At 71.3% G+C, this 171,139-nt stretch carries 158 protein-coding genes, 4 tRNA genes, 1 other RNA gene and 1 pseudogene; 91 read left to right on the top strand and 73 right to left on the bottom strand.

Annotation, left to right across the window (positions count from 1 at the left end; translation table 11 throughout):
- Positions 1–711 precede the first annotated feature (711 nt).
- Positions 712–786, bottom strand: a tRNA-Thr gene (locus tag MFF13_RS05160).
- A 357-nt stretch (positions 787–1,143) separates the two neighbouring features.
- Here MFF13_RS05160 and MFF13_RS05155 point away from each other — a divergent pair.
- From MFF13_RS05155 to MFF13_RS05110, 10 genes are all read left to right on the top strand, one after another.
- Entirely contained in the window at positions 1,144–2,517 is a 1,374-nt protein-coding gene (locus MFF13_RS05155) for an ABC1 kinase family protein (protein WP_147762448.1), read from the top strand.
- Between the two features lie 217 nt (positions 2,518–2,734).
- On the top strand, positions 2,735–3,028 hold the full coding sequence (locus MFF13_RS05150) for an aa3-type cytochrome c oxidase subunit IV (protein WP_147752424.1): 294 nt from the start codon (positions 2,735–2,737) through the stop codon (positions 3,026–3,028).
- A gap of 157 nt (positions 3,029–3,185) precedes the next feature.
- Positions 3,186–4,439: a Re/Si-specific NAD(P)(+) transhydrogenase subunit alpha gene (locus tag MFF13_RS05145; protein ID WP_147762449.1), complete on the top strand. Its 1,254-nt coding sequence runs from the start codon at positions 3,186–3,188 to the stop codon at positions 4,437–4,439.
- Positions 4,440–4,461: 22 nt separating this feature from the next.
- A complete protein-coding gene (locus MFF13_RS05140; protein ID WP_147726547.1) occupies positions 4,462–4,911 on the top strand; it encodes an NAD(P) transhydrogenase subunit alpha part 2 in 450 nt (149 codons plus the stop codon).
- A 3-nt stretch (positions 4,912–4,914) separates the two neighbouring features.
- The gene (locus MFF13_RS05135; protein ID WP_147762450.1) at positions 4,915–6,315 is read left to right on the top strand and encodes an NAD(P)(+) transhydrogenase (Re/Si-specific) subunit beta; all 1,401 of its coding nucleotides are present in this window, start codon (positions 4,915–4,917) and stop codon (positions 6,313–6,315) included.
- A gap of 176 nt (positions 6,316–6,491) precedes the next feature.
- Complete coding sequence (locus MFF13_RS05130) at positions 6,492–8,120, top strand: GAF domain-containing protein (protein ID WP_147762451.1); 1,629 nt, start codon at positions 6,492–6,494, stop codon at positions 8,118–8,120.
- A gap of 47 nt (positions 8,121–8,167) precedes the next feature.
- Positions 8,168–10,003: a single-stranded-DNA-specific exonuclease RecJ gene (gene recJ, locus MFF13_RS05125; protein ID WP_238271134.1), complete on the top strand. Its 1,836-nt coding sequence runs from the start codon at positions 8,168–8,170 to the stop codon at positions 10,001–10,003.
- A gap of 85 nt (positions 10,004–10,088) precedes the next feature.
- Positions 10,089–10,364, top strand: a complete 276-nt coding sequence (locus MFF13_RS05120) for a hypothetical protein (protein ID WP_147827979.1) — start codon at positions 10,089–10,091, stop codon at positions 10,362–10,364.
- Positions 10,365–10,504: 140 nt separating this feature from the next.
- A complete protein-coding gene (locus MFF13_RS05115) occupies positions 10,505–10,780 on the top strand; it encodes a hypothetical protein (RefSeq protein WP_238271132.1) in 276 nt (91 codons plus the stop codon).
- A 437-nt stretch (positions 10,781–11,217) separates the two neighbouring features.
- Entirely contained in the window at positions 11,218–12,378 is a 1,161-nt protein-coding gene (locus tag MFF13_RS05110) for an acetyl-CoA C-acyltransferase (protein WP_147762455.1), read from the top strand.
- Positions 12,379–12,694: 316 nt separating this feature from the next.
- Here the strand turns inward: MFF13_RS05110 and msrA are convergent, their stop codons facing one another.
- A complete protein-coding gene (gene msrA, locus MFF13_RS05105) occupies positions 12,695–13,351 on the bottom strand; it encodes a peptide-methionine (S)-S-oxide reductase MsrA (RefSeq protein WP_238271156.1) in 657 nt (218 codons plus the stop codon).
- A gap of 76 nt (positions 13,352–13,427) precedes the next feature.
- Positions 13,428–13,748 carry a PetM family of cytochrome b6f complex subunit 7 gene (locus MFF13_RS05100; RefSeq protein WP_147752432.1) on the bottom strand — a complete coding sequence of 107 codons (321 nt, stop codon included), beginning with the start codon at positions 13,746–13,748 and terminating at the stop codon, positions 13,428–13,430.
- 133 nt (positions 13,749–13,881) lie between these two features.
- Between MFF13_RS05100 and MFF13_RS05095 the strand changes: the two genes are divergently transcribed.
- Both MFF13_RS05095 and MFF13_RS05090 read left to right on the top strand, forming a co-directional pair.
- Positions 13,882–14,601 carry an HAD family hydrolase gene (locus tag MFF13_RS05095; protein WP_238271130.1) on the top strand — a complete coding sequence of 240 codons (720 nt, stop codon included), beginning with the start codon at positions 13,882–13,884 and terminating at the stop codon, positions 14,599–14,601.
- A gap of 379 nt (positions 14,602–14,980) precedes the next feature.
- Entirely contained in the window at positions 14,981–15,307 is a 327-nt protein-coding gene (locus tag MFF13_RS05090; protein ID WP_238271128.1) for a hypothetical protein, read from the top strand.
- Positions 15,308–15,624: 317 nt separating this feature from the next.
- On the opposite strand, the gene MFF13_RS05085 is transcribed toward MFF13_RS05090, so the two are convergent.
- From MFF13_RS05085 to argH, 3 genes are all read right to left on the bottom strand, one after another.
- Positions 15,625–16,320 carry an invasion associated locus b family protein gene (locus MFF13_RS05085; protein WP_147752433.1) on the bottom strand — a complete coding sequence of 232 codons (696 nt, stop codon included), beginning with the start codon at positions 16,318–16,320 and terminating at the stop codon, positions 15,625–15,627.
- A gap of 142 nt (positions 16,321–16,462) precedes the next feature.
- Positions 16,463–16,747: a hypothetical protein gene (locus MFF13_RS05080; RefSeq protein WP_147752434.1), complete on the bottom strand. Its 285-nt coding sequence runs from the start codon at positions 16,745–16,747 to the stop codon at positions 16,463–16,465.
- Between the two features lie 95 nt (positions 16,748–16,842).
- Positions 16,843–18,234, bottom strand: a complete 1,392-nt coding sequence (argH, locus tag MFF13_RS05075; protein WP_238271126.1) for an argininosuccinate lyase — start codon at positions 18,232–18,234, stop codon at positions 16,843–16,845.
- Between the two features lie 107 nt (positions 18,235–18,341).
- Here argH and MFF13_RS05070 point away from each other — a divergent pair, with 107 nt between their 5' ends.
- Complete coding sequence (locus tag MFF13_RS05070; protein WP_147762496.1) at positions 18,342–19,001, top strand: TlpA disulfide reductase family protein; 660 nt, start codon at positions 18,342–18,344, stop codon at positions 18,999–19,001.
- A 250-nt stretch (positions 19,002–19,251) separates the two neighbouring features.
- Positions 19,252–19,803: a PAS domain-containing protein gene (locus tag MFF13_RS05065; RefSeq protein WP_147750693.1), complete on the top strand. Its 552-nt coding sequence runs from the start codon at positions 19,252–19,254 to the stop codon at positions 19,801–19,803.
- 67 nt (positions 19,804–19,870) lie between these two features.
- On the opposite strand, the gene MFF13_RS05060 is transcribed toward MFF13_RS05065, so the two are convergent.
- On the bottom strand, positions 19,871–21,175 hold the full coding sequence (locus tag MFF13_RS05060; RefSeq protein ID WP_147827980.1) for an MFS transporter: 1,305 nt from the start codon (positions 21,173–21,175) through the stop codon (positions 19,871–19,873).
- Between the two features lie 143 nt (positions 21,176–21,318).
- Between MFF13_RS05060 and nhaA the strand changes: the two genes are divergently transcribed.
- Both nhaA and MFF13_RS05050 read left to right on the top strand, forming a co-directional pair.
- Positions 21,319–22,491, top strand: a complete 1,173-nt coding sequence (gene nhaA, locus MFF13_RS05055; RefSeq protein WP_147762497.1) for a Na+/H+ antiporter NhaA — start codon at positions 21,319–21,321, stop codon at positions 22,489–22,491.
- Between the two features lie 572 nt (positions 22,492–23,063).
- Positions 23,064–23,225, top strand: coding sequence for a hypothetical protein (locus MFF13_RS05050; RefSeq protein WP_187273555.1), 162 nt, complete (start codon positions 23,064–23,066; stop codon positions 23,223–23,225).
- A gap of 50 nt (positions 23,226–23,275) precedes the next feature.
- Here the strand turns inward: MFF13_RS05050 and MFF13_RS05045 are convergent, their stop codons facing one another.
- The 3 genes and pseudogenes from MFF13_RS05045 to MFF13_RS05035 form a co-directional block, all read right to left on the bottom strand.
- Positions 23,276–24,196, bottom strand: coding sequence for a metallophosphoesterase family protein (locus MFF13_RS05045; protein ID WP_147762459.1), 921 nt, complete (start codon positions 24,194–24,196; stop codon positions 23,276–23,278).
- Between the two features lie 76 nt (positions 24,197–24,272).
- Positions 24,273–24,716: a DMT family transporter gene (locus tag MFF13_RS05040; protein WP_147750696.1), complete on the bottom strand. Its 444-nt coding sequence runs from the start codon at positions 24,714–24,716 to the stop codon at positions 24,273–24,275.
- Between the two features lie 101 nt (positions 24,717–24,817).
- Positions 24,818–25,300 (bottom strand): annotated as a pseudogene (locus MFF13_RS05035) (VIT1/CCC1 transporter family protein); the annotation flags it as partial.
- A 431-nt stretch (positions 25,301–25,731) separates the two neighbouring features.
- Here MFF13_RS05035 and MFF13_RS05030 point away from each other — a divergent pair.
- The 10 genes from MFF13_RS05030 to MFF13_RS04985 all read left to right on the top strand — a co-directional run bounded on the left by MFF13_RS05030 (position 25,732) and on the right by MFF13_RS04985 (position 35,235).
- Positions 25,732–26,484, top strand: a complete 753-nt coding sequence (locus MFF13_RS05030; protein WP_147762461.1) for a lysophospholipid acyltransferase family protein — start codon at positions 25,732–25,734, stop codon at positions 26,482–26,484.
- A 10-nt stretch (positions 26,485–26,494) separates the two neighbouring features.
- Complete coding sequence (locus tag MFF13_RS05025; RefSeq protein ID WP_147762462.1) at positions 26,495–27,799, top strand: 3-deoxy-D-manno-octulosonic acid transferase; 1,305 nt, start codon at positions 26,495–26,497, stop codon at positions 27,797–27,799.
- Positions 27,799–28,791: a tetraacyldisaccharide 4'-kinase gene (gene lpxK / locus MFF13_RS05020; RefSeq protein ID WP_147827981.1), complete on the top strand. Its 993-nt coding sequence runs from the start codon at positions 27,799–27,801 to the stop codon at positions 28,789–28,791. Before MFF13_RS05025 ends, lpxK begins: the two co-directional genes overlap by 1 nt.
- Positions 28,792–28,922: 131 nt before the next feature.
- Positions 28,923–30,014: a DNA adenine methylase gene (locus MFF13_RS05015; protein ID WP_238271124.1), complete on the top strand. Its 1,092-nt coding sequence runs from the start codon at positions 28,923–28,925 to the stop codon at positions 30,012–30,014.
- Positions 30,014–30,739 carry a hypothetical protein gene (locus MFF13_RS05010; protein WP_147827982.1) on the top strand — a complete coding sequence of 242 codons (726 nt, stop codon included), beginning with the start codon at positions 30,014–30,016 and terminating at the stop codon, positions 30,737–30,739. Before MFF13_RS05015 ends, MFF13_RS05010 begins: the two co-directional genes overlap by 1 nt.
- A 203-nt stretch (positions 30,740–30,942) precedes the next feature.
- Positions 30,943–31,647, top strand: coding sequence for a 50S ribosomal protein L25/general stress protein Ctc (locus tag MFF13_RS05005; protein WP_147750701.1), 705 nt, complete (start codon positions 30,943–30,945; stop codon positions 31,645–31,647).
- 112 nt (positions 31,648–31,759) lie between these two features.
- Positions 31,760–32,377 carry an aminoacyl-tRNA hydrolase gene (gene pth, locus MFF13_RS05000; protein WP_147750702.1) on the top strand — a complete coding sequence of 206 codons (618 nt, stop codon included), beginning with the start codon at positions 31,760–31,762 and terminating at the stop codon, positions 32,375–32,377.
- Between the two features lie 263 nt (positions 32,378–32,640).
- On the top strand, positions 32,641–33,087 hold the full coding sequence (locus MFF13_RS04995; RefSeq protein ID WP_147762465.1) for a PIN domain-containing protein: 447 nt from the start codon (positions 32,641–32,643) through the stop codon (positions 33,085–33,087).
- 13 nt (positions 33,088–33,100) lie between these two features.
- Entirely contained in the window at positions 33,101–34,198 is a 1,098-nt protein-coding gene (gene ychF / locus MFF13_RS04990) for a redox-regulated ATPase YchF (protein WP_147750704.1), read from the top strand.
- Between the two features lie 47 nt (positions 34,199–34,245).
- A complete protein-coding gene (locus MFF13_RS04985; RefSeq protein WP_147762466.1) occupies positions 34,246–35,235 on the top strand; it encodes a MaoC family dehydratase in 990 nt (329 codons plus the stop codon).
- A 436-nt stretch (positions 35,236–35,671) separates the two neighbouring features.
- On the opposite strand, the gene MFF13_RS04980 is transcribed toward MFF13_RS04985, so the two are convergent.
- On the bottom strand, positions 35,672–36,082 hold the full coding sequence (locus MFF13_RS04980) for a hypothetical protein (RefSeq protein ID WP_238271122.1): 411 nt from the start codon (positions 36,080–36,082) through the stop codon (positions 35,672–35,674).
- A gap of 182 nt (positions 36,083–36,264) precedes the next feature.
- Here MFF13_RS04980 and MFF13_RS04975 point away from each other — a divergent pair, with 182 nt between their 5' ends.
- A complete protein-coding gene (locus MFF13_RS04975) occupies positions 36,265–36,642 on the top strand; it encodes a glycosyl hydrolase (protein WP_147762467.1) in 378 nt (125 codons plus the stop codon).
- A 7-nt stretch (positions 36,643–36,649) separates the two neighbouring features.
- A complete protein-coding gene (locus MFF13_RS04970; RefSeq protein WP_147750708.1) occupies positions 36,650–37,072 on the top strand; it encodes a hypothetical protein in 423 nt (140 codons plus the stop codon).
- Positions 37,073–37,189: 117 nt separating this feature from the next.
- On the opposite strand, the gene MFF13_RS04965 is transcribed toward MFF13_RS04970, so the two are convergent.
- Positions 37,190–38,188 carry a helix-turn-helix domain-containing protein gene (locus MFF13_RS04965; RefSeq protein ID WP_147827983.1) on the bottom strand — a complete coding sequence of 333 codons (999 nt, stop codon included), beginning with the start codon at positions 38,186–38,188 and terminating at the stop codon, positions 37,190–37,192.
- A 127-nt stretch (positions 38,189–38,315) separates the two neighbouring features.
- The gene (locus MFF13_RS04960) at positions 38,316–40,973 is read right to left on the bottom strand and encodes an MGH1-like glycoside hydrolase domain-containing protein (protein ID WP_238271120.1); all 2,658 of its coding nucleotides are present in this window, start codon (positions 40,971–40,973) and stop codon (positions 38,316–38,318) included.
- Positions 40,974–41,408: 435 nt separating this feature from the next.
- Here MFF13_RS04960 and MFF13_RS04955 point away from each other — a divergent pair, with 435 nt between their 5' ends.
- Positions 41,409–42,245, top strand: coding sequence for a transglutaminase-like domain-containing protein (locus MFF13_RS04955; protein ID WP_147762470.1), 837 nt, complete (start codon positions 41,409–41,411; stop codon positions 42,243–42,245).
- Between the two features lie 36 nt (positions 42,246–42,281).
- Here MFF13_RS04955 and MFF13_RS04950 read toward each other — a convergent pair whose 3' ends face one another.
- Positions 42,282–43,124, bottom strand: coding sequence for a type 1 glutamine amidotransferase (locus MFF13_RS04950; RefSeq protein WP_238271118.1), 843 nt, complete (start codon positions 43,122–43,124; stop codon positions 42,282–42,284).
- Between the two features lie 346 nt (positions 43,125–43,470).
- Here MFF13_RS04950 and MFF13_RS04945 point away from each other — a divergent pair, with 346 nt between their 5' ends.
- The 4 genes from MFF13_RS04945 (at position 43,471) to MFF13_RS04930 (ending at position 47,593) form a co-directional block, all read left to right on the top strand.
- Complete coding sequence (locus MFF13_RS04945) at positions 43,471–44,967, top strand: ATPase domain-containing protein (RefSeq protein ID WP_147762472.1); 1,497 nt, start codon at positions 43,471–43,473, stop codon at positions 44,965–44,967.
- The gene (locus tag MFF13_RS04940) at positions 44,964–47,018 is read left to right on the top strand and encodes a PAS domain-containing hybrid sensor histidine kinase/response regulator family protein (RefSeq protein ID WP_147762473.1); all 2,055 of its coding nucleotides are present in this window, start codon (positions 44,964–44,966) and stop codon (positions 47,016–47,018) included. The genes MFF13_RS04945 and MFF13_RS04940 overlap by 4 nt, the downstream gene beginning before the upstream one ends.
- A 67-nt stretch (positions 47,019–47,085) precedes the next feature.
- Entirely contained in the window at positions 47,086–47,415 is a 330-nt protein-coding gene (locus tag MFF13_RS04935; RefSeq protein ID WP_281406029.1) for a DMT family transporter, read from the top strand.
- A gap of 94 nt (positions 47,416–47,509) precedes the next feature.
- Positions 47,510–47,593: transfer RNA gene (locus MFF13_RS04930), tRNA-Tyr, on the top strand.
- Positions 47,594–47,683: 90 nt separating this feature from the next.
- Here MFF13_RS04930 and MFF13_RS04925 read toward each other — a convergent pair.
- The gene (locus MFF13_RS04925) at positions 47,684–48,412 is read right to left on the bottom strand and encodes a YggS family pyridoxal phosphate-dependent enzyme (RefSeq protein WP_147762474.1); all 729 of its coding nucleotides are present in this window, start codon (positions 48,410–48,412) and stop codon (positions 47,684–47,686) included.
- Between the two features lie 250 nt (positions 48,413–48,662).
- Between MFF13_RS04925 and leuS the strand changes: the two genes are divergently transcribed.
- Positions 48,663–51,290 (top strand): leucine--tRNA ligase, encoded by a 2,628-nt coding sequence (gene leuS, locus MFF13_RS04920; protein WP_238271116.1) that lies wholly within the window; start codon positions 48,663–48,665, stop codon positions 51,288–51,290.
- Between the two features lie 240 nt (positions 51,291–51,530).
- Here the strand turns inward: leuS and MFF13_RS04915 are convergent, their stop codons facing one another.
- The 3 genes from MFF13_RS04915 to MFF13_RS04905 form a co-directional block, all read right to left on the bottom strand.
- Positions 51,531–51,896, bottom strand: coding sequence for a response regulator (locus MFF13_RS04915; RefSeq protein ID WP_147727221.1), 366 nt, complete (start codon positions 51,894–51,896; stop codon positions 51,531–51,533).
- 150 nt (positions 51,897–52,046) lie between these two features.
- On the bottom strand, positions 52,047–52,619 hold the full coding sequence (gene hpt, locus MFF13_RS04910; RefSeq protein ID WP_147750718.1) for a hypoxanthine phosphoribosyltransferase: 573 nt from the start codon (positions 52,617–52,619) through the stop codon (positions 52,047–52,049).
- Between the two features lie 58 nt (positions 52,620–52,677).
- A complete protein-coding gene (locus MFF13_RS04905; protein WP_147827988.1) occupies positions 52,678–53,544 on the bottom strand; it encodes a zinc-ribbon domain-containing protein in 867 nt (288 codons plus the stop codon).
- Positions 53,545–53,791: 247 nt separating this feature from the next.
- On the opposite strand from MFF13_RS04905, the gene MFF13_RS04900 reads away from it, so the two are divergent.
- From MFF13_RS04900 to MFF13_RS04890, 3 genes are all read left to right on the top strand, one after another.
- Positions 53,792–54,427 (top strand): cell division ATP-binding protein FtsE, encoded by a 636-nt coding sequence (locus MFF13_RS04900; RefSeq protein WP_238271154.1) that lies wholly within the window; start codon positions 53,792–53,794, stop codon positions 54,425–54,427.
- Positions 54,427–55,401: a cell division protein FtsX gene (locus tag MFF13_RS04895; RefSeq protein WP_147827989.1), complete on the top strand. Its 975-nt coding sequence runs from the start codon at positions 54,427–54,429 to the stop codon at positions 55,399–55,401. The genes MFF13_RS04900 and MFF13_RS04895 overlap by 1 nt, the downstream gene beginning before the upstream one ends.
- 155 nt (positions 55,402–55,556) lie before the next feature.
- Positions 55,557–56,369 carry a YdcF family protein gene (locus tag MFF13_RS04890; RefSeq protein ID WP_147828038.1) on the top strand — a complete coding sequence of 271 codons (813 nt, stop codon included), beginning with the start codon at positions 55,557–55,559 and terminating at the stop codon, positions 56,367–56,369.
- Between the two features lie 104 nt (positions 56,370–56,473).
- Here MFF13_RS04890 and MFF13_RS04885 read toward each other — a convergent pair whose 3' ends face one another.
- The 18 genes from MFF13_RS04885 to MFF13_RS04800 form a co-directional block, all read right to left on the bottom strand.
- Positions 56,474–57,130, bottom strand: a complete 657-nt coding sequence (locus tag MFF13_RS04885; protein ID WP_147750722.1) for a hypothetical protein — start codon at positions 57,128–57,130, stop codon at positions 56,474–56,476.
- 62 nt (positions 57,131–57,192) lie between these two features.
- Positions 57,193–57,579, bottom strand: coding sequence for a PepSY domain-containing protein (locus MFF13_RS04880; RefSeq protein ID WP_147750723.1), 387 nt, complete (start codon positions 57,577–57,579; stop codon positions 57,193–57,195).
- A gap of 474 nt (positions 57,580–58,053) precedes the next feature.
- Positions 58,054–58,407, bottom strand: coding sequence for a hypothetical protein (locus MFF13_RS04875; protein ID WP_147827990.1), 354 nt, complete (start codon positions 58,405–58,407; stop codon positions 58,054–58,056).
- Positions 58,404–58,871: a PTS IIA-like nitrogen regulatory protein PtsN gene (gene ptsN, locus MFF13_RS04870; protein ID WP_147750725.1), complete on the bottom strand. Its 468-nt coding sequence runs from the start codon at positions 58,869–58,871 to the stop codon at positions 58,404–58,406. The genes MFF13_RS04875 and ptsN overlap by 4 nt, the downstream gene beginning before the upstream one ends.
- Before the next feature lie 133 nt (positions 58,872–59,004).
- Positions 59,005–59,613 carry a ribosome hibernation-promoting factor, HPF/YfiA family gene (gene hpf / locus MFF13_RS04865; RefSeq protein WP_147827991.1) on the bottom strand — a complete coding sequence of 203 codons (609 nt, stop codon included), beginning with the start codon at positions 59,611–59,613 and terminating at the stop codon, positions 59,005–59,007.
- A 241-nt stretch (positions 59,614–59,854) separates the two neighbouring features.
- Complete coding sequence (gene rpoN / locus MFF13_RS04860; protein WP_147827992.1) at positions 59,855–61,411, bottom strand: RNA polymerase factor sigma-54; 1,557 nt, start codon at positions 61,409–61,411, stop codon at positions 59,855–59,857.
- A 319-nt stretch (positions 61,412–61,730) separates the two neighbouring features.
- On the bottom strand, positions 61,731–62,741 hold the full coding sequence (locus MFF13_RS04855; RefSeq protein WP_147827993.1) for a helix-turn-helix domain-containing protein: 1,011 nt from the start codon (positions 62,739–62,741) through the stop codon (positions 61,731–61,733).
- A 216-nt stretch (positions 62,742–62,957) separates the two neighbouring features.
- The gene (locus MFF13_RS04850; protein WP_147827994.1) at positions 62,958–64,580 is read right to left on the bottom strand and encodes an ABC-F family ATP-binding cassette domain-containing protein; all 1,623 of its coding nucleotides are present in this window, start codon (positions 64,578–64,580) and stop codon (positions 62,958–62,960) included.
- Between the two features lie 69 nt (positions 64,581–64,649).
- Entirely contained in the window at positions 64,650–65,003 is a 354-nt protein-coding gene (locus MFF13_RS04845) for a hypothetical protein (protein ID WP_147827995.1), read from the bottom strand.
- A gap of 266 nt (positions 65,004–65,269) precedes the next feature.
- Positions 65,270–68,398 carry an efflux RND transporter permease subunit gene (locus MFF13_RS04840; protein ID WP_238271106.1) on the bottom strand — a complete coding sequence of 1,043 codons (3,129 nt, stop codon included), beginning with the start codon at positions 68,396–68,398 and terminating at the stop codon, positions 65,270–65,272.
- Between the two features lie 10 nt (positions 68,399–68,408).
- Positions 68,409–70,121, bottom strand: a complete 1,713-nt coding sequence (locus tag MFF13_RS04835; RefSeq protein WP_147827997.1) for an efflux RND transporter periplasmic adaptor subunit — start codon at positions 70,119–70,121, stop codon at positions 68,409–68,411.
- An 82-nt stretch (positions 70,122–70,203) separates the two neighbouring features.
- Positions 70,204–70,626, bottom strand: a complete 423-nt coding sequence (locus MFF13_RS04830; RefSeq protein ID WP_147827998.1) for a hypothetical protein — start codon at positions 70,624–70,626, stop codon at positions 70,204–70,206.
- A gap of 91 nt (positions 70,627–70,717) precedes the next feature.
- Positions 70,718–71,314, bottom strand: coding sequence for a helix-turn-helix domain-containing protein (locus MFF13_RS04825; protein WP_147762487.1), 597 nt, complete (start codon positions 71,312–71,314; stop codon positions 70,718–70,720).
- Between the two features lie 344 nt (positions 71,315–71,658).
- On the bottom strand, positions 71,659–72,072 hold the full coding sequence (gene copM, locus MFF13_RS04820) for a CopM family metallochaperone (protein WP_238271104.1): 414 nt from the start codon (positions 72,070–72,072) through the stop codon (positions 71,659–71,661).
- A 76-nt stretch (positions 72,073–72,148) separates the two neighbouring features.
- Positions 72,149–72,826: an NrsF family protein gene (locus tag MFF13_RS04815; RefSeq protein ID WP_147827999.1), complete on the bottom strand. Its 678-nt coding sequence runs from the start codon at positions 72,824–72,826 to the stop codon at positions 72,149–72,151.
- Positions 72,819–73,388: an RNA polymerase sigma factor gene (locus MFF13_RS04810; protein ID WP_147762489.1), complete on the bottom strand. Its 570-nt coding sequence runs from the start codon at positions 73,386–73,388 to the stop codon at positions 72,819–72,821. Before MFF13_RS04810 ends, MFF13_RS04815 begins: the two co-directional genes overlap by 8 nt.
- 284 nt (positions 73,389–73,672) lie before the next feature.
- On the bottom strand, positions 73,673–74,401 hold the full coding sequence (locus MFF13_RS04805; protein ID WP_147828000.1) for a DUF1223 domain-containing protein: 729 nt from the start codon (positions 74,399–74,401) through the stop codon (positions 73,673–73,675).
- 70 nt (positions 74,402–74,471) lie between these two features.
- Positions 74,472–74,993: a phosphate-starvation-inducible PsiE family protein gene (locus tag MFF13_RS04800; RefSeq protein ID WP_147754506.1), complete on the bottom strand. Its 522-nt coding sequence runs from the start codon at positions 74,991–74,993 to the stop codon at positions 74,472–74,474.
- Between MFF13_RS04800 and MFF13_RS04795 the strand changes: the two genes are divergently transcribed.
- On the top strand, positions 74,976–75,239 hold the full coding sequence (locus MFF13_RS04795) for a hypothetical protein (RefSeq protein WP_147754505.1): 264 nt from the start codon (positions 74,976–74,978) through the stop codon (positions 75,237–75,239). The genes MFF13_RS04800 and MFF13_RS04795 overlap by 18 nt on opposite strands.
- An 86-nt stretch (positions 75,240–75,325) precedes the next feature.
- On the opposite strand, the gene MFF13_RS04790 is transcribed toward MFF13_RS04795, so the two are convergent.
- On the bottom strand, positions 75,326–75,508 hold the full coding sequence (locus tag MFF13_RS04790) for a hypothetical protein (protein ID WP_147754504.1): 183 nt from the start codon (positions 75,506–75,508) through the stop codon (positions 75,326–75,328).
- Positions 75,509–75,556: 48 nt separating this feature from the next.
- Positions 75,557–76,846 carry a glycosyltransferase family 4 protein gene (locus tag MFF13_RS04785; RefSeq protein ID WP_147828001.1) on the bottom strand — a complete coding sequence of 430 codons (1,290 nt, stop codon included), beginning with the start codon at positions 76,844–76,846 and terminating at the stop codon, positions 75,557–75,559.
- A gap of 139 nt (positions 76,847–76,985) precedes the next feature.
- On the opposite strand from MFF13_RS04785, the gene MFF13_RS04780 reads away from it, so the two are divergent.
- The 5 genes from MFF13_RS04780 (at position 76,986) to MFF13_RS04760 (ending at position 84,145) form a co-directional block, all read left to right on the top strand.
- Positions 76,986–78,260 carry a glycosyltransferase family 4 protein gene (locus tag MFF13_RS04780; RefSeq protein WP_238271102.1) on the top strand — a complete coding sequence of 425 codons (1,275 nt, stop codon included), beginning with the start codon at positions 76,986–76,988 and terminating at the stop codon, positions 78,258–78,260.
- Between the two features lie 320 nt (positions 78,261–78,580).
- Positions 78,581–78,934: a phasin gene (locus tag MFF13_RS04775; RefSeq protein WP_147762492.1), complete on the top strand. Its 354-nt coding sequence runs from the start codon at positions 78,581–78,583 to the stop codon at positions 78,932–78,934.
- Between the two features lie 186 nt (positions 78,935–79,120).
- Complete coding sequence (locus tag MFF13_RS04770) at positions 79,121–79,954, top strand: hypothetical protein (protein WP_147828003.1); 834 nt, start codon at positions 79,121–79,123, stop codon at positions 79,952–79,954.
- A 323-nt stretch (positions 79,955–80,277) separates the two neighbouring features.
- Entirely contained in the window at positions 80,278–81,543 is a 1,266-nt protein-coding gene (locus MFF13_RS04765) for an N-acetylmuramoyl-L-alanine amidase (RefSeq protein WP_147828004.1), read from the top strand.
- Between the two features lie 181 nt (positions 81,544–81,724).
- A complete protein-coding gene (locus tag MFF13_RS04760; protein WP_147828005.1) occupies positions 81,725–84,145 on the top strand; it encodes a penicillin-binding protein 1A in 2,421 nt (806 codons plus the stop codon).
- 610 nt (positions 84,146–84,755) lie between these two features.
- Here MFF13_RS04760 and purQ read toward each other — a convergent pair.
- The 10 genes from purQ to MFF13_RS04710 all read right to left on the bottom strand — a co-directional run bounded on the left by purQ (position 84,756) and on the right by MFF13_RS04710 (position 92,551).
- Positions 84,756–85,436 (bottom strand): phosphoribosylformylglycinamidine synthase subunit PurQ, encoded by a 681-nt coding sequence (gene purQ / locus MFF13_RS04755; protein ID WP_147828006.1) that lies wholly within the window; start codon positions 85,434–85,436, stop codon positions 84,756–84,758.
- Positions 85,436–85,675: a phosphoribosylformylglycinamidine synthase subunit PurS gene (purS, locus tag MFF13_RS04750; RefSeq protein WP_147754103.1), complete on the bottom strand. Its 240-nt coding sequence runs from the start codon at positions 85,673–85,675 to the stop codon at positions 85,436–85,438. The genes purQ and purS overlap by 1 nt, the downstream gene beginning before the upstream one ends.
- Before the next feature lie 88 nt (positions 85,676–85,763).
- Complete coding sequence (locus MFF13_RS04745; protein WP_147828007.1) at positions 85,764–86,003, bottom strand: hypothetical protein; 240 nt, start codon at positions 86,001–86,003, stop codon at positions 85,764–85,766.
- A gap of 112 nt (positions 86,004–86,115) precedes the next feature.
- Positions 86,116–86,715 carry an ActR/PrrA/RegA family redox response regulator transcription factor gene (locus tag MFF13_RS04740; RefSeq protein ID WP_147754105.1) on the bottom strand — a complete coding sequence of 200 codons (600 nt, stop codon included), beginning with the start codon at positions 86,713–86,715 and terminating at the stop codon, positions 86,116–86,118.
- A gap of 39 nt (positions 86,716–86,754) precedes the next feature.
- Positions 86,755–88,149, bottom strand: coding sequence for an ActS/PrrB/RegB family redox-sensitive histidine kinase (locus tag MFF13_RS04735; protein WP_147828008.1), 1,395 nt, complete (start codon positions 88,147–88,149; stop codon positions 86,755–86,757).
- 67 nt (positions 88,150–88,216) lie between these two features.
- On the bottom strand, positions 88,217–89,521 hold the full coding sequence (locus tag MFF13_RS04730; protein ID WP_147828009.1) for a Gfo/Idh/MocA family protein: 1,305 nt from the start codon (positions 89,519–89,521) through the stop codon (positions 88,217–88,219).
- A 69-nt stretch (positions 89,522–89,590) separates the two neighbouring features.
- Positions 89,591–89,929, bottom strand: coding sequence for a PilZ domain-containing protein (locus MFF13_RS04725; protein ID WP_187273556.1), 339 nt, complete (start codon positions 89,927–89,929; stop codon positions 89,591–89,593).
- A gap of 119 nt (positions 89,930–90,048) precedes the next feature.
- Positions 90,049–90,807, bottom strand: coding sequence for a phosphatase PAP2 family protein (locus MFF13_RS04720; protein WP_147762726.1), 759 nt, complete (start codon positions 90,805–90,807; stop codon positions 90,049–90,051).
- 14 nt (positions 90,808–90,821) lie between these two features.
- Positions 90,822–91,376: a 2'-5' RNA ligase family protein gene (locus MFF13_RS04715; RefSeq protein WP_147828011.1), complete on the bottom strand. Its 555-nt coding sequence runs from the start codon at positions 91,374–91,376 to the stop codon at positions 90,822–90,824.
- 44 nt (positions 91,377–91,420) lie between these two features.
- The gene (locus tag MFF13_RS04710; protein WP_238271100.1) at positions 91,421–92,551 is read right to left on the bottom strand and encodes an SPL family radical SAM protein; all 1,131 of its coding nucleotides are present in this window, start codon (positions 92,549–92,551) and stop codon (positions 91,421–91,423) included.
- 73 nt (positions 92,552–92,624) lie between these two features.
- Between MFF13_RS04710 and MFF13_RS04705 the strand changes: the two genes are divergently transcribed.
- A complete protein-coding gene (locus MFF13_RS04705) occupies positions 92,625–93,551 on the top strand; it encodes an alginate O-acetyltransferase AlgX-related protein (protein ID WP_238271098.1) in 927 nt (308 codons plus the stop codon).
- Positions 93,552–93,643: 92 nt separating this feature from the next.
- Here the strand turns inward: MFF13_RS04705 and MFF13_RS04700 are convergent, their stop codons facing one another.
- Complete coding sequence (locus MFF13_RS04700) at positions 93,644–93,871, bottom strand: hypothetical protein (RefSeq protein ID WP_147828012.1); 228 nt, start codon at positions 93,869–93,871, stop codon at positions 93,644–93,646.
- A gap of 192 nt (positions 93,872–94,063) precedes the next feature.
- On the opposite strand from MFF13_RS04700, the gene MFF13_RS04695 reads away from it, so the two are divergent.
- The 7 genes from MFF13_RS04695 to MFF13_RS26350 all read left to right on the top strand — a co-directional run bounded on the left by MFF13_RS04695 (position 94,064) and on the right by MFF13_RS26350 (position 98,276).
- Complete coding sequence (locus MFF13_RS04695; protein WP_147753789.1) at positions 94,064–95,041, top strand: glutathione S-transferase family protein; 978 nt, start codon at positions 94,064–94,066, stop codon at positions 95,039–95,041.
- A gap of 82 nt (positions 95,042–95,123) precedes the next feature.
- Entirely contained in the window at positions 95,124–95,606 is a 483-nt protein-coding gene (locus MFF13_RS04690; protein WP_147828013.1) for a hypothetical protein, read from the top strand.
- 228 nt (positions 95,607–95,834) lie between these two features.
- Entirely contained in the window at positions 95,835–96,749 is a 915-nt protein-coding gene (locus MFF13_RS04685; protein WP_147828014.1) for a thioredoxin family protein, read from the top strand.
- Between the two features lie 37 nt (positions 96,750–96,786).
- Positions 96,787–97,455, top strand: coding sequence for an LON peptidase substrate-binding domain-containing protein (locus tag MFF13_RS04680; protein ID WP_147753792.1), 669 nt, complete (start codon positions 96,787–96,789; stop codon positions 97,453–97,455).
- An 85-nt stretch (positions 97,456–97,540) separates the two neighbouring features.
- A complete protein-coding gene (locus MFF13_RS04675; protein WP_147762732.1) occupies positions 97,541–97,756 on the top strand; it encodes a Trm112 family protein in 216 nt (71 codons plus the stop codon).
- Between the two features lie 19 nt (positions 97,757–97,775).
- A complete protein-coding gene (locus MFF13_RS04670; protein ID WP_147828015.1) occupies positions 97,776–98,051 on the top strand; it encodes an adenylosuccinate synthase in 276 nt (91 codons plus the stop codon).
- Between the two features lie 96 nt (positions 98,052–98,147).
- On the top strand, positions 98,148–98,276 hold the full coding sequence (locus MFF13_RS26350; protein WP_281406033.1) for a hypothetical protein: 129 nt from the start codon (positions 98,148–98,150) through the stop codon (positions 98,274–98,276).
- A gap of 234 nt (positions 98,277–98,510) precedes the next feature.
- Here the strand turns inward: MFF13_RS26350 and MFF13_RS04665 are convergent, their stop codons facing one another.
- The 10 genes from MFF13_RS04665 to MFF13_RS04620 form a co-directional block, all read right to left on the bottom strand.
- Positions 98,511–100,493 (bottom strand): alpha/beta hydrolase domain-containing protein, encoded by a 1,983-nt coding sequence (locus tag MFF13_RS04665; RefSeq protein WP_147828016.1) that lies wholly within the window; start codon positions 100,491–100,493, stop codon positions 98,511–98,513.
- A 247-nt stretch (positions 100,494–100,740) separates the two neighbouring features.
- Positions 100,741–100,815, bottom strand: a tRNA-Thr gene (locus MFF13_RS04660).
- Positions 100,816–100,933: 118 nt separating this feature from the next.
- Positions 100,934–101,392, bottom strand: coding sequence for an NUDIX hydrolase (locus tag MFF13_RS04655; protein ID WP_147762735.1), 459 nt, complete (start codon positions 101,390–101,392; stop codon positions 100,934–100,936).
- Between the two features lie 356 nt (positions 101,393–101,748).
- Positions 101,749–103,389 (bottom strand): heme biosynthesis protein HemY, encoded by a 1,641-nt coding sequence (locus MFF13_RS04650; protein ID WP_238271096.1) that lies wholly within the window; start codon positions 103,387–103,389, stop codon positions 101,749–101,751.
- Positions 103,390–103,540: 151 nt separating this feature from the next.
- Complete coding sequence (locus MFF13_RS04645; protein WP_238271094.1) at positions 103,541–105,877, bottom strand: translation initiation factor 2; 2,337 nt, start codon at positions 105,875–105,877, stop codon at positions 103,541–103,543.
- Positions 105,878–106,035: 158 nt separating this feature from the next.
- A complete protein-coding gene (locus MFF13_RS04640; protein ID WP_147828019.1) occupies positions 106,036–106,743 on the bottom strand; it encodes a uroporphyrinogen-III synthase in 708 nt (235 codons plus the stop codon).
- A gap of 1 nt (position 106,744) precedes the next feature.
- Entirely contained in the window at positions 106,745–107,623 is an 879-nt protein-coding gene (locus tag MFF13_RS04635) for an aldose 1-epimerase family protein (RefSeq protein WP_238271092.1), read from the bottom strand.
- Between the two features lie 62 nt (positions 107,624–107,685).
- Positions 107,686–109,437 (bottom strand): ABC transporter ATP-binding protein, encoded by a 1,752-nt coding sequence (locus MFF13_RS04630; protein ID WP_147828021.1) that lies wholly within the window; start codon positions 109,435–109,437, stop codon positions 107,686–107,688.
- A 188-nt stretch (positions 109,438–109,625) separates the two neighbouring features.
- Complete coding sequence (locus MFF13_RS04625; protein WP_306422411.1) at positions 109,626–109,925, bottom strand: hypothetical protein; 300 nt, start codon at positions 109,923–109,925, stop codon at positions 109,626–109,628.
- Between the two features lie 127 nt (positions 109,926–110,052).
- Entirely contained in the window at positions 110,053–110,724 is a 672-nt protein-coding gene (locus MFF13_RS04620) for a DNA-binding protein (protein WP_147828022.1), read from the bottom strand.
- 146 nt (positions 110,725–110,870) lie between these two features.
- Here MFF13_RS04620 and MFF13_RS04615 point away from each other — a divergent pair, with 146 nt between their 5' ends.
- Both MFF13_RS04615 and MFF13_RS04610 read left to right on the top strand, forming a co-directional pair.
- On the top strand, positions 110,871–111,536 hold the full coding sequence (locus MFF13_RS04615; protein ID WP_238271090.1) for a response regulator transcription factor: 666 nt from the start codon (positions 110,871–110,873) through the stop codon (positions 111,534–111,536).
- Positions 111,536–112,903 (top strand): sensor histidine kinase, encoded by a 1,368-nt coding sequence (locus MFF13_RS04610; RefSeq protein WP_147828024.1) that lies wholly within the window; start codon positions 111,536–111,538, stop codon positions 112,901–112,903. Before MFF13_RS04615 ends, MFF13_RS04610 begins: the two co-directional genes overlap by 1 nt.
- A gap of 73 nt (positions 112,904–112,976) precedes the next feature.
- On the opposite strand, the gene MFF13_RS04605 is transcribed toward MFF13_RS04610, so the two are convergent.
- A tRNA-Asp gene (locus MFF13_RS04605) sits at positions 112,977–113,053 on the bottom strand.
- Positions 113,054–113,412: 359 nt separating this feature from the next.
- Between MFF13_RS04605 and MFF13_RS04600 the strand changes: the two genes are divergently transcribed.
- The 23 genes from MFF13_RS04600 to MFF13_RS04490 all read left to right on the top strand — a co-directional run bounded on the left by MFF13_RS04600 (position 113,413) and on the right by MFF13_RS04490 (position 137,245).
- Positions 113,413–113,778 (top strand): NADH-quinone oxidoreductase subunit A, encoded by a 366-nt coding sequence (locus MFF13_RS04600; RefSeq protein ID WP_147728471.1) that lies wholly within the window; start codon positions 113,413–113,415, stop codon positions 113,776–113,778.
- A 39-nt stretch (positions 113,779–113,817) separates the two neighbouring features.
- Positions 113,818–114,405, top strand: coding sequence for a NuoB/complex I 20 kDa subunit family protein (locus tag MFF13_RS04595; protein ID WP_147728470.1), 588 nt, complete (start codon positions 113,818–113,820; stop codon positions 114,403–114,405).
- A gap of 9 nt (positions 114,406–114,414) precedes the next feature.
- Positions 114,415–115,062: an NADH-quinone oxidoreductase subunit C gene (locus MFF13_RS04590; RefSeq protein WP_147751047.1), complete on the top strand. Its 648-nt coding sequence runs from the start codon at positions 114,415–114,417 to the stop codon at positions 115,060–115,062.
- A 15-nt stretch (positions 115,063–115,077) separates the two neighbouring features.
- On the top strand, positions 115,078–116,268 hold the full coding sequence (locus tag MFF13_RS04585; RefSeq protein ID WP_238271088.1) for an NADH-quinone oxidoreductase subunit D: 1,191 nt from the start codon (positions 115,078–115,080) through the stop codon (positions 116,266–116,268).
- 21 nt (positions 116,269–116,289) lie between these two features.
- Complete coding sequence (gene nuoE, locus MFF13_RS04580) at positions 116,290–117,399, top strand: NADH-quinone oxidoreductase subunit NuoE (RefSeq protein WP_147828025.1); 1,110 nt, start codon at positions 116,290–116,292, stop codon at positions 117,397–117,399.
- Between the two features lie 19 nt (positions 117,400–117,418).
- Positions 117,419–118,720 carry an NADH-quinone oxidoreductase subunit NuoF gene (nuoF, locus tag MFF13_RS04575; RefSeq protein WP_147726111.1) on the top strand — a complete coding sequence of 434 codons (1,302 nt, stop codon included), beginning with the start codon at positions 117,419–117,421 and terminating at the stop codon, positions 118,718–118,720.
- Between the two features lie 35 nt (positions 118,721–118,755).
- On the top strand, positions 118,756–120,828 hold the full coding sequence (nuoG, locus tag MFF13_RS04570) for an NADH-quinone oxidoreductase subunit NuoG (RefSeq protein WP_238271086.1): 2,073 nt from the start codon (positions 118,756–118,758) through the stop codon (positions 120,826–120,828).
- Positions 120,829–120,837: 9 nt separating this feature from the next.
- Positions 120,838–121,860, top strand: coding sequence for an NADH-quinone oxidoreductase subunit NuoH (gene nuoH, locus MFF13_RS04565; protein ID WP_147762747.1), 1,023 nt, complete (start codon positions 120,838–120,840; stop codon positions 121,858–121,860).
- Positions 121,861–121,904: 44 nt separating this feature from the next.
- A complete protein-coding gene (gene nuoI / locus MFF13_RS04560) occupies positions 121,905–122,393 on the top strand; it encodes an NADH-quinone oxidoreductase subunit NuoI (RefSeq protein ID WP_147751042.1) in 489 nt (162 codons plus the stop codon).
- A 144-nt stretch (positions 122,394–122,537) separates the two neighbouring features.
- Positions 122,538–123,158, top strand: coding sequence for an NADH-quinone oxidoreductase subunit J (locus tag MFF13_RS04555; RefSeq protein ID WP_147726107.1), 621 nt, complete (start codon positions 122,538–122,540; stop codon positions 123,156–123,158).
- A gap of 55 nt (positions 123,159–123,213) precedes the next feature.
- Complete coding sequence (gene nuoK, locus MFF13_RS04550; RefSeq protein WP_147751041.1) at positions 123,214–123,519, top strand: NADH-quinone oxidoreductase subunit NuoK; 306 nt, start codon at positions 123,214–123,216, stop codon at positions 123,517–123,519.
- Positions 123,520–123,581: 62 nt separating this feature from the next.
- Positions 123,582–125,693 (top strand): NADH-quinone oxidoreductase subunit L, encoded by a 2,112-nt coding sequence (nuoL, locus tag MFF13_RS04545; protein WP_238271084.1) that lies wholly within the window; start codon positions 123,582–123,584, stop codon positions 125,691–125,693.
- 188 nt (positions 125,694–125,881) lie between these two features.
- Positions 125,882–127,402 (top strand): NADH-quinone oxidoreductase subunit M, encoded by a 1,521-nt coding sequence (locus tag MFF13_RS04540; protein WP_147751039.1) that lies wholly within the window; start codon positions 125,882–125,884, stop codon positions 127,400–127,402.
- 14 nt (positions 127,403–127,416) lie between these two features.
- Positions 127,417–128,871 (top strand): NADH-quinone oxidoreductase subunit NuoN, encoded by a 1,455-nt coding sequence (nuoN, locus tag MFF13_RS04535; protein WP_147751038.1) that lies wholly within the window; start codon positions 127,417–127,419, stop codon positions 128,869–128,871.
- Between the two features lie 4 nt (positions 128,872–128,875).
- Positions 128,876–129,664 (top strand): biotin--[acetyl-CoA-carboxylase] ligase, encoded by a 789-nt coding sequence (locus MFF13_RS04530; protein WP_147828028.1) that lies wholly within the window; start codon positions 128,876–128,878, stop codon positions 129,662–129,664.
- A 16-nt stretch (positions 129,665–129,680) separates the two neighbouring features.
- Positions 129,681–131,354 (top strand): ribonuclease J, encoded by a 1,674-nt coding sequence (locus MFF13_RS04525; RefSeq protein WP_238271082.1) that lies wholly within the window; start codon positions 129,681–129,683, stop codon positions 131,352–131,354.
- A gap of 173 nt (positions 131,355–131,527) precedes the next feature.
- On the top strand, positions 131,528–131,932 hold the full coding sequence (mce, locus tag MFF13_RS04520) for a methylmalonyl-CoA epimerase (protein ID WP_147828029.1): 405 nt from the start codon (positions 131,528–131,530) through the stop codon (positions 131,930–131,932).
- Positions 131,929–132,273 (top strand): DUF1467 family protein, encoded by a 345-nt coding sequence (locus tag MFF13_RS04515; protein WP_147751052.1) that lies wholly within the window; start codon positions 131,929–131,931, stop codon positions 132,271–132,273. Before mce ends, MFF13_RS04515 begins: the two co-directional genes overlap by 4 nt.
- A gap of 515 nt (positions 132,274–132,788) precedes the next feature.
- On the top strand, positions 132,789–134,114 hold the full coding sequence (gene proS, locus MFF13_RS04510; protein WP_147751035.1) for a proline--tRNA ligase: 1,326 nt from the start codon (positions 132,789–132,791) through the stop codon (positions 134,112–134,114).
- A gap of 7 nt (positions 134,115–134,121) precedes the next feature.
- Positions 134,122–135,444: a lipoprotein-releasing ABC transporter permease subunit gene (locus MFF13_RS04505; RefSeq protein ID WP_147751034.1), complete on the top strand. Its 1,323-nt coding sequence runs from the start codon at positions 134,122–134,124 to the stop codon at positions 135,442–135,444.
- Between the two features lie 11 nt (positions 135,445–135,455).
- Positions 135,456–136,169, top strand: a complete 714-nt coding sequence (locus MFF13_RS04500) for an ABC transporter ATP-binding protein (protein WP_147762753.1) — start codon at positions 135,456–135,458, stop codon at positions 136,167–136,169.
- A gap of 187 nt (positions 136,170–136,356) precedes the next feature.
- Entirely contained in the window at positions 136,357–136,617 is a 261-nt protein-coding gene (locus MFF13_RS04495) for a hypothetical protein (protein ID WP_238271081.1), read from the top strand.
- Positions 136,618–136,792: 175 nt separating this feature from the next.
- Positions 136,793–137,245 (top strand): hypothetical protein, encoded by a 453-nt coding sequence (locus MFF13_RS04490; RefSeq protein WP_147828030.1) that lies wholly within the window; start codon positions 136,793–136,795, stop codon positions 137,243–137,245.
- Between the two features lie 3 nt (positions 137,246–137,248).
- Here the strand turns inward: MFF13_RS04490 and MFF13_RS04485 are convergent, their stop codons facing one another.
- Entirely contained in the window at positions 137,249–137,632 is a 384-nt protein-coding gene (locus tag MFF13_RS04485; protein WP_238271079.1) for a hypothetical protein, read from the bottom strand.
- A 162-nt stretch (positions 137,633–137,794) separates the two neighbouring features.
- Between MFF13_RS04485 and MFF13_RS04480 the strand changes: the two genes are divergently transcribed.
- A complete protein-coding gene (locus MFF13_RS04480) occupies positions 137,795–138,691 on the top strand; it encodes a GGDEF domain-containing protein (protein WP_238271076.1) in 897 nt (298 codons plus the stop codon).
- A gap of 303 nt (positions 138,692–138,994) precedes the next feature.
- Positions 138,995–139,693: a response regulator transcription factor gene (locus MFF13_RS04475; protein ID WP_147828032.1), complete on the top strand. Its 699-nt coding sequence runs from the start codon at positions 138,995–138,997 to the stop codon at positions 139,691–139,693.
- Positions 139,694–139,726: 33 nt separating this feature from the next.
- Here the strand turns inward: MFF13_RS04475 and MFF13_RS04470 are convergent, their stop codons facing one another.
- Complete coding sequence (locus MFF13_RS04470; protein WP_238271068.1) at positions 139,727–140,980, bottom strand: DNA topoisomerase IB; 1,254 nt, start codon at positions 140,978–140,980, stop codon at positions 139,727–139,729.
- Between the two features lie 128 nt (positions 140,981–141,108).
- On the opposite strand from MFF13_RS04470, the gene MFF13_RS04465 reads away from it, so the two are divergent.
- The 8 genes from MFF13_RS04465 to addB all read left to right on the top strand — a co-directional run bounded on the left by MFF13_RS04465 (position 141,109) and on the right by addB (position 151,034).
- On the top strand, positions 141,109–142,275 hold the full coding sequence (locus tag MFF13_RS04465) for a glycosyltransferase (protein ID WP_187273557.1): 1,167 nt from the start codon (positions 141,109–141,111) through the stop codon (positions 142,273–142,275).
- Positions 142,272–142,931: a class I SAM-dependent methyltransferase gene (locus MFF13_RS04460; RefSeq protein WP_147828034.1), complete on the top strand. Its 660-nt coding sequence runs from the start codon at positions 142,272–142,274 to the stop codon at positions 142,929–142,931. Before MFF13_RS04465 ends, MFF13_RS04460 begins: the two co-directional genes overlap by 4 nt.
- Positions 142,932–143,175: 244 nt before the next feature.
- The gene (locus MFF13_RS04455) at positions 143,176–144,453 is read left to right on the top strand and encodes an EAL domain-containing protein (protein ID WP_238271066.1); all 1,278 of its coding nucleotides are present in this window, start codon (positions 143,176–143,178) and stop codon (positions 144,451–144,453) included.
- Positions 144,454–144,676: 223 nt separating this feature from the next.
- Positions 144,677–146,200, top strand: a complete 1,524-nt coding sequence (gene tsaE, locus MFF13_RS04450; RefSeq protein WP_238271144.1) for a tRNA (adenosine(37)-N6)-threonylcarbamoyltransferase complex ATPase subunit type 1 TsaE — start codon at positions 144,677–144,679, stop codon at positions 146,198–146,200.
- Positions 146,201–146,235: 35 nt separating this feature from the next.
- Positions 146,236–147,012, top strand: a complete 777-nt coding sequence (locus tag MFF13_RS04445) for a nucleotidyltransferase family protein (protein WP_147751024.1) — start codon at positions 146,236–146,238, stop codon at positions 147,010–147,012.
- An 82-nt stretch (positions 147,013–147,094) separates the two neighbouring features.
- Positions 147,095–147,373 carry a hypothetical protein gene (locus MFF13_RS04440; RefSeq protein ID WP_147751023.1) on the top strand — a complete coding sequence of 93 codons (279 nt, stop codon included), beginning with the start codon at positions 147,095–147,097 and terminating at the stop codon, positions 147,371–147,373.
- Positions 147,370–147,837, top strand: a complete 468-nt coding sequence (locus tag MFF13_RS04435) for a PIN domain-containing protein (protein WP_147830445.1) — start codon at positions 147,370–147,372, stop codon at positions 147,835–147,837. The genes MFF13_RS04440 and MFF13_RS04435 overlap by 4 nt, the downstream gene beginning before the upstream one ends.
- The gene (addB, locus tag MFF13_RS04430; RefSeq protein ID WP_238271057.1) at positions 147,834–151,034 is read left to right on the top strand and encodes a double-strand break repair protein AddB; all 3,201 of its coding nucleotides are present in this window, start codon (positions 147,834–147,836) and stop codon (positions 151,032–151,034) included. The genes MFF13_RS04435 and addB overlap by 4 nt, the downstream gene beginning before the upstream one ends.
- Before the next feature lie 342 nt (positions 151,035–151,376).
- Here addB and MFF13_RS04425 read toward each other — a convergent pair whose 3' ends face one another.
- Both MFF13_RS04425 and MFF13_RS04420 read right to left on the bottom strand, forming a co-directional pair.
- Entirely contained in the window at positions 151,377–152,315 is a 939-nt protein-coding gene (locus tag MFF13_RS04425; RefSeq protein ID WP_147830446.1) for a dihydrodipicolinate synthase family protein, read from the bottom strand.
- Between the two features lie 77 nt (positions 152,316–152,392).
- Positions 152,393–153,472, bottom strand: a complete 1,080-nt coding sequence (locus MFF13_RS04420) for a YeiH family protein (RefSeq protein WP_373322484.1) — start codon at positions 153,470–153,472, stop codon at positions 152,393–152,395.
- Between the two features lie 155 nt (positions 153,473–153,627).
- On the opposite strand from MFF13_RS04420, the gene MFF13_RS04415 reads away from it, so the two are divergent.
- A complete protein-coding gene (locus MFF13_RS04415; RefSeq protein WP_147751020.1) occupies positions 153,628–153,885 on the top strand; it encodes a hypothetical protein in 258 nt (85 codons plus the stop codon).
- Between the two features lie 25 nt (positions 153,886–153,910).
- Here the strand turns inward: MFF13_RS04415 and sorB are convergent, their stop codons facing one another.
- From sorB to MFF13_RS04380, 7 genes are all read right to left on the bottom strand, one after another.
- Positions 153,911–154,222: a SorB family sulfite dehydrogenase c-type cytochrome subunit gene (sorB, locus tag MFF13_RS04410; protein ID WP_238271048.1), complete on the bottom strand. Its 312-nt coding sequence runs from the start codon at positions 154,220–154,222 to the stop codon at positions 153,911–153,913.
- Between the two features lie 12 nt (positions 154,223–154,234).
- Complete coding sequence (sorA, locus tag MFF13_RS04405; protein WP_147830448.1) at positions 154,235–155,437, bottom strand: SorA family sulfite dehydrogenase catalytic subunit; 1,203 nt, start codon at positions 155,435–155,437, stop codon at positions 154,235–154,237.
- A gap of 146 nt (positions 155,438–155,583) precedes the next feature.
- Positions 155,584–156,417: an S-formylglutathione hydrolase gene (gene fghA, locus MFF13_RS04400; RefSeq protein WP_147830450.1), complete on the bottom strand. Its 834-nt coding sequence runs from the start codon at positions 156,415–156,417 to the stop codon at positions 155,584–155,586.
- A gap of 77 nt (positions 156,418–156,494) precedes the next feature.
- On the bottom strand, positions 156,495–157,631 hold the full coding sequence (locus MFF13_RS04395; protein ID WP_147751016.1) for an S-(hydroxymethyl)glutathione dehydrogenase/class III alcohol dehydrogenase: 1,137 nt from the start codon (positions 157,629–157,631) through the stop codon (positions 156,495–156,497).
- Between the two features lie 225 nt (positions 157,632–157,856).
- Complete coding sequence (gene addA, locus MFF13_RS04390; protein ID WP_147830452.1) at positions 157,857–161,303, bottom strand: double-strand break repair helicase AddA; 3,447 nt, start codon at positions 161,301–161,303, stop codon at positions 157,857–157,859.
- Between the two features lie 137 nt (positions 161,304–161,440).
- Positions 161,441–162,385 carry an NAD(P)H-binding protein gene (locus MFF13_RS04385; RefSeq protein ID WP_147754484.1) on the bottom strand — a complete coding sequence of 315 codons (945 nt, stop codon included), beginning with the start codon at positions 162,383–162,385 and terminating at the stop codon, positions 161,441–161,443.
- Positions 162,386–162,437: 52 nt separating this feature from the next.
- Positions 162,438–163,331, bottom strand: a complete 894-nt coding sequence (locus MFF13_RS04380; protein WP_147830455.1) for a polysaccharide deacetylase family protein — start codon at positions 163,329–163,331, stop codon at positions 162,438–162,440.
- Positions 163,332–163,545: 214 nt separating this feature from the next.
- Between MFF13_RS04380 and MFF13_RS04375 the strand changes: the two genes are divergently transcribed.
- From MFF13_RS04375 to MFF13_RS04360, 4 genes are all read left to right on the top strand, one after another.
- Positions 163,546–164,823 (top strand): O-antigen ligase family protein, encoded by a 1,278-nt coding sequence (locus MFF13_RS04375; protein ID WP_147830457.1) that lies wholly within the window; start codon positions 163,546–163,548, stop codon positions 164,821–164,823.
- Between the two features lie 44 nt (positions 164,824–164,867).
- An RNA gene (gene ffs, locus MFF13_RS04370) (signal recognition particle sRNA small type) lies at positions 164,868–164,964 on the top strand.
- 90 nt (positions 164,965–165,054) lie between these two features.
- Complete coding sequence (locus tag MFF13_RS04365; RefSeq protein WP_147830459.1) at positions 165,055–166,998, top strand: DNA polymerase III subunit gamma/tau; 1,944 nt, start codon at positions 165,055–165,057, stop codon at positions 166,996–166,998.
- A 66-nt stretch (positions 166,999–167,064) separates the two neighbouring features.
- On the top strand, positions 167,065–167,388 hold the full coding sequence (locus tag MFF13_RS04360) for a YbaB/EbfC family nucleoid-associated protein (protein ID WP_147830461.1): 324 nt from the start codon (positions 167,065–167,067) through the stop codon (positions 167,386–167,388).
- Between the two features lie 9 nt (positions 167,389–167,397).
- On the opposite strand, the gene MFF13_RS04355 is transcribed toward MFF13_RS04360, so the two are convergent.
- Both MFF13_RS04355 and MFF13_RS04350 read right to left on the bottom strand, forming a co-directional pair.
- Complete coding sequence (locus tag MFF13_RS04355; RefSeq protein ID WP_147763909.1) at positions 167,398–167,835, bottom strand: DUF3429 domain-containing protein; 438 nt, start codon at positions 167,833–167,835, stop codon at positions 167,398–167,400.
- 147 nt (positions 167,836–167,982) lie between these two features.
- Positions 167,983–171,139, bottom strand: a 3,157-nt coding sequence (locus MFF13_RS04350) for a hypothetical protein (protein WP_238271046.1), incomplete at its 5' end; no start/stop codon positions are given.

The raw sequence follows: 171,139 nt of genomic DNA, 5'->3' as shown, positions 1-171,139 counted from the left end.
GGTCCCGCTAGGGATCGATCCGCAAGGACAATGCCGTCCACGCTTCTCTTTCTCAGATTCACTTGTCAAAGAGCGCCGGGCCAAAAACCCGTAGAAAACTCGGTGCGAACAAAAATCCGGGGCTATCAACCCCAAACCACCTTGCCCGTCTTAGAGAACCGTAGTCACCGCCCTACACAGGCCGAGTAGGTCGCCCATCGTTCGAAGAGGTCGAGAACGGTGACGGCAGGACCGACGATCGGGGTAGGGCAGGGGACCGGTGATGATGCTGTTCGACCCTGTGCCTCAGCGGCAACACCGTTAGTTGGACAGGGAAGGGATTGCGGGCTGACCTGAGTCGAACCCTCAGGCTGGTATCGCGGACCGCCCTTGTGAGACTGCCAGAACCGTTTCAGGGCACCGTCTGCTATCGAGTGACGGATACGTGCCTCGGAGGGTTCTTTGGTCCGTAACGATAGCTGAAAGCCGGACCAACCGTGACAGTGAACCATGCGTCACCGATCGGAAGGCAGACAGACCATCCCTTAAGCTCGTCTACGATCGAGAGGGGAGTTCGTTGCCGTAGATGAAAAACCCCTGTCTTAGGGTCCTTCCACGGCCGGGCGACTCTTAATGGCATGTGTGAGACCGCTGTGTGAGAGTGCGGTCATCCTCAAGCCGAGATTTTAGCCTAACCTCATGTAATCATTGAGGCCCGGGTGCCGGATGGGCTGGTGCCGGTGGAGAGGATCGAACTCCCGACCTTCGGTTTACAAAACCGCTGCACTACCGCTGTGCTACACCGGCGGACCCGTTTCGATGCCGCGGCGGGACGAAGCTGCGCCGCGGTGCTGATCGACGCGTCTTAGACGATGGTTGCGCGGGGTTCGTCAAGGCGCGGGACGCGGGCGCGCTCGTCGCCGCGACCCAGGGACCCAGCGCCCTGGCGGCAGGCGGCGAAGGGCTTATCTCAACAGCTGACGGTGCGCACGCGCCCGGGCGTCGCGATCTGCGATGCGTTCGGGCGAGGCGGTCCCGTCGGCGCTCCCCGAGGGCCCGGCATCCGGTCCGCCGCGGGCGAGCGCGTCGAAACGAGACCCGGAGCGCCCGGCCCACGCGGGTCGGATTGGGCTTCGCGGTCGGGGAGAGGTGCGAACCCAGCCGATGTCAGAGACCGATCCGGAAGCCAACCGCTTCTCCGCCCGCGCCAGCCGCTACGCCCGCGTCGGCGCCAACGTCGGCGGGGTCGCCGCGCGGATGGCCGGCGCCCGCTTGTTCGGCAAGGAGGGCACCACCAACGCGGCGGCTTTGGCGCAGGCGCTCGGCGGCCTGAAAGGCCCGATCATGAAGGTGGCGCAGCTGCTCGCCACCGTGCCCGACCTGCTCCCGCCCGAATACGCGGCGGAGCTGCAGAAGCTCCAGGCCGACGCGCCGCCGATGGGCGCGGCCTTCGTCAAGCGCCGGATGCAGGCCGAGCTCGGGGTCGGCTGGCAGGCGCGGTTCGAGAGCTTCGACCTGAAGCCCGCCGCCGCCGCCTCCCTCGGCCAGGTCCACCGCGCCACGGCGCTCGACGGCACGGCGCTCGCCTGCAAGCTCCAGTACCCGGACATGCAGTCGGCGGTGGAGGCCGACCTGAAGCAGCTCGAGGTCGCCTTCGCCCTGCACCGGCGGATGAACTCCTGGCTCGACACCCGCGAGATCGCCAAGGAGATCGGTGCCCGCGTCCGCGAGGAGCTGGACTACGCCCGCGAGGCCAAGCACGGCGCCCTCTACGGCACCGTCCTCAAGGACATCGCGGCGGTGCGCGTGCCGGCGATCCACGCGGATCTGTCGACCAAGCGCCTGCTGACGCTGGGCTGGCTCGACGGCGAGCGCATCCTCAACTTCACGGAATCCCCCGTCGAGATTCGAAACCGCATCGCGCAGGCGATGTTCAAGGCGTGGTGGCACCCGTTCAGCCGCGCCGCGGTGATCCACGGCGACCCGCACCTGGGCAACTACACGGTGTTCTCCGAGGGCGAAGGGGCAGAGCGGGAGCCGCAGGGCATCAACCTGCTCGACTACGGCTGCGTGCGGATCTTCCATCCGCGCTTCGTCGGCGGCGTGGTCGACCTCTACCGCGGCCTGCTCACCCAGGACATGGCGCGGACCGTCCACGCCTACGAGGTCTGGGGCTTCAAGGACCTCGACAAGGAGAAGATCGAGATCCTCAACATCTGGGCGCGCTTCATCTACGGGCCGCTGCTCGAGGATCGCACCCGCACCGTCGCCGACGGGGTGAAGCCCGGCGAGTACGGAAGGCGCCAGGCCTTCGAGGTGCACCAGGCCCTGAAGGCGAAGGGGCCGGTGACCGTGCCGCAGGAATTCGTGTTCATGGACCGGGCCGCGGTCGGCCTCGGAGCCGTGTTCCTGCACCTCAAGTCCGAGCTCAACTATCACCGCCTGTTCGAGGCGGAGATCGAGCGCTTCAGCCTCGACGCTCTCGCCGAGCGGCAGGCGGAGGCGCTCGGCGCGGTCGGGCTGCCTCTGCCGGCCTGAGGGTTCGCGAATCGGGGGCCTCGGCGGATCGCGAGATAACGCGTCCCTCGCCGGCTCACGATCGCGTGTCCGGACGATCTTTTGTGCGCAAGTGAATTGAGGGCCAAGCAAAGCCGTGCGATGCCCGATCCCGCCGGTTGCGGCCGATTGCGGCAGCAATAAGCTTGGGCTAAACCCGCTCCCACCGAGAAGTGGTAGCGTCGAGGACGAGCGCACGATGGCCGATACGAAGGGCGTTTCCGGTGGGGCCTACAGCCCCGCGATGGACGCGAAGACGCACGAGCAGACCTATCGGGGATTCGTCCGCTTCGTCGAGATCGCCAGCGGCGTGGTGATCTGCTGGGTGCTCGCCCTGGCGGTCGGCGGCATTCGCGAGGCCTGGCTCACCGCGATCCTCGGCGTCGTCCTCTCGAGCGCGGCAGGCGCCCTCGGCGCCTTCGCGCCGAACATCGGCTGGCGTGCGCCTTGCGTGGTCGCCGTGCTCATGGCCCTCTATCTCGCCTTCGCCTGAGGCCTGACGTCTCGGAAAGGATCGGGGCGGTCCGCGCTCCGGAATTCGGGGCCGCCGCTTACAATCGTCACGCTTCCGTCAGTTCGTCTTACCAACTCGCCTCGAAAAGCCGTTCCATATCGCGCATTCGGGAGCGGTCAATCGAGGGAAGTCCTGAATGCGCATCGCTGTCCTGTCGGAGACCGATTCCGCGGAACCGCGGGTCGCGGCGGTGCCCGAGACGGTCAAGAAGTTCCTGGCGCTCGGCGCCGACGTGACCGTCCAGTCGGGCGCCGGGCTGAGGGCCGGCATGCCGGATTCCGAGTACGAGGCGGTCGGGGCCTCGGTCGCAGGCTCGGCCGAACAGGCCGCCCGCGACGCCGACCTGATCCTCAAGGTCCGCCGCCCCGGCGCCGACGAGCTCAAGCTCCTCAAGCGGGGCGCCGTGGTCGTCGCGATCATGGACCCCTACGGCCACGAGGCCGAGCTGCAGGCGATGGCCGAGGCGGGCGTCGACGGCTTCGCCATGGAGCTGATGCCGCGCATCACCCGCGCGCAGGTGATGGACGTGCTCTCGAGCCAAGCCAACCTCGCCGGCTACCGCGCCGTGGTCGACGGCGCCTCCGAGTACGGCCGCGCCATGCCGATGATGATGACGGCGGCCGGCACCGTGCCTGCCGCCCGCGTGTTCGTGATGGGCGTCGGCGTCGCCGGCCTGCAGGCCATCGCCACCGCCCGCCGCATGGGCGCGGTCGTCACCGCCACCGACGTGCGCCCGGCGACCAAGGAGCAGGTCGAGTCGCTCGGCGCGAAGTTCGTCGCCGTCGAGGACGACGAGTTCAAGCAGGCCGAGACCAAGGGCGGCTACGCCAAGGAGATGTCGGCCGAGTACCAGAAGAAGCAGGCCGACCTCGTCGCGACCCACATCGCCAAGCAGGACATCGTCATCACCACGGCGCTGATCCCCGGCCGCCCCGCGCCCAAGCTGGTCTCGGCGGCGATGGTCGCCTCGATGAAGCCCGGCTCGGTGCTCGTGGACCTCGCGGTGGAGCGCGGCGGCAACGTCGAGGGCGCCAAGCCCGGCGAGGTCGTCGTCAACGACCGCGGCGTGAAGATCGTCGGCCACCTCAACGTCGCCGGCCGGCTCGCGGCCAGCGCCTCGGCGCTCTATGCGCGCAACCTCTACGCCTTCGTCGAGACCCTGGTCGACAAGGAGTCGAAGGCGCTGGCGATCAAGTGGGACGACGAGCTCGTCAAGGCCACCAACCTGACCCACGACGGCTCCGTGGTGCACCCGTCCTTCCAGCCGAAGGCCGACGCGGCGGTCGCCGACCGCCCGAAGGACTCGCCGCAATCCGAGCCGGCCTCGGTCGGGCTGTCGAAGACCGGGGTGTCGGCGTCACCCAGCACTCAGCCAACGGGCGCGGCGTAGGCCGGTCGCGAGGAGCATAACGATGGCCAACATCCCCCCCGATCAGGCGGTCGACCAGACCCGCGTCCTCGCCGACACCGCGCGCTCGGCCGCGGCCGCCGCGCGCAACGCCGCCGACCAGGCGCAGGCGATCGCCGACGGCGTCGGCCACGGCCTCAGCGCCGTGACCCACGGCGCCGTCGACGCCACCGTGTTCCAGCTCGCGATCTTCGTGCTCGCGATCTTCGTCGGCTACTACGTGGTGTGGTCGGTGACCCCGGCGCTGCACACCCCGCTGATGTCGGTCACCAACGCGATCTCGTCCGTCATCATCGTCGGCGCGATCCTCGCCGCCGGCGTGCCGCTGATCGAGAAGGGCACCGGCTGGGCCCGCGCCTTCGGGTTCATCGGCATCGTGCTGGCCAGCGTGAACATCTTCGGCGGCTTCCTGGTCACCCAGCGCATGCTCGCCATGTACAAGAAGAAGGCCTGAGACATGTCCCAGAACGTCTCCGCCCTTCTCTACATCGTCTCGGGCGTCTTGTTCATCATGGCGCTGCGGGGGCTTTCGCACCCGACAACGTCGCGGCAGGGCAACCTCTACGGCATGGTCGGCATGGCGCTGGCCGTACTCACCACCCTGGTCGGCCATCCGCCGGCCGGCGCGGGCGCCTGGCTCCTCGTCTTCCTCGGGCTCGCCATCGGCGGCGGCGCGGGTGCGGTCATCGCCAAGCGCGTGCCGATGACGGCGATGCCGCAGCTCGTCGCCGCCTTCCACTCGCTCGTCGGCCTCGCCGCCGTGGCGGGTGCGGCCGCGACGCTCTACGCGCCGCAGGCCGTGGGCATCCTCGAGAACGGCCACATCCACAAAGAGTCGCTGTTCGAGATGGCGCTCGGCGCGGCGATCGGCGCGATCACCTTCACCGGTTCGGTCATCGCCTTCGCCAAGCTCGACGGCCGGATGTCCGGCAAGCCGATCATGCTGCCGAGCCGGCACCTCATCAACATCGGCCTCGCGGTGGCGCTGGTCGTGCTGATCGCGGTGTTCATCGGCGGCGAGAGCAAGGTCGTCTTCTGGCTGATCGTGCTGCTGTCCTTCGCCCTCGGCGGCCTGCTCATCATCCCGATCGGCGGCGCGGACATGCCCGTCGTCGTCTCGATGCTGAACTCCTACTCGGGCTGGGCCGCCGCCGGCATCGGCTTCACGCTGGGCAACCTCGCGCTGATCATCACCGGCGCGCTGGTCGGCTCGTCGGGCGCGATCCTGTCCTACATCATGTGCCACGCGATGAACCGCTCGTTCATCTCGGTCATCCTCGGCGGCTTCGGCGGCGACGCCGCGGCGGGTGCCGGCGGCGGCGAGGTCGAGACCCGGCCGGTCAAGCAGGGCTCGGCGGACGACGCGGCCTACATCATGAAGAACGCCGAGCGGGTCATCATCGTGCCGGGCTACGGCATGGCGGTGGCGCAGGCGCAGCATTCGCTGCGCGAGATGGCCGACCTGCTCAAGAAGGAGGGCGTCGACGTGAAGTACGCCATCCACCCCGTCGCCGGCCGCATGCCCGGCCACATGAACGTGCTGCTCGCCGAAGCCAACGTGCCCTACGACGAGGTGTTCGAGCTGGAGGACATCAACGGCGAGTTCCCGCAGGCCGACGTGGCCTTCGTGATCGGCGCCAACGACGTCACCAACCCGGCCGCCAAGACCGACAAGGCCTCGCCGATCTACGGCATGCCGATCCTCGACGTGGAGCGGGCCAAGACCGTGCTGTTCATCAAGCGCGGCATGGGCTCGGGCTACGCCGGCGTCGAGAACGAGGTGTTCTTCCGCGACAACACGATGATGCTGTTCGGCGACGCCAAGAAGGTCGTCGACCAGATCCTCAAGAACCTCTGACCGGACGTCCTTCGATCCGGGATGCGGCGGACGGGGCGGGCAGCGATGCCCGCCCTTCTGCGTTCCGGGCGCTCGGGCTCGGGGTGCGCCCCGACGATGACTTGTGTCGAGCGGGGTCCTACAACCGCAACGCCGACCGCCGATCCGGTGCGACGGTTCTCCAACCCGGGGCTGGCATGTCGCCCGAGACCTCCGATCCCGAGCGCCTCGCCGAGTTGGAGGCGCTCGCCATCCTCGACACGGCCCCGGAGGAGGCCTTCGACGACGCGGTCCAGATCGCGCGCGCGCTCTGCGCCGCCCCCGTCGCCCTGGTGAGCCTCGTCGCCGCCGACCGGCAATGGTTCAAGGCCCGCGCCGGCTTCCTGTTCTGCGAGACCGAACTCAACGCCTCCATCTGCCGGCACGCGCTGGGCGAGCCGGACCTGCTCGTCATCCCCGACCTGACGCAGGACCCGCGCACCCGCGAGAACCCGCTCGTCACCGGCCCGCCGGGGATCCGGTTCTATGCCGGCGCGCCCCTGCGCACGTCGAGCGGCCGGGCGCTGGGCAGCCTCTGCGTCATCGACACCGTGCCCCGGCCCGGGGGCCTGAACGAGGATCAGGCTGACGCGCTTCGGCGGCTGGCCCGGCAGATCATGATCCTGATGCGCGAGCGGCGCCAGCTGGTCCGCCTGCAGGTCGAGGAGCGCCTGACCCGCGCCGCCTCGATCCGCCGGGCGGCCTTGATCGAGCTCGGCGACCACCTGCGCGACGTCACCTGCGTCGCCGCCATGACCGCCAAGGCCGCCGAGATCGTCGGCCGGACGCTCGATGCCAGCCGGGCCGGCTACGGCGAGATCGACGCGAGCGGGGTGCACGTCACGATCCTCCAGGACTGGACCGCGGCGGGGGTGGAAAGTCTCGCCGGCACGCACCGCTTCGCCGATTTCGGCCGCCTCGGCGCCTCGATCGAGCGCGGCGACGCCCTCGTCGTCGGCGCGGTCGCAGAGGACCCGCGGACCGCGCCGTTCGCAGCGCCGTTCATGGCGCAGGCCATCGGCGCCATGCTCGACGTGCCGGTGCGCGAGCGCGGACGGACGGTCGGGCTGTTCTTCGTCCACGCCGCCGCGCCGCGCGACTGGCTGCCGGAGGAGGTCGCCTTCGCCCGCAACGTCGCGGACCGGGTCCAGGTCGGGATCGGCCGCCTGCGGGCCGAGGAGCAGCAGGCGGTGCTCAATCGCGAGCTGAGCCACCGGATGAAGAACACCCTGGCGATGGTGCAGGCCATCGCCATGCAGACCATGCGCAACGCCACCGACCTGGAGGCGGCCCGCGACGCCCTCGCCAACCGGCTGATCGCGCTGGGCAAGGCGCACGACATCCTGCTCGACGGCACCCGCGAGAGCGCGAGCCTCGAAAAGGTCGTCCAAGGCGCGCTGACGATTCACGACGACGCGCAGGCGGGCCGCCTGCGGCTGTTCGGCCCGCACGTTCAGGTCGGCTCCAAGGCCGCGCTGTCGCTGTCGCTGATGATCCACGAGCTCGCGACGAACGCCGCCAAGTACGGCGCGCTGTCGACGCCCGCGGGCTTCATCGTGGTGGATTGGTCGATCGATGCCGCCGGCCGCGAGCCTATGGTCCGGCTGCGCTGGGCCGAGAGCGGCGGGCCGCCGGTCGCGACGCCGACGCGGCTCGGGTTCGGCAGCCGCCTGATCGAGCGGGGCTTGGCCGGGGCGATCGGCGGCGAGGTCCGGCTGACCTACCCGCCGGACGGCGTGCTCTGCGAGTTGGACGTGCCGCTCTCCGGGATGGAAGCCGACGAGTAGCGACCGCGACCCACATGCGGGCCGGGATTTGGCCGCCGTTGCGGTCTATGGTGGCCCCCGTGTCAGCCCTTCCTCACCTCTCGGCCCAGCCCGAGGCGCCCCGCGCCTTCCTCGGCGTCACCCGGTCCGTCCTCGGGCGGCCATGGCGGGAACGCTACGCCGACCCGGCGGCGCAGGCCTACGCCGCGACCATGGTCCAGGCCCACGGCTTGCCGGAGCTGCTCGCCCGCGTGCTCGCCGGGCGCGGCGTCCGGCCGGACGGGTCGGAGGCCTACCTGCGCCCGCGCCTGCGCGACCTGATGCCGGACCCCGCCTGCCTCGTCGACATGGGGCCGGCGACCGAGCGCCTCGCGCGGGCGGTGCGCCGGGGCGAGAGCGTCGCGGTGTTCGGCGACTACGACGTCGACGGCGCCGCAAGCGCGGCCCTGCTGGCGGGATACCTGCGCCGGCTCGGCGTGCCGACCCGCATCCACATCCCCGACCGGATCACCGAGGGCTACGGGCCGAACGCGGCCGCGATCGCCGCGCTCGCCGGCGAGGGGGCGACGCTCCTCGTCTGCGTCGATTGCGGCACCAGCGGGCATGGTCCTCTGGCGGAAGCGGCCCGGCTCGGCCTCGACGTGATCGTCCTCGACCATCACGGTGCCCCCGAGCTGCTGCCGCCGGTCTGCGCCCTGGTGAACCCGAACCGCCTCGACGACCTTTCCGGTCTCGGCCACCTCTGCGCCGCGGGCGTCGTGTTCCTCACCCTGGTGGCCCTCGCCCGCACGCTTCGGGCGGAGGGGTATTTCGGGTCCCATCCCGAGCCGCCGCTCACCGATGCCCTCGACCTCGTGGCTTTGGCCACCGTCGCCGACGTGGTGCCGCTGACGGGCCTCAACCGCGCCTTCGTGGTCCAGGGGCTGACCGTGATGCGCGCCCGCGGCCGCCATGGGCTCGCCGCGCTCCTCGATGCCGCCGCCCTCGACGGGCCGCCGGAGGCGTGGCACCTCGGCTACCTGCTCGGCCCTCGCATCAACGCCGGCGGGCGCATCGGCGATGCGGGCCTGGGCGCGCGCCTGCTCACCACCGACGACCCGGCCGAAGCCGCCCGCATCGCGGTGGAGCTCGACCGCCTGAACCGCGAGCGCCAGGCGATCGAGGCTCAGGCGGTGGCGGAAGCCGAAGCGGAGATGGACCACGCCCTCGCCCTCGACCCCGATCGCCCGGTGCTGGTCGCAGGCAGCGCGGAGTGGCATCCGGGCATCGTCGGGCTGATCGCGGCGCGCCTCAAGGAGCGCTTCGGCCGACCGGCCTTCGCCTTCGCCCTCCGGCCGGACGGGTCGGCCACCGGCTCGGGCCGCTCGATCGCCGGCGCCGACCTCGGCCACGCGGTCCGCGCCGCCGTCGAAGCCGGCCTGGCGACGAAGGGCGGCGGCCACGCCATGGCCGCGGGCGTGACGCTGGCCGGCCCCGACCTGACGCGCTTCGCCGCCTTCCTCGCCGCGGACCTGGCGGAGGCCGTGGCCGAGGCGCGGGCGGTCGAGGCTTTGCTCCTCGACGGCACGGTCAGCGCCGGCGGCGCCACCGCCGAGACCGTCCGCCTGATCCAGCGCGCCGGCCCGTTCGGGCAGGGCGCGCCGGAGCCGGTCTTCGCCCTGCCGCGCCATCGCATCGTCGACGCCGGCCTCGTCGGCCACGGCCATGTCCGCGCGCGCCTGCGCAGCCGCGACGGACAGGCGGTCGGCGCGATCAGCTTCCGGAGCGCGCAAGGCCCGCTCGGACAGGCGATCCTCGCGGGAATCGGCTCCGAGTTCCACGTCGCCGGCACGCTGGCCTGCGACCGCTGGCGCGGGGCCGAGCGGGCGCAGGTCCGCATCTGCGATCTCAGCCCCGCGACTTGAGCCTCGCCGCGGAGCCGGCCTCGGCCCCGGCGCTCTCGCTACATCGTTAACGCGGCGTGGAGGCGCCGCGCCGTAAGCTCTCCGCATGCGCCTCCTCCTCTCCGCCACCCTCCTCCTCGCCGCGGCGCCGGCCTGCGCCGGCGGGGCCGAGGAGTTCTTCCTCGGCCGCCCGCCCTCGGTCGGCGTGGTGCAGGGCGGCGCCTTCGGCGTCGGCGGCGCGGACTACCTCGACGAGTCGCGCGCCCGCCGCCCGGTCTCGGCCCCGCGCCCCGTGCGGACCGCCCACCGCGTGGTCCACGCCCAGCGCGTGCGCCCGGTAGACCCGACCGCGATCGTCGCGCGGCCCTACTTCAAGCCGTGAGGCACCTGAGCGTTTTAATCCGCCCTGCCGCGTGCGGTGCGTCACGCCGCCAGAGGAATGGGCAAGCTATATAAGGTTCATGCAAGACGAATCGACGCCGAACCGGCGGACAGTCTTGTAAGAAGGAGCCTTATATCCACATGAAGACCCGTTCCGTTGCCGCAGTTGCTGTTCTGATCCTCGGCGTTGCTGTGCCCGCCTCGTCCGCGATGGCGTTCCGCTCTGAGGCGCCCGCCGCCCGCGTCGCCCCGCCCTCGCCCTACGACGACCTGACCACCGGTTCGCTCGGGTTCGACGCCGTGCCGGCGCCGCGCAGCGCCTGGTGCGCCCCGAGCTCGGCGAGCGAGGGCAACGCCAACCAGCAGACCCGCCCGGTGATGCAGTACGGCCAGACCAGCGGCGGACCCCGCTGCTGAGCGCGAAGCGGAACGGAATCACGTCCATGAAGCTGTTCAGCTACGCGATGATCGGCGCCTTCGTCTGCGGCCTCATCCTCACCGCCGTCGGCTCCGTCAACGTCCTGATGTCCCTCTGACGCCGATGTCGGTGGGGCGCCGTTTCCACGCGGCGCGCGACCGGGTGTGACGCGCGATCTCCCTCCCTTGCAGAGGGGGGAGGGCATCGCAGGTGGCGAATTTCTCTTCGACCCCACTGGCAGCACCGGGAGGACGGCGGCGAGCCGATCGTCACTGGTGTCGACTCGCCTCTCGCGTGCTGCGTGAATACGGTGGTCCGCGCCAGAGTAAGGTCGGTGCTTCGTCCGAACACCCCGGGGCGGCACATCCAGGCTGGACATCTCTTAGGCGCCGGATTGGAATGTCCCCCTGTCCAAACGATGCCACGGGAGCCGAGGATGTCCGATCCGATCGTGATCGCCGGGGCGGCGCGCACGCCGATGGGGGCGTTCCAGGGTGAGCTCGCCCGCGTCGCGGCTCCGGAGCTCGGCGCGGCGGCGATCCGCGCGGCGGTGGCGCGAGCCGGGCTCTCCGGCGACGGCGTATCCGAGGTGGTGATGGGCTGCGTCCTGCCGGCCGGCCTTGGCCAGGCGCCGGCGCGGCAGGCGGCGCTCGGCGCGGGCCTGTCCGACGCGACACCCTGCGCCACCCTGAACAAGGTCTGCGGGTCGGGCATGAAGGCGCTGATGCTCGGCCACGACATGATCGCGGCGGGCTCGGCCGAGACCGTGGTCGCGGGCGGCATGGAGTCGATGTCGAACGCGCCCTACCTCCTCGACAAGGCGCGGGCCGGCCAGCGCCTCGGCCACGGGCGCATGATCGACCACATGTTCCTCGACGGGCTGGAGGACGCCTACGACCGCGGCCGGCTGATGGGCACCTTCGCCGAGGACACTGCGCAGCACTACCAGTTCACCCGGGAGGCGCAGGACGCCTACGCCCTCGAGTCGCTGGCCCGCGCCAAGCGCGCGACGGCCGACGGGGCCTTCGCCGACGAGATCGTCGCCGTCGGCGAGGTCACGAGCGACGAGGGCCCGCGCAAGGCCCGGCCCGAGAAGATCCCGACCCTGAAGCCCGCCTTCCGCCCCGACGGCACGGTGACGGCGGCCAACGCCTCGTCGATCTCCGACGGCGCGGCGGCCCTGGTGCTGATGCGCCGGTCGCAGGCGGAGCGCGGCGGCGTCGCGCCCCTCGGGATCGTGCGCGGCCACGCGAGCCACGCGGCCGCCCCGGCCTGGTTCTCGACCGCGCCGATCGGCGCCATCCGCAAGCTCCTGGACAAGGTCGGCTGGCAGGCCGGCGAGGTCGACCTCTACGAGATCAACGAGGCCTTCGCCGTGGTGGCGATGGCCGCGATGCGCGACCTCGACCTGGCGCCCGACCGCGTCAACGTCCACGGCGGCGCCTGCGCGCTCGGCCACCCGATCGGCGCCTCGGGCGCCCGCATCGTCGTCACGCTGCTCGCCGCGCTCGCCCGCACCGGCGGACGGCGGGGGATCGCCGCGCTCTGCATCGGCGGCGGCGAGGCGACGGCGATCGCGTTGGAGCGGATGTCCTGAGGGTTGCACGGACGTTCGACGGGTGGAACGCATTTCCCCTCTCCCCGCGAGCGGGGAGAGGCCCGCACGGACCTCGTCGTCCGTGCGGGAAGCGGAGGCGAAGCCGCAGCGGCGGTGAGGGGGGCGGAGCCGGACGAGCCTCTTCCGGGTCGGCCCCCTCACCCTCGGCTGCCGCCTCGCTTTGCCGACGACGAGGTCGTCAAAGCCCTCTCCCCGCAGGCGGGGCGAGGGGATGCGTGGTCTCGATCAGAGCCAGGCGTCGATGCGGACGGGTGCGGAACCCGGCGAACGGATCGCAGGCTGACGTTCCAAGCCTTCAGGCCGCCACGCCGGTCCCGATCGGGCAGGCCACGCCGGTTCCGCCCAGGCCGCAATAGCCCGCCGGGTTCTTGGCGAGGTACTGCTGGTGATAGCCTTCCGCGAAGTAGAAGGTCTGGCCGGAGACGATCTCGGTGGTGATGTCCGGGAAGCCCCGGGCCTTCAGCGCCGCGGCGTAGGCCGAGCGGACGGCCTTGGCCGTCGCCTCCTGCGCGGGATCGGTGAGGTAGATGCCGGAACGGTACTGCGTGCCGACGTCGTTGCCCTGGCGGTAGCCCTGCGTCGGGTCGTGGCTCTCGAAGAAGGTCTTGAGCACGGCGTCCAGCGGCAGCACCATCGGGTCGAAGGCCACCAGCACGACCTCGTTGTGCCCGGTGCGGCCGGAGCACACCTCCTCGTAGGTCGGGTTCGGGGTGAAGCCGCCTTGGTAGCCTACCGCCGTGACGAACACGCCCTCGGGCAGCTGCCAGAACTTGCGCTCGGCGCCCCAGAAGCAGCCGAAGCCGAGGCCGATCGTCTCGATGCCCGGCGGATACGGGCCCTTCAGCGGGTTGCCGCTGACGAAGTGGGTCTCGTCGGTCGGCAGCGGATCGGGGCGGCCGGGCAGGGCGTCGGCCGGGCTCGGCATCTCGGCCTTCTTGCGGAACAGGTGCAGCATCGGGCGTCCTTCGGGCAGGGTCGGATGATGCCCGTATATGGGGTCGCCTGCCCGGTTCATGAAGCGGACGCCGTCAGGAGCGCGTGAGGAACCCGATCGGTTCGCGCGCCGGCTGGCCGAGCCAGAGCAGCACCGCGCCGAGGCCGAGACCGAGCAGCGAGGCCGGCGCCAGCGTCAGCGGCAGCACCGCGAGGTTCCACAGCCACGGGGCGACGCCCTCGACCGCACCCTGAAGCGCGTTCGCCTTGTCCTTGAACAGGGTGAACAGCAGCTCGCTCAGCGGTGTGATCCGCAGGCCGTTGTTCGCGACCGAGCGCGCCCCGTCGTAGACCAGGGCGACGAAGCCGCCGGCCAGCAGCACGAAGCCGAGGAAGCGCAGGAGAAAACGGAACATCGCGGGGTCTCGGGAGCACGCTTGTCGGCCGGTCCTGAGGGGGTTACGAGCCCCGCCCGCGCCGCGCAAGCGGTTGCCGCGCCCGCGCCCGCCGTGCCACAGGGGTGATCCCGGCGACAGGAACCGACCTTCCGTGAGCATAAGCCTACAGGCCCCGGCGCCGGCCCTCGTGATCTTCGATTGCGACGGCGTTCTGGTCGACAGCGAGCCCCTGAGCCTCGCCTGCCTCACCGCCGGGCTCAACCGCATCGGCGTCGCCATCGACGTCGAGACCGTGCGGGCGCGCTTCGCCGGCACCTCCATGACCTCGATCATGGGCCACGTCGAACGCGACTACGGCGTGACGGCTCCCGAGGGCTTCGTCGCGGCGGTGAAGGCCGAGACCCTGGCGATCTTCGACGCGGAGCTACAGGCCATGGCCGGGATCGCCGACGCCGTCGCGGCCCTGTCGCTGCCGACCTGCGTCGCCTCGAGCAGCGATCCCGTGCGGCTGCGCCACTCGCTCGGCCTCACCGGCCTGCTGCCGCTGTTCGAGGGGCGGATCTACTCGGCTGTCGAGGTCGCCCGCGGAAAGCCGTTCCCCGACCTGTTCCTGCACGCCGCCGCGCGGATGGGGTTCTCCCCCGACGCCTGCCTGGTCATCGAGGACAGCGTGCCCGGCGTCACCGCAGCGCGGGCCGCCGGGATGCGGGTGCTGGGCTTCGCCGGCGGCGGCCATTGGGGCCACGACCGCGACGGCGCCGACCTGCTGGCGGCCGGCGCCGCCCGGGTCTACCGCGACCACCGCGACCTCTCCGCGCTCCTGGCCGCGCTTCCGGCCGAGACCCTTGCTGCGACCTCCGCGCAGGCCTGAGGCAGGATCGGGCTGCCGGTGCGGGCGGCGACGCGCGTTTTTTGCCCGAAACCTTCGGAAAAACGGAAACGGCTTCCTTTGACGCGGAGGCCTGCAATGTCCATCTTAGTCAGACAGGGCGATGCCAAGCATCGCCGGCCGCGGTGATTTGAAGAGCCTCGCTTGCGCCGCGTCATCAAACGCTAAAGCACTGCCGGACAACGCCGTCCGGCGGTCCTTCATCGTCAGGAGGGCTTTTTCGTGATCCGATACGCTTCGAAGTCCGCTCTCCCCCTGCAGGGTGCGATGCCCCGCCGTCGCTGTCGCGGCTGACGCACGCGCCGACGGACGATCCGACCGCCCTGCAACGCCGGCCCACGAACGGCCCCGGGAGAATTCCATGCCTCAGCTTCATCCGGCCGCGCAGGCCGCGCCGCCGCACGATCTTTTCGCCGACCATTTGGCCCAACGCGCCCGCAACCGCCTGCACGCGGAGCCGCCGCCGACCCGGATCATCGAAGTCGGCGAGATCGCCGCCGGCATCGCCGTACCTGAGCCCGGCGGCGTGCGCTTCTTCTCCTCGGCCCGTGCCTTCGACGACCTCGACGGCACGGTCTTCCGCAGCACCGAGCAGGCAGCCCGCGCCGCCCGCGAGCGCTTCCGGGCCCGCACCACGCGGACGGCGGCGGGGTTAGGGCAGGGCGGCGGGAGGCTGGCCGCCGTCTAAGGGACCGGGTTTTTTCACCCCCGAAGACACGCGATCCTTGAGGTTGCCGCGCACCCCTCACCCCGCACGCGGGGAGAGAGATCTTCCGACGTCTTCGTCGGCGAAGCGATGCGGCAGCCGGCGGTGAGGGGGAATCGACAGACGAGCCTCCTTCGTCGACTCCCCCTCACCGCCGCTTCGGCTTCGCCTCCGCTTCCTGCAGGCACGACGAGGTGCCTGCAGGCCTCTCCCCGCCCGCGGGGAGAGGGGGGCCGCACCCGACGCACCGGGATCAGGCAGGCATGACGGCACGGGCGCCGGCAAGCCGGGTCCCGCTCCTACTTGCACTCCTCGCGCGTGCGCTTCATCGCCTCGCCGAAGCCGGCCAGCGCGTACTCGTCGCTGGTCGGCTTGCCGCGCATCGAGACGGTCTTGACCAGGAGCTTGGGCACCCGGCCGCTCATCTCGGTGACGACGCGGGTTTCCTCGGAAGGGTTCTGCAGCCAGGCGTTGCCGTCCTTGACCACGAGCCCGTAGCGGGCGCTGCCCAGGGTGATCGCCGGGTCGGTGGGGGCGGCTGCCGCACCGGGCTTGGCCTGCGCCGCGGCGGGCTTGGAGGGAAAGCCCAGCATCACCGCGATCTCGTTCTGGACGTTCTCGCCCTTGCGCACGGTGACGAAGAGGTAGGCGGTGTCGCGCTTGAGAGTGGCGGGCGAGCGGGTCTGCGGCTGCGCGATCGCATAGCACAGGCGGGTCCTTCCCTGGCCGCTGGCGAACACGTTCCAATCGCCGAAGATCGCCACCGGCGTCGCCTGCTGCATGCCGGGCGGCGTCGGCGCAGCCTTGCCCGGCGTCGCCTTGGCCGTCCGATCGCGGCCGCCTCGACGGCGGCGGCTCGGCGTGGCTGCCTCGGGGGCTTCGGCCTCCTGCGCGGAGGCGGAGGCGATCCCGAGGGTCCGGCCACCGCCGGCAGGCAGGAGGGCCGCCAGCGCGAGGGCGCCGAACGGAAGCAGGCAAAGGGCAAATCGCATCATCACGTCCCGGTCAGCGTGTCGGCGCGGCCCGCACGCCGAAGCCTCGGCCGGTGCGAAGCCGGCACCGGCCTCAGGAAGTCATGAAGCTTGGGCGACGGTTGGGCAAGATGGCGGCGACCTGCATGCCGGCGACCTGCCGCCGTCAGCCGGCGTGGATCTCGGTGGCGGCGTTCTGGGCCGCCATCGCCGCCACCGGCAGAGCCGGAACCTCGTCGAGGTCGATCCGCACCGGGGGGGGCGGCGCAGTCGGGGCAGGCGCGGGTTTGGGCTGCGGATCGTTGTAGGGCGTGTTGTAGCCCTTGCGCACGGCGGCCCAGTAGGCGTCGCGCGACAGGCCGGAGCCGACGAGCGCCGCATCGATCATCGCGGTGGCGGTGGCGGCGAGCGCCGGAGTCTCCTCCGGCTTCGTCCAACTCTCGACGGGCATGCTGCGGTCTCCGATGCGCTCGCGCCGGTGTAGCAGAGCTTACCTAGCTGGACCGTGAACGCACGAACCCGGCTTTCGGTTGCTCTGCACCATTTTCAGGCAACCGGCTCCGCGAGCCGTGCGAGCCAGCCCTCGGCCTGCGCGCGGACGTTGGCCGGCGCGGTGCCGCCGAAGCTGACCCGGCTCGCCACCGAGTTCTCGACGCCCAGCACCGCGTAGACGGCTTGCGTGATCCGCGGCTCGGCCTCCTGCATCTCGGGCAGCGACAGCGCCTCCAGCCCGACGCCCTTGCCCGAGGCGACGCCGACGAGGCGGCCGGTGACGTGGTGCGCCTGCCGGAACGGCAGGCCGAGCTCCCGCACCAGCCAGTCGGCGAGGTCCGTCGCGGTGCTGTAGCCGGAGCCGGCGGCGCGGGCGAGCACGCCCGCGTTCGGCTCGAGGTCGCGGACCATGCCGGTCATCGCGGCAAGGCACAGCGACAGCGCCTGCAGCGCGTCGAAGGTGCCTTCCTTGTCCTCCTGCATGTCCTTCGAATAGGCCAGCGGCAGGCCCTTCATCACGGTGAGCAAGCCCATCAGGGCGCCGACGATGCGCCCGCTCTTGGCCCGCACCAGCTCCGCCGCGTCGGGGTTGCGCTTCTGCGGCATGATCGAGGAGCCGGTGGTATAGCCGTCCGACAGCCTGACGAAGTCGAACTGCGCCGAGGTCCACACCACCAGCTCCTCGGCGAAGCGCGACAGGTGGATCGCGCAGATCGAGGCGGCCGAGAGCGATTCCAGGGCGAAGTCGCGGTCGGCGACGGAGTCGAGCGAGTTCGCCGTCGGGCGGTCGAAGCCCAGCGCCGCGGCCGTGGCGTGCCGGTCGATCGGGAACGAGGTGCCGGCGAGGGCGGCGGCCCCCAGCGGGCACTCGTTGAGCCGGGCGCGCGCGTCGCGGAAGCGGCCGCGGTCGCGCGCCAGCATCTCGACGTAGGCGAGGCAATGGTGCCCGAAGGTGACCGGCTGGGCCGATTGCAGGTGGGTGAATCCCGGCATCACGGTGCCGGCATGCGCCAACGCCTTCTCGGCCAGCGCCTGCTGCAGCCCGGCGGCCTGCGCGTCGAGGTTGTCGAGGGTGTCGCGCACCCACAGCTTCATATCGGTGGCGACCTGGTCGTTGCGCGAGCGCGCGGTGTGCAGGCGCCCGGCCGACGGGCCGACGATCTCGGTGAGCCGGCTCTCCACCGACATGTGGATGTCCTCGAGCTCACGCCGGAACACGAAGGTGCCGGCCTCGATCTCGGAATGGACCGCCTTGAGTCCGTCTTGAATGGCCGCCACATCGTCGGCCGGCAGGATGCCTTGGGCGCCCAGCATCGCGACGTGCGCCAGCGAGCCGCGGATGTCCTGGGGCGCGAGGCGCTTGTCGAATCCGATGGAGGCGTTGATCTCCTCCATGATCTCGGCGGGGCCGCTCGCGAAGCGTCCGCCCCACATCCGGTTGCTCATGGTCTTCCCGATCCTTCCGCTCGCGCAAGAGCGTTTCGTGTGGTGGCATTTCCTTGACGCGAGCCGGCATCCACCGCGCTCGAAATGCTCTTAGGGACGCAACGATGATGCCTGGACGATTGATGGGCGCCGCGGTCGGCGCCGGCCTCGTCACCGCGTTGGCCGCCGGCCTCGCCCTATACGGGACCGGTGCGGGGCCGGGCAACGCCCCGGCGCCCTGCGCCGCCTCGGCCGCCGCCGTGGCGCGGGTCGACGCCGCCGCCCGCGGCGACGTGGCGGCGATGCAGGCGCCCGAGAAGGCGCGACAGGCGCCGGACATCGCGTTCAAGGGCCCGGGCAAGGAGGTGGGGGGCGAAGGAGCCCAGGCGGACGTGCGGCTTTCGGACTTCCGCGGCCGTCTCGTCCTCGTGAACCTGTGGGCGACGTGGTGCGCGCCGTGCAAGGCCGAGATGCCGGCCCTCGACCGGCTCGAGGCCGCCCTCGGGGGCAAGGACTTCGCCGTCGTCGCGATCAACCTCGATACGCGCAACCTCGACAAGCCGCCGGTCTGGATGCGGGACAACGGCATCGCGCGCCTGGCCTACTATGCCGACCCGGGCGGGCGCGTCCTGCCGGCGGTGCAGCGCGACACCGGCTCGCCCGGCCTGCCGACGACGCTGCTCGTCGACCCCGCCGGCTGCACGATCGGAGTGATGAAGGGGCCGGCCGAATGGTCGAGCCCGGACGGGCTGGCGCTGATCCGCGCCGCGCTCGGCCGCACGTCATGAACCGGTCCACGCCCTGAACCCGGCGGCATGTTCTGCACACGGCGGCATGTCCGGAACCTGGCGTCACGTCCCGAACCGGTCGAGGAACCGGTGACCACGTTCGCAGGCACCGATGTCCACGCGCCCTGCCGACGTCCATAACACCTTGGAACGAGACGCGAAGTCCGGGTCCGGCAGACGAATCGCAGCGATGTCCGATTGCCTGACGCGTAAGTCTGCGGCATAGCCTGGCTATAGCCGAGGTTGGGCCATGATCTTCGTCACGGATGCCGTAGGAAAGATGGTCTATCTCAGTCAGGAATGGACGGTTCTGACTGGTCAACAGCTTGAAGACGTCTCCCAACGTGGCTGGAGCAAGGTCATCCATCCGGACGACCTCGCGATCGTGGGCACCGTGGTGGCCGAGGCGACCGTCGCGCGGAGCGAGTTCACCGTGCGCTACCGCCTGCTCTCGCCGGACGGGCGGGCGATCTGGGTCGCGGCCGGCGCGGTGCCGTCCTTCGGGCCGCCGGAGCGGACCTTCCTCGGATTCCTCGGCTCGATCAGCCTGCTCGCGGCCCCCCCGCCGAAGGGCACCGCGAGCGGTGCGCTCGGTCGCTTCAGCCGTCCGTCGCCGGTGGCGGAATCCGAGCCGCGCTCGGTCCTGGAGCTGGTCGCCGACCACCTGATCACGGCGCACGCGCTGATCATGCAGGACGGCGGCACCTGCGCCTTGGCGGCGGTCGAGGTCGCGCTGCACGAGATCGGGCGCGAGCTCGCACGCGTATCCGAGACCGCGCAGGACGGCTCGAACCTGCACTGAGCGTTTATCGCCCGCGGCGGATGCCGGTGCGCGTCAGGAAAATGGTCTTGTCCGCGCCGCGGTCTCCTTACGCCTCCGTGTCGGCGTCGAGGTCGCGCCCGCGGGTCTCGTGCATCATCCAGGCGGCGATCGTGCCGAGCACGCTGAAGCCGACGAGGTAGTAGGCGGGCGCCAGCGGGTCGCCGGTGATCGCAATCAGCTTGTTGACGACGTAGTTCGTGCTGCCGCCGAAGATCGACACCGAGAAGGCGTAGACGATCGACAGCCCGGCGCTGCGCACCGCCCGCGGCAGCGATTCGGGGATCGCGACGATGATTGCCGCCGCGTTGATCGAGGACAGGGCCGACATCAGGAACGTCACCGCGTAGACCGAGGCCGCGGTCGGCGACTGCGCCAGCCACCAGAAGGTGGGCACGGCCAGCACCACGATCGCGGCGCGGGGCCAGACCAGCACCGGCCGCCGGCCGAAGCGGTCGGCGAGCCAGCCGCCCAGCAGCGGGAACACCACCGAGGCGAGGCCGAGTGCGATCGGCACCGCGGTCGAGACGGTCTCGGTGAGGCCGAGGGTGGCGCGGGCGTAGACCGGCATGTTGGTGCCGATGGCGTTCGAGACCGTCGAGGCGGCGATGACCACGAAGGTCAGGAGCAGCAGGCGCCCGTGCTCGCGCAGCAGCCGCATTACCACCGCGCCGGTGGAGGCCGCCGCCGCCGGGTCTTCGCCCTCGCCCGCCGTCTCGGGCAGGTGGCTGCGGATGACGAGGCCGACCGGGACGACGCCGACGCCGAGCAGGAACATGATGCGCCAGCCCCACTCCGCCATCGCCGCCTCGCCGAGGAAGAACGTGAGCGCGGTGGCGACGACGCCGGCGAACAGCGCGGCGCAGCCCTGGCTGGCGATCTGCCAGCTCGCCACGAAGCCGCGGTGCTTCGGCGGCGCCGCCTCCAGCAGGTAGGCGGTGGAGGGGCCGACCTCGCCGCCCAGCGCGAGCCCCTGGATCAGCCGCCCGACGATGACGATGACCTGCGCCCAACCCCCCAGCGTCGCGTAAGAGGGCGCCAGCGCCAGCATCAGCATGCCGACCGCCATCAGCGCGATGGTGATGAGCATGGCGGGCTTTCGGCCCGCCCGGTCGGCGAAGGCGCCGATGACGATGCCGCCGATCGGCCGCATCACGTAGCCGATGCCGAACAGGGCGAGCGAGGCGAGCAGGCTGTCGGTGGCGTTGGCGGAGGGGAAGAACGCCGCGCCGATCGGAACGGCGAAGAAAACGTAGAGCGTGAAGTCGTAGAATTCGAGCGCGTTGCCGAGGACCACGGCGCCGACCGCCTTTCGGTGCAGGGCCGGATGCTCCGGTGTCGTCGTTGCGGTCATCGCGCGTCCTTGCGTCATCCGTTCTGGCATAGCCGGCCCGGGCCGGGATCGCCACCGGCGGGGTCGCCCGCGAGGGCGAAGGCGAGCGCGAGGGAGGGTGCGAAGGGTTGCCCGCGGGCGCAAAGCCGGGCACCCCCGGCGCCATGACGAAGCCGCGCCCCCTTTCCGCGATCCGTAACGCGCTCGCCAGCGAGGCGGCCGGAGGCCTCGTGCTGATGGCGGCCGCCGCCTGCGCGCTCGTCGTCGCCAACACCGGCCTCGCCGAGACCTACGCCCACGCGCTGCACGCACCGCTCGGTCCGTTGAGCGTGCAGCACTGGATCAACGACGGCCTGATGGCGGTGTTCTTTCTGCTCGTCGGCCTGGAGATCAAGCGCGAGGCCCTGGACGGCCGCCTGCGGACCTGGCCCGACCGGGCGCTGCCCGGCATCGCGGCGATCGGCGGCATGGCGGTGCCGGCCCTTGTCTACCTCGCCTTCAACGCGGGCACCGGGACGGCGCGGGGCTGGGCGATCCCGGCGGCCACCGACATCGCCTTCGCGCTGGGCGTCCTGGCGCTGCTGGGTAAGCGCGTGCCGGTGTCGCTGAAGATCCTGCTCAGCGCGGTGGCGATCGTCGACGACCTCGGCGCCGTGGTGATTATCGCGCTGGTCTACACCGGCGGCCTCGACCCGACGATGCTCGGCCTCGCCGCCTTGGTGCTGGCGATCCTCGTCGGCCTGAACCGCGCCGGCGTCGCCGCGCTCACGCCCTACCTGTTGCTCGGCCTCGTGCTCTGGGTGCTGGTGCTGCGCTCCGGGGTCCACGCCACGGTGGCCGGCGTGCTCCTGGCGATGACCATCCCGATCCGCCCGAGCCCGGGCCGGCCGGAGGACGCGACCTCGCCGCTGCACCGGCTGGAGCACGCGATCACCCCCTTCGTCGCCTTCGGGATCGTGCCGCTCTTCGGCTTCGCCAACGCCGGGGTGCCCCTGCTCGGCCTGTCCCCGGGGGCGCTCCTCGACCCGGTGACGCTCGGCGTCGCGGGCGGGCTGTTCGTCGGCAAGCAGGTGGGCGTCTTCGCCGCCCTGCGCCTCGCCGTCTCCCTTGGGCTGGCGCACCGGCCCGGCGGGGCGACGTGGCGCCAGGTCTACGGCGTCGCGGTGCTCTGCGGCATCGGCTTCACCATGAGCCTGTTCATCGGCGCGCTCGCCTTCACCGACGCCGCCCACGAGACGGAGGTGAAGCTCGGGGTTCTCGTCGGTTCCCTGCTCTCCGGGCTGGCGGGCGCCGCGATCCTTGGATCTGCCGCCCCGCGGGGCCCGGCGCGGGCCTGAATCCCGGCGGCCGTGAGCCGGCTGCGGAATTCGAAAGAATGGCCTTGCCAGTCCGGCCCGGACGGGTCTAGCCTCTCCTCATGGCGACGCGGCTTCCTCTCCAGAGGCCCCGGCGCCGGATCGAGACGAAGAGGAGGTCTGCCATGCATGCAAGCCCGACCCACGTCCATTCCGCCGACACCGGTGCCGGTGACCAGGACGATCCGCCGAGCGTCCACCGACAGGGATAGAGGTTTTCGGGAGGGTTTTAGGCGCCCGACCCCACGGCCCTGAGCGCCCTGGGACGAACGCCGGACACCAACCCTCGAACCCGGGAACGTGGCCCCTGCCACCGGCCCGTCGGCGAAAGCCGACGGGCTTTTTCGTTGCAGCCATCCGGCCGCTGACGCAGCGCAGCACCAGGCGCGCGGGCCGTCGCAATCGTATCCAAAATTACTTAGGTATCCGCCCCTGGCTGCTCTTGCGCGAGGGTGACGAAGCGGTAACGTCGAGCATCAATACACGAGGAGAGAATCACCGCGGAAGCAGATCGACGGCTCACGAGACGATCAACGCAGCACAGGATGGCCCCCATGCCCGAGACGATTCGCGTCAAGCCCACCCACGACGGCACCTATACGGTCTATCGCGGGTCCACTGCCTTGATCTCAGGCCTCACGCGCCTCCAGGCCGAACGCTACGAGGCCAGCATCGGCGACCGTCGGCTCTCCGGGCTCCTCGCCGCCTCCGCCTGATCCGAGCGTCGGCCCGGCCGCCTCGCGCACCGGGTCGCCCGATCGAAGCGTCAGCCCAGCGTCAGCGGGCCAAGGTCCGTCACGGTCCCGCCCGCTCCGATCCCACGCTGCGTCGCCGACACGACGTGGCGCCCCCCGTTCTCCGAGAACGCGTACAGGATGTAGGCCGCCCGCCGCGCGGCTTCCGAGCCGTGCCCGCCCGCATGCGCGCCGGGCCGGGCCGAGGCGGATGCGCCGCCGACCACCGGGATCGCCCGCCCGTCCGGTCCCGGCAGGTGGGCGACGCTCGCCACGTGGTTGTGCCCGTGCAGGACGAGGTCGGCGCCGACGCGGCCGAGCATCGCGCTGAACAGGGCGGCGTCGCGCAGGTCGCGGCCCGGGCTCGCCCCGCCGGGATGGGGCGGATGATGGATCATCACCACGCGGGCCGGCCGCGACGGGTCTGTCGCCAGCGTCCGCAACAACGATTCGGCCGCCGCGATCTGGCGTGGCCCGAGTCGGCCGGTGGCGACGAACGGCACGGTCGGGATCGCGCTCGACAGTCCGACCAGCGCCAGCGGCCCGCGCCGGCGCAGGTACGGAAACGTGCCGCCTCCGCCGGCGTCGTCCGCGGTCCAGGCGCCGCAGGCCGCGAGCAGCCCTTCGAGCGAGCCGCGCACGTAGGCGTCGTGGTTGCCGGGCACGAAGCTGACCGCCTCCGGCGTGCCGAGCGCCTCCAGGAAGATGCGCGCGGTGTCCCACTCGCTCGGCAGGCCGATGTTGCACAGGTCGCCGGTGCAGGCGACGTGATCCGGCGCCTGCAGCCTCAGGTCCGCGACCAAGGCAGCCAGCGTTTCCATGTCGTGGCTGCGCGAGCGCCCGCGGCGCCAGTTCGCGTAGCCCGTCGCGCGCTTGCCGAAGAGCTGGTGCAGGCGCGGCCGCGGCAGCGGGCCGACATGCGGGTCTGTGAGGTGGGCGAGGCGGAAGGACACCGGGCCATCGCATCGCGGTTGGGGCCGGCCGCGTCAAGCGAGGCGCCGTGCCCGAGGGGCCGGCGTGGGGCGGACGTCAGGTCAGCGCCACCAAGCCGACGCCGAAGATCATCAGGCCCGCCCCGAGGACACGCCACAGGCTCGCCGGATGGACCTGGAAGCCGATCCAGCCGTAATGGTCGAGGACGATCGAGGCGGCGACGCCCACCGTCACGACGATCCCGAGGAAGGACGCGGCCCCGAGGGAAGGGGCGGCATAGAGCTGGGCCAGGATCAGCAGGACGCTGAGACAGCCGCCGAGCCAGCCCCACCAGGGCACCTCGGCCATCTGCTGCCAGCTCGGCACGCCGAGCTTGCCGAAGGCGAGGCCGCCCAGCAGCATGAAGCCGGTGCTGACGAAGAGGATCACCACCGCCGCCGTGACCGGAAGCCCGAAGGACTTCGACAGGGCCGCGTTCTGTCCCGGCTGGACCGCATTCGCGAGCCCGGCGAGGATCGTCAGTCCGTAAAGATACCACATGACTCAAGGTATCGGCGGCGGCACGGCTCAGTTTCGCCGATCCCGAAGCCTGCGACGAAGTGGTGAGCGCCTCGATCGCGGGGAATGGGCGCGCACCCGCCTCACGCGCTGCCGATCAGCACCCCCACTGCCAGCACCAGCGCGCCGCCGAGCACGATCTGCAGCACCGCCCGGCCGAACGGGGTCGCCATGTAGCGGGTGCGGATCGCGGCGATGACCACCAGTTCGATCGCCACCACCAGCACCGCGAGGCCGGTGGCCAGCGCGAAGGCGTTCGGCCAGTGGCCCGGGATCGTGTAGGGCAGGGTGTGGCCAAGCCCCCCGAGCGCGGTCGCCGCGCCGCAGACGAGGCCGCGCATCCACGGACTGCCCCGCCCGGTGATGCGCCCGTCGTCGGAGAGCGCCTCGGTGAAGCCCATGCTGATCCCGGCCCCGAGGGAGGCCGCGAGCCCGACGAGGAAGGTCGCGCCGTTGCTGTGCGTGGCGAAGGCGGCGGCGAAGATCGGCGCCAACGTCGAGACCGATCCGTCGATCAGCCCGGCGAGACCCGGCTGCACGTAGGCCAGCACGAAGGCGCGGTGGGTGTCGTCGCCGGGTGCGGCTGCGTCGGTGTCGCCGTGGAGGACCGCTTCCATGATCGTCATCCTGTCTGGATCGATTCCAATCTACATATTGGAATCGATCCAAACAAGCCGGAAGAGCGCGGTTTCGCGGTGTCTTTGGACACGCGGCGCGGCTCAAGCGGCCCGAACCGCTCCGGGTCTCGGTTGCGCAGGCTGCGACGACGGGTCTAGAGAGCCACCGGGCTGCGCGGGACGGCGCTGTCCCGTTGTCGCGTCCGAACGCCCGACCCGTCGCCAGGCCGGTCGGCGACCTTGCCTCCCTCCGGCCGCCACGCCATCGCGCGAACCCGGCCGAGCCTTGGAAAGCGAGACATGTTCCCCATGCCGACCCTTCCTGCCGTCCGCACGCCGCGTCGCCGCGCGCCCTCGCGCGGCACCCCCGAGGCGGTCGCATGAGCCTCGGCAAGCGCATCATCCGGCATCCGGCCGTGCAGGCGGCGCTCGGACGGCTCGCCGCCAGCTACCTCACGCTGGTGCGCCGAACCAACCGCTTCACCGTGGAGCCGGCGAACGCCGACCCCTGGCTCGACGCGATGTCCCCCTTCGTCGCCGGGATGTGGCACGGCCAGCACATCATGGTGTCCTTCGCCGGGAGGCCGGTGGACCGGGTCGCCACGATCATCTCGAAGAACCCAGACGGCAACATCAACACCATCGCCCTGGAGCGGATGGGCGTGCGGGTGATCCGTGCCTCCGGCGCCCGCGGCCGGGTGGTCAAGGACGCCAAGGCCAAGGGCGGCGCCGAGGGGCTGCGCGCGATGATGCGGGCCCTGAAGAACGGCGAGATCGTCGCCTTCAGCGCCGACGTGCCCAAGATCTCGCGCCGGGCCGACGCCGGCATCCTCACCCTGGCGCGCTTCTCCGGCCGGCCGATCGTGCCGGTGGCGGTGGTGACGAGCCGGCACATCCGCTTCGGAAGCTGGGACCGCGCCTGCCTCGGGCTGCCGTTCGGCCGCGGCGCTGTGGTCTTCGGCGAGGCGATCCGCGTGCCGCGCGACCCCGACCCGGAGACGTTCGAGGCCCTGCGCGTCCGCCTGGAGGCCGAGATGAACCGGGTGCACGACCGGGCCTACACCCTCGTCGGGCGGCTCGACCGCGTCGGGGACAACTGGCTCGGGCGTGCGCCCCGCGCCGAGGCGGCATGACGGTGACGGCATGAGGGCACCGCCGCTCACCCTGGCCCTCAAGGCCTATCACGGCGGCCTGTGGCTCGGCGAGCCGGCGGTGGCCGGCCTGCTGGCGTGGCGGGCGCGCAAGGGCAAGGAGGACCCGACCCGCTTGGCCGAGCGCCGCGGCCTGCCCGGGCGGGCGCGGCCCGTGGGCTCGCTGGTCTGGATGCACGGGGCGTCGGTGGGCGAGTCGCTCTCGCTGGTCGGCCTCGTCGAGGGAATGATCGCCCGCGGCTTCTCGGTGCTGGTCACCACCGGCACCCGCAGCGCCGCCGACCTGATCGGCGCGCGCCTGCCGGCGGGCGCCGTACACCAGTACATGCCCCTCGATGCGCCGCGCTGGGTCGCGCGCTTCCTCGACCATTGGCAGCCCGACCTCGCCCTGGTCGCCGAATCCGAGATCTGGCCCAACACCGTGGTGGCGCTGCATGCCCGCGCCATCCCCTTGCTGCTCGTCAACGGACGGATGTCGGAGCAGTCGTTCGCCGGCTGGGCGCGCGCGCCGCGCACGGCCAAGGCGCTGCTGGCGAGGATCGCGATCTGCCTTGCGCAGACGCGCGACGACGCCGAGCGCTTCGTGCGCCTCGGCGCGCCGCGGGTGAGCGTGGCCGGGAACCTCAAGTACGATGCCGCGGTGCAGCCGGCCGACCGGCAGCAGGTGGCCTATCTCGGGGACATGATCGGCGACCGCCCGGTCTGGGTCGCAGCGAGCACCCATCCGGGCGAGGACGCGGCGGCGGCCGAGGCGCATGCGGCGCTGAAAGACCGGTTCCCGCGGCTCCTGACCATCGTCGCCCCGCGCCACCCCTATCGCGGTGGCGACGTGGCGGCCTGCGCGACGGCTCAAGGGCTGCGCAGCGCGCGCCGCTCGGCCGGCGGGCGCCCGCACCCGTCGGTCGACCTCTACGTCGCCGACACGATCGGCGAGCTCGGCCTGTTCTACCGCCTGAGCCCGCTGGTGTTCCTCGGCGGCTCGCTGGTGCCGCATGGCGGCCAGAACCCGATCGAGCCGGTGCGCCTCGACGCCGCCGTGCTCCACGGCCCGCATACGGAAAACTTCACCGAGGTCTACCGCGCGCTCGATGCCGGCGGCGGCGCCGCCGCGGTCGCCGACGCGGCCGAGCTGGCCGCGACGCTCGCCGACCTCATGGCCGCCCCCGACCGCATCACCGCGATGACCCGGGCCGGACAGCGCGCCCTGGTGCCGTTCGAGGGCGCGGTGGAGCGGACGCTCGCGGTGCTCGACCCCTTCATCGCGCAGATGAAGCTCGCCGCGTTCCACCAGGACTGATGCGCGCCCCCCGCTTCTGGCAAGGCGACGCGAACCATCCGGCCGCGCGCCTGCTGGCGCCCCTCGGCCGCGCCTACGGCCGCGCCGCCGGGAACCGCATGGACCGGCCCGGCGCGCGGGGCGAGTGCCCTGTCCTGTGCCTGGGCAACTTCACCCTGGGCGGTGCCGGCAAGACCCCGAGCGCGATCGCGCTCGCCGTGCTGCTGCGCGAGCTTGGGCGCACGCCCGCCTTCCTCAGCCGCGGCTACGGCGGCCGCCTGCCCGGGCCCGTCCTCGTCGATCCCGCCCGCCATGGCTGGCGCGACGTCGGCGACGAGCCGCTGCTGCTCGCCCGCCACGCGCCGACGGTCGTCGCCCGCGACCGCGTCGCCGGCGCGCGGCTCTGCGTGGCGGAGGGCGCCGACGTCGTCGTCATGGACGACGGGCTGCAGAACCCGAGCCTGGCGAAGGACCTCGCGCTCGCCGTCGTCGACGCAGGCGTCGGCGTCGGCAACGGGCTGTGCGTCCCCGCCGGCCCCTTGCGCGCCCCGCTGGCGCGGCAATGGCCGCATGTCGGCGGCCTGGTGCTGATCGGCGCGGGCCCCGCCGGCGCGGCGGTGGCGGCTGAGGCGCAGGCGCACGGCCTGCCGGTGCATCGCGCCCGGCTGGTGCCCGAGGTCGCCGCTGTCGCGGGCCGGCGCGTGCTGGCCTTCGCCGGCATCGGCCGCCCGGAGAAGTTCTTCGCCTCGCTCTGCGAGGCCGGCGCCGAGGTCGCCGCGACCCGCAGCTTTCCCGATCACCACCCCTACCGCGACGCCGACCTGGCCCGGCTGGCGGCGGAGGCCGACGGCCTCGGCGCGGAACTCGCCACCACCGAGAAGGACCGCGTTCGCCTGCCCGAAGCGTTCGCGGCGCGGGTGCGGGTGCTGCCGGTCGCGCTGCACTTCCAGACGCCCGAGACGCTGGAGATACTGGTGTCGGCGGCGCTGGACGATCCAGACGGAAGGACGTGAGGCCCTCTGCCGCCGCCTTTGGACAAGCGTGAAAGGCGATGACGACATCGCAACCGGCCGTCCTATCGCGTGTACGGTGGCGTGTTCAGGCGCGCCGGTCACGAGCCCTTCTGGTCGGAGATGCGCGATCGATGAACGTTGCGGTCCCGAACGCGCTACAGATCAAGGCGGGCGACGCGGAACGCGGCGCGATGTCCTTGCCGGGCAGGGCGGCGGCCTTTCCCGAGCTGCGATACATGGGATCGAAGAAGCGGCTGCTGCCTTGGATCCATGGCGTGCTCCAAGGCCTCGACTTCGAGACGGCGATGGATCCGTTCAGCGGCAGTGGCTCCGTCGCCTATCTGATGAAGGCCATGGGACGGCGGGTGGTCGCGACCGACTTCTTGAACGTCTCGGCGACCGTCGCAAAGGGTCTCGTCGAAAACTCGAAGTCTCGGATCGACGCCGACGCCCTCGATAGGCTTCTGTCCCGTAACGATCGAGCCGATACGTTCATAGAGCGCACCTTCACGGGGGTGTTCTTTCGTCCGGAGGACCTGCGGTTCCTGGACCGGATTTCGGCGAACCTGACCAAGCTCGAATGCGATCACCAACGTGCTCTCGCGGTCTCGGCTCTCGTCCGATCGTGCCTCAAGAAGCAGCCGCGCGGCGTCTTCACGATCTCGGGCGATCCGGCGCGCTACGACGATGGCCGACGCGATCTGCGCTTGAGCATCGAACAGCATTTTCTCGAACAGGTCGCCGTCTACAACGAAGCCGTCTTCTCCAACGCTTTCGAAAACCGGGCGCTCAGATGCGACGTGTTCGACGCCGACGCGCAAGGAATCGATCTCGTCTACCTCGATCCGCCATACGTTCCACGTGCGGATGATAATTGCTACATCAAGCGCTACCCCTTCGTGGAAGGACTTTCCGTTTATTGGAAAGATCTCGACATCATGGATGGTACGAAGGTCAAAAAAATCGCCAAGCGCTATACGCCTTTCAGCTATCGATCCCAGTCCGAAGATGCCTTCGATCGGATGTTCGCCCGCTTCAGGCGGCAGACTATCGTGATGAGCTACAGCTCGAATGGTTTTCCCGATCTGGAGCAGTTGACGATATTGTTGAGGAAATACAAGCGCAACGTCGAGGTCTATACGCGCCCTCATCGGTACCACTTCGGCACCCACGTCGCCGTTAAGCGGGCGTCCGTCGATGAGTATCTGATCGTGGGGCGCTGATGCGTGTCGTCGATCAGGGGGCCGAAGAGATCGCCGAAGCCCTCGGTTCGCTCGATGTGGACTGGATGGATGCCACGGCCGGCAACGTCATCGCCAAGCTGACGGCGTTCGGCGTGAAGGAGGCATACGGCCGGGCCGATGTGGCTGCGCTTCTCGACGACCACTTCGACGAGGGGCTTTTGTGTTGCAGGCTGTTCCTCGGCCTCTCGAAGGACCAGTCCGAGGCGCTTCTCCGCGAGGCGCTCGGCAAGGGCGGTATCGGGGTGACGCGCTATCAAACGGATCGGGCGGCGTTCCTGTCTGGGCAGAAGCGGGGGCGCGGCCTCGAAGACTTCGCAGAAGCCATCGTGAGAGAGGTATTCGGGGAAGGGGCCTACGAACTGCGATGCACGTTCACGGGCGTCGGCGGCAAGATCGCGAAATGCGACATCTCCATCCCCGGCCGGACCCGTCCGCTCATCCTCATCGAGGCCAAGGCCTACGGCGCGACCGGTTCGAAGTTGACGGACATCCTGGGCCATCTCGACGCCATCATCGAGGCGAAACGCCGAGATGCCGCGTTGCTGGTCATGACCGACGGCACGACCTGGAAAGCCAGGATGGCGGACATGGCCAAGATCGTCGCGCGTCAGAACGATGGTCGCATTCTCAGAATCTACACGATGCAGATGCGCGATCAGTTCCTCGCGGATCTCACGACTCTCAAAGCCGAGTTCGGTTTATAGGATTGCGAGAGGCGACGGGCAGGCTCGCTGCGGCGCCCGGCGAAGGATTGCGCCGCGTTGCCATCCGGCCCCAAGCCCGCTATAGGCGCTCCACGCCCGCCAGACACCCTTGGAGGCACGGGCGCGTGGGGTTTCGGTTCGGCCGTCCGTCTCGGGCGGCCTTCGTCGTTTCCCCGACCATTCATCAATCAAAGGATCACGCCATGAGCGCAGTCAAGACGCTTGAGGCCGTGGCACGCGACCGGGTCGGCAAGGGGGCCGCCCGGGCCGTTCGTCGCCAGGGCCAGGTTCCCGCCGTCGTGTACGGGGGAGGCCAGCCGCCGCAGTCGATCGCCATCGACCTCATCCGCACCCGCACCCTGATCTACGCCGGCGGCTTCAAAACGACGCTGTTCGAGATCAACGCCGGCGGCAAGAAGACCCGCGCGATCCCGCGCGACTTCCAGCTCGACCCGGTCAGCGGCGTGCCGATGCATGTCGACTTCCTGCGCGTGGTCGCCGGCCAAACCGTCACCGTCGAGGTGCCGGTGCACTTCCACAACGAGGACGCGGCCCCGGGCATCAAGCAGCAGGGCGGCACCCTCAACATCTCGCTGCACACCTTGGCCGTCGAGGTCGCCCCCGACCAGATCCCCGACGGGATCGAGATCGACCTCACCGGCCGCCAGATCGGCGACGTGATCCACGTCTCCGACGTCACATTGCCGGCCGGCGTCGTCTACACCGGCGAAGCCACCGACCCGATCGCCAACGTCGTGCCGCCGACCGTGCTCGGCGCCGAGGTCGAGGCCGAGGAGGCCGCGATTGCCGAGGCGCAGTCGGCGGAAGCCGAGGCCGAGAAGGTCGAAGCCGAGGCCGAAGAGGCCGAGGCCGCTGCCGAAGCCTCCGAGGAGAAGAAGGAGGACTGAGCCCTTCGCGGCTCGATCCTCCCGCACCGCCCTCGTGGTGGTGCGGCTTCGAAACGATGCCCCGGCCGCGAGGCCGGGGCGTTCTTGTTTTGGAAGGCCGGAGTCCGTCGCCATGCGACTCATCGTAGGCCTGGGCAATCCGGGCAAAGCCTACGCGCGCAACCGCCACAACATCGGGTTCCTCGCGATCGACGAGATCGCGCGGGTCCACCGGGCGAGCCCGTTCCGGCGACGCTTCCAGGGCGAGGCCGCCGAGGTCTCGTTCGGGGCCGAGCGCGCGATCCTCCTGAAGCCGCAGACCTTCATGAACGAGTCCGGCCGCTCGGTCGCCGAGGCGCAGCGCTTCTACAAGATCGCGCTGTCCGACGTGATCGTATGCCACGACGAGCTCGACCTCGCCGCGGCCAAGATCCGGGTGAAGCTCGGCGGGGGGAACGCCGGGCACAACGGCCTGCGCTCGATCACCGCCCAATGCGGCAACGACTATCGCCGCGTCCGGCTCGGCATCGGGCACCCCGGCGACAAGGCCCTGGTGCACGCCTACGTGCTCAACGATTTCGCGAAGTCCGAGGAGCCCTGGGTCGAGGACCTGTGCCGGGCGGTCGCCGACGAGATCGCGCTGCTCGCGGCGAACGAGAACGAGAGCTTCCAGAACAAGGTCCACCTCGCCATGGTCGGCCGTGGCTGGGCCGACGTGAAGCGGCCGGGCGAGAAGGCCGCCAAGAATTGACACGAAAACACGAGGACACGATATCGAAGGCCTTGGAGGCCGTCCGATGAAGAACCTCACCATCACCCTCGACGAGGACCTGTTTTCCTGGGCGCGCGTGGAAGCGGCCAAGCAGGGCCAAAGCCTGTCCCGCTTCGTCGCCCAGGCGCTGGCAGACCGCCGGGCGCCCGAGCTTGCGCACCAGCTTGCGATCCTCGAGGACTTCTTCGAGGGACCCGGATGGCCCGGCATCGCCGAGAACCTCCCCACGCGCGACGAGATCTATGACAGGTCGGCTCTTCTTCGACACGAACATCCTGATCTACGCCCTGGATCCGAAGGATCCGGCGAAGCGGTCGATGAGTATGGAGGTGATCACGAAGGCTCTGACGCAGGGACGTCTGGTCGTCAGCCCGCAAATTCTGAACGAATGCGTCTGGGTCGCGGCCTATAGGAAGAAGCTCGTTCCTCCGGCCGACATCGAGCGCTACCTGTCCGCATTCCACCATGCCTGCACCGCCCCGCTCGACGTTGAGACCCACCGTCTGGCGATTCGCGTGTCTGCTAAGCACCGCCTGTCTTGGTGGGACAGCATCGCCCTCGCTTCGGCGCTTCAGGCTCGCTGCCAGGCCTACGTCTCTGAAGATATGCGGGACGGCCAAGCCGTCGAGTCCCTGACGATCATCAATCCCTTCGGGCCTCGCGCCCGCGCCACCCTGGCGCTCACCTAACGGACCTGACCCCATGGGCTTCAAATGCGGCATCGTCGGCCTGCCGAACGTCGGCAAGTCGACCCTCTTCAACGCGCTGACGCAGACGGCGGCGGCGCAGGCCGCGAACTATCCGTTCTGCACCATCGAGCCGAACGTCGGCGACGTGGCGGTGCCCGACCCGCGCCTCGACGACCTGGCGCGGATCGCCTCGTCGAAGGAGATCATCCCGACGCGGCTGACCTTCGTCGACATCGCTGGCCTCGTGCGCGGCGCCTCGAAGGGCGAGGGCCTCGGCAACCAGTTCCTCGCCAACATCCGCGAATGCGACGCCATCGCCCACGTGGTCCGCTGCTTCGACGACGGCGACGTCACCCACGTGGAGGGCAAGGTCGACCCAGGCGCCGACATCGAGACCATCGAGACCGAGCTGATGCTGGCCGACCTCGACAGCCTCGAGAAGCGCGTCGTCGCCCTGGAGAAGCGGGCTCGTGGCGCCGACAAGGAAGCCAAGGAGTTCCTCGACCTCGTCAACCGCGCCCTGCCGTACCTGCGCGAGGGCAAGCCCGCCCGCATGGTCGCCCGCAAGCCGGAGGAGGAGAAGCTGTTCCAGCAGCTCGGCCTGATGACGGCCAAGCCCGTGCTCTACGTCTGCAACGTCGACGAGGGCGACGCCGACAAGGGCAACGCCTACTCGAAGGCGGTGCAGGAGCGCGCGGCGGCCGAGGGCGCGCAGGCGGTGGTGGTCTCGGCTAAGATCGAGAGCGAGATCGCGGTGATGCCGGCCGCCGACCAGGGCGACTACCTCGAGGCGGTGGGGCTCGCCGAGCCCGGCCTGAACCGGGTGATCCGCGCCGGCTACGATCTGCTCGGGCTCATCACCTACTTCACCGTCGGCCCGAAGGAGGCCCGCGCCTGGACGATCACCAAGGGCACCCGCGCGCCGGCCGCCGCCGGCGTGATCCACACCGACTTCGAGAAGGGCTTCATCCGCGCCGAGACGATCGCGTTCTCCGACTACACCACGCTGAAGGGCGAATCGGGCGCGCGCGACGCCGGCAAGCTCCGGCTCGAGGGCAAGGAGTACCTCGTGCAGGACGGCGACGTGCTGCATTTCCGCTTCGCCAACTGACGCGCGCGGCCGCGCCGGACCACCTGCGTCCAGACGGAGACATGCCCATGTCAGGCCTCTACTTCGAGGATTTCGCCGCCGGCCAGGTTCGCGGCGGCGCGCGGCTGACGGTGAGCCGCGACGACATCGTCGCCTTCGCCCGGGAGTTCGACGCGCAGCCGTTCCACCTCGACGAGCGCGAAGCGGAGAAGACCTTCGCCGGCCGGCTGATCGCGTCGGGCTGGCACACGGCCTCCCTTGGGATGCGGCTGCTGCAGGCCGGGCCGATGGGCGGGCACTCCTCGCTCGGATCGCCCGGCGTCGCCGAGCTGCGCTGGTTGAAGCCTGTGCTGCCGGGCGATTCGCTCTCCGCCACCCTGCGCGTCGAGGAGACCCGCGCCTCGGCCTCGAAGCCGGATCGGGGCTTCGCCGTCTGCCTGCTGACCCTGGAGAACGACCGCGGCGAGGCGGTGATGACCCAGGCGTTCACGGTGATGCTGGCCCGCCGCGGGGCCGAGCCGGCGGCGCCGCGGGTCGTGGAGACCGGCGTTCCGGCCCCTCTGGTCGAGCCGGACGACGCCGAGATCGTGCCGTTCCTGAAGGACGCCGCGGTCGGCGCCACCCGCGACTTGGGCGCCTACGCCTTCTCGGCCGAGGCGATCCTGGACTTCGGCCGCGCCTACGACCCGCAGGTGTTCCACACCGATCCGGAGGCCGCCAAGGCCACGCATTTCGGCGGCCTGTGCGCCTCGGGCTGGCACACCGCCGCCGCCTACATGAAGCGGCTGCTCGCCACCCGCACCCGCGACCACGCCTTCACCGCCGCCCGCGGGCAGGCGCCGGCGACCGGCCCCTCGCCGGGTTTTCGCGACATGCGCTGGCTGAGGCCGGTCTACGCCGGCGACACCGTGCGCTACGCCACGACGCTCACCGACAAGCGCGCCTCCGCCTCCCGCCCCGGCTGGGGCCTCGCCTTCGCCGACAACGTCGGCGTCAACCAGCGCGGCGAGACGGTGTTCTCGTTCGCAAGCTCGGTGTTCTGGCAGTGGGCGCCGTAACGCGCGCGTCCGGCGCCGTCGCCTGCGTCGGGTGACGAGCGAAATCCGATAACGCGACGACCGTCCGGACGTCCCTGAAGCGATCCATCGCGAACCGCCCGGCTCGATCCGCTCGGGCGGAGAGGTGTCCGTCCGGCGGTCGGCTCGTGCGCGGGGGGAAGGCCGATGGGATCGCGCGCCGCTAGGCCTCCGGCCGGAACGGTTTGCCCGCCAGCGCCGTTCCTCGCCCCCTGCAGCACCCGTCCGACGCACCGCCAGCACAGACCGGGCCGGCCGCGACGACGGGTCGTTCGCGGCGGCGCGCCGAGGTCATCCTCCGGTGGCGATGCCGCATGCCAGTTTGCGGGATGATGAACGAAGCATATCAATTTCGTTTAACTGCTGTTCATGTCATCGATTTGCAGAATTGTGCAGAAATACCGCGGAACGGTTTTTTTTATGCTGTCCGTTTATGGCCCGTACAACCGGATAAACGGAGATAATACATCTCAAAGCACGTTCGCGTCGCCGCCCTTGCGACCACCTTCGTCATCGGCGGCGCCGCCATGGCGCTCGCGCAGTCGTCCTCCACCGTGGGCACCGGCGGCTCTTCGGCGGGCGGCGGCACCAGCTCGTCGACGGTCGGCACTGGCGGCTCCTCGGCAGGATCCGGCAGCGGCTCGGGTTCGACCGTGGGCACCGGCGGCTCCTCCGCGGGCGGCGGCAAGAGCTCGTCCACGGTCGGCACCGGCGGTTCGTCGGCGGGCGCCGGCAGCGGTTCGGGGTCGACGGTCGGCACCGGCGGCTCCTCGGCCGGCAAGGGCACCAGCGGCTCCTCGATGGGCACGGGCGGTTCCTCGTCCGGCATGTCGGGCAGCGCGTCCGGTCATGACCGCGGCGGCCCCGGCAACTCCGAGAACGCACCGGGCCACAACAAGCGCTGATCCGGCTCTGGAACGGCGACATCGGGCGCGGCTCCTCGGAGCCGCGCCCTCCTCGACCTTCGCACCGCGCCTTTCATTCCCTCCCCGCCATCAAGGAGACCTGACCATGGCTCGCCTGATCCTGCCGCTTCTCGGTGGCGCCCTCGTCCTCGCCGGCGTCGCGACCGGCCAAGCCCAGACAAGCACGGTCACGACCGGCCCGAACGGCGTCTCGGGCAGCACGACGGTGACGACCGGCCCGAACGGAAAGCCGTGCAAGGTCGTGCATTCCGACGACGCGAAGAACGCCGGCACGATGTCGAGCTCGGTCACGGCCGGGGCGGACGGCGTGCGGAGCGCGACCACGGGCGGTCCTTCGGTGACCACGCGGTCCGGGAGCGGCTCGACCAGCAGCTCGGCCTCCAGCTCGAGTTCCGGCGGCACCACCATGACGACCACCGGCGCCGGCGACTGCGTCGTCACCGTCCCCAAGACCACGAAGTGAGGCTGACATGACGATCCGATTCATCGCCCCCCTCGCCGCCTTCGGGCTCCTCGTCGTCCCGGCGCTCGCCCAGACCGGGGGCAGCGCCACCGGCGGCACGGCGGGCTCGGCGGCGGCCGGCGGCACCTCCGCCTCGACCGTCGGGACCGGCGGGACTTCGACGGGAGCGAACGGCGCGACGGGCTCGTCCCTGGCCACCGGCGGCAGCGCGGCGGGCGGCAAGACGATGGACCGCTCGCACGTCAACGAGACCGGGAACGGCGGGCTCAACGGGCAATCGAAGGCGATGGCCCATGACGGCGGCACCTTCTCGAAGTCGCATACCCAGACCAAGGTTCGCGACGGCGAGGGCGTCGAGTCTCGGACGAAGACCATGTCGCACGAGCCCGGCTCCAAGCCGGTGAAGTCGACCACCACGACCGGTCGGTGACCGCCTTTCCGGCCGCGTGATCCCGATGTTTCGGCGGGCCATCCTGCCGGGACATGGCCGAAGACCGGAACCCGACGACGCCACGCGCCCGGCGTGGCGTCGTCGCTCCGTTGCGGGTCATCCCCGCCGTCCGGCCTCGCGCCGTGCCTGGGAGGGCGTGCGCCCGTACACACGCTTATAGCGTTGGCCGAAGTCGCTCATGTGCACGAAGCCCCAGCGCCGCGCGATCTCCGCGATCGGAACCGCGGCGGCGGACGCGGAGGTCAGATCCTCGTGGGTGCGCGCGAGCCGCCGCTCGGTGATGAAGGCGATCGCCGTCTGCCCAGTCCGGTTGCGGAACTGGCTCTGGAGGGAGCGAACGCTGAGCCCGGCGGCCGCGGCGATCAGCGACAGCGTGAGCGGTTGCGAAAGGTTCGCCTCGATGAAGTCGAGCGCGATGGTGAAGCGCGAGGCCGTGGCGTCGGTCGTCGCAATCGTCGCCACGCCCGCGCGCCTGGGCCAGACAGACAGGAGCTGGTAGCTGAGGATCTCCTGGACCAGCGGGAAGGCGATGTCGCCGCCGCGACCCGCCTCCTGCCCGCGGCGCTGCACCTGCCGCATCATCAAGAACAGGGCGATCATGCCCGGCGTGGCGACGTCTGCGATCGGGGCGAAGGCCGGAAGAGCCGGCTGTCCGCCCGTGAGCGCGGCGTTGGCCGCCGAGAGCGCTTCGAGCGTGATCGTTCCGTTGATCGCGCTGAAGGCCGGCGAGGCCTGGATCTCGCTGACGTCCTCGAAGTCGACCAGGGTCGCGTATTTTGGCGTACCTTGCGTCTTGCCCGACTGGTTGCGGTAGATGATGTGCCCGTTCGCGATGAAGCGGACCGTCAGGATGTCGACGGCGACCCGCGGCTTGGTGATGAAGCCGCTGGAGGAGCGCGTCTCCCACAGGCACAAGGTGCTGCTCTTGTTGCCGGCCATCTCGATGTCGGGCTTCACCGAGCGGAGTACGTCGAAGTTGATCGCGAAGCTGCTCAGGTCGTTGAACGTCTGAAGCTGACGCGCGGACGCGATGCGGGCCGCGAACTCGCTCTGGGGAACCCACGCGGCTTGGCGGTTCGAAGTCCGGGCCGTCATCGTCTCAACCTGAAGTTCATGCCGTCGATCCGGCTTCGATCGCGTCGGCCTTCATGGCATTTCGTGGCCGCGTCGGCCAAGCTCCCACACCCGCGCACGCCCCCGCGGAGATTGCGGTCCCAGTGCCTCAGGTCCCGCCCCTTTGCGCCCGGTGGTGCAGCAGGTTGACGATCAGCGCGGTCCAGCCGGTCTGGTGCGAGGCGCCGAGGCCCCGGCCGGTGTCGCCGTCGAAGAACTCGTGGAACAGCAGGGCCTCCTCGGCGCCGTCCACCGGGGGGATCGGCACGCGGTCGCCGTCCGTGGGGCGGCGGCCGTCCGCGCCGCGGGTGAACAGGTCGATCAGCCGCTCCTGCAGCGCGTCGGCGATGGCGGCCAGCGTGTGCATCGCGCCGGAGCCGGTCGGGAACTCCACCAGGAAGTCGGCGCCGTAATAGGAGTGGAACCGGCGCAGGGCCTCGATGATCAGGTAGTTCGTCGGCATCCAGACCGGCCCGCGCCAGTTCGAGTTGCCGCCGAACATGTTCGAGGTCGAGTCGGCCGGGTCGTAGCGCACCGTGAACGAGGCGCCGAACTCGTTGAGCACGTAGGGCTGGTCGCGGTGCGCCTTCGAGAGCGAGCGCACGCCAAAGGGCGAAAGGAACTCGGCCTCGTCGAGCATCCGCCGCAGCAACGCCTTCATCCGGTGGCCGCGCAGGAGCGAGAGCAGCTTGCGGTCGCCGACGCCGCCCTCGTCCCAGCGCGAGACCAGGCAGGCGAGGTGCGGGCGGTTCTCCAGGAGCCAGTTGAGCCGCCGGGCGAAGTCCGGCAGGCGCTGGAGCACGAAGGGCTCGATCACCTCCACCGCGAACAGCGGCACGAGGCCGACCATGGAGCGGACGCGCAACGGCAGCATCCCGCCGCCGGGCATGTCGACCTCGTCGTAGTAGAACTCGTCCTCCTCGTCCCACAGGCCGAAGCCCTCGCCGCCCATGTCGGTCATCGCCTCGGCGATGAGCAGGAAGTGCTCGAAGAACTTCGACGCTGTGCTTTCGTAGACGTCGTTGTGGAGCGCGAGCTCGAGGGCGATGCGCATCATGTTGAGCGCGTACATCGCCATCCAGGCGGTGCCGTCGGCCTGGTGCACCATGCCGAAGCCGGGGGGCGGGCGCGAGCGGTCGAACACGCCGACGTTGTCGAGCCCGAGGAAGCCGCCCTGGAACACGTTGCGGCCGCCGGCGTCCTTGCGGTTCACCCACCAGGTGAAGTTGATCAGGAGTTTGTGGAACACGCCCTCGAGGAAGGCGAGGTCGCCCCGGCCGCCGCGGCGGTCGCGGTCGATCTCGAACACCCGGTAGGTCGCCCAGGCGTGGACCGGCGGGTTGGTGTCGGAGAACTCCCATTCGTAGGCCGGGAGCTGGCCGTTGGGGTGCATGTACCATTCGCGCGTCAGCAGCAGGAGCTGCTTCTTGGCGAAGTCCGGGTCGAGCAGCGCCAGCGGCAGGCAGTGGAAGGCGAGGTCCCAGGCGGCGAACCACGGGTACTCCCACTTGTCGGGCATCGAGAGCACGTCGGAGGCGGCGAAGTGGCGCCATTGGGTGTTGCGACCGCCGTCGCGCTCCCGCGGCGGCACCGGCTGGGCCGGATCGCCCTGCAGCCAGCGCCGCACGTCGTAGGCATAGAGCTGCTTCGACCAGATCAGGCCGGCCGACGCCTGCCGGAAGATGGTGCGGGCTTCCGCGTCCGCGATCCCGTCCTGCAGGTCGTCGTAGAAGGCGTCGGCTTCGGCGATGCGCCGTGTGCGGATCGCATCGTCCGCGTCGAGCGGGCGCGCCCGCGTCCCGGCTGACAGCCGCAGGCGTACCCGGCGGGTCTCGCCGGGCTCGAGGCGCAGGGCGTAGTGCAGGCCGAGCTTGGTCCCCGCGTCCCGGCGCACCGCCGAGGCGTCGCCCTCGACGATCGCCGCGTGCAGCCCGTCCTTGAACGGGCCTTCGGCGTCCGGCTGCCCCGCGTGCCGGCGCAGGTTGGTGTCGTTCTCGCAGAACAGCAACGCGGGCCCGCCCTCGAAGGCCAGCCGGTAGCGCCCGAGCCGCGGGTGCTCGCAGGCGACCCCGCCCTCGGGGTGGCGCCCGATCCACGGACGCGGCTGCGCCCCGTCCTCCCGCCAGGACCAGGTGTTGCGGAACCAGAGCTGCGGCACGAGGTGGAGGTCGGCCGCCTCCGGCCCGCGGTTCGTCGCCGTGATCGCGACGTGGACGTCGTCGACGTCCGCCTTGGCGTATTCCACCGTCACGTCGAAGAAGCGCGCCCCCTCGAACAGGCCGGTCTCCTCGATCTCGTATTCGGGAACCTCGCGGCTGCGCTGCAGGCCCTCGCGCACGAGGTCCTCGTAGGGGTAGGCGCCTTGCGGATAGCGGTAGAGGAACTTGAGGTAGGCGTGGCTCGGGACCGCGTCGAGGTAGTGGTAGACTTCCTTCACGTCCTCGCCGTGGTTGCCCTGCTCGTTGGTGAGGCCGAACAAGCGCTCCTTCAGGATGCGGTCGCGCCCGTTCCACAAGGCCAGCCCGAGGCAGAGCTGCCCGCGCTCGTCGCAGATGCCGGCCAGGCCGTCCTCGCCCCAGCGATAGGCGCGCGAGCGGGCCTCCTCGTGGGTGAGCGAGCGCCACGCGTTGCCGTCGCGGCTGTAATCCTCGCGCACGGTGCCCCATTGCCGCTCGCTCAGATACGGCCCCCACAGCGACCACGCCCGCTCGCCGCGCGCCTGCTCGGCGATGCGGCGCCGCTCCGCCCAGGCGATCGCCTCGTTCATGCGCGGGTCCCGCGGCCGAGGATCGCCGCGGCGGGGGTGGAGGAGGGCAGGGGAACGGTCATGGCATCCCAAGGGGCCGAAGGGTCGACGCCTCGTGCGATGCATCATCAGCGCCACACCGCGGCGCCGGGGGTATTTCCTCAAGCTGCAGACGTATCGCGCAGGTGAAGCTGCGCTCGTCCCTCCTCTCCTGCAAGAGGAGGGAGCTGGCGCTATGTCCTCGACCGCGTCTCTGATTTCCGCCGACTGTTCTACCGGCTTGCAGCAACGCCCGGGTCCTGATCGGACAAAAACTGCCGTTTCTCTGGGCAGAACCTGCGCGGCAAGCACATCTGACCTGCGGAACCTCGAGCATAGCGTCCGTGTTCAAGGCGCGTCCACGCTCTCGCCTCTGCCCCGCCTGCGCCCTCGCTCGCGGCCGTCACGGATCCACCGATGCTCGTCCAAGCCGGCTTCACCATCGCCTTCAACACCTTCGGCCCGACCCCGATGAACCTGCTGCTCAACGTGCGGCCGGAGCGCCGGGTCGACCTCGTGACGCCGGAGGTCATCGCGTTCGATCCGCCGGTGCTGGCGACGCAGCACGTCGACGCCTTCGGCAACGTCTGCACCCGCATCGTCGCCCCGGGCGGCCGGATCACGATGTCGGCCGACTTCACGATCCGCGATTCCGGCGAGCCGGACGCGTATGAGCCGGAGGCCCGCCAGCACCCGGTGCAGGACTTGCCCGACGACGTTCTGCCGTTCCTCCTCGGCTCGCGCTACTGCGACACCGACAAGCTCTCGGCCACCGCGTGGTCGCTGTTCGGCGCGACGCCGGAGGGTTGGGCACGGGTGCAGGCGATCGTCGACTTCGTGCACAATCACTTGCAGTTCGACTATCAGCGGGCCGACAACACCCGCACCGCGCATGACGGCTACGTCCAGCGCGTCGGCGTCTGCCGCGACTTCGCCCACCTGGCGATCGCGCTCTGCCGCTGCATGAACATCCCGGCCCGCTACGCCACCGGCTACCTCGGCGACATCGGCGTGCCGAAGGACCCGGCGCCGATGGATTTCTCGGCCTGGTTCGAGGTCTACCTCGGAGACCGCTGGTACACGTTCGACGCCCGCCACAACACGCCGCGGATCGCCCGCATCGTCATGGCCCGCGGGCGCGACGCGACGGACTGCGCTCTCACCACCAGCTTCGGCACCGCCTACCTGATGCGCTTCGACGTGCACACCGACGAGGTCGCGACGAACGACGGGACGATGGCCGAGGCAGCCTGAGGCTTCGCCGCGAACGCAAGGCCGACCGGAACCGCCCTAGCCGGCCTGTCGCGCGACGAGGCGGTCGAGGAAGTTGCCGATCTCGCGACGGCGTTGACGCGGCTCCAGGACGTCGGCGCCGAGGCCGTGTCGCCAAGCGAGCGACGCGTCCGCGGCGGCGTGCAGCGCCTCGATCTCGGCGGCGTAGTCCGAGACCGCGCCTGCGTCGGGCGCGAGGCCGGCCTCGACCACGGCCTCGGCGCAGACCCGCAGCATCGCGGCAAGCTCGTCGAGGTCGAGTTCCGGGTGATACTGCGTGCCCCAGAACACGCCGTCCCCGTGGGGGATCTCGATCGTCTGCACGTCGAGGAGCGCGTTCGCGGCGAGAACCCGCGCGCTGGGCGGGGGCACGATCACCGCGTCGGAATGGATCGCCGGCGCGTCCCATGCCGCCCCGCGGCCCGACAGCAGCGGGTGGTCGCGGCCCTCGGCCGTCGCGGCGATGCGGCGGGCGAAGCCGTATTCGGGGCCGCGCGGGTTGGGGCCGGCGTCGCCCCCGGTGACGACCGCCGCGAGCTGGACGCCCCAGCACGAGCCGAACACCGGCAGGCCGGCCTCCAGCGCCGCCTGCATCAGGTCGCGCTGGCGCATCACCTCCGGGCTGCGCTCGGCGACCTTCAGGGTCGATCCGGTGAAGATCACGCCGTCGTAGGTGGCGAGCCCCGCGCCCTCGGGCAGGCCGGCGTCGGCGTCGGCCGGGCTGACGAGGCGGCACTGCGCCTCGGGGTGGTAGGCGTGGACGACGTCGGCGTAGGATTCGGCCGAGGTGCGTCCGGTGGCCGTGACGTGCTGCGCGCGGTCTTCGCGCCCATTGCCGTCCGCGATGAGCAGTCGAAGCATGGTGTCCTGAAAAGTCGTCGGCGAGCGGATCTTGGGAACGCCCGGCAGAGCCGGATGATACTGCGACATAGGCGCAAAGCGACGAGGTCAGGATGATCCGAATTGTCGCGACCGGCGCCTTGGCGGGCTGCGGACCGAGGGGACCTATCGGCGCGCCCCGCGTTGAGGCAAAGGCAGGTGCCGTCGGGGCGAGGTCGTTCGTGTCGGGCGAGGCGCCGCGCCATAGGGCACCTCGCACGGTGCGCCGGCCCGTCGCCGGCACGCCTTCCATCGCAGGTGACTGCATCTCTCGCAGGCGGCTGCTTCTTCCGCAGGTGACTGCACCACATCCGTGATGGCGAAGCCGATGGATCAACCAACCCGCGTCGCCTCCTTCTCCCGCGAGACCCTCTCGACCGGGGTGGCGGGACTGGACGACGTCCTCGCCGGCGGCCTGACGAAGGGGCGCCTCTACCTGCTCGAAGGCACGCCCGGCACCGGCAAGACCACGCTCGCCCTGCAGTTCCTGCTCGATGGCGTCGCCCGCGGCGAGACCTGCCTCTACGTCACCCTGTCGGAGAGCGCGGACGAGCTGCGTTCTTCGGCGGCCTCGCACGGCTGGTCGCTCGACGGAGTCGAGCTCTACGAACTGGTCAACGAGCTCGGCCTCGATCCGGAGAGCGAGCAGTCGGTGCTGCACCCCTCCGAGGTCGAACTCGGCGAGACCGTCCGCGAGGTGATGGAGCGGGTGGACGCGGCAAAGCCCGACCGGGTGGTGTTCGACAGCCTGTCCGAGCTGCGGCTGCTCGCGCAGAACCCGCTGCGCTATCGCCGCCAGATCCTGGCGCTGAAGCAGCTCTTCGCGGCACGCGGCTGCACGGTGTTCCTGCTCGACGACGGCACCGCCGACGTGCAGCTCCACAGCATCGCCCACGGCGTCTTCCTGCTGGAACACAACCAGCGCAACTTCGGCGCGGGCCGCCGCCGCCTCCTCGTCCTGAAGATGCGCGGCGTGAAGAGCCGCGGCGGCTACCACGACTTCATCCTCGAGACCGGCGGGATCGCGCTGTTCCCGACCCTGGTCGCCGCCGAGCACGGCGTCGACTTCGCGCCGGTCACCCGCTCCACCGGCGCGCCCGGCCTCGACCTGCTGCTCGGCGGCGGCCTCGTGCGCGGCACCAACACCCTGCTGCTCGGGCCGTCCGGCGCCGGCAAGACCACGACGGCGGTCCGCTGCATGCTGGCGGCGCTGAAGCGGGGCGAGCGGGCCACCTACTTCCTGTTCGACGAGGGACGCGCGACGCTGCTGGCGCGCTCCGCCCTGCTTGGGATGGACCTGCAGCCGCATCTCGATGCGGGCACCCTCACCATCGCCCAGGTCGACCCCGCCGAGCTGGCGCCGGGCGAGTTCGCCTGCCGCGTCCGCGAGGCGGTCGAGCGACGCGGCGCGACCTTCGTCGCCCTCGACAGCCTCAACGCCTACATCCACGCGATGCCGGGCGAGCAGTTCCTGATCCTGCAGATGCACGAACTCCTGACCTACCTGAACCAGGTGGGCGTCACGACGCTGCTGGTGCTCGGGCAGCACGGCGTCATCGGCGACGTGCGCTCCGACCTCGACCTGAGCTACCTCAGCGACGGCATCCTGCTGTTCCGCTACTTCGAGGCCAAGGGCGAGGTCCGCACCGCGCTCTCGACGGTGAAGAGCCGGGTCAACGCCCACGAGCGCACCATCCGCGAGCTGCGGTTCTCCCGCGGCGGGATCCAGGTCGGGGAGGCGCTGACCGACTTCGAGGGGGTGCTGTCGGGGTTGCCGGCCTATGGCGGCAAGGTCGCGATGCTGCGCAGCGAACCGGCGGAATGACCGAGCCCGACCTCGACGAGACCCGCGTCCTCATCCTGGCGCCGCGCGGGCGCGACGCCGCGGTGATGGAGCGGTTGCTGGCCAAGTCCGGCACCCGCGTCGCCGTCTGCCCCGACGCGGCCGCGTGGCTCGCCGCCCTCGCGGGCCGGGCGGGCTCGGCGATCGTCACCGAGGAAGCCCTGCTCGACGTCGACCCCGACGCGCTCGGGACCTGGATCGAGCGCCAGCCGCCCTGGTCGGACTTCCCCTTCATCATGCTGGCGACGCGCCAGGCCGGGCGCCGCCCCGCGGAGGGCGCGGCCATGGTGGAGCGCCTGGGCAACGTCGTGCTGCTCGAGCGCCCGATCAACGCCGAGACCCTGGTCAGCGCGGTCGCCTCGGCCCTGCGGGTGCGGCGGCGCCAATACCAGGCGCGCGAACACATCCGCGAGCGGGAGCGGGCCGAGGAGCGCCTGCGGATCGCCAACGAGACCCTGGAGCGGCGGGTCGCCGAGCGCACCGGCGAGGTCGAGGCCGCCCGCGAAACCTTGGCCTTCGCCCTCGATTCCGCCGGGATGGGGACGTGGGACCTCGATCTCCTCACCGACACCGCGCGTCGGTCGGACCGCCACGACGCGATCTTCGGCTACGCCACGCCGCTGCCGCATTGGGGCCGGCAGACCTTCCTCGCCCACATCCACCCGGAGGATCGCGAGGCGGCGGAAGCGGCCTTCGCGCAGGCGGCGCGGGCCGGGACGCTCGATCTCGAATGCCGGATCGTGCGCCCCGACGGAACCGTGCGCTGGGTCGCGGCCAAGGGCCGGGCCGAGTACCGCGCCGACGGCACCCCCGTCCGCATGGCCGGAATCGTCCTCGACCGCTCCGACCAGCGCAACACCGAGGAGGCCCTGCGCCAGGCGCAGAAGATGGAGGCGATCGGCCAGCTCACCGGCGGCGTCGCGCACGACTTCAACAACCTGCTGACGGTCATCGTCGGCGGCCTCGACATGGTGCTGCGCAAGCCCGACAACGTCGAGCGGGTCAAGCGCCTGGCCGACGCCGCGATGACGGCGGCCCGGCGCGGCGAGCAGCTGACGCAGCAGCTCCTCGCCTTCTCCCGGCGCCAGATGCTGCGGCCGCAGACCCTCAACCCGAACCGCCTGCTCATCGACTTCCGGCCGCTCGCCGAGCGCGCCGCCGGGGGCGCGATCGAACTGGCCTTCGACCTCGACCCGGCCCTCGACCCGATCCGCATCGACCCGGCCCAGTTCGAGGCCGCCATCCTCAACCTCGTCGTCAACGCCCGCGACGCGATGGAGGCGGACGCCGGTCACGCCCGGATCGAGATCCGCAGCCGCAACCTCCGCCTCGACACCGCGGCGGTGGCCGACAAGGGCGTGCCGCCGGGCGCCTACGTCGAGATCGCGGTGTCCGACACCGGCAGCGGCATCGCGCCGGAGCTTTTGGCGCGGGTGTTCGAGCCGTTCTTCACCACCAAGGAGGTCGGCAAGGGCACCGGCCTCGGCCTGAGCCAGGTCTACGGCTTCACCCGCAGCGCCAAGGGCTTCGTCGCCATCGACTCCGAGGTGGAGCGCGGCACCACCTTCCGGCTGCGCTTCCCGCGCTCGACCGACCCCGCCGGCGAGGAGGCGGAGACGGGCGAACGCGGCGTGCTGCCGCTGCGCCGCGCCGGCGAAGGCGAGACCGTGCTGCTCGTCGAGGACGACGAGCAGGTCCTCACCATGGCCGTCGAGAGCCTTGAGGAACTGCGCTACAAGGTCGTCGTGGCGCGGAACGCTGCGGAGGCGCTGGCCCATCTCCGGGACGTCCAGCGCATCGACATCCTGTTCTCCGACGTGATGATGCCCGGCGGCATGAACGGCTCGCAGCTCGCGGTGGAGGCGCAGCGCCTGCGACCCGGCCTCAAGGTGCTGCTCACCTCCGGCTACGTCGCCGACCTCGACGAGGGCCAAGTCATCGGCCGCGGCGAGCTGCCGGTGCTCAACAAGCCCTACCGCCGCGACGAGCTCGCTCGCTCGCTCCGCCTCGTCCTCGGCGGCGGCGAGGCCTGAGCGGGGCGCGCGGGGTTCCGAAGCCTGGCCCGAACCGCCGATCCATCGAACCGGGAGCTTTGCGGCCGTGCACTGGGTCCACCTGATGATCGCGATCGTCGCCGAGGTCGTCGGCACCAGCGCGCTCAAGGCGTCGGACGGGTTCTCCCGGCCGGTGCCGCTGCTGATCACGGTCGCCGGCTACGCGGTGGCGTTCTTCTTCCTCGCGCTCACCCTGCGGACGATCCCGATGGGCGTGGCCTACGCGGTCTGGTCGGGCGTCGGCATCGTGCTGATCTCCCTCGTCGGCTGGCTGGTGTTCCGGCAGAGCCTCGACGCCCCGGCCCTGCTCGGCCTCGGCCTGATCGTCGCCGGCGTCGTGGTGATCAACGGCTTCTCGAACGCCGTCGGGCGCTGACGCGCCGGTCCTGCCCTGTGGGCCGTCCCGCACGGTTGACACGCCGCCACCCCCTCACCATAAGAGCCCCGCGCGGCCCGATGGGCCGCCCTTTGGGGGAATGTCCCGAGCGGCAAAGGGGGCGGACTGTAAATCCGCTGCGTAAGCTTCGTAGGTTCGAGTCCTACTTCCCCCACCACGTCCTTTCCCTTGCGATGTCCGATCCCTTGCGATGGCCGACGCCGTCGCCTCTCCCGAGGCTGCGGACTCGCGATGGCGCGTGCGCCGATCAGGCCTTTCGCGTCCGCGCGCCGAAGATCGACGTGCCGACCCGGACATGGGTCGCGCCCATCTGGATCGCGGCGCCGTAGTCGGCGCTCATGCCCATCGACAGGATCGGCAGGTTGTGCCGGCGGGCGAGCGCGGCGAGCAGGCCGAAATGGGCCGAGGGCGGGTCCTCGACCGGCGGAACGCACATCAGGCCCTGGATCGCCAGCCCGTGGGTGCCGACGCACTCGGCGAGCAGCACGTCGAGGTCGGCGGGCGACACGCCGCCCTTCTGCGGCTCGTCCCCGGTGTTGACCTGGATGAGCAGCTTGGGCGTGCGCCCGGTCCGCGCGATCTCCTTGGCCAGCGCAGCGGCGAGCGACAGCCGGTCGAGCGAGTGGATCACGTCGAAGAGTTCCACCGCCTCGCGCGCCTTGTTCGACTGCAGCGGCCCGACGAGATGGAGTTCCACGTCCGGGTATCGTGCCTTGAGCGCCGGCCACTTGGCCTTCGACTCCTGCACGTAGTTCTCGCCGAACAGGCGCTGGCCGGCCTCCAGCGCCGGCACGATACCCTCCGCCGGCACGGTCTTGGAGACGGCGATCAGACGGATCCCGGCCGGATCGCGCTCGCAATCCTCGGCCGCGCGGGCGATCCCGGTCCGCACCTCGGCGAGGCCTGCGGCGACGTCCGCCTCGCCGACGGGCGGCTTGTCCGGGATCGGCGGCGTATCGATCGGTGTGTCGGTCATCGGGGTCCTTCCGGGGGCGTCCGGCGGTCGCTGCGTGAGAGGTGGTCCACGCCGCCGCGCTGTCCAGCGGCACGGCATCGACATAGGCGATCTGGCGCCTCAATGCCGGGATCGTGCCCGCGGTGCAAAGCTCTCGCCCGCTCGACGCGGTCGGCCGAGCAGGTAGATCCGTTGGCCGAGCCCGGCGCGAATGTGCTAACGCCGCCGCTTCCCCGGCCCGCCCCGCCTGATCCCGGTTCCCGACGACGCCATGACGAACCCGCCCAGCCACCAGACCCTCGAGCGCTACAACGCCAAGGATTCCGAGCCGCGCTGGCAGGAGGCCTGGGCGCAGGCGCGCCTGTTCGAGGCCGACAACGCCGACGCCCGCCCGAAATACTACGTGCTGGAGATGTTCCCCTATCCGTCGGGGCGCATCCACATGGGCCACGTGCGCAACTACGCGATGGGCGACGTGGTGGCGCGCTACAAGCGGGCCAAGGGGTTCGCGGTGCTGCACCCGATGGGCTGGGACGCCTTCGGGCTGCCGGCGGAGAACGCGGCGATCGAGCGCAAGACCAACCCGCGCGACTGGACCTACGCCAACATCGCGACGATGCGCGGGCAGCTGCAATCCATGGGGCTGTCGCTCGACTGGAGCCGGGAGGTCGCGACCTGCGATCCGGACTACTACAAGCACCAGCAGCGCATGTTCCTCGACTTCCTCGGCAAGGGGCTGGTCACGCGCCGCACCGCCAAGGTGAACTGGGACCCGGTCGACCACACCGTGCTCGCCAACGAGCAGGTGATCGATGGGCGCGGCTGGCGCTCCGGCGCGCTCGTCGAGCAGCGCGAGCTGACGCAATGGTTCTTCAAGATCACCGACTTCGCGCAGGACCTCTACGACGCGCTGGACGGGCTCGAGCGCTGGCCGGAGAAGGTCCGGCTGATGCAGAAGAACTGGATCGGCCGCTCGCAGGGGCTGCAGGTCCGGTTCGCGTTGTCGCCGGACGCCGAGACGGCCCTCGCGGAACGCGCGGCCGACGCGACCATCCGTGAGGTCGAGGTCTACACGACCCGGCCCGACACCTTGTTCGGCGCCAAGTTCCTGGCCATCGCCGCCGACCATCCCCTGGCGGCCGCCCTGGCCCCCGGCGACGCCAAGCTGCAGGACTTCATCGCCGAGTGCCGCCGCATGGGCACGGCCCAGGCGGCGATCGATACCGCGGAGAAGCTCGGCTACGACACCGGGCTCACCGTGCGCCATCCCCTGGACCCGTCCTGGACGCTGCCGGTCTACGTCGCGAACTTCGTGCTGATGGAGTACGGCACCGGGGCGGTGTTCGGCTGCCCGGCGCACGACCAGCGCGACCTCGATTTCGCGAACAAGTACGGCCTCGGCAACACCCCCGTGGTCTGCCCCGAGGGCCAGGACCCGGCCACGTTCGTGATCACCGACACCGCCTTCGACGGCGACGGGCGGATGATCAACTCGCGCGACCTCGACGGCCTGACCACGGACGAAGCCTTCGAAGCGGTGGCGAGTCGCCTCGAAGGCGAGGTGCTGTCCGGCGCGCCGGTCGCAGCGCGAAAGGTGCAGTTCCGCCTGCGCGACTGGGGCGTCTCGCGCCAGCGCTACTGGGGCTGCCCGATCCCGATCATCCATTGCGAGGCCTGCGGCCCGGTGCCGGTGCCGGTGGCGGACCTGCCGGTGAAGCTGCCCGAGGCGGTCTCGTTCGACCAGCCCGGCAACCCACTGGAGCGCGACCACGCTTGGCGCACCGTGCCGTGCCCGTCCTGCGGCGCGGCGGCGCGGCGTGAGACCGACACGATGGACACCTTCGTCGACTCGTCCTGGTACTACGCCCGCTTCACGGCGCCCTGGCTCGCCGACCGGCCGACCGACCCGGCGGCGGTCAACCGCTGGCTTGCCGTCGATCAATATATCGGCGGCATCGAGCACGCGATCCTGCACCTGCTCTACGCGCGCTTCTTCATGCGCGCGATGCAGGCGACCGGCTGGTCCGGCGTCTCCGAGCCGTTCGCCGGGCTGTTCACGCAAGGGATGGTCGTCCACGAGACCTACAAGGACGAGGCCGGCGCCTGGGTGCCGCCGGCCGACGTGCGCCTGACGACGGAGGCCGGCGAGCGCCGCGGGTTCCACGTGAAAACCTCCGGCCCGATCGCGATCGGGCCGATCGAGAAGATGTCGAAGTCCAAGAAGAACGTCGTCGATCCCGACGACATCATCGCCTCCTTCGGCGCCGACACCGCACGCTGGTTCATGCTCTCGGATTCACCCCCTGAGCGCGACGTGATCTGGACGGAGGAGGGCGTGCAGGGCGCCGCCCGCTTCGTGCAGCGGGTGTGGCGGCTGGTGAACGCCGCCGTCGCGGCCTCGGGCTCCGGCGACGGCGACCTCGCCCTGCGCAAGGCCGCGCACAAAGCGCTCGCCGCCTTCGGCGAGGACGTGGAGCGCCTGCGCTTCAACCGCTGCGTCGCCCACGTCTACACCCTGGCCAACGCCCTCGAGGAGGCGTTCCGTGGTGGCGCCTCGGCGGCCGCCGGCCGCGAGGCCGCCGGCATCTTGGTCCAGCTCATCGCGTCGATGATGCCGCACCTGGCGGAGAGCTGCTGGGCGGTGCTCGGCCGCGACGGGCTCGTGGCGCAGGCGCCGTGGCCGGATTTCGACCCGGCGCTCCTGGTCGAGGATGCGGTGACCCTGCCGGTCCAGGTCAACGGCAAGAAGCGCGGCGACGTCACCGTTCCGCGCGACGCGGACGCCGCCGCCGTCGAGGCCCTGGTGCTCGCCGACGAGACGGTCCAGCGGGCGCTGGAAGGCCGGACGCCCCGCAAGGTCATCGTCGTGCCGGGGCGGATCGTGAACTTGGTGGTGTGAGGTGGAGCCGACTTCCCCTCTCCCGCACGCGGGGAGAGGCCTGGCTGCACCGCGTCGTGCAGCCAGGTAGCGCAGGCGGAGCCGAAGCGACGGTGAGGGGGAGCTTCCGGAGGAGCCTCGTCCGGCCAAGCTCCTCACCTTCGGCTGCCGCCTTGCTTTGCCGACGACGAGGTCGGCAAAGCCCTCTCCCCGCATGCGGGGAGAGGGGATGCTCTCAAAGCGGAGCGGGTGGCCGCCCCTTCAGGCGGCCAGCGCCCGGCTCACCGTGGCGCGCAGGTCCGCCAGCGAGAACGGTTTGGTCAGCACGTCGGTGACGATGGCGTCGAGCCCGCGGGCGCGTTCGCGCTGGTCGGCGAAGCCCGTCATCAGGAGGATGGTCAAGTCCGGAAAGTCGCGCTTGGCCGCGAGCGCCAGCGCGATGCCGTCCATCAGCGGCATCCGGATGTCGGTCAGCATCAGGTCGAAGGCGCCGTCGGATTCGTTCAGCCGGTCGAGGCCGTCGCTGCCGTCGATCGCCGTGACCACGGCATGGCCGTCGATCTCGAGGCCCCGTTTGAGAAAGCCGCGGACCGTCTCTTCGTCATCCACCAGAAGGATGCGCGCCATGTCGCCTGTATTCGATCCGTCGAAGAAGGGCCGTGCAGCCCGGTCATGCCTGGAGAACGTCTAAACAAGGGCCGCCCTGTCAAGACATTTCGGCGCACGATGTAGTGCGCCGCATGCGGGTTGCGAAAATGCCGCGCGTCGGATCGCGGCTCAGGCGCCGCCGAACAGGTCCGGATCGGGGCTGTCGTAGTCGACCACGCCGACGAACGGCAGCTGCCGGAAGGCGTGCGCGGCATCCATGCCGTAGCCGACGACGAAGGCGTCCGGGCAGGTGAAGCCGACGAAGTCCGCGTCGATCTGCACCGCGCGCTTGCCCGGCTTTTCGAGCAGCACCGCGGTGAGGACGCGGGACGCGCCGCGGGCCATCAGCAGGTCCTTGGCGAACACCACCGTGCGGCCCGATTCGAGGATGTCGTCGACGAGCAGCACGTCGCGGCCGCGCACCTCGCTCTGCACGTCGCGCAGGATCTCGACCTGGCCGGAGGAGACCGTGCCGGTGCGATAGCTCGACAGGTGGACGAACTCGACCTGCGGCGACAGCCCGACCCGGTGCAGGGCGCGCAGCAGGTCGGCGGCGAACATGAAGCTGCCCTTGAGCACCGCCACCACCAGCAGGTTCTGCGGGGCGGCGGCCTTGATCTCGCGCGCCAACGCCTCGTTGCGCGTCGCGATGGTGGCTTCGTCGAAGAGGACGCGGACGCGTCGGGAGGGCGTGGTGGTCATGCGCCCTTCATAGCCCATTCCCGCGCGCGCGGACCACGGCCCCGTGCTCGAAAATGCGTCAGGGCGTGGCGGAATCCGTCTTCACATCACCCTTCACATCCATCTTCACATCACCTTTCATCTCCACCTTCACGTCTTCCGCCTTGACCGCATCCGCGAAGCGGACCTCGACCCCGCGTCCCTGCTCGGGCGGATCGGGGAAGCGGGCTGCGAACCGCGCGGTCTCGCCCTGCGCCAGGCGGCTGCGCGGCGGGGCGATGGTGTAGGTCTTCACGACCCGCTCGGCGGCGTCGCGCACCAGGACGCTGATCGGCGGCACCGGCATCCCGTTCCGGGCGGTGCCGACGAGGTCGCCCTCGACCACCAATTCGCCCGGCCGCTCGCCGCCGGCCTGGTTCCGTAGGGCGGTGGCGTCTCGGATCTCGATGCCGCGCAGGTTCACCGGCAGGCCGATGCGCGCGAACAGCCCAGCCGCCTGCGGCAGCGCCTGCACCACCTGCACGCGGGCGAGGCAGGCGAGGGGGATCGCGGCCAGCACCACGAGGCCTGCGGCGAGCGCCGGCGACAGCGCGGCGACGCCGCCCTTGCCCGCTCCCTTGCCCGCGCCTTTGCCGAGCGGCTTGTAGCCGGGCTTGGGCTTTCCCGCCTTCGCGCGGCGCGGGGCGTCGGGCACGTTGTCGATCGTCTCAGGGGTCGCCGCCTCGCGCACCGCGGCCGAGGCCTCGGCCCAGGCCTCCGCGGAGACCGCTTCGTCGGCGGCGGCGCTCGCCGCCTGCAACTCGGCCTCGTGGGCGGCGACGACCTCCGCCGGCGACACGAACCACGTCTCGCGGCAGGCGGCGCAGCGTACCGAGCGCCCTTCGGTGCCGACGCGGGCCGTGTCGATCCGGTACTCGCTGGCGCAGGTCGGGCAGACGATCAGCATACGCGGCACGCTCGGTGACGGGCGCCGCCGCGCGGGACCTGCGGCGAAAACCCTTGGGCGATCCTCGGCGGTTAGGGTTAAGCTCCGGTGAAACTGCTGAGAACCGGCTTGAAATGGCCATGCGCGGCGGTCATCCCGTCGTGGACGGGATGGAACGGGAGCGGGCGGGCCCTTGCGCGAAACGGCGACGACGAAAAGCCTGCTCTCCGGCGCGGAAGGGCCGGTGGTCCAGTTCGAGAACGTCGGCATGCGCTACGGCCTCGGGCCGGAGGTGCTGTCCGACGTGAGCTTCCGCATCCAGCCGCACTCGTTCCAGTTCCTCACCGGGCCGTCGGGCGCCGGCAAGACGACGCTGCTGCGGCTGATCCTGCTCTCGGTGCGCCCGACCCGCGGGCTGGTCTCGGTGTTCGGCAACGAGGTCAGCGGCATCTCCAGCGCGTCGCTCACCGGGCTGCGGCGCCGGATGGGCGTGGTGTTCCAGGATTTCCGCCTGCTCGACCACCTCACCACCTACGAGAACGTCGCGCTGCCGCTCCGCGTCCAGGGCCGGGCCGAGACCAGCTACCGGGCCGAGGTGGTCGAGCTGCTGCGCTGGGTGGGCCTCGGCGAGCGCATGCACGTGCTGCCGCCGCTGCTTTCTGGCGGCGAGAAGCAGCGCGCGGCCATCGCCCGCGCGCTGATCGCCCGCCCCGACCTGCTGCTCGCCGACGAGCCCACCGGCAACGTCGACCCGAGCCTCGGCCGCCGCCTGCTGCGGCTCTTCCTCGAACTGAACAAGCTCGGCACCTCGGTGATCATCGCCACCCACGATTTCGGGATCATGGATTCGGTCGATGCGCGCCGGATGGTGATCGGGGACGGCCGCCTGCGGATCGAAGGCTGATGGACGCAACCCGCGAACGCACCCAGGCCGCCGCCCGCAAGCCCGTCGATCGGCCAGCGGCCGAGCCGGCGCTTCCCCCGACCCTGCGGCGCAACGCGCCCCTGGTGCCGACCGATTCCGCCGCGAGCCGGTCGCTCGCCGCCGTCATCGCCATCCTCACCTTCCTGGCGGGCCTCTGCGCGGGCGCTGCCGAGATCGTCGCGTCGAGTGCCGGGCAGTGGCAGGGCACGGTGGCGCAGGAGGTGACGATCCAAGTGCGCCCGGCGCCGGGCCGCGACCTCGACGCCGACATCGCGCGGGCCGACGCCATCGCCAAGGCCGAGCCCGGTATCGCCGCGACGCGGGTGTTCTCCAAGATGGAGGCCGAGCGCCTGCTCGAACCCTGGCTCGGCAGCGGCCTCGACCTCTCGGACCTGCCGGTGCCGCGCCTCATCACCCTGAAGCTCGGCGACCAGACGCCCGACCTCAAGCACCTGCGCGCCGGCCTCACCGAGGCGATGCCGGGGGTCGCCAGCCTCGACGACCACGCGCTCTGGCTGCAGCGGCTCTCGACCGCGGCCAACACCTTCGTCGGCATCGGCGTCGGCATCGTCGCGCTGGTCCTGGTCGCCACCGGCCTCGCGGTCGCGTTCGCCACCCGCGGCGCCATGGCGGGCAACCGCGAGGTGGTGGAGGTGCTCCACTTCGTCGGCGCCGACGACGACTTCATCGCCCGCGCCTTCCAGCGGCGGTTCTTCGGCCTCGGGCTTCGCGGCGGCATCATCGGCTCGGCGGCGGCGCTGGCCGCCTTCGCGCTGGCCGGGCTGCTCGCCCGCAACTGGCGCTCGGGGCCGGCCGGCGACGAGGTCGAGGCGCTGTTCGGCGCCTTCCACATCGGCTGGCGCGGCTATGCCAGCGTGATGGCGATCGGCGTCATCGCCTCGCTCGTCACCGCCGTGATCTCCCGGCTGACCGTGCGGCGGTTCCTGGCCTGAGGGCGCGGCCGGGCGACCTGTGCGAACCGCTCCGAAAACCCCCGTGATCGAAAGCGCTTGGCGAACCGTTAACCCTCCGGAAAGGATTCGCCGCCGCAAATGTCGCCTCCGCCCCGCCGCATTCGGCGCTATCCTCAGCGAGCATGACCACGCGTATGGCGCGCGCCTTCGATCCGAGACGGGCCGGCCCGGGTGACGAGCTTGCCGAGCTCACCGGCTGGGTCTGGGATGCCGAGCCGCGCTCGGTGCCCGCGGTGCCCGCGGCGCCGGCCGCGCGGCCCCTCGGCCCGGTGGCGCTGACGATCCTCGGCCTCGGCGGCCTCGCCGCGGTGGCTTTGGTCGCCGGCTTCCTCGCCTTCGTCGCCGCCCTGGACCGCAGCGAGCGGGTGCCGCAGGGCCGCGCCGACGGCATCGTCGCGCTCACCGGCGGCGCCCAGCGCATCGGCGACGCGATCGACCTGCTGGCCGGCGGCTACGGCCGGCGCCTGCTGATCACCGGCGTCAACGAGCGCACCAGCCGCGACGAGATCGCCCGGCTCAACCCGACGCAGCGCCACTGGATCGATTGCTGCGTCGATCTCGACTACCGGGCGCGCAACACCATCGGCAACGCCATCGAGACCCGGCGCTGGATGCGCCACAACCGCTTCAGCACCGTCGCGGTGGTGACTTCGAACTACCACATGCCGCGGACGCTGATCGAGCTCGACCACGCCCTGCAGGGGGGCGACCGGATCGTGCCCCATCCGGTGATCGCCGAAGGGTTCGACGGCGCCGACTGGTGGCACAGCCCCTCGGCCACGAAACTGCTGGCGTCGGAATACCTGAAGTTCCTGGTGGCCTGGGTCCGCACCCGGTTCGAGACCGATCCGGAGAGCTCCCGCGTCGCGATCCTGATCGGCCGCGGCAAGCCTGTGAAGGCACCGGTACGGATGGTCGCAGAGCCGCTGCTGCGCGACCTGCGCTAGACGCCCCTTTGTCTTCCGAACACGAATCAGCCCCGGGCGCCGGGGCGCCGCGGGGCTGAAGATCGTGGGCCGCCGCCGGGGCGACGGACCCTAAGCGAGACCGCTTAAAGCGGCCGGGCGGGGTAGGTGCGGACGCCAGGGCGGCCGCCTGCGTTCGGCGGCAGGCCGTTCGTCGGCGTCGGGCCGGCCGGGTCCGATGCGGTCAGCGCCGGGCCGCTCCAGCCCTCGGAGCGCCAACTGTTCGAGCGCTCGCCGACGTCGACCGAGCCGTGCTCCTCGAGGATGTCCATCACCGTGTTGGCGTGGGCCTCGTCCGCCCGCACCGTGACGAGGGTGCCGCCGCGGCGGATGCCCTCGTTATAGGTGTGGGCGTCGGTCTCGCTGATGCCGGCACCCGTCAGGGCTCCGACGAGGCCGCCGGCGGCGGCGCCGATGCCGGCGCCGGTCAGGGTCGCCACGAGCCAGCCTGCGGCGACGACCGGGCCGACGCCGGGAATCGCGAGAAGGCCGAGGCCGGTGAGGAGGCCGGTCGCACCGCCGACGACGGTACCGAGCGAGGCGCCCGTGCCGGCTGCGGTCTCGGCCTTGTGCGCGGTGTCGGCGTGGTCGCCGGTCCCGAGCCGGCCGGCATGCCGGTCGCCTTCGTTGTTGCTGACGACGCTGATGTCGCCGTGCGAGACGCCGGCGGCCTCAAGGCGGGTCACCGCCGTGCTGGCCGCGTCGTAGTCGTCATAGAGGGCGGTGATGGTCTGATGTGCCATGGTCAAATCCTGGATGTCGTCGAAAATCGCGCGGCTGCGCTCGAACCGTCCGGGGACGGCGCTCACTGCGCGGCGACGTTGCCCTTGAAGTCGACGCCGACCTTGACCGGCTTGCCGTTCAGCACGGCTTCGGCGCGCCAGATGCCCTTGTCGTCCTTCTTCAGGCCGCGGACGTCCTTGTAGCCGGCATCCTCCAGGCGCTTGTGCGTCTGGGCTTCGGTGAAGCTGTTGGCGCCTTCCTCCAGCTTCGCGTTCGCGGCCGCGTTGGCGGTGGCCGGCTTGGAGGCGTCGGGGCGGTCGGTGTTCGGCCGCGTCACGGCCTCCTGACCACCGGACTTCTCGCTGGACTTTGCGTCCGGCGCGGGGGTGCCCGTGGTCGTGGTCTGAGCGGAGGCGATGCCGGTCCCGAGCAGGGTCACGAGCGCGATGGCAGTCAGATGGCGTTGCAAGGCGGTTTCCTCTACTGTTACCCCCAATCAATCCCGTCGCAGCCCCAAGCGTTCCGAACTATATTCTTCGAAGACATCTTCGCGCCGACTCGAGAAAGCGTGGCGTTTCGCGAAAAAATACCGTTTTCCTGGGAACGGTTTCGCGATGAGCGCTGAGACGCACCGGAAAGCCGGGCATTCCGTGCCTCGTAAACGCCTCGCCCCATCGGATGAACCGTGGGCTTCCCCTCTCCCCGCATGCGGGGAGAGGCCCGGCCGCACCCCGTCGTGCAGCCGGGAAGCGAAAGGCGAAGCCGAAGCGAGGGTGAGGGGGAGCGAACGGAGGAAGCTCATCCGGATCGGCTCCTCACCGTCGGCTGCCGCCTCGCTCGGCCGACGACGAGGTCGGCCAAGCCCTCTCCCCGCAAGCGGGGCGAGGGGGGCGCACGCGGCAAGCCGTCGGGAACGAAGGTGGGCGGCAGCCCGGCCGGCGGGTCAGCCCCGGCAGCGCGTCTTGATCGCGGCCGAGAATTCCTTCTCGGAGTCCTGCACCTGGCTCAGGCGCGCGCCGCGCTCGCCGCCGGAGAGGCAGCGGCCGTAGACGCCGGCGACGCGGCGCATGGTGTCGACGTGGCGGCGCCAGATCCGGCAGCTCTTGGCGTCGTCGCCGTCGGCCTGCTCGAGCTGGTCGATCGCCTGGCGCTGCATCGACTGGGCGACGAGCACGTCACGGGCGCAGGTGCCGTCGGCCGCGCCCTGTTGCGCCCGCGCGGCGTGCGGGACGGCGAGCAGCGTCGCCGCCACGGCGAACGGCAAGACCCGCGGCCGGCTCACGCGACGCCCGGTCATGCGGCCTGCGAGGTCGAGGTGTGGGTGAGCAGCGCGTAGAGGGCGTGCGCGTCGCGCGCCGCGCGGATGCGGTCGAGGATGCCGGGCTCGCGCAGGATGCGCGCCACCTGGGCCAGGGCCTTGAGGTGGTCGGCGCCCGCGCCCTCGGGGGCGAGCAGCAGGAAGGCGAAGTCCACCGGGCGGCCGTCGAGGGATTCGAAGTCCACCGGCCGGTCGAGGCGGGCGACGAGCCCGAACAGCCGGTCGAGGCCCGGCAGCTTGCCGTGCGGGATCGCGACGCCGTCGCCGATGCCGGTGGAGCCCAAGCGCTCGCGCTGCAGCAGGGTCTCGTAGACGTCGCGGACGTCGAGCGTCGGCAGGCGCCGGACCGCCTGGGCGGCCAGGTCCTGCAGCACCTGCTTCTTGGCCCGGGCGCGGAGCGAGGGCACCACGGAATCCGGATCGAGGAATTCCAGCATCGGCATCGAAGGACCGCCCGCCCGCTCTCGAACCATGGGGGCCACGCCCCCATGAAGAGGGCGCGCACCGCGTTGTCCGCGCGGCCGCGCCCCAAAAACACCAATCCCCGCCCCGAGGGCCGGTTCCGGCGTCCTCGGCTCAGGCCGCCGCGCTCGGCGGGTCGACCCAGCCGATCGCGCCGTCGCTGCGCCGGTATACGACGTTGATGCGGCCGGTGCCAGCATGCACGAAGACGATCACCGGGGCGCCGGTGAGGTCCAGCGCGGTGACCGCCTCGCTCACCGAGTGGCGCTTGAGGGTCTTGGTGCTCTCGGCCACGATCGGCGGGTGGCTCGCGCCGTCGTCGGGCTCGTCCTCGTCCTCGTCGTCCTCGGGCGCGGCGAACACCGCGTAGGCCGCCTCGATCGCGGCGCCGTTCGGCCCCCCGTTCGGTCCTTGGGCGTGCTCCTTGAGCCGGTGCTTGTAGCGGCGCAGGCGCTTCTCCAGCCGGTCTGCGGTCTGCTCGAAGCTGGCGCGCGGGTCGTGCGCGGTGGACGACGCCTCGATGGTGAGCCCGGAGACGAGGTGCAGCACGCAATCGGTGCGGTAGGCCGAGCCGTCGCGCCGGAGCGTGACGTGGCCGGTGCTGCTCTCGTTCATGTGCCCGTCGAGGTATTTTGACAGGGTCGCCGCCATCCGCTCGTCGACACGGCCCCTGAGGGCTTCGCCGAGGTCCAGGCCGTGGCCCGTGACGCGCAATGACCCCATGTATCCTCCGGTGCGGTTGACCCTGGTCTTTCGCCCGCCGACCGCGGCGAGCGGGATTCGGCGGAACGCCGACCCGTCGGCGTGACGGGGGAGGGAGTAGAGAAGCCGGCGCAGGCGAAGTCAACGGACGTGAGAAGCCTTGCCGGTCACGGTCCAACCGCCGGGGCGGGCCTGAAACCGCCCTGCGCGGCAGCGCCGTCATCCTCCAGCGCGGCGGGCGAAGAGCCCGCTCGCGGCGCGTTCACCGCGCCATCATCACCCCCGCCACCATCCCGCCCTGCGCGTAGCGTTCGCGGCGGCGCTCGATCGACGAGGGGATGCGCAGGGATTCGCGGTACTTCGCCACCGTGCGGCGGGCGATGTCGACGCCTTCGTGGCGCAGCTTCTGCACCAGGGCGTCGTCGGAGAGCACGTCGTCCGAGGTCTCGCCGTCGACGAGCTGCTTGATGCGGTGGCGCACGGCCTCCGAGGAGTGGGCGGCGGTGCCGGCGGCCCCGGGGATCGCGGCGGTGAAGAAGTACTTCATCTCCAACGTGCCGCGGCTGGTGCCGATCGCCTTGTTGGAGGTGACGCGCGAGACGGTGGATTCGTGCATGCCGATCGCCTCGGCGACCGTCTTGAGGTTCAGGGGCCGCAGGTGCGTGACGCCGTGGACGAAGAACCCGTCCTGCTGGCGCACGATCTCGGTGGCGACCTTGAGGATGGTGCGCGCCCGCTGCTCCAGGCTCCGGGTGAGCCAGTTCGCGGTCTGCAGCGCCTCGGAAAGGAAGGCCTTGTCGCCCTCTGCCTTCGCGCCGCGGACCACGCGGGCGTAGTAGCTCTGGTTGACCAGGACGCGGGGCAGCGCCTCGCCGTTGAGCTCCACCAGCCAGGAGCCGTCGGGGGCGGCGCGCACGAACACGTCGGGGATCAGCACCTCGACGCCGCTCGAGCCGAAGGCGCGGCCGGGCTTGGGATCGAGCCGGCGGATCTCGCCCAGCATCTCGACGAGGTCCTCGTCGTCGACGCCGCACAGGCGCCGGAGGGCGGAGAAGTCGCGCTTGGCCACGAGGTCGAGGCGCGAGACCAGCGCCTGCATCGCCGGGTCGAACCGGTCCTTCTCCCGCAGCTGCAGCGCCAGGCACTCGGCGAGGTCGCGCGCGGCGACGCCGGCCGGATCGAAGCTCTGGACGAGCTTGAGCACGCCGGCGACCCGGTCGAGGGAGGCGCCGAGGCGCTCGGCCACCGCGTCGATCGATTCCCGGAGGTAGCCGGCCTCGTCCACCGCATCGATCAGGAAGCCGCCGATCAGCCGGTCGGTGGCGTCGCGGGTGGCGAGGTCGAGCTGGCGGCCGAGATGCTCGCGGAGCGACGTCTCGACGGTGAGCGTCGCCTCGAAGTCCGGGGCCTCCGAATCGAAGCTGCCGCCGGTGTTGCCGTAGGGTGCGGGCGTCAGCGAGAGCATGTCGCCGGTGGCCGCCTCGCGGATCGGGCTCGGCGCGTCGTCGGGATAGACGTTGTCGAGGCGGGCGTCGAAGTCGCCGTCGATCTCGCCGCGGCCCGGGTCGACCTCGGCGGCCTTCCACTCCGCCCCGTCCGCGAAGGCCTCGGCGGCGGGTTCCGCGTTCGCGGCCTCGCCCGGGCCGTCGGTCGGCTCGGCCTCGGCGCGCTCCAGGAGCGGGTTGCGCTCCAGCTCGGCGTCGACGTAGGCCGCAAGATCGAGCTGGGAGAGTTGGAGGAGCTTGATCGCTTGCAGAAGCTGCGGTGTCATCACCAGGGACTGGCCCTGGCGCATTTCCAGCCGTTGCAGCAAACTCATCGCGTCGCCTCGGTCCTCTTCGGTGAACAGGCCGCGCCCCGCGTTGCTACGCAATAGGCACGGTTCTTGCTTTAACTTCAGTTAAGCCCTTTAAACCCATCGCGCCCCCGCGTCAAAGCGTGTTGGGTGTGCTGCGCGCTGGTTCGGTGGATGGTGGCGCCAACGCCACAGCCGGCACACGGCACGCTCGCACGGATGTGCTGAGGAACGGTTGCCATACGCAGGCTTCGCCGCGGGCGGTGCTTGCCTGTCCGGGCAGTCCTTGCCTGTCCGGGCGGTCCTTGCCTGCCCGGGCGGGCCGGATCGGCGCATCCCCGCGTCAGTACAATTCGATCAACCAGTCGTTGAGCGGCTGGGTCCGGCCGTCGCCCGGGTCCTTCGCGCGTCGCAGCTGCTCGATCATGCTCCGGAACTGCCCCGGCGGGCGGCCGAAGGTCGAGCGGAAGGCGCGGTTGAGGTGCTGCTCGCTGGAGAAGCCGTGCGCGTGGGCGATCGCCGCCAGCGGGTGCGCCCCGCCGCGGCGGCGCAGCACGTTGCGGATCCGTTCGAGGCGCCGCAGCTGGATGAAGCGCGCGACGCCGCCGTCCGCGGCGAAGCACCGGTACAGCACGGTGCGCGAGATCCCGACGCCGCCGGCGATCGCGTCGGCGTCGAGGCCGTGGTCCGACAGGTGCGCCTCGATGAACGCCTCGACCTTCCGGCGGCGTCCGCCGTCGGGCTGCCCCAACGCGGCGACGGCCTCGGCACCCGGCGGCGTCCCCTTGAGGGCCGCGGCCAGGAGCATGCCGAGCACGGGGCCGAACTGGTCCGACGTGTCCGGGGTCAGCGCCTCGACGCGGTGTGTGAAGGAGATCATCAGGTCGGCGATCACGCCGGCCACCCGCTGCGACAGCACCGTGCCGTGGAAGGCCCGCGGGTCCGGGATCAGCGTCCCGATCTGGTCGCGGGCCACCGCCACGGTGATCGTGTGCGTGTCGTCGCACCGGTTCCGCTGCGGCGCGCTGGTGTCGATGACCAGGATCTCGCCCGGGCGCAGGCGGCGCTCCTCGCCCTCCGCGCCGGCGACCAGGCTGCCGGAGAGCAGCAGGTGGAGCGTGAGGTGGTCGAAGCCGTCGCGGCGGACGCGGGCGACGTCGCGGTCGTGGCCGACGCCGGCGAGCCGGCGCTCGAACACCAGCATGCGGTTGAAGCGGTAGGCCCGCACCTCGGCGTGGAACGCCCCGTCCGTGCGCGTCACGTCGGCGCCGGTCGCGTAGAGGGCGTGATACGCGTCGAACCCGACGGCCGGGCGCAGGGCCTTGCTGGAGAAGGAGAGCAAGGGCAGCGACACGTTCTTCGACCCCTGCTGGCGCGGACCGCGATCGGCCTCGGCCCGCGATAACCCTAACCTATGTCAATCACCTAAAGGATTCGACAAGACTAGGGCGAGGTCTGCAACGCATGGTCGTGCGGTCGGCCGCCGTCTTCCCTGGGTGGGACCACGTATAGGCGCCTCGAACAGCTCGCGGTCTACGCAGGCGCGAAGGTCACCGCCCTCGTCGCGCCTTCAGCTGCGCAGGCCCGGTGCCTCCTGACCCGTCCGGGCCACGTACTCGGTGTAGCCGCCACCGTATTGGTGGATGCCGTCAGGGGTGAGTTCGAGCACCCGGTTCGAGAGCGCGGCCAGGAAGTGGCGGTCGTGGCTGACGAACAGCATCGTGCCCTCGTAGCTGGACAGCGCGTCGATCAGCATCGCCTTGGTGCCGATGTCGAGGTGGTTGGTGGGCTCGTCCAACACCAGGAAGTTCGGCGGGTCGAACAGCATCTTGGCCATCACCAGCCGCGCCTTCTCGCCGCCCGACAGCACCCGGCAGCGCTTCTCCACGTCGTCGCCCGAGAAGCCGAAGCAGCCGGCGAGCGCCCGCAAAGACCCCTGGCCGGCCTGCGGGAAAGTGCTTTCCAGGTCCTGGAAGACGGTCAGATCCCCGTCGAGCAGGTCCATGGCGTGCTGGGCGAAGTAGCCGAGCTTGACGCTGCCGCCGACCGCGACCGTGCCGTCGTCGGGCGCGGCCGAGCCGGTGACGAGCTTCAGAAGCGTCGACTTGCCGGCGCCGTTGACGCCCATCACGCACCAGCGCTCGCGCCGGCGGATGCCGAAATCCAGGCCCTCGTAGATCGTGCGGCTGCCGTAGCGCTTGTGCACGCCCTTGAGCATCACGACGTCGTCGCCCGAGCGCGGCGCCGGCTGGAACTCGAACGTCACGGATTGCCGGCGCTTCGGAGGCTCCACCCGCTCGATCTTGTCGAGCTTCTTCACCCGGCTCTGCACCTGGGCGGCGTGGCTCGCCCGCGCCTTGAAGCGCTCGATGAACTTGATCTCCTTGGCCAGCATCGCCTGCTGGCGCTCGAACTGCGCCTGCTGCTGGCTCTCGTTCAGCGCCCGCTGCTGCTCGTAGAAGGCGTAGTCGCCGGAGAACGTCGTGAGGGTGCCGCCGTCGATCTCGATCACCTTGCCGACGATGCGGTTCATGAACTCGCGGTCGTGCGAGGTCATCAGCAGCGCGCCCTCGAAGCCCTTGAGGAAGGATTCGAGCCAGATCAGGCTCTCCAGGTCGAGGTGGTTCGACGGCTCGTCGAGCAGCATCACGTCCGGGTTCATCAGGAGGATGCGGGCCAGCGCCACGCGCATCTTCCAGCCGCCCGACAACTTGCCGACGTCGCCGTCCATCATCTCCTGGCTGAAGCTCAGGCCGGCCAGCACCTCGTAGGCCCGGCCTTCGAGCGCGTAGCCGTCGAGCTCCTCGAAGCGCGCCTGGACCTCGCCGTAGCGGGCGATCAGCGCGTCCATCTCGTCGGCCCGGTCGGGATCGGAGAACGCCGCCTCCAGCGCCTTCATCTCCAGGCCGACCGCGCTCACCGGGCCGGCGCCGTCCATCACCGCCGAGACCACGCTGCAGCCCGACATCTCGCCGACGTCCTGGCTGAAATAGCCGATGGTGACGCCGCGATCGGTGGAGACCTGGCCCTCGTCGGGCTCCTCCTCGCCGGTGATCATCCGGAACAGGGTGGTCTTGCCGGCGCCGTTGGGGCCGACGAGCCCGATCTTCTCGCCCTTCTGCAGGGCGGCCGACGCCTCGATGAAGACGATCTGCCGGCCGTTCTGCTTGCCGATCTTTTCGAGGCGTATCATGCGGTGGAAAGGCCCTGGTGTGGTCCCGCGGGCCTTACGGCATCGGGCGCATCACCGAAAGGGCAGGGCTCATCTCTCGAAGCGGGCTTGCAGGGTGTGGCCGTGCATCCGCGCCGACAGCACCACCTTGGCGCCGGCGGGCAGCGGCGCCTTGAGCGCGCCGACGAGCCGGTTCGGCTCCGCGCCGGCCAGCGCCACCGTCTCGGTCCGGCCCCCGGCCTGGACGAAGGCCTTGCCCGTCACGCCGACGGTCCTGGCCGGGCCGCCGTCGTCGTCGGTGACGAAGAAGGTCAGCGCGGCGTCCGAGGCGACGAACTCGATCGGATGCCCGTCCGCCACCACCACGACGCCGCCGTTCGGGCCGGCGGCGAGGGCCGGGACGGCGAGGGTGAGGAAGAGGGCGGTGGCGAGGATGGGGCGCATGAGGGGCTCCTGGGTTTTACGGGGGGAGGTCTGTCGAAGGTCCTTCGCAAGGCCTCGACATCTTCGCGACGAAGCGCGGGCCCCCTCTCCCGGGCGGGAGAGGGTTGGGGTGAGGGGCGAGAACTGGCCGGAGAGGTCACGCCCCTCATCCCAGCCTTCTCCCCCCGGGAGAAGGAGCCGCGGTGCGTCTCGCGCGATCCGTACCGGAGCCGTCGTCTGACTGCGCAGCGGTCCTAGGGGGGAGGGAGACGTAGCGGAACGACCCGTCAAAACGCCTCGGCCGTCGCAACTCCGGTCGGCGCCTCCGCGCGGGCGGCGGCCCGCAGGCGTTCCAGCGGCTTGCGGCCGAAGGCGAGGAACAGGATCGGCGTCAGCACCGTGTCGAGCAGCGTCGCGCTGATCAGGCCGCCGAAGATCGTCACCGCGACCGGGTGCAGGATCTCCTTGCCCGGCGCGTCGGCGCCGACCAGCAGCGGCGCCAGCGCGATGCCGGCCGCGAGCGCCGTCATCAGCACCGGCGTCAACCGCTCCAGGCTGCCGCGGATCACGAGGTCCGGCCCGAACGGCAGGTCCTCGTGGATCGCGAGGTTGAGCCAATGGCTGATCTTCAGGATGCCGTTGCGCGTGGCGATGCCGGTGAGGGTGATGAAGCCGATCATCGAGGCGACCGAGAGCGGCTGCCCGGCGAGCCACAGGCCGACCACCGAGCCGATCAGCGCCAGCGGGATGCTGCCGAGGATGATCAGGGTCAGCACCGCCGAGCGGTAGCGCCCGTAGAGCAGGGTGAAGACCAGCGCCAGCGAGACGAGCGAGAGCAGGCCGATGGTGCGCGCCGCCTCGCCCTGCGCCTGGAACGAACCTTCGAGGCTCGTGGCGTAGCCCGGCGGCCACCGGGTGGCGTCCACCTGCTCGCGGATGGCGGCGACGACCCGGCCCATGTCGGCGCCCGGCGCGGTGTTGGCCTGGACGACGATCCTGCGCCTGGCGTTCTCGCGCAGGATCTGGTTCGGGCCGTCGGTCTCGCGGATGTCGGCGATCTGGCGCGCGGGCACCCAGCCGGACGGCGTCTCGACCAGGAGGTCGCCGAGCGCCTGGGTCGTGCGCTGGGTGTCGGACAGCCGCATCACCACGTCGAAGCGGCGGACGCCGTCCACCACCCGCGAGACCACCTGGCCGTTCGAGAGCCGGCTCAATTGCTCGACGAGGGCCGCCGGCTGCACGCCGTAGAGGGCGGCCCGGGCGTAGTCGACCCGGACCTCGAGCTGCGGGATCAGCACCTGCTTCTCGACCTGCAGGTCGGCGATGCCGGGGATCGCGGCCAGGCGCTGGCGCAGGTCTCCGGCGAGGCTGCGCAGGGTGTCGAGGTCGTCGCCGAAGATCTTCAGGGCGATCTCGGCCCGCACGCCCGAGAGCATGTGGTCGAGCCGGTGCGAGATCGGCTGGCCGACGTTGACGCCGACCGGCAGCAGGGCGAGGCGGGAGCGGATGTCGGCGACGAGGGCGTCCTTGGCCCGGGCGCCGGGCTTCAGGTCCACCTCCAGGTCGGAGGAGTGGACGCCCTCGGCGTGCTCGTCGAGCTCGGCCCGGCCGGTGCGGCGGCCGACGGAGCGCACGTCGGGGATCTCCAGGAGCAGGCGCTCGGCCACCAGCCCCATCCGATTGCTCTCGGGCAGCGAGATGCCGGGGTTGAACGTCATGTTGACGGTGAACGAGCCTTCGTTGAACGGCGGCAGGAAGGCGCGCGGCAGCCACGCCGCCGCGACGCCGGCCGCCGCGACCGCGACCGCGGCCGCGAGCAGGATCGGGCGCCCGCGGGGCAGGGCCACGCGCAGGGTCGCGGCCAGCGCGCGCTTGAGCCGGCGGATCAACCCGCTCTCGTGCTGGTCGAGGCGCTTGAGGCCGGGCAGGAGGTAGTAGGCCATCACCGGCGTCAGGGTGATCGAGACCACGAGGCTCGCCAGGATCGCGACGATGTAGGCTTGGCCGAGCGGGGCGAAGAGCCGGCCCTCGATGCCGGAGAGCGCGAACAGCGGCACGAACACCAGCACGATCACCATCGTCGCGTAGACGATGCCTGAGCGCACCTCCTGCGAGGCGGCGACCACAACCGCGAAGGTCGAGCGCGGGTCGCCCGCCGCGCGGTTCTCCTTGAGCCGGCGAAAGATGTTCTCGACGTCGACGACCGCGTCGTCGACGAGCTCGCCGATGGCGATGGCGAGCCCCCCGAGGGTCATCGTGTTGATCGAGAGGCCGGCGAGGTGGAACGCGATGGCCGTCGCCAGGATCGAGACGGGGATCGCGGTGAGCGAGATCGCCGTGGTCCGCAGGTTCAACAGGAAGGCAAACAGCACGATCGCCACCACCACGATCGCTTCCACCAGCACCTGCTCGACGTTGCGGATCGAGGTCTCGATGAAGTTCGCCTGCCGGAAGATCAGCCGGTCGGCGCGCACGCCCGCCGGCAGGGTCGCGGTGATCTCCGAGAGCGCCGCCTCGATCCGCCCGGTGAGCGCGACGGTGTCGGCGCCGGGCTGCTTCTCCACCGAGATCACCACCGCCGGCGCGCCCATGTAGCCGGCGTCGCCCCGCTTCACCTTGGCGGAGAACGACACCTCCGCCACCTGCCGCAGGTAGACCGGCCGCCCGTCCACGGTGGCGACGACCATGTTGCGCAGGTCGTCGAGGTTCATGGTCCGGCCGAGGTTCCGGATCAGGTATTCGCGGGCGTACTGGTCGGTGAAGCCGCCGCCGGTGTTGGTGCCGAACTGCGCCAACGCGGTCTCGAGCTGCGCCTGCGTCACGCCGAGCGCCCGCAGCGCCGTGGGTTGGGGCGCGACGCGGAACTGGCGCACTTCGCCGCCCATCGGGATCACCTGCGCCACGCCGGGGATCGACAGCAGGCGCGGCCGGATCGTGAAGTCGGCGATCTCGCGCAGGCGCATCGGGTCGACCGTGTCGCCGGTGAGCGCGACCATGACGATCTGCCCCATGATCGAGGAGATCGGACCCATGGTCGGGCTCACCTCCGCCGGCAGCTGCGGCCGCGCCATGGCGAGGCGCTCGGCCACCTGCTGGCGGTTGCGGTAGATGTCGGTGCCCCAGTCGAACTCGACATAGACCACCGACAGGCCGACGCCCGAGACCGAGCGCACGCGGGTGACGCCGGGCAGCCCGTTCATCTGCGTCTCCAGCGGGAAGGTGACGAGCTGCTCGACCTCCTGCGGGGCGAGGCCTTCCGCCTCGCTCATGATCGTGACGGTGGGCCGGTTGAGGTCGGGGAAGACGTCGACCGGCAGGCGCGTGACGGTGAACGCGCCGTAGACGACGAGGATCGCGGCGATGGCGAGCACCGCCAGCCGGTTGCGCAGGGCCTGCGTGACGAGGAACGTGAACATGCCGGCCTCCTCAGCGGATCTGGTTGAGGAGTTCGGAGCCCTGCGTCACGATCCGCTGGCCGGGCTTCAGCCCCGAGACCACCCGCACGCGGGCGGCGTCGAGCGGTTCGACCTGGACCTCGCGCGGCGCGAAGCGCTCCGGCGCGACGTGCTCGTAGACCAGGGTCTGGCCGTTGCCGCCGCGCACCACGCTGAGCCGCGGCAGGGCGAGGCCGGTCTGTTGGGTGTCGGTGGCGGCGAGCACGGTCACGAACTGGCCGGTGCGCAGCTCGGGCGGCGCGTCGCGCACGGCGAACTGGATCGGCACGGCCTGGGCGCGGTCGGCGAGGCCGGCGCCGCGGTAGGCCAGCTCGAGCCGGCGCCCGTCGGCGAGCCGCGCGGTGGCGTCGGCCGTGCTGGCCAGCGCGTCGAAGCTCAGGGCCTCGACCCAGAGCCGGGCCGGGTCGACGATCTTGAACACCATCGCGCCCGGGCTCGCCATCTGGCCGGCGACCGCGTTGGCCTCGGCGACCACCCCCGAGACCGGCGCCGCCAGCGCTTCGGGCTGCGAGCGGACGCCGTCGAGGGCCTTGCGGCGGTCGACCAGGCCCTTGAGCTCGGCGTCCGCGTCGTCGATCTGGACCTGCGAGACCGCGCCGCCGGGGCTCAGCTTGCGGTAGCGCTCGACCCGGCGCGCGACGATGGCGATCTGCTGGTCGAGCTCGCCCTGGCGCTGGCGCATGTCCGACACGTCCACCGCCTGGACCGGCGGCGTGACGAAGGCCAGCACCTCGCCCTTGCGCACCGGCGAGCCGAGGCGCGGGAACAGGCCGGATTCCGGCGGCGACAGCCGGCCGCCGACCGAGGATTGCACCACGCCGCTGCCGTTCGGGTCGGCGATGATCCGTCCCGGCAGCTCCGTGGTCCGCGCCAGCACGCCCGACGCGGTGACGAGGGTGCGCAGCGTCAGCACGCGCTGGGTGGGTTTCGGCACGAACACCGACCCGTCGGGCAGGCGCCGGGCAAGGTCCTGTGCGCCGGCGGCGGCCATCGGCGTCGGCGCGTCGTGGTCGTCGTCGCCGTGCGCGAAGGCGGAGGGCGCGAGCAGCAGCCCGGCCGCCAGCACGAGGAGCGCGACCGCCGCGACGCCCCGGCGGGCTCGCATCAGCACCGTCGCGAGGATGCCGAGCACGAAGCCGGCGCCCCCGACGAGGAACGGCATCGGGTCGGCGCTGCGCAGGTGCGCGCCGAAATCGTGGGCGACGGCGAGGCCCGCATGCCAGGGCGCGGGCTCGACCGCCGGGGCGGGGGGCACCGGGACGTCGAGGTCGACCGGGAACAGGTCGGCCCTGCCGCCGACGGTCACCGTGAACAGCACGTCGTACGCGCCCGGCGTCGCGCTCCAGGGGGCGTCGAGGCGGTAGCTCCCGTCGGGGCCCGCAACCGCCGTCGCCTGGCCCGCCGGCGTCTCCGCCGTGATCGTCGCGTCGGCGACGGGCTCGTTGGTGTCGGCGCGGTCGAGGAACACCGTCAGCCGTCCGTCGCGCGCCACCGCGACGAGTTCGAGGGCGTCGGTGCTCGACGTGCCGCGCGGGGCCTCGACGCCGGGCGCCGCGGCGGCCTCGGAATGGTCGTGGCCTTCGTGTGCGCGCGCCGCGCCGGCCCACGGGGCGAGGGTGAGTGCGGCGGCCGCCAGGAACGCCACGAGGGCCGCCGAAAGGGCGGCGGGAAGCCGGATCGTCATGGGAGGTCGACTTTCGCATCGGGACGGAGCGCGACTCGACCAGACGAGCCGCGTCGTGCGCGCCGGCCGGCGGCGCGCGGTCTCAGGCGAAGGGTCGAGGGGGCTCGGGAAGGGCCTCGGGCACCGCGCTCGGGCGCGCGGTCTCCGGCCCCATCGCGACGCGGAGGCCGTTCAAGTCGTCGGGGCGGACGCCGTCCCCGTCCGCGGCCGCGACGAAGACGTGGGCGCAGCAGCAGCCCGGGCAGGCCACGCAATCCGCCCGGTCGGACGCCGAGTCTCCCGCGGCGACGACCGCCGCCTGCATCGCGGGATCCGGCTGGGCCGCGGCGTTCAGGATGTGGCCGACCGCGGCATGGCCGAACGCGGGATGGCCGGCGCCGGTGTGGTGCGCGTGCGCGTGCGCGTGCCCGGCATGCGCCTGGGCGAAGGCCGGGACCATGACGAGGAGCGCTGCGACCCGAAGGATCGCAGCGAGCCGTCGCAAGAGGTGCCGGGCGCTAAGCATCGCGGCGAAGCCTAGCACGATTCGGGCGAAAGGGCAGGGTCGGCTCCGATGATCAGGGATCATGCCGCTCGGGCATTGGCCAAACACCCCGTCATTCCGGGGCCGCGAAGCGGAGCCCGGAATCCAGAGCCGCCGAAGCGTGGCCGACTGGCTCCGCCTCGGTCGCGATTCCGCTCACCGCGGTTCCGCTCACGGCAAGGGCGTCGACGACCGCCTCGGGGTGGCGATGGATCGTCCAGATCAATGTCATGGCCGTGGCGTTCGGCTTCGACTTGCCCTGCTCCCAATTCTTGACCGTCGCCTCCTCCAGCCCGAACCGGAGCGCGAACTGAGCTTGCGAGAGCCGCAGGGCCTCGCGCACGCTCCGGACGGAGATCGGGTCCGGCCCGTGCTTGCGGACCGCGATGCCCAACGCCGTCAGCTCCGAGGCGAGGCGGCTCAGGCTCTCGACCTTCGGGAGCTCGACATAGGCCTCGCCCGTGTCGAACACCTCCGTCATGACCGCGTGGGCGGCCTTCACCGGAAGGTGCCTACGGACCAGGGCGCGGGCCGCCGCCACCGTGTCGAGGTGCGAGCCCGGAAGCCGCTTGAGGTTGAGGCGTTCGGCGGAGCCGTCGCGGACGAGGGTCTCGTCCCGGATTTGCACCCGTGGTCCGAACGCCGCCAACAACGTGGATCGCGTCGACATCCAATTCCTCCATGACGCCCTGCGCGATGTCGCGGAGCACGGCCGCGCCCCACTTCGTCGTCGGGTCGCCGCCGACGTGCATGCCCTTCAGCTCCAGGACGCGTCCCGACAGCGTCACCTCGGCCATCACATCGAGCGAACCCCAGGGGGTCCGCACCTCGACCGTGAAGATCGGGTCGTCGCTGGCGGCATGATCGACGACGATCCGAACCTTGCAGGCCGACACCGGTTCTTCCTGTACGCAGGATGCCTATAAGATGCCGAACGTCCGATCCGTCAAGGCCGCACCCGCGCCGAACGGGATCGGGGCTCACGACAGAACGTTCGGAGCCGCAGAGCGCGTTTTACTTCGCGCCCGTCCGCGCCAGGATCGCCCGCATCCGGGCGATCTCGCCTTCCTGCGCCTTGACGATCTCCTCGGCGAGCGCCCGCACCTCCGGGTCCTTCGAGTATTGCAGCGCGACCCGCGCCATGCCGATGGCGCCCTCGTGGTGGGGGATCATGCCGCGCACGAAGTCGGCGTCGACGTCGCCGCTGTAGCGGATCGCCATGTCGGCGTGCATCCGCGCGTCGACGGCGCGGAACGCCTGGGTCGAGGGCGCCTCGCCGGCGGCCGGCGCGGGATGGCGCCCGGCATGGTCCATGTGCTCGTGACCCATCTTATCGTGGTCCATGCGCGGCGGCGTGCTCTGTGCCAGCGCCGCGCCGGCGAAGGTGGCGGCCAGCGCGATCGCGGCGGGGCGGACGATGTTTCGCATGGGGTCGAGGCTCCTCACGGGGATGTGGGCCACCGTGAAGCTTGCCATGGTGGCAAGGTCAACCGCCGCCGGAGGATCAATCGTTCCGGGCGCGCACGCCCGCATCCGGGCCGCCCCCGAGCAGCCGCCCGCCGAAGATTCCGTTCAGCCCGATCACGCCGAGCACGGTGGCGGCGTGGATCAGGAGGTCGGTCGCGGTGGCGTCGTGCGGGTGGAACGGGACGAGCAGGGTCGCCGCCGCCGCGGCCGCCGCGAGGCCGCCGAGCGCCGCGGTGAGGTTCGGGTGCAGCGGGCAGGCGCGGCGCAGCATCACCACGAGCAGCACCGAGAGCGGCAGCGACACGCCGACGAGGAAGGCGAAGCAGCCCTCCATCGCGTGGCCGTCGGCCGGGGTGGTGCCGGGGGCGAGCCAGCCGCGCAGGCATCCGAGCCCGCTCGCGCTGACCCAGAACGCGGCCGGCACCAGCGGCAGCAGCCCCCAGCGCAGGGAGCGGCCGGGCACGCTGGTCATGAAGGCGGCGAGCGCGGCGGTGATCGCGGTGAGCCCGGCGCAGAGCGCCGCGATGCGCAGGTCCGGCGTGGCGAGGCGCATGCGCAGGCCGTCCATGTCGGCCATCGGCATCAGGATCGCGGCGACCGCCAGCACAGCCGCGAGCCAGGCCGCCGCGCGCCAGGCCGGCGGGCTGAGCCGGCGCACCGGCGCGAGGCCGCCGACGAGGTCGTCGACCAGGGATTCGTGCACGGATTCAGGCATCGCCGCCCTCCTTGTCCCGGGCCAGCGTGCCGCGCAGCGCCTTCAGGGCGCGATGCAGGTTCACCTTCAGCGCACCCTTGCTGCGGCCGGTGAGCGCCGCCGCCTCCTCCAGCGAGCGCTCGGCGTAGGCGAGCTGCTCCACCGCCTGACGCTGCCCGTCCGGCAGCGCCGCCACCGCCCGCGCCAGCGCGGCGTTGCGCTCGTCCGCCTCGATGCGGGTGTTCGGGGCGGGCCCTGCGTCGGCGTGGGCCTCGTAGGCCAGGGGGTCGTGCACCTCCTGCGGGCGGCGCCCCGCGCGGCGCAGCCGGTCGATCGCCCGGCGCTGGGTGATGGCGCGCAGCCACGGCAGGAACGGCCGCGCCGGGTCGTAGCTCGCCCGCGCCTTGTGGATCGTCAGCAGGGTGTCCTGCACCACGTCGTCCACCGCCTCGCCGCGCACGCCTTGCGCGCGGGCGATGCCTGCGATCACCGGCAGGCAGGCGTTGAGCAGCCGGCGGTAGGCCGCCGCATCGCCCGCTTGCGCCGCGGCCATCGCCGTCGCCAGACTGTCCTCGAGCGCCATCGCCGCCCTGTCGCCGCGTCGTGTCCCCGACCCTAGCGCAACGGCGCCGCCGGGGGAACGCACCCGCAGCGTGGGAGCCGGGCCGACGGCGGACAGGAACATCGGCGAGCCTCAGGAACGACGTCGGGCGCCCATCGCCCGCATCCGTCTTCGCCGGGGCGGCGTGAAGGTTACGCTCATGCCGAACCTCGCCGAGCCCGACTCATCGAGGTTCGGCCCCCCCGCGACTGCGGGGCGGCGGTCGTCCGCCGGACCTCATGGGTTCTGACCCATGAGACTTGGTATCAGGTGGCCGGCCCGAGCCGCGCCGCCCCGAAGATCCGGCCGTCGGCGCCCTGCACGATCACCGCGGCGTCGGCGCCGGCCGGGAGCGGCGTCTCCCAGGTCGCCGCCTGCCCGCTCCAGCGGCCGAGGTCCGACACGGCGCGGACGACGTTGGCCTGGGCGATGGTGCGGCCGGCGTTCTCGCCGCGGGCGACCCGGGTGGCGTGGCTCGGATCGAACCCGACGAGCGTCACGGTGCCGCCACCCTGCCCGGCGCCGACCGCGACGACGAGGGTGCCGCCGCGCCGCGCCAGCGTCACCGGCGCCTCCGCGGAGGCCGCGCCGTGCGCCGTCGCGATCGCGCCGCGGACCGCGCCGGCGTCGGAGCCGACGAGCCCGACCCGGCCGTCGATCACCGCCTCGGGCGTGTACGACCCGCCGCCGAGCTTTTTCGCGTAGGCCGCCTGCCGGGCGGTGGCGGCGGGCAGGGCGTAGGTGTCGCGCCAGTCGAGGTGGTCCCAGTAGGTGACGTGGAAGGCGAGCGGCAGAACCTCGCGCCCCTCGCCGGCGAGCTGCCCGAGCAGCGCCTCGGCCGGCGGGCAGGACGAGCAGCTCTGCGAGGTGAACAGCTCCACCACCACCGGCCGTCCGGCGGCGTCGGCGCGTGTGCCGGCGAAAGAGCCGATCAGGGCGGCGAGGAGCGCGAGCGGGATCGTGCGGCGCAGGGTGGATCGCGTGATGGATCGCATGGCCAATCTCCGGAAACGGGCAGATGCCGGTGTTTCGCGCCCGCGCCGTACCGGTTACCGAGCCGCCGCGTCAGAGCGTGTCCGTCTCCTCGCCGGCCGGCTTGTCGTCGTCGCGGGCGCGATGGAGCAGGAAGATCGAGGCCACCATGGTGAGGATCAGGCCGGCGAGGACGCCGAGCTCGATCATCGAGGCCTGGAACAGGGCCGCCTTCTCCGGCGACCAATCCTTGCCGTGCATGATCTCGGAGGATTGCAGGGTGATCACCAGCACCCGCCGGATCGAGGCGATCAACCCGACGATCAGGAACGGCTCGCAGGTGAGCCGGCCCGAGCGCATCGAGACCCGCACCGTGTGCAGGATCTCCACAAGCATCAGCAGGAACAGCAGCCGGTCGACAACCTCCAGCGTCTGCGTGGCCCCGCCGAGGGAGCGCACCGCTTCCCATGTGAGCCCGACGGCGTCGATCAGCGCGATCAGCGCCGTGAAGGCCAGGAGCAGGCCGAGCGCCGCGTAGATCGCGTGCTCGGTGTGCAGGAAGACGAAGCTGGACGCCCGCGTAAGGCGGCCCTGCGCGTGCGGATCGTCGGCCATGGCATGCCCCCCGGATGCTGCTTTGTTCCGATGAAACAGGATCGTGCGTCCGGCGTCCAGCGCAAGGGGGACGGCGTGTGGGGATCGCGGCGCTTTCCGCACGCCGGAACGGTTTTCCGGATCGCCCGGTTCTCCGTATGCAACTCAGAGGAGAATGACATGCTGACCGGCGGCCTGCTGTGGCTCATCGGGATCCCGATCCCCGTCATCCTCCTGATCTGGTTCTTCTTCCTGCGCGGGCGCTGAACACGCACTTCGCATCCTGCGGGAAGCCCATGAAAAAGGGCCGGCGCGCCTTCGCGCACCGGCCCGACATCTTTTCGCGAAACGAACTACTTGGTGATCTTCACCGAGACCGGGTCGCTCGACGGGAACGTCTCCTCGAGGGCGTCGTCGAGGCGTTCGTTCAGCTTGTCCTGCCGGTTGGCGGGGTTCGTCTCGTCGCCGGGCTTGGCGCTGCCCTGCTGGAACCCCGGCTTGTCCGCGCCCTTCGGCGTCTTGTGGTCGTCGGTCATCGGGGCAACTCCTGCGTCACGAGGCGCCGAAGACGGCGCCGATGACCGTCAACGCCGGGCCGGCCCGGGTGTTTCACGCCGCGTCGGCAGGGCGGCGGCCGCGGGCCGGGCCGTCCGGCCGGACGCCGACTCGCGCAGCACCACGTCGTAGACGCCGCCGAGCCGGTCGAGGTGGGCGTCGAGGGTGAGCGGCGCGGCCCAGTAGCGGGCATGCGCGGCCCGGCCCATCCGCGCGGCCAGGGCGTCGTCGGCGAGGCGGCGCAGGTGGGCGGCCAGGGCGTCCGGGTCGCCGGAGCGGAACAGGAAGCCGGTCTCACCGTCGATCACCGCCTCGCGGCCCGCGCAGGCGTCGCTCACCACCACCGGCGTGCCGAGCGCCAGCGCCTCGTAGACCGTGAGCGGCTGGCCCTCGTACCAGACGCTGGGGAAGACCAGCGCGCGCGCCGACGCCATCAGGGCCTGCACGCCCGCGGCGTCGCGCCAGCCGAGCATCGTCGCCTCGGGGTAGCGCTGGGCGAGCTCCGCCCGCTGCTCGCCGTCGCCGACGAAGACCGGGCGGATGCCGGCCCGCCGCGCCGCCTCGGCGAAGATCGGCGCGCCCTTCTCGGTCGAGATCCGCCCGACGAACAGGAAGTCGCCCGGCGCCCGCTCCGCCATCGGCCGTTGCGCCACCGCGATCGGGTTGTCGACCCGGTGGAATTGCGTGCCGCGCGGCAGGAGCGGCCCGACCACCCGCGCCTGCAGGTCGCTGATCGTGATGACGTAGCGAAAGAGGTTTTGCAGGTCGGCCACCTGGGTCATGCCGAGGTGGCGGACCACCCGCGCGAGCTTGCGTGGAAAGCTCTGCGCGTCGCAGTTCGTGGTTAGGCAGGCGCCCGACATCGGCGTCCGGTGGCAGATCGCGGCGGCCGGGTACTCGTAGAACCCGCCCGTCGGGCAGACCAGGAAGAACTCGTGCATGGTGTAGACGAGCGGCAGCCGCGAGCGCCGTAGGGCGACGCCGATCGACGGCGACAGCGCCTTGGCGAAGGCGTGGACGTGGACCACGGTGTCGTGGGGGTCGCACAGGGCCAGCTCGGCGGCGAGCGCCCGGGCCGCGGTACGGTTCCAGATCGCCTGCGCCAGGAAGGCGAGCTTGTTGGTCGTGGTCGAGATGTCGTCCTGGTCCAGGCAGACGACGCGGATGCCGGCGGCGGCGAGCCGCGGGTCGGCCGGGCCGCAGGCGGCGAACAGCGTCACCCGGGTGCCGCGGGCGGCGAGCCCGAGGGCCGAATCGAGCGCGACCTTGGCCTGGCCGCCGTTGACGTAGGCGTGGTCGGCGACGAGGACGACGTGCACGAGGCGGCTCCCGCTCCCTGGATGTCCCCACGTTTACCGGAATGCAGTTGATCCCGCGTAAACCTCGGGCGGGTCGGCGATCTGCGGTTGTCCTCTCCGCTCGACCGCCTCTCATCCGACCTCCTGTGCCGGTGTCGCCATGCACGTCGTGATCCTGGCCGAGTTCGCGAGCCCGAGCGGCGGCGCCGAGAAGGTGGCCGTGGAATCGGCCCGGGGGCTGGCCGAGCTCGGCCTGAGGGTCACCTACGTCCAGGGCGTCGCCGGCCCGGTCGACCCGCTCCTCGACCATCGCAACGTCACCCGGATCGGCCTCGACCTTCCCGACGTCTGGGCGCGCAACCCCGTGGCCGCGGCGGCGGCCGGCATCTGGCACGCCCGCTCCGCGCGCGCGCTGCAGGACGCCCTCCGGCGGCTCCCCGTCGCGCCCGACGTCGTCCACGTGCACCAATGGACCCGCAGCCTGTCGCCCGCAATCTTCCCGGTGCTGCTGGCGGCCGGCGCCCCGGTGGTGCTGACGCTGCACGACTACTTCCTCGCCTGCCCCAACGGCGTCCACTACCGTTTCGACGCGGGCGAGCCCTGCAGCCTCGCGCCGATGTCCGCCGCCTGCATCCTGGCGCCCTGCGATGCCAAGAGCCGCCTGCACAAGCTGGTGCGGGTCGCCCGCACCGCGGCGGCGCGGCGGGCCGTGTCGGGGCGCGGGCTCCACGTGGTCCACGTCTGCGACGCGAGCCGGGCGCGGATGGGGACGATGCTCGGCGGCTACGGGCTGACGCACCACCGCGTCGACAACCCGGTGCGGGTCGCCCCCGGCGCCCCGGCCGCGCCGGAGGCGGGCGACGCCGTCGCCTATGTCGGCCGGCTCACCCGCGAGAAGGGCGCCGACCTCGTCGCCGCAGCCGCCCATCAGGCCGGCCTCACGGCTTTGTTCGTCGGCACCGGGCCTCTCGAGGCGGAATTGCGCGCCATGCCCGGCGTCGAGCTGCTCGGCTGGCGCTCGCCGGAGGCCGTGCAGGCGGAGTTGCGCCACCGCGCCCGCGCGCTCGCGGCGCCCTCGCGCTGGTACGAGACCGGGCCGCTCACCGTCTACGAAGCGCTCGCCGCCGGCATCCCGGTCGTCGCCTCCGACCGGTCCGGCGCCGCCGAGAAGGTCCTGGACGGCACCAGCGGTTTCGTCGTCCCGCCCGAGCCCGCGGCGCTCACCGCTGCCTTCGCGAAGCTCGCCGACGATGCCCGCGTCGCCGCGATGGGCCGGGCGGCGCATGCCCGCTACTGGGCCGCGCCGATGACGATCGCACGGCACGCCGAGGCGTCGGCCGCGCTCTATGCCGGCCTGCGGCGCACGCCTCGTGATGCGATGCAGCAAGAGCCCGCCGGCATCGCCGCCGAACGCCCGACCCTGCATCCGCTGTGACGCGCGAACCCGACGCATCGGCTGTTGCGAGTCAAGTTTCCGTGCGCCGTCGTGGTGTTCGCAAGCGATGAATCGGCGATCCGGGCCGTCGTGTCCCTCTGCTCTGTCGGCCATTGCAGTAACACGACGGCCATTCTGTCAGGTGCCGAGCCTGTTGCCGCCGGACGGAGGCACCCGCAGCCGCTCTACTGTTGATTAGGCAACGATTTTTTGTTCCGATGAGACGTCTTGACTTATTGTTGCAACGCAACATAAATCCGGTCGGCACCGGCGATCGCTTCGAAATCGCCCGGTGGACGACGACCTCCGAGGAGCTGAAGATGCAGACCCCGAATTTCGAGATCCCGACCGAGATGCGCGACTTCGCCGAGAAGAGCGTCGACCAGGCCCGCACCGCCGTCGGCACCCTGATGGGCAACGCGCTCAAGGCCGCCGAGCAGGTCCAGACCTCGGGCGTCTCGCTCCAGTCCTCGATGCAGGCCGCCGTCGCCAAGGGCTTCGACCACGCCCAGACCAACGCCAACGCCACCTTCGATTTCGCGCAGAAGCTCGTGCGCACCAAGGACCTGCGCGAGGCCTTCGAGCTGCAGTCCGAGTTCGTCCGCAGCCAGATCGCCGCGATGCAGGCGCAGGCCAAGGACCTCGGCGCCATCGCCCAGAACGCCGCGCGCTGAGCCGACGCCCGGCCCCGTATGGGGCCGGACATGCCGGCCGCCCCGGCGCCGTGACGTCCCGTCGGCGCCGAGCGCCGCCTGGCCGGCGACACGTTGCGCCGGGCGGCAACTGGTCTACCTTGCTGCCCGTTTCCGATTCGCACGCGAGCCGGAACGGAATCCGGACGGCCTCGAGGGACTTCGACGATGGGCAAGCAACGGACGCCGCAGGGCCGATCGACCGGCCGCCGCCCGCCCGCGAAAGCGCCGACCCCGCTGAAGGCCAGCGCTCTCGAGGCGGCCTTGCACCCGGCCGAGGACGCGTTCCCGGCGGTGCCGTCGGAGGCCGCGCCCGAGCCGCTTCACGCCCACCTGCTCGACACGGTCTCGCCCGAGGCGCTGAGCGCCGCGACGCCCGCGGCCGAACCGCAGGCCGCGCCGGCCGAGATGCCGGTGCCCGCCGACGCCAACCTCGCCGAGCCCGAGCTCGCCGAGGCTGACCTCGCGGAGACCGATCTCGTCGCCGCGCCGTCCGCGGAGCCGGGGACCTCGTCTGCGCAGTCCGAGGCGCCGGTCGCAGAACCCGAAATCGCGGCGGCTCCCGAGCCGAGCCCGCCCGTCGAGGCCGCGCCGGTCGCGGCCGCGGAGCCCGAGGCTGCCCCCGCCTACACCAACGTGGTGCCGCTGAAACCCGCCGCGCCGTCCCGCCCGCCCGAGCCCGTTTCCGCACCGGCCGAGGCCGGCGAGGCGCCGGTGAGTCTGTCGGACGGCGCGCTGCCCTCGCCCGCCTCCTGGCGGGCCGGCCGCCGTCCCGTCCCGGCCCTGCGCCAGGACCTCGAAGGCCTCGGCGAGACCCTGTTCGCCTTCATGCGCGACGAGAGTTCCGCGGTCCTCACCCACCTCAACGCGCTGAAGGACGCGCGCTCGCCGGCCGACGCGATCCGCCTGCAGGTCAACGAGATGCAGCGCGCGGCCGACGCCTCGCTCACCTGCTGGAGCGAGCTCGCCCGCCGCGCGACGCGGATGGTCGCGCAGCGCTGAGGGAGGCGCGGCGCGCCTATCCCCCCTCCGCGCTGTCGAATTCATACCTGTCCGCATGCCCGCTCTGGACGGATCGCGCGGAGCACGGCACGGCCCCCTCTCCCGAACGGGAGAGGAAGCCCGCGCTTGGTTCGGCATGCGCGGCGAACTGTGTGAACCCGGCAGCTCCCCAAAGAGCGGATGTGCGCGTAAGCGCTCCCGCCTCCCCGCGCCAATCCCCTGTCGCGGCGCGGCCACAGGCGCCGCCCGAACGAAGCGTAGCCGGAAACCTTCGGTTAACCATGTCGCTCCTATGCCGTATCGGAGGCTCGGGAGGCCGACCGATGCTGCGATCCGCGCGCCTGATCCGTTCCGCGATCCTCACGCTGGCCGTGGCCCTGAACCCGGCGCTCGCCGTGTCGCCGACGCATGCGCAGGACCGGGCGCCGCCGGCGGTCGCGATCGCGGCCGACCTCGCCGCCTCGCCTGCTGGCACCAAGCTCACCCTCACCCTGTCGAAGCCGGTCGACGCCCGCGCCTTCGTCATGGAGCGCCCGGACCGGGCGGTGATCGACCTCGCCGAGGTCAACTTCCAGCTCGCCCCCGAGACCGGCCGCCGCCGCGAGGGCCTGGTGCAGTCGTTCCGCTACGGCCTGTTCGCGCCGGGCCGCTCGCGCATCGTCGTCGACCTCGCCGGCCCCGCCACCGTCGGCCGGATCGAGACCACGACGCGCGCGCGCGACGGCGCGGTGATCCTCACCGTCCCGTTCCAGCGCGCCGACCGCGACAGCTTCCGCAAGGCGGCGAGCGCCGGGGACCTCGCGCCCGCCTCCGGCAAGGCGGTGGCGCCGGTGGAGGCCGGAGACCGCCGCCCGCTGATCGTCGTCGACGCCGGCCACGGCGGCATCGATCCCGGCGCGATCGCGGTGGGCGGCGTGTTCGAGAAGGACATCGTCTTCGGCTTCGCCCAGGTGCTGGTCTCCCGCCTCGAGGCCGGCGGCCGCTACCGCGTGGCGATGACCCGCGACCGCGACGTCTACGTGCCGCTCTCCGAGCGCGTGCGCATCGCCCGCGACGCCAAGGCCGACCTGTTCGTCTCGATCCACGCGGATTCGATCTCGTCGGCGCCGCAGGTGCGCGGCGCGACGATCTACACCGGCTCCGAGAAGGCCACCGACAGCGAATCCGCCAAGCTCGCCGAGCGCGAGAACAAGGCCGACGCCGCCGCCGGCGCCGAATCCGGCGAGGGTCCGCCGGAGATCGCCGACATCCTGCAGGAACTGACGCTGCGCGAGACCCGCGGCTTCTCGTCCGGCTTCGCCAAGACCCTGATGGGCCAGCTCGGGCCGGTGATGGAGATGAGCACGAAGCCGCACCGCGAGGCCGGCTTCAAGGTGCTGCGCTCGCCCGACGTGCCGAGCGTGTTGGTCGAGCTCGGCTACCTGTCGAGCCAGCGCGACCTCGACCTGCTGCAATCGGCCGAGTGGCGCGCCTCCGTCACCGGCTCGATGGCCAAGGCGATCGACCAGTTCTTCGGCAACCGCGCCAGCCTGGTGCGGCCGGCCTCGCCGAACCGCCGCTCGGCGGCAATCGCCCCAGTTTCACCATAGATCCGGTGTCGATACGGGGCACTCGAGACCCCGTCGCGCCGTCCTCTCATCGGTCATCGTCGACGGGGACCTTCAAGGCTGCGGGCACGCCGGATCGGCCTGCGTCTTGCGGGCAGCCCCGACCCCCCTAGCCGGATGCGCTCGCGCGCACGGCCGACGAAACCGATCGACGGGAAACCGGATGCGCCTCATCCTTCGCTTCTTCGGCTTCCTGTTCAGCGCCTGCGCGGTCCTGTTCGTGCTCGCGGCCGCGGGTGGCGCGTTCTTCTACTGGAAGTACAGCCAGGACCTGCCGGACCACGCCGTGCTCGCCAACTACGAGCCGCCGGTGATGACCCGCGTCCACGCCGCCGACGGCTCGCTGCTGGCCGAGTACGCCAAGGAGCGCCGGCTCTACCTGCCGATCCAGGCGATGCCGAAGATCATCGTCGCCGCCTTCCTCTCGGCCGAGGACAAGAACTTCTACAAGCACGGCGGCATCGATCCCGAGGGGATCGTGCGCGCGGCGCTGACCAACGCCAAGAGCGGCAAGAAGCAGGGCGCCTCGACCATCACCCAGCAGGTGGCCAAGAACTTCCTTCTGTCGAACGAGCAGACCTTCGACCGCAAGATCAAGGAAGCGCTGATCGCGCTGCGCATCGAGGCGACCTACTCGAAGGACAAGATCCTCGAGCTCTACCTCAACGAGATCTTCCTCGGCACCATCGTGCCCGGCCGCAACCTGCACGGCGTCGCCGCGGCGGCCTTGGACTATTTCGGCAAGTCGGTGCACGAGCTGACGATCAACGAGGCGGCCTACCTCGCCGCCCTGCCGAAGGGGCCGAACAACTACCACCCCTACCGCAAGACCCAGGCGGCGCTCGACCGCCGCAACGAGATCATCCGCCTGATGGCGGAGAACAACTACATCACCAAGGAGGAGGCCGACGCCGCCAAGAAGATGCCGCTCGGCGTCAACCCGCGCGTCGCCTTCCCGAACGCCGCCAACGCCAACTACTTCACCGAGGAGGTCCGCCGCGAGATCTCCGAGCGCTACGGCGAGAAGAAGCTCTACGAGGGCGGCCTCTCGGTGCGCACCACCCTCGACCCGAAGATGCAGGGCTGGGCGCGCAAGGCGCTGGTCGACGGCCTTGTGCGCTACGACCAGGCGCATGGCTGGCGCGGCCCCGTCACCAAGGTCGACCTGACCGGGCGCGACTGGGGCATGGCGGCGTCCGAAGTGAGCGCGCTCGGCGACGTCGCCCCGTGGCGGCTCGCCGTGGTGCTCGGGCAAGGCGCCGGCGGCCTGCAGGTCGGCCTCCAGCCCAAGCGCGAGGCCTCGGGCCAGGTCTCCAAGGACCGCGAGACCGGCACGATCCCCGCCGAGGGCATGCGCTGGGCCGGCCGGGCGAACCTCACCGCCGGCGACATGGTCTACGTCGAGGCGATGGACGGCGGCCGCGGCCAGTACCGCCTGCGCCAGAAGCCCGAGGTGTCCGGCGCCATCGTCGCGATGGACCCGAACACCGGCCGCGTGCACGCCATGGTCGGCGGCTTCTCCTACGACGAGTCCGAGTTCAACCGCGCGACGCAGGCGATGCGCCAGCCCGGCTCGTCGTTCAAGCCGATCGTCTACTCGGCGGCGCTCGACAACGGCTACACCCCGTCCTCGATCGTTCAGGACACGCCGATCACCATCGAGGCCGGCCCCGGCCAGGAGGCGTGGACGCCCTCGAACTACGACGGCAAGTCCGGCGGCCCGCACACCCTGCGCTACGGCATCGAGCACTCGAAGAACCTGATGACGGTCCGGCTCGCCAAGGACGTCGGCATGCCGCTGATCGCCGAGTACGCCCGCCGCTTCGGCGTCTACGACGACATGCTGCCGGTGCTGCCGATGTCGCTCGGCGCCGGCGAGACCACCGTGATGCGGATGGTCACCGCCTACTCGATGCTGGCCAACGGCGGCCGCCGCATCCGCCCGACGCTGATCGACCGGATCCAGGACCGGATCGGCGAGACGATCTACCGGCACGACGGCCGCAAGTGCGTCGGCTGCGACGCCGAGAAGTGGTCGGGCCAGGACGAGCCGAAGCTGGTGGACGATTCCGAGCAGGTGCTCGATCCGCTGACCGCCTACCAGATGGTCTCGATCATGGAGGGCGTGGTCCAGCGCGGCACCGCGACGATCCTGAAGCAGATCGGCAAGCCGCTCGCCGGCAAGACCGGCACCACCAACGACGCCAAGGACGCGTGGTTCGTCGGCTTCTCGCCGGACCTCGCGGTCGGCATCTACATCGGCTTCGACAAGCCGCGCTCGCTCGGCGACCGCGCCACCGGCGGCGGGCTCGCCGCGCCGATCGCCCTCGACTTCCTGAAGGTCGCCCTGAAGGACAAGCCCCCGACGCCGTTCCGGGTGCCGCCGGGGATCAAGCTGATCCGCGTGGCCTTGGGCTCCGGCATGCGCGCCGGCTCGGGCGAGGGCGCCGGCACGATCCTCGAGGCGTTCAAGCCCGGCACCGCGCCGCCCGACTCCTACGTCGCCCCGGCGGGCCAGGCCGCGGCCCCCGCCGCCGTCCCGGCGGACGCAGACCGCGCGGCGCAAGCCGGCGGGCTGTACTGAGCGGACGCCGCCAGGCTCTCTGCGGATCGCTGGTCGCCCCGCACGGCTCGCTCTCCCCGGGGGCAGGGCGATCACACGGCACCGCACCGTCATTCCGGGGCGCCGCAGGCGAGCCCGGAATCCAGAACCGCCGACGGTGCCAAGTCCGGTGCGACCTGCGGTTCTGGATCCCGGGCTCCGCTGCCCGGCCCCGGGATGACGCGGTGCTGCCGGCGGGTTTCTCCCAAGAACAGGTCGCCGTCTGCGATCACACCCTGCCCAGGGAAGAATGGTTGGGGCGAGGGGTGTTGCCCTCTCCGGTGAGTTCTCATCCCTCACCCTGTCCCTCTCCCGCACGGGAGAGGGAACCCGCGCCCGCTCCGAACGCCGTGAGGTCCGGCGATGCGGTCAGTCGGCCGCCTGGCGATCCGAGACAAAAAAAGCCGCCCTGCGGGGGCGGCTTTGGAGTCTCAGGGAGGCATCAAACAGAGCGGAACGGAGGTCTCACTCGACATCCAGACATCTGGACTACGGTGAGATTGGACAAAAGAGGTTAACGCGCCGTTAACGCGGGCGCGTTCCTCAAGTCGTCGCCGCGTTGGGCCTACCCGAGATCAGTATCGCCGCAGGTTCAGGCCGCAAGGCTGGTGAACAACCCGCGTCCGTCGGTGCCGCCGACGAGGCCTTCGACGAAGTTCTCCGGGTGCGGCATCATCCCGAGGACGTTGCCGCCCTCGGAGTAGATCCCCGCGATGGAATTGAGCGAGCCGTTGCGGTTGGCGGCCGTCGTCACCTGGCCGTCGGCGTCGCAGTAGCGGAACGCGACCCGGTCCTCGCCCTCGATCCGGGCGAGGGTGTCGGGGTCGGCGAAGTAGTTGCCCTCGCCATGCGCGACGCAGACGTCGATGACGTCGCCCTTGGCGTAGGCGCTGGCGAAGCGGGTGTCGGCGCGCTCGACGCGCAGGGTCTGCCGGTGGCAGATGAAGCGGCGATCGACGTTGCGCATCAGCACGCCCGGCAGCAGGCCGGATTCGCACAGGATCTGGAAGCCGTTGCAGATGCCGAGCACGAGCCCGCCGCGGGCGGCGTGGGCGCGGACCGCATCCATGGCGGCGGCGCGGCCCGCGATGGCGCCGCAGCGCAGGTAGTCGCCGTAGGAGAAGCCGCCGGGCAGGACCGCGAGGTCGGTGCCGGAGGGCAGCGCGGCGTCGGCGTGCCACATCGTCGTGACCTCGGCGCCGGCAAGCCGGAGCGCGCGGGCGACGTCGGCGTCGCGGTTCGAGCCGGGGAAGACGACGATCGCGGCGCGCATCACGCGATCTCGATCGCGTAGTTCTCGACCACGGTGTTGGCCAGGAGCTTCTCGCAGGCCGTCTTGAGGGTGGCCTCGGCGCCGGCCCGGTCCGTGGCGGCGACCTCGATGTCGAACACCTTGCCCTGGCGGACGCCCTCGATCGACTCGATGCCGAAGGACTTCAGCGCGGCCTCGATGGCCTTGCCCTGCGGGTCCAGGACGCCGGTCTTCAGCGTGACGACGATGCGGGCTTTCATGATGGGCCACTCAGCAGGGTCTGGAACGGAAGGAGGCGAAGGCGGGCGTCGGGGCGGGGTCCGACACCGCGGGTGTCGTGGCCGTCCGTCACCGGCGGGCGGCCCGCGGCGCGGCGCGCAGGGGCTCGATGCTCGTCGCGCGCTGCCAGAGCTGGAACATGATCCAGGCCGCGAGCAGGCTGAACAGACCCATCAGCACATGGCCGACGGTGTCGCCGAGTTCGAACAGGCCTGCGATGGCCCAGCCCGCGGCGATCGCCACCGCGAAGACTTCCGTTCCCACCAGCACCATCATGCTGAGGATCGTGATCAGGTTGCGGGCGTTCACGAGGACCCCTTCCGCCGGCGGCACGGATTCGCGTCCCGCTTACGACGGCGGCAGTACCCCGATTGTCGCATGCTGTGCAACCGGCAAGCGCCCCTCGCGGGTGGCCCCCGCCTCAGCGCGGGGCGCGCTTGGCGAGGATGCGCTGCAGGGTGCGGCGGTGCATGTTGAGCCGGCGCGCGGTCTCGCTGACGTTCCGTCCGCACAGCTCGTAGACCCGCTGGATATGCTCCCAGCGCACGCGGTCGGCGGACATCGGGTTCTCGGGCGGGTCGGCCCGCTCGCCCGGCTGCGCCATCAACGTGCCGTGGATCTCGTCGGCGTCGGCGGGCTTGGCCAGGTAGTCGAAGGCCCCGAGCTTCACGGCGGTGACGGCGGTGGCGATGTTGCCGTAGCCGGTCAGGATGACGCCGCGGGCTTCCGGCCGGCGCTCCTTCAGGCGGGCGATCACGTCGAGGCCGTTGCCGTCGCCGAGCCGCATGTCGATCACCGCGAAGGCGGGCGCCCGCGCCTCGACCACGGACACGCCTTCGGCCACGCTCTCGGCGACCTGGACGTGGTAGCCGCGCGCTTCCATCGCACGGGCGAGCCGGGTCGAGAACGGCTTGTCGTCGTCGACGATCAGGAGGCTGCGGTCGGAGAATGCGGCCAGCGGGTCGGCGTCGCTGAGCGCCACGGCATCCGGGGCGCCCGACGAGCTCGATTGCGTCAGCATGAGAAGCTCCTCAAAGATTTCGCTGTATTCGTTGAGAGTTTATATAGGCGCGACATCGCCCGCGGGCAGGGGTGGGCGTGTGCCGAATTCGGGGGCATGACGCAGCGCCGCACCCCGCTCGAAGATGTGGCGCGCCCAGGAGATCCGGACCTGCGCCCCATGCGTGCCCGGCGCCGAGGCATTGGACAGGGTGATCTGCGCGCCCGAGCGCTCGATCAGCGTCTTGGCGATGAACAGCCCGAGGCCGAGGCCGGCGCCGACCGTGCCGCCCTGCGCCTGCCCCGCCGCGCGGTCGGGGCTGCGGGTGGTCACGTAGGGCTCGCCCGCCCGCAGCAGCACCTCGGCGGAGAAGCCGGGGCCGTCGTCGCGGATCTCGAGCGTCACCCGGTCCAGCGTCCAGCGGCCCTCGATCACCACGCGGGCGTCGGCGAAGTCGACCGCGTTGTCGAGGATGTTGCCGAGCCCGAACATCACGCCGGCGTTGCGGCGGCAATCCGGCTCCGGGGCGTCGCCCTGGCTCGAGATGTCGAGGGCGATGCCCATCGCCCGGTGCGGCGCCACCAGTTCCTCGATGAGGTGGCTGAAGCTCAAGGTCTCGAGGAAGCCGGCGCCGTCGCCGTCGAGCGACGTCAGCTTCGAGAGGATGCCGCGGCAGCGGTCGACCTGCTCGCGCAGGAGCTGCAGATCCTCGGCAACCGCCGGCGGCGCGTCGGGCCCGAGTTGGCGCACCAGCTCCTTGGTCACCACCATGATCGTGCCGAGCGGCGTGCCGAGCTCATGCGCCGCCGCCGCGGCAAGGCCGTCGAGCTGCGACAGGTGCTGCTCGCGGGCCAGCACCAGCTCCGTCGCGGCCAGCGCCTGCGCGAGCTGGCGCGTCTCCTCCGAGACCCGCCACGCGTAGACGCCGGTGAAGGCCGTGCCGAGCAGGATCGCCGTCCACACGCCGGAGACGTAGAGGAACGGCAACTCGATCCGCCCGTCGGCGAACCACGGCAGCGGGCGGTGGACCAAGGCCAGCAGCGTCGCGAGCCCGATCGCCAGCAGGCCGAGCGCCAAGGTCCGTTCCGGCGGCAGTGCGGTCGCCGAGATGAGGACGGGGGCGAGGAACAGCAGCGAGAACGGGTTCTGCAGGCCGCCGGTGAGGAACAGCAGCACGGCGAGCTGCACGATGTCGAAGGCCAGCAGCAGGGCGGCGGAATCCGCGCTCAGCCGGTAGCTCGCCGGGAAGCGGATGCGCAGGCCGAGGTTCAGCCAGGACGAGGCGGCGATCGCCAGGAAGCACCAGCCGAACGGCAGCCCGAGCCCGAGGCCGAACTGCGCTCCGACCACGGCCGCGCTCTGCCCGGTGATCGCGAGCCAGCGCAGGCGCACGAACGTGTCGAGGCGCAGGTGGCGCGCGTCGCGGACGAAGCCGCTCGGATCGGTGTCGAGCATGATGGCCTAACGATAGAGCCGGGGGCGGGCCGATCCAGAGCCCGCGACGATCCTCCCGCCTTGCGCCTCAGCCCGCCTCGTCGAGTTCGGGGCCACGGGTGGCGTCGAGGCCGGCGCCGGGGACGGGCGGGATCGAAACCGGCGCGCCGGTGCGGGCCGCCTCGTAGATCGCCTCCATCAGCACGTGGTCCTGAAGACCCTCCTCGCCCGGCGTCCGCGGCCGGCGGTTCTCCTGGATGCAGCGCGAGAAATGGTCCATCTCCAGGGCGAACTGGTTCTTGGCGCCGATCACCTTGGTGTCCTGCGACACCACCTTGCCGTCGCGGTGGGTGACCACGAGGCGCTGGCCGACATAGGCGAAGGCGTTCTGCAGATCGATGTCGGCGCCCCCCGTATGCACGGTCAGGCGGCGCGATTCGTGGACGCCGTAGCTGGTCATGCATTGCGCCAGCACGCCCGACGGGAAGCGTAGGGTGAAGCTCACACCCTCCTCGACCTCGCGGAACTTCGGGTCGTCTGCCGGCGAATGCGTCTGCGCCTGGATCAGGTCCGGCTCCTCGCCGAGCAGCGCCCGAACGCCGTTGAGGCAGTAGAGCCCGATGTCGGGCAGGGCGCCGCCGCCCGAGAGCGCCTTCTTCAGGCGCCATTGCTCCGGCAGCCCCGAGGTTTGGCCGTTGAAGGCCTGGATCATCCGCGGCTTGCCGAATTCGCCCGATCGAACGAGGCGCACCACCTCGCGGTTGTACGGCTCGTACTGGCAGCGATAGGCGATCATCAGCTTGACCTTGGCGCGCTCGCACGCCGCGATCATCGCCCGCGCCTCCGCGGAGGAGGCCGCCATCGGCTTCTCGCACAGCACGTGCTTGCCCGCTGCCGCCGCGGCCGCGACGTTGTCGTGGTGCACCGCGTTCGGGGTGACGACGTAGACCGCCTGGATCTCCGGGTTGGCCTTCAGCTTGTCCCAGTCGCCGTAGCCGTAGACCGCGCTCTCGGGCACGCCGTATTGCTGCGCGACGAGCTTCGCCTTGTCCGGCGTGCCCGACATCAGCGCCACGAGCCGCGAGCGCTTGGCCTGGGACAGGGCCGGGAGGATCTCGTCGAGGCTGAGGCGGCCGAGGCCGACGACGCAGTAGCCGACGCGCTGTCCCGGCGGCTGCGGCGCAGGTGTCGGCGCCGGCGGCCGGTCGCCCTGGCCGCGCCAGTTCGGGAACTGCACCCGGCCGCCCTGCACGGCGCCGGTGTCGGCGGGCACGGTCGGCCCGGGCGTCGTGCCTGCGCGGGCCGCGTCCGCCGCCCCGAGGGCGGCGCCGGTGAGGGTGACGCCGCCGGCCCGCAGCAGGGTCCGTCGCGAGAGCCCGAAATCGTCCGCCATGCCACCCCGTCTCGGTCGGTTGAGAGGCGGGGAAACCCGGCGCCGGTTGGCAGAGTTCCGTGCTTCGGCTCAGTGCAGCCGGTCGGGCGGGGCGGCCGCGTTCCAGGCGGCGCCCGCTTCGACCTCCGTCGCGACCTCGCGCGGCGGTCCTTCGAGGAAAGCGAGGCCGGCCTGGGTGCCGCTGCGCCAGACGATCTCGGCGCGGCGGGTCTGATCGCGGCAGGCCACCGTGAGGTCGACGACGCGCGGCAGAACCACGTCCTCCGCGATCACGATGCGGACGCCGGTGAGCGAATGATCCCGAAGGCGGCACTCGACTTCCGGGAGGAACGCCGCGATGCGCAGGGTGCCGCCGTAGCAGGCGCGGCGGCGATCACATTGGCGGCGCTCGATCGGGGGCGTCGTCAAGGTCACAGGCGTGTTTCCCATCTCAGGTTGCTACTTCGATAATGCAGCCAAGCATGAAAGGCTTCCTAGAGTCAGGCGTAACCATTCGTTAAGCTTAACGCCTGGCCGCAGCCGGCGCGTCACTCGGGCGGGGGCGGGTCGGGGGCCTCGACGCCGCCGCTGCGCTGAAGCTGGAGCGCCACGAACCAGCAGAGAGCCGCCCAGGCGGCGCCGATGCACCAGCCGGCCAGCACGTCGCTCGGCCAGTGGACGCCGAGGTAGATCCGGCTGATCCCGACCAGCAGGGTCATGGCGACGCCCAGCGCCAGCACCAGCGCCTTGACCCGGCGGTGGCGGTCGATCCGCGCGATCAGCGTCGCCAGGGTCAGGTAGGCGATCGCCGACATCATGGCGTGCCCGCTCGGGAAGCTCGCGGTGAACACGTCCATGCCGTGCGGCACCAGGTCCGGCCGCGGGCGGTGATAGAACAGCTTCAGCACCGTCGAGACCAATTCGCCGCCGCCGACCGCGCCGACCACGAACAGGCCGACCCGGCGCTTGCCCGACAGGGCGAGGTAGGCCGCCACCGCCACGGTGAGGAGGACGATGGTGAAGACGCTGCCGAGCCCGGTGATGTCGCGCATCGTCTCTTCGAGCCAGGGCGGCCCGATCGGATCGGAGAGGTCGGCGGGGTTGCGCAGGGCCAGCAGGATCCGGCGGTCGAGCGCCTCGGTGGAGCCCTCGCCGACCTCGTGGGCGAGCGCGAAGAACGCGTAGCCGAGCCCGCTGACGCAGATCAGCGCCAGCAGCGGCCCGACCTCGTTGAGGCGCAGCCGGAGCCAGACGGAGGTGGCGTGGGAGAGGAAGGGGATGCGGCGGACGAAGGTGGGCGCACGCATCGGCGACATCCCGCTCACGCGTTCTCACCGAACGCGAACTGCGCCCGCTCGTCCCACGGGCCGCCGAGATAGCGCCAGAGCCGCGTCGCCGGCGCGGTGAAGTGGAACGGCGCGAAGTCGTCGGCGAGGGCGGCGTGGAGCGCGCGGGCGGTCTCGGGATCGACCTTGTTCTGCACGGTGACGTGCGGGCGCCAGCCCTGCTTGTCCTGCGCCGTGAGGTGCGCCTCGAAGGTCTTGGCCAGGCGTGCGCGAAACGCCGACAGCGCCTCGGATTCGAGCACGTAGGCGACCCCGCGGCCTGTGAAGCGCAGGCCCGTCACCGCGACCACCGGCGGCGGCACGGTGCGGGCGAGCATCGCGATCGTCTCGCGCACCCCGGGCTCGGCCGCGCCCGGCAGGTTGTGGAACAGCGTGGCATGGGCCGGAATGTGGTTCAGCGCCTTCGGGAAGTGGCGCCGGCGCAGGCCGTCGAACCGCGCGAACGTCTCCGCATCGAAGGCGAGCGTCAGGATCAGCGGCGCCGCGTCGGCGTCCGGCTCCCCGGTGTTTCGTGTCGGCGTATCGGGCATGCGGGCTCTCGGTCGCGGCCGAACGAAGATGGCGCAGGGCGCGGTCAGGTCCAGTAGAGGATGCGCGCGGCGGGCAGGTCGCGGGAGAGCGCAGCGAACAGGGTGGCGCGCATCGCGGCCATCACGTCCTTGGGGAAGACGTACTTCACCGAGCCGAACTTGGTGAGCTTCCTGGTGCGCCCGGCCTCGTCGAGCGGCAGGTCGGAGCCCGGATACCAGCCCTGCAGCACCTGCTTCGAGCCCGGCGTGAAGCGGTGGGTGATCAGCTCGGCGGTGAGGTCGAGGTCGGGAACGCCCGCCAAAGCCTCGGCCGCCTCGCGGATCAGCGCGGCGTAGCCTGCCTCCCAGTCCGGCACCGGCAGGATCGGCGCGATGGTGAGGCCGACGGGATAGCCCGCCAGCGCCACCGCCCGCATCGCCCCGAGCCGGGCGTCGAGGCTCGCGGTGCCGCCCTCGTAGCGCGTGGCGGCGCGGGCGTTGACCGAGAACCGGATGCGGGTGCGGCGGCGGTGCGGAAGGTCGAGCAGCGGCTCGACGGCGGCGAACTTGGTGGTGAAGCGCAATTGCACCGGCGCCTCCCAGGCGCCGAAATGCCGGATCGCCGCCGAGAGCGACCCGGTGAGGTGCTCGATACCGAGCGGATCGGTGTAGCACGAGGCCTCGAAGGTGGTGCCCTCCTGCGCCCGCTCGGCCTGGGCGGAGGTGACCGCGCCCTGGCCGAGGTAAGCTTCGAGATTCCCGAGGATCGCGTCGAGGTTGGCGTAGGCGCGCGTCAACGGCGGCCCGGAGAGCGAGCCGGCGAGGTAGCAGTACTGGCAATGGGCCGGGCAGCCCTCGGCCAGGTCGAAGCGCCAGTCGGCCGAGGGCGGGATCGGCTGCAGCCGGAGCTTGGTCGGCGGCGCCACGACGAGGGCGAGCGTCGCCTTCGCCTCGACGTAGGCCCGGCGCGGGTCGGCGTGGCGCAGGCCGGTGAGGCGGTTGGCGGGCAGGCGTTCGACTGGGATGCCCTGCGCCTCCGCGCGGGCGAGCATCGCCCGTCCGTGCGCGTGCTCCAGGGCAGCCGGCGTCACCAGCACGCGCCGCGGTCGCCACAGGCGCGCCGGCCGGGCGGGCGAGGGAGCCGACGACGGCGGCGCGAGGGCCGGTGGCGGCGCGAGGGTCTGGGCGGTCTCCATGGTTTGCGAACGCCGCGGCCCCTGCGCCGGCTCCTGACTTCCGCCGGGCGCGGCCTGCGGCTAAAGCACCGCCATGGCCTCGCAGCGTTCTCCCGTCCCCCCCGTCCGGGAAACCGTCCACGAGGGGCGCGACGGCTGGCTGTTCCTGATCGGCGGCAGCAACGACGTCATGGAGCGCTACCGCGGCACCTTGCGCCAATGGTGGACCCTGCGCGGCTGGACCCGGCTGATGACGGCGCGCGCCGCCCGCGCCGCCCGCCTCGGCATCCGCTGCGTCCAGTTCATCGTGCCCGAGAAGCTCTCGGTCTACGACCACATGACGATCGACCTGCCCTACGACCCGTCGCGCGCCTCGACCCGACGGCTCGCCCGCAAGCTCGCGGGACAGGCCGCCTACCTCGACCTGCTCGGCCCCTTCCGCGCCGCCCGCGACGGGCCGGCGTCCCTCTACCTGAAGACCGACACGCATTGGTCGGCGGACGGGTGCCTGCTCGCCTACCGCGAGCTGATGCGTGCCCTCGCCGCAATCCCGCCGGCCGACATCGGCGCGCGCCCCGCCCTCGTCATGGATCGGGTGATGGACCTCGGCGCCAAGCTGCCGGGCCGGCCGGTCGAGCGGCTGGTGCGCCCGCAGATCCAGCGGGACGCGGTGCGCGTCGAGGCCGGCGCGCTGCTCGCCGCCTACGAGGCGGAGGGCCGCGAGCGCGACCTGCACACGGGGGCGCACGTGGTCTACCGCAACGACAACCCGGCCGCGGACCCGCGGCGCGTGGTGCTGTTCGGCGATTCCTACGCGCATTTCGCGCCCATGCTGCTCACGGGGCTGCTCGCCGAGAGCTTCGCCGAGGTGCACTTCGTGTGGTCGGCGAACCTCGATTGGGCCTACGTCGAGCGGGTGCGCCCCGACATCCTGCTGTTCGAGCTGGCCGAGCGCTTCCTCGCCCGCCTGCCGAGCGACGACTTCGACGTGGCCGCCGGGCGCAGGGTCGCGACGGTCTAAGCGAGTTTTGCAAAAGTGGCCGCCGGTTTTTCGTCAAAAACTTGCAACGGACCAAGGACTTGAGCAGGGTCGCGTTGCCGACGCGGCTCTGCTCAGGGCGTCGGCTGGACCAGGCTGGTCTCCGTCAGGGCGTCGTCGATTTGGAAGGCGCGGTACCCGTCCGGCGTCGCGGCGATGCCGAACAGCAGGACGAGGATCGCGAGGATTCCAGCCAGGCCCAGCGTCACCCCGTCGGCCTGCCGTCGCAACCCGTGGATCGTGGCGCATCCGGCGGTGAACACGGCCGCCTCGGCGGCGGGAATCGCGAGGGCGAGCGACATCGATCCTCCATTCAGGCCATCTCGGCGCGGTCGCGCCGGGCGTCCCACGGCCCGGCCGCAACCGCCGAGCAAGATAGCCAAGCCAGACAACCAAGCAGGAAACGGGCTAGGTTTTGCACCGACCCTTCTTCCCTTCCGCGCAAGGCCGGCCCGAGGGGCGGGCGGACGCGCGCAGCACCGGAAACGCATCGCATGGGATTGCTCGTCGACGGCGCCTGGCAGGACCAATGGTACGACACCAAGTCGACCGGTGGCCGCTTCGAGCGCAAGGCCTCGGCGTTCCGCAGCTGGGTCACCGCCGACGGCGCCCCGGGCCCGTCGGGGGAGGGCGGGTTCGCGGCCGAGGCGGGGCGCTACCACCTCTACGTCTCGCTCGCCTGCCCGTGGGCGCACCGCGCCCTCATCGTGCGGGCGCTGAAGGGCCTGGAGGACGCGATCTCCGTCTCCGTCGTCGATCCGCACATGGGCTCGGAGGGTTGGGTGTTCGGCGACAGCCCCGGCGCCACCCCCGATCCGATCCACCACGCGACGCGGCTCTACGAGGTCTACCGCGCCGCCGACCCGCACTATACCGGCCGCGTCACCGTGCCGGTGCTGTGGGACCGCAAGAAGCGGACGATCGTCTCGAACGAGTCGGCCGAGATCATCCGCATGTTCGATTCGGCCTTCGGCGGCACCGGGCCGGACCTCTGCCCGGACGACCTGCGTGAGTCGATCGATGCCGTGAACGCCCGGGTCTACGACCGGGTCAACAACGGCGTCTACAAGGCGGGCTTCGCCACCGAACAATCCGTCTACGAGGAGGCCTTCGCCGCGCTGTTTTCCGAGCTCGACGCCCTCGAAGCCCGCCTCGACGGCCAGCGCTATCTCTGCGGCGCGCAGCTGACCGAGGCCGACATCCGGCTGTTCACGACGCTGGTGCGGTTCGATGCGGTCTATGTCGGGCACTTCAAGTGCAACCGGCGGCGCATCGCCGACTACCCGAACCTGTCGAACTACCTGCGCGACCTCTACGCCCTGCCGGGCGTCGCCGGGACGGTGAACCTCGTCCACATCAAGCGGCACTATTACGAGAGCCACCCGACCATCAACCCGACGGGCATCGTGCCGGCGGGGCCGGACCTGGACTTCGCCGCGCCCAACGACAGGGCGCTGCGCTTCGGCGCGTGAAGCGCGAACTTGTGGCGCGAACTTGCAGCGCGAACTTGCAAACCGGACTCGACGGATGCGCGCGGCGCGTTAGATCGCCGCCATGACGATCGCACAGACGCTCCGCCGCCTCGCCCTCCTCACCGCGCCCCTGGCGCTCGCCGGCCCCGCCTGGTCGCAGGCGGCGGTGCAGCTCGAGGGCACCTGCGAGAAGCTGGTGATCGAGGGCAAGGACGCCACCGCCGCCTGCAAGCCGACGCTCGGGAACGCCGCCGAGCGCCGCCGCACGACCTTCGACTTCACCACCACCGACGGACGCACCCTGAGCTTTAGCGGCACCGGCGCGCAGCAGGAGCGCACGGAGGAGACCGATCCGCTCCAGCCGATCAACCTCGTCACCGCCGGCACGTCGAGCGACAAGGGGATCGTGCGCAACCCGACGCCGGCGGTCGGCGCCTGCACCTTCTCGACCCCGGCCCCGGGCAAGACTACCATCGCCTGCGAGGCTTCGGCGCCGGACGGGCGCACCTTCGCCGGCACCTTCGTGACGCAGGCGAAGGCCGCCTCGGGAGCCCCGGCGCAGTAAGCCGCCTTTTTTCGAAGACGTCGGCCACTCCGCCTCCGGGAGATCGCTCCCGGGGGGGCATGTCTCGCGCCGCGACGCCGGCCAGACGAGGATGGCGGCAAGATCGCACCGGCGGCGACCTGGCGCACGGATTCCCTTGCGGACAGAGCGCGTTCCGCACTGGTCAGCCGGGCGCCTGAGTCCCATGTACCGCACTAGGTGACACTTGGTTCCAAGGCCCGATACCGCATGCTGAACGACACGCTCGCGACGGACGCGCATCCCGGTGCGTCCGACCTGATCCGAGAGACCACCACGACCGGATTCCGGCAGGACGTGATCGCCGAGTCGGCGAACCGCCCCGTGCTGGTCCTGTTCTGGTCGCCCCGCGCCCCGTCGAGCAAGACGCTGCTGACGGTGCTCGAAAAGTTCGTCCGCGCGGCCGCCGGCAAGGTCGTCCTCGTCAAGATGAACGTCGACGAGCATCCGGCGGTCTGGGGCCAGATCGGCCAGCAGCTCGGCCTGCAGGGCGTGCCCGCCGTGGTCGCCATCGACCAGGGCCGCCCGGTCGACATGTTCGAGGGCGCCCTGCCCGAGGCCCAGATCAAGACGTTCTTCGATCGTCTCGCCGGGCCGAGCGAGATCGACCAGGTGATGGCGGAAGCCGCACAGGCGCTGGAGGAGGGCGACCTCGCCGGCGCCTCCGAGCTCTATGCCGCCGTGCTTGGGCAGCAGCCCGACAACGTCGCGGCACTCGCCGGCCTCGCCAAGATCCAGCTCGACGCGGGCGAGCTCGAGAACGCCAAGCAGGTGCTCGCGATGGTGCCGGAGGCCAAGGCCGCCGACCCGGGGCTCGCCGGCATCCGCGCCGCGATCGAGCTGGCCGAGCAGGCCGCCGCGCTCGGCGACCTCGCCGGCCTCGAGACCGAGGTCGCGGCCAACCCCGACGCGCATCAGGCCCGGTTCGACCTGGCGTTGGGGCTCAACGCCGGCAACGAGCGCGAGAAGGCGGTCGATCACCTGATCGAGATCATCCGCCGGGACCGCACCTGGAACGAGGACGGCGCGCGCAAGCAGCTGCTTCAGTTCTTCGAGGCCTGGGGCCCGATGGACCCGGCCGCGATCCGCGGGCGGCGCAAGCTCTCGACGCTGCTGTTCGCGTGAGGTCGGACTCCGAAGGTTTCGTATCGCTGGAGGCGTCATGAGCACGCATGCGGGCTACAAGGGTCCGGGCGATTGCCCCCCCGTCATCCCGGTCTTCCCCCTGCCCGGCGCCCTGCTGCTGCCGCGCGGGCAGATGCCGCTCAACATCTTCGAGCCGCGCTACCTCGCCATGGTGGACGACGCGCTGCGGACCGACCGGGTCATCGGCATGATCCAGCCAGACGCCGAGGGCGGCGCCTCGCCGATGAGCCCGAAGCTGTACCGGGTCGGCTGCGCCGGCCGCATCACCCAGTTCGCCGAGACCGGCGACGGCCGCTACCTGCTGTCGCTGACCGGCATCGGCCGCTTCCGGGTGATGAGCGAGTTCGCCACCACCGGCGCCTACCGCCGCTGCCAGGTCAGCTACGACGACTTCGCCATCGACTTCACCGCGCGCGCCGGGGAAGACGCCGTGGACCGCGACGGCGTCCTGCGGGCCCTGCGCGACTTCGTCGATTCCAACGACCTCAAGGTCGACTGGGCGGGCATCGAGGAGGCTCCGAACGAGGCGCTGGTCAACGCGCTCTGCATGATGAGCCCGTTCGGCGTCCGCGAGAAGCAGGCGATGCTCGAGGCGCCCGACCTGAAGACCCGCGCCGAGATCTTGGTCGCGGTCACCGAGATGGAGATGGTGCGCAGCACCGGGCCCGAGCCGACGATGCAGTAGCGGGCGTTCCCACGGCGGGTTCGGCGATGACGAACGCCTGCGCCTCCGCTACCAACCGGCACGGCTTCGAACGGAGATCGAGAGCATGACGCAGGACATGACCACCCCGGGCACCGCCGTCGAGGCGACCCGCGTCGACCCGAAGCTGCTCGAGCTGCTGGTCTGCCCGCTGACCAAGGGCACCCTCGACTACGACGCCGGCCGCCAGGAACTGATCAGCCGCTCGGCCAAGCTCGCCTACCCGATCCGCGACGGCATCCCGATCATGCTGCCGGAAGAGGCGCGCCAGCTCACGGACTGATCGGCACGAGGAGCCAGGCATGGCCTTCAAGGCGAAATCGGCCTCCGAGACCAAGGCCGCCGACCTCGCGTCGGCCCTCGTGCGCATCGCCGACCGGGACGGCGTGCCGCTTCAGGTCGGCGTCGACCGGCTGCGCCAGGGCAACCCGCGCCTGACGCCGCTGGCGATCGGGCAGCTCTACCGCAAACACCGCGACCACCTCGACGCCGCGCTCGCCGAGCGCGGCTACGTCCTCGTCGGCTATGCCGACCAGGGTCCGGGCCGCGGCATGGAATTCGCGATCGACCCGGCCTGACGCCGCACTCTCGGCCGACGCAAGCCGCGCCGACGCGAGGCACGCCGACGAACGTGCCGCGGTGCCCGTCCGCCCGCCCCCGTGCTAGGGGACGGCATGCCCCGCTGGCTTTTCCTCACCTTCGCCGCCGCCATCGTGCTGGCCGTGTTCGGCAGCGCCTTCATCGCCCTGAGGGGCGCGCCGGCCAAGCCGTCGATCTCCGAGCCGGCCGCCGCCCCGCGCTGAATCGCGTTTCGCGCGATCGATCGCGCGAGAGCATGTTCCGTGATCTCTGGATCACGGAACATGCTCTAATACCAAGTCTCATGGGTAGGAACCCATGAGGTCCGGCGGATTGCCGCCGCCCCGCAGTCGCGGGGGCCAGACTTCGATGAGTCGGGCTCATCGAGGTCTGGTATAACTTGCTGTGTGGTCGCACTTTCCTCATGCGAGCCGGCATCCACCTCGCTTGAAAATGCGCTAGGGCGCCGCGTCCTGGCGTGCCGACGCGATCAGGCGGTCGCCGTCCTCGCGCAGCAGCAGGCGGTCCACGACGAGGGCGTCGACGGATTTCGTGACCGCCGCAATGTAGGCGTCCGCGCTCGCGTAGCGCTCCTCCAGGGACGGGCGTGGGTCGCCGGCCGCCTCGCGTTCGGCCCGCGTGCGCGCGAAGCCGATCTGGCTGCCCTCGCGATCGCACAGGGCGCCGGCCGGGAACGGGTCGGCGTAGAGGTTCCAGCCGGTGAAGGTCGCGCGCGGGGCCGCGACAGCGGGCAGGCGGATGCCCGCCGCCTCGTTGCCGTCCGCGTCGACACGCGGCACCAGCGGCCGGTACTGCGGCCCGGTCTCGGGGCGCGGGTCGACATAGGTGGAAAACCGCGCGATCGCGTTGGGCGTCGTCGGCACGGGTGTGCCCACGAGGAACGGGAAGCCGGCGTCGGCGGCCTCCACCAGCGTGCCGTCCGACAGGCGGGGGACGCGGCTCTCCGGCGGAGCCTTGCCCGCGGTCACCCATTCCTCGAGCGCGACGAGGAGCGCCCGCAGGGCCGGCGCCGGGTTCAGGGTGCTGCGCGGGTTCGCGCACGCCCCCTTGGTCGAGGTCAAGCCGGCGCGCCCGTAATGGAATCCGCTGGAGACCAGGAAGGCGCGCGACGTCTCGGGCAGCGGCATGTCGGACCGGCCGAGCGGGTCCGTCGTGAGCATCGAGGCGCCCTTCTGCCAATACTCGGTGCCGGTGTTCACCTCGATCAGGAGCGGGTCGAAGCCGTCGTCGCGCATGAGCGCGCCGGTCCGGCCGGTGATCGGGTCGTGCTGCCGCGCGGTGGAGAACGGAAAGGCGTTCTCGGGATAGAGGTGGTCCTCGTGCTGCGTGTTGGTGCGGGAGGGCTGCCCGAACCGGGCGTTGAGGAAGATCCCGCCGACGCCCGCGATGTGCGAGAGCATGCCGTCGAAGACCCGGCGGCCGGCCTCGTCGCGGTTGAAGCCCTGGAAGACGAAGTCGCGCAGGTAGCGCCCGCTCTGCGAGATGCCGAGGGCGACGGCGTGGCGGATGGAGCCGCCGGCCGGGTTCGCCCCGTCGGCCGCGGCGCCGCGCAGATAGCCCACCACGTCCCGCGTCGCGGCGAAGCCGACGCCGAGCACCTTCGGCTCGGTGGCCTGGTAGGTGAGCTCGTAGAGCGACCCCGGCAGCGGCTTGGTGCCCTTGGGCAGCAACTCGAGTTGCCGCGGCGTCGCGTAGTGCCAGGCGTCGGCCGGGACCGGCCGCGGCGGGTCGCCCTCGCGGCGGCGGACGGTGAGCTGCGCGCCGGCCTTGTCGGGGCTCACGGCCTTGTCCTGGCTCGCGGCCTTGAAGGTGAGGTAGAACGGCGCCTCGGGCGGCCCGCGCGTGGCGCTGACGAGCTCGTCGCGCACCGTCTCGACGATCGGCTTGCCGTCGCGCGTCGCCACCGGAACGTCGATCGCCATGCCGCCCTGTTGGCGCAGGGCGTCCGCCTCCCAGCCCGACCAGACCACCGTGTCGCCGCGGCGCAGGACGAGGCCGGTTCCGGCATCCGCGGCGGAGCGCGGATCGTTGACGGCTTGGGCCGCCTGCGCCGGCGCGTCGAGCACCCAGTTGAACAGGAACTTGCGGCCGCGGTTCAGCACCTCGAACAGCAGCGTGCCGCTCCCGCGGGCGGGGTCCTTCGGGCGCAGCATGAAGAGGTCGGTTTTGTATTCGACCAGGCCGCGGGCGTTTCGCGGCGCCAGCGCGATGTCGACGATGCCGGCGTTGGCCGGGTCCGCCGGGTCGAGCTCGCCGCGGGCCGTGCCGACGACGCGCTCGTAGGCGCCGGCCGCACCGAACGCGGCTCCGTCGGCGAAGGGCTGGACCGCCGTGACGTCGATCCCGACGATGCGGGCCTCCGCGGGCGCGGCGCACAGCGCGCAGCCGAGCGCGGCGAGGATGGCGCCGTTGGTTCGCATGGTCACTCCCTGGTCCGGCTCGAAGAAGGCCGGTGCGGTCAGCAACCACACGTTGGGGCAAGCGTCGAGGGGGTGCGTCGTCCGAGAGGTGCCGACCTCGCCGACCTGTCAGCCGAGAGAGCCGGTCGCCGGTCCGGCGACGATCGACGGCACGGGCTGTCGGACATCGATGCTGCCGACGCAAAAAAGGCGCCCGTATCGGGCGCCTGCGGAGAGGCCGAGCGTTGATCTTGCGAGGTGTGATGGATGGTGCTGCGAGGGGGGATCGAACCCACGACCTCCTCATTACCAATGAGGTGCTCTACCACTGAGCTACCGCAGCGACGGCTTTTCGGGGCCCGCGAGGGGGCGTCTCCGTCCGACCGAGAGGGGCTTTAAGGGATCGGCGGCGGCTTGGCAATCGCGTCTGGCGGTCCTGGCGGCGCAATCGACCGGACGGCTCACGATTTGGCGCGACCGTCCTTCTTCAGCGCCGCGCGGATGATCGCCGCGAGGCCGGGCTCGGTGACCGCCTCGGCAGCTTCGGCCGGCGTGAACCAGCGCTGCTCGCGCTCGTGCTGCTCCGGCCAGCTCTTGCGGTGCTTGCGTACCTCGAGGGGGAACACCTTCACCTGGCACAGCACCGCATCGCGGTTCTTCAGGCGCTTCTGGTAGAGGTAGAAGCCGAGCGGCCGCTTGCCGATCTGCCCGAGCACGCCGGCCTCCTCGTAGGCCTCGCGTGCCGCCGCCTCGAACGGCTTGCGCCCCTTCATCGGCCACCCCTTCGGGATCACCCAGCGCCGGCTCTCGCGAGAGGTGACGAGGAGGACGCTGTAGCTCCCGTCGGGCTCGCGCCGGAACGGCAGCGCCCCGACCTGCGGGCGCGCCTCGCGCTCGTCGTCGAGCGGCATCGTCGTCATGCCCGCCGCCCCCGGGCGGCCGCGCCGAAGCGTGCATGGCGCGCAAACACGTGCGGCCCGGTCGCGGCCAGGACGATGCGGTTTCCAGGACCGGAACGGGGATGGAACAGCGGCGAAGCCTCTCGGATCGGATAGTTACCCGGCAAATAATCGATCCGGGTCGTCCAGGGAAGCGGATGCCCTGCGACATCCAGGCCATTTCCCGCCCATGACACGGACCTGACCCGGGTCAAACGCGCCAAGTCACGGCTCGGTCCCGTCCTGTCGGACAATCTGGTGTTGCAGGACGCTTGATCGAGATGGATGTCCGATGAAAGCCCGACGCGAGGCAGGGTTCGGACCTGCGCCCAGTCCGGTCAGCCGAACCGGCGGGCCTTGGCTTCTGCATCCTCGTTCGGGCTGCCCGGAGGAAGGGGCTGCGGCAGGACGACGGGGCTTGCGGTGCCCGCCGGCATCGGTCCGGGCTCGGCGAGGTTCGCGGATGAGCCGGTCGCAGGTCCGGTCCGTGCCGAGGGGGCGCCGGCCGGCAGGGTGGTGGCCGACGTCGCGCCGTTCGGCGGTATCACGGCCGCCGGCTTCGGCTCGGTCGTCGAGACGCTCGCGGGGAAGGCGGGCGCCGGGTTCGCGGTGGGCGGCGCGGCCGGGCGCGGTGCCGCGAGGGCGGCGGACTCGGCCTCGGGTGCGGCGCTCTCGAACGGCTCCTGGCCTGTGAGCAGGTTCGGCGGCGCCTGCCAGACGAAGGCGTCGATGCGGCCGGAGACCGGGGAGATCGGCTCCCAGGTCGGCGAGGCGACGCCGTCGGCGATCCAGACGGGGTCGCGCGGGGCATGCGCGGCACGCGCCAACCACTCGCGGGCGCGGCCCGAGCCGGCGCCGTGCTCGGCTTCCTCGATCCGCGCCATCATCAGGCAGGTCCGCACGGTCGGGCCGTCGTCGAGGAGCGGCTGGATCGCCTCGCGCGCCTTGGCGAAGTCGCGGGCGTCGAAGGCGGCCTGGGCGAGGGCGAGGCGCGCCTCGGGGGTCCAGGACGAGAGCTTGGCCAGGGTCTCGGCCCGCGTCAGGCGGTCCCGCACGGAATCACCCGTGCGCAGGTTGAGGTAGACCTTGGCGAGGTCCGGGTGCGGGTTGGCCTTCCAGGCCGCCTCGACGATCTTGGCGGCCTTCTTCAGGTCGCCGCGGCGCGCCAGCAGGCGCCCGGCGATGCAGGCGGCGGGAACGAGGTCGGGCGCGAGCTTGACCGCCTGGAGCGCGCGCTCGGTGGCGGCTTCGGGCTCGCCGGCCTCGCGCACCTGCGCCATCGCGGTGAGCAGGACCGCGCGCTGGCGGCGCGCCTCCGCCTTCTCGATCAGCCCGAGGGAGCCGCGGCGCTCGACGATCTCAAGCGCGCCGCCCCAATCGCCGTCGGCGCATTGCGCCTCGAGCACGGCGTCGTTCGCCCAGGTGACGCTGGGGGCGAGGCGTGCGGCTTCCGCGGCGTAGGCGCGGGCGGAGACGTCGTCCTCGCGGCGGCGGGCCTCGACGAACAGGCCGCGCAGGCCGAGCACCCGGGTCTCGGGGTCATCGACCATAAGCTGGAAGGCGCTCTCGGCCGCCTGCCGGTCGCCGGAGATCTGCGCCGCTTGGGCCTTGAGCAGCAGGGTCAGCGGCTCGGCGCCGAGAAGGCGCTCGGCGTCGCCCGCATGGCGGCGGGCGGCGAGCGGGTCGCCCGACCCGACGGCGACCATGCCGCGCGACAAGGCGGTGAAGCCCTTCGCCCGGCGCCGCTCGCGCGAGCCGTTCACCAGGGTGTCCGGCAGGGTGATGAGGCCGCGCACCACGGCCCAGACCAGGCCGAGCACGATCGCCGCGACGCCGACGCCGACGAGCGCGATGGCGAGGCTGGTGGCCACCTCGTACCCGTTCCACACGATGGTGACCGAGCCGGGTCGGTCGGCGATCCACACCGCCCCGAAGGCGGCGACGGCAAGCAGGGCCAGGAAGGCGAGGGCGCGCCACATGAGGTCGGGTACTCCTGTCAGCCGCGAGAACGGCGTCGCGTCGCGACGAGGTCGTGGGCGGGGGCGTCGGGCGCCCCCGCGGGATGGTGTGTCGCCGCGATCACGACTTGAGACTGATCACGGCTTCGATGCGATCACGGCAAGGAATGCATCAAGGTTTGGCGGCCGGCGCGGTCGTCGGCAGGCCCTTGAAGGCGTCGGAGAGCAGCGCCTGCGCCGCCTGCGCCGCGGCGGCCCGCGCCGTCAGCGTCGCGCCGAAGCCGCCGGCCTGCGCCTTCAGGTCCTGCGGCATCGCCGCGTAGGCCTGCGACGCCTCGAGCAGCGCGCCGCTGTCGAGCGCCGCCTGGACCTTCGCCACCGGATCGGTGTCGGCGGCCTCGGCCGTTTGCGGCGCGTCGACCTTGCGGACCTGCACGATCGAATCCGCGATGCTGAGGAAGCGGCTCTTCAGGTCGCCGTTGGCGGCCACGTCCTTGGAGGCCGCCGCCTTGCGCGCCGCCGCCGCCTTGTCGGCGATCGGCCGGAACTCGGCGGCGAGCTGGTCGGCCGTGGGCGCGCCCTTGTCGGCGAAGGGCGCCAGGGCGTCGATCCGGCTCGCGTCGCCGGTCTCGAGCTTGCGCAGGGTCGCCAGCGGCTCGGCATAGGGCACGCCGGCGTCGAGCGCGGCAGCGATCCGGTCCGCTGTGACGACCTTCAGCGCGGCCTGTACGGTGCTGGCCTCGGCCCGCAGTGCCACCGCCTTGTCGAGGGCCGCGACCTTCTCCGCCTGCTCCTGCAGGCGCCGGTCGAGGGCCTTGGTCGCCGCCTCGGCTGTGCTCCTGCCAGCCTCGGCCGCCTCGCGGCTGGCCTGGGTCGCGGTCTGGACCGCCTCGGTGGCGGCCTTCACTCGGTCGTCGAGGGTCTTCTGCAGGGCGTCGAGGCGCTGGCCGAGCGCCTGGTCGGCCTCGGCGTTCGCCTTGGTGCGCGTCTCGACCTCGCCCTGGAGCGCGGCGAGCTTCGGGGCGAGGTCGGCCGCCGGCGCGCGCGCCGCCTTGTCGGGCGCCTTGTCCTCGAGCGCCTTCACGCGCCCGTCGAGGGCGGCGAGCTGCTTCGGCCCGTCGCCGGCCTGGGTCGCGCCGAGGCGCGCATCCGCCGGCTGGTCGCGGCCCGGCTCCTCCTGCAGGGCGGAGACGCGCTGGTCGAGGCTGTCGAGGCGGGCGGCGATGTCGGAGGGGAGCGCGGCCGGGGCCGGGCTCGCGTCCTGGCCCGCGGCCTGCGTGGCCGGCGCGCCGGCGGCGCGGTCCAGGGCCTGCTTGGCCGTGGCTTCGGCCGCCTTCACCGCGTCGGGCAGCGGCTTCAGCGTCGCCTCGTTGGCGGCGACGCGCTTGTCGAGGGCGGAGACCGCGTCGCGCGGGCTCAAGGACGCCATCCGCTGGTCGAGGCCGGTGAGCTGGCCGGAGATGCGCTGGTTGAGCGCGGTGAGCCGGGCGTCGTCTCCGGCGTTGCCGAGGATGCCGGCGCGTTCCACCGCGAAAAGCAGGCCGGCGCCGATGACGCCGCCGAGCAGGCCCGCGGTCGCCACCGAGCCGAAGCCCGGCCCGCGGGCGGCGGGCACGTCGGCCGGGCCGACGCGCGGCGGGGCGCTGCCGGAGCCGGCGGGCTTGGCGCCGGCCGTCGCGGCACCTGGCTTGCTGTCGGAAGCCTTGTCGTCGGAAGCCTTTTCGGAAGTTTTGCCGTTGGATGCGGCCATGCCGGCAGCGAGGCCCGCTGCGCCGGCCGCCGCCGCCTTGGCGTCGCCGCGCACGTCGCCCTTCGCGTCCGGATTCTTCGCGGCGTCCTCGACGCGCTTGGCCTTCAGGTCGATGATCGGCCCGTCGGTGAGGGCGCCCGTGGGGCGCGGCCCGCCTTGGGCCGGGCCGCCGGCGGATTTCGGCGGCTCGGTGGTCGCACCGGGGCGACCGAACTCGGGCTTGCCGGCGTCCGGCTTGTTCGTCTCGGGCTTGCCCGGCTCCTTTGCAGCGGCCGATCCGGCCGGTACGCCGGAGAGCCCGGGCTTGCCAGGCTCGGTGCCAGGCTTGCCCGTCGGGCTTGCCGCGCTTGCGCCCGGGGCGACCGCGGGCTTGGCCTCGGTCTTCGTCGGATCCGACGCCGCGGACGACGGCTGAGCCGGGCGGCCGGGTTCGATCTTGGGGTTGGCGGAGGTCGGCGGATCGGTCCGGCCAGCCTCGGGCTTCGACGCCGGGGTGGGGGCGGACGAGGACGAAGGCGAGGCGACGGAAGCCGCCGGCTTGCCCGGTTCGAGCTTGCCGGCTTCGAGCTTGCCCGGCTCCGACTTCACGTGGATGCCCGGCGGCAGGGTGTCGGAGGGGCGGCCCTGCGGCGTCGCGGGCGCTCCGGGCTTGCCGGCCTGCGCGGGAGGGGCGTTCGGAGTCGTCGGGCCGTCCTTCGCGGCGCCCGGGGTCGGGGTTCCGGCGTCTGAGCGGTCGGCGTCGTTGGATGGTGGCTTCACGGCCGTTGTCTCTCCCGTCTCGACGTGCCCGGCGCGGCGGTTCTGCCCGGCGCCCCGATCTCAAGCGTTTCCGCGACCCCGCGCCGCCTCGTGCGACACTTCCCTACCATCCCCGGTTCGAACCGGGCGAGACCCGATCCGACGGCATCGCAAGGATGTCAGGACAGGCCCGCGAGGAGGTCGTCCTCGCGCGGTCGCCCAGCGACGAAATGGGCCGCGACCCCGGCTTGGTCCAGGGCTGCCGCCACGTCGTCCGACAGGCAGTAATGCCTCAACGCGCCGAAAGCTCCGCCGTGTCCGGCCGCTTCCGACAATCGATGCGCCACGCGTGCGCTGCGGCGGGAGTAGTGCAGGGCGGCATCGAGCCCGGGCGGCGTCGCGGCCAGCGCGGAAAAGACCGCGTCCGGCAGGTGCGGCACGGCCTCGGCCGCGTAGGCCACGTGCGTCGCGATCGCGTAGCCCGCAGCCGTCAGCGCCGCGGCGGGCTCGGCCTTGCGCTCGGCGCCCGCCAGATGGAGCAGGCGCGCGCCGGCCGCGAGCCTGCCCCGCACCAAGGCGGCGAGCGCGACGGCGTCGCCCGCGCCGACCGCGACCGGTCCGAGCCGCGCCTCGGCGAGCGCCGCCGTACGCGCGCCGACGGCGAAGACCGGGATTCCGCGCAACGCCCCGGCGTCGGTGGTCGCGAGCACCGCGTCGAGGGCGTTCGCGCTGGTGAGGATCAGGCCGTCGAAGGGTCCGTGCGGCAGGGCCGCGCCGGTGGGGCGCACCGCCAGCACCGGCGCCACCAGCGGCCGGTGGCCGAGCGCGGCCAGGCGTTCGCCGGTGCGCGCGGCGCCGGGCTCTGGCCGCGCCACCCAGATCCGCACCTCAACCCTCCAGGTCGAGGCGGATGCCGTGATGCGCCGTGGCGCCCGGCGCCAGCAGGCGCTGCGCGTCCCGCTCGGCGAGTTCGCCCGAGAAGCCGGCCCAGTCGGCATGCCCGGTCCAGGCTTCGAGCGACAGGAACGGCGCCGTCGGCTTCGTCCACACCGCCAGGTGCGGAAAGTCCTCCACCGCCATCCGGATCGCCCGGCCGCCCGGCCCGGTGAAGCGCATCGTGCGGCTCAGCGCATCGCGGAACACCAGCGCCTCGGTGAACAGGGCCGGATCGAGCGGCAGTGTCGTGCCGTCGAGGTGGATCGGGCGCTCCTCGCGCAGCAGCAGGCCGCCGGGGCCGACCTCGGGGACGGCGGCGCGCTCCGCCTGCTCGAATTCCACCGCGTAGCCGCCGTCGGCCGCCCGCGTGCCGCCTGCGAACGGCCAGGGGAAGGCCGGGTGGAAGCCGAGCCCGTAGGGCAGGGCCGTATCGCCCGGATTGTGGACCGCGATCGCGAAGTCGAGCCCGGCCGGGCGCACCCGGGCGGTGACGTCGAGGCGGAACCGGAAGGGATAATGCGCCAGCGTCTCGGACGTCTCGGTCAGGCGCAGGGTGACGGCGTCGTCGGCCCGCTCCACCACCGCGAAGGGCAGGTCGCGGGCGAAGCCGTGCTGCGCCATCGGGTAGGTCCGGCCCTCGACCCGCACCACCCCGCCGGCCGAGGCGCCTACCACCGGGAAGAGCCAGGGCGCGTGCCGGTTCCAGTGCTCGGGATTGCCGTTCCAGAGATATTCGGTGCCGCCCACCCGCCACGACACCGGCTCGGCGCCGGCGAGCGCCAAGGCCGCTTCGGTGCCGTCGGCGGCTTTCAGGTGGATCGTGTCGGACATGGATGTGATCTCCGAGGTCGTGGCTATGTCACCCTGGCGGAAATGGCCTTCCAGCACGCGGATCACGCCGCCGCCCCGAGGTGCTGGGTCACCGCATGAAGCGGGCCGGAGGCGACGAGGCGGCCGTCCTCCAACACGTGGACCGTGTCGGCGGCCTCCAGGCTGGTGAGGCGGTGGGCGATCATGATCAGCGTGCGCTGGCCGGCCAGCGCGTTCAGCGCGGCCATCACCGCGCCCTCGGTCTCGCCGTCCAGCGCCGAGGTCGCCTCGTCGAACACGATCACGTCGGGGTCGTGGTAGAGCGCCCGGGCGATGCCGATGCGCTGGCGCTGCCCGCCGGAGAGGCGCGCGCCGCGCTCGCCGACGCGGGCGTCGTAGCCCTCGGGCAGGGCCGCGACGAAGTCGTGCGCGCCGGCCAGCCGCGCCGCGCGCTCCGCCGCCGCGCGGTCCACCGGCTCGAGGCCCAGCGCGATGTTCTCGGCCACCGTCCCGTCCACGAGAAAGACGTCCTGCGGCACGTAGCCGATCCGGTTCTGCCAGGCGGGCAGGGTGTCCGCGTCGAGGGGCGTGCCGTCGACGGTGATGCGGCCCGCATCCGGTGTCAGGATGCCGAGGACGAGGCCGACGAGGGTCGACTTGCCCGATCCGGTGCGCCCGACGAGGCCGACGGTGGTGTTGGCCCGGATCGTCAGGCTCACCTCGGCCAGCGCCGGCCGGCCGGGCGCGTAGGCGAAGCCGACGCCCTCCAGGCGGATCGCGTCGCAGAACGGCAGCCGGGCGAGAGTCCGCGGCGGGCTCTCGGTCTCGCCGGCGAGGTCGTCGACGATGACGCGCACCGCCGGCAGGTAGAAGCGCAGCAGCGCCAGCGAGTTGAAGATGTTCTGGAAGGCCGGCAGCATCCGGTATCCGGCGAAGGCGAACAGCCCGAGCAGCGGCAGGATGCCGGCGGTGTCGAGCCCCTGGGCCAGCGCGAACAGAACCACCACGATGACGCCGCCGAAGGCCAGCGCCTCGATGACGAAGCGCGGCATCTGCCCGGTCAGCAGACTCTCGGCGGTGGCCTTCGCGTAGGCGCGGGCGGGGGTGTCGAACTTGCCGGCGAAGGTCTCCGCCCGGCCGTAGAGCTTGAGTTCGGTGAGCGCGCCCAGCGTCTCCTGCACCACGCGGTAGCGCTGCGCGTTGTCGCCGACCGAGCGCGCGCCGAGCGAGGCGAGGCGCGCACGCATCACCAGGTAGATGCCGACGTAGAGCCCGCCGAAGCCGCCGCCGAGGATCAGCGCGAGGCGCGGCGCGTAGACCAGCAGGAAGGCGATGACGGCGAGCGCCGAGATCGCGCGGGACGCGATGACGGTCGCCGGCGTCAGCACGCCGATGACCAGCCGGTCGGTCTCCGAAAGCACGTTCTTGGCGAGCTCCGCGCTGTTCCCCTGCGTGAAGAACAAGCGTTCACGCGCGAGGTAGCGGAACAGCAGACGCCGGGCGAAGCCGTAGCCGGTGAGATGCGTGAACAGGAGCTGGGCGTAGGTCAGCGCGGCGTTGACCACGGCGGTGACGAGGATCGCGAGCAGCGCCGCCAGACCCGCGGCGATGAGGAAGCTGCGGTCGTCGGCCAGCCCCAGCGTATCGCGGATGTGGGCGAGGTAGGGCAGGCGGGTGGCGGCCGCGGGATCGCCGACAAGCGTAAGGAACGGGATCACCGAGGCGACGCCGACCACTTCGAGCAGGCCCGCGCCGGTGAGGCCGAGTGCGATCAGCGCCAACCGCCGCCGGTCGCGCGCCCGCATGGCGCGGACGAGGTCGATCAGCGCGCGCAAGGGTGCGTCCTCGGGATCGGCACAACACAACGCTCTTTTCCCCCCCTGCGGGGGAGGGAGGGAAGGGCGCCCGGCGCGGATCTCTCTGTGAAGCGCTCTCTCATGTGGGCCGAGCGCATAGAGGCCCGGCGCCATGCTGTCCACGCGGGCGGGCGCGGCCGCGAAGCCCTGCCCGCCCCGTCAGGCCTTCAGTCGACTTGCTTCAGCGAGCCGAGGTCCACGTCGCCGTTCTGGCTGGTGAAGGTCAGAGACTTGCTGCCGCCGTCCTGCTGCGAGACGCCGCCGATCTTGTGGTCGCCGCTGTCGTAGGTGGTGGTCTTGCCGTCCTGCTCGATCAGCAGGCGGTGCTTCTCGGGGAAGAAGGCGTACTTCATCCCGTTCTGCGACCCGCTGGTCGAGGGCTTGCCGAGGTCCTCCGGCCACCAGGGCTCCATGCCCTTCATCGGCTTCATCGGTTCCATCGGCTTCATCGGTTCCATCGGCTTCATGGGCTCCATCCGGGGCAGGCTCCTTCGTGGTCTGTCTCTCGCCATGACGCGGCAGGCCGGGATCGGTTGCATCGCACCCCACCGATCCAGGCGAGGATCGTGCCGCGCCGACCCCGGGGGCGTCGGCTCAGAACGCCCGCATCTCGCGGATCTGGCCGTCGAAGCCGACGTGCAGCGCGCGCTCGCGCCCGTCCTGGCCCTTGGCGGCGACCTCGAGGTGGCGCGGGCCGCGGCCGGTGACGCGCACGTCCGAGTAGCCGGCCGCCTGCACCGAGGCGGTCAGCGCCGGCACGTCGGGGTTGGCCCCGAGCCCGACTTTGTCCTTCGCCCAGTCGAGGGTGCCGGGGGGCTGGCCGCCGGCCGGGCCGAGCAGCACCCGGTTGCCGTCGCCGTGGGTCAGCACCGCCGCGTGCAGGAACCCGTTCTCGAAGCGCCCCTGCACGGTGACGGTCTCGCCCTTGGCGACCAGCGTGCCGCCTTCGCCCCGGCGCCCAGTCTCGACCAGCGCCCGCCCGGTGCCGTCCTGCAGCACGAACTTGTTGCCGAAGATCTCGGCGACCTCGCCCTTGGCGGCGATGCCGCCCGACGGCACCAGGGCGGAGATCGCCACCGGGGCGATGGGCGTGGTCGAAGGGGCGCCGTTCTGCGCCAGGGAGAGGCCGACGGCGCCCAGCGCCAGCGGCGCGGCGATGGCGCCGACGACGAGGGTGCGGCGGGGCAGGCGGCGGACTGGCGGCTTCGAAGCGGCAGCCTGGGGGATTTCGGTGGCGGTGCCGTCGATGACCTGTTCGTTGCTCATGATGATCGTGTCCTGTTCGGGTGGGCCCTTTCGGGTTGACGGCGTTCTAGGAGAGGGCCGCCAATCCACCCTGAACCGCGCGGTTCAGCTCCGGTTAAACCGGCCGGCCTAACCCCGGCGCCCGTCCCCGAGAGGTTCGAAGATCCATGAAGGTCCTGCTGGTCGAGGACGATGCGGCGCTCGGCGCCGAGATCGCGAAGGCGCTGCGCGCGGAAAACTTCGCCCTCGACCACGCGCGCGACGGCGAGGACGCGCAGCATCTGGGCGAGACCGAGGATTACGACGCGGTGGTGCTCGACCTCGGCCTGCCCAAGTGCGACGGCGTCTCGGTGCTGCAGGCCTGGCGTGCGGGCGGACGCACCCTCCCGGTCCTGATCCTCACAGCGCGTGACGGCTGGAGCGACAAGGTCGCGGGCTTCAAGGCCGGCGCCGACGACTACCTGGTCAAGCCGTTCCGCACCGAAGAGCTGGTGATCCGCCTGCGGGCGCTGGTGCGGCGCTCCCAGGCCAGCGGCGCGAGCCGGCTCGTGTGCGGGCCGTTGAGCTTCGATCCCGGCCTCGGTGCCTTCGAGCGCGACGGGCTGCCCCTGAAGCTCACCGGCCTCGAATGGCGGGTGCTCTCCTGCCTGATGCTGCGCAAGGACGCGGTGGTGCCCCGCTCGCAGCTGATCGAGCGGGTCTACGACGGCGACGCCGACGTCGATTCGAACTCGGTCGAGGTCATCATCACGCGCCTGCGCCGCAAGATCGCGCCGGCGCAGATCGAGGCGGTGCGCGGCCACGGCTGGCGCCTGCACGCGGACGCCGCCTGATGGCCCGCGCATCCGCCGCCGACGGCGCAGGCCCCACCGGTTCCCTCGCGCGCCGCCTCCTCGCGGTAGCCCTCGTTTTCATCACCGTCGCGCTCGTGGTCGCGGGCGTCGCGATCGGCTTCATCCTCCATCGGTTCGTCCGCGGGCAGATCGACGGACGGCTCGATGCGCAGATCGTGGCGATCCGTTCCGGGCTTGAGCAGGGGCCGGACGGTCCGCGCCTGTCCCGCGACTTCGACGCGCCGCCCTTCGACCGCGAGGGCTCGGGCTGGGCCTGGCAGGTGCGGCGCGGCGGGACGCTGCTGCGCTCCGCCTCGCTCGGACGCGAGGCGCTGCCCGTGCCGGCGGCCCCCCGTCCCGACGAGGGCTCGGACCGGCCGCAGCCCGCCGACGCGACCGACGCGCACGGGCGCGGCCTCGTCCTGCGAGTCCTGACGCTGCCCGCCGAGGACGGGGCCGCGCCGACGACCATCGCCGCCTCGGCGCCCGCGGCGGCGTTGCGCGGGCCGCTGCGCGAGGCCCTGACCACGCTGGCGCTGGCGCTCGCGGTGCTCGGCCTCTGCCTCGTCGGCGGGGTGCTGGCGCAGGTGCGCCTGGGCCTCGCGCCGCTGCAGCGCCTGCGCGCGGACCTCGCCGACGTCCGCGCCGGGCGGCGCGAGCGGGTGCCGGTCGCGCAGCCGGCCGAAATCCGGCCGCTGGTCGCCGAACTGAACGGGCTCCTCGACCAGAACGCCGCCAACCTCGCGCGTGCGCGCACGCATGTCTCGAACCTCGCCCACGGCCTCAAGACGCCGCTCGCCACCCTGACCCTGGCGCTCGCCGACCCAGGGCGCGATGCCGACGGCACCTTGCGCGGCCTCGTCGGGTCGATGGACCGGCAGGTCCGCCATCACCTGCGCCGCGCCCGCGCGGCGGCGCTCGAAGGCACGGCCCGTGGGCGGATCGGCTTGGCGAGCCCTATCCAGGATCTCGCCGCGACCCTCGGCCGCCTGCATGCCGCCAAGGGCGTGCGCGTCCGAACGGAGATCGCCGAAGGGCTGACTGTCAGCTGCGAGGCGCAGGACCTCGACGAGATGCTCGGGAACCTGATGGACAACGCCTGCCAATGGTGCCGCGGCGAGGTCCGGGTCTCGGCGGCGATGCAGGACGGCGCGGTGGCGATTGGCGTCGAGGACGACGGGATGGGCCTCGATCCGACGGCGGCGACCTCGGTCCTGCGGCGCGGGCAGCGCCTCGACGAGACCGTGCCGGGCAACGGATTCGGCCTGTCGATCACCCTGGAGCTGGCCGAACTCTACGGCGGCGGCCTGACCCTCGACCGGTCCGACCTCGGCGGTCTGCGCGCGACCCTCGTCCTGCCGGGCTGAGGGCCCAACGCAAGAAGCCCTCGACGGCGTCGGGCCGGAGGGCTGGTTCGACTAATGTGATCGGGAAGGTACGTGGCGCGGGCGACGGGACTCGAACCCGCGACCTCCGGCGTGACAGGCCGGCACTCTAACCAACTGAGCTACGCCCGCACGGCGTATCCGCTCGACAGCCCGGTGGGCCTCGGCGACGAGCGGGGGTTTAGGTGGGGGGGCAGGGAGTGTCAAGCGTGACCTTGCCACGCGAGACGCGATTGTCCGCAGACCCCGATTCTCCGGTCGCCGAACCGGATCTGTCTATTGGGGGGCTGCGCCGATCTGCCGTGTTGGCGAAGACCTGACATCGCGCCACCTCTCTGTCTCAGGCCGCGATTGTGCGACGCGCAAACGGCTTGTTTCACCGGGTCGGCTCGACTAAGCCTCGGCCCGCGCGCACTCTGGCATTGGAGCAATTCCATATCGCCGTTCGGTGAAGTTCAGGGCGGCGCGGTCCAGCGCGTGAGAGGTGTCGCATGACCGGTCTCCTGGCGGATTACCTGCCGCTCATCGTGTTCCTCGGCGTGTCGCTGTTCATCGCGGCGGCTCTTCTGGTGGCCCCGTTCCTGGTGGCCTATTCGAGCCCGGACCCGGAGAAGCTCTCGGCCTACGAGTGCGGCTTCAACGCCTTCGACGACGCCCGCATGAAGTTCGACGTGCGGTTCTACCTCGTCGCCATCTTGTTCATCATCTTCGACCTCGAAGTCGCCTTCCTGTTCCCCTGGGCCATCACGTTCGGGGATCTCGGCTGGTTCGGCATGTGGTCGATGATGGCCTTCCTCGGGGTCCTCACCGTCGGCTTCGTCTACGAGTGGCGCAAGGGCGCCCTCGAATGGGACTAGTCCGCGTCGTCGCCCCGCCCGCCCGCTCCTGAGGCATCCATGGCCTTCACCCCCGAACTGTCCCGCGCCCCGGCGATCGCGCCGCAGGCCAAGGGGCTCGTCGATCCGAACACCGGCCGCCCGATCGGTGCCGACGACCCGACCTTCCTGACGATCAGCGCGGAACTCGCCGACCGCGGCTTCCTGATCACCTCCACCGACGACCTGATCAACTGGGCCCGCACCGGCTCGCTGATGTGGATGACGTTCGGGCTCGCCTGCTGCGCGGTCGAGATGATGCAGATGTCGATGCCGCGATACGATTGCGAGCGCTTCGGCTTCGCCCCGCGCGGCTCGCCCCGCCAGTCCGACGTGATGATCGTCGCGGGCACGCTGACCAACAAGATGGCCCCGGCTTTGCGCAAGGTCTACGACCAGATGCCGGAGCCGCGCTACGTGATCTCGATGGGCTCCTGCGCCAACGGCGGCGGCTACTACCACTACTCGTATTCGGTGGTCCGCGGCTGCGACCGGGTCGTGCCGGTGGACATCTACGTGCCGGGCTGCCCGCCGACGGCCGAAGCGCTGCTCTACGGCGTGCTGCTGCTGCAGAAGAAGATCCGCCGTACCGGCACGATCGAGCGCTGAGGGCAGGCGATGACCAACGGCATCTCGATCCTCGCCCACACCCAGCCCGTCTCCGGCGACGCGGCTCTGCAGGCGCTGTCGGACCACGTGGCCGGGGCGCTCGGCCCGGCGGTGGTCGAGCGCACCATCGCGCTCGGCGAGCTGACGCTGGTGGTCCAGGCCTCGGACATCGTGTTCGCGCTGACGTTCCTGCGCGACGACCCGGCCTGCGCCTTCCGGAACTTCATCGACATCTGCGGCGCCGACTACCCGAGCCGCGCGCAGCGCTTCGACGTGGTCTACCACCTGCTCAGCCTGCGCCACAATTCCCGCATCCGGTTGAAGGTGCGCACCGACGAGGTCACGCCGGTCCCCTCCGTGATCGAGGTGTTCCCGGCGGCCAACTGGTACGAGCGCGAGACCTACGACCTCTACGGCATCCTGTTCTCGGGCCACCCGGACCTACGCCGGCTGCTCACCGATTACGGCTTCGAGGGCCACCCCCTGCGCAAGGACTTCCCGCTCACCGGCTTCGTCGAGGTCCGCTACGACCAGGACGAGGCGCGCGTGGTCTACGAGCCGGTGAAGCTGACGCAGGAATTCCGGAACTTCGACTTCCTCTCGCCGTGGGAGGGCACCGAATACGTGCTTCCGGGCGACGAGAAGAAGACGGCTTGAGGCGGAGGGCTCACCATGACCGAGCATAATATCCGCAACTTCGCGATCAACTTCGGGCCGCAGCATCCGGCGGCGCACGGCGTGCTGCGCCTGGTGCTGGAGCTCGACGGCGAGGTGGTCGAGCGCGTCGACCCGCATATCGGCCTGCTCCACCGCGGCACCGAGAAGCTGATCGAGTACAAGACCTACCTTCAGGCCACGCCGTACTTCGACCGGCTCGACTACGTCTCGCCGATGAACCAGGAGCACGCCTTCTGCCTGGCGATCGAGAAGCTCGCCGGCATCGAGGTGCCGCGGCGCGCGCAGCTCATCCGCACCCTGTTCTGCGAGATCGGCCGCCTGCTCTCGCACCTGCTCAACGTCACGACGCAGGCGATGGACGTCGGCGCCCTCACGCCCCCGCTCTGGGGCTTCGAGGAGCGCGAGAAGCTGATGATCTTCTACGAGCGGGCCTCGGGCGCCCGGCTCCACGCCAACTACTTCCGCCCCGGCGGCGTCCACCAGGACCTGCCGCCCGCGCTGATCGACGACATCGAGGCGTTCTGCGACCCGTTCCTGCAGGTGGTCCAGGACCTCGATGACCTCGTCATGTCCAACCGCATCTTCAAGCAGCGCAACGTCGACATCGGCATCGTCTCGGTGGACGAGGCGATGGCCTGGGGCTTCTCCGGCCCGATGGTGCGCGGCTCGGGCATCCCGTGGGACCTTCGCAAGTCGCAGCCCTACGAGTGCTACGAGGAGATGGAGTTCGACATCCCCGTGGGGAAGAACGGCGACACCTACGATCGCCAGGTGATCCGCATGGAGGAGATGCGGGAATCCGTGAAGATCATGCGGCAATGCTGCGTCAAGCTGCGCGAGCCGGCGGGCCTGGGCCCGATCGCCTCGATCGACGGCAAGTTCGCGCCGCCGCCGCGCCGGAAGATGAAGCGCTCGATGGAAGCGCTCATCCACCACTTCAAGCTCTACACCGAAGGCTTCCACGTGCCCGAGGGGGAGGTCTACGCGGCCGTCGAGGCGCCCAAGGGCGAGTTCGGCGTCTACCTCGTCTCCGACGGCACCAACAAGCCGTATCGCTGCAAGATTCGCGCTCCGGGATTCGCTCACCTTCAGGCGATGGACTGGATGTGCCGCGGCCACCTGCTCGCCGACGTGTCCTGCGTGCTCGGCACGCTCGACATCGTCTTCGGCGAGGTGGACCGTTGAGCTGGAAGGGCCAGAACTGAGATGTCGAACCGCAGGCTCGCCCCCGCTTCCGAGCAGCCCGAGAGCTTCGCGTTCACGCAAGAGAACGCCGCCTGGGCCAAGGGGCAGATCGAGAAGTACCCGGAGGGCCGCCAGGCCTCGGCCGTGATCCCGCTGCTGTGGAAGGCGCAGGAGCAGAACGGCGGCTGGCTGCCGCGCCGCGCGATCGAGGCGGTGGCCGACGAGCTCGGCATGCCGCACATCCGCGTGCTCGAAGTGGCGACCTTCTACACGATGTTCGCCCTGGAGCCCGTGGGCCGGTTCTGGATCCAGCTCTGCGGCACGGTGCCGTGCGATTCCTGCGGCGCGCGCGAGCTGAAGGGCATGCTGCAGGCCCGCCTCGGGCCGGCCGGCCACGTCTCGGCCGACGGCAACTTCTCCTGGCTCGAAGTCGAGTGCCTGGGCGCCTGCTGCAACGCGCCGATGGTGCAGATCAACCAGGACTACTACGAGGACCTGACGCCCGAGAGCCTCGGCACGCTGATGGACGACCTCGCCGCCGGCCGTCCGGTCAATGTCGGCTCGCAGACCGGCCGCGTCTCGTCGGAGCCGCAGGGCGGGGCTGCGACGCTGAGCGACCCGACGCTGTTCGACGGCTCGCGCGTCGGCGCCTGGCGCCAGCGCTTCGAGGACAAGAACAAGGCGGAGGGCGACGAGGCCCGGGCCAAGGACGAGGCCGCCTCGACCGAGGCCCGCGCCGCGACCGAGCCCAAGATCGCCAAGCCCGATGCAGGCCGCCCCGTCGAGCGGCCCGTCTCCGACGCCCCGGCGCAGCGTGCGGCGGGCGGCGACGCGCCGATCAAGGCCGACGACCACGCCGACGCGGCCGAGCGCGGCCGCTCCATCGCCAAGCACGGCAGCGCCCGCCCGGGCGACGCCGACGTGCTGGATTCGCCGGCCAAGCGCGTGGCGGAGGGCGAGCCCGCGGGCGCAGAGGCGGGGGCGCAGTCGGACCTGCCGCGCGATGCGGTGCCGCCGCAGCCGGAGGCGTCCGGCGCGAGCGAGAACGCGCCCGCCGCGAAGCCGTCCGAGCCTTCGACGAAACCGGCAGAGCCTTCGGCGAAGCCGGCGAAGTCGGATCCGGCCACCTGAGACACGGAAAGCCAAAGCCATGCTGGCCGATCAGGATCGCATCTTCACCAACCTCTACGGGTTGCACTCGCCCGGCCTCGAGGCCGCGCAAAAGCGCGGCGCGTGGGACGGCACCAAATTCCTCCTCGAGATGGGCCGTGACTGGATCATCGACGAGATGAAGGCCTCGGGTCTGCGCGGCCGCGGCGGCGCCGGCTTCCCGACCGGCCTCAAGTGGTCGTTCATGCCCAAGAAGTCGGACGGGCGGCCGCACTACCTCGTGGTCAACGCCGACGAGTCCGAGCCCGGCACCTGCAAGGACCGGGAGATCATGCGGCACGATCCGCACCTGCTGATCGAAGGCTGCATGCTGGCCTCCTTCGCGATGGCGGCGCATGCCTGCTACATCTACATCCGAGGCGAATACGTCGCCGAAAAGCACGCGCTGCAGCGGGCGGTGGACGAAGCCTACGCGGCCCGGCTCGTCGGCCAGGACAACGTCCACGGCTACCCGTTCGACATCTACGTCCACCACGGCGCAGGCGCCTACATCTGCGGCGAGGAGACGGCGCTGCTCGAATCCCTCGAGGGCAAGAAGGGGATGCCGCGGCTCAAGCCGCCGTTCCCGGCCAACATGGGCCTCTACGGCTGCCCGACGACGGTGAACAACGTCGAGTCGATCGCGGTCGCCGGCACGATCCTGCGCCGCGGCGGCGCGTGGTTCGCAGGCCTCGGCGGCAAGAACAACACCGGCACCAAGCTGTTCTGCGTCTCCGGCCACGTCAACAAGCCGTGCAACGTCGAGGAGGAGCTAGGCATCACCTTCCGCGAGCTCGTCGACAAGCATTGCGGCGGCATGCGCGGCGGCTGGGACAACCTGCTCTGCTCGATCCCCGGCGGCTCCTCGGTGCCGCTGGTGCCGGCCGAGCAGATCATCGACGCCAAGATGGACTTCGACACCCTGCGCAACCTCGGCTCCGGCCTGGGCACCGCGGCTGTGATCGTGCTCGACCGCTCGACCGACATCGTCCAGGCGATCGCCCGCATAGCGTATTTCTACAAGCACGAGTCCTGCGGCCAGTGCACGCCCTGCCGCGAGGGCACCGGCTGGATGTGGCGGGTGATGCTGCGGATGGCGGAAGGGCGCGCGCAGAAGCGCGAGATCGACATGCTGCTCGACGTCACCAAGCAGATCGAGGGCCACACGATCTGCGCGCTCGGCGACGCGGCGGCCTGGCCGATCCAAGGCCTCATCCGCCACTTCCGCCCCGAGATCGAGAAGCGCATCGACCGCTACAGCGCCAACCCGCATTCCGATGCGGTGCCGATGGCCGCCGAGTGACCGCCTTTGCCGACGCTCAGTCCTGAGATGAACGCATGACCAAAATCCTCGTCGACGGCATCGAGGTCGATGTTCCCGCCGAATACACCCTGCTGCAGGCCTGCGAGATGGCCGGCGCGGAAATCCCGCGCTTCTGCTTCCATGAGCGGCTGTCGATCGCCGGCAATTGCCGGATGTGCCTGGTCGAGCTGAAGGGTGCGCCCAAGCCCGTGGCCTCCTGTGCCTACGCGGTGAAGGATTGCCGCCCCGGCCCGAACGGCGAGCCGCCCGAGGTGCTGACGCGCTCCGGCCAGACGAAGAAGGCGCGCGAGGGGGTGATGGAGTTCCTCCTCATCAACCACCCGCTCGATTGCCCGATCTGCGACCAGGGCGGCCATTGCGACCTGCAGGACCAGGCGATGGCCTACGGCGTCGACTCGACCCGCTACGGCGAGAACAAGCGCGCGGTCGAGGAAAAGTACATCGGCCCGCTGGTGCGGACGGCGATGAACCGCTGCATCCACTGCACGCGCTGCGTGCGCTTCCTCGCCGAGGTCGCCGGCGTGCCGGACCTCGGCGCGATCGGCCGCGGCGAGGACATGGAGATCACGAGCTATCTCGAGCAGGCGATGGGCTCGGAGCTTCAGGGCAACGTCGCCGACCTCTGCCCCGTGGGCGCCCTCGTGCCCAAGCCTCAGAGCTACAACATCCGCCCCTGGGAGCTGTCGAAGACCGAATCGGTCGACGTGATGGATGCGGTCGGCTCGGCGATCCGCGTCGACGCCCGCGGCCGCGAGGTCATGCAGATCGAGCCGCGGGTCAACGAGGACATCAACGAGGAGTGGATCTCCGACAAGACCCGCCATCCCGTGGACGGCCTACGCGTCCAGCGCCTCGACCGGCCGTACCTGCGCGAGAACGGCCGCCTGCGCCCCGCCTCCTGGGGTGAGGCCTTCGCCGCGATCGCCGCCAAGGTGAAGGGCGCCGACCCCAAGCGCGTCGGCGCTCTGGTCGGGGATCTGGCCGGCGTCGAGGAGATCTTCGCGCTGAAAGGTCTGATGACCGCGCTCGGCGTGGCCAACCTTGATTGCCGCCAGGGCGGCGAAAGGCTCGATCCGGCCTGGGGCCGGGCGTCCTACGTCTTCAACCCGACCATCCCCGGCATCGAGGCGGCGGACGCGATCCTGCTCGTCGGCGCCAACCCGCGGACCGAGGCGTCGCTCCTCAACGTCCGCATCCGCAAGCGCTGGCGGATGGGGCCGCTCGCGGTCGGCCTGATCGGCGAGGACACCGACCTCACCTATCCCCACACCTATCTCGGCGCCGGCACCGACACCCTGGCGGCCCTGGCCAAGGGCGAGCACAGCTTCCTCGAGATCCTGAAGGGCGCCGAGCGCCCGCTGGTGATCGTCGGCGGTGCGGCGCTCGCCGACCCGGCCGTGATCGCCGCGGCCGCGGCGCTCGCCAAGGACGTCGGCGCCGTCACGGCGGAATGGAACGGGTTCGGCGTGCTGCACACGGCCGCCGCCCGGGTCGGCGCGCTCGACCTCGGCTTCGTGCCGGGGGTGGGCGGCCTCGACTTCTTCGGCATGATCGCGCCGGGCGCCCTCGACGTCGTGTTCAACCTCGGCGCCGACGAATGCACGGTCGGGGCCGGCGCCTTCGTGATCTACCAGGGCACCCATGGCGACCGCGGCGCCTCGCGCGCCGACGTGGTGCTGCCCGGCGCCGCCTACACCGAGAAGAGCGCGACCTACGTCAACCTGGAGGGCCGGGTGCAGCAGGCCAACCGCGCCGGCTTCCCGCCGGGCGACGCCCGCGAGGACTGGGCGATCCTGCGCGCGCTCTCCGACGTGCTCGGCCACCGCCTGCCCTACGATTCGCTGGTGGCCCTGCGCCGTGCGCTCTACGCCGAACACCCGCACCTGGCCGCCATCGGCAGCGTCGAGCCGGGCGACACGGTGGCGGCGGTCGATCGTTTGGCCGGCCTCGGCGGCACGATGGCCAAGGCCGCCTTCGCCTCGCCGGTGCTCGACTTCTACCTCACCAATCCGATCGCGCGCGCCTCGCGCGTGCTCGCCGAATGTTCGAGCCTCGCCCGCGGGCGCGCCCTCGAAGCCGCCGAGTAAGGGTCCGCTATGACACCCTGGGAAACCGTCGGCCTCGTGCTGCTGCTGGCGCTGAAGAGCTTCCTGCTGCTGGCGTGCCTGCTCGTCTTCATCGCCTACGCGCTGCTGGCCGACCGCAAGATCTGGGCGGCGGTGCAGCTGCGCCGCGGGCCGAACGTGGTCGGGCCGTTCGGCCTGTTCCAGTCCTTCGCCGACCTGCTGAAGTTCGTGCTGAAGGAGCCGGTGATTCCCGCCGGCGCCAACAAGGCGCTGTTCCTGCTGGCGCCGCTGGTCTTCGCGACGCTCGCGCTCGCGGCCTGGGCCGTGATCCCGCTCGCGGAGGGCTGGGCGCTCGCCGACATCAACGTCGGCATGACCTACATCTTCGCGATTTCCAGCCTGGGCGTGTACGGCGTGCTGATGGGCGGCTGGGCCTCGAACTCGAAATACGCCTTCCTCGGCGCGCTCCGCTCGGCGGCGCAGATGATCTCCTACGAGGTCTCGCTCGGCTTCGTCATCATCTGCGTGCTGCTCTGCGCCGGCTCGCTCAACCTCTCGAAGATCGTCATCGCGCAGGACACCTCGCTCGGCATCCTCGGCTGGTACTGGCTGTGGCTGTTCCCGATGTTCGTGGTGTTCTTCATCTCTGCGCTGGCCGAGACGAACCGCCCCCCCTTCGACCTGCCGGAGGCCGAATCGGAGCTCGTGGCGGGCTACATGGTCGAGTACTCCTCGACGCCGTACCTGCTGTTCATGCTCGGCGAGTACGTGGCGATCATGACCATGTGTGCGCTCGGCACGGTGCTGTTCCTCGGCGGCTGGCTCTCGCCGATCCCGTTCGCGCCCTTCACCTGGGTGCCGGGGCTAATCTGGTTCGCGCTGAAGGCCAGCTTCCTGTTCTTCATGATCGCCATGGTGAAGGCCATGGTCCCGCGCTACCGCTACGATCAGCTCATGCGGCTCGGCTGGAAGGTCTTCCTTCCGCTCTCGCTCGTCTCGGTCGTGGTCGTCGCCTTCGTGCTCAAGCTGACCGGCCTCGCTCCAGGTGCCTGAGTGAATTCGCGCCTGAGCCTCACCCAGAAATCGGAGATCGCGGCATGAAGCTCGATCAGGTCGCCAAGGGCCTTCTGCTGAAGGAGTTCGCCTCGGGGTTCGTCCTCGCGATGAAGTATTTCTTCAAGCCGAAGGCGACGATCAACTACCCCTTCGAGATGGGCCATCGCGGCCCGCGCTTCCGCGGCGAGCACGCCCTGCGCCGCTATCCGAACGGCGAGGAGCGCTGCATCGCGTGCAAGCTGTGCGAGGCGATCTGCCCGGCGCAGGCCATCACCATCGAGGCGGGGCCCCGCCGCAACGACGGCACACGGCGCACCACCCGCTACGACCTCGACATGGTGAAGTGCATCTATTGCGGCATGTGCCAGGAGGCCTGCCCGGTCGATGCCATCGTCGAGGGGCCGAACTTCGAGTTCTCGGTCGAGACCCGCGAGGAGCTGCTCTACGACAAGGAGAAGCTGCTGCTGAACGGCGACCGCTGGGAGCGAGAGATCGCGCGAAACCTCGCGATGGACGCCCCCTACCGCTGACATCCCCGCCCCGTCCCTCAGCGCCGCGGGTTGTGCGGCGCGGGAGCGGGTTCTATAGACGGCCGGCCGGGTCCGGACCGTTTTTGCGGACCGTTTTCTCATGAGGCAGAAGGGGCCGCTCCGGCGGCCGATCCCGACAAGCGCATGACTGCAGCCGCCGCCTTCTTCTACCTCTTCGCGGGCCTCACCATCGCCTCGGGCTTCATGGTGATCGCGTCCCGCAATCCCATCGCCTCGGTGCTGTTCCTGATTCTCGCCTTCGTGAACGCCGCCGGCCTGTTCGTGCTGATGGGCGCCGAGTTCCTGGCGATGATCCTCGTCGTCGTCTACGTCGGCGCGGTCGCGGTGCTGTTCCTGTTCGTCGTGATGATGCTCGACGTGGACTTCGCCCAGCTCCGGCAGGGGTTCCAGCAGTATCTCCCGGTCGGCGCGATGATCGGCGCGGTGTTCCTGATCGAGCTTCTGCTCGTCGTCGGCTCGTGGACGATCGATCCCGGCCTGGTGCAGGCGCCGCTCGGCAACGTGGCGGCGGGCGAGCACACCAGCAACACGGTGATCCTCGGCCGGGTGCTCTACACGGAATACGTCTACTTCTTCCAGATCGCCGGCCTGATCCTGCTCGTCGCGATGATCGGCGCGATCGTGCTGACCCTGCGCGATCGCCCCGGCGTCAAGCGCCAGAACATCGCGCTGCAGAACGCGCGCACGCAAGGCGACGCGGTCGAGACCCGCAAGGTGCCCTCCCGCCAGGGCGTCGAGGTCTGATGGCCGAGACCCGAACGGCTTGGGCGACCCTGAAGACCTGGGCGGAGACAGCACGATGATCGGCCTCAGCCACTACCTCACGGTCGCCGCGATCCTGTTCACGCTCGGCGTGCTGGGGATCTTCATCAACCGCAAGAACGTCATCGTCATCCTGATGTCGATCGAGCTGATCCTGCTCGCGGTGAACATCAACTTCGTCGCCTTCTCGACCCACCTGAACGACATCACCGGCCAGGTCTTCGCCCTGTTCGTGCTGACGGTCGCCGCGGCGGAGGCCGCGATCGGGCTCGCCATCCTCGTGGTGTTCTTCCGCAACCGCGGCTCCATCGCGGTCGAGGACATCAGCATGATGAAGGGCTGAGCGGCTCACCCCGCGACACCCTTCCGCCAGAAACCCGCCGCCCTGCGAGGCCGGACCGCACGATGTATCACGCGATCGTCTTCTTCCCGCTCATCGGCGCCCTCATCGCCGGGCTGTTCGGGCGCTTCATCGGCGCGCGGGTCTGCGAGTACGTCACCACCGCCTGCCTCGCCTTCTCGGCGCTGCTGTCCTGGGGCGTGTTCATCGAGGGCGACCACGCCACGCGGGTGCAGGTCGCGACCTGGTTCACGGCCGGCGACCTCACCGTCGACTGGGCCTTCCGCATCGACACGCTGACGCGGGTGATGCTCGTCGTCGTCACCACCGTCTCGACCCTCGTGCACCTCTACTCCGTCGGCTACATGGAGGAGGATCCGCACCGGCCGCGCTTCTTCGCCTACCTGTCGCTGTTCACCTTCGCCATGCTGATGCTGGTGACGGCCGACAACCTCGTGCAGATGTTCTTCGGCTGGGAGGGCGTCGGCCTCGCCTCCTACCTGCTGATCGGGTTCTGGTACGAGAAGCCCTCGGCGAACGCCGCCGCGATGAAGGCCTTCATCGTCAACCGCGTCGGCGATTTCGGCTTCTCGCTCGGCATCTTCCTCGTCTTCGTACTGTTCGGCTCGGTCGCCTTCGACGGCATCTTCCCGCGGGTGAACGAGCTCAAGGACGCGCATTTCCACTTCCTCGGCCAGGATTGGCACGCGCTGACGCTGACCTGCCTGCTGCTGTTCATGGGCGCGATGGGCAAGTCGGCGCAGTTCCTGCTGCACACCTGGCTGCCGGATGCGATGGAAGGCCCGACCCCGGTCTCGGCGCTGATCCATGCCGCGACCATGGTGACGGCCGGCGTGTTCATGGTGGCGCGCCTGTCGCCGCTGTTCGAGCTCGCGCCCGACGCCCTCGTGTTCGTCACGGTCATCGGCGGCATCACCGCCTTCTTCGCCGCCACGGTCGGCCTGGTGCAGAACGACATCAAGCGCGTGATCGCGTACTCGACCTGCTCGCAGCTCGGCTACATGTTCGTCGCGCTCGGCGTCGGCGCGTACTCCGCCGGCATCTTCCACCTGTTCACCCACGCCTTCTTCAAGGCGCTGCTGTTCCTCGGCGCCGGCTCGGTTATCCACGCGATGCACCACGAGCAGGACATGCGGAACATGGGCGACTTGCGCCGCTACATCCCGTTCACCACCGCGATGATGGCGATCGGTACGCTGGCGCTCATCGGCTTCCCCTTCACCGCCGGCTACTACTCGAAGGATGCGATCATCGAGGCGGCCTACGCCTCGACGCGCCCTGGGCACACGCTGGCCTTCATGGCGACCCTGATCGCGGCGTTCTTCACCTCGTTCTATTCCTGGCGCCTGTTCTTCCTCACCTTCGAGGGTCCGGCGCGCTGGGGCGCGCACGCCCACCACGACGACCACGCGACGCCGGCCGTCGTGCATGCGTCTCAGGCCGTCGAAGCCGACGGCGCGCCGGGCCACACCGAGGGCGTGGCGCACGACGACCACGGCCACGACATCGAGCCGGCGCACAAGAGCGACCTCGTCGCCGACGACCACCACGGGCACGGCCATCACGGCGATCACACGCCACACGAATCCCCGCTGGTGATGACGATCCCCCTCGGCATCCTCGCCTTCGGCGCGCTGTTCGCCGGCCTGATCTTCAAGGATCGCTTCATCGGCGAGGGCATGGACGCGTTCTGGGGCCACGCCCTGGCGCACGGGCCCGACAACCACATCATGCACGACATCCACCACGTGCCCGCGCTGGTCTCCTACGCGCCGTTCATCATGCTGCTGCTCGGGTTCGTGCTGGCCTTCATTATGTACATCCGCCGGCCGAAGCTGCCGGGCGCGCTCGCCGCGCAGCAGCCGGCCCTTTACCGGTTCCTGCTCAACAAGTGGTACGTCGACGAGATCTACGACCGGATCTTCGTGCGTCCGGCCAAGGATTTCGGCCTGTTCCTGTGGCGGCAGGTCGACGGCCGCGCCATCGACGGCGCCGGCCCGGACGGGATCGCGGCCCGCGTCGTCGACGTGACCCGCGGCGTCGTCCGCTTCCAGACCGGCTACGTCTACCACTACGCCTTCGTGATGCTGATCGGCGTCGCGGGCATCCTGAGCTGGTACCTGATGGCCGGCCTTCCGAAGCCCGGGGGGCACTGACGATGGTCGTCGCTCAGCATCGCATCCGGCCCTTGCGCGGGTCCCCTCTCCCAATGGGAGAGGGACGGGGTGAGGGGCGTGACCTCTCCGGCACGTTCTCATCCCTCACCCCAACCCTCTCCCGCACGGGAGAGGGGGCTGCGTCGTGCCGTCCGAGCGCGAATCCCATCGTTTGGAGCCTTCGCTAGATGTTCGGTCTCGGCATCCTCTCCGGCCTGCTGATCGTGCCGCTCTGCGGCGCGGCCTTCATCCTGACCTTGTCGGGCGACGAGAAGGCCGTCGCGAAGAACGCCCGCTGGGCGGCGCTCGCGACCACGGTCGTCACCTTCCTGCTCTCGCTCGTCGCCTGGAACCGGTACGACGCGACCTCGGCGAGCTTCCAGCTCGTCGAGAGCCACGCGTGGCTCGCCGAGACGATCCGGTTCAAGCTCGGCGTCGACGGCTTCTCGATGCCGCTCGTGCTGCTGACGACGTTCCTGATGCCGTTCTGCGTCGGCGCCTCGTGGCACGCGATCGGCACCCGCGTGAAGGAGTACTTCGTCGCCTTCCTCGTGCTCGAGACGACGATGATCGGCGTCTTCCAGGCGCTCGACCTGGTGCTGTTCTACCTGTTCTTCGAGGCCGGCCTGATCCCGATGTTCCTCATCATCGGCATCTGGGGCGGCAAGCGGCGCATCTACGCCAGCTTCAAGTTCTTCCTCTACACCCTGCTCGGCTCGGTGCTGATGCTGCTCGCCATCATGGCGATGTACTGGCAGGCCGGCACCACCGACATCCCGACCCTGTTGCAGACCCGCTTCCCCGTGGGCATGCAATGGTGGCTGTGGCTGGCCTTCTTCGCGAGCTTCGCGGTGAAGATGCCGATGTGGCCGGTGCACACCTGGCTCCCTGACGCGCACGTCGAGGCGCCCACCGCCGGCTCGGTGATCCTGGCCGGCATCCTGCTCAAGATGGGCGGCTACGGCTTCATCCGGATCTCGCTGCCGATGCTGCCGGATGCGAGCCACACCTTCGCGCCGCTGGTCTTCGCGCTGTCGGTGATCGCGATCATCTTCACCTCGCTCACCGCCCTGATGCAGACCGACATCAAGAAGCTCATCGCTTACTCGTCGGTGGCGCATATGGGCTTCGTCACGCTCGGCCTGTTCACCCTCAACGAGCAGGGCATCCAGGGCGCGCTGTTCCTGATGATCTCGCACGGCATCGTCTCGGGCGCGCTCTTCCTCGGGGTCGGCGTGGTCTACGACCGGATGCACACTCGCGAGATCGCGGCCTATGGCGGCCTGGTGAAGCGGATGCCGCTCTACGCCGTGGCGATGATGGTGTTCACCATGGCCAATGTCGGCCTGCCCGGCACCTCCGGCTTCGTCGGCGAGTTCCTGGCGATGATGGGCGCATTCAAGGCGAACCCGACGGTGGCGTTCTTTTCGGTCTTCGGCATCATCCTGTCGGCCGGCTACGCCCTGTGGCTCTACGCGCGGGTGATCTACGGCAAGCTCGAGAAGCCCAACCTCCAGGGCATCCTCGATCTCGACAACCGTGAAAAGCTGATCCTCGCGCCGCTCGTCGCGCTGACGATCTACTACGGCGTCCACCCGGCCCCGATCCTCGACGTCTTCGCCCCCTCCACCGAGGCGTTGATGACGAGCATGAAGGCCGCCCTCTCGAACACGCAGACCGCGGCCGCCGCGCTGCCCCTCGCGCGCTGAAGGCAGGGCCAGAGATGCCGACCGTCCAGACCGTGCAGACCGTCCTGCCCTCGCTCACCCCGCTGCTGCCCGAGCTGATCCTCGGCGTCGGCGTGATGGTGCTGATCCTCTACGGCGCGTTCCGCGGCGAGCGCTCCGTCGAGACCATCAACGTCGGCGCCCTCGCGCTGCTGCTCGTCGCCCTGTTCGTGGTGATGTCGCAGGCGCCCGGCACCAAGGTGACGACGCTGTCCGGCAGCTTCATCCAGGACGGCTTCTCGAAGGTGATGAAGGCCCTGGTGCTGCTGGGTTCCGCCGCGACGATCCTGCTGTCGCGCGACTACTTCCAGCGCGAGAAGATCGACCGGTTCGAGTTCCCGATCCTGATCGTGCTGTGCACGATCGGCATGCTGGTCATGGTCTCGGCCAACGACCTGATCGCGCTCTATCTCGGCCTCGAGCTGCAGTCGCTCGCCGCCTACGTCATCGCCGCGTTCCACCGCGACGACCTGAAGTCCACCGAAGCCGGCCTGAAGTACTTCGTTCTCGGCGCGCTCTCCTCGGGCATGCTGCTCTACGGCGCCTCGCTGGTCTACGGCTTCACCGGCACCGTGTCCTTCCCCGGTATCGTCTCGGCGCTCCACGAGGATGCCGGCTTCGGCATCGTGCTCGGCATCGTGTTCGTCGCGGCCGGCGTCTCGTTCAAGCTGGCGGCGGTGCCGTTCCACATGTGGACGCCGGACGTCTACGAAGGTTCTCCGACGCCGGTGACGGCGTTCTTCGCCTCCGCCCCGAAGATGGCGGCGATGGCGATGACGGTCCGCGTCTTCATCGGCGCGTTCCCCGACGTCACCGCGATCTGGCAGCAGATCATCGTGTTCATCGCCATCGCCTCGATGACGCTGGGCTCCTTCGCCGCGATCGGCCAGCGCAGCCTCAAGCGCCTGATGGCCTACTCGTCGATCGGCAACGTCGGCTACGCCCTGATCGGGTTGGCGGCGGGCACCGAGGAGGGCATCCGCGGCGTGGTGGTCTACATGATCATCTACCTCGCGATGACGCTCGGCGCCTTCGCCATCATCCTGAGCCTGCGCCGCCGGAACGAGATGTTCGAGACGATCGAGGACCTGTCCGGCCTCTCGCGCACCCACCCGTGGATCGCGTTCTGCCTGGCGATGATGATGTTCTCGCTGGCCGGCATCCCGCCCCTCGCCGGGTTCTTCGGCAAGTTCTACGTCTTCGCCGCCGCGATCCAGGCCAACCTCGTGGCGCTCGCCGTCGTCGGCGTGGTCACCAGCGTGGTCGGGGCGTACTATTACATCCGCGTGGTCAAGATCATGTACTTCGACGAGGCCAAGGCACCCTACGAGGCGATGGCCCCGGGCCTGCGCATCGTGCTCGCCCTGTCGAGCGTCGTCGTGATCCTGTTCTGGCTGCTGCCGGCACCGCTCGTCGGGGCGGCGGGCGCGGCGGCCAAGTCGCTGTTCTAGCGCCTTGGACTTCCGTCTCGGCGACGGCGCGCGCGCCGTCGGGCATCGCCTTCACGTCCACGACCGCCTCGGCTCGACCAACACCGAAGCGCTCGACCAGGCGCGCGCCGGGGCGACCGGCCCGCTCTGGGTCGCGGCGCACGCCCAGGAGGCCGGCCGCGGCCGGCGCGGCAACGCCTGGGCCTCGGTGCCGGGGAACCTCACCGCCAGCGTGCTGTGGCCGGTGGCGGGCGTCGAGCCGGAGCGGGTTGCCGGCCTCGGCTTTGTCGCCGGGGTCGCGCTGGTCGAGACCCTGGAGGCGGTCTGCGGCCCGGGCTCGGCCGGGACATTCGGGCTGAAATGGCCGAACGACGTGCTGGCGGGCGGCGCCAAGCTCGCCGGCATCCTGCTCGAGGCGGAGACGCTGCCGGGCGGCAGGCGGGCGGTGGCGATCGGGTTCGGCGTCAATGTCGCAGGCGTTCCCGAGGCGTTTTCGAGTTCCGCCGCCTCGCTCGCGGGGCTCGGATACCCAGGTGATGCCGGCATGGTGCTGGCGGATCTGACGAATAAGCTTGCCGCGGCGGCCCGTATCTGGGATCGCGGACGGGGATTCCCTGAGATTCGCGAGCGATGGCTCGCACGGGCCTCCGGCCTCGGGTCGCGCATCGCGGTCCGCAGCGGCACGGAGACCCTGGTCGGCGATTTCGAAGACATCGACGAGGGGGGGCGGCTCGTGATCCTCGCCCCGGACGGAACGCGGCGAACCGTGACGGCGGGCGAGGTGCATTTTGGGACGGCCGCGACGGCGGCATGAGATGGATTTGGAACTGATGACAACGGGACACGACGAGCTCGTCTTCCTGCCGCTCGGCGGCGTGGGCGAGATCGGGATGAACGCCGCCCTCTACGGCTTCGGGCCGGAGAAGGGCCGCAAGTGGATCATGGTCGATTGCGGGATGGGCTTCGCGAGCGAGGAGGCGATGCCCGGCGTCGACCTCATGTTCCCGGACCTCACCTACATCGAGGAGCGGAAGAAGGACCTCCTGGGGATCTTCATCACCCACGCGCACGAGGACCATATCGGCGCGATCTCCGAGCTGTGGCCGCGCCTGAAGGTGCCGGTCTACGCCACCCGCTTCGCCAAGAGCCTGCTCGAGACCCGGCGCCTGTCGGAGCCGGGCGCGCCGAAGGTGGACCTGCGCGAGATCAAGCCGGGCCGCCGGGTGACGCTCGGACCGTTCGAGATCGACTACGTGCCGGTCTCGCACTCGATCCCCGAGTCGAACGCGGTGGCGATCCGGACGTCCGCCGGCCTCGTGCTGCACACAGGCGACTGGAAGATCGACCCGACGCCGATCCTCGGCGACGTGACCTCGGCCGAGGCGTTCCGCGCCATGGGCGACGAGGGCATCCTGGCGCTCGTCTGCGATTCGACCAACGTCGTCCGCGAGGGCTTCTCGCCGAGCGAGGCCGAGGTCGCCGCGACGCTCGCCAAGCTCATCGCCGTGGCGCCGCAGCGCGTGGCGGTGACGACCTTCGCCTCCAACGTCGCCCGCATCCGCGCCGTGGCCCTGGCGGCCAAGGCCTGCGGCCGCGAGGTGGTCGCGGTCGGCCGCGCCATGGACCGGGTGATCGACGTCGCCCGCGAATGCGGCTTCCTCGACGGCCTGCAGGACTTCCGCCGCGCCGATTCCTGGCGCGACCTGCCGCGCGACAAGGTCGTGGCGCTGCTCACCGGCTCGCAGGGCGAGCCGCGTGCGGCTTTGGCCCGCGTCTCCCGCAAGGATCACCCGGACATCGTGCTCGCCGCGGGCGATCAGGTGATCTTCTCATCGCGCGCCATCCCCGGCAACGAGCGCGAGGTCGGCGCGATCATCAACGACCTGATCGAGCAGGGCGTCGAGGTCATCACCGACCGGACCGAGCTGGTCCACGTCTCAGGCCACCCGCGCCGGGACGAGATGGCCGAGATGTACGCCTGGACCCGGCCGCAGACGGCGATTCCCGTCCACGGCGAGGCCCTGCACCTCGACGAGCACGCGCGCTTCGCCCGCGCCCACGGCGTCGACAACGTGGTCAAGGCCCGCAACGGCACCTTGATCCGCCTGAGCCCCGGCCGGCCTGAGATCATCGACCACGTGAAGTCGGGCCGCCTGTTCAAGGACGGCAACGTCCTGATCGACGGCAAGGACCGCGCGATCCCCGAGCGGCGCAAGCTCGCGCAGGCCGGCCTCGTCTCGGTGGCGATCGCCATCGACGAGAGCGGCGAGGTGCTGGGCGAGCCGGCGGTGGACATCATCGGCCTGCCCAACCGCGGCCGCGGCGGCGCGCCGCTGATCGACACCGTCGTCGATTCGGTCTCGCGCACGCTGTCCGGCCTGTCGAAGGGCAAGCGCCGCGACTCGGAGGCCGTCGAGAAGGCCGTCGACCGCGCCGTGCGCTCGGCCGTCAACGAGGTCTGGGGCAAGAAGCCCGCTTGCCACGTGCAGGTGGTCGAGGTCTGATCGCGATCGTCCCTCCCCCTGAAGCGGGGGGAGGGTGGCCTTCGCGTGAGCGAAGGTCGGGAGAGGGGAACGCCATTCCAGGCACCGTCGCTCCCCTCTCCCGACTTAGCTCGCGGGCCGCCCTCTCCCGCAGAGGGGAGAGGGAAGGGCACGGTGAAGATCGGGAGAAACCAATGATCGGCCGGCTCAACCACGTCGCCATCGCGGTGCGCGACCTCGATGCCGCGTGCAAGGTCTACCGCGAGACGCTGGGCGCGACGCTGACGGCGCCGCTGCCGCAGCCGGAGCACGGCGTCACCGTCGTGTTCGTCGAATTGCCCAACAGCAAGATCGAGCTGATGGCGCCGCTGGGCGCGGATTCGCCGATCGCGAGCTTCGTCGAGCGCAACCCGGGCGGCGGCGTCCACCACGTCTGCTACGAGGTCGACGACATCATTGCGGCCCGCGACCGGCTGAAGGCCGGGGGCGCCCGCGTGCTCGGCACCGGGGAGCCCCGCATCGGCGCGCACGGCAAGCCGGTGCTGTTCCTCCACCCGAAGGACTTCCTCGGGACGCTGACCGAGCTGGAGCAGGTCTGATCCGGGTGAACGCATTCCTCAAGGCCGTGGCGCGCTCGACCCCGCGGACGCTCGGCGTGGTGCTCGTCCTCGTCGCCGCCTTCGTCGCGGTGGCGGTGCTGCAGTTCCGCCTGACGGTGTTCGGGGCGAGCGCCCTCTACTTCGTCGTGTGGTGGACGCTGCTCTTCGCGATCCTGCCGATCCGCAACCAGGCCGAGACCGACCCGGCCCGGGTGGTGCCGGGGCAGGACCCCGGCGCGCCCGCCGCGCCGCGTCTGCGCGAGAAGGCGATCTGGACGACGCTCGCCGCCGGCGCGGCCTTCCTGGTCGCGCTCGCGGCGTTTCCGCTGACGGGGCTCTAGCGCAACGTCCGCCTGTGCGGGCTGGTACTCGGATGGCCGGCGGCGTACCGTCCATGTTTCGACCGCTGTCGGCCTGATTGGGAGGGTCGTCGGTGGTCTCGCAAAACAAAAAAGCAAGGCCTGAGGCCTTGCTTTTCTAGCAGTCAATCTGGTTCGACCTTTGATTGTCCTACGCATTGACTGCGTGGCGGTCGATTTTCCTCCCGAGACCCGGACCTTTGCGTGCCCTCTAAGGGGCTTCGCAACCATCGCGGGCCGCTTATAGGAACAACATTTCGTCCTGTCACCGGGTCGAAGAGAGAAATCTGCGTTTTTTCGCCGACAGGCCGCATGAATCGGCCTCCCGGCCCGCCGCCGGACGCTCGCGCGGGCGAAACCGGGCTCCGGCCGGCCCGAAAAATCCAAGCCGCTTGTGTTTTCCGGTTGCAATGTGTTGTGTGCCCCCGGCAACGGGATCGGCGTCCGTGCGCGCCGCCCGCCCCGAGCCGCCCGCCGGAACCGTCAAAAGAAGCCCCATGCGTCTGTCCCGCTACTTCCTGCCGACCTTGCGCGAGACGCCCAAGGAAGCCGAGATCGTCTCGCATCGGTTGATGCTACGCGCCGGCCTCGTGCGCCAGGAATCGGCCGGCATCTATGCGTGGCTGCCGCTCGGCCTGCGGGTGCTGAACAAGGTCTGCGACGTGATCCGCACCGAGCAGGACCGGGCGGGCGCGGTCGAGCTGCTTCTGCCGACGATCCAGTCGGCCGAGCCGTGGCGGGAATCCGGCCGCTACGACGCCTACGGCAAGGAGATGCTGCGCATCAAGGATCGGCACGAGCGCGAGATGCTCTACGGCCCCACCGCCGAGGAGGTCGTGACCGGGATCTTCCGCGCGAGCGTGCGCTCCTACAAGGACCTGCCGAAGAACCTCTATCAGATCTCCTGGAAGTTCCGCGACGAGGTGCGGCCGCGCTTCGGCACCATGCGCTCGCGCGAGTTCCTGATGAAGGACGCCTACTCCTTCGACTTCGACCAGGCCGGCGCGCGCCACGCCTACAACCGGATGTTCGTCGCCTACCTGCGCACCTTCGCAGGGCTCGGTCTGAAGGCGATCCCGATGCGGGCCGACACCGGGCCGATCGGCGGCGACCTCAGCCACGAGTTCATCATCCTGGCCCAGACCGGCGAGAGTGAGGTGTTCTGCGACCGCGCCTACCTCGATTTCGAGATCCCGCCCGCCACCGTGGACTTCGAGGACGTCGCCGCCCTGCAGGGCCTCGTCGACGCCTGGACCTCGCACTACGCCGCCACCGACGAGATGCACGAGGCCGACGCCTTCGCCGAGGTGCCGGAGGAGAACCGCATGTCGGCCCGCGGCATCGAGGTCGGGCACATCTTCTACTTCGGCACGAAGTATTCCGAGCCGATGGGCGCCAAGGTCGCCGGCCCGGACGGGATCGAGCGCCCGGTCCACATGGGCTCCTACGGCATCGGCCCGAGCCGTCTCGTCGCCGCGATCATCGAGGCCTCGCACGACGAGGCCGGCATCGTCTGGCCCGATGCTGTCGCGCCGTTCGACGTGGCTTTGATCAACCTCAAGGTCGGCGACGCCGGCACCGACGCCGCCTGCGCCGAGATCCAGGCGACGCTGGAGGCCGCCGGCCTCAGCGTGCTCTACGACGACCGCGACGAGCGGCCGGGCGCCAAGTTCGCCACCGCCGACCTGATCGGCCTGCCCTGGCAGGTGGTGGTCGGCCCGAAAAGCCTGGCCGAGGGCAAGGTCGAGCTGAAGCGCCGCGCCGGCGGCGAGCGCGAGACCCTGGCGGCGGTGGACCTGATCGCGCGCATCCGGCGTGCCTGAGGCTCCCATGGCGGTCGCAGCCGAAACCGGGGCGAGCCCGCGCAAACCGGACGCCAAGCCGGGTGCCAAGCCGGCGTCGCGCGGCGGCGCGACCGCGCCGTTCGCCGCCTTCGAGTGGATCATCGCCGGCCGCTACCTCCGCGCGCGGCGCCGGGGCGGCGGCGTCTCGGTGGTGGCGTTCTTCTCGGTGCTGGGCATCGCGCTCGGCGTCGCGACGCTGATCATCGTGCTCTCCGTGATGAACGGCTTCCGCACCGAGCTGCTGTCGAAGATCGTCGGCATCAACGGCCACATCTTCGTCACCCCGATCGACCGCACCTTCACCGACTTCGCCGACCTGTCCGAGCGGCTCTCGAAGGTGGCGGGGGTGCGCGCCGCGATCCCGCTGGTCGAGGGCCAGGCCTTCGCCTCCTCGCCCTACGGCGGCAGCGGCGTGCTGGTCCGAGGCGTGCGCGGCGACGACCTCGGGGCGATCGGCGGCATCTCGAAATCCCTGCGCGGCGGCACGCTGGAGGGCTTCGACGACGGCTCGGGCGTGCTGATCGGCCGCCGGCTCGCCGACAGCCTGGCGATCCAGGCCGGCGACACCATCACCCTCTCGACGCCGAAGGGGGCGACCACGGCCTTCGGCACCGCGCCGCGGACCAAGAGCTACAATGTGAAGGCGATCTTCGAGATCGGCATGACCGAGTTCGATTCGACCTTCGTGTTCATGCCGCTCTCCGAATCGCAGGCTTTCTTCAATCGCGAGGGCGACGTCAGCCTGATCGAGATCTACATCGACAACCCCGACGCGGTCGCCGCCATGCGCGAGCCGCTGGAGATGGCGGCCGAGCGGCCGGTGCTGCTCACCGACTGGCGCCAGCGCAACCGCACTTTCTTCGGGGCGCTCGAGGTCGAGCGCAACGTGATGTTCCTGATCCTGAGCCTCATCGTCGTGGTGGCGACGCTCAACATCGTCTCCGGCCTGATCCTGCTGGTGCGTGACAAGTCGAGCGACATCGCGATCCTGCGCACCATGGGCGCGACGCCGGGCACGGTAATGCGCGTGTTCCTGATCAACGGCGCGCTGATCGGCCTCGTCGGCACGCTGTCGGGCCTCGGGCTCGGCATCCTGATCACCTTGAACATCAAGCCGATCCAGCGGGTGCTGTTTCCCGGAGCCTGGGACCCGACGGTGCGGTTCCTCGCTGAGATCCCCGCCGAGATGAACCCCACCGAGATCACGGTCGTGGTCCTGACCTCGTTCCTGCTCGCGCTCGCCGCGACGGTCTATCCCTCCTGGCGCGCGGCCCGGCTCGATCCGGTGCAGGCGCTGCGCTACGGCTGAGCGGCATTCCCATGAGCGGAACCCCCGAGCCCGCCGGCATCCCGCCGGTGCCGGCCCTGTTCTTTTCCCGCGTCGAGCGGCGCTACGCGCAGGGCGACCGCGGCCTCGACATCCTGCGCGGAGCCGACCTCGCGATCTGGCCGGGCGAGCTGGTGGCGCTCGTCGCGCCGTCGGGCGCCGGCAAGTCGACGCTGCTGCACCTGGCCGGCCTGCTGGAACGGCCCGACGGCGGCGAGGTCTATGTCGGCGGCCAGCCGACCGCGGCGATGAAGGATGCCGAGCGCACGCGCTTCCGCCGCGAGGAGATGGGCTTCGTCTACCAGTTCCATCACCTGCTGCCGGAGTTCTCGGCGCTGGAGAACGTGGTGATGCCCCAGCTCATCCGCGGCCTCGGTCGCAGCGAGGCGAAGGCGCGGGCCACCGAGCTCCTGAGCTTCCTCGGCCTCAAGGACCGTCTCGTCCACCGCCCGGCGGAGCTCTCGGGCGGCGAGCAGCAGCGCGTCGCCATCGCCCGCGCCGTCGCCAACGGGCCGCGCCTGCTGCTCGCCGACGAACCCACCGGCAACCTCGATCCCTCGACCGCGGGCCACGTCTTCTCGATCCTGCTCTCGCTGGTGCGTGCCTCCGGCCTCGCGGCGCTGATCGCGACCCACAACATGGATCTCGCCGCCCGTATGGACCGCCGGGTCACGATCCGCGACGGGCTGATCGAGCAGTTGGACTGAAGCCGAGGACGCCGGTGTCGCCGCCTCGTGGCGGCGCGGTCACGCGTCATTCCAATTCGGCACGGATGCACGTTCGCGTTGCAACCGAAACGCGGAGTCGCGGATTACTCGCTTGAAGACGCGGAAACGCGTCGTCCGCGACCGGTGCCGACGCGCCGGGAACGCTGCCCAGGCGAGATCCAGATCCATGTCGACGATGTCCGTTGCTCCCGCCCTCACGCTCGTGGCTTTGCTCGGCCTTGCCGCCCCCCTTGCCACTCCGACCGCTGCCTCGGCCGCCTCGGCGACCACCGCCGCGGTGACCAAGGTCGCCGACGTGACCCCGCCGGTTCGCGCGGTCTCGGCGAACGAGGGCGAGGAGGATGGCGGCACCTGCAGCCGCATGCGCCGCCGCCTCTGGGTCGAGGGCGAGGGCTGGATCGTCCGCCGCATCACCACCTGCCGCTGAACCGGATCGACGCCGGACAGGTTCGATTTGGGTTCGTTGCGCGAATCTGTGCGCAACACCGCCCGGCGCAGGGTTTAAGCAGTCTTCGCACGTAGCTCGCCGCCCCGAACCGGAACGAGATCGCCGAAACCGGGGTTTGCCCGGAAAGTCAGCGTTCCGTCCGGAGTTCCGATCCATGGCCCGTCACCGCCCGTCGCTCGCCGCTTCGTTCCTCCTTTCCGCCGCCCTGTCCCTCGGTGCCGGGGCGGCGAGCGCGGAGACCGTCCGCGTCACGTCCTACGGCTACGGCGCGGCCTATGCCGGCCAGGGCGGCTACGGTTTTGCCGACGAGGCGGTGCGCGGCGCCTATGTCGGCGCGCCCTTCAGCAGCGTGCCCTCTCCCAACCGCATCGTCCCGGCGCCGTGGAGCTACGGCACCTACGGTGTGCCGACGATCTCCGGATTGCGCGAGGCGCCGGTGGCCGCGCCGAGCGTGACCGTAGTCAACCCGGGCGAGCGCGCCGTCGCCCGCCCCGGACGCGGCCCCCGCATTCTCTCGCGCGGCCGCGACGGCGCCTGGACCTCCGGCGGGCGGGTCCAGGCCGGCAACGGCGTCTCCGTCGTCACGGTCTCCGTCCCGCACCGCTGAGCTTCAGGCGTCTTCCGCCCGCGTGAGCGCCGCGTACCAGGCGGCGTAGGGCGAGTCGCGTGGGTTGCGCCCGCCCTGATCCTCGGCCCCGTCGCCCCACCACACCGGCCCGCGCTCGCCGAGCGCCTCCTTGGCGGCCTGGACCGCGTCGCGGGCGCTCCGCATCAGCTCGGCCGCGCCGGCCTCGCCCTTGCGCTTCGCGCGCTTGGCCGCCCCGACGGCGCGGCGTGCATCCATCAATTCATCGACATGGCGCTGCCGGGTCTCCTCGGGTAGGCGCGGATCGCTGCAGCGCCACAGCCGTCCGCCGACGACGAAGTAGCGGCCGTCCGGCGTGCGCGGGTAGGGTGGGGCCCCGGTCCCGATCGACTTCTTCGCTGTGGTCACATGCCTCTCCCGTCGGCGCGCCAGGGTCGTCGCGCGGCGTCGGCGGTTGCGCCGCCTCGTACGATCCTGCGATCCACGTTCTGCGCGTGTCTCGCTGAGACTGCATCTTAAGGTTTTTCAGGCCATCTCGTGCGACGCCAGTTTCCACCGGTATCGCGCGCCATGCACATCGTCATCGTCGATTCGAGCCGCGTCGTCCTCAAGGTCATCACCGGGCTGCTGGAACCGCGCGGGCACGTCGTCAACACGTTCACCGATTCCGCCGCCGCCTGCGCTTTCCTCGAGGAGACGCCGAGCGTCCGGGTGCTGATCACCAGCCTCGAAGTCCGCCCGATGACCGGGTTGGAGCTGTGCTGGTCGGCCAGGCTGCTCGCCGAGGCGCGCCGCCCGCTCTACGTCATCACCATGTCGTCGGCGCGCAAAGCCCGGAACCTCGCCGAGGCCCTCGACAGCGGCGCCGACGACTTCATCGAAAAGCCGCCGGGCGCCGAGGAGCTGCATGCGCGCCTGCGCGCCGCCGAGCGGCTGACCACGATGCAGGACGAGTTGATCCGCCTCGCCGAGACCGACTCGCTCACCGGCCTGCTCAACCGCCGCGCCTTCTTCGCCCGCGTCGGAGCCGTCGCGGAGCGCGCCGGCAACCACGGCACCCTGTCGGCCGTGTTCGCCGACATCGACCACTTCAAGCGCATCAACGACGAGCACGGCCACGACGTCGGCGACGCCGCGATCCGCGCCGTCTCCGATCTCCTCGGCGCACAGGGGATCGCCGGGCGCCTCGGCGGCGAGGAGTTCGCGGTGGTGCTGCCCGGGCTCTCGCTCGCGGCGGCGGAGGCCGTCGCGGGGCGGCTGCGCCTCCAGATCCGGGACCTGCGCATCCGCGGGACGCGTGGCCCCGTGCGCCTGACCTGCAGCTTCGGCGTCAGCACCTGGTGCGAGGGCGACAGCGTCACCGCGCTCACCAAGCGCGCCGACATCGCCCTCTATGAGGCCAAGACCACCGGGCGCGACCGCGTCGTCTCGGCGGAGACCGACATCGTGCTCGCGCGCGCCGGCTGACGCCGCCCGCGGGTTCGACGCCTGATGTCCTTGCGGAGCGAGGCGGGCGGGCGTACCTCGCCAGTCTTCGCAGGGCGGCGGGCGCGGAGACGATCGCGCCGGATTTTGCAGCGATTCGCGTGCGTTAAGGTTGATCGCGCTGTGCCTGCGCGAGACACGCGTTAAGTATAAGCCTCGCGCCATATCTGATTTCGACACAAGTCCGAGGCCGAAAACCCCAGGATTCGTCTGGAACGAGTCTTGAAACACCTTCTCCGACCCCGGCGGAATTGTGCCATGCCGGGAAAAGATGGGGTGTGCGGGATGAGTATGGCCGTTGACGTCCTGGTTTTCGACGAGCCCCAGGAGATGAATCCCGCCTTCCGCGCGACGCTGGAGCACATGCCGGCGCTCCACACGATCGGCGAGGCCGACCTCGACCGGGTCGACCCGGCCAACGTCGTCGCGCTGATCTTCCTCGACGAGACGCGGCTGGCGGACGGCCTCGGCCACCTCGCCGACCTCAAGGCACGCCTGCCGGCCCTGAAGACGCTGGTGGCGTTCCAGGCGTTGAATGCGGCCGACCTCGACGCCCTGCTCCGGGCCGGGGCCGACGCCTTCGTGGCGCGCTCCGCCGCCCCGCGCGACCTCTGCAACGCCGTGCTGGCCCTCGCCGAGGGCGCCCCGCAACTGATCGCCCGCGCCGAGGTCGAGGCCGAGCCGGTCTCCGCCGCCGCCGAGCCGGCCGACGGCCTCGGGCTAACCCCGCGCGAGGCCGAGGTGCTGCGCTTCCTCAGCGCCGGCTTCAGCAACAAGGAGGTCGCGCGCCGCCTGATGCTCTCGGTCCGCACGGTGGAGACCCACCGCCTGAACCTGCGGCGCAAGACCCAGACCGGCCGGTTGAAGGACCTGGTCTCGCTCGCCCGGCAACTCGGCCTCGCGCCGGTGCTCGACGCGGAGACCAGCCGGCGCGGCGTCGAAGCGCCTCGGACGAACACGGGCGAAGGTCCGGCGCGCCACTGAGTGCGCCGCGACCCGGCCGCGCGGCCGGTTCGCTCAGGCGCGCGCCAACTCCGCGCTCGCAGCGGTCGTCCTCGCCTTGGCCGACTTTCGCGCCTTGGCCGCCGTCTTCGTCTTGCTTGCCTTCGTCTTGTTCGCCTGCGTTTTCACCGGCTCGGCCGCCTTGGCCGCCGTCTTCCTCGCCTTGCCGGCCTTCGCCTTCGAAGCCGTCGGCGCGTCCGCGGTGAGCCGGTTCTGCAGCAGGCTCAGCACCGCCGCCTCCTCGGGGCGCAGGCTGCTGAGATCCTCGACCAATTCGCTCTCGACCGCCTCCTTCACCTGAAGCAGCAGGGCGCCTTCCAGGTAGCAGTCGATGATCTGCGGGTGGATGTAGCACTTGCGGCAGATGGTCGGCGTGTTGCCGAGCCGCCCGGCGACGCTCTCGATCGCCGCGCGAACGTTCTTCTTGGCGCCGGCCTCGCCGTCGAAGGCCTCGAACTCGCGCAACGCCAGCGCCGCCAGCACCGTGCCGGCCCAGGTGCGAAAATCCTTCGCCGTGATGTCCTGCCCCGAGATCTCGCGCAGGTAGGCGTTGACGTCCGAGGAGGTCACGTCGCGCGGCTGCCCCGCCTCGTCGACGTACTGGAACAGCTCCTGGCCCGGCAGATCCTGGCAGGCCTTGACGATCTTGGCCACGCGCCGGTCCTTCACCGACAGGGCCCAGGTCTTGCCGCTCTTGCCCTTGAAGCGGAACGTCATCTCCGCGCCCTCGACCTTGACGTGCGGGTCGCGCAGCGTCGTCAGCCCATAGCTCTTGTTGGCCCGGGCGTAGTCGTCGTTGCCGACGCGGATCAGCGTCGTCTCCAGCAGGTGCACCACGGTGGCGAGCACCTTCTCGCGCGACAGGCCCTTGCGCCGCATGTCGGCGTCGATGCGCGTGCGGATGCCGGGCAGGGCGTCGGCGAAGGCCATGATGTGGCTGAACTTGGTCGAGTCCCGCGCCGCCCGGAAATCGGGATGGTAGCGGTACTGCTTGCGCCCCTTGGCGTCGCGCCCGGTCGCCTGGATGTGGCCGTTTCGGCGCGGGCAGATCCATACGTCGGTGTAGGCCGGCGGGATCGCGAGCGACTTGATCCGCTGGACCTGCGCCTTGTCGCGGACGGGGGCGCCCTTGGCGTCGACGAAGCGGAAGCCCGTGGCGGTCTTCTTCCGGGTCAGGCCGGGCATGGTGTCGTCCACGTAGGCGAGCCCGGCCTCGGCGGCCGCGTCGCGCGGGTCGACGACGGTGCCGGCGGTCTCGTCCGATGCCATCAGCTCCGCTCCCATCGGCCTTGCTCCTCCCTGCGAAAGCCTGGCCTCAACCGGGGCCGGACCGGCCCTGTTCCGGCGCTTGCGTATCCGCCGCACACGGATGCCCGCCCGTGTTAGAGGTCGGCCCGATGGACGCCGCCGACTCCCCCGCCCCCGCCCCCGCCGCGCCGATGCGGCGCCTCGCCTTCGTCGTCACCGAGGACTGGTTCTTCGCCTCGCACTTCCTGCCGATGGCGCGGGCGGCGGTGGCGATGGGCCTGTCGGTCGCCGTGGTGACGCGGGTGCGCGAGCACCGCGCGGCGATCGAGGCGACCGGCGCCCGGGTGGTCGCGCTGGAGGCGGAGCGCTCCAGCCTCAACCCGATGGCCGCCGGCTACGCGGCCGGGCAACTTGCGGCGATCCTGAAGGCCCTGAACCCCGACATCGTCCACTGCATCGCGCTGCGCGGGATCCTCGTCGGCGGCACGGCGGCGGCGATGGCCAACATCCCGGCCCGCGTCTACGCGCTCACCGGCCTCGGGCTGATCGGCGCGCGCGGCGACGCCGCCGGCCGCCTCGCGCGCACGGCGCTCCGCCACCTGATCCGCGGGCCGCTGGCCTCGAAGCGCACCCGCTTCCTGTTCGAGAACCCGGACGACGCCGCCGCCCTCGGCCTCGACCCGGCCGACACCGCGGTGACGATCGTCGGCGGCGCCGGAGTCGACCCGGACGCGTTCGTGCCGGCGCCGCTGCCGCCCCACCCACCGCTGCGCGTGGCGATCGTCGCGCGGATGCTGTGGTCGAAGGGGATCGACGTCGCCGTCGAGGCGGTGCGGCTCGCCCGCGCGCAAGGCGCGGCGGTCGAACTCGCCCTGCACGGCGCCCCCGACGCCTCGAACCGCCGCGCGATCCCCGAGGCGACGTTGCGCGACTGGTCCCGCGACGGCGTCGCCTGGCTCGGGCCGACGCGCGACGCGGCCGCGGCCTTCGCCGCCGCGCATGTCGGCTGCCTGCCCTCGCGGGGCGGGGAGGGCCTGCCGCGTACCCTGCTCGAGGCCGCCGCCTGCGGCCGGGCGCTCGTCACCACCGACGTGCCGGGCTGCCGCGCCCTGGTGCGCGACGGCGTCGAGGGCCTTGTCGTCCCCCCGGACGACGCGCCGGCCCTGGCCGCGGCCCTGGTACGCCTTGCCCGCGACCCGGCCCTCGTCGCGGGCCTCGGCGCCGCGGCCCGCCGACGGGTCGTCGAGGACGGGTTCTCGGAGGCCGCGGTGTCCGCGGCCGTCTCCGGCCTCTACCGCGAGCTGCTGGGCTCATGATCGCGAGCAAAGACGCCGACGCCTTCATCCGCGCCAACACCCGCCTGCTGCCGGTGGCGCATGCGCCGGAGCTGGTGATCCACGTCGCCGACGAGGCGACGGAGCTGTGGCAGAAGACCGAGGACGAACTGGCCGAGATCGGCCTGCCGCCGCCGTTCTGGGCCTTCGCCTGGGCCGGCGGCCAGGCACTCGCCCGCTACCTCCTCGACAACCCGGAGGTCGTCGCCGGGCGGCGCGTGCTCGACTTCGCCTCCGGTTCCGGCCTGGTGGCGATCGCCGCGGCGAAGTCCGGCGCCGCCTCGGTGCTCGCCAGCGACCTCGACCCCTTCGCCATCGCCGCGATCCCGCTCAACGCCGCCGCCAACGGCGTCGCCGGCCGGATCACCGCGACGGCGGCCGACCTGGTCGGCACCGTGCCCGACGTCGACCTCGTGCTCGCCGCCGACATCTTCTACGAGCGCGACCTCGCCGCCGCGGTGGGCGGCTGGCTCGGGCGCCTGCACGCTGTCGGCACCACGGTGCTGCTCGGCGATCCCGGCCGCAGCTACCTGCCGCGCGCCCGCCTCGAGTCGATCGCCAGCTACGCCGTGCCGGTGACGCGGGCGCTGGAGGATGCCGAGATCAAGCAGAGCCACGTCTGGCGGTTCGTCGGGTGATCCGGTGGGCGCCGCCGCCGGGTCGCGTTGGCGGAAGGCAACCGGCGCCGCCTCGAGTAGTATTCGTTTGAAAGTCCAGCTGTTGTATCCGTGGATCTAGCCACTATCGGGCGGTGGAAGAAAGCATTCACGAGATCCATCGTGGTTTTTCGATCGGCGGCCAAGAAAATTGCGGGTTGATTAATGTCGGTCGGGCAATGTCCGCATCGGCCACCGGTGCGGTCTGCGGGGCATGGACCGGAAGATGAACGATCCTAACGCCTACGTGACACTGTCCGCCGGCGCCGCGATCTTCGAGGAGGGCGAGCCCGGCGCGTTCGCCTACCTGATCGTCGCGGGGCGAGCCGCGCTCTTCCTCCGGCGCGATGGCGTCGAGGTGTCGGTCGCCGAGCGCGCCGCCGGCGAGATCGTCGGCGAGATGGCTCTGCTCGATGCCGGCCCGCGCTCCGCCTCGGCGCGGGCGATCGAGGATTGCATCCTCGTCTCGGTCTCCGAGGAGCAGATCCGGCATCGCCTGCACAATGCCGACCCGATCCTGCGCCTGTGCTTCGGCGTCATCATGGCCTGCTGCCGGGATGCCGTGGCGCTGCCGAGGCCGAACGGTACGGTCGCGCCGAACGGTACGGTCGCGCCGACGCGAGCCGCCGGCGCCCATTTTACGCCGTCGCTGAAGGCGGATTTCGAGGCCTCGATCGACGCGATGATGACGGAGCGCGCGCTGCGCCTGGCGCTGAACCGCAACGAGTTCGAGCTGTACCTGCAGCCGATCGTCCACCTCGGGACGGAGGCGCTCGCCGGCTTCGAGGCCCTGATCCGCTGGCGCCATCCCGAGAAGGGCCTCGTGCACCCGATGGCGTTCATCCCGGTCGCGGAAGCGAGCGAACTGATCGTCGAGATCACCCAATGGGTCGTCTCCGAGGTCGGGCGGATCATGCCCGAGATCATGAGGGCGGCCCTGCAGAATCCGGCCGCCACCGACGGGCCGCTGTTCCTTTCGATCAACGTCAGCGGCCACGACCTCGCCCGGGCGAGCTTCCCCGAGATGGTCGGCGAGATGCTGCGCAGCACCGGCATCGCCCCGTCGACGCTGAAGCTCGAGATCACCGAGACCACGGTGATGCGCGATCCCGTGGGCGCCACGGAAGCGCTCAGCCAGTGCCGCGAGGCGGGCATGGGCGTCGCCATCGACGACTTCGGCACCGGCTACTCGTCGCTGAGCTACCTCTCGAAGCTGCCGATCACCACCTTGAAGGTCGATCGCGAGTTCGTGCGCGCGATGCTCACCACCCCGTCCAACCGCAAGATCATCCAGACGATCCTGCGGCTCGCCGACGAAATCGGCATCCCGGTGGTCGCCGAGGGCATCGAGGAACCGGCCGAGGCCGACGCCCTCGCCGAGATGGGCTGCGCCTACGGCCAGGGCTACCGTTTCGGCCGCCCGGTGCCGCTCGCGGAAACCCTCGCCCTGACCAAGGCCTGGCGGCTCGCCCCCTACGATGCGGCGCTGATCGTCGCGGCGTAGCCGCTCGCACCGGTCGTCGGGGCGGGCGGGGATGCGCGATTTCGCGAAGTTCGGTTAAGGATCCTCCGATACAGCGGATGCGAAGGCCGCGCCGCGCACCGGCGCTCGGAGGTTGACGGTTTTGGGCGACGACGATCCCGATCACGACCGGCAGGACGCCGTCTCGGGCGATGCCCCCGCGGCCGGCACGCCCCCGTCGGACGGTCAGCCGCCGGCCTGGGAGATCGTCCTGCCCGAAGAGGGCGCGACCGAGGATCTCGGGCTGTTCCTGGCCGAGTTCCTGATGCCGGGCGACCTCGTCGCGCTCTCGGGCGGCCTGGGCGGTGGCAAGACCACGCTCGCGCGCGCGCTGATCCGCGAATTGGCCGGCGACCCGGACCTCGAGGTTCCAAGCCCGACCTTCACCCTGATCCAGCCCTACGAGGGCCGGCTCGGCGCGATCGTCCACGCCGACCTCTACCGCCTGCGCAGCGCCGACGAGCTGGTCGAGCTCGGCTTCGACGAGATGACGGATTCCGCGATCACCCTGGTCGAGTGGCCCGAGCGGCTGCCGCCGCGCGAGGGGCCGGTGCTCTCGATCGACCTGTCGCTCCGGCCCGAGTTCGGCGAGGGCTCCCGGTTCGCGCGCATCTCCGGCACCGAGGGCATGCGCGCCCGCCTCGATCGCGCGCGCGCGGTCCGCGCGCTGCTCGCCCGCAGCGGCTGGGACGAGGCGACGCGCACCCTGATGCAGGGCGACGCGTCGTCGCGCGCCTACGAGCGCCTGACCCATCCCGACGGCCGCTCGGCGGTGCTGATGATCTCGCCGCCGCGGGCCGATGGCCCCCCGGTGCGCGACGGCAAGCCCTACAGCGCCATCGTCAAGCTCGCCGAGAGCGTCCACGCCTTCGTCGCCATCGACCGGGGGCTGCGGGCGCTGGGCTTCTCGGCGCCGCGCATCTACGGCGAGGACCTCGACACCGGCCTGCTGATCCTCGAAGACCTCGGCATCGAACCGGTGGTCGACGCCGCCGGCCCGCGGCCCGAGCGCTACGCCGAGGCGACGCGCCTGCTGGCCAAGCTCCACGCCGTCGAGTTGCCCGGCGTGCTGCCGGTGGCCGAGGGCATCGACCACGTGCTGCCGACCTACGACGCCGAGGCGCTGCTGTTCGAAACCGAGCTGCTGCCGGACTGGTACGCCCCGGCGCTGCGCGGCGTGACGCTCTCGCCGGAGGCGCGGGCCGAGTTCGGCGCGCTCTGGGCCGAGGTGCTGGAGGGCGCTGTACCCGCCCGCCCGACCTGGACCCTGCGCGACTACCATTCCCCCAACCTGATCTGGCTGCCCGAGCGCGACGGATTGGAGCGCATCGGCGTGATCGACTTCCAGGACGCGGTGCTCGGCCACCCGGCCTACGACGTCGCCTCGCTGCTCCAGGACGCGCGGGTCGACGCCAACGCCGAGTTCGAGCTTCGGCTGCTCGGGCTCTACGCCCGCGAGCGCCGCGCCCGCGACACGGCCTTCGACGTGCAGGGCTTCGCCACCGCCTACGCCATCCTGGCGGCGCAGCGTGCCACCAAGATCCTCGGCATCTTCGCGCGGCTGAACCTCCGCGACGGCAAGCCCGCCTACCTCGCCCACATCCCGCGGATCGAGGGCTACCTCGCCCGCAACCTCGCCCACCCGGCCCTGGCGTCGCTGCGCGATTGGCACCTGCGGCACCTGCCCGGGCTGCTCGCACCCGCCGAGCCGCCCGCCGAGCCCGCCTGAGCCGCCCTCCGACCCCTCCTTCGCGAGCCCCGCGCATGAGCGACACCCCCGCCTCGCCGCCGACCGCGCAAGCGCCGATCACGCGATCCCCGATAAACTGCGCTTTCGTCCTCGCCGCGGGCCTGGGCAAGCGCATGCGCCCCGTCACCGCCACCGTGCCGAAGCCCCTGGTGGAGGTCGCCGGCAAGGCGCTGATCGACCACGCCCTCGACCGGGCGGCGGAAGGCGGCATCGAGACCGCGGTGGTCAACGTGCACTACCTGCCGGACCTGATCGAGGGGCACCTGGCCAAGCGGGGCGGCCTGCCGAAGGTCGTCGTCTCCGACGAACGCGCGGCGCTGCTCGAGACCGGCGGCGGCGTGAAGAAGGCGCTGGACCTCGTCGGCGCCGATCCGTTCGTGGTGTTCAACTCGGATTCGTTCTGGCTGGAAGGCCCGACCCCGAACCTCGCCCGGCTCATCGAGGCCTGGGACGCGGCGCGCATGGACATCCTGCTCCTGGTGGCGCCGACCACCACCAGCCTCGGCTACGAGGGCGCCGGCGACTTCGTGATGGCCGCCGACGGCCGCCTCGCGCGGCGGGGCGAGCGCCGGATCGCGCCCTTCATCTACGCGGGCGTCGCGGTCTTGAAGCCGGAGCTGTTCGCCGACACGCCGGACGGCGCCTTCTCGCTCAACCTGCTGTTCGACCGCGCGATCGCGGCGAGCCGCCTCTCGGGCCTCCGCCTGGACGGGCAATGGCTCCACGTCGGAACACCGGACGCGATCCGCGCCGCCGAGGAGCGGGTGCGGGTAAGCGCGCAGGAGGGGTGAGCGGCGATTCCGTTTGAGGAACGGAAGCGGAACCTCTAGATTGCTCGCGTCGAGGCTGGCCCTGGTCGCTGCGGAGGTCCCGGTGGACGTGAAGGAAGCGGTTTCCAAAGCGAAGGACTATGTCGCCACGGTCTTCGATGCCGAGCAGCCGAAGAACATCGGCCTCGAAGAGATTCGGTTCGACGACGCACTGAACCAATGGCTCATCACCGTCGGCTTTTCGCGTCCTTGGGACGCGTCGAAGCCGCTGGTGACGGCACTTGGGCGCGATCTCGACCTCAAGCGATCCTACAAGGTGGTGCACCTCAAGGATGACGACGGCCGCGTCGTCTCCGTCACCGACCGCCGAGTCGAGCCTTGAGTGCGAGACGCCTGTTCATCGATACGAACCTGCTTCTGCTGCTCTTCGTCGGGACCGCGTCGGAAACCTACATCGCCGCCCACCGGCGGACACGGATCTACACGATCGACGACTTCGCGCTGCTGAAGCTCCTGATCGGGGATGCGGCGGTCTTCGTCACGACGCCGAACGTCCTCGCCGAGACCTCGAACCTGATCCGGCAGTTCGACCAGGCTCGTCTCGCCCCCGTACTTCAGGCGTTTCGTGGCTATGCCGAGGCGGCAACGGAGACATATGTTCCAAGTGCGGTCGCCGTGAATGCCTCCGACTTCGACAGGCTCGGTCTCAACGACGTCTCGATCCTGGATGCTCAAGAGCCGGACGTGACTTTGATCACTGACGACCTGCACCTCTACCTGACGAGCGCGATGTCCGGCAGGAAGGCCCTCAACTTCACGCACGAGCGCGAACGGATCTTCGGTTGACCCAGATCGAACCGATCGAACCCTCCCACGTCTTCACCATCACCCGCGGCGCGCCGTTCCTGCCGACGCTGGTCGACGCGTTGCTCGACGGGCGCCTCGTCGGCGACCTCGGGGGCGACCCGCTGGCGCTGGCCGCCGTGACGATCTACCTGCCGACGCCGGGGGTGGCGAAGGAGCTGGCCAAGCGCCTCGCCGCGCGGCTCGGCGAGGCGGCGCTGCTGCCGCGGATGATCCCCCTCGGCGAGGCGGACGAGGCCGAGCTGGATCTCGCCGCGATGCCGCTCGTGGCGAACGCCGCCACCGGGCTCGACCCCGAGATGCAGAAGCTGGAGCGCCGGCTGATCCTCGCCCGGCTGGTGCAGTCCTGGGCGCAGGCGGTCGATCGCTCGCTGCTGCCGATCGACGAGGAGGTGCCGTTCCTGGTGCCGGCCTCGCCCGCCGACGCGGTGGCGCTGGCCGCCGACCTCGAAGGCCTGATGGACGCGCTGACCGTCGAGGGGCTGCCCTGGTCGGAGATCGCGGGCGCCGTCGAGGCCGAGTATTCGCGCTATTTCGGCCTGACCCTCGACTTCGTGCGGATCGCCGCCGAGAACTGGCCGCGGATCCTGGCCGAGCGCGGCCTCACCGATCCGGTCTCGCGCGCGCGCGACCTCGTCTTGGCGGAGGCCGCGCGGCTGACCCGCGCGCGGCCGCGCGACCCGGTGGTGATCGCCGGCTCCACCGGCTCGGTGCCGGCCACCGCCAAGCTCATCGCCGCGGTGGCGGGGCTGCCGCACGGCGCGGTGGTGCTTCCGGGGCTCGACCTCGACCTCGACGAGGCCGGGTGGGACGCGATCGAGACCGGCGCCGGCTTCGACCGCGAGGTCGCCCACGGCCATCCGCAGGCCGTGCTGCATCGGCTGCTCGGCCCCGGCTGCCTCGGCCTCGCACGGGCCGCGATCGTCGATCTCGGCGGCCACGATCCCGAGGCGACCGCGCGCGCCGCCCTGCTGTCCCAGGCCCTGCGCCCGGCCGAGACCACCGACGCCTGGGCGCGCCTCGACCCGGCCCTGCGCGACACCCTCGGCCGTGAAGGCCTCGCCGGGCTCGCCGTGGCCGAGGCCGCCGACGAGCGCGACGAGGCGCTGATCGCCGCCCTCGCCCTGCGCGAAACGCTCGCCACCCCGGGCCGGACGGCCGCCCTGATCACGCCCGACCGCGCGCTCGCCATGCGGGTCGCCGCCGAGCTCGCCCGCTGGGACATCGTCGCCGAGGACAGCGCCGGGTCGACGCTGAGCCGCAGTTCGGCGGGCCGGCTGGCACGGCTCTCGGCGGAGCTTGCCGTCGACCTCCACGCCGAGCAGGGCGACGCGATCCCGCCGCGGATCATCGCGCTCCTGGCCCACCCGCTGGTCGGCCTCGGCCTTCCGCGCGGCGACGTCGTGCGCGGGGCGGCGGCCCTCGAGATCGGCGTGCTGCGCGGCCCGGCGCCGGCCGGCAGCTTCCAGGGCCTGAAGGATGCGCTTGCCGCCCAGCGCGCCGCCCCGCACAGGCACCAGCCCCGCGCCAAGCAGCGCCTCTCCGACCTCGACTGGGACTTGGCGGCGGCGATCCTCGACCACCTGGAGGCCGCGTTCGCCCCGCTCACGGCGTTCGCGGGCGCGTGCGGCACCGAGCCTGCGTCCTGCGACCTCGTCGAGGCGGCACGCCTCCACGCCGAGGTCTGCGAGGCGCTGCTGGCGCGGCCGGCGGATGTGACGGAGCCGATCGCGGACGCCTCGCTGAACTGCCTCGACACGCTGTTCGACGACGTGCGCAACCTCGTCGGCCACCGCGCGGAGGCGGACGCGGCGCTGCTGCCGGGACACTTCGACGACTACCCCGCCTTCCTCACCACGCTCGCCGCCGACCGTACCGTGCCCTGCGCCGGTCCGGCGCCGCACCCGCGCCTGAGCATCCTCGATCCGCTCGGATCGCGCCTGATGCACTACGATCGCGTCGTGCTCGCTGGGCTCGACGAGGGCGTCTGGCCGGGCAAGACCACCACGGACGCCTTCCTCAACCGCCCGATGCGCGAGCGCGTCGGCCTCAACCCGCCCGAGCGCCAGCTCGGCCAAGCCGCCCACGACTTCGTGCAGGGCATGAGCTGCCGCGACGCGGTGATCACCCGCGCGGCCAAGCGCGAGGGCTCGCCGACCGTGCCGTCGCGCTTCCTGCAGCGCATCCGCGCGTTCGCGGGCGAGGCGGCGTGGGCGACGGCGCTCGACGCGGGTCGTCGCTTTGCCGGCTACGCGCGAGCGCTCGACACCGCGGCGGCGCAACCGCGCCTGACCCAGCCGAAGCCGAAGCCGGACCCGGCCCTGTTTCCGCGCAGCCTCAGCGTCACCGAGATCGAGACGCTGGTCCGCGACCCCTACGCGATCTTCGCGCGCCACGTGCTCGGGCTCGATCCCTTGGAGGCGGTGGCGGAGCGGCCGGGCGCGGGCGACCGCGGCACGATGATCCACGCGATCTTCAATGAGTTCGCGAAAACCTACCCGGATGTGTTGCCCAGCTTCGATCGCGCGCGTGAGGAGTTGACTCAGATCGCCGTAAACTCGTTCGCGAAAATCGAAGATATTTACCCCGAGCTCTACGCCGAGTGGTGGCCGCGCTACGAGCGCATGGCCGCGCTCTACCTGCCCTGGGAGATCGCGCGGCGGGCGACGCTCGCCCGCGTCGAGCCCGAGATCTTCGGCCGCTGGGCGATCCCGCTCGGGTCCGAGACCTTCACCCTGCGGGCGCGCGCCGACCGGATCGAGCGCGGGGCCGACGGCGCCTGCATCGTCGACTTCAAGACCGGCGCGCCGCCCTCGGCGCGGGAAATCTTCGCCGGCTTCTCGCCGCAGCTGACCCTGGAGGCGGCCATGCTGATGCACGGCGCCTTCGACGGCTTCCCGGCGGCGGACGCGGCGCCGGACCTGCTCTACGTCCACGCCTCCGGAGGGCGGAAGCCGTTCGTGCCGCTGGCGGTCAAGCCGCCCAAGGGCGATCCGCGCACCGTCCCCGAGATCGTCGAGGAGCACGCCACGCGCCTGAAGGGGCTCGTCGCCCGCTTCATGACGGGGCAGGCCGCCTACACCTCGCGGCCCTACCCGAAATACGCCAAGTCCTACGGCGACTACGACCACCTCGCCCGCGTCGGCGAATGGTCGCTCGGGGGTGACGGGGAAGGGTGATCCGATCGCCAACGGATCGATCCGGGATGCGGTTCTGGCAAACCCGGTTTCGGCAACCCTAGCCGTCGTCCCGGGGCGCCGAAGGCGGGCCCGGGATTCAGAACCGCAGGTCGTGCTCGATCCTGCGCTGTCGGCGGCTCTGGATCCCGGGCTCTGCTGCGCAGCCCCGGGATGACGGCGAGGGAGCGGGACTGATCGCGTTTCGCTTCGATGAGACGTGTAATACCGAACCTCGGTGAGCCCGACTCATCGAGGTTCGGCCCCCGCGACTGCGGGGCGGCGGTCGTTCGCCGGACCTCATGGGTTCTGACCCATGAGACTTGGTATAAGCGACGTGAGGCGTCAGACCGGGGCCAACGCGGCGCGGGGGTCGTGTCGGGCGAGGCGGCCGAGCAGGTACTCGACCTCCGCCACCGCCCTCTTGCCGAGGGCGCCGCCGGGCTTGCGCTGGGCGGGCGAGGCGATCAGTCCGCGGCGGGCCATCACGTATTTGCGGACCGCCAGCCCGATGCCGGGCTGCTGCTCGTAGCGCAGCAGCGGCAGGTGGGCGTCGAACAGGTCGTGCGCGGCATCGCGCTCGCCGGCGGCCGCCAGGCGGACCACGTCGGCGAGCATGTCGGGGAAGGCGTAGCCGGTCATCGCGCCGTCGGCGCCGCGCTCGGTCTCGAAATCGAGGAACAGGCCGCCGTTGCCGCACAGGATCGCGATGTGCCGCATCGTGCCGTCCGCCTCGAAGCCGCGGAGCGCCGAGATCTTCTCCAGCCCCGGCCAATCCTCGTGCTTGAGCATCATGCAGGCCGGGTTGTCGTTGACGATCCGGCGGATCACGCCCGGCGTCATCACCACGCTGAAGGTCAGCGGGTAATCCTGGATCACGAACGGCACGTCGGCGCCGATCGCCTCGGCGGCCTGCGCGTAATAGCCGACGATCTGGTCGTCGGTGCGGAGCGTGCTCGGCGGCGCGATCATCACGCCGGCCGCGCCCGCATCCATGGCGCTGCGGGCCAGCGACGCCATCGCGGCGAAGCCCGGCGCCGAGACGCCGACGATCACCGGCAGGCCCTCCGCCCGCACGATGAAGCGGCGGGCGACATCGAGCGCCTCGCCCTGATCGAGCTTGCCCGCCTCGCCCATCACCCCGAGCACGGTGAGGCCGGTGGCGCCGTTTTCGGCGTAGAAGTCGGTCAGCCGGTCGATCGAGTCGACGTCGATGCGGCCGTCCGCATGGAACGGCGTCGGGGCGATCGGGAAGACGCCGCGTTCGGAGGCATCCAGGCGCATGGGGTTCGATCCTTCGTGACGGCGTCGCGCCGGGGGACGCGGAGGATAGACCGTCTCGGCGCCCGCGTCGCAGCCGCTCAGGGGATGCCGAGCGTCCGGATCAGCACGAGGCTGATGCCGATGAGTAAGAGGAGCGAGCCGGTGACGGCGGCGGTGACGCGGCCGCCGACGCGGGCGAGGATGCGCACGTCGACGCCTAGGCCGAGCGCCGCCATCGAGACGACGGTGAGGAGGCCGGCGAACCTCGTCATCGGCAGCGCGGCCGCGTCGGGGATCAGGCCGAGCGAGCGCAGGCTCGCCAGCACCAGGAAGCCGACGATGAACCACGGCACCAGCCGGGTCAGGCTCAGGCGGCCGGGCCTTGTCGCGGCGCCGCCGTCGGCCGGCAGCCACCGGGCGATGACGGAGAAGGCCAGCACCACCGGGCCGAGCATCAGCACGCGCACGAGCTTCACCAGGGTGCCGACCTGGGTGCTGACGAGGCTGACCGGCACGGTGGCCGCCAGCACCTGCGGCACCGCGTAGACTGTGAGGCCGGCGAGCACGCCGTACTGGTTGTCGGAGAGGTGGGCCAGCGGCACGAACAGCGGCAGCCCGAGCACCATCAGCACGCCGAGCACGGCGGTGAAGGCGATGGAGGCGGCGATGTCCTTGTTGTCGGCCCCGATCACCGGGGCGACGGCGGCGATCGCCGAGTTGCCGCAGATCGCGTTGCCGCAGGCGACGAGGATCGCCATCCGCGCCGGCAGCGCCAGCAGGCGGCAGATGCCGTAGCTCGCCGCGATCGTCAGGATCACGGTCCCGACGATGCCCGTGAGCAGCGCCGGCCCCGAGGCGACGATCGCCCCGAGGCTCAAGGAGGCGCCGAGCAGGGTCACGGCGAGCTCGAGCAGCTGCTTGGCACTGAAGGCGATTCCGCTGCGGAAGCGCGGACCCGGCACCCAGGCGCTGCGGACCGCGATGCCGAGCAGGATCGCGATCACCAGGGCCTCGATGTAGGGGTGATCCAGCGCGCGCTCCTCGGCGGCCTGGACGCCCATGGCGATCCCGGTGATCGCGACGCAGACGAGGATGCCCGGCAGCAGCGCGAACGGGCCGGCGCCGGCGGTCGGCTCAGTGCGCGCGGATGTCGTCATCGGCTTCGAGTCAGCGCCCATGCGGCCTCTCGCTCGGCAGAATCCGCACCCCGAGGGGCGCTTGGGAAGGAACTTCCACGCCGAGGATCAGGCGGAGAAGAAGTCTTTCCTTATCGAGGAATCTTCGGAAGACGCAACCATTGATTCAGGCGCGCCCAAGCGCGACATCTTCCATCATGACCGCCCAGCTCGACCAACTCACGACAGCCTACGACCCCTTCGGCGAGCCGATGGAGATGTCGCGCGCCTGTGCGGACGCCAAGATCTCCGGAAAGTTCGGGAGCTACGGCGAGACGCGCCGCGCCGCGATTGTGTTCTGGGCGCTCGCGTTGCTGTTCGTGGGCGGCCGGATCTACCTGTCCGAGCAGACGCCGTCACACGGAGCGGTCGCGGAAGCGACATCGATGACCCTTCCGGGGACGGCCCTTCGCTGAACCGGTCCGCGTCGGCGGGACGTCCTCAGTAGGCGTCCGCGAGATAGGCGGCGATCGCTTTGCCGTCCGCCTCGTCGATCGGGGCGTGATAGACCTTGATCATCTTGGTCACCTCAGCATCCCAGAACGCCTTACCTTTGCCCGGCGGCTGCATCGCGATGTAGTCGGTCGAATGGCAGGTGAGGCAATTGCCCTGCGCCGCCGTGCGGCCGACCTCTTGGCCTGCGCTCGAACGCAATTCGGAATAGGCATCCGGCAACGCGTAATCCAGTGGCGCGGCCGTCGTTGCGCCCGCCCAAAGCGAGACCATAAGTACGATGTGGCAGCGAATGGACATCGATTCCCCCTTTCAGGCCGCTTGAATGCGGGTGGTCTCGACGACGTTGCGCATGTAGCCCGGCGGGTTCCACTGCGGCTCCATCGGCTGGCCTGCGCCATCCTTGGCTGTCGCGCGCACACGAATGGCATGCATGCCGGCACCGAGTTCGGTGGTCGCCGTCCAAGTCCTGAACGCGTAGCGGCCGAGATCCTGTCCGAGCTCGGCCGGTATCCAGGTGCGGCCGTCGTCCGTCGAGAGTTCGACGCGCGCGACGCCGGAGCCGCCGTCGAAGGCGATGCCGCGAAGCGATGTCGGCCCGGCCTTGACCTTGGCGCCGTCGCTTAGGTTCGTCACGAACGAGCGCACGTTCAACCGCGCGATCGGCACCGTGGCCGCAGGCGCCTTGCCCGGCTCGGTGCAGGCGCACGGCGTGTCCGGGATCCGGTAGGCGGACTTCATCCAGAAGCCCTCGAACGGTCGGTCGAGCACGGTGATCGCGCCGAGGTGCTTCACCCAGTACGTGCCGTAGAATCCCGGCACCACGAGGCGTACCGGAAAGCCGTTGAGAAAGGGCAGGTCCTGACCGTTCATGCCCCAAGCCAGCATCACCTCGCCGGAGCGGGCGTGATCGACGGTCAACGCCTTCACGAAGTCCGGGGTCTCGGGAATCACCGGGCCATCGAGGCCGTCGAAGGCGACCTGCACCGCGCCGGCTTTCATGCCAGCCGCGTCGAGCACCGCCTTCAACGACACGCCGGTCCAGCGGGCGTTGCCCATGGCGCCGTTGCCGAGCTGGCCGCCTGCGACGCGTGGCTCGACGAAGCCGCGGGAATTGCCGGAGCATTGGTTCACCGCGACAACCTCCATCGGCGCCATGCGCTTGAGGTCGGCAAGCGACAGCGCGACCGGGCGCTCGACATGGCCCTTGATCTCCAGTCGGTACGTCTCCGGGTCGATCGCGAGTGGGAGGTCGGCCAAGTGGTAGCGCACGAAGAAGGCGTCGTTGGGCGTGATCGCACCCTCGTCGAACACCGAGAACGGCGTTTCGAGTTGCGGCGGGCGGCTGGTGAGCTGGATCAGCGGGCGTTTGCCCGGATAGCGGACGAGGGCGCGCGCGCCGTTGCCGAAGGGCAGGGCGATCCGGTCCTCGGCGGCGGCGCGGAAGGGAAGCCCCGCGCCGATCGCCGCGAGCCCGGCCCGCATCAGCACCTGTCGCCTGTCGAGACCGGCCATGGCATCCTCCCGTCGCGACGTCCGTCCCGGATCGGGCGGCGGCGTCTTTGCGGAAGGTTATAGCATCGCGGGCCTGTAAAACCCCCGGCACCGGCCATGCGGCGCCGAAGCTTCGTGCGGTCTGTCAGGCGGCGGGCACCGTCCGGTCACTTCAGCCGGGCGGCGGCCCAGGCGATGTGGTCGTCCATGAAGCTGGAGATGAAGAAGTAGGAGTGGTCGTAGCCCTCGCGCATGTTCAGGGTGAGCGCGATGCCGGCCTTCTTGCAGGCCTCTTCCAGCAGCCACGGCCGCAGGCCGTCGTCGAGGAAGCTGTCGGCGGTGCCCTGGTCCACCAGGAGCTCGGGGAAGCGGTGTCCGTCCTCGATCAGCGCGGTGGCGTCGTGGGCGCGCCAGGCCGCGGTGTCCGCGCCGAGATACTTCTCGAAGGCCGGCTTCGACCAGCCCGCCGTGGAGGGCTGGGCGATCGGTGCGAAGGCCGAGCAGGACTTGAAGCGGTCGGGATAGGTCAGCGCGATGGTGAGCGCGCCGTGGCCGCCCATCGAGTGGCCGACGATGCCCTGGCGGCTCATGTCCGCGGGGAAGTTCTTCGCGATCAGCGCCGGAAGCTCTTCGGTGACGTAGCTCCACATCCGGTAGTTCGCGGAATAGGGAGCTTCCGTCGCGTCGAGGTAGAAGCCCGCGCCGGAGCCGAACTGCCAGTTGCCGGCCTCGTCGGGGATGCCCTCGCCGCGGGGCGAGGTGTCCGGCGCGACGACGATCACGCCGTGGCGGGCGGCGGCCTGCCGGTACTCGCCCTTGTCCATGACGTTGGCGTGGGTGCAGGTCAGCCCCGAAAGGTACCACAGCACCGGCACCGGGCCGTCCTTGGCCTGCGGCGGCACGAAGACCGCGAAGGTCATCGGGCAGGCGGTGGTCTCGGCGTCGTGCCGGTACACGCCCTGGACGCCACCATGCGAGAGGGCCTTCGAGACGGTTTCCATGGGGTGATCTCCTGATCGGGACGGTCGGGCGGGCATGTCCCTCCCCCCTCGAGGGGGGAGGGCGTACGCGTCGTGGCCTAGTAAATCACCACCGAGCGGATCGACTTGCCCTCGTGCATCAGGTCGAAGCCGTGGTTGATCTGGTCGAGCGGCATGGTGTGGGTGATCAGGTCGTCGATGTTGATCTTGCCCTCCATGTACCAGTCGACGATCTTCGGCACGTCGGTGCGGCCCCGCGCCCCGCCGAAGGCCGAGCCCTTCCAGACGCGGCCGGTGACGAGCTGGAACGGACGGGTCGAGATCTCCTTGCCGGCTTCCGCCACGCCGATGACGATCGACTCGCCCCAGCCGCGGTGGCAGCACTCGAGCGCCTGGCGCATCACGTTGACGTTGCCGGTGCAGTCGAACGAGAAGTCGGCGCCGCCGCCGGTCGCGTCGAGGATCGCGGCCACGACGTGGTCGTTGCCGACTTCCTTCGGGTTGATGAAGTGCGTCATCCCGAACTTCTTCGCCATCTCCTGCTTGTCGGGGTTGATGTCGACGCCGATGATCTTGTCGGCGCCCACCATCCGCGCGGCCTGGAGCACGTTGAGGCCGATGCCGCCGAGGCCGAACACCACGACGTTGGCGCCGGGCCAGACCTTCGCGGTGTAGATCACCGCGCCGATGCCGGTGGTGACGCCGCAGCCGATGTAGCAGACCTTGTCGAAGGGGGCGTCCTCACGGATCTTCGCGAGTGCGATCGCCGGGAGCACGGTGAAGTTCGAGAAGGTCGAGCAGCCCATGTAGTGGAACAGGGTGTCGGACCCGCCCGGGCTGCCGCCGGTGGAGACGCAGGAGAAGCGCGAGGTGCCGTCCGGCATCACGCCCTGGCCCTGCGTCGCGCGGATCGCGGTGCAGAGGTTGGTGCGCTGCGACAGGCACGACTTACAGCCGCGACATTCCGGCGTGTAGAGCGGGATCACGTGGTCGCCGACCTTCAGGTCGGTGACGCCGGCGCCGACCTCGCGGACGATGCCCGCGCCCTCGTGGCCGAGGATCGCCGGGAACTTGCCCTCCGAATCGAGGCCCGAGAGGGTGTAGGCGTCGGTGTGGCAGATGCCGGTGGCCATCACCTCGACGAGCACTTCGCCGGCCTTGGGCCCCTCGATGTCGATGGTCTCGATGGTGAGCGGCTTCTTCGCCTCCCACGCCACGGCTGCGCGCGTCTTCATGTCGGATTTCCCTGTGCCTGAACGATCACGGACGGCGTCGACAGGCGACGGCGCTTCGGCTCGCTCCGACCCTCGGCGTTCCCGTGACGAGAATCCGGCGGCGGCGATCCGAACGGCCCGAAATACGGGATGCCTGATGCTGGTTCTCGCGCGCCGACGCAACCGCCATTTCCGCAGGGGCCGCCCGCATGGGGCGCGGGCCGCCGCGAGATCCCCCTAGCCGCCTCAGGCTGCGGCGAGCCCGAGCCCGGCCAAAGCCTCGGCGATCTCGTCCTCGCTCAAGGTCCGGATCACCGGGCCGGAGGTCCAGACCAGCATCGGCCGGATCGCGTGGTCCGGGTAGATCCGCGCGAGCAGCCGGGCGTAGAGGGCGATCTGCGCCGTCTCGGGGCGCGGCGGCGGCGCGCCCTCGTCCGGCGGGCGTCCGGTCTTGAAGTCGGCGAGTCGCACGATGCCGTCGGCGACCGCGAGGCGGTCGATGCGGCCGAAGACCGGCCGCTCGACGCCCTCCACCACCACCCGCCCCGACAGGCTGACCTCGGCGCGCGCATCGCGGGCGAAGAGCGGCGCGAGGTCGGGCGTCTCGATCAGGTCGAGGGCCGCCCGCACGACGTTCGCGCGAGCAGGGCGCGGGAAGGCGGGCGCGCGGGCGGCCACGAACGCCGTCGCTGCCGGCTCGCGGGCGGCCGGCTCGAGGCGCGGCAGGTGCTCGAGCAGGGCGTGGATCAGCTTGCCGCGCCGGCGCGCCTCGGTGTCGGCCTGCCGTGGCGGGATCCGGCGCTCGCCGTCGGCCGCGCGCATCACCCCCGAGGGCGAGATCGGCGGCGCGGGGGCGGCCTCGGGGGCCACCGGCTCGCGCAGCCATGCGGGGAGCGCGGCGGGCTCGGGCGCCGGCTCGGCCGGCGCCGTGCCGGTCTCCGGGCCGGTCCCGTCCCGCCACAGGGTGACCGGGCCGTAGGCGGTCTCCACCGCCTCGCCCTCGCCGAACGCCTGCACCATCCCGGTGCGGATCATCTCGCACCAGGCGGTCGGCCCCACCGGCGTCTGGCCGCGGAAGGGCGCGACCACGAGCCGGTCGGCGGCCCGCGTCATCGCCACGTAGAGCAGGCGGTTGTGCTCCTCCCGGGCCCGCACGTGCAGGGTCTCGCGCGCGGCGCCGATCGCCTCGGAATCGTAGGGTTTCGCGGTCGACCACACCGGCGGCACGTCGCCCGGCATCGCGAGCAGCGGCGGGTCGTTGCCGCCCGGCGCCTCGCAGCCGTCGATCATCACCACGACCGGGGCCTCCAGGCCCTTGGCGCCGTGCACGGTCATCACCCGCACCTCGTCGCGGCCGGATTCCATGTCGCGCTTGACCGTGTGGCCGGCCTCGCCCCGCCCTCCGGCGCAGTAGCGCGCCAGGAAGCCGGCGAGCGAGGGGGCGTCGGCCCCGGCCTCCGCCTGCGCGGCCCCGAGCAGGAACACGTCGATGGCGTCGCCCGCCTCGCCCCCGAGGCGGGCGACGAGGGCGGCCCGGCCCCCGCCCGGCCCGAGGAGGGCGGCGTAGAAGCCGAACGGTCCCTGCGCGCCCGCGGCGGCGATCCAGCCGGCGAGCGCATCGCGCCCACGGATCGCCGCCGCGTCGCCGGCCGCCGCGTGGCGGCCGAGCGCGTCCTCCAGGGTCTCGGACCGGTCGCGGTCGGCGGCGATGCGGACGAGGTGGTCGTCGGTGAGGCCGACCAGCGGCGTCTTGAGCGCGCAGGCCAGCGTCAGGTCGTCGGCGGGCAGCAGCCCGGCCCGGCCGATCGAGACCAGGTCGGCCACCGCGATGTGCGCGCCGACGTCGAGCCGGTCCTGGCCCGCCACCGGCACGCCAGCGCCCTTCAGCGCTCGGATCACCTCCTCGAAGGCGGGGCCGCGCTTGCGCACCAGCACCAGAACCTCGCCCGGCCGCCAGACCCGGCCGCTGGTGTCGCCGGCGGTGACCCAGGTCCGCACCGCGCGGGCGATCCGGCGCGCGGTGACGATCGCAGGCGCGTTGGCCTCCGGCGCGTCCACGGGCGCCGCCCAGGCGTCGGGCTCGACCTCCTCCACGGGCTCCGCCACCGGCCACAGCTCGACCGTGCCGGGCGCCCCGGCCCGCGCCGTGGTGTGGACGGTGCCGACCGCCTTGTCCTCGAAGCCGAGGCCTTCGTAATGCTCGGCCACGCCGAAGGTGGCGTCCACCGCCCGCAGCACGCCGAGGGTCGAGCGGAAGGACAGCCCCAGCGCGACGTCCTCGAACTTGAGCTTGGCCGCCTTCGCCTCGCCCCGCCACTTGCCGTGCATGGTCGCGAACTCGCGCGGCTCGGCGCCCTGGAAGCTGTAGATCGACTGCTTCGGGTCGCCGACGGCGAAGCGCGTGCGCAACTGCTCGCGGGCGCCGGCCCCGGTGGCGAACTCGGCGGTGAGCCGGTCGAGGATCCGCCATTGCTGCGGGTTGGTGTCCTGCGCCTCGTCCACGAGGACGTGGTCGACGCCGCGGTCGAGCTTGTACAGCACCCAGGCGGCGTCGACCCGCGAGAGCAGGTCGAGGGTCTTGTGGATCAGGTCGTCGAAGTCGAGCGCTCCGAGCTTGGCCTTCTGCGCCTCGATCCGGCGGTGGATCTCGGCGGCGAGCGTGAACAGCGCCTCGGTGCGGGCGAGCGCGCGGGCGCCGCGCAGGGCGTCGAACAGCGGCACGAGCCGGTCGCGCTCGGCGGTCAGCGCCTCGCGCACGTCCTCGGGGACCGCCTTGGTGCCGAGGCTCTTGTCGGCCTTCGGCTCGTCCTTGGCGGTGAAGAACACCGCGCGATAGAGGTCGAGCCGCTCCGTCGCGTCGGTGGCGGCGTCGGCGGCGAGCAGGCCGTCGGCGAGCTTCTCGTCGGTCGCCTTCCCGGTGCGCAGGCGCGCGGCGAAGCCCGGCCCGTCGTCGATCCCGCCCTCCAGGATCGACGCCGTCACGGTGTCGGCGGTCTCGCCGGCGCGAAGGCCCAGCGCCGCGCCGAGCCGGGAGAATTGCGGCCGCAGGCCGCCGCCCGCGCCGAGCACCTCGCGCGCGGCCATCGCCTGCCGGATCGCCTTGCGCAGGGCCTCGCCCGTCGCCTCCGGCGTCACGAGGTCGAGGGCCCAGCCGAGGGCCGCGTCGCCGCCGACGGCGGCGGCCAGCACCTGGTCGGTCTCGTGGGCGAACATCTCGGCGGCGAGGTTCTCGTCCAGCACTGCGAAGCGGGCGGGCACGTTGGCCTCGAACGGGAACATGTGCAGCAGCCGCTCGCACAGCGCGTGCAGCGTCTCGATCTTCAGGCCGCCCGGCGTCTCGACCGCGCGGGCGAACAGCCGCCGCGCCGCATCGAGGTCGGTGGGCGAGGCCGCCCGGCCGGTGAGCGCGACGAGCTCGGCCGAGAGCGCCGCGTCGCCGAGGGTCACCCAGCGCCCCAGCGTCCGGAAGATCCGGATCGACATGTTGGCGGCTGCGGCCTTCGTGAAGGTGAGGCACAGGATGCGCGCCGGCGCCGCCCCGTCGAGCAGCAGCCGCACCACCCGGTCGGTGAGCACCTTGGTCTTGCCGGCGCCCGCGTTGGCCGAGACCCAGGCCGAGGCGCGCGGGTCCGCGGCGCGCCTTTGCGCGTCCTCGGTTCCGGGATCGACGACGAAGGCCTCGCGACGGCTCATGGACACCTGCTTTTCAGAAGCGGACTTCTCAGGAGCGGACCCGCGGCCCGCACGCGAAAAACCATCGGATGCGGCTGCGCGGAGCGCAAGCGCGGTCGGACTTCGCAGCGCGACGGTCGCGTCGGGTTCGGGCGTCCTCAGAATACCGCGTGGTCGCCGCGCTCGGCCACCGCCTCGCCGCGGACGAGCCGCGCGTAATGGTCGAACAGCGTCTCCGACCCCGTCGAAGGGGTGGCGTCGGCGTCGTAGCGCCCGGTCGCGAGGTCGAGCACGAGCATCGACTCGGTGGCGTAGTAGCGCCCGATGCGGGCGAGTTCGGCCTTGGCCGCCAAGGCCGGCAGAAATCGTCCGAGCGTCGCCAGCACGCCGACGATCACGTCCAGCAGCGCCACCGGCACGTGCGTGAAGCGCGGCGCGCGCCCAAGGAGCGCGAACAGCGCTTCGCCCTGGGCCTCCGGCGTGATCGCCTCGCCCGGCCCGCCGATCGGCAGCACCCGGTTGCGGCGCGCGGGATCGTCGAGGCAGTCCGCGAGGTAAGCCCCGAGGTCGTCGTCGCCGATCGGCTTGCAGGCCGTGAGTCGTCCGTCGCCGAAGACCAGGAACGGCTTGCCGCGCCGTACGCGCTCGACCTGCCCCGACAGCGATTTGAAGAAGGCCGTCGGCCGGACGATCGTGTAGTCGAGCCCCGACGCGATCAGCTCGGCCTCGAAGGCGAGCTTGGCGTGCTGGAAGGCGAGGACCGGCTTCTGGACGCAGATCGCCGAGAGCAGCACGACGTGCCCGACTCCGGCCGCCCGGCTCGCCTCCAGGGCGCGCACATGCGCTCCGTGGTCGATCGCCCAGGCGTCGGTGGGCAAGCCGGTGCGGGAGGCGAGACACGAGACCAGGACGTCGAACGCCTCGCCGCGGACGCCGTCGCGCGCCAGCGACGCCGGGTCGGCGAGGTCGACGCCCCGCGCGACGGCGCCCTCGGGGATTCGCGCGGCCTCCGGCGAGTGCCTGACCAGGCAAACGACCTCGTGCCCGCGCGTCACCAGCGCCCGCACGGTCGCGCGGCCGATGGTGCCTGTGCCGCCCAGCATCAGGACGCGGCGCGGTCTCACGCCCTCCGGCCGGTCCACCCCCATGATCGCTTTAACCCTTTGCGTCTGCCATCGCGCCCGCGGCATGCTCGGCGATGGCGCCGGCGGTGGTGAGCCACACCGCGTCGCGCTGTGCCGCGATGCGGGCGAGCGCCGCGCGCAGGGGCCTCAGCCGGTGCGGCTGGCCGACGATGTAGGGGTGGATCGCGATCCCCATCACCAGCGGCGCGTGGCGCGATTGCTCCAGCATCTCGTCGAAGGCGTCCGAGATCGCGTCGGCGAATTGCCGCCCGGTCTCCTTGCGGGCGACGATCGCCGGGATGTCGTTCAGCTCCTGCGGGTAGGGCACCGAGAGGATGCGGCCGCCGTCGCGGGTCGCGAACCAGACCGGCTGGTCGTCGTGGGCCCAGTCGAGGAGGTAACGATAGCCGGCTTCCGCCAGCAGGTCGGGGGTAAGGCGCGATTGCGAGATCCAGGGTCCGAGCCAGCCGGCGGGCGGCTTGCCCTCGTGCTCGGTCAGCAGGGCGGTGGCCTCGGCGATGAGCGCGCGCTCGCCAGCCTCGTCGAGGGTGCCCTGGCGCTCGGCGTTGGTGCGCCCGTGCCCGACGACCTCGTCGCCGCGGGCGCGGAACGCCTCGATCAGGCCGGGGCAGTCGGCGTAGAGGCGGCTGTTGACGAGCACGCTCGCCGGCAGGCCGAGCTCGTCGAGGAGCGCCTTGATCCGCCACGCGCCGACGCGGTTGCCCCAATCGCGCCAGGCGTAGTTCAGCACGTCCGGCTGCGGGCCGCCGGGGGCGAGCTCGGCACCGAGCCCCGACCCGAAGTCGAAGGTCTCGAGGTTCAGCGCGACGTAGACCGCGAGGCGCCGGCCATCCGGCCAGTCGTAGGTCGGCCGGTCCGGCAACGCGCTGTAGGAATAGCGGCCGTGGCCCTTCGAACTGTCCATCCGTCCTCCGGTCTCCGAACGCGCTCGGGGATGCTGCGACGGCAGATGGGGTCGGCGAGGCATGGGGCAACGGGGCGGCGTCCAATCCGTGGCGCCCCCAGCCCGCCGGGATCAGGCGTTCTCGTCGTCCGCCGTCGCAAGCCTTTCCAAACCTATCCCGTGCAAGGTCGGCCCTCTCCGGTCGCCGAGGGTGCCGGACTTCGAGGAGGCGTGCATGCGGATCGCCCAGGGAGGCATCGTCCCGGCCGAGCCGCAGCGGGCGGTTCCGGCGTCCGGAGGCGTGTCCCTGAGCCGGCTCGACCGGCTCGTGATCCTCGGCGTCGGCTTCGCGCTGCAGTTCAACGTGATGACCTCGACCTTCGGGCTGCCGTTCCTGCGCCTGTCGGACGCGCTGCCGTTCCTGACGATCCCGTACTTTCTGCTCCGTCCGCGCATCCTGTCCACGCTCCTGGCGCGGGCGCTGCCGATCGGCGTGGTCGTTCTGTTGCTCGTCGCCTCGCTGGTGGCGAAGGCCGACGTCCAGCAGGGCGACCTGTACCTGACCCTGGTGCTGCTGCTGTACTTCGTCCAGGCGACGCAGCTCGTGATCCTGCTCCGCGAGCCGGCGGCCGCCGACAGCTTCGCGGTCGGCACGCTCCTGGGCTTCGCCGGCTCGCTCCTGGTCCTGGTCGCGGCCTCGGCCGGCATCGAGCTCACCGCCGTCGGGCTTGCCGTGCCGACCGACGGCCTCGAGCCGGAATTCGTCCTGTTCATGAAGGACAAGCTCGGCGGCCTTTGGACCGCGGGCAACGAGACCGGGCACGTGTTCGCGTTGGCCGGCGCAGCGGCGGCCTACCTCTGGTACCGCACCGGCCGCAGCGCGATCTACGTGGCGTACTTCGCAGGCCTCCTCGTCAGCTTTCCGCTGACCAACAACCGCGCCGGGCTCATCCTGCCGGCGATCGTCCTCGGGCTGATCCTCCGCAAGAGCGTCAGCGTCTACGCCGTCCTGTCGGGGGCGGCGGTCGTCTGCGGGCTCGTCATGCTGTTCAGCGCAACCGGCTACGCGCCCGTCCCGGAGCAGCTCCAGTCGGCGATCGAGAAGCGGTTCGTCGCCGACAGCCACGCCGACAGCAACATCCTGGAGCGGCTCGATTCCACCGCGGCCGGGCTGCAACTCGCCGCGACCCATCCGCTCGGCCTCGGCAACGTCGCGAAGGAGAACCAGCTCCTGATGATGGCCGGCGTCGGCACGCCGCACAACGCCGTCGTCACCCTGGCCCTCCAGAGCGGGGTCCTCGTCGCGCTCGCCTTCCTCGTCGGGACGGTACGGATCGTGCTCAGCCCGCAGCGGTTCGGCCCGCTCGTGTTCTACACGGTGCTGTTCATGGTGCCCTCGCTGATGTTCGAGGAGCTCTCGATCAACCCGGTGTTCCTGTTCGGCTTCGCCCTCGTGCTCGCGGCCGCCGCCGTGACTCGCGCCGGCAGTCCCGCAGCCGCCGAGGCTTCGTGACCGGGCCGCTTGCCATCGCCGGAGCCTCCGGCCATATAGGCCGCGGGAGGTTGGCGAGGGACGTTTCACTCGCCAACCGGGTCAGGTCCGGAAGGAAGCAGCCCTAACGAGACCGAGCGGGTCTTCGTCCAGCCTCCCACCTCGTTCCACCGCAGGAACCGCGGGTCGAGCGGCCCGCAGCGGCGGCCAAGGCACGACCGCGAAGAGCGAAGACGCACCCCCGAAGAGCGCATGGACGCGAGCACCGGCACGCCTGACGACGAGCTGGGCCTGCCCGGGTTTCCGGCGCCTGCCCTCGCGCAGACGCCGTACCGCGTGCTGGCGCGGAAGTACCGCCCCAAGGATTTCGACGACCTGATCGGCCAGGGCGCGATGGTGCGCACCCTCGGCAACGCCTTCGCGGCCGGGCGCATCCCGCAGGCCTGGATGCTGACCGGCGTGCGCGGCGTCGGCAAGACGACCACCGCCCGCATCCTCGCCCGCGGCCTGAACTACGCGCCCGTCGGCGCCCCCGACACCGGCCCGACCATCGCGATGCCGACCCTGGGCGTCCACTGCCAGGCGATCATGGAATCGCGGCACATGGACGTGCTGGAGATGGACGCCGCCTCGCATACCGGCATCGAGGACGTGCGCGCGATCATTGACGGGGTGCGCTATTCGCCGGTCTCGGCCCGCTACAAGGTCTACATCATCGACGAGGTCCACATGCTCTCGGGCAACGCGTTCAACGCGTTCCTGAAGACGCTGGAGGAGCCGCCGCCGCACGCGAAGTTCGTGTTCGCGACGACCGAGATCCGCAAGGTCCCGATCACCATCCTGTCGCGCTGCCAGCGGTTCGACCTGCGCCGCGTCGAGGCCGACGTGCTCTCCGCCCACCTCCAGAAGATCTGCGCCGCCGAAGGCGTCGGCGCGGAGGACGAGGCGGTGGCCGCGATCGTGCGCGCGGCGGAGGGCTCGGTGCGCGACGCGCTCTCGCTCCTCGACCAGGCCATCGCCCACGGGGCCGGCACCGTCACGGCCTCGGGCGTGCGCGACATGCTCGGCCTGACCGACCGGGCCCGCATCCTCGACCTGTTCGAGGCGGTGATGCGCGGCGACGTGCCCGCCGCCTTCGCCGAGCTGCGCAGCCAGTACGAATCCGGCGCCGACCCGTCGGTGGTGCTCTCGGATCTCGCCGCCTTCACCCACCTCGTCACCCGCCTGAAGCTCGCGCCCGAGGCCGCCGCCGCCGACCCGACGCTGAGCGAGATCGAGCGCCGCCGCGGCGGCGACTTCGCCGCGCGGCTGCCGGTGCGGGCGTTGTCGCGGGCCTGGCAGATCCTGCTGAAGGCGGTGCCCGAGGTCGCGAGCGCGGCTCGGCCGCTGGCGGCCGCCGAGATGGCGCTGGTGCGCCTCGCCTACGCCGCCGACCTGCCGACGCCGGACGAGGCGTTGCGACAACTCAGGGCCGAAGCGCTCGCCGCCGGTGCGCAGGAGGGCGACGCACCGGCTCGACCAGCCCTCGACGCCCCGGCGCCCCGGCCGATCGCGCCGCCCCCGCCGATTCCGGCTCCGGCCGCGCCTACCGTCCCCGCGGCGCCCGAGCCAGCCACGCGACCCGCACCTCCGGTTGAGGCGCGCTCGCCCGTGGAAGCTCGGCCGCTGCCGCCGCCGCGCCCGGCCCTGGTCTCGCCGCCCGTCCCGGCGGCGCCCGCGCCCGTGACGCAGGCCCGGCCCGCCGAGCCGGCCGGCCCGCGCCTGTCGCGGTTCGAGGACGTGGTGGCGTTGGCCGACGCGCGCCGCGACATCCTGCTGAAGTCGGCGCTGGAGCGAGAGGCGCACCTCGTGCGCTTCGAGGACGGCCGCATCGAGTTCCGGCAGGCGGAGGGCGGGCGCCCGTCGCTGCATGCCGACCTCGCCAAGGCGCTCGAACAATGGACCGGCCGGCGCTGGGTCGTCACGGCCTCGCGGGAAGCGGGCGCGCCGACGCTGGACGCACAGGCCCGCGCCGCGGTGGAGAGCCGCCGCGAGAACGCAGCCTCGCATCCGCTGGTGCGCGAGGTGCTGGCGCGCTTCCCCGGCGCACAGATCGTGGACGTGCGCGACACCGCGCCCGAGGCGCCGGCCGACCTCGAAGCGCCCGCCGGGCTCGATGGGGCCGGCCTCGAGGATGTCGAAGCTGACGACGCCTGACGCTGGCATCCGCCAGACCGGCTCCCCAGATCACGTCCTCACCCCGCAACCGAGAGACCGACCCGCATGCGCGACATCATGGGCATCATGAAGCAGGCTCAGGCCATGCAGGAGAAGATGGCCGGCATCCAGGCCGAGCTCGACACGGTCGAGGTTTCGGGCGCCTCCGGCGGCGGCTCGGTACGCGTGACGATGACGGCCAAGGGGCTCGTCAAGGCGGTCGCGATCGATCCGAGCCTGATGGTCGCCGACGAGCGCGAGATCCTGGAGGATCTGGTCCTCGCCGCTGTCAACGACGCGCGGGGCAAGGCCGAGCAGGCGGCGCAGGAGCGCATGGCCGAGATGACCAAGGGCCTGCCGCTGCCGCCCGGGATGAAGCTGCCGTTCTGATCGCGGGCGTTAGGCGGCGACGAGCAGGGCGGCGCCGGCGACGCCCGAGAGCACGAGGCGCAGGCGCCCGAGCCAGACCGGGACGAGGCCGCGCCGGACGAGGTCCTGATCGACGATGCCCCAGGCGAGCACCAGGATGCCGAGGGTCCGCAGGTCCCACGGCGCCGGCGCCGCGAGCGCGGCCCAAGCCAGGAGCGAGGGGACGATGGCGATGAGGTAGTCGGCGTTGCCGGCGTTGCGCGCGGCGGCCGCGCCCCACCGGATGCCGCCGAGGAACGACGCGATCACCGCCCCGTAGGCCGAGAGGATCGTGCGCGGCGACAGGCCGATCGTGCCGAGGCCGCCGTCGCTGCCGCTGACGGCGAGGGCGGCGAAGCCCACGAACGGGATCAGCCCTGCGACACCGAGGAGGACGGCGCCGGTCGGTACGGGGGAGACGCGCGCCATCCGATCTCCGGTTTGCCCGCTGCGGATCGGCGGTCGCCTATCGAATCACACGATTCTACGAACGCCGCGGCAGAGTGGTTCCCGCACTGCGGCATCATGGTCAAGCTTCGCCGCCCCGGCCGTCGTCCCGGGCGGATCGCTGTGCGCTCAGACGCCTTTGCGGCCGGCCGGGGCGAGGGCCGGCGCCATCGGTGCCGGCGCGCCGAGGAGCGTCATCGGCCCGGCGGCGTCCTTCGAGACCGGGGGCTCGTTGACCGCGCGGTCGAGGCGGTGCGGCTTGAAGTTCGCGGCGAGGCTGCGCGCCGCGGCGAGGTCGGACGGGTTCAGCTTGGTCGCCACGTCGTCGCGCTTCTTGCCGGCATCCTCGTCGCCCTGTGCGGCGGCGGCGGCGAACCACGCGTAGGATTGCGCGAGGTCCTGGGTCAGGCCGAGGCCGCGGGCGTAGAGCACCGCGAGGTTGTACTGGCTGTCGCGGACGCCGTACTCGGCGCCCTGCCTGAACCACGAGGCGGCCGACGCGTAGTCCGGCTTGCCGGTGGCGCCCGGGTTCTCGGCGTAGATCACCGCGAGGTTGTGCATCGAGCGGGCATGGCCCTGCTCGGCGGCGCGGCCGTACCACATCTTGGCCTTGTCGAGGTCGCGCACGAGGCCGGCGCCCTTCTCGAAATGCCCGGCATACTTGTACTGGGCCGGCGCGTAGCCGGCGACGGCGAGCTTCTCGTAGAGCTTGGCCGCCAGCGACAGGTCGCGGGGCAGGCCGCGCCCGTCCGCAGCGCGCCCGGCGAGCTCCCAGACCGCGACGCCGTCGCCGTCCTGCGCCGCCTGGCGCAGCTTCGACAGGCCGGCGGGTAGGGCGGAGAGGTCGCCGGCGAGCGAGGCCATGCTCGACACTTGCGGCACCGCGCTCCTGGCCGAGGCCGGCTTCGCCTCGGCGGGGGTCGGAAGCGACTGGGTGGTCTGCGGGTCGGCCGGGATCGGGCGGGCCTCCGCCGGCATCGCCGGCTCGGGCTTCTCGGCCCGCGGCTCGGCCTTCGGCTCGGTCCTGGGCGCGGCGGTGTCGGCCAGCACCGTCGGCGGCTGGGTCGCGCGGGCGGCGTCGCCGTTCGAGGTCGGGCGCATGCTGATCGCCTGCAGGGCTCCGAGCGCGAGCACGATCGCCGCGAGGCCGAGCAGCAGCGGCCGGCGGCGGCGGTCGATCTCGGCGCGCAGGCGCGCGACGGGGCCGTCGCCCGCCGCCTCGACCACCGGCGCCGGCCGGCGGGCGGTGCGTGACTCGCGGCGCGCGGCCGAGAGGTCGGCCTCGGACGCGACCTCGGCCTGGGCGGCCTGGGCGGCGCGGCGCGCGGCGGCGATGAAGTTGGTCTTGATGTCGGCCCCGCCGTCCGCCTCGGCGGGCTCGGCGCGGTCGCGGGCGTGGCGCTCTCGCGGGGATGCGTCCTTGGACGGGCGCCCGGCGCCGGGCTCCAGCAGCTCGTCGCCGGCGCGCGACGCGTCCGGCGCTGTCGGTGCGGCGGCCGGGAGCTCCGGCCGGCGGGCGGTGCGGGGACGCGGCGCCTCGACGGTGGTGGAGGCGAGCAGGCGGTCCTCCAGCGGCACCGCGCGGGTGCCGATCGGGGCGCGGGCCGGCGCGGCGGCCGACGGTGCGTCGAGCCGCCCGGTCAGGCGCTCCAGGGCCGTCTGCACGCCTTCGAGCGTCGTGGCGAGGCGCTGGTCGGAGGCCGCCTGCCGGGCATGCATGTCGGCGAGGCCGGCGCGGAGCAGCCCGAACTCGCTCGTCTCGGCGGTCCTGCGCGTAGCACCGATGGAGTCGGCGACGGCGCTGCGGGTGGCGCGCGCCACGGCGGCCTCGATCGGCGCCTCGTCGCGCAAAGCGGAAACCTGCTCGAGCAGGTCGCCCATGGTCCGTTCCAGGCTCGCCAGCGACGGGTCGCCGCTGCGGGCGTCGAGCCGGTCGGCCAGCGACACGACCTGCTTCTCCAGGGCGTCGAGGCCGTCGTCGCCGGTGCGGGCGCCGACGCGGTCGACCTTGTCGGCGAGGTTGCGCAGCATCGCGTGGATCGATGCGACGTCGCCGCCCGGCATCGCCGGCTGGCGCAGGGATTCGCCCAGGCTTTCGCCGAGTCCTTCGAGCCGCCCGATCAGGTCGCCCACCGGTTGGGCGCTGACGCGGTCGACCTTGTCGGCGAGCGCGTCGATCCGCCCGAGGATCGCCTTCGAGCTGGCTGCGTCGGCGCCGCGCGCGCCGGCCTGCATCGCATCGAGCTTCGAGGCGATCGCATCGATCTGGTTGACGAGGGCCGGCGAGGTGGGAGCGCTGGCGTTGAGTCCGCTGCGGATCTCCTCGAGCAGCGGACGCAGGGCGGTGTCGCTGCCTGCGCTCGCGGCCTTCTGAAGCTGGACGATCTGCGCGCTGATCGCCTGGACGCCGGCGGCGAGGCTCTGGATCCGCTCCGGCCCGGCGAGCGCCGCGATCAGGCGGCGGATCTCCTCCAGCTCGCCGAACAGGTTCTTCAGCGCGTCGTCGTCGACCGAGCTGCCGCGCCCGGCGGCGGCCGCGTCGAGGCGGGTCGCCAAGCGCTCGACCTCGCCGGCCACGCGGGTGTGGACGTTCTCGCTCACGTCGTCGGCGAGGCGCTCGACCTGCAGGCGGATCATCTCCATCGGCTCGGCGATGGCGGCCAAGTCGGCCGGCGCCCCGACGCGCTCGACGCCGCTGGCCAGCGAGATCACCGCCTGCTCCAGGGCGCCGAGGTCGCGGCGCGTGGCCAGATGGCCGATCGATTCGCGCAGGCGATGGGTCTCGCGCCGAAGCTCGGAGACCGCGGTCTCGGTCGCCGCGTGATCCTCGACGGTGGCGTCGAGGCGGCGGGCGAGGTCCTCGCGCATGGCGGCCACGACGCTGGCACCGGAGCCCGAGCCGGAAACGGGGCCATCGCCGAGCTCGCGCTGGCGCTGGCGGATGTCCTGGACGGCGTCCTGGATCTCGGCCGCAGCCGGGCGGCCGCGCCGGCCCGGGGGCCGGGTGGCGGCAAGCTGCTCGCCCAGCGCCGACATGCGGCGTTCGATGTCGCCGAGACGTTCGGCGACCTGCTGGACCGGGGCCGTGCTGGCGCCGATCGCCGCGCCGATGCGCGACTCGATGTCGGCGATCCGGCGCTGCGCCGCGTCCTCCACCGACAGGCGCTCCTCCGCCAGGGTGCGGTCGAGGCCGTCGATGCGGGCGAGCAGCGTCTGGATGGTCGCGCCGAAGGCGCCGTCCGAGGCGATTTCGGGGATGGCCCTGGCCGCAGGCTCGGCCCAAGCT

The organism is Methylobacterium cerastii (genome assembly GCF_022179125.1).
Lineage (GTDB): Bacteria > Pseudomonadota > Alphaproteobacteria > Rhizobiales > Beijerinckiaceae > Methylobacterium > Methylobacterium cerastii.
This window is presented reverse-complemented; position numbering and strand designations above follow the sequence as displayed.

Bases quoted from the DNA above. Each gene is read 5' to 3' on its own strand.
- MFF13_RS05155 (WP_147762448.1), top strand. From the start codon at position 1,144: ATGTCAGAGACCGATCCGGAAGCCAACCGCTTCTCCGCCCGCGCCAGC.
- MFF13_RS05150 (WP_147752424.1), top strand. From the start codon at position 2,735: ATGGCCGATACGAAGGGCGTTTCCGGTGGGGCCTACAGCCCCGCGATG.
- MFF13_RS05145 (WP_147762449.1), top strand. From the start codon at position 3,186: ATGCGCATCGCTGTCCTGTCGGAGACCGATTCCGCGGAACCGCGGGTC.
- MFF13_RS05140 (WP_147726547.1), top strand. From the start codon at position 4,462: ATGGCCAACATCCCCCCCGATCAGGCGGTCGACCAGACCCGCGTCCTC.
- MFF13_RS05135 (WP_147762450.1), top strand. From the start codon at position 4,915: ATGTCCCAGAACGTCTCCGCCCTTCTCTACATCGTCTCGGGCGTCTTG.
- MFF13_RS05130 (WP_147762451.1), top strand. From the start codon at position 6,492: ATGTCGCCCGAGACCTCCGATCCCGAGCGCCTCGCCGAGTTGGAGGCG.
- recJ (WP_238271134.1), top strand. From the start codon at position 8,168: ATGGTGGCCCCCGTGTCAGCCCTTCCTCACCTCTCGGCCCAGCCCGAG.
- MFF13_RS05120 (WP_147827979.1), top strand. From the start codon at position 10,089: ATGCGCCTCCTCCTCTCCGCCACCCTCCTCCTCGCCGCGGCGCCGGCC.
- MFF13_RS05115 (WP_238271132.1), top strand. From the start codon at position 10,505: ATGAAGACCCGTTCCGTTGCCGCAGTTGCTGTTCTGATCCTCGGCGTT.
- MFF13_RS05110 (WP_147762455.1), top strand. From the start codon at position 11,218: ATGTCCGATCCGATCGTGATCGCCGGGGCGGCGCGCACGCCGATGGGG.
- MFF13_RS05100 (WP_147752432.1), bottom strand. From the start codon at position 13,748: ATGTTCCGTTTTCTCCTGCGCTTCCTCGGCTTCGTGCTGCTGGCCGGC.
- MFF13_RS05090 (WP_238271128.1), top strand. From the start codon at position 14,981: ATGCCTCAGCTTCATCCGGCCGCGCAGGCCGCGCCGCCGCACGATCTT.
- MFF13_RS05085 (WP_147752433.1), bottom strand. From the start codon at position 16,320: ATGATGCGATTTGCCCTTTGCCTGCTTCCGTTCGGCGCCCTCGCGCTG.
- MFF13_RS05080 (WP_147752434.1), bottom strand. From the start codon at position 16,747: ATGCCCGTCGAGAGTTGGACGAAGCCGGAGGAGACTCCGGCGCTCGCC.
- argH (WP_238271126.1), bottom strand. From the start codon at position 18,234: ATGAGCAACCGGATGTGGGGCGGACGCTTCGCGAGCGGCCCCGCCGAG.
- MFF13_RS05070 (WP_147762496.1), top strand. From the start codon at position 18,342: ATGCCTGGACGATTGATGGGCGCCGCGGTCGGCGCCGGCCTCGTCACC.
- MFF13_RS05065 (WP_147750693.1), top strand. From the start codon at position 19,252: ATGATCTTCGTCACGGATGCCGTAGGAAAGATGGTCTATCTCAGTCAG.
- MFF13_RS05060 (WP_147827980.1), bottom strand. From the start codon at position 21,175: ATGACCGCAACGACGACACCGGAGCATCCGGCCCTGCACCGAAAGGCG.
- nhaA (WP_147762497.1), top strand. From the start codon at position 21,319: ATGACGAAGCCGCGCCCCCTTTCCGCGATCCGTAACGCGCTCGCCAGC.
- MFF13_RS05050 (WP_187273555.1), top strand. From the start codon at position 23,064: ATGCCCGAGACGATTCGCGTCAAGCCCACCCACGACGGCACCTATACG.
- MFF13_RS05040 (WP_147750696.1), bottom strand. From the start codon at position 24,716: ATGTGGTATCTTTACGGACTGACGATCCTCGCCGGGCTCGCGAATGCG.
- MFF13_RS05030 (WP_147762461.1), top strand. From the start codon at position 25,732: ATGAGCCTCGGCAAGCGCATCATCCGGCATCCGGCCGTGCAGGCGGCG.
- MFF13_RS05025 (WP_147762462.1), top strand. From the start codon at position 26,495: ATGAGGGCACCGCCGCTCACCCTGGCCCTCAAGGCCTATCACGGCGGC.
- lpxK (WP_147827981.1), top strand. From the start codon at position 27,799: ATGCGCGCCCCCCGCTTCTGGCAAGGCGACGCGAACCATCCGGCCGCG.
- MFF13_RS05015 (WP_238271124.1), top strand. From the start codon at position 28,923: ATGAACGTTGCGGTCCCGAACGCGCTACAGATCAAGGCGGGCGACGCG.
- MFF13_RS05010 (WP_147827982.1), top strand. From the start codon at position 30,014: ATGCGTGTCGTCGATCAGGGGGCCGAAGAGATCGCCGAAGCCCTCGGT.
- MFF13_RS05005 (WP_147750701.1), top strand. From the start codon at position 30,943: ATGAGCGCAGTCAAGACGCTTGAGGCCGTGGCACGCGACCGGGTCGGC.
- pth (WP_147750702.1), top strand. From the start codon at position 31,760: ATGCGACTCATCGTAGGCCTGGGCAATCCGGGCAAAGCCTACGCGCGC.
- MFF13_RS04995 (WP_147762465.1), top strand. From the start codon at position 32,641: ATGACAGGTCGGCTCTTCTTCGACACGAACATCCTGATCTACGCCCTG.
- ychF (WP_147750704.1), top strand. From the start codon at position 33,101: ATGGGCTTCAAATGCGGCATCGTCGGCCTGCCGAACGTCGGCAAGTCG.
- MFF13_RS04985 (WP_147762466.1), top strand. From the start codon at position 34,246: ATGTCAGGCCTCTACTTCGAGGATTTCGCCGCCGGCCAGGTTCGCGGC.
- MFF13_RS04980 (WP_238271122.1), bottom strand. From the start codon at position 36,082: ATGCCGGACGAGGAACCGCCCGTGCCCATCGAGGAGCCGCTGGTGCCC.
- MFF13_RS04975 (WP_147762467.1), top strand. From the start codon at position 36,265: ATGGCTCGCCTGATCCTGCCGCTTCTCGGTGGCGCCCTCGTCCTCGCC.
- MFF13_RS04970 (WP_147750708.1), top strand. From the start codon at position 36,650: ATGACGATCCGATTCATCGCCCCCCTCGCCGCCTTCGGGCTCCTCGTC.
- MFF13_RS04965 (WP_147827983.1), bottom strand. From the start codon at position 38,188: ATGACGGCCCGGACTTCGAACCGCCAAGCCGCGTGGGTTCCCCAGAGC.
- MFF13_RS04960 (WP_238271120.1), bottom strand. From the start codon at position 40,973: ATGAACGAGGCGATCGCCTGGGCGGAGCGGCGCCGCATCGCCGAGCAG.
- MFF13_RS04955 (WP_147762470.1), top strand. From the start codon at position 41,409: ATGCTCGTCCAAGCCGGCTTCACCATCGCCTTCAACACCTTCGGCCCG.
- MFF13_RS04950 (WP_238271118.1), bottom strand. From the start codon at position 43,124: ATGCTTCGACTGCTCATCGCGGACGGCAATGGGCGCGAAGACCGCGCG.
- MFF13_RS04945 (WP_147762472.1), top strand. From the start codon at position 43,471: ATGGATCAACCAACCCGCGTCGCCTCCTTCTCCCGCGAGACCCTCTCG.
- MFF13_RS04940 (WP_147762473.1), top strand. From the start codon at position 44,964: ATGACCGAGCCCGACCTCGACGAGACCCGCGTCCTCATCCTGGCGCCG.
- MFF13_RS04925 (WP_147762474.1), bottom strand. From the start codon at position 48,412: ATGACCGACACACCGATCGATACGCCGCCGATCCCGGACAAGCCGCCC.
- leuS (WP_238271116.1), top strand. From the start codon at position 48,663: ATGACGAACCCGCCCAGCCACCAGACCCTCGAGCGCTACAACGCCAAG.
- MFF13_RS04915 (WP_147727221.1), bottom strand. From the start codon at position 51,896: ATGGCGCGCATCCTTCTGGTGGATGACGAAGAGACGGTCCGCGGCTTT.
- hpt (WP_147750718.1), bottom strand. From the start codon at position 52,619: ATGACCACCACGCCCTCCCGACGCGTCCGCGTCCTCTTCGACGAAGCC.
- MFF13_RS04905 (WP_147827988.1), bottom strand. From the start codon at position 53,544: ATGCTGATCGTCTGCCCGACCTGCGCCAGCGAGTACCGGATCGACACG.
- MFF13_RS04900 (WP_238271154.1), top strand. From the start codon at position 53,792: ATGCGCTACGGCCTCGGGCCGGAGGTGCTGTCCGACGTGAGCTTCCGC.
- MFF13_RS04895 (WP_147827989.1), top strand. From the start codon at position 54,427: ATGGACGCAACCCGCGAACGCACCCAGGCCGCCGCCCGCAAGCCCGTC.
- MFF13_RS04890 (WP_147828038.1), top strand. From the start codon at position 55,557: ATGGCGCGCGCCTTCGATCCGAGACGGGCCGGCCCGGGTGACGAGCTT.
- MFF13_RS04885 (WP_147750722.1), bottom strand. From the start codon at position 57,130: ATGGCACATCAGACCATCACCGCCCTCTATGACGACTACGACGCGGCC.
- MFF13_RS04875 (WP_147827990.1), bottom strand. From the start codon at position 58,407: ATGACCGGGCGTCGCGTGAGCCGGCCGCGGGTCTTGCCGTTCGCCGTG.
- ptsN (WP_147750725.1), bottom strand. From the start codon at position 58,871: ATGCCGATGCTGGAATTCCTCGATCCGGATTCCGTGGTGCCCTCGCTC.
- hpf (WP_147827991.1), bottom strand. From the start codon at position 59,613: ATGGGGTCATTGCGCGTCACGGGCCACGGCCTGGACCTCGGCGAAGCC.
- rpoN (WP_147827992.1), bottom strand. From the start codon at position 61,411: ATGAGTTTGCTGCAACGGCTGGAAATGCGCCAGGGCCAGTCCCTGGTG.
- MFF13_RS04850 (WP_147827994.1), bottom strand. From the start codon at position 64,580: ATGATACGCCTCGAAAAGATCGGCAAGCAGAACGGCCGGCAGATCGTC.
- MFF13_RS04845 (WP_147827995.1), bottom strand. From the start codon at position 65,003: ATGCGCCCCATCCTCGCCACCGCCCTCTTCCTCACCCTCGCCGTCCCG.
- MFF13_RS04840 (WP_238271106.1), bottom strand. From the start codon at position 68,398: ATGTTCACGTTCCTCGTCACGCAGGCCCTGCGCAACCGGCTGGCGGTG.
- MFF13_RS04835 (WP_147827997.1), bottom strand. From the start codon at position 70,121: ATGACGATCCGGCTTCCCGCCGCCCTTTCGGCGGCCCTCGTGGCGTTC.
- MFF13_RS04830 (WP_147827998.1), bottom strand. From the start codon at position 70,626: ATGCTTAGCGCCCGGCACCTCTTGCGACGGCTCGCTGCGATCCTTCGG.
- MFF13_RS04825 (WP_147762487.1), bottom strand. From the start codon at position 71,314: ATGTCGACGCGATCCACGTTGTTGGCGGCGTTCGGACCACGGGTGCAA.
- copM (WP_238271104.1), bottom strand. From the start codon at position 72,072: ATGCGAAACATCGTCCGCCCCGCCGCGATCGCGCTGGCCGCCACCTTC.
- MFF13_RS04815 (WP_147827999.1), bottom strand. From the start codon at position 72,826: ATGCCTGAATCCGTGCACGAATCCCTGGTCGACGACCTCGTCGGCGGC.
- MFF13_RS04810 (WP_147762489.1), bottom strand. From the start codon at position 73,388: ATGGCGCTCGAGGACAGTCTGGCGACGGCGATGGCCGCGGCGCAAGCG.
- MFF13_RS04805 (WP_147828000.1), bottom strand. From the start codon at position 74,401: ATGCGATCCATCACGCGATCCACCCTGCGCCGCACGATCCCGCTCGCG.
- MFF13_RS04800 (WP_147754506.1), bottom strand. From the start codon at position 74,993: ATGGCCGACGATCCGCACGCGCAGGGCCGCCTTACGCGGGCGTCCAGC.
- MFF13_RS04790 (WP_147754504.1), bottom strand. From the start codon at position 75,508: ATGACCGACGACCACAAGACGCCGAAGGGCGCGGACAAGCCGGGGTTC.
- MFF13_RS04780 (WP_238271102.1), top strand. From the start codon at position 76,986: ATGCACGTCGTGATCCTGGCCGAGTTCGCGAGCCCGAGCGGCGGCGCC.
- MFF13_RS04775 (WP_147762492.1), top strand. From the start codon at position 78,581: ATGCAGACCCCGAATTTCGAGATCCCGACCGAGATGCGCGACTTCGCC.
- MFF13_RS04770 (WP_147828003.1), top strand. From the start codon at position 79,121: ATGGGCAAGCAACGGACGCCGCAGGGCCGATCGACCGGCCGCCGCCCG.
- MFF13_RS04765 (WP_147828004.1), top strand. From the start codon at position 80,278: ATGCTGCGATCCGCGCGCCTGATCCGTTCCGCGATCCTCACGCTGGCC.
- MFF13_RS04760 (WP_147828005.1), top strand. From the start codon at position 81,725: ATGCGCCTCATCCTTCGCTTCTTCGGCTTCCTGTTCAGCGCCTGCGCG.
- purQ (WP_147828006.1), bottom strand. From the start codon at position 85,436: ATGCGCGCCGCGATCGTCGTCTTCCCCGGCTCGAACCGCGACGCCGAC.
- purS (WP_147754103.1), bottom strand. From the start codon at position 85,675: ATGAAAGCCCGCATCGTCGTCACGCTGAAGACCGGCGTCCTGGACCCG.
- MFF13_RS04740 (WP_147754105.1), bottom strand. From the start codon at position 86,715: ATGCTGACGCAATCGAGCTCGTCGGGCGCCCCGGATGCCGTGGCGCTC.
- MFF13_RS04735 (WP_147828008.1), bottom strand. From the start codon at position 88,149: ATGCTCGACACCGATCCGAGCGGCTTCGTCCGCGACGCGCGCCACCTG.
- MFF13_RS04730 (WP_147828009.1), bottom strand. From the start codon at position 89,521: ATGGCGGACGATTTCGGGCTCTCGCGACGGACCCTGCTGCGGGCCGGC.
- MFF13_RS04720 (WP_147762726.1), bottom strand. From the start codon at position 90,807: ATGCGTGCGCCCACCTTCGTCCGCCGCATCCCCTTCCTCTCCCACGCC.
- MFF13_RS04715 (WP_147828011.1), bottom strand. From the start codon at position 91,376: ATGCCCGATACGCCGACACGAAACACCGGGGAGCCGGACGCCGACGCG.
- MFF13_RS04710 (WP_238271100.1), bottom strand. From the start codon at position 92,551: ATGGAGACCGCCCAGACCCTCGCGCCGCCACCGGCCCTCGCGCCGCCG.
- MFF13_RS04705 (WP_238271098.1), top strand. From the start codon at position 92,625: ATGGCCTCGCAGCGTTCTCCCGTCCCCCCCGTCCGGGAAACCGTCCAC.
- MFF13_RS04700 (WP_147828012.1), bottom strand. From the start codon at position 93,871: ATGTCGCTCGCCCTCGCGATTCCCGCCGCCGAGGCGGCCGTGTTCACC.
- MFF13_RS04695 (WP_147753789.1), top strand. From the start codon at position 94,064: ATGGGATTGCTCGTCGACGGCGCCTGGCAGGACCAATGGTACGACACC.
- MFF13_RS04690 (WP_147828013.1), top strand. From the start codon at position 95,124: ATGACGATCGCACAGACGCTCCGCCGCCTCGCCCTCCTCACCGCGCCC.
- MFF13_RS04685 (WP_147828014.1), top strand. From the start codon at position 95,835: ATGCTGAACGACACGCTCGCGACGGACGCGCATCCCGGTGCGTCCGAC.
- MFF13_RS04680 (WP_147753792.1), top strand. From the start codon at position 96,787: ATGAGCACGCATGCGGGCTACAAGGGTCCGGGCGATTGCCCCCCCGTC.
- MFF13_RS04675 (WP_147762732.1), top strand. From the start codon at position 97,541: ATGACGCAGGACATGACCACCCCGGGCACCGCCGTCGAGGCGACCCGC.
- MFF13_RS04670 (WP_147828015.1), top strand. From the start codon at position 97,776: ATGGCCTTCAAGGCGAAATCGGCCTCCGAGACCAAGGCCGCCGACCTC.
- MFF13_RS26350 (WP_281406033.1), top strand. From the start codon at position 98,148: ATGCCCCGCTGGCTTTTCCTCACCTTCGCCGCCGCCATCGTGCTGGCC.
- MFF13_RS04665 (WP_147828016.1), bottom strand. From the start codon at position 100,493: ATGCGAACCAACGGCGCCATCCTCGCCGCGCTCGGCTGCGCGCTGTGC.
- MFF13_RS04655 (WP_147762735.1), bottom strand. From the start codon at position 101,392: ATGACGACGATGCCGCTCGACGACGAGCGCGAGGCGCGCCCGCAGGTC.
- MFF13_RS04650 (WP_238271096.1), bottom strand. From the start codon at position 103,389: ATGTGGCGCGCCCTCGCCTTCCTGGCCCTGCTTGCCGTCGCCGCCTTC.
- MFF13_RS04635 (WP_238271092.1), bottom strand. From the start codon at position 107,623: ATGTCCGACACGATCCACCTGAAAGCCGCCGACGGCACCGAAGCGGCC.
- MFF13_RS04625 (WP_306422411.1), bottom strand. From the start codon at position 109,925: ATGAAGCCGATGGAACCGATGAAGCCGATGGAACCGATGAAGCCGATG.
- MFF13_RS04620 (WP_147828022.1), bottom strand. From the start codon at position 110,724: ATGAGCAACGAACAGGTCATCGACGGCACCGCCACCGAAATCCCCCAG.
- MFF13_RS04615 (WP_238271090.1), top strand. From the start codon at position 110,871: ATGAAGGTCCTGCTGGTCGAGGACGATGCGGCGCTCGGCGCCGAGATC.
- MFF13_RS04610 (WP_147828024.1), top strand. From the start codon at position 111,536: ATGGCCCGCGCATCCGCCGCCGACGGCGCAGGCCCCACCGGTTCCCTC.
- MFF13_RS04600 (WP_147728471.1), top strand. From the start codon at position 113,413: ATGACCGGTCTCCTGGCGGATTACCTGCCGCTCATCGTGTTCCTCGGC.
- MFF13_RS04595 (WP_147728470.1), top strand. From the start codon at position 113,818: ATGGCCTTCACCCCCGAACTGTCCCGCGCCCCGGCGATCGCGCCGCAG.
- MFF13_RS04590 (WP_147751047.1), top strand. From the start codon at position 114,415: ATGACCAACGGCATCTCGATCCTCGCCCACACCCAGCCCGTCTCCGGC.
- MFF13_RS04585 (WP_238271088.1), top strand. From the start codon at position 115,078: ATGACCGAGCATAATATCCGCAACTTCGCGATCAACTTCGGGCCGCAG.
- nuoE (WP_147828025.1), top strand. From the start codon at position 116,290: ATGTCGAACCGCAGGCTCGCCCCCGCTTCCGAGCAGCCCGAGAGCTTC.
- nuoF (WP_147726111.1), top strand. From the start codon at position 117,419: ATGCTGGCCGATCAGGATCGCATCTTCACCAACCTCTACGGGTTGCAC.
- nuoG (WP_238271086.1), top strand. From the start codon at position 118,756: ATGACCAAAATCCTCGTCGACGGCATCGAGGTCGATGTTCCCGCCGAA.
- nuoH (WP_147762747.1), top strand. From the start codon at position 120,838: ATGACACCCTGGGAAACCGTCGGCCTCGTGCTGCTGCTGGCGCTGAAG.
- nuoI (WP_147751042.1), top strand. From the start codon at position 121,905: ATGAAGCTCGATCAGGTCGCCAAGGGCCTTCTGCTGAAGGAGTTCGCC.
- MFF13_RS04555 (WP_147726107.1), top strand. From the start codon at position 122,538: ATGACTGCAGCCGCCGCCTTCTTCTACCTCTTCGCGGGCCTCACCATC.
- nuoK (WP_147751041.1), top strand. From the start codon at position 123,214: ATGATCGGCCTCAGCCACTACCTCACGGTCGCCGCGATCCTGTTCACG.
- nuoL (WP_238271084.1), top strand. From the start codon at position 123,582: ATGTATCACGCGATCGTCTTCTTCCCGCTCATCGGCGCCCTCATCGCC.
- MFF13_RS04540 (WP_147751039.1), top strand. From the start codon at position 125,882: ATGTTCGGTCTCGGCATCCTCTCCGGCCTGCTGATCGTGCCGCTCTGC.
- nuoN (WP_147751038.1), top strand. From the start codon at position 127,417: ATGCCGACCGTCCAGACCGTGCAGACCGTCCTGCCCTCGCTCACCCCG.
- MFF13_RS04525 (WP_238271082.1), top strand. From the start codon at position 129,681: ATGACAACGGGACACGACGAGCTCGTCTTCCTGCCGCTCGGCGGCGTG.
- mce (WP_147828029.1), top strand. From the start codon at position 131,528: ATGATCGGCCGGCTCAACCACGTCGCCATCGCGGTGCGCGACCTCGAT.
- proS (WP_147751035.1), top strand. From the start codon at position 132,789: ATGCGTCTGTCCCGCTACTTCCTGCCGACCTTGCGCGAGACGCCCAAG.
- MFF13_RS04505 (WP_147751034.1), top strand. From the start codon at position 134,122: ATGGCGGTCGCAGCCGAAACCGGGGCGAGCCCGCGCAAACCGGACGCC.
- MFF13_RS04500 (WP_147762753.1), top strand. From the start codon at position 135,456: ATGAGCGGAACCCCCGAGCCCGCCGGCATCCCGCCGGTGCCGGCCCTG.
- MFF13_RS04495 (WP_238271081.1), top strand. From the start codon at position 136,357: ATGTCGACGATGTCCGTTGCTCCCGCCCTCACGCTCGTGGCTTTGCTC.
- MFF13_RS04490 (WP_147828030.1), top strand. From the start codon at position 136,793: ATGGCCCGTCACCGCCCGTCGCTCGCCGCTTCGTTCCTCCTTTCCGCC.
- MFF13_RS04480 (WP_238271076.1), top strand. From the start codon at position 137,795: ATGCACATCGTCATCGTCGATTCGAGCCGCGTCGTCCTCAAGGTCATC.
- MFF13_RS04475 (WP_147828032.1), top strand. From the start codon at position 138,995: ATGAGTATGGCCGTTGACGTCCTGGTTTTCGACGAGCCCCAGGAGATG.
- MFF13_RS04470 (WP_238271068.1), bottom strand. From the start codon at position 140,980: ATGGCATCGGACGAGACCGCCGGCACCGTCGTCGACCCGCGCGACGCG.
- MFF13_RS04465 (WP_187273557.1), top strand. From the start codon at position 141,109: ATGGACGCCGCCGACTCCCCCGCCCCCGCCCCCGCCGCGCCGATGCGG.
- MFF13_RS04460 (WP_147828034.1), top strand. From the start codon at position 142,272: ATGATCGCGAGCAAAGACGCCGACGCCTTCATCCGCGCCAACACCCGC.
- MFF13_RS04455 (WP_238271066.1), top strand. From the start codon at position 143,176: ATGAACGATCCTAACGCCTACGTGACACTGTCCGCCGGCGCCGCGATC.
- MFF13_RS04445 (WP_147751024.1), top strand. From the start codon at position 146,236: ATGAGCGACACCCCCGCCTCGCCGCCGACCGCGCAAGCGCCGATCACG.
- MFF13_RS04425 (WP_147830446.1), bottom strand. From the start codon at position 152,315: ATGCGCCTGGATGCCTCCGAACGCGGCGTCTTCCCGATCGCCCCGACG.
- MFF13_RS04420 (WP_373322484.1), bottom strand. From the start codon at position 153,472: ATGGGCGCTGACTCGAAGCCGATGACGACATCCGCGCGCACTGAGCCG.
- MFF13_RS04415 (WP_147751020.1), top strand. From the start codon at position 153,628: ATGACCGCCCAGCTCGACCAACTCACGACAGCCTACGACCCCTTCGGC.
- sorB (WP_238271048.1), bottom strand. From the start codon at position 154,222: ATGTCCATTCGCTGCCACATCGTACTTATGGTCTCGCTTTGGGCGGGC.
- sorA (WP_147830448.1), bottom strand. From the start codon at position 155,437: ATGGCCGGTCTCGACAGGCGACAGGTGCTGATGCGGGCCGGGCTCGCG.
- fghA (WP_147830450.1), bottom strand. From the start codon at position 156,417: ATGGAAACCGTCTCGAAGGCCCTCTCGCATGGTGGCGTCCAGGGCGTG.
- MFF13_RS04395 (WP_147751016.1), bottom strand. From the start codon at position 157,631: ATGAAGACGCGCGCAGCCGTGGCGTGGGAGGCGAAGAAGCCGCTCACC.
- addA (WP_147830452.1), bottom strand. From the start codon at position 161,303: ATGAGCCGTCGCGAGGCCTTCGTCGTCGATCCCGGAACCGAGGACGCG.
- MFF13_RS04385 (WP_147754484.1), bottom strand. From the start codon at position 162,385: ATGCTGGGCGGCACAGGCACCATCGGCCGCGCGACCGTGCGGGCGCTG.
- MFF13_RS04380 (WP_147830455.1), bottom strand. From the start codon at position 163,331: ATGGACAGTTCGAAGGGCCACGGCCGCTATTCCTACAGCGCGTTGCCG.
- MFF13_RS04375 (WP_147830457.1), top strand. From the start codon at position 163,546: ATGCGGATCGCCCAGGGAGGCATCGTCCCGGCCGAGCCGCAGCGGGCG.
- MFF13_RS04365 (WP_147830459.1), top strand. From the start codon at position 165,055: ATGGACGCGAGCACCGGCACGCCTGACGACGAGCTGGGCCTGCCCGGG.
- MFF13_RS04360 (WP_147830461.1), top strand. From the start codon at position 167,065: ATGCGCGACATCATGGGCATCATGAAGCAGGCTCAGGCCATGCAGGAG.
- MFF13_RS04355 (WP_147763909.1), bottom strand. From the start codon at position 167,835: ATGGCGCGCGTCTCCCCCGTACCGACCGGCGCCGTCCTCCTCGGTGTC.